Origin of the sequence: Arsenophonus endosymbiont of Crataerina pallida, assembly GCF_964020125.1 — a bacterium.
GTDB classification, from domain to species: domain Bacteria; phylum Pseudomonadota; class Gammaproteobacteria; order Enterobacterales; family Enterobacteriaceae; genus Arsenophonus; species Arsenophonus nilaparvatae.
On the sequence record NZ_OZ026540.1, the window covers coordinates 57,672 to 281,930 of the forward strand.

Sequence of the window (224,259 nt, forward strand, 5' to 3'; positions counted from 1 at the left end):
TGGTTAAGGCTCGCTGATGTATTTTTGATGCAACATCGAGTAAATAGTTTGCTAAATTGTATTTTCTTTCACATTCTTGCTGTTTTATCTGAATTTGTTGGTCATTGTCGGAAGATTTAAGTTTTTCTTTAAGCCATTTCTCCCTGCGTTTGGCAAGGAAGTCTTCAATTGCTGGATCAAACATGGGATTATCCTTATTTTATTTGATAAATATTGATATATTTCAATTATGCTTATTCATATTGGGTTATTGTCGCCTAACCCCAGTCAGTCATCCATTTCCTCTTCCTTTTCCTCTAATCCCCACTGATCGTTGTAATAGTAAGTGCGTGTTTTATCCCATTGAGTAAAAGTGATTTCACCAAAAATATATGAGTCATAGAGCATCTGCTCGTTTTCCTGCTGTCGCTGATTTATTAACATAACGTAATCCCGTACCAGCCATAATTTTTGCAAAAAATGTTCGGCCACAGGTTGCGGTTTAATACCAAATAATTGTTCAACTCTTTTCCAACCATTTTGTTTGTCATATCGCTGAAATATGGGTCGTTGGTTTTCTTTAACTTTCATCAAGTACAGTTGGGTAGAGAGGGTGTTGCGACGAAAACGATTGATATGTTGTGGTAGTCCGGTCATCCACCAACAACCGCTGGTATAACCCCAAAGTTGATCAGGCGTTTTTCCTGTTGCAGTTTTTTGCGCTGCTACGTTCTTATTTTGTGGAACGAGATATTGGCAACCAAGTGTTTGACCAATAACATGGTGTTCTAAATCGGCCAGCTTATTTTTAGGCTGTAACTCGGTGGGTTTTTGGATGCGTAGTGTTGCATCTACTGTGTCGCGTAATTGGCTTTCATCCACTAATTGTGTTAGATCATGGGTCGCTAAAGTGTATTTTGCTGCAGTTTCATAACCCGGTTGCCAAAATACTCGCTCATTTTTACCCTGATAGCCTTTCCAATTGTATTGCAGTAGTGTCATATTGGGTTGTTCAACTGCGGTTTGACGATGGCGGCGTACCCGGCCAGCTAATTGGATCAGCGAACGGTAGGATGAGGGTTCGATCACTGCCCAGTCAAAATCATGATCGCGGCCGACTTCCTCTACCGGCGTAGCGACTAGAATAAAGATCAACTGTTTTGTTTTAGTCTGATTAAGATGGTTACGGATCACCGGATCATTTAATGCTGCGGGTGTCTCTCCTGGCTCCTCTTTGCGTTTAAGTACCGCATCAAGATGTTTTTCCTGAGCATGGCGTAATAATAGTACTTGTTGGCTGTGATAGGCCATGGCCCGGATATCGATCTCTTCCGGCCAGGTGGCTTCCAGTAAGAAACGAGTCAAGCGGATACACGGCTGAATATTAGCCATCCGCACGACACCAAAAGAGACATTAATGCCAGTGAGCTGGTCAGGAAAACTGTGCTGTTGGTGTTGGGCAATAATCGCTTGCTGAATGGCCTGAAAATAGCGAATTTGCTGCTTAGTATCATTTTTATCACGCGATAATGGTAAAATTGTTGCCTTGCGTTTTGCAGGTTTTTTCGCCAGTTGTTCAGTTCGTTTTTGGATAAATGCTTGATGCTCAGCTTGATAGTATTGCGCAGTTTGTTCATTGTGATTGAGAGTGGCAAGGTGAGTGGTAAACTCATCGACCCAGACGCAACCGACCTGATGGTTAAGCTGACGGCTGGTGGCATGTAGCTGCCAGCCCTGTTGATAGGCGTGAAAAAAACTTAATGCCAGATCCGGTGGGATCGTGGCTGATGAGATCATCACTTTACGCCCTAACATACCCGCCAGATGAATTAATCGGCCAATAGCAACCAAATCTTCGCCCATAAAGTCATCAACTTCGTCGATAACTAAATCGGAGGACATTAATCTCAGGCAGGGTAAAATATAGCGTCCACCACGTGTGGTCTCGGTTGCAGTCATGATATGGTCTATGGTACAAGCTAATACTGGTGCGTAGAGCAGAGCGCGATCTTTTGCGCGCCTTAGTACCGTTGTGAGTTCTTCCTCTGGCAGAACGCCTTGCCAGGCTTGTTTCTGCCAGTGTAATTCATCATCACCATCAAACAAATTTTCTTCAGAGGCTGAGCCCGTTGCCTCATAATTCGTTTCTTGCTGTTCATTTTTCGGTGATTGTTCATCCTGATGCAATTGTTGGATTGCTTGGGAGCCGATTAAAACCGCTAATTGGCTATCATCGAGTCCGATGCGGTCGCGGTATTCATGCCCAGTTTGCAGTGTTAGGGTGCGTAATCCCAACGCCAGTATATAACGAAGACTCTGTTTATCATCCGATAACGCTTGCATAATTTTGGCGTTTGCCAGCGTTTTACCACAGCCAGTGCTAGCCATATTCACAATAAAAAAGCCACTAATATTGTCGTTATTTTGGTCGCGGTAATGGCTAATTGCCGTTACTGCCTTGTCTTGCCATTGAAATTCTTGTTTGGTATTTTTTTTCGGTTTTAATTCCTTAATATCACAGGCGACTGGCGGTTCACTTTCAAAAAAAGGCAAATATTCCACCACATTTCTCGCCGCTTCTGTGACATTGAGTAGGTGTTCATCCAGCTTTTGCTTTAATCTTGTGCCGTTTGGTTCCCGTACCGTATTGGCATATAAATTAATATTGGTTTGCCAGTTAGGATCGTTATTTTGTGATGAGTAATGATGATCGCCCAACATTAGACATAAGCGAGCATGATGAGCAATGAGTCGCCAGCTACCATTTTGCATTGCTTCCATAAACAGGTGCAAATGTTGTTTTAAATGGTTGGCAGCTGAACTGAGTGCAGTAAGCCAAACCGACGATTGACTGAGTAATCCTTGTGGAAATTCAAAGCACTGACTTACTCGTTGTTGATATTGTTTTTCATCCTGTCGATTTTCATATCCCCAATCTTGTTTTAGCCGCTGTAATAATAGGGTTATTGTGTCACTGGTGTGATCTTTTAAATTGTTAATTTCCTTTTGAACATGTAGCGATGGTAACCGGTGGTGAGAAACGATTAACCAACTTAGCAGCGATGCGGCATCAGGTAGGTGGGTTAATGGTTTTATCTGCTGTAGATGACCGTTTTGCTCTGCTATCCAATTCTGTAGCTTTGCCTCATCCATGCGCTGAGTAATAAGGGTGTCCAGCCAACCTGGATCATGCTGAGGTTGGTCACCGCTTTTTACCAATGCACTAAACAGTAATACCGAGATCCATTCATGCCTGATGGGATCACCTTTAGCTGACGTTTTACATTGCGGATCTAACTTTGTTTGGAATAAGCGAGTGGTTTTACCCCAATCATGCAATAAGCCGGCTAGGCGAGTGAAGGCATCAATTAACGGCAAGTATCTCCAGTTATTTTCATATTGGCTGCCAAAGAGAGATTTCTCTGTGCGGTTAACTGGAACATGACCTTCACTATTAAATTTATTTTTGTTACCGACCACCCATAATAATTGGATCCGGGAACGAGAACGTATCCAGTGGCAACTGATAGCGCTATTTCTGCTAGCGCTTTGGCGTAGCATTTTATGTACGGTTTTTAATCCTTTTTCAGTGATCAAAGTTTGCCATGTGTTATCGCCAATCCGATTGGCAAAGGCATCTAGTATTCGACGTGTTCTTTTCAAGGCATTTTTTTCACATTGAGAAACAAAGGTTACCATCATAGATTTTGTTCCTTAATATCTTGTTCAGAATGGTTTTGTAATGCGATTGCTTTCACTGTTTTAAACATAAAATCTAGCGCTTGGTGATCAACAAATGCTTGCAATACTTGTTGACGGAATTGCTGTTCGCTGGCATTTTCTCGGGCACAAATAAATGAATAAGGCAAAACGATCGCATCTTTAATTAAGTCCGCGACGTCAAATACCAATGCGCCACGACGGGTTTTGCCATGCATAACGGCGAAACTATGGGGAATGCCTAATACCCATAAGCAACTGGCGGCTAAACCGTAAGCTAAGTAATTGCCGTGATTAAGAAAATCATTGGTTTTATTGAGCGATTTATGTTGTCGGATGAAATCTTTTTGCTGGGTATTATTTGCTGCATGCTGATAAAGCGCTTTAGTATGTTGGCCTTCAGCTAGTAATAAATCTGAGAATTTACTGGCTGTATCAGTTCGTTGGTGAAATGTTTCGAGGGCTTTTTTAAGCAGTTTATCCTGCAAAATAAATCCTTCACTTTTTAATTCACGATCGTTGCTCCAGACATGTTGTAAATAATCAACTCACGCCTGTTGAAATTGCTTCGCAGCAGCTAAACGTTTTTCTTCGTCAAACCAGAACTGCATCCAGCCTTGCAAATATTCCGTTGGTCGATACTCATTTTGTGGTGTTAGCCACTCGATTTCTGCACCCATAAATAAGGGGGTACCGCCGCCGCCGCAAAAACCTATCAGTACACCGGCGGTGGCTAACATGCGCATGGCGGCTTGGGTAATAGAGGTTCCTGTACCTAATAAAATTACTGTGGTATTTGCAATTGGAATATTGTAATAGCAGTTTTCATTTTTAGCTTCCGTTAGATATAAAACTCGGCCATCTTTTTGCATAACCCGGCAATGCTCAAGATAGTAGAGAATAGCTCTTTTAGAATGTAATATGTTTTTTAAATCTGAAGGAAGTAATTGTTCCATTTTTTGTTTTAAAAACTCCATTTTAATGATTTTTATTTTTTGTTGCTAAATTGCGATAGCGTATTAATTGATTGCGAAGTCGTATTTTATTGGTTGCTATTACACGTTATATATTAATGAAAATTTATTTTACATTTCATGATATAGCACATAAAAATCAGTTTAATTTAGGTTAAGTCTGGTGTTGTTTGCGGTATAGGTTTGATGGAATTAGCTTTAATTTTTAACTATTGAAGAGTAATAAGTTTATTAGTTAGTCGCGAGCAATTTTTTTATTGGCTAATAAGTTATGTAAATATAATTAATATAAGTTATAGAAATACAATATTAATTTAAAGAACTATACATTAATAAGATGCTGTTAATATTTTATGGTTTTTATTTATCAGAAAATTAAAAATTACTAATAATGATTGAATAGGTAAATAAATAGAGGTTAAACAGGAAATAAATTGAATTTGATTTTGCATTTCTATTTGGTTGAAATACTAATGTATCTCAGATTGCAATACACAACATTTTTTTACAAAAAATGAAATTTATTTATATTAATAATATTATAATAGTTAATGTTATGCTAATAGGATCTTATGATGTTTTTACCTTTTTTCATCGCTTTTCTGGTCACTATCTCACTTATTCTCAAACAGAGAAAACTAAGTTATATCCTTTTATTAATGCTGTTTATTATAACTATCTTATTATTTAAATATCATGCAAGCGATAATATCAACCTATCGTTTTAGTTAGAGAATTATGATGAAAACACTATCTTCAACAAAAGTTATTTCTAATCTGAATATTCTAGGACTATTAGGAATATCTGTAACATTAATCATTGCATTCTATTATCAAATTATATTACATGAAATACCCTGCCCACTATGCTTATTACAACGAGTGGGTATTATAATGATAGGTATCGGTTTTCTATTTAATCTTATCTTTGGTATTAATCAGCGTCATTATAGTATAATTATTCTTAGTTCTATCACCATATGTATCACTGCAACCCGCCAAGTATTAATTCATATTCTGCCAGGTGATCCTGGATATTATTCTACAGTCTTCGGTTTGCATCTTTATACTTGGTCGCTAATTTTCTCCTTAGCCATCATTCTGTTCGTTTGTGTATTAATGTTATTCAATAGCGCTGAAATACAAGTAGCAAAATCCCCTGCCAGAGAAATAGCGATTTATCTATTTGTATTTTTAATACTCGCTAACCTTATATCCACAATATTGGAGTGTGGGCTGACACAATGTGTTGATAACCAAACATTTTATAAATTATTAAATTAAAAATCTAATTTATTATCAATTGAAAATTCGCAGTTATAGTATAAATTTTAGACAGTTGAAAATGTCTGCCCTAAAATGTCTATTAAATCGTTTTAAAAAATATTCGTTGTGTTTAAATCGATTAAACAGATATTTAATGCGGTTTGCTATTGCCTATGCTCACGCTAACAAAGCCCTATCTGCGTCATGTCCAGCGCGTCAAGGATGTATTATTCATATAAGTATCACACCCTGCCTGACGTTGTCTGGTGACGCTACCGTCACGATTACGTCGTGCAAGTTTGCCGGCGCGTCAGAAATAAATGCAGTCACCGGACACATCACACCCACCAGCACAACAGCTTTCTCACCCTTTACCGTCAAGTTTAGCAAATAGGCGATTTCCTCATTAGTATCGCTACCATGGGTTATTCTAAATTAAAAGTCTTGTTTTGTTAGCAACGGCAAATTAGGCAAAAAACACATTGGCTAAACATACCGCAGGCAGCCTCTATAGAATTTACCTATCGTCACTCCATTAATCTGGATGATACCCACTTAAGTCTTGTTTATAATAACAACGGCAATATAGGATCCTGCGTCAATAAAGTGGCTGACTATCCGATCAAATTTGGATTACTACAATAATTATTTTTCTTCTATGCTTGATTCTTTATTTATATTCTATTTTTTATGGAGTTCGTGACGTGTTTCCAATAAATAATTTATCAACGGTTGCTCATGTTGCTTTGCCCAATAAAAATGATCCAACCAACATGCTGTTGCAGCAATTAATATCATCTTCTGCTCATATTCAAGGGGAAACTCGCTTGCTTCCTAACGGACTAACTGCTCGCGATAATTTTCCGTTACTATTTCAGGTTGTCCTCGATCCGGTAAATGAACAGCCTGAAAGAAATGAATTTCAACCTTCACATGACTTTAATTCCTTATACCCAATGATTGGAAAACAAGGAGAAACAACCATTGTTGCCGGAAATTATGATGAAATTGTACGATATGTATCCCGCAATCAAGCCTATGCGGTTTTTGCTATTGCCGCGCTTGGATTACCAGCGGTTTCATTGAAACAGAATTTTGATGATCCTGACACTAGTGCTATAGCGTTGCTATTTTCTGTAACAGGGAGTTTAGAAAGAGCAATAAGTTTTGATGAAACACATATCTTAGGCCCGGTAGATCCAGAACGGGTGGTTTTATTGCATGCACCCTACAGTAATATTAATACTTTACAACTAGAAGTGGCTGAAAATCTTTCACGAACTTATCAACAAGTAGTAAATAAATATATGAATTCCTCTAACCACAGTACTTTTGATATCTGGTTCAGTCTCTATCCCCAATATGAGGCTTTATCTTCATATTTTATAGGCAATGAACTTACACAACAGCAGATAACTAATGGTAATTTAGAAAGAAAAGTCGAGTCCAATAACATTCCTCATAATTCACTCACTGAAAATACTCATCTAGCTCACACGATGGTAAATGGAGAAAAAATAAGATCAGTAACCCCTGAGATATTAAAAGAGATAGTGTTATTAGGTGCAAAAGGGATCGCAAAAGCCGGTGGACTAACAAGGCTCAGTGAAAAATATAATGTGAATTTGAGTACTTTAAATAATTACCTCCATGCGGATGGCACACTGACGGTTAGAGGGAAAGTTTTTTTAGGTGGTAAATCCAATAAATTAACCCCTGAACTATTAAAAGAGATGGCGTCATTAGGTGCTGAAGGGATCGCAAAGGCCGGTGGATTGAGAAGGCTTAGTCAACAATATAACGTGAATTTGCATACCTTAAATAGTTATCTTAATAAAAAGGGCACGCTTACGGTTAATGGAAAAAATTTTTTAGGCGACAAATCCAGTAAATTAACCCCAGAGCTATTAGAAACAATAGCGTCATTAGATGCCGAAGAGTTTACAAAGGCCGGTGGACTAACAGGGCTCAGTGAACAATATAACGTCAATTTAACTACGCTAAATAATTACCTTGACAAAAATGGCATGCTTAAAGTTAGGGGAAAAATTTTCTTAAGTGGTAAATCGAACAAAATAACCCCTGAGCTATTACAAAAAATAGCGTCCTTAGGTGCTGAAGGGTTTGTAATAGCCGGTGGATTGAGAGGGATCAGTGAACAATATAACGTAAATTTGGCGACCTTAAATAATTACGTTGATAAAAACGGCACATTCACTGTAAGGGGAAAAAGTTTTTTAGGCAACAAATCCAATAAAATAACCCCTAGGCTATTAAAAACAATAGCATCATTAGGTGAGGAAGGGATCGCAAAGGCCGGTGGACTAATAGGGATCAGTAAGCAATATAAGGTGAATTTAAGTACCTTAAAAAGTTACCTTGATAAAAATGGCATGCTCACAATGAGGGGGAGGCGTTTTTTGGAAACCCGCTAGCATTTCAGTAAAAGTTGCTCTGTTATTTTTAGCTGGCTAACAGATAAAATCGGTTGGCCAGCAACAAGTCATCCCTTTTCGGATGTTGAAGCTGCTGCTTGTTTAACATATGTATCAATTCGATATCTGTAAACAAAGTTTGGGTACACTGCAATGATTTGAATACCAGCATAGCTGGTATTCGTCGCTTAATATGTCGATGTTCCGTTTTTACCCGAATGGTTAATTATTTATTCTATCCAACAGTAATATCTTTAACCGTAAAATATTCTATTAGTTTTGTTAAAATTGATATCTCACTTATACCTAAAACATCTTTTTTATCAAAACTTACGTCGGATAATAAAAAACCCTATGGTGAACCACAGGGTTGAGAACTAGGAAAATAAAATAGCGTTTAATACAGCACATTGATACAGTTTAACTCTTTATATGCAAGTTCTAAACGCTCAATCATGGAAGTCTGACCCGCACGCAGCCAAACACGAGGGTCATAATATTTTTTATTAGGTTTATCTTCACCTTCTGGATTACCCAGTTGGCTTTGTAGATAACCTTCATTTTTCTTATAATAATTCAAAATGCCTTCCCAGGTCGCCCACTGGGTGTCAGTATCAATATTCATTTTTACCACACCATAACTGACCGCTTCTTTAATTTCTTCAGCAGTAGAGCCTGAACCTCCATGGAAAACAAAATTCAGATTATTTTCCGCTGGCAAATTAAATTTCTGCGCAACGTACTGTTGTGAGTTGTGTAGAATTTTTGGTGTTAATTGAACGTTGCCTGGCTTATAAACACCATGCACATTACCGAAAGATGCCGCAATAGTAAATCGATGACTAATTTTACTCAATTGCTCATAAGCATAAGCGACATCTTCAGGCTGTGTATAAAGCGATGAGCTATCTAAGCCAGTGTTATCGACACCATCTTCCTCACCACCAGTGCAACCTAACTCAATTTCTAGTGTCATGCCCATTTTGCTCATCCGTTGCAAATATTGAGAGCAAATTTCAATATTTTCCGCCAATGACTCTTCAGACAAATCGATCATATGCGATGAAAACAGTGGTTTACCGGTGGTTTTATAATATTCCTCGCCAGCATCTAGCAAGCCATCAATCCATGGCAGTAGTTTACGTGCACAATGATCAGTGTGTAAGATAACAGCGATACCATAATGTTTTGCCATTTGATGCACATGATGAGCACCTGATATTGCGCCTAAAATCGCAGCTTGCTGACCTTCTGCTTTTAGACCTTTACCGGCGATAAACGCAGCACCACCGTTAGAAAATTGGACAATTACCGGAGAACGAACTTTAGCAGCGGTTTCCAAAACAGCATTAATCGAATCTGTACCGACACAATTGACTGCCGGCAACGCAAATTTATGTTCTTTTGCAACGGCAAAAACTTTTTGCACATCATCGCCGGTAATAACACCTGGTTTTACAAAATCAAAAATCTTAGACATGAGATAAAATCCTATTATTGGACAGGTGAACAGTGCTACCTGTCATTTTCTTCAGATATAATTACTGTTTTGCTCGTTCTTCTAACACAACAACTGCGTAATTTTTTACCTTCCATAAATTCAAGAAAAGCGCCACCGCCAGTAGAAATATAAGAAATTTTATCCGCAATACCAAACAGATCAATCGCCGCTAATGTATCACCACCACCTGCAATAGAAAAAGCTTCACTTTCTGCAATCGCTTGGGCAATCGCTGCGGTGCCGTGGCGAAAATTAGGGAACTCGAAAACCCCAACCGGACCATTCCATAAAATCGTTTTTGCTTTTTTAAGAATACCCGCCAAACGTTCAGCCGTTTCATCGCCTAAGTCCAAAATCTGCTCATCATCTTTAACATCATTGACAGATTTCATTACCGCCTCGGCTGTTTCAGAAAATTCAGTCGCTACACGAACATCAGTAGGTACAGGAATATCGCAAGTAGATAATAATTTTTCTGCTTCTGGGATCAAGTCATCTTCATATAAAGAACGGCCGACTTTATGACCTTCAGCTGCGATAAAGGTATTGGCAATACCGCCTCCCACAATAATTTGGTCGGCAATTTTTGCTAAAGAATCCAAGACAGTTAATTTAGTCGAAACTTTTGAACCACCAACGATTGCAACCATTGGCCGAGCAGGCTCTTTCAATGCTTTACCTAATGCGTCCAACTCAGCAAATAACAGCGGCCCTGCGCATGCTATAGGAGCAAATTTTGCCACACCATGGGTTGATGCCTGAGCACGGTGCGCCGTACCAAATGCATCCATTACATAGATGTCACAAAGTGCAGCATATTGCTTAGATAAGTTTTCATCATCCTTTTTTTCACCCCGGTTGAAGCGTACATTCTCAAGAACCACCAGCTCGCCATTAGCAACTTCAACTCCATTTAAATAATCTTTTACTAAACGAACAGGATAGTCGAGCTTATCTGCTAAATAGTCTACAACGGGTTTCAATGAAAATTCCTCATTATACTCACCTTCAATCGGGCGACCTAAATGAGACGTTACCATTACCTTTGCGCCTTGCTTTAAAGCGGTTTCAATCGTCGGTAAAGAAGCACGGATCCGTGCATCAGAGGTAACTTTGCCATCTTTGACAGGAACGTTTAGGTCAGCCCGGATGAATACTTTTTTACCCGCTAGATCTAAATCGGTCATCTTAATTACAGACATGGTGAATCCTCTCGTTGATTCTCTAAATTATTAATCTTCTGCTGTGTATGGAGAGCAATATTCCCCATACTGTCTGTCAACAGATAGATTTGTTGAAACCAGTAGCAGCCATTGCTAATGTCGTATCAAGCATACGATTGGCAAAACCCCACTCATTATCGCACCAAACTAAAATCTTAATTAGGTGTTGCCCACTAACTCGTGTTTGCGTACCATCTACAATAGCACTATGTGGGTCATGATTAAAATCTGTTGATACTAACGGCATTCAGTATAATCAACTATACCACGAAATGAACCTTCTGCTGCTTGTTGCAACAGCTGATTGACTTTAGCTACCGTTACTTTAGATCTTACCGTCACACTGAGGTCGATCGCCGTTACATTGATAGTTGGTACGCGAACCGATATCGCTTCAAAATGATCTTTGAATTTTGGCAATATTCGTGTGATCCCAGCAGCCAATTTGGTATCAACAGGAATAATAGATTGGCTAGCGGCGCGTGTACGACGTAGATCTTGATGATAAGCATCAATAACCGGCTGATCATTCATTGCAGCGTGAATCGTTGTCACTGTACCAGACTCAATATCCAAAGCATCATCTAATATTTTAATCACAGGAATAATACAATTTGTGGTACAAGATGCGTTTGATACCAGTTGATCGCTATTTTTCAAACTGGTTTCATTAACCCCATAAACAATAGTTGCATCAAGATCAGTACTTCCCGGATGAGAAAATAGCACCTTTTTTGCGCCACTTGATAAATGCGCAGAGCCATCGGCCTTTGAGCCATAAACACCGGTACAATCGAGTACTACATCAATATCCAATGCTCGCCATGGTAGTTTTTCAATCTCAGATTGATGAAAAAGATGAATACTGTCATTACCTACAACTAACAAATCGTTATTCAGGCGCACATCATAAGCAAATCGGCCATGACTAGAATCATACTTTAATAAATGCGCTATTCCTTCCGAAGTAGCAATTTCATTAATTGCAACAACAGCAATTTGAGCTCGGTGATCTGATTCATAAAGCGCTCTTAATATGCTACGCCCTATTCGCCCAAAACCATTAATTGCCACTCTAACTACCATACTCTTCCTTCAATATAACAACTGATTTGTTAATGGCTAAGAATACCGGTAATTACAGCTTTTGTACTGAGGATTTTTGTCGTCAATCATAAAAAGTGTGCTTTTGATCAATAAATCTAGCAATTTTGCCAAAATGAAACGTTTCAGCTTAATTTAAATGCACTACAACATAAAAAAAGATCGCAATAGCGCATGATTATCTGCTGAAATAAAAAGAGCGTATCTAATCATATAAAGCTGATCAATACGCTCATATCATTTTCATCAATTACGGCAATAAAGCTTTAGCCTTCTCTATCACATTTTCCACACTAAAACCAAACTCTTTAAATAAAACCTCTGCCGGTGCTGACTCACCAAAAGTATGCATACCAACAACCCCACCGGTTGTGCCAACATATTTGTACCAATAATCGGCAATACCCGCCTCAACAGCCAATCGTGCAGTAACTGAAGAGGGTAATACAGACTCACGATAAGCGGCGTCCTGTTTATCAAAAGTATCCGTTGATGGCATAGAAACCACTCGTACTTGATAGCCTTCGGCAGTCAATTTTTCATAAGCGTTAACCGCTAATCCAACCTCAGAGCCAGTTGCAATCAAAATAAGCGCGGGTGTTTTTTCGCTATCTTTGAGCACATAAGCCCCTTTAATAATGTTGGCTAACTGTTTAGTATCACGTGGTTGCTGTTCAAGATTTTGACGGGAAAAAATCAACGCACTTGGCCCCTCATTACGCTCAATCGCATACTGCCAGGCAATGGCCGATTCAACCTGATCACAAGGACGCCAAGTACTTATATTAGGCGTCAGGCGCAAACTGGCTAATTGCTCAAATATAAACATGGAAATGACGACCAGTTAAGCGGCGATTGATCACTTCTACCGCGCCAATTTCAATAATATTATGTCCTTCATAATGGATCCCTAGCTTATTCATACCAGTAGTTTCCGTATCAAGAACAATTTGTCGTGTAATCACAGTGCTCATAGTGCCTTTTTATGTCAGACTTAGGGTTATAAATCACGAATAAAATGAGTTTATCAGAAATGACGAAACAGGTAGAAATTTTCACCGATGGTTCTTGCTTAGGCAATCCAGGCCCAGGCGGTTATGGTATTTTACTGCGTTATAATAAACATGAAAAAACATTAAGCAAAGGGTATTTTCGTACCACCAATAATCGTATGGAATTAATGGCTGCCATTATTGGTTTGGAAACGCTTAAACAACCCTGCCAGGTTATTCTAACGACTGATAGTCAATATGTCCGTCAGGGTATCACCCAATGGATCCACAACTGGAAAAATCGCCAATGGCGACGCGCAGATAAATCACCTGTTTTGAATGTTGATTTATGGCAACGATTAGACGCAGCAATTTCTCGACACCAAATAGAATGGCACTGGGTCAAAGGCCATGCTGGACATGCAGAAAATGAGCGATGCGATGAATTAGCAAGAAATGCGGCAAATTCACCAACAGAAGAGGATAGCGGCTACCAAACGGAACAAAATTAATGACGTTTGCGCCAACACTTAACAACCCCCATTGTGTTACCTATTTTCATGCGGGTTCGCATAAATTTTATGGGTGTTGGCGTCAACGGTAACGTTCTTTTACGGGCAATGATAAGATTGATACAACCGGCAAATTGCAAATTTCTATTGATAAAATGATCAGGATTTATCCAGGGTATAATTTGAAAACTTTGTCGCTGCAGTACTTCGTAATTCAATAAGCTCAACCAATCAAGTTGACGCCAGGTCGAAAACATATGACTACGATAGGGTTGCCGCTTACGCAAAAGAGGAATACATTTCCCTAACCCTAGCAAACTAAAAGGATTAAAATTAGATAAAATTAGCCAACCATCATCAACCAAAACCCTATCAGCTTCACGCAATAACCAATGTGGGTTAGTACCGTAAGATAATTGTTGTATCAAAAGACAGGCATCGATCGATTTGTCCTCGAAAGGCATTTCATTAGGATCACCTAATAATTGACAGTTACTTCCAGCTATATTCATGCTAAATTGATGGGTAATCAGCGATGCTTGGGTATCAATCTGTAAACTCAATTGGCCAATTTTTAATAAATGGAAACCAAATATTTTTGGCCACCATGGTTGTAGCTGCTGGTTCAATGCAATACGATAATACTCTCCCCATGGAATGTCTTCCCAGGAGTCAGGCATTTTAGATCGTTGAGCAATACGAGCTGACTTCATTGTAATATCCTTCTAACCCTTTAGCTATGAGGCATTATTATATTATGGAGCTTATCAGAATTCCTTCCTTAGTTGATAATTATATATGGCTATTAATCTATCAAGGTAACTGTATTATTGTCGATCCTGGTACTGCTAAGCCAGTGCAGCAATTTTTGCAACAAAATGCTATAAAACCGGTCGCTATTTTACTTACTCACCACCATCATGATCACGTCGATGGCGTCAAAGAATTACAAAAATATTATCCCGAATTAGTCGTCTATGGTCCAATGGAAACCAGTAGCAAAGGAGCAACATGTATCATAAAAGGTGGAGAGCAGCTAAATTTTGCCAGCTTTTCATGGCAAATTTTTGCCGTACCTGGACATACTTTAGGACATGTTGCTTACTATCAAAAACCATATCTATTTTGCGGTGATACCCTATTTTCTGGTGGTTGTGGCCGTATTTTTGAAGGAACAGCTGAACAAATGTATCATTCGCTTGAAACGCTTAAAGCTTTACCTGATGAGACGTTAGTCTGTTGCGCACATGAATATACCGCTGCGAATATGGTATTTGCCAGTTATTTGCTACCCCACGATGAAGCAATAAAAGCTTATACTTTAGCCGTGAATCAAAAACGAGCCCAAAAACAATCCACACTGCCATCACAACTTAAAGTAGAAAAAAAGATCAATATCTTCTTAAGATATGACGATCCTTACTTACAAAAAGTATTGGGGTTTTCTCCTGCTACTTGTTCAAATTGTGATGTATTTGCCAAAATTCGCAAACTAAAAGATCGCTTTTAAATTGATGGTTGTCATTAGCTAACGAGATCAGTATCATTCCCTCTTTATTAAACAATTGAATAAATAACAACCTAGGATAGGTTACATTAATGAAGACAAAAGCGATACTATTCGCCTCTGTTCATGGTTAGGAAATTGAATGTTAATTATTTCTTTTTTTCTGACCTTAATTGCTGATACGGATGACCGATCTCTAGTTTCACCATCAAGTAGTCGCCTGGCTTTTCGTCAACCAGAGGTTTTTTTATACAATAAATTGAATTTAGTTAGATCTTCCCTACGCGGTTTTCCGTAACCATCGCGCCTTTTTGACTATCTTACGGCGCATTTCCAGTAATACTTCTGCTCTGATACCCACCTGTACGCTGTTAAAAATCATCCGGCTCCCACATAATATGCATTGATACGGATCCACATTCGTAAAGTGTTTCATCAGCGACGCAAAGCCCGGTTTATGCGGTTTTTTCTTCACCTGCATACCCAGTGCCGCATAGACTTTCGGCAGCAAAATACCCCGTTTCCGGTTGGCCAGAAAGCCGTAATACCGCACCATCTTAAAATGCTGTGACGGGATATGGCTGATGTAGCGCAACAACATTGCTTCCTGGCTCAGATATTGGGTGCGGTGCTTTCCCGTCCGGTGATCATAGTAATGATGGACAACAGTGCCGCCGTTATAATGACGCAGTTTTGAGGCTGCAACCGGCGGGAGTTTCAGGTAACGGCCAAGATAATTGACATTTTGTCGGGCATGTTTGGTTTTTTTCGCAAAGTGAATTTTCCAGCGCCGCTGGTACTGTGATTCCAGAAACTGACACCATTCCCGGTAGTCGCGGATATGCACATAGCCGGCAGCAGGTAAATTCAGCCCGCCGTAATTCTCTCGAAGTAACGCGATGACAGCCCGGCGCCAGTACCGCTCTACTACTTTCTTTTTGAAGAAAACCGGTCGCCAGACGTCGTGTTTGCGGCATAATCCGCCGCGGGTCACCGATAAATGGATATGCGGGTGTTGGTTAAGCTGACGCCCGTAAGTATGTAGGGCGACAAACAACCCGATTTCGATATTGAGTTTTTCTGCCCATTTCAGCAGGGTTCGAGCGGCACAGGCAAACAACTGATTCAGTAATGGCCAGTTGTGATTAAATGCCGGCCAGAGTTTATCAGGCATAGTGAAAGTGATGTGCTGCCATTCGCAGTCTGGCAAAATGTGTTGCTGCTCGGCTATCCACTGTTCGGTGGCTTTCATCCCGCAGGCGCTGCAGCCTTTGCTTTTGCAGCTCTGACAGAAATATTTGGTGTGCGGGCAGTCAGGGGAGTCGCAGCAATAACGACGGATACCCATAGCACCGGTGCCACAGGCGAGCATCCGTTCGACGACCAGTTTAGTCCATTCGGGAACGGAAGAGCCGTATTTCATGAGTAACCGGTTCCAGCCGTCATCTATCTGGAAGAGAAGTTTTGCGGGTCGGGGAATATACATACACCGGATTATAACGGGAGGCGGTTACTAAGGACAGCCATTTACTTACAGCGTCTTAGCTCCCGACGCAGGCGGGCTACTGTCCGCCGGCAACCATGATCGATAAATTGATAATATTAATAAACAGTTGCCTTATTAAGCCACAATAAAAGCATAAAAGAAATCCAAGGACTATTAATAAAAAAGGCGAGATAACAATAAGTCTCTCGCCTTTAATATATGATTAATCAATAACAGTAAATTTAAGCCTGGCCTTTAACTTCTTTTAGACCATTAAAAGGCGCTTTTTCACCTAACACTTCTTCAATACGGATTAATTGATTATATTTAGCAACTCGATCAGAACGGCTCATTGAACCTGTTTTGATCTGGCCCGCTGCTGTTCCTACTGCCAAATCTGCAATTGTAGCGTCTTCAGTTTCACCTGAACGATGTGAGATAACCGCAGTGTAGCCGGCATCTTTTGCCATCTTAATTGCTGCTAAAGTTTCGGTTAAGCTACCAATCTGATTGAATTTAATTAAAATAGAATTAGCAATTCCTTTTTCAATGCCTTCTTGCAAAATCTTGGTATTAGTAACGAATAAATCATCACCAACTAACTGAATTTTGTCTCCTAACACTTTAGTCTGGTAAGCGAAACCATCCCAATCTGACTCATTAAGACCATCTTCAATTGAAACGATAGGATATTGTTTGGTTAATTCTTCTAGATAGTGGGTAAATTCTTGTGAAGTAAAAGTTTTACCTTCACCTTTCAGCTCATAATTACCCGTTTCCTGGTTGTAAAATTCTGAGGCGGCACAATCCATTGCTAAAGTAATATCTTTACCTAACTCATAGCCTGCTGCTTCAACGGCGTCTTTAATTGCGGCTAAAGCTGCGGCATTAGATTCTAAATTTGGTGCATAGCCACCTTCATCGCCGACCGCTGTATTCATCCCTTTGGCTTTTAACACTTTTGCCAAGTGGTGAAAAACCTCTGATCCCATCCGAACTGCTTCTTTCAAGCTTTTTGTGCCCACTGGCTGGATCATAAACTCTTGAATATCAACATTGTTATCCGCATGTTCGCCACCATTGATAATATTCATCATTGGTAAAGGCATAGAGAATTTACCCGGCGTGCCATTCAATTCAGCAATATGCTCATATAAAGGCATACCTTTCGCTGCCGCAGCCGCTTTTGCATTAGCCAGTGAAACAGCCAAAATCGCATTAGCACCGAATTTAGATTTATTTTCTGTACCGTCTAATTCGATCATGATTTTATCGATATTAGCCTGATTTTTGGCATCTTGGTCGATCAATGCATCCGCAATTGGGCCATTTACTGCTGCAACTGCCTTCAAAACACCTTTACCTAAAAAGCGATCTTTATCACCATCACGTAGCTCTAATGCTTCTCGTGAACCAGTCGATGCACCAGATGGTGCCGCTGCTAAACCAACAAATCCGCCTTCTAAATGAACCTCTGCTTCAACAGTCGGATTACCACGGGAGTCGATGATTTCACGCCCGATGACTTTAACGATTTTGGACATTAAATTTTCCTCAGTACAAGTTAAATTTCAGCCAATGGTAACAAATTAATACCATTAGCCCATATCTCTTTTCAGCTGGCCTTGCTGATATTCCTTTGCGGCTTTAATAAAACCAGCAAATAACGGATGGCCATCCCTTGGTGTCGAAGTAAATTCAGGATGAAACTGACAAGCGACAAACCAAGGATGGTTAGGATCCTCGATAATTTCCACCAGCTTATTGTCCGCTAAGCGTCCTGAAATACGTAAACCCGCTTCTTCAATACGCGCCAAAAGCTTACCATTGACTTCATAACGGTGGCGATGCCGCTCCATAATTGTGTCGCTATTGTACAACTCACGGACTTTACTACCTTTCTCTAAACGGCATAATTGGCTACCTACTCGCATCGTACCGCCAAGATCGCTCTTCTCATTACGAACTTTAATACTACCACTGTCATCAGACCATTCCGTAATTAAGGCAACAACCGGATATGGACAATCTGGCGCAAATTCTGTTGAGTTTGCCCCTTCCATACCAGCAACATGACGGGCATATTCAATCAGAGCAACTTGCATTCCCAGGCAAATACCCAAATAAGGAATATTATTTTCACGTGCGTAACGAGCTGCCATAATTTTCCCTTCGACACCCCGTTCACCAAAACCACCTGGAACCAGGATAGCATCAAGTTCTTTTAATAGTTCGGTACCACGCTCTTCAATATCTTCAGAATCAATCAGCTTGATGTTCACTGTTAAACGATTTTTTAAACCGCCATGTTTTAACGCTTCAATAACCGATTTATAAGCATCAGGTAACTCTATATATTTACCTACCATGCCAATAGTTACCTTACCTACCGGATTGGCTTGCGCATCAATAACCTGTTCCCATTCAGACAAATCAGCTGCTGGGCAGGTAAGTTCAAATTTCTTACAAATATAATCATCTAGCTGCTGAGATTTCAATAATGCAGGAATTTTATAAATTGAATCAACATCTTCTAATGAAATAACTGCTTCTTTCGGTACATTGCAGAAAAGCGCAATTTTAGCCCGTTCATTAACCGGAATAACCCGATCTGAACGGCAAATTAGCACGTCTGGCTGAATACCAATAGAAAGAAGTTCTTTTACTGAATGTTGAGTTGGTTTGGTTTTAACTTCACCTGCAGCAGGTAAATAAGGCACTAAAGTAAGATGCAGGAAAAGAGTGTGTTTACGACCAACATCAACCGCTAATTGACGAATTGCTTCCAAAAAAGGTAAAGATTCAATATCGCCCACTGTGCCACCAACTTCAACCAAAACGATATCGTGACCTTCTCCGCCACGAATAATCCGGTTTTTGATCTCATCAGTAATATGAGGAATAACTTGAATAGTTTCGCCCAAATAATCACCACGACGCTCTTTACGCAATACTTCAGAGTATACGCGACCGGTTGTGAAATTATTACGGCGTGTCATTTTAGTACGAATAAAACGTTCATAATGGCCCAGATCAAGATCAGTTTCTGCACCATCTTCGGTGACATAAACTTCTCCATGTTGGATTGGGCTCATCGTGCCTGGATCAACATTAATATAAGGATCCAGTTTCATAATAGTAACATTCAGTCCACGCGCTTCAAGTATAGCAGCCAAAGAAGCTGCGGCAATGCCTTTGCCCAGAGAGGATACTACCCCGCCGGTTACAAAAATATAACTTGTTTTCATGCTAAACCTGAAAATTTAGGTGTAAAAGACGATGAATATAACAGGACGGGAAAGCAGTATACCCTAACCTTAAATCTGCTACAAATGTTCTAAACCTATTAAGGTTAATTTTCATCAATAATCTTTCAATATCAAGAATTAGCTTATGCAAATTCCTGTCAATAAATAGCTGCTCGATTATAACATCCTAACTAATACTTAATCCATTCAGCTAAAAATAATAATCACTCTTTTTTAATTTGTTGCCAAAGTTTTTCCATTTCATCTAGTGTAGCATTTTCTAATGAACGGCCTTTGTTTAAGATCAGTTTTTCTACTCGGCAAAAACGGTGTTCAAATTTACGACACGCTTTTTGTAATGCTAATTCAGGTTCATGGCCAAGATGGCGCGATAAATTAACCACCGCAAAAAGTAAATCACCAATTTCTTCTTCAATATGTGATTGGCTCGGTTCAGGCTTATTTATTTCTGCCAAAACCTCTTCAATTTCTTCATGAACTTTGGCTAATACCGGGGCAAATTTGTCCCAATCAAAACCGACAGCCGCACAGCGTTTTTGCATTTTGCTGGCTTTCATTAATGCCGGCAGTACTTGTGGAATATCATCTAAAACTGAATGCTGATTTTTTGCGGCCCGTTCTTTGACTTTATTTTTTTCCCAATCATATATTGCTTTATCGCTATTAATAATCGATTGTCCAGCAAAAATATGAGGATGACGTGATATTAACTTTTGACTGACGATTTGGCAGATTTCATTAAAATCGAATAATTTTTGTTCTTTTGCAATCTGGGCATAAAAGACAATATGAAACAGTAAATCACCCAATTCTTCTTTTAAAGCAGCAAAATCTTGTCGTTCAATAGCATCAACAACTTCATAAGTTTCCTCCAGCGTATAAGGCGCTATTGTGGCAAAAGATTGCACTTTATCCCATGTACAACCATGTTCAGGATCACGTAACTGAGTCATAATCAATAACAATTGTTCTATTGCAGCTGAGTCCGTTTGCATATTATTTCCATCACAAATAATAAGTTAGATAAAATAAATTATATTAGTCAAAATGTTAATTAAAAAATATGTATCTTAATTTATTTTTATATACACAGTCATGTACAAATTATTTTTCATACCCCCGTGTTATCTTTGCCATAATACCAAAAACAAAACCGCAATCTCTCACAAAGCCACTTACACTCAACCAACAACTAATAGTTAACAACTTCCGCCAACGCTGCTAATATCATGCCCCTGAAATGGGGCTAATTTGTTATTCGGGCTTCTTAGGCCAGTCAATCTCGGGTGCGGTGGCGGTATCAATATCATTGAGTTTTACGCTGTACATTTCCCAAGCCCGTAGCGCGGTTTTCTCGCTATTGGTGGCCATCCCTAATCGCACTTTACGCTCAAGCAAGGTAATTTTTGTTTCCGCTTCGTCGATTAAATGTAATTTTGTCTGATTTGCGGTGTTGATTTGGTTTGCTTTCATCGCCTGATTATCCGTTACCCATTTTTTGCCATCCCATTTATCGAATTTCGTTACCGGTGCTAACAAGGTGAAGCCGGTTTTTATCACGCCGAGATAATCAACGGGATAGGAAGCACGATTATTGGTATCGTATACCGTCTTGCCTCGGTGGTCAGGAACATATAGCCACTGTTTACCATCAAGACTCCGGATAATGGCGATTTCGTCATTGTTCGGTATTTCTGGCGCATCCGTATAAGAACATTCTCCCACGCTGAGACCATCATGCAAAAATTCCATTGTTGCACCGATATATTCATGGGGTGCGTCCTTCATGCAAATAAACGTTTTTATCCAGCCTCGGTTTTTCGCGAAACCGTTTTCACCGATTTCGGTGGTTTTTATGTCTACACTGTATTTCATTATGCAGCCCTCACGATGTATAAAAATGCGACATTTCGCGGTCGGTTTTCGTTTGCGGTAGGAACGACCCGCGAAGCATTAAAAGACATGACGCTGCCCCAATCGTCATTTCGTCCATTACCGATATTACTGTTGTGATTGCTGTCTTTTCGGAATGCGCCATCACCCCCTGCAATCGGTGGTTCGGTTCCGCCATGTCTGGCATACCCAATGCGTCCGGTGATATTTCGAATAGCATCACCTTGATTACTTAATACTGTTCTGCCTGGGTCAACTCCTATGCCTAAATCCAGCCCGCGAATAAATTCACCGTACAAAATGGGCAATTTCCCAGAAGGGTAAGCTAATGCTAATTGGGGATACTTGGCTTTATCGAAGTTATTGCCATCGCAGACAAAATAACCGTTAGGGGGTGTCGCCTGGGGCCAGGGAATGGGCGCGCCGACCGGATAATTGTTAATCGCGTCCACATCAGACGTTAAAGCAAGTTCACCGGATTTTTGCGGAAACAAAACCGTTGTTTTTGTGTTTGTATCGTGAACCTGGGTTCTTTTTGAATTTCTGACGTAAGCAAACTCAGCACCGCTAGAACCATTAGTGCCACCTAAATTGAAAACCGTATCACCCGTTGGTGATTCAATGTTCAGTCTTCCAACTTTGAGAGCTTCTTCTGAACTTTTCTTAGAATAATTATCGTCACAGGCTTTTTGGCTCAGCACTTTATCGGTCGAATTCCCCGTTGTTTGCAAGACGCTTGCTTTATCGAGTTTTTTATTGACTTCATCAATACTCACCGTTTTCGCCAAGTCATAAGCAATTTTAACCGCTTTAGGTGTGGCTGCTAGCGTTTCGTCATTGCTGTCAGTGGCGCTACTGAGTTTCGTTATACCTGCTACTGTTTTTGTGGCAGTTGGCACCGTGTTGTTAACGTTTTTTGATAAGGCACTGATGAGTCCGGCTTTCAGTTTATCAACGTTGCCATCGTCCAGTACATCACTGTTATTGGTTTCAGCGATGAATTGCGCGATGACATGCGCTATCACCGATGCCTGTCGCCAGACGGTGTTTAGCTCCTGTGAGCGAGCGACACCAGCACTAAAGCCGTTATTACGCGCAGGGAGTTTCTGATACTCATCTGCCGGCAATACGTTAGCCCCGTCGGCTATACCAAACGGTAAAATTTCATTTTTTGCCATGATTATTCCTATAATTTTACTGACCAGCTACCGACGTCAAAGCCGTCGATGTAACGATTATTGACATCAAACCCCAAAATACCGTTATCCCCTTCGGAACCGGTGTAGGCGTTAAGTCTTACGCCTTCTGGCTTGATATTGAGATATCCCTGTTTGATAACGGCTTTTGTCACTTCCGGTATGACGCCACCGGTTAGATACACATCCATCGACATATTCTGATTGTCGATAAAAAAGATTTTTACTGTTTCATCAGGGATTACGCCCTGATAAATTTCTGAGAGCATCTCGCTTGTGCCATCCCAGTGATTTGCGCGGATTTTTGCTCTTAATATGAAGCGGTAGGTTTCGTCATCAAGCTCAGTAAAACCACTATCAGCATCAAAGCGCCGTTTCCAGCTCCCTTGGTCAAAGCCCACCTTTTCGGTATCCAGTGAAAAATAGACCCCTTTTATCGGCGTTTTGACAAAACGTGATAAGCCTATCCATTCACCCACGGCATCCAGTTGTTTACCCGTTGCCGTATCAATACTGAAAAAGGCATTAAGCTGTGAGGCCAAAGCTGAAATATCACTTAGCGCGCGCGTCATTAACTCAATATGTTGCGTAAACTTTTCTGCTTGACGATGTTGTGGGGTAATGTACTCGGTGTAATCTCTCATGAGGTCACCACCAGTTTGATGTTATTCTCACGACAACTGACTGCTTCGTTGAAGGCAACGACTAAATTTTCTTCTTTCACGCTTTCTGGTGTTCGACCAATCTTTAACGACGTAATATCAAACGTTTTCCCTTCTTCATCAGCGGGCAGATTTGCCGGGGAGTAAAGACGGGTCAGATACAGATTGTCGCCAATGAGTTGCTGGTTAATATAGTCTGCAACTTTACGTCGGATTTTATCACCGGTTAAGGTGGTAAATCCTAAAAACGCCGTTAAGTCAATTTCAACGTGTACCTCAACCGTTTTAGGCCGGGAAAAGCGAATCGTAATTGGCATATCGTAACGGTCTTTTACTGTCACGGCGGTATCACCATACGTGCCTGCACCTGGGGTTTTCTTTTGTGCGATTGCGTTGGCAATCGTGGTGACATCGCCACCATCGACTATCATCGCAATGGAATGCGGAGAAATACCGGTTTTATCCGTTTTACTGGTGTCATTTTCAAAACCGCGTTGTCTCGTCACCCCTGATATGAGACTAATCGCGCCCTGTATACCTTCCAGTACCGTGCGTGAAGGGAGTGAGACCGATTTTCGCTGCCGTTCCCGTAACTGATTATCCGTTTCAATCGGCCTGCCTTGTGTTGCGGATTTTGGATTGCTCACCGTTTGCCAGCCTCGCGTGGGTGTGGCTATCTCGTTAATTTCACCGGTCAATGCGGTAACACTTCCGGCAACCAGACAAACCGCTGTCACCGTCGCTTCACCGTGCGTATCGAGCGTAACCGTTTTCGGTAACCGCCAGATATTGCCGTTTTTATCGCGCACACGGCCATTTTTTATCACCGTACCCACTTGCCCCGTTAATACGACATCCACATTCGAGTACCCCGATGCATGACGGGAAATGCCGTTAATGGCGACATTATTTGAAAGTGCAGCCCCTGTACTGGTACTCGGGCTAAAACTGTTGTAGGTGGCGATAAGCGCATTATTGGCATCGTGGATAGCGAGTGCGTAAATGGCTATCATCTGGCCGTCTTTGCTATCCGGCGTTAAATACGCATCCTGCCCATAAATTTCATGAAAAAAATCGGTTAATCGCATCAGTATCGTCTGATAATCCGGCGCACTGATGCCGTCGTCAGTCACTTTCGCTGACAACGCTAACGTATCAAGATTTAACATTATGCCTCTTGGATAAAAGAAGTTTCGCCGTATTGGGTTTGTACTTTTGTGCTGATAGTCAGTTTTCGCGTCGTTGAATTTTGATTGACATTGAAATCGGTTAATGTGGTTACACCCTGCGTGTCCAGTATGCGCTGTTTGAGGGTCATACCGTAAGCCTCCCGATAAGGCTTACCCAATACCGATTGCAACCAAGGCGTACCTTCTTCACGGTCTAAAAACCATTGCCCCTGCCAGAGGGACAAGCGGGTTTTAATTGCAAGGGCGACGGCATCAGGGGTGTTGGTTAAAAACGTGTTATCCCCTTGACCAAAGCTGTAGTCGCCTTTAGTCGTTTCTCGTCGATAACACATCAATAGAGTCCTTTTACTGTTGCTTTTTATTTTTTTCAACTACCTTGATGTCTTCTAACTTTAAGGATGGCTCTTCATTGATGATTAATAAAAAAATCACGCCCAGAAGTCGCCATGAGGTTTTTAGTTTGTGTAAATATGAACCGCCGAAAAAAATATTAACGCTTTCTTTCATTTAATTTACCTCACCTGAATTATCCCCACCGGCTTTGACACCTTTGTGGGTATGTGTGTCGTCAATCCGTTTGCCGTTGGCGGTCAATGTGCCCAAAAACTCAATCGCACCGGTGATTTTTGCAGCCACACCGGAGGCCGTTGAACCTACCATGCCACCTAGCCAACTCAATAGTCCTTTTACGGTAATTCTCTCCGAAAAAATAGCTTCCGGTGTGATAATTTCAAGCCCCCCAGGGGCGACAATTTTCATTTTTTGCGTTGTCGGGTTTACTTCAAAATAGGTTGCGCCATCGTCACTTCTTAACTGCATCGCATCGGTGCTAATTTGGCTTATCTTCTGTTTTTGTGATTGCACACCGACGAAAGCGAAGGCATCTGATAAATCATGCTGTCTGGGGTCGATCGCTTCTTGTATCCCGCCGTTTTGCCACCAAAAATCAATACATCTATCTGCAAACACCACCAGACACTCATCACCGCTTTTAATGGGGAAGGTCATTGTGACACCGCCACCGCGCGGGAACACAACCGGTACATCAACTAGCAGGGGCAAATTCACCGACTGGCTATTCCCTTTGGTATCCGTCAAGGCTCCCTTTATCGCTGGTTGTACAACACAAGTGACTTTGCTGGCATCGAAGGATTGAACAATAGCCGGCATCGCGACGCGAAGTTGTGACGAAATCGCATGGCGAAAGACTTCAAGCAGTTGTTGTTGGTCGCCGGTGCGCGCTGATACGGAAATCGCCATCATCCCACCTTCTTGATATCGATTCGGTCATTTGATCCCTTGGCAATACACACCAAATCCATATACCACGGCTTGCCGCGCGTATCGCCGGAATACGTGATGTTTTTCACAATATAATCCCCATCGGTGGAAAGACTGGCCGGTTGTGAAACAGCGCCTTGGGTTTGCTGTAAGCCGCCGTCATCGTTTTCGCTTAACTTGCTGTACCCCAAAGCGATATCGCTGTTGGGCAACATCGTGCGATAGATTAACGCCTGGTCAAGACGAATAAGCCCATTGATTTGAATGTTTGGGTTAATCAAACAACGCACATTCACCCCCGCCTCAATCGTTTGTTGCGGTAAGCCAATCAAGCCCGTTGCGCTATTCAGGACAATCGCTTCATGGATATAATTCTTCTCCGGCACCATCACGAGCTGGCCGTTAATGTATTGCCACGAGGCAAGGCATTGCCCTGCCAGATTATCAGCGGCGTCCCTAACCATACCAAAATGGACTTTACCCCTTGGAAAGCGGATACTATCAAACTCAGGCGTCACGCCTTTGACAATCCCGTAAGGGGTAAGCCCTGTCAGTAACGTATTGTGTTGCTCTGCCTGAGTATGCCCTGCGCTTAAGGTAGTATTTAGCGTGGCGTAGTCATAGGCCTCATGAGAATCAATCGCCTGAACAATAACAAACGTGTCAGTAGGATTATCTCTACCTGAAATCGTGTAGCGGATTTTTCCAGTAAATATCAGACCCGTATTATCCTGATAGCCTGCCATGAGCTGAATGTTAACAAACTCCTTCGCCTGAATTTGACTGACGGTTTCTTTTCTCAGATTCCAGACTTTAAACACCCCCGCACGAGGGTAACGCGTATCTGGCCACGTGATATTGAACGTGGCGCGAAAATCCGATAGCTCAATACCTTCCCCGTTTTTATCAGAAACAATCAGTGAGCATTTTCGTATCCAGTTTTTTGACATAACAATCAGTCCGTGATCCAGTATAATTTTACGGTTGCGCCCAACGTATCCGCGTTGATATCGCTTTCTTCATCTGATAGCAAAACGAGATTTCCTTTACTGATAAGGTGACTATATTGAGCCAGTAGATTTTCACCCACGATCAGCGGAATACCCTGTATCACCGGTTGATTGTCAACCGTGAGCATATCCAGCACCCAGCCCGCACTATCACGCCAGATAAGGCGAAACTGCCAAACAGTATCAGATAGCTTAATCGTAAATTGCTGGTTGGTGGGGGTAAGCGGTATTTCGTTAATTTCCATTGAAAAATGCGGCTCCTCGCTGTAATAGGCTGCGATTATCAACGGGTTTTGGCGTTTTCATACCGGTATTACTCACGCCACTCGTTGTATTCCCTTCCCGCATATTTTTTGCATCGGTAGATTTGATATTAACCGTTTGGGTTTGGGTGATGTTAAGCTCCCGCAAGGTTAATATCGCCATCAACACGGTTTCTGTGTGCTTATCCGTGGTCACCTCGATAGCGCGAATGAGCATATTCTTATACTTGCGCTTACCTGTTATGACATCAAACGGTTGACGGCTGGCTTGAAGCGCTAAAATTTGCTGGTAGATTTCCGGTGCGCTTAACCCTGCGCGAATAGCCACTTTTGCCGTGTCCCAAAAATCCAGTAGAGATCCACCACTTGAAAAACCCACCTCCATGGTCACTTCCGCCGGACGTTTGTAAGCGTGATCGGCAATTTCCGCGCCCAGTTCAACCGGATGTTCTGTGATTTCAAGGGTGTCGTGATGTTTTTCTGAGATAATGACATCCGGCACCAGCAAACCGATTTTGCGCGATCGTTGTGAAAAAAGCGTAGAAAGGATATCCATCAGTAGGCTCGCTGGGTTAATTGTCCAATCAGTCTGGCGTTAACGCCCGTTTGTTTATCGGCAATCGCATTGGCGGTAGCGTGGGGGTCTAATGCGCCTTCAACATTGATCGTGATATTCTGGTCAATATTATTTCGCATACCCGCATTTGCGGCATGATAGAGCATTGCCTGACTATACGGCTGTCTGCCATTTTCGTGCTCAACGATGCCAGACATGAGCGATGTCATGACCGTCGGATTGGACAGATTCAACACGGTGTCAGGGGAAACCCCTAATTTACCGGATATTTTATCAATGTAGGCACGAGTATTATTTTCACTGGCGGGAGCCCAGGTGCTAATAATTTTTTCAACGGTATTTAATCCCCTTTCAGCGTAGCGATTAAGCTGTGAAGAAAGTGCTTGTAAGCCCTCAAATGCGGTATTGAATTTGGCGAATCTTCCGTTAGGTGATTCACGTACTGCACCGCGTTGTCCAACAAAATTCAAATTACCCGGATTGTTATTACGAATACCCCGTGGAATATCGCCGGTAGGCACATCAGCGATATTATCCGGTATATTGCTGCCTTGATTTTTGTTTGCCCAGTCATTATCAATACCAAAAAAACGCAAACCGTTACCGATCGCACGTTTGACTTGACGGGTGTTGTAATCCCATGATGCGCTTGCGCTATCACTAATATTATCTTTATCTGAAATCAGATACCCCGCATAGAGACTCCACAATTTCAGCCAAGGTGGGATAGGTAACTTCGCTATTTTACTAAAAGCGCCCAATACCTTACTTACCCACGCGCCCGCAATAAAAATTGCTAAGATTTCAAGTGCATTTTTCCATCCACCCACCAGGTCAACCAATCCCGTTAATTTTTCACCTAACCATTTAAATGCCGCTTTTGCCTGGTTGATTTCACCTTCCCACTTAGACCAGTTGATAAAGGATTTTCCACCTTCTTTCCACGTCTGGTAGTCTTCCCAAAGTAACAATAAGGCCGCGATAAGACCGGTGATAATCCCGATGGGCGAAGCAAAGAATGCCCGATTGAGCCCCCAGATAGCCACTGCCAATCCGCTAAAGGTAGTGATGAGTTTTTTAGATTTTCCGTCTAAATTGCGCCACCAGTCAAAAATCTGCTCGATCGCCTGACTCATTCGCCAGATAACGCGCCCCACCATTTCACCGGCTCGAATAATGCCACTAATGAGACGGGTTAATACTCTCTCAATTTTAGGAAAATTATCCAGCAGTCTTTTGCGCAGATTGTCTATCTCTTTAGTCAACCCCCCTGCTAGGTTTGATCCGACTTTATCGCGTAAAATACCAAATAACCCGGTCAATCCTTTCATCGAGGTCATAAACTGGTTGGACTGTTTGGCAGCAACGTCTGCGTTAAATCCGGTTTGTTTAAGCATACGCTGGTAATCAGCAGAAAATTTGTTCAACCCTCTACGCATGGCCATTAGCGTATTTTCATCAATGCCTAACAGTTGGGCATATTGATTGGCGCGGTAATAGGGCATTGAGGCCAGTTTATTCCCCACACGGGTAAAAATAGCGCTCATATCCTGCAAATTGCCATTGGCATCACGGGTCTGCACCCCAAGACGATTTAAAAACCCCTCAGCACCCGGACTGTTTCTCAAAAATCGTGCCAGATTTTCAAGTGAACCTCTTGCCGCTTCTGCGCTACTGCCGGTGAGACTGGCGGCATACCCTAATGCTTTCATGCCGTTAACACTAGCGCCTGTACGCTGTGACGCCCAGTACATCTTATCAAGACCGGCGGCAATTTGTGTGGTAAATCCCACGACGGCAAGCGCTGCCCCCTCAACCGACGCACCTAGTTTGATAACATTGGCACTCACCCCCGTAACAACGGACTGAAATTTTCGCAGGCCACTGTCATCAACCTTAAAACCTAAGCTGATGAGAAAATCTTGCAACGTTTCAGCATTCGCCATGGCGATTTCTCCAACGCGCAATTCGCGCTTCGTTATCCTGTTCGATATCTATCCACTCATTCATTTCTGCTAAATCTGCCAAATCGATTGAGCCATCTTTTAATTTGTCGAATTTTATGTACCCATACTTAACAGGAAGGCGTAAAAAGTCTTTACCATCCGGCATTGAATCCAGGGTTAATCCTGCGACAGGAGGCTGGCTGTCTCGTCGCCTTGGGGTGCGTGAAAAAAATTACCGAGGGAATCTCCAATCACCTGCGCCACAATCTCAAGCAGGGTTTTTAAGTCAATATCATCAAACATCAATTCGCCCTGGCGAAAAATCGGCGTCCATGCCTTGGCATTTTTGCGTGAAACCACGGCTAAACAAGGGTGCAAAATCGCGTTACAGTCTTCATCGCTCATTTGGGCAATGGAATTTGCCATAATGGGTAACACCGCTGCCATTGGCATTTCCCCTTGCTGTAATTTTTGCAGTTCACCCGTTAAACCGGATAACACCGGCAATAACTTTCGCGTCACCTTAAGCTGGTCAAACACATTGAGTTTTTGACTTCGATATTCATGACCGTTAATTTCAATTTCCACTAGAATTCTCCTAATAAGGCGTCGATCTTAATGCAGTCAAAGACCCATGCTAAAACATTCGCCTCTTTTGCATTTTGCAAATCCGGTATTTTTTGAAACGCACAACTGCGCGCGGTGATCATATCGCCAGATACCGGATTACGGATCACAATCACGTTATTACCCCAAAGGGTAGATGACACGCTTTGCGCGTTATAGGCGATCATCAGTTTTTTGTTAACCGGTGAGGCTTTAATCAGACTGACCGTAACGGTGCCGGATTTTCCGCCATGTCGGGTATGCATCCCTTCACCATCAGCACCAATGGTCATGGTGTTTTTGGCTTCGGTCATTGTCACCACTATTCCTTCTTCCGAGTTCGCCGAGCCAGAGCCCAAATCTATCACCCCCGTGGGGCCGGTTAGCGTGGCGGAAACATCAGCAAAACTATAAGCGGCCATTTTCTCTCCTTATCGAACAATGGTGATTAAGACATCCGCGAAATGCACGGCACCCGCTAACTTACAGGCAACCTGAATCGGCGGCGCCTTGCGTTTTTCGCGCTCAGATTGCGCCTGCTCTGCCAGCGGTTGAATATAAACGTAATATCCTTTGGTGAGCGTATCCCCGCTTGTTAATTGACCTATACTGCCACCGTTCCATACCCCCGGTGCCAGTAGCCCATTAGTGACCACCTGCGCTAACGATTGCTCAACATTGGTCAGAAGCTGCGTGCTGCCTTGCTCCGTTTGAGGGACTTTGGTGGGGCTGGTATACAAAAGATTATACAGATTGGTTTGCACAAAGTTTTGCAACCAGTCCAGCCCATGGCGTTCATCGAAAAAATCACCATTGGCCATCACGCCTTCTTGTATAATGGCGGTGTCGTTATCGTAATTGACAAACACGTTGCAGTTTTTGGCCGCCAGCGTATTCGCCTGTGACGTAGTCAACGTCTCCGCTTTAACATCCGGTTCCTGTTTGAATTTGAGGGTGATCGTGGTGTTATTGCCGTTGAAATTCACTGAAAACGCCCGTCCAAAAGCAGAGGCTGCTGCATAGGGGGTTGATGAAGAATATTGTGTAAAGACCCGTTGATATTTCGCTTTTTTCAAAACAGAAGCGATATCATCCGCTTTCGTACTATCCAGTACGGCGGTATCTTGGGTGGTAAACCCAAAAACGCGGGAACTTCCGGCCGCGCCAATAAAGTTGGCGATACCTTTCACTTCATCGGTAGAAAGCGCAGCGGTTACCACCAGTCCATACCAGCCGCTCGAAAAATCCGCCAATGTTGAAACCGCATCAACGATAGTTTCACCGTCCATACCTAAAACAGGGGTTGCGCCACTCTCTTGGGTTAGTTTCAACAACGCCGATAAATCGGTACCTGATTCCGGTGCGGAAGCAAAACCCACTGCGCTTGTTTTACCTGCCGTATTCGATGTCATCACAAATCGACTATCGTTATTATTCCACGTTATTGTAGACGTGCTCATTTTTTCACCAATTCGGGCGGCAACACCGTTTAAATTGGTTTCTTGCGAAAAATCAATGGCACTTAACTTAACCGTTCTTCCGTTTACACTGATATTCATCGCGCCATCGGTAATCGCCTTAAAATTGTTAATTTTTGTCTCTTCTTCGGACAAAATGCCACCGCGCAATAATGCGGGTGAGGCTGCTTTTACCCAGCGTCCCACGTATAAATCGACGGGTTTTGGTGACTGCTGGTAATAGAGTGAAGCCGCCTGATACTCGGGTGCGGTTGTACCAAAATCATTGGCGACTTCCTCAATATTGGAATACGCCCGTAATCGCTCAAGCGGATCGATAACGGGTGAATCACCTAAAATGAGTAGTGAACCAAAATTACGGCGACTTGCGGCACGCGGTGACATATCAAGCGTGACCTTAACCACCCTTGAAACGGGTAAACCTGTTGACATTATTTGTCTCCCAAAAACGTGACGTGGGCATCTGTCACTGATTTTATGTGATAGCGACGCACCACTTTGCGACGTAGATGAACGGTTATATCAAATCGGTTCACCCACTGATTGTTGATAAGCTCAGGAAACGCGGTAATTTGGCTGTGGCTACCGAGGGTAAGATTGGACTTATTCAGTTCGGCGTTATTTTGACTGAGCATAATGCCATCCCGAAATCGGGCGGCGTAATACATGCCCTCTTTTCCGTAGAAAGAGGCCATACAGGTTAAGGTTTCGTACTGCCAAAGCTCGCTCGATTCATCACTTTGATTAACTAAAGCGGGATTGGCGTCACTTTCAATATTGATAATACCAAACGCGCACCAATCGGTATCCGGTGGTGGCAATGGTGCGGGCTTTGCTTGCCAACGGGGTAAAACCTGTTTTTCAACCAAGCCAGAAACACCACCAACCCAACGACTTAACAGGCGATTGAGGGCTTCATTGTATAGGGCATTATCATTAAAGGGCGTTAACCATCCCGCCTCGGCACTGCTGTTATTGCTCAAAGTAGGATCCCCCGTCAAACGGCATCAATTCACAATGCGCCTGCACAAATCCGGCACCGTAAGCGGTGTAAGGATCGACGGATTTCACCAGATATTTGCGCCCCTGATAGGTAACAATATCGCCAATATGATAGGTCTCACCGGCGATCAATCGGGTTGTGGTGACAACCAGTATTCGCCCACTGACCAGTTGCCCAGAAGTTCGTATTTGTGCTTCAAGCGCACTGTCCACGGTTACCACGCCTGAAAAAGGATACGTACTTTTCTTTGTCGAAGTAATACCGTCATCATCAATCAAAATTTCACGCCGCGTGTAAGTGAGTGTGGTATCGCAAAAATCCGGATCAAAAAGCACATCAGTCACATCAAGCATTGGCATTTTTCTTCCTCACAACATAGGTGATCGAACGACGATAGATGCCGGTGTCAATCAGGGGTCTCGCGTTGGCATTATCCGGCGCTAAACCGGCTTTTCGATTTTCAAGCTCTTGTGCCGCGCCTTTGCGCCCACGTCTTGCTCTGGCAGCTAATGTACTGTCCGCCAGTGGCACAAATTTGCTTTGAGTAATGACGGCTTGCACGCCTTGAACGGCGATCTGACCTGCTCGATTTAACGCTTGCTCTGCTTTATCCGGCTGATCATCCAAAATGGCTTTAGCGGCAGATTTCAATTCAGCAGTGGTTTTGGGTTCCACTGAACGAATGCCCGGTATCAAATGCGGTCTTGCCGGAATGTTTTTTGCCGGTGAGCCAAACTCATTGATATAACCAATCGCCGCATTGCTAAAGGGAATATCCTCCCGTTCGCTATTTTCAGCCGGAATTCCGACCAGTACCTCTTTTTTGCCAAGTTGAACGAGGGCATCAAAAAATTCACTGGCCTTGTCAACACGTAACGTAACGCCACTTTTCATAATTGCCTTCCTCCCGTGCCAAACATTAACACCCACTGATAAAACTCTGCGCCAAAACGGGTGTTATTCCAAAATCCGGCATCGGGGTTTAGCGTCACGCTGTTGTCATAGCTGACACTCACCTTATCCACTGACTTAGAGGTTGCCACCCCTGAACTTGAACCGCCCACACCGCCCGCCTGTAAATAACGCGAATCCATGGCATAAAGCGTGAGGTAATGCGCCACGAACAGCCCCGCCCAGTAAGGAAAAACTTCACTCCCTGAGACATTTTCGCTCAGGAATTTGTCGGCTAAAGTTAATCGAAACTGAATTTGCGCATCTGGAAATTTAACCTCATCGTTAAACTGGGGAAAATCATTGCGAAATTGTTGTACCGTTGGCAGGTTTTTGTTCCGTTGACTCATCAATACCCTCTTTATTTTCGGTTTCCTGGTTGATTTTTTCTTTCCCTTTTTTCTCGGTCTTGGCATTCCCGTTTTCTTTGGTTTGCAGCTGAACGGGAGTCCATCCCAGCTCCATTCCCCAATTTGCCTGAATTCGCATAATTAGATTCCAAAAATGAAGCCCCAATAAGGGGCTTAGATACCATCGCAGTAAGCAAGTGTTTCCGGATAAACCGCTTCAACCGCACCCAGACGACCATAATAAGTCACCAATTGATACAATCCGCGGTATTGGATAGGGATACTCTGTAACGGCACCATCGGGAAGCGAACATACTGTTTATCATTGGTATAAGCGATCATGCGATCTTTGTTGCTGACACCTCGCCCTTTTAACCATTTCACCGCGTAAATATTGAGTGGCACCCCGTTTTGGTGATAGGCAATGGTATTGGTCTTCAGATACGTTAACAGTGACTGATTACCTGCGCTCGAAACGATAATACTGGATATGTGAGCAAACTGTTCAGGCGGAATAAGTAAGTCGGTGGGAACCATCGAGTAGGCCGATGCTGCCCACGCATCACTGAGTATTTTATTAATACTGTCACGGATTTCATCAGCGGTGGACTGGCTCCAGGTTTTGGAGGCATTGTTAGTCTTGATATTGTCAAGATTCAGCAAGCCTTTAATGCCCAATCCGGTATCACCAATATAGACTTGTTCGTCCATATCCATATTCCACTTCAGACGCATCCCTTCATGTTTCTGTGCATCCACGGGGCGACCTGCTTGTCTGGCGGATTGTAATTCGACAACCGTCCAGCCCAACTCCATTCCCCACAGTGGCAGAGGGAAACCCTTTTTTTGAATATCGATATTGATGCCCGCTAATGCGGTGGAATCCATGCTAATCCAGTTTTTACCGTTAGGATTAGCGCCACTGCCTGCTGCTGCAAATCCGGTACGGGTAAAGCTCGAAATTTCATCCGCAATCGAGACATCTTCCCTGCGCTGCACATCCCGACTGTTGGTGTATTGCACCAAAGGCATATTAATTGTAGGGTCTAAACGCTCAAGCTCACCGATTAAAAACGCACCCGTTGAATCAATCGTGCGTTGGTCAAAAGTTAACATAGTCATTCCTTAAATTTTGTACGAGATTTCAACGTTGCCGTCAGCATCACCGTGGCCGGTAAACTCAGCATTATTCAATATCACGGTATTGGTTTTTTCTGATGCCCCTGACCCTGTTTTTTCTTCGGCAATCAAAATAGCACCCAGTGGGCTCTTATCCGTTGCCCCTGCCACTCGCACATAGACCTTAGCGCCTTTTTTAACCTGTTCGCTATCCACACCCACATTCACCATCACATAGCCTCGCTTTAGCGCATCACCGGTGAAATTTTTATCTTTCCCGACTTGTTGAATAAAATCTTGCGTTTGCGTTGTTGGATAAGGACGAATATAGATGCCTTTGATAACATCAGCGGTATCACCTTCGGCAAGCGGCACAAAATAATCGCCGTCATATTTCCCGGCTAATCCATAGGCGGGAAAACCGTCTTTAGATTTCAGCAAAACGGGCTCCGTTGTTAAATCTCGATAGCGTGAGATAGCACCGGCAATGCCAACTGGCATCCGGTATAAATAAGGTTTCATCATTTTTTATTTACCTCGTGTTGCCCAAAATTCGGCATTTGCCTTGTTTAAATCGGCGATAGTATTGCCGGATTTTTGGCGTGAATCTGTCGTGAAGGTATTGGCGGTATTGCGATTTTTCGCCAGTTCTGCCACCGCATTAAACGCCATATCCACGGTGCGTTTGGGTAATCGGTTAATTTCCGCATCCCCGACAATTGAACGTACGATGTTTTGATCGGCATTTGCTAACACCTGACGTTTAAAGGCCGTGGGTTTTACCGGTGTTGAAAGGGCTACCCCTGGCATAATCAACTCTGCTTTATATGCCGCATCGCCGGTAATGGTTTCTGCCTTTTCGTTTTTTTCCTCGTCATCAACAGTACCGTCTGTTTTATCCTCCGGTTTATCGCCACTATCAGCGGTTTTACCCTCAAGGGCATCTAACCTTGTCAAAATGGCTTGAATGTAATCCGGTACCCCCTCATCACGGGTCACGACTTCGGGTTTTTCGGCTGGCATCGGATTTTGAGGGCTGATAGTAATATTAATCGCCTTCGGTAACTCGCCGGTGCCTTCATCACCGGTGAGGGATTCAGGCGGATTATTTAGGACTGATTCCATTGCCACGGCGTCTTTCGTGCGATGGGCACTTAGCAGCCGTTTGAACCAGGTTTGCGTTTTGTTTGACATACTGTCTCCAATTGCACATCGTATTCCCGCTCTGCCTTTAGGTACCAGAGCGACATGATTGCCAACGATTTCATACTGACGTGCGATGCCAGGCGCAATCTGTTCGTATTGCGCGTCATAACCACACGAGACTTCGTCGTTGCCGTTGTTAATTTCCTCGATAGCGAGCGCATCTTTGATAATCAAATCCGCGATTATTAAATCCGCCTGTTCACCCTCTCCACGTCTAACGTTTTGCACATGCCCTTGCGCTAAATCGCGCCAATTGTCGGTATCAACAAAAATGACATTGCCTTCTTCATCTTCGGGATGCAGTAGTGTGACACTCATCCCTTCAAACGAGGCCAGCGTTTCGGGACGAAAGACGTCACTTTCCTCTCTTTCTACCAGGATTTGTCCGCGGCTATCCGGTTTGACCTTCGGCAAATCCAAGGCGGAATAAACCTGCGTGCCCGTTCGGGCAATCGGTACGTTTTTACACAATAGCGAGCCGTCCGCCATCTGGTAACGGGTGTTACCAAGACGGGTTTCAAAATAATATTTCATGGGTTTTATCTGTCAGAAAAAGAGACTTCACAGTAGCAACGGCAATTGGGTAATGCGCCCGCGTGCCCTGTCATACCATCCAGGGTAGGTGGGTTGTGCCAATCGATAAATTGACCTTCCAGTTTTTTGTGTGATGGCCTTACATCACCATCATGGGCGGTACGCCAAATATAGCCGGTTGAGCCAATTGCCAATGCTCTCGCTTGAGTTAAGGCTTGCGTTGCTCGGCCTAGTTCGGTACGGGCTAGCATCTTTGCCCGCGATGCCGCCACCTGACCGGATTGCGCTATCATTGTGGTAAAATGTTCAGGTCTTTCGGCGTTCACTACCGCTTCAATCGCTCTGTTTTGGATATCGTAGACTCTATCAGCGGCATCCATTGGCAGCGATTTAATGTACTTGATTTGCTCATGGACAATAGACTGCATGACATGCCCCACGGGTGCTTGAGCAATTAACTGTTTGAGTTCCCCGCTCATTTCATGGCTATTTTGTTGCCACAATTTCGCGTTATCTTGTGATACCGTGTCGACAAATTTTGTCGCTACCCGCCTTGCCCAACTCTCGATAAGTTCGCTGTAATCCTCTAATGCTTGCTGAATGTCCAGCACTGAATCATTCGAACCGTCGTAGCGTTGGTTGATAATAGCGCCAATTTCGCGGGCAACCTTACTCAGGCTCGTTCGATATTGGGTTTCCGCCCGTTTTGACAGTCGCTGCGTGGACAGCACTGAACCTTGGCGGCGGTTCGTCTTCCGCATGATTGATATCCTCATCGGTGATGGTACTGCCAATACTGATAACATCGGACAAATCCCGTAGCGAGGACATGGCCGCTTTCACTGACAGCATGCCGCCATCCTGTGCGGCATTGAGCGCATTAATCATGTTAACCGCGACGGTAGACTTATCCATGTCTGACATTTGCCAAAGGGGATTAAACGCAAAACTAAAATCATCGGGTAAGGGTTTACCTAATGCCGATTGATGCGCTATCTCAAATAGCTTCCTTAACGGTTGCTTTAATCGCCTTGATTGTTGCGTGGCGATATTGTCGTAGTAATTGGCTAAATCGGCATCGCCAGTATTGAACCCTGACGGGGATTGACCAAACAGCCGGACTAAGGGAATACCTGTCGCTCCGCTAATCTGTTCAGCAAACCGCGTCAGCACGTTATCTAATCCTGAAAACGAATAGCTATGCGTTTCAAAGTCATCGTCCGTATCCATGAGCGTCATCCCTTCGTTGCTCTGGTACTGACGTATCATGTCCATGTGCTTCATCAGCGATTCGTATGGCTTGCCGCCAAAACCGATGATTTCACGGAGCTTATTCACTTTGAATGTTCGTAAATGCGCTTTATACACCAATTGCGCAATACCGGTTGTGGTGCTATCAAAGGCGGTTAACCGGTCAAAAATACGTTCAATGACCGACATGCCCCACTCATTCTCGGTTTTGGCTTGCTGGTAAGGGAGTGTCACCCCATCAAAACGGATTAATCGACTATGATGCACTTTCCAGGCGGGAATGCCGTTCTCAACGGTCACAATGTCGTAGAATTCTGGTCTACCTAGGTCCTTGCTTAACGTTTTGATACGACGATTCAAATCCGGGTTAACCTGCCAACGGTCAAGCGGTAAAATACCTTTGAATTTACCTTGTCCTATCGTCTCGATACGTAATGGTGTAAAAGCGCTTGCCCTTCTATCATAATAAGCCCTAATGCGCCGCCGTAAAGCCGTGACCACTTGATCGCGTTATTGAGACTCTCCCAGATTTCCAGTTCATCAAATAAAGATTCGATTTCCCCTTTGTCGCTCGACTCCATTTGTGAAGTAATGCGAACACCTTTTCGGGTCATATCATCGGCGACGGTATAGACCGCCGCACCAATGATCCACGATGAGCGATAAGCATATTCGAGTAATAACCGGTTTCGACTTGTCCAGTCAGGGCGATAAGTTGAATCCGCATGTTGATTGGGGGTTTGCATCCCGACACGGGCGGTAAAATTCTCATACCCGTCAGCCGTTTTTTGAGAGTGTGATTTTTTCTTTTTTGTCATGCGCTTCTACCCAGTAGTGTCCAGATTTCAAGTGCCGTGTTCATTGGGGCAAAGTTGATCATCACTGAATCGGCTAGATTGGGTGACTTTGTCCCATCGGGTTGTTTATCTATTACGATTTTTCCCACCGCGTTAATGGAATAGGTTGGCTGCGATAATTCAACGATGAGTTTGTCTTTGAGTCGCATTGCGCCATTAATGGCAATCAGTTCATCCGGTTTGAAGGGTTGTTTTTCGACTACCGCTCGGTAAACATTTTGGAAGCGTTTGCGTAAATGCCACCAACTTTGCGCTTTGGCATTGGCAAAAAAATCCTTGTTTAATCGCGCATTCTGGCCGTCAAATCCGGCGATCGCTTCTTTGTCTGGGTCAAACACCCCGCCACTGCCGCGAAACGGCACGGCGTCAATACGTACGGCTCTTCTTTGTCTGCGCTGGTCATTGATAATTCGCGCATCCCCTCTTACGCCCGCACCTAACCCATCCTCATCAAAGCGAAAACTCTCAAGCTGATACTTATCCGCTAACTGAAAAACGGTTTCAACGCTGCCGAAAATATCGCTGCCTTTTCCTGACCACTCTTCGATACCCTCAAGCAAAAAACCATGCCGCCAAGAAAAGGCGTTCTTGTCTCTGCCCTCATCCGCCACATCAAAGGCCCCTAGACGTATTCCGGTTGGGTTAATGCCAAGTTTCGTATGGGCATCAATTGCTGCTTGTACCCACTCTGCCGGAATCAGCACCCCTTCAACCGACGCCTGATAGTTCAAATCCAACTCTTGCGCCACAATGACCGGATTATCAATTTTCTGGCATTCTTTCTCGTACCATCCATCATCCTTGCGCGGGTCACTTCGCCAGTGAAAGGTAAACACCGGAATACGGCCACTATGACGTTTTTGGGCAAACGGATTAGCCATGCCGTTAACCGAGCTCAAATCAATGCGGCAACGGGTGGTTTGAGATAAGGCAGCATCAATCAGTAACGGTCTGGGCAAAAAGGCGGCTTCATCGACGAAATAGAGTGTCGTGCGGTCACCCCGTCCGATATTGTCCCCTGCTTCACCCTTGATAATGGCGCCTGTGTTTGGGAAATTGACCCGCATGTAGGGGGCGTGTTTTTTCGCTTCCCAACCGCCCCTAAACTCTTGAGGTAACGATTCCACAAACTTGCGCGCTTTCCAAAATAGCGCTTTCGGATCACCGGTGCTGTCAACGTACTCTTCTTTGCGGGAGCCAAAGCCAATCACCATTTCCTTGTTGAAGAGACATAACGCACAGGCTAACGCAATTGACGTCCAGCTTAAGCCCATTTCGCGGCTTTTTTCGGTAATGCCATTTTCACGCCCACGCCAGCGGGTCATTATCCAGTCAATCCAGGCTTCCTGTTTCGGGAACAGCAAAAAAGGAATAGTCACCGGTAGTCCATAATCAATATTGCGCGGATCTGTTGTCATGCCCCAGTCGATAATAAACTGCGCGGGATTATCCTTGTAAAATCGGGTTAATAGTTCAAAACTTTCCGGCTGCTCCCGAAGACGTTGTAGTCGCTCCGCGCGCCACTTAAACACCTGGACATAATCCGGCTTTTTAAAGTCAAAAGGGAACGGTAATGGCATAGGGATTTGTCCAGAAAAAAGCGAGTCAAAAAAATATATCGCACATAACTGCGTACATAAAAAATAAAAACAGGAAATTAATTAACGTAGTATATTGATATTAATACATAATATTTATCTAAATATTATTTCTAGTAAAAATAAGTAAGCGATTTTTAGCCCTTTACCCCATCAATTTTTTATAGGCTTCTGCCGCCTGTTCGGGGGTCATCTCATGCGTGATTAATTCAACCTGATTATGTGAAGTTCCTGAATGTTCTATTTTCTGTTTATTGGTATACGCGTCACCACATTCTTTAGCTGCTTGCTCTATCATTTGCGCCGTGAGTAAAAAATTATCCATCGATTCTGTTCGAATCGCCATACGGTTTAACACACGCAGTCGATACGCTTTATTGGCAATAGGAATATCACTAATCTCTTTTTTGAATCGCTCTCGCGTGAAGTGAAAGAGATCAACCCATTTTTGACCAAGGCTTTTTCCAATCGCTTTTGTGGGGTCATAGGAAGAGACCTGTTGTACGGTGAGCGTTAATCCAAATTCCAGTTTCACCTGTTTGAGCACCTGAGTTGGGCTATCGAAACAGGCTAACGACTGCACGATGAAGGCCTTAACCTCTGGAGATAATGCCGCCATTGGTTACCCCTCCTACTAAGTTAATATAATTTATTCTGGTTAATTTCAATCGAAAACACGTTTACTGATTTATTGACACTGTGTTTTGATGTACTGCTGTAAATATTCTGTCTGCTTTTCGTTCTCAACTATCATTTCTCTGCTCTTCAATTCGCTTTATTGCCTGTTTGTCAAGATTACACTGTTCAATCACTGTCAGTAACTGCTCATTGAGTATCAGGCTATCACGCCATGTCATCATACCCGCAATCGCTGGCGGCAAGCAGTCAGCGAGTAGGTGAGAGGGTATCGGAATGTGAGGAATCTGAACGTATTCGATTTGTGTGCTGCTGCAACTCGACAACAGCACCATTAGGGATAATGCGATTGGCGACATGCGTTTTAATTGCTACTTGTGTTGCTTCAGAGTCAACCGCTTTACGCTGACGGGTTTCACTATTAATTCGTGCAATATCATTGATTACCCTTATTGACTGAAAAGCATTAGTCGTGATGGCTACCTGTTTATTGAGGTCAACAGTGAGTTTTTTATTTAATGCCCTGACTTCGTTTAAGGATGTCAACAACCAAGATGCCCATAAGATTAGTCCTGCAATAATCACTACGACAAATGCGTAAGGTCGCCATAACATATTACGCTCTCTATTTCTCGACGGGTCATTAACCCTTTCCAAACTTCGCCTTTTACATAAACCCATCGTTTCATCTCGTCACAAGCACCCGTTCGGTCATTTGTGTTGAGCTTTTTAAGCAAGGTGGATTTAGCAAAATTGCCGACGCCCACGTTGTAGGCAAATGAGTAAAGGGCTGCCTGAGTGAGCGTATTGATACTGACCTTAATCAACGGGTCAACATAACGTTTAACCACTTTCAAATCGTCATCAAGCCACTTGTTGCAATCTTCTTTGGTGTAAGTTCGGTTACGCTCAATATCGTTGCCTGTGTGCCCGTAACAGACGGAAAGCACACCACCCCCATCGAAATAGGGTTTGAGTCTCAACCCTTCAAAATGGGTTATCATGCTTGAGGCTAGAAACAACGCACTACCGCCTGTTGCCATCACTATTTTTTTCGGTATTTTCATACTGACGCTCCTTGAGTTTGTACTCCTTTTTGCGGTAGTACACGTTGATTAAAAATGTCCCTATCGTGCAGACAATACCGACAATAGCCACCCACTCCTCAAGGGTAAAAAAACCTAAAATGGTCGTCATAATGCCCCAGAGATAGGCCGTTGGGGTTGAGTATTTTTCAGGCATGCGCATATACCCTCCTTGTTGAGGGTTCCATTGCTTGGATTAAACAGGGGAGCCAACCGCCTTACTCGTTTCGATTATTAGATTTGTCAGTATTGCGGTGGCGTAAATGCCAAAGCGAAATAAAGCCAGTTAAGCGACTGGCGGCACATATCCGTATTTGATATTGTTAAATCGTCAAATAAACCAATGTCAAAATAAGGAAAATTATGTCTGACCAAAAACAATCACCAAGTGAAAACAACACCCAATCTTCTAACGCCGGAAAAACCACGCCAGAACAAGGTGCTAAAGACTTCACAACAAAACGTATGGTTGTCGGGGATTCAGCGAAAAATATCAAAAAAAGTAATAAGTCATTGCAGATATTGTCATTGATAATATTGGAGTGAGGATTGTTGCGATCCTCACTCTATTTAAATGTTTTCTAATTTTGATGTTAATATCAATCAATTCATCTGCGGTAGCACATAAATCAATTAGCCGGTAACGCCGTATGAGCGTTAAGGGTTTTCTTTGCGCTTTGAACCCTTTGATTTCTAAATTTTTATAATCGGTATCACAAATGGCTTTGTAAGGTTGCGTATACAATCTGTTTGGCGAAGTAAACACAGCACCTCTAATATTTGGTCGTAAGCAGAACAAGACCAGATACCCTGCACAGAGCACCCAACACATCAGGAAGGTAGCTAAACCCATCGTTAAATACGCAAAAATTGGCTTTTGCGTTAAGAGCAAGAAAGCGGAGCCAATGCCTACTATCAAAATGTTTAGCAATTTATACGCGTTTTCAATATTAACCGTATTCGACTTGTAAATTTCTTTAGCGCACTCCTCACCTTGTTTTTCAAGAAATGCCAATAGGTCATCATCCACATCAAGGAAATAATCACTTGGAAGTTTGTTCATCCCCACCCCACAAAAAAGAAAACCTCGCAAAAGCGAGGTGAGCAAAAAATACTTAATCGAGGTTTTATTTATCAGCGTACATTTCGGCTGGACGCAAAAATTCATCATTAGCACTTTAGCATACCTTTTGCGGCCGCACCAGTGTTTGATAACTGTTTGTATGATATTTGTACAATACATAGATATCTAATTGAATATCAAGGGTTTCTAAGCATCCCAAAATAAAGCCTTCCGCAATTTGCATTCTTTTTCGCACCTCATCCTCTCGTACCGCAAACTTTCGCGCGATAGCACGCTTGGATATCCCACGGATATAATAATCCTCGATGTAATTCAGCTCTCTCGCCATCCCCACCGTGTTAAGGCGACTGACGCACACATCAATCACTAACCCATCTGCATCACTGCATGATAAACGATTTGCCCCGGTAAACGGCATGAAGCGATCAAAGCCCGACGCCACCGGCAACCAACTTACCGCGGCATACGGATTACCCGCACACCATCCGCCCCAGTGGAGTAGTATTTTCTCGATGTCTCTGCTCATGATCTTTGTCGCTCCTGTTGTGAACGGGAATGTTTTTGCCGCTCGCGTTTAAACTTCAATTCAGGCATTTCAGCTTTTGCATATTCATTTGAACTGAATAAAACCGGAACGGCTCAGAAACACCTTGCGACTTTTTCATTCTTGAGATAACCGTTCGCAGAATATTTGATTCCATACCTAAATCTTTCCATCTTTCTCGTAGTACTGCCCGTTCAATACGTCCGCCTGCACTGTCTAATTGCTCCCAAACCCAAGCTTCATGTGTATCACGCTTTGTGGGCTTGCTTTCATCATCAAAAGTGGTGATAATTTCAGCGAAAGGAACATCTTCAAACACACGTTCGGTTGTTAAACGTACCGGCTCGTAGATCTCTCCTTCTGTACTGGTATAGTCGTTATTAACGCTTTCGTTTTGCTCAATAACGTAATCGGGTAGTGGTACCGTAGGGACGTGATAGCTTTTAGTCGGTTGGGTGGGGCCAGTACGCTGTTTCTCATTGATAAGGTTAACGGACTCACCCACTCGCTCTACCTTAATAACCGAGTCGACGTTTGCAAAAGCCGCAGAAGAGCCACGCATCCCTTTATTACTGTCTTTCCCTGTGTGGTGGATGAAAACTACCGCTGCTTAAATTTCTGAAGCAACTCTGGTTGCGCCCGCCAGAAATTTAGCCATATCCCCAGCACTATTTTCATCACCGGAGTTCATCGACTGCGATAACGTATCCACCACAACCATACGTACCGGCTCTCCGGTTACATCTTTTATACGCTTAATTTCTTTCAATACACCATTAACCACCTTTGGCTCTGCTAAATCAACCGCACGCGGTAATGTGTAAAAGTTTTTGATAGGGTTACCATTATTATATTTATCTGCCCATGCGCCTACCCGTGGCGAAATCGAGCTTCCACCTTCTGCGGCAATATAGAGAACAGAACCGCCCTTTATGTTCCTTCCCGCCCAACGGTGTTTCATCAGGGCAACGCGCAAGCTAATAGACAAGGCGGTATAGGATTTAAAGGTAGAAGAAGCGCCATAAATCGCCGTCACACCCACAGGAATAAGCCCCTCAACAATAAATTTTCCAGGGGTTCCGTAACCGCCTAAATGCGGTTGCGATACAGGTAATTCAATCTCACTGGCAACCCCCCGTTTTCAATCGCGCTGCCCCGGGATTTACCCATCCTGCTTTTTGCGCTAAACTGAATATTGCTTGATAGCCTGTTCTTTCGGCGCGTAGTTCAGGCCATTTGGCTTCTGCGGCGGATAAGTTTCCTTTATCGGCGGCCGAAGACCAATCAAGCCACATCTTTTTAGCTTCCTCCTCAAAGGGTGTGTCTTTAAACCAGGCGAGGCGATTGCCCATATCCACGCATGAAGGGTAATTCTCCGCCTGGTTTATCATTTTCGGATACCATAGTGCGGAACGTAAATCTTCGAACGTCTGATCATTAATATTTTGCAAATCGACTAGACGGGTTAGATCGTCATTATCGGATTTAGGCACATCGATATGCTCAATAACAGGCGTATTATCGGAGGCTAAAAGCGTATCCACATCAACCACGGTACCTTCAAAACTTTGGTACTTAGCGCCTTCATGAGGAGCAAAAACCATATGCGAAGGCTCATAGACAGAGCGATCCCACTTGATCGCCAGATCACTGAGCAATTCGAAACAATCCATCAACTCCTGCTCAATCCGTGGTCCTAGTTGTGCATATTCGGAGGCATTCACCTCACGAGATAACAAAAAACCAATACGCCAGCGTTGCTCACCCTGCACAACGGGATGTTCATGACTGGCAGTGGTATAGGCAAAACATTGATAAAATCCGAGAATGCCTGTAAGCATTTCCCACGCGTCTAAGGCACAACCATCCATGTCAAGCCATAACACGCTGCGGTTACCCGCATTAAGCGCATTACGCCCTTTCTTGACATTTTTCATCGCACCCCAGATATAATTAAGCGCTTTTTTCTTTTTGTCGAAAACCGCTTTTGGATCGGAGGGACTAATATTAATATGTTTGGTTAATTTTTTTATCGCCTGCTGATACTCAGCAAAAGAGCCAGCAACAGCAGGACTCGGGCGCTGATCACTCACACTACGCCCGACAGAATAATTGATTTGCATGGGTTATTTGGCCTTATTCAGTAGGTATTTTTGTGTTGTGAATTTTCTGATGGTGTTTTCTGTATAGCTCAGGACTATACTTAAGTGATCCATCGGTTATTCTTTCAATAAGTAATGCAGATTTTTCAGGGATAATATCCTTCCATTGTCCAACTGCCTGTGGAGATATCCCTAAAACCTTAGCGACATTCCTTTTTGAGCGGAAATAACTAACAACAATTGCTTTTAGCATTCAAAAACCTCAAAATTATAAATTAAAGTTTACTTTTTATAAATAATATTTCACATAATAAAGAGGAGTTTACAAGTGGCTGAATATGATAGGGAAGCAATAGGTCGTAGAATTTACGAAAGAAGAACTAAGTTAGGTCTAAGAGCAACAGATTTAGCTGACTTAATCGGAGTAAGTCGCGTAGCGGTATCTCAATGGGAAAGAGGACTAAGCGTTGTAGGCGGGGATAAATTAATGAATATATCCAAAGCCTTGAAATGCTCTCCCGAATGGATCATTGCGGGTATAGATCGTTTGGAGAAAATACAAGACCTAGATATTGAAGCATCTGATATTAAAATACTCAAACTTGTTCAGCAACTACCTGATACTGAAAAAGATAATCTAATAAAATTGCTTGAAGACAAAGTCGAGTATTACAGAAAACTATACACTGAACTTACTCAAAAACTTTCGCCTCAAAAATAAGCAGCTAGATAAAACTGCAACACCTATCTAAATCTCTTCACTAAGATTAGCCATATCAAGATAAGGTAAAATAAAATTTACCTTACATCTTGACATCAATATTCATGTAAACTATACTTTATAAAAATCGGTAAGTAGACTTACGAATGAGTAACAACTTTACATTACTATCTAAAATTTTTGATATATCAGAGCAAATAGAATTACTACAAAAAATTTCTTTTAGTCTTTCTGGCGAGGAAAGAGATGTTTTAAATGCATTAGTTCTAGATAAAGCAATTGAATTAAAATCACTTTCACTAAAAGTGCGTGATCAGATCGAGTTAACAAACGATGCTCATATTAACTCAGAAACCATCAACGCCACAAACAAAGCATGTCCAGAAAAACAAAAGAAATTTGCAAATTATTTTGGCACTAACAAAAATAAAAGTTAAAAAGTCCCATATAACAGTATATCAAAAGTACGTTATTTGTGTAAGTGGATATATGTACAGTGTGAGACAAACAAATAACTACTAATACGCTCTTTAACAATTTAGAAAGTCGGAACCGCACAGATTTTTCTGTATAGACCCCTGCGCATAAAATGCGATGTACCGTCAAACGCGATCCGGTTGGCGAGAAGATTAGCCCCATTTGATAAAAATGGTCGTGAAAGGGCAACACTGACAGAAAAAGAAATGCAAACGCAAAAAACACTAATTATAGGTCATTTTGCGAAGTGGCCTATGGTGGGTGACGACAGTTAAACGCTAAATTACATTAAATTAAGAGGTCAAACATGGATAACGAACAGTTAAGTAGGAAAACCGTGATTATTGACGGGAAAGAAATTGATAAAGAAATTGTTCATCACTGTATGGATACGGTGGAGCAAGCTGTTTTAGACGTTGTGACACATTTAGTGAAAAACGGTGCAGAAAAAGAAGACGTTATTAATGCTGCAAAAACTACCGCCGAGGCGATAGTAGTTGGAATGGTTTTTAATCTTTCTGGCCTAGCTTCTTCCAAATAGCTAAAGACTTCTTGCTGCCAGCATCCTCAATAATTTTTTGATAAACATCTTCTAGTTTAAGAACTTCAATAAGATATTCTTCAGGGGTAAATTTTTTATCACAACGTCTAAGGTATTCGACCGCTAAAGCGCGAGCATCGTATTTATAGCATACAAATTTTTCATTTTTATTGGACATTACTTTTTCCTTATAAGTTAATCGAACCATAAGGATACCACCTCGCCTGACGTGGTTAAAAGCAGGCAATGAATAAATTACGTTAACAAGCACCGCGCTTTAGCCCTTTTTACGGTGAACAAAATGCTCAGATATATCAATATTTCGATTAGGTTTTTATTTATAATTCTTGCTCTCCCAATCGTTTTTTATCTTGGTGTAGTTCAAAATACTGATTTGAGTTTTTTTATTGGTAGATGGGAAGCCAAGGCTGAAAAACTCCTCGCTTTACTACAAACATTCTTGGATAAATATTTCCCTGTAGCGTCAGAGCAAGAAAGATGATGCGCCAAACAGTCGGTTTTGGGGTGTGTGAATAACCAAAATACAGCCATTAAGTTAAAAACCAACACCAGGGCACTACCAATATGGCTGTAGATATAATCCGGATACCTCCGGCACACACCGCCAAAACCGATTGGTATTTAGGAGAAATGATGAAATTTGAAGAATTGAGTGAAAAATCTCAAGAGAAAGCCAGCGAAGCGCTACTGTATGCATTACAGGCAGAAATGGATTCAAATCGCGCTATCGATAATGTCAGGGCGAAAGCACTTGCATCGGCTATCAGAGACGGTTTTATTGCACTTGAAACAGAAGAGCTAGAAAAAAGAGCTAGTAAAGATCCTGGTAAAAACAATAAGAATTTTGGGTTTGCCAATTCATGATGTATACGGTAACCAGGCTTCCCAATCGTCAACCAGGCTAGTCACTCATTATTGATATACCTGTTTTGTGTGTTGTCGTAAACCACAAAGGGGGCGAGCCTGACGCGCCAGAAATATCAGGCAACTCAATAAAATAGTTGATCACTTGTAATCCCTAACATACTCATAAGGGAAATCATAATAGGCATTGCATCTATGACAATGGAAAAGCGCGCTATGCAAAGACGTAGTAACTGGTTTAGTGATCGCATATTGAAGTATCGATTTCACGCCAGACTCATAGCAATGAATACAAAGATAGTGAGGTTTTTGCTCAGCACTTTCAGGTATTTTGCTACGGTAGACTACCGTACCCGGTTTAGAGGGATAAAGTTCATAATTAGATTTTTCAATCAACCATTGCTCTTTGTTATTAACCTCTTTTTCAAGCTCAATGATGCGATTCTTTGCCATCATCAAAAGTTCTTGAAATAGTATTTTTTGCCGGTAAACAATCAGGCATACCCTATCTAGCCCATTCCATCGGAAAAACCACCATGCAAAAAGCAAAAATCCTGTCATCGGAGCGATTTCCGATGAACAACAACGTCCGGCGTTTACGCTATTTACAAAAATTAGAAGCGCTAAAACGTAATAGCAATCACCAATTCCCTGTCACTGTATATCGTTGAGGTCGACGCAAAATGCTTACCGCAAATAGTCCCCTGCTGGCAAGACTGGCAGAAAACCACACGCAAATGGTTATCGCCCATAATCAACTGGCCGAAGCCCATAAAATGTTAATCAGTCAGTTAGTCGGACACCCTGAAAATAACCCGAGTGACCCGAGCGGTCCACATGAACCAACAGGGGGAAATAAACCGAAACCCTTCACACCGGATGTTAAGCCACAACCTGTTGCGCCATCTGCTATGACTGAGCCTCAAGAAGTGATTAAGTCTGAAATTACCATCGAAGTGCCCGCTAGAGCGGAAGACAAGCCAGTCCCGGTTATTGCCGAGAAAAAGGTTCAAACCCCCAAGGTAGAAACGAAACCTGCTAAAGTCGTTAAACCGATTTTTGAAGCACCTAAAGTGGAGCCTAAACTTGAACCTAAGCCCGAACCGGTGGATATTGAATCACTTGATTTGCGTCACATCGTCGCCCTGTCGGTCTTGTTTGGGGATAAAGCAGTTAAACCTGACAATGCGCAAGTCGCTAAAGCCACCGCAACGCTTGCATCTGAGAAAGCAGATAGTGTTACCGGGCAAATTGATGCACTTTATTGCGCCTTGAACGGGTTACCTAAAGTGACATTTCTTCCTAAAGCCAAAACCTTCGACGTATGCCTAAAAATACTGGCTAACTGGGATAATCTCTTTGGCATTACCGATCGTCGCGAATTTGCCTTGTCATTACTGCGTGAATTGCCTACCCCAGCAGAAGTCAAACCGATTGATTTTAAGGCACTTCGCAGTGAGGCTTCGGCCTGCATTACTCAACTGGTCAAAGGCGGATATCGCAATGAAGCGCTGGATATCCTCGCCTCATTCAACGCTAAAAAGATGGGTGACGTAACCGATGACAATCTGGTTCAGTTTATCGAGAAAGCCCAACGCGTTTTAGCCGATGATAATGCCGAGGGTAGCGATGGCTGAACATGCAAAACTTTCTCCCTCCTCAGCGCATAGGTGGATGAGATGCGCAGCTAGTCTCGCAGTCGAGGCCACCTTACCCGATAAAACATCGCCGTTTGCGGAAGAAGGAAGCGCGGCGCATGCGTTAGCTGAAAGTATCTTAACAATGCGCCAAAACCCGTTTAGTGACGGGCGTAGACGAACATCTGGATTTGATGTGAAAGACTATATCGGCACGTATCCATTGTTAAAAGCCAACTCGCCACAAGTGGATGAGGAGATGATTGAGCACGTCCAGACCTATATCGATACCGTCTGGAGGCTTGCGGACGGGAAAATCTTACAGGTTGAGGAGCGAGTTGACTTTTCAGCCGTCATTGACGTAGAGAATTCGTTTGGTACCGCCGATGCGATTATTGTCAGCGAGGATGAGTTACAAATCCATGACCTGAAATACGGTAAAGGCGTTAAAGTCGATGCCAGGCAAAATGCGCAACTTATGCTCTATGCGCTAGGGGCGTTACATCAGTTTGACCTTATTTATGATTTTAACACGGTTCGTCTTTTTATTCATCAGCCCAGACTTAACCATCTGTCCGAATGGGCGCTATCGGTTGAGGACTTAAAAGACTTTGGGGACTTAGCCAGATTGAGGGCGCAAAAAGCCATGGAGATGGTAACCCTTGCCGAGCGCAACGGGCTTGATGCGCTACCGGATAGTGCCTTTTCACCGGGCATCAGGCAATGCCAGTTCTGCAAAGCAAAAGGCGGATTGTGTTTTGCCCAGGCGCAATTTGTCCATAATGAAGTCAAAGGCGATTTTGTCGATTTGACCCAACCGCTCGCACCACAATTAAGCGATGCGCCGAAACGTATTACGTTACTAACCCCTGGGCAAATGGCAACACTCTACCCGCATATCGATTTGATAGAGAGTTTTTGTAAAGCCCTGCGAAATCGGGTCGCTGAGGCATTACATACGGGGCAATCGGTACCGGGCTTTAAACTGGTTACCGGCAAACAGGGTAATCGCACCTGGTGTGATGAACGTGAAGCCGAAACGCTGTTAAAAGCCGCCAAACTTAAACAGGAACAAATCTACCACAAGAAAATTATTAGTCCGCCACAGGCTGAGAAACTACTTAAAAAAGACAAACCGAGTCGCTGGGCAAAACTGGAAGCACTTATTGAGCGAGCAGACGGGAAACCCGTTATCGCACCGGAATCTGACCCTCGCCCTGCCCTTGTTATTAATCCCTTAAACGACTTTGACGATGTGACCGAAGCGGCACTCGCTGATAAATCCATCTAATTAAAAGGTAACGTGATGAAAATTAAATTAAACAACGTACGTCTGGCTTTTCCTGAATTATTTGAACCTACGCAAGTCAGTGGTCAAGGAGCGTTCAAATACCGTGCCAATTTCCTTATCGCCAAAAGCCGTACTGACCTGATTGAAGAAATCAAAACGGGGATTAAGGCGGTCATTAAGGAAAAATGGGGAGCCAAAGAGGTAGAAAAAATTTATAACAGCATCTGCCACTCCAACAACCGTTTTTGCTTCCGCGATGGCGACAATAAAGAATACGATGGCTATGCCGGAAATATGTACATCACCGCCAGTAATAAAGATCGTCCGTTAGTCATTGACGTAAATCGTACACCACTCACCGCACAGGACGGTCGTCCCTACTCTGGCTGTTACGTTAACGCCACCATTGAATTTTATGCCTATGACAATAATGGTAAAGGGGTTTCAGCCTCCTTAAGAGGGGTTCAGTTTTTCCGGGATGGCGATGCCTTTAGCGGTGGAAGCGTGGCCTCCGTTGACGAGTTTGACGACCTGAGCATGGCTGAGGAAGAAGACGATATCGCCTTTTAAAACACCAGAGAAACCACTGCGGCCTGAAGTGGCTAAATAATCAGGCATCGATTAAAAATATGAGTAGTTTTTACTCTATTTAGCTTACGGGAAATTTGATATGTAAAGTGTAAATAACTCAAGGAGGCTTAAAAATGAAATTAGATAATATGACTGAAGTCCTTACGCTCACTAACCCCAGTAACAACGGCCGTTATTTACTTAACTTAGCGCAACCCGTTTATGCCGATGAAGAAACCAAGACATTAATCAATATGATTCAACTACTGGCAGAAGAAAATCAATACCTGAGAAAAGAGAATAAACGACTGGCAAAAATGCATCGGTAAGTTGGGGGCTGTACAGATGTTAAAGATTCAATCAAGGAGTAAAAGATGAATTATCTTACCGGAAAAGAAACCTCTATAGATTCAGTATTAAAAAATATTGAGGAGTTGAAAACAGCAATTTATGGCTTACACAAACTAGCAACAATCAAAGCTAAACATATAGAAATACAAGGTGTTTTTATTGAAAAAATCAGGATTGCAGTAATTATCAGAGAGAAAATCGCTGTTTTATTACACAGCATTGCTCAAGACGCTAACTGCCTTAAAAGAAACATTTAAGCAATCAACACACTTATTACTGGCATATTGATAAAATTAACCGCTCCATAATTTAGGGATTATTTCTTTAAACAGTAAACCGAGAATACCCGCCAATAAGAACCATTGCAGCCGGTCAAATTTTTGTTCCAGTCTGTCAAACCGTTTTTCTGAAAAATCAAGGCGCTTATCTATCTGAGCAATATCCTTACGGACATCAGCGATTTGAGCATCCGTTTTCTCAGAACGAACAGCCATGTCTTTACGAACATCAGCTATCTCAGCCGATAAGTCTTTACGAACATCAGCTATCTCAGCCGATAAGTCTTTACGAACATCAGCTATCTCAGCCGATAAGTCTTTACGAACATCAGCTATCTCAGCCGATAAGTCTTTACGAACATCAGCTATCTCAGCCGATAAATCCTTGCGGACATCAGCAATATTGCGGTTGACCTCAACAATATCCGCTTTAGTCGCAACATCTGCAACCTCATGCGATCTACGTACGACAAGTGAAATGGCTCTGGCTTGTTCTCTGGAAATGCCAGCACTTTCTAGTTCTTCCGATGCTTGTAGTGCATCAAATGCAACCTGACCCATAACGTTATCCTCCCGTGTTTAGGTAAGTATAACGGGTTTAGGGTTCAATCTGCAAAATCTTTCACATTAATACCTTCATTCGTTCCATTACGGAGAAATATTTTTATGTCTAAAATTACCAAAACCGAATTAATGACTTTCAAAACCGATGATTTAGGTATTGAATTACAGGGAACCCTTTATCAAGGCAAACCAGTATTCTTTGCCGTAAAAGTTGCTGAAGCTTTAGGATATGCACAGCCAGCAAAAGCATTAAATGATCATTGTAAGTCATTGATTAAACTTAATTGTGCTGAAACGGCAGAATTAAGTTTAGGATTCAGACCTAAAGGAATCATCCTTGTACCTGAAGGGGATGTTTTCCGTCTGATACTTAAAAGCAAACTTCCTTCCGCTGAACGTGTTCAGGATTGGGTCTGTGAAGACGTTTTACCAGCATTACGTCAACACGGAAGCTATAGCATTAAAAAGCATCACAAAGACGAAGGTAGCGGATTACCTGAATTTCGTAAAGCAAAGGCGATAGAAATTCAGGCTAAAGCCATACAAATTCAAATGGAAAATGTGAAGAAGATATTTGAATGGGCAACAAACCTTTCCGATAACGCCAGACAAACTATCATAGCCGGACTGATTAACCCTATTGCGGGTAGTGAAGTGATCCCCTTGCCGCTTATCACCGAAAAACATTATACAGCAACAGAGATTGGTAAAATGTTTAATGTTTCCGCAAATAAGATTGGGCGTATCGCTAATGACAATAAGATGAAAGTTAAAGCATACGGTGATACCTATCTCGATAAATCCCCTTACAGCAATAAAGAGGTTGAGTCCTTTCGCTACAACGACAACGCAATCAAGAAATTCAGGGAAATTCTTATTACTGAACAAGAAGCAGCAAAAAGCGAACTTATTTAAATACCCATTGACGAAAGCAAAAATCATGCGCTATAGTTTATTTGCATCTGCAAAATCAGGTGTCGGGTTTCACAGCCCGATGTAACTAACAAGGCGCATAGCACGCCGTAAGCGTGTTTTTTTTATGCGTCAGTCTGCCATATCAAGAATCAATGGTGGGCTGGATGGGGGAGCCGAAAGGCTCGCCGGGTCCTTGTTAGCCGGTACTGTGAACCCTGTTCAGTTCACCACCCGTAAGTTTCACAGCTTTGGTGGTGATTATCCTAAGTTAACAAGGAAATCATTACTATGACTACTCTAGTTTTCCGTAATACTGTTCTTGAAACTATTTCCCGTAATGGCGAAATCTGGTTTACTTCTGCTGAAATCGCAAGAGCTTTACAATACAAGAAAATTGATGCCATCACCCAGATTTATGCACGTAATTTGGACGAGTTTACATCTCAGATGTCAATGACACTCAATTTGAGGGTCAATGGAATAAACAATAGCTTACGTGAGAAAGTGGTGCGAATTTTCTCGCTACGGGGCGCACACCTAATCGCTATGTTTGCCAATACGCCAGTAGCAAAAGAATTCAGAAAATGGGTGCTGGATATCCTCGATAAACAAACAATTAATCAAACCCCTAACTATAATCACCCCAGATACCAACCGAAAGCCGTAGAGCGTTTCACTCATTCTGATACGCGCAATTTAACACATTTAGTCTGGTGTATGACAAATGGCTTTCGGTTTGAGCGTTCGTGGAGTAATGCGGTGTGGCTGGCTTTGCGCGAAGTGACGGGCACACCGTCACCGGAACATTTTCAGGTAGAGCATATCCCGTTAATGGCTGACGAATGCAGACGTATTCACTACATCACAGAATCACTGCGCCAGATTATTAATGACGCTGAAAAGCAGACGATTAAGCGCATTTTACGTAAACGTGAAAATATCGATACCGTGTTAGCGGAGATCAAACAGCTTTTTGAACATTTTCACCATCAACAAATCGGGATAATCACCGCACGCACCGATCAGTGGTACGAAGGTGAGTTGACCCATTTCTTAGAACGCCACTAATTAATCTTAACGCCCCTTGCTAAGGGGCAATCTTTCATCAATTTAAATATTGAGGAATTCCTACATGCAAAATTCAACCACTGAGCAAATTATCACATTTTCCAACAGCGAGACTATCGACTCACAACAATTACTCATCATGGTTAACGAAACACGAAAAGAACACGGAGAACCCGCTATTAGAAATAACGTTTTTATCGATCGCATTAAAGATGAACTCGAAGACGAGTACTACAAAATTTTTGTAGTGCAAAAAATGAACAACACGGAATCAGAAATTATCGAAATGACGCTTAAACAGGCACTGCGCGTTGCCGCCCGTGAATCCAAAGCCGTTCGCCGCTCGCTGATTGATAAACTGGAGCAGCAAAGTAAACCTAAATCACAGGCTGAACTTAATCTCGCTTATGCAATTGCACAAGTTGAGCAAGAGCGTCGGTTAAAGAGTATCGAGCATCAGGTAGAGCAAGTCTCAGAAGAAATCGAACAAATCAAACAAGGCACTATCCCAGCCGGTTTCCAGGGCTATAGCTATCTTAAAACAAAGTACGGCTTAAGCGATGCCAAATGTCGGCAATTAGTCATGGCGTGGAAGGTGCCTTGCAAAAAAGTGCCCCATGTTGCGCCAGGCGGCCAAATTACCCAAATGTCAGTGGTTGATGAAGCGGCATTTAAAAACGCGTTGGATAACATGATGCTTGAGGCTGAGAAACGCGGCAGTCAGTGGTATCACCCTAAAATGGGGCGTTTTTCCGTAACCGCCTGATAAGGATGGATTATGCAAAATTTACTATTTTGCGATTTAGAAACCTATAGCGATTTCCGATTAATTGTGGCACGCATCGCTATGCTGAAAATGCAGAAATTTTACTTTTTGCTTATGCTTACAATCATCACCCCGTAAAGGTCTGGGATGTGACGCAAGATAAAACGATGCCGACAGATTTGAAAGCGTATCTTAATGACACAGAAATTTTAACTGTCTGGCACAACGGCGGCATGTTTGATACGGTAATTTTAAAACAGGTGTTAAATATTGACTTACCGTTATCCCGCGTTCACGACACATTAGTACAAGCACTGACACATGGCTTACCCGGTGCGCTCGGTTCGCTTTGCGATATCTTTAACGTCAATAGCGATAACGCCAAAGATAAAGAAGGTAAAGCGCTCATACAGCTATTTTGCAAACCGCGTCCTAAAAATAGCAAAATACAACGCGCCACGGCGTTAACTCACACAGAGGAATGGCAACGTTTTAAGCAATACGCAGGTTCTGATATTTTAGCCATGCGCGAGATTTATCAACATTTACCGGGTTGGAATATGAGTGTGGACGAAACCCAATTATGGCAGTTAGACCAAAAGATTAATCGCCGTGGGATGTGCATGGATGTTGAACTGGCGAAAAGCGCCTTGACTGCCGTTGAAAACGAGCAAAAACGGTTATCAACCGTCACCCAGCAATTAACAGATAATGCCGTGCAAAACGCAACACAACGCGATGCACTGTTACAGCATATCGTTTCGGCATTTGGCATCACGTTACCGGATATGCAAGCCAGCACGCTACAGCGCCGCGTTAATGACCCTGATATTCCACCGGCTTTACGCGAACTACTGTCAGTCCGTCTGCAATCGTGTACAACCAGCACCAGTAAATATAAGGCGCTGTTAAAATCGGTAAGCGCAGATGGACGACTTCGAGGAACCAAGCAATTTTGTGGTGCCTCACGCACCGGACGATGGGCGGGACGTATTTTTCAGCCGGATAATCTCCCCAGACCCACGCTTGACCAAAAGACGATTGATAACGGCATTGACGCATTAAAAGCCGGTTGCGCCGAGCTGATTTGTGATGACATTATGCAACTGACCAGTTCTGCGCTTAGAGGGTGTATTATCGCGCCACCCGGTAAAAAACTGGTTATCTCGGATTTGTCGAATATCGAAGGCCGCATGCTGGCATGGCTGGCAGGGGAAAACTGGAAAGTCAATGCTTTTAGCGAGTTTGATAACGGCAAAGGCGATGACCTCTATAAACTCGCCTATGCGCGCGCATTTAATCTTTTACCTGAGAACGTCACTAAAGCTCAACGACAAATCGGTAAGGTGATGGAACTCGGCTTAGGCTATGGCGGTGGGGTTGCGGCATTTTTGACATTTGCCCTCGCCTACGGTCTGGATTTAGATGAACTGGCGGAAGCCGCATTACCTAACATACCGCCTAACGTTAAGCGAGAGGCGATGCGCTGGTATCAAAAATCCGTTGAAACGGAGAAGACTTATGGCCTCAGCGAAAAAGTCTTTGTTACCTGCGATTCCCTTAAGCGCATGTGGCGCAATGCCCATCCACAAACCGTATCATTCTGGTACGACATTGAAGACACTGTAAAACAAGCCATTCAGTCACCGGGGATAGTGTTTAAGTGCCGTAAACTTAGCCTTCGTCGCGATAAAGGCTGGCTCAGAATTTGTCTACCATCAGGTCGTAGTCTTTGCTACCCTTCTGCGCGAATAGAGAATGGACAAATCACCTACATGGGGACTAATCCCTACAGCCGAAAATGGGAACGGTTAAAAACCTACGGCGGTAAAATTACTGAAAATATCTGTCAGGCCGCCGTACGCGATGTCTTGGCCTATAGCATGCCACGCATTGAAAAGACGGGTTATGCGATTGTCTTAACCGTCCATGATGAAATTATCAGCGAAGCGCCGGATACTCCTCAATTTTCCGCCGAGGGGTTAAGTAAGCTGTTAAGTCTTAATCCGGATTGGGCTTTTAATTTACCGCTTAGTGCAGCGGGGTTTGAGACTTATCGTTATCGCAAGGAATAAATAACACACACAGGATAAAATAAACATCATGGCCTTTATGAAAAACGACAGCCCACTTTATTTCAAGGCAGCACAGGATGCGGTACACCTTGAACAGTCAGGCCAATACCATGAAGCGGCGCGCGCATGGTCACAGGCAAACCGACTGGCGCGTAATCGCAATAATCGTATCTGGAGTGAACACCGCGGCGATTTTTGCCTGATGCAAATCAAACGGGAACATATTAAAAGGATGTATCCATGCGGTTAATCAGGGAAGAGAGCATTGAAAAACATTTGGTCAGTGAAGTACGAAAAATCGGTGGCATTGCCTATAAATTTGTTTCACCGGGACGACGAGGCGTACCTGACCGATTAGTTGCACTCCCCAATGGCAAGATTATTTTCGTGGAATGTAAAGCACCGGGCGAAAAACCCACCCCCTACCAATTACGCGAACACGCACGGCTTTTTGCCCTAGGCCATCAGGTCATCGTACTGGACAGTCAGGATTTAAGCAGCATCTTACCCACTGTGGACTAAGAACCCTTTAAGTCACTATATCTTATTGATTCTCTTTGTTTAACTACGGAGGCGTGTTTCCATGTCTAAATTAGTTGTTATTGAAAATACCGTTGTTCGTCAAGACGCTTTCGGGCGTTATTGTCTAAATGATTTACATAAAGCCGCTGGTGATCTTAAAAAAGACAGTCCTGCATATTGGCTTGCTAATAAACAAACTCAAGAATTAATTGAACAATTTTTGAGCGAGGGCGGAATTCCGGTATCGGTCATTCGAGGAGGTGTCGAGCAAGGAACTTACGTTGCTAAAGAACTAGTTTACGCCTACGCCATGTGGATTAGCGCAGCTTTTAATCTTAAAGTTATTCGTACTTTCGATGAAGTTATCGCTACACCTACACAACCGCTAACCGATAAAGTGCAAGCTGGTTTAGCCATGATCGCTTTTTACAAACAAGAGCTGCGTATCGCCCCTTCTGGTCTACTTGGTGCAATGAAAAAATTGCAATCTTCCCTTGGTATGCCAGATGTACTACCTGCTTACGCCGTTGATGCACCTGAAGGAAGCATGACAGTATCAAGCGAAGTGACGCACTCTTTTACGGAGCTTTTACTGCTGCATGGTAAGCCTTACAGTCCGCCATCCGGCTTTAAACGTTTGCAATTATTAGGTATTGTTGAGCGTAAATCACGCCCAAGTAGCAAACATCCTGACAAGGAAAAACTATTCTGGTCACTGACGGAAAGAGGATTACAGTTTGGAAAAAACTTAACTGACCCAAACCATCCCCGTCAGACTCAGCCCCATTTCTATGATAGCCAATTTCCCAGATTGCTAAGCATCATGATGAACGGAATTGCAGCAACATAATAAAATATTAACCTTTTTGCAATACCCATTGACGAAAGCAAAAATCATGCGCTATAGTTTATTTGCATCTGATAAATCAGGTGTCGGGATTTGCAACCCGCTGGAATACCGTGTCATAAACTGACACGCATAAGCGTGTTTTTTATTACCTAAGCAACTTCTATGGTGGCTCAGGTAGGGGAACCCAAAAGGTTCACCGGTTCACGGTATCCGGCATTGCAAACCCTTTCTGGGCTACCACCACGAGATTTGCAACTCCAGTGGTAGCAAAAATTTAAAATACCGTTGGAGGTCATTATGACCAAATCATCAGTTATTCCATTCAGTTTCGAAAATTATTCTGTCCGGATTATTGTTATAGATGAACAACCTTGGTTTGTTGCAAATGTGATTTTAATAAAAATTAATTAGGTAATTGAAATGTCAGCATCAACTTATTAATATTTTTCATATCATAAAAATTTTAAATAAATTCAGTTAGCAAAAGTTCGGTTATAATTTCTGTATACTTATTTAACTCAATATTTAATTATTTTTAAAATGGCGACAATTTATGATAATGAATAGAAAATTATTTTAATTTTTTAATAAAAATAGTTTGATGCTAAAACTTTGACTAAACTCTATCGTGCCAGGCAATAAATAATATTTCATTTAAGTACCTATTATTTAATATCGTTGGAAAAGAATTTTTAAATAAAACTATATTTTATTATATATCTCATTGGATGATACTATTGATATATTTAATAAATTATTATAAAAATATTTAATTTAATATTAGCGTAAAATAGCCGTAACAGCCGATATTATTCTGTTCAAAAAATAAAATAACATATATTTTAACTAACCATAACCTAGCGGTTCATTAGCATTTATAAACTTATAAATGCTAATGAACTTTGCCAATAAGATGACCTGCAACTCACGGCATACTAAAAGCTGGTTATTTCATCTCATCACGCTCGCGATTACGGTCTCTATCGCGATGAACAAGATAAATAAGCACCAACAAAATAGTAGTATAAACTTGAAACGCTTCTACCCCCGCTATTCCATTCAGACATCCACATGCCAAACCACTCCCGGCCTAATGACATATAGACAACTTGCCAGGTCAAAAAGCCCAATGTTAAGCCAGCAATTGCAATTTTTTTCTTTCTATTAAAATTAGCCGCAGTATTTTTCAAATTAGCCAATAATCTAATGCCACCAATCCAGCAAAGTATTGCCGTTAATGTTTGCAGAATAATCAGAATGATATAACTAACATTATGAGCAGTTGGAGATTCAATTGCACGGTACTTAATTGTGGCCTCAGGAAAGATAGTATCCATCAAAAGAACATGACGAATTAAGGCAAAATTGGTGTCATAATCGGTAATATTGCCTATAACCACTAAAGAGGCATATAACGCCACCGCACATACAGCCAACGCTTTAGACAAACGAATAATCATGATTTATTGTCCTTAGAAATACAATAAGATAATCTTCGATACAAGATGCAGGCTCAAAAATAAAAATGTTCACTGCTTAGCATAATTAACTAAACAATGAACAGATTAATTTTAACACAAGAATTTAAAATTGGACAAAATTCAAAAAAAGGCGGTAATCTTGTTAATAGGTATAACAGTAGGTAAAATGAAAAAACCTATTATACCTTATAGACTTGATTTAAATTAATGGATATGCCTGGTCGCCCATAGATCATATTCATCAGCATGCTCAACTAGCACCTGAATGATATCACCAGGATTAACATCAAATTCACCATTGAGATAAACCACACCATCAATTTCAGGTGCATCTGCCATACTACGGCCGACGGCTCCCTGCTCATCCAGATCTTAGATCCAACTTTTTCCTGCAATCGCTGCTTAGAAATTTGCTGCTGAACCTGCATAAAACGGTGGTAACGCGCCTCCTTTACTTCTTCTGGAACTTGATCTGGTAACTCATTGGCCTGCGCACCATCAACTGGACTGTATTTAAAACAACCGACTCGATCTAAACGAGCCTGCTGAAGAAAATCAAGTAATAACTCGAAATCCGCTTCAGTCTCCCCCGGAAAGCCAACAATAAAAGTTGAACGCAAGGTTAATGCGGGACAAATTTCACGCCAGCGGCGAATACGCTCTAGCGTTTTTTCTACTGCTCCGGGCCGTTTCATTCGTTTTAAAACTGTCGGACTAGCATGCTGAAGGGGAATATCTAAGTAAGGTAAAATTTTACCCTGCGCCATTAATGGGATCACTTCATCAACATGAGGATAAGGATAAACATAATGCAACCGGATCCAAATTCCTAAAGCCGCAAGCTGTTCACACAAACTTACCATGCTAGTTTTAACTGGCTGGCCATCCCAAAAACCTACTCGATGCTTAGTATCAACGCCATAAGCTGAAGTATCCTGTGAAATAATAAGTAACTCTTTCACACCTGCGGCAACTAAGCGTTTAGCTTCACTCAAAACCTCACCAATAGGCCGACTATTTAAATCACCACGCATCGATGGAATAATACAAAATGTACATCGATGATTGCAGCCTTCAGAAATTTTCAAATAAGCATAATGTTTAGGAGTTAACTTGATCCCTTGCTGCGGCACTAAACTAAAAAAAGGGTTATGCTGAGGTTTCGGAACATAATGATGAACATGGGCTAACACCTGTTCATAACTATGCGGACCGGTGATGGCTAATACTTTCGGATGTACTTCACGAATTTGATCTTCTTTAGCTCCCAGACAGCCGGTTACGATCACTTTACCATTTTCATTTAATGCTTCACCAATAGCTTCCAATGATTCTTGTACTGCGCTATCGATAAAACCACAGGTATTAACAATAACCAGATCAGCATCATCATAACTAGCTACAATTTGATAACCATCCGTGCGCAATTCAGTCAAAATTCTTTCAGAATCGACCAAATTTTTCGGGCAGCCTAATGATAAAAATCCTATTGTTGGGACACGTTGTTCATTGCTCATAAAGGATAGGATCTATGTTGTAATATTAATTGAATAAAAAAGTTATTTTAACATTGAAAAAACTAAATTGTACAATTAGCTTTGCGATGCACATAAATAGGCATCACAAACTGTCATATTGATTATTAATAATAAAATTTTAACCAAAATGATTGATAAATGCAGATAAAATAAAGCAACAGCCAATAAATAAAAAATTTTTTATACTAATTTTGATTAACATCATTATTTAATTATTTTATTAATTTATATTGATAAAAATACATCACATAACAAACTGCGTTTTAGAAAGTGCAAAAATGGAAAATAACAATCGGCTTTGGCCGCATATAAGACGAACAACCCATCTAATGATGTTTTGCCATCGCTCATGTTTCAGTTTTGAACGTTTCTGCACCCACAGGTGATCCTTTTCGACATCCATGCTGCTGTTCTTACTGTATGGATCGTCATTCCCCCAAAATAGTCATGCTATTGATTTAAACAAATCATGTCTATTGCATTAACTATTCATACTTGTCAGTCAGCGCATTTAGATTAATTAATCTAACAAAATGACTTATTGCTTTAAGCTAAATTAAATTCAGCTTAATTCAATTGTAAATAAGAAATACACCAAAATAGATGTTCATCCATTTTGGCAGCAATTCTATTGTCTGAATTTATAGGAAATAAAATGGAACAATATAAACTAGCCACCAGTTTTGATATCAGTGACTATATTGATAGCCAGCGTAACTTTGTTAATATCTTTGATACTGACTTTACTGATGTTGCTGCGATTATCATCTCGCTAGAAGATATTCAACAAGGTGGACTCGATACCATTAAACAAAATAGTTTTGATCAGCCTATCTTTGCGCTAATTAATCACAATCAAGTTATTCCGGCTGATACCCTTTCTTGCCTGGCTGGTGTTATTGATCTTAACAAAGACAATAGCCAGTTATATGCTAAGCAATTAGAAACTGCGGCACAAAAATATGAGCAAAGTTTGCTTTCACCTTTCTTTGGTAAACTAAAAAAATATGTCGAACAAGGCTATACCGCTTTCGATTGCCCAGGCCATCAAGGAGGAGCATTCTTTCGGCGTCATCCATTAGGTAATTTATTCGTTAACTATTTTGGCGAAAATTTATTTCGTTCAGATCTCTGTAATGCTGACGTTTCGATGGGCGACCTATTGTTCCATGAAGGTGTACCCTGTAATGCCCAACAATATGCAGCAAAAGTGTTTAATGCCGATAAAACCTACTTTGTTTTAAACGGCACCTCTTCTGCCAACAAAGTGGTATTAAATGCCCTGCTAGCACCTGGGGATTTAGTGTTATTTGATCGCAACAACCATAAATCTAATCACCATGGTGCGCTGATCCAGGCAGGTGCAACACCAATCTATTTAGAAACCGCCCGCAATCCATTTGGCTTTATCGGGGGCATCGATGCTCACTGCTTTAATGAAGATTATTTGCTTGAGCTAATCAAAAAAACTTCACCTGAGCATGCCGCGCAAAAACGTCCATTTCGCCTGGCGGTGATCCAACTTGGAACTTATGACGGAACAATTTACAATGCACGCCAAATTGTCGATAAAATCAGCCATCTTTGTGACTATATTTTATTTGATTCTACCTGGGTTGGTTATGAACAATTTATTCCAATGATGAAGGACTGTTCACCATTACTGTTGGAACTCAATGAAAATGATCCTGGTATTTTGGTCACTCAATCGGTTCACAAACAACAAGCGGGTTTCTCACAAACTTCTCAAATCCATAAAAAAGACAGTCATATCAAAGGGCAACAACGTTATGTCAATCATAAACGCTTAAATAACGCCTTTATGATGCACGCTTCCACCAGCCCGTTCTACCCGCTATTTGCCGCTTTAGATGTTAATGCCAAAATGCATGCCGGTGAAAGTGGCAAACGGCTATGGATGGATTGCGTAAAAACAGGTATCGAAACGCGCAAATTATTATTAAGTTGCTGTAAATTTATTCGCCCATTTATTCCTGAATTGGTCGATAACCGTTCCTGGGCTGACTATGACACCGATGAAATCGCTAATGACTTACGCTTCTTTAAATTTACCCCAGGGGAACGCTGGCACTCCTTTGATGGTTACGCCGAAAATCAGTACTTTGTTGATCCGTGTAAATTGATGTTAACAACACCCGGCATTAATAGCCAAACCGGCAATTACGAAAGCTTTGGGGTACCAGCAATGATCCTGGCAAACTACCTACGTGAACAGGGTATTATTCCTGAAAAATGCGATCTAAACTCAATTCTATTTCTGCTAACACCGGCAGAATCGATGGCAAAAATGCAACATCTGGTGGCCCAAATTGCTCATTTTGAACAATTACTCGAAATCGACGCACCGTTAGCCGACGTTTTACCGACCCTCTACCGCAGCAACCAACAACGCTATCAGCACTATACCATTCGTCAGCTATGCCAAGAGATGCATGATTTATATGCCAAATTGAACGTCAAACAGCTACAAAAAGAGATGTTTCGTCAATCGCATTCTCCGGCCGTCAAAATGTTGCCGCAAGCAGCCAATATCCAATTTGTCCGCGGCCAGGTCGAATTGATTGCACTTGAAAACATCGGCGGTCGGATTGCTGCCGAAGGCGCACTGCCTTATCCACCAGGCGTACTGTGTGTTGTACCAGGAGAAGTCTGGGGCGGTGCAGTACAAAACTATTTTCTAGCGCTAGAAGAAGGAATTAATCAATTCCCAGGTTTTTCACCTGAATTACAAGGCGTATATATGCAAACCGATGCTGATGGCCGCATGCGTGCTTATGGCTATGCCATTAAATAGTCGTGCATAACTACACAATAAGTAAATCTTTACCGATTGAATAGCTAAGATTTCTTATGAGTTAAGAGAGAAAAAAATGCAGGTATCTAAAAATAAAATGAGTGTGCTACAGCTAACCATATTGACTACAGTCAATATGATGGGCTCAGGTATCATTATGTTACCGACAAAATTAGCGGAAGTTGGCACCATATCGATCCTTTCATGGATCGTTACCGCAGTCGGCTCGATGGCACTGGCTTACGCTTTTTCGAAGTGTGGCATGTACAGCCGTCGCAGCGGTGGAATGGGCGGTTACGCTGAATATACCTTTGGTAAATCTGGCAACTTTATGGCTAACTACACCTATGGGATCTCACTCTTAATTGCCAACGTAGCGATTGCTATCTCTGCTGTTGGTTATGGTGCGGAACTACTAGGGACAAACTTAACGCCATTGGCCATCTGTATCGCCACCATCGCGGTATTATGGATCTGTACCGTTGCTAATTTTGGCGGTGCGCACATCACTGGCCAAATAAGTAGTATTACTGTCTGGGGAGTTATTATTCCAGTTATGGGGATCTCCATTATTGGCTGGTACTGGTTCAAAGCCGATCTCTACATCAATTCCTGGAATCCACATAACTTTCCATTTTTTCAGGCTGTTGGCTCCTCAATTGCCATGACACTGTGGGCATTTCTCGGTATGGAATCGGCTTGTGCAAATAGTGAAGCCGTTGATAACCCAGAGAAAAATGTCCCTATTGCAGTATTAGGTGGCACACTAGGTGCAGCAGTCATCTATATCATATCCACCAATGTTATCGCCGGTATTGTGTGCCCAATTTAGATTTAGCGAACTCAACGGCTCCCTTTGGCTTAGCCTTCGCACAAATATTTAATCCGACTGTCGGTAAAGTCATCATGGCGCTAATGATTATGTCATGTTGTGGTTCTCTGCTGGGTTGGCAGTTTACTATTGCGCAAGTATTCAAATCATCATCAGATGCAGGCTACTTTCCGAAAGTATTCTCCGCTGTTAATAAAGCAGAAGCGCCGGTTAAAGGTATGCTAACTATTGTCATTATTCAATCTGGCTTAGCGCTGATGACCATTAGCCCATCATTAAACAAACAATTTAATGTATTAGTTAACCTAGCAGTTGTAACCAATATCATCCCTTATATTCTTTCTATGGCCACCATGATCATCTTACAAAAAGTGGCTAATGTTGATCCACAGAAAGCCAAAATGGGTAATATTGTTGCTTTTATTGGCGCCGCCTATAGTTTCTATGCCTTGTATTCATCTGGGGAAGATGCCGTTATGTGGGGTGCCCTTGCGACATTCCTAGGCTGGACACTTTATGGTTTCGTTTCACCACGCTTCGAACTGGAAAACAATCAAAACATCAATAGCAAATAATAGGTTAATATAATTGACTCACACCCTCCTCATCGCCACGCGATGAGGAAGCTAATATGATTACAATAATCACCCGGTTATTCAGACTAAATCATAATATCGATCATTAACTGATATTAATAACTCAATCACCAACTTGTCAGATATACTTAATATATTATTAATTCCTATAAACCATTAGATTTGATGCTATGAAAAAATTAACGATAGTTATCATGTTATTTATCAGTAAATTAGTATTGGCCGATAGCCATAATATCGAACAATCGTTAGAACAGTGTTTAGCGAAACCAACAACCGTATCAACCCTTGATAGCATTGATTGCTACCAAAACGCGTTAAAGTTATGGGATAACGAATTGAATAAGCAATACCAATTATTAATCACCGATAAAAAGTTAAGCCCACAATTCAAAGTGGCATTGAAAAAATCGCAATTGGCATGGATAAAATATCGTGATCTCAACTTAGAAGCGATTAACCACTTTTACGATAATCAGCAAGGAACTTATTGGGGAATAGCTGTGATGGTCAACAAAATTGAGTTAACTAAAAATAAAGCGCTGGAATTAACTAAATTAAGAACCAGCACTGAAATAGCTAATTAATAACTATTGGTTAATAAAAATAAATTTAGTTATGTCTGTCATTAAATCGCTAACGACAGACATAACTAGCAATTACCATAAGGGTTAACAGAGGATCCTGCCGCAATAAGGATAAAATTTAAAAACTATAAGTCATCCCTATCCCAATAACATTATCACGAGCTAATTCTAATTCGTTACCTAGTTGGCTATTTCTCAATAGATTAACTTTATAAGCAGCGTAGGCTTTAAAATTATCGTTAAAATTATAATTAGTAAAAATATTAAGATAATTAACGACATCTACTGCTTTATCAGCACGTGAATAAAAATAAGCCACTCCAGGCTCTAGACCTGATGCAAAAGTATAGGAAGTTAGCAACTCAATGGTACTAACTTTACCAAAGATCACCACATTATCATCGACTTCGTGGGAATGAATATTGCGGCTTTCGGAATATAAACCAGCAAATTTGACCGGTTCAGCGTCATAATTGAAACCAACCGCCCATATTTCGGCAGATTTACCTGGCCGGATCTGCTGCTGTTGAGTTCTTTTCGAATGAAAATAGGCCATGGTAGCTTGCAGATTATCGCTGAAGTTATAACTAACACTGGCTCCCCAACCCTCACCATTCTGATGCTGAACCTCATCATTATTGCTGTTTTTTCCTTGATACTGCAAAGCAAAATTGAGACCTTTAACTAAATTAAAAAAATCAGTTTGCCGATAAGTCAGCAAATTACTCGCCTCTTTAGTGGTTGAAATATCACTATCAGAAAAGAAATCACCTTCAAAAAACGGTAATCCATCAGTATAAGAAGCAACATCAAAAATAACACCATAATTACGACCAAAATCGATATGGTGAGTATCATATTTTAATCCGGCAAACGCCAAATTATTCTTTGACTCGTTACTCTTATCCCCTTCTCCGCCATGTAGTTCGGTTTCATGCTCAAATTTGGCAAAACCACTAGCAGAATCGGTAAGCTGACTCTCTAATTCTAAACCCAGTTTTACTTTAATCTCATTACCATCTTGATCCTGATCTTTAGAGCTCATTAGTTTAGATTCAATCTCACCATTAACCGCGATTCGACTACCTTGCTTATCATAAATATCTACTGCCATAGCCCCGGGAATATAAAAACAGAAAAAAATTAAACTGGCTGATTTATTTTTACGAAAAGAAAACATAATACTTATCTCAATACAGATAAAAAAAATTGATGAATAGAACACCATGCCAATATTTCAAATAGGCATTGTCTAATTAGTGATTATTGATAATCACTGCATGTCATTTGAAAACAAATAAAATAATCGATTAATTTATCGGTATAGGAGAAAGAAGAGAGATATAAATAAATCTAGCTAAGAAAATACTTTGCCCAATGAATGTCAAAAATAAAAACATATAGATTACCCTATAATAAATCTCATCTATAGGGGCGACCAGATGAAAGAGCATAGAACACTATCCCAATCGTCTTAGTTTTAGCACTATACAACGTATCCTATGAAAGGAAGTTACTTTGAGGCAAACCTTAATCCGATCTGCCTTGTCCTAACCTTGGGCGTCTCTCGACGTCGTGAGATCAGCAACTTGTGTTTGTATAGGAGCCTCGCCTAACGAGATATAACACTTTCGAATGAGCGCGTATTATATGCGCAAAAAATTGGGAAAAAATATCACATTGATAGTTTGTTTATGTTTTATTTAATTATGTTATCTATTTTATGATAAAACCTAACAACAAACAGTACTCATCATTTAATGATAACCAAACCACTCCTTTAATCCTGAGCTTAAAATCGCAGATATGGTAAAATAACTATAATCTGCACGGTAATATAACATTAATGAATGAATATTATTAACTTCATTTTTGTCTACTTTTATCTCTTTTAATTTTTTTGCCAAAATAGAATTAATTGCCATATGGTCAGGAATATAAGTAATACCTAATCCTTTTTCAGCCAATTTTACACACGAATAATAATCCGTGGTTAACATCATTTCTGAATAAGGCAAAAAATGATATCGCTCATCATCGACTTTACCTTGTAATGAAGGATAAATGACTGTTTCTGAAGATAAACTATTTTCGGTTCTTCTCTCGTCAACGGATGGGCTGGATCAGCGACTAACATCATTTGAATATCACCAACCACTTGGGCATTAATGTTGTTATATATCTCAACACATTGTAAGCCTAAAACAAAATCTGCTTTATTACTATTAAGGGTAAATTCAACATCAAATAAATCTGCATGCACAATATATATTTCAACAGCAGGAAATTCGCTCTTTAATTTTAATATTACATCAGCAATCGCTTCTTCTGGAATCAGCTGATTAAATGCTAATCTAATGACCGCTGGCTCTTTATGATTATTTAAAGCAAAAGAAAACTTTTCTAGTTTTTGCAAAGATAACAAAAACATTTTAACCTTTGGTAATAAAATTTTACCATTACTATTTATATCCAATACAGAACCATTCGAGCGTTTATCAAATAACGTATATCCTAATATAAACTCGAATTCATTTATCCAACGACTGATTGTTGTTTTAGACTTATTTAATAGTATCCCAGCCTGTAAAAAATTACCTGATTCAGCAGCGGCGACAAACGCCATCAGCATTTTATTTTCTAATTGTGGTAAAAATTTTTTCATTACTGCTCCGCTGTATGTTTTATAGAATAGTTATGTAACTAAAATTAATTTCTAACAATTTATAATCAAATATTATGATAATCTGACATTAGCAAATATTTTTCTGAAATTAAATTTTCAATAATATTTAATATATATAACTTAAATCGAGCTTGGCGCGGGTAAAGTGAGGATTTATTGTTATTGCCTGTGATAAATAATGTATAGCAGATTGAAGTTCTCGATTTTTATATGACAACAAACCCTGCATAAAATAAATTAAACTCTTATCATGATAATTATTTTTTATTAATTGATTTAAATGATTTTCAACTTGTTGCCAATCTTTTTTATTAATAGCAATAAAAATATTAGTAACATAATTCTTATTTTTTATTTTATTCACTTGTATATTATTTATTATTAATGAATTGGCGATAGTTAATTTTATATGAAAAAAATAAGAAATAAATAGTGTTATGATTAATCGTTTCTTGTTAGTCATTTTTATTTCCATAATAAAAAAGAGCATAGAAGTTCCATGCTCTTTTAAAATTTAAAATAAATTACTGTTTAGTACCGCCAAAAGCAGTATCTAATTCATGATTATCGTTAAATTGGGTAATACCGGCTATATGTTTGGCATCTGCACCAAAAAAGTGGCCTTTAGTTGTTCCTTCAATTGAATTGGCTGAAGCTTTTCCACTGAAAGAGCCATTACCATTAATATTTGCATCAATATTCATGGTTAATGCGCTATGACTGAATGACCCTTTTAGGCTGTTTTGCACAAAATCGGCGGTTAATTCACCAGTCATCAAGCCATAGTTAGAATAATCGTTAAACCCTTTAAATAGTATAGGTGGCGGTACCTGCGGTTGGCATATTTGCCGTAATATATTTACCTGCATAGTAAGTGGTGTGAGAGGAAGAAGACATATCACTAGTTTGCGCCCATTCACCGAAGAAAACATCAATATCGTCGAGTTTAGCGAATGCAAATAATCCCATATTAGGGTGGTGGGAATCGCTTGTACCACCAAGCTGATAAACGTTATTATCATCTTTATCAGAGTACATTATCAAACCGGGAAAGCCAATTTTATTACCGCCATGTAATTCAGATAAACCAATAGCTGGATCACCTATCTCGGCTTTATGAAAGCCATTAGAGGCTTGTTCCATTTTACCAACACTCAGAGAATTGCCATGAGCGGTATTTGATTGATTAAAACCAGTTGCTGCATGGCTAAAGCCAATATATCCAATTGATAATGTTAGCAAGGTAATAATATTTAATTTTTTCATTTTTAATTCCTTGTAAAAATATTAAATTTTTTATGATAAAAAATGGGATAGACGAATAATGCATTGTCTTAAATAAACAATAAAATAAAAAATAACCTAAGTAAATGATAGTTATTATCATTTGGTTATAAAAGAAATAAATATATAACTAACTAATTTAATAGCAGTATGATTTAATTTTACTTTTTAAATTTAATGGTTATTAAATATCAGTGATCAAAATTTAAAAATGTGATCTCAATTAAATAAATGAGGCGGTAAATAAAATCAAATTATTTTATAAAAGAATTTTGTTTTATTAATTTAATTATATTTATTAAATAAGAAATAAATGATATTTATTGAATTTAATTATTCCGTTAAGCGTTCCGGATAACTAAAAATAATGGCTTTACCCGGTCGACAAAAACCAACTAACGTCAATTGACATTGTTGGGCAATTTCAACCGCAAGGGAAGTGACGGCTGAGATAGCAAAGAGGATTTCTACCCTGCAGGTTGCTGCTTTTTGTACCATTTCATAACTTGCTCTGCTTGAGATTAACACTGCGCCGTTTTGCCATTTTTCTCGACTTTTCATACCAAGCAATTTATCAAGTGCGACATGACGGCCAATGTCTTCACAGCCTCCCGCTAGCTCACCGGTGGGAGTTATCCAGGCTGCGGCATGAGTACAGCCGGTTAATTGGCCAATTTTTTGGATGGTATTTAATTGAGATAAGGCCTGATCCAGATAAGTTAGTGAAAATGATTGCGTGAAAGGAAGCGGATTGATTGGACGAAATAGTTGGCTAAGTTGTTCTGTGCCACAGATGCCACAGCCAGTACGGCCAGTTAGATTACGCCGTTGTGCTTTTAATGCCATAAACTGGCGGGGTGATAGTTCAATATTTAATTCTATGCCCTTTGAGTCATATTTACTGATGTTGATATCGCGAATTTCTTCAGCAGATTGGATAATGCCTTCGGACAGCGAAAAACCTACAGCGAATAGGGTTAAGTCTTTTGGGCTTGCCATCATGACGGCATGGGAAATGCCATTGTAGACCAAGGCAATAGGGACTTCTTGCGCAACATTGTCTAAATTAAAAATATCAAAATTTTTCTTTTGGCGAATTTTTATTTCGGATACTCCGATGTTTTTAACATTTTTCATCATTTCAGTTGCGCAAAAATTACTCATTAGCCGAATTCCTAATAATATAATACATTAAAAGAGATTATATTAATTATTATGGATAGAGAGTTTGATCCGACCAAAAAAGATCGTGATTTAATAAAAAATGATCACCTATTTTGCCGTTTTTTATTTTATGGAAACCAATGTCAGTCATGTGAATGAGGAGATTTTTGATGCAAGTCAGCAGAAGACAGTTCTTTAAGATCTGTGCTGGCGGTATGGCAGGTACAACGATTGCTGCTTTGGGTTTTGCTCCGGCAACTGCATTAGCATCTGCGCGTCAATATAAACTATTACGTGCCAGAGAAACCCGAAATACCTGCACATACTGTTCAGTTGGTTGTGGATTATTAATGTATAGCCTTGGTGATGGGGCTAAAAATGCCAAAGAAAGCATATTCCACATAGAAGGTGATCCCGACCATTCGGTAAGTCGAGGCGCTTTGTGTCCAAAAGGTGCTGGACTAATTGATTTTATCCATAGTGAAAGTCGTCTGCAATTTCCCGAATATAGAGCCCCAGGCTCTGATAAGTGGCAGCGTATTAGCTGGAAAGAAGCATTTGATCGGATTGCTAAGTTAATGAAAGCCGATCGTGATGCTAACTTTATTAAAACCAATCCTGCCGGGACAACCGTTAATCGTTGGTTAACAACCGGTATGCTGTGTGCTTCGGCTAGCAGTAACGAAACCGGTTTTGTTACCCAGAAATTTTGTCGGGCTCTGGGAATGTTAGCGGTTGATAATCAAGCTCGTGTCTGACATGCGCCAACGGTAGCAAGTCTTGCTCCAACATTTGGTCGCGGTGCCATGACAAATCATTGGGTTGATATCAAAAATGCTGACCTGATCATTGTTATGGGGGGAAATGCGGCGGAAGCTCATCCGGTCGGATTCCGTTGGGCAATCGAAGCAAAAATCCACAATAAAGCTAATTTAATTGTCATTGATCCGCGTTTTACCCGTACTGCATCAGTGGCAGATTTTTATACTCCTATTTGTTCAGGTACTGATATTACTTTTTTATCGGGAGTGATTAACTATCTAATGAGTAATAATAAAATTAATAGCGAATATGTGAAATCTTATACCAACGCCAATTTAATTGTGCGCGATGATTATCATTTCGAGGATGGGCTATTTAGCGGCTATGACGCTAAAAATCGCCAATATGATAAAACTTCCTGGAACTATGAGTTAGATGGCAACGGTTTTGCTAAACGAGATGAAACTCTACAGCATCCACGTTGTGTTTGGCAGTTGCTTAAGTTACATGTCAGTCGATATACGGCGGAAGTGGTTGCCAATATTTGTGGAACACCGCAAGAAGATTTTATTAAGGTTTGTGAATATATCGCTGAAACCAGCGAAAAAGATAAAACTGCTTCTTTTCTCTATGCACTAGGTTGGACACAACATTCTATCGGTGCTCAGAATATTCGTACCATGGCAATCATTCAATTACTGTTAGGTAATATGGGAATGGCCGGTGGCGGAGTTAATGCTTTACGGGGACATTCAAATATACAAGGTTTGACTGATCTCGGGCTGTTATCTCAAAGTTTAACCGGTTATATGAACTTACCATCGGAAAAACAGAGCACGTTAGCCAGTTATTTGGCGGCCAATACCCCAAAACAAACACTTCCTGATCAAGTTAACTATTGGAATAATTACCCTAAATTTTTTGTTAGTTTAATGAAAACTTTTTATGGCGACAAGGCGCAAAAAGAGAATGATTGGGGTTTTGACTGGTTACCTAAATGGGATAAAAGTTACGATGTACTACAATATTTTGAGATGATGAATAAGGGGGAAGTTAATGGTTATATTTGTCAGGGATTCAATCCGCTGGCCTCTTTCCCCGATAAAAATAAAATCATTGGTTCATTGTCCAAATTAAAGTTTTTAGTCACTATCGATCCATTGAATACTGAAACCGCTTGTTTTTGGCAAAATCATGGCGAATTTAATGATGTGCAGCCAGCAGAAATCATGACCGAGGTTTTCCGCTTACCCTGTTGCTGTTTTGCTGAGGAAAATGGCTCTATTGTTAATTCTGCTCGTTGGCTACAATGGCATTGGAAAGGCGCAGATGCACCCGCAGAAGCGCTCGGTGATGGAGAAATTTTAGCTGGTATTTTTCATCGTTTGCGTCAGCTTTATCAACAACAAGGTGGCGCTGTACCTGAGCAACTATTAAATATGCGCTGGGATTACTATGATCCTTATCGCCCAACAGCGGAAGAAATTGCGCAAGAAAGTAATGGTTACGCGTTGGCAGATTTGACGGATGCTAATGGTAATCTACTGGTGAAAAAAGGCCAGTTACTGTCAGCTTTTGCCCAATTACGAGATGATGGAACTACCAGCAGTGGTTGTTGGATTTTTGCCGGTAGTTGGACGTCCGCGGGTAATCAAATGGCTCGCCGAGATAATGCCGATCCTTCTGGTCTAGGTAATACATTGGGTTGGGCATGGGCTTGGCCGTCTAACCGCCGCATCCTTTATAATCGAGCATCCGCTGATCCGGCGGGAAAACCCTGGGATCCTAAGCGTCAATTAATTGAGTGGGATGGCGCCAAATGGACAGGCATTGATATTGCTGATTATAGCGCGGCACCGCCAGATTCCGGTGTTGGGCCATTTATTATGCAACCAGAAGGTGATGCGGCGTGCGATATTTGAAGCCAAAACGTGCGATAAATGGCAGGCTACTTTTGTTTCCATCAGTGCAACGAAATTACACTGTCATTTTTCATCGGAGGCACTTTGGTCTGTTTGAGTGGTACGATCAACGGGACAATATTTGTAGATGCTGGTCAATGAAACTCCATACAGTAACGCCAGCTGCTTTCTACTATGGCCGGACTCAAGTAATTTTTTAGCCTGCTCTTGCTGTGCAGAAGATAATGAGCAAGGTCTACCGCCGATACGCCTCTGCTTCTCGCTGCGGCTAAACCTGCCTGAGTACGTTCAACAATTAGTTCTCGCTCCATTTGTGCTAATGCACTCATCACATGAAAGAAAAAACGACCTGCTGACGAAGAAGTATCGATGGAATCCGTCAAACTATGAAAATGAATACCTTCATCTTCCAGTTTGGATATTAAAGTAATCAAATGTTTAATGCTGCGACCCAGTCTATCTAGCTTCCAGACCACCAATGTGTCACCCGATTTCAGTGCGTTTAGTGCCCGTTTTAATCCGGGTCTCTGGTCTATTTTTCCGCTGATTTTATCTTCAAAAATCTGTTCACAATTTGTACAAATGAGTGATTTTCGCTGTAAATCGGTGTTTTGGTCATTTTTTGACACCCTCATATAGCCTATTTTTGCCATTTTAGCCCTTTCTCCTCCCTCTGTAAGCCTTGTCATCGCTGCTTTTGGTCAAAATGTTAGCAAAACTCTTCATTACAGAAAACCTTGGTTTATTGGAAACGGTAGATTGTGCAAAAAACGCACTGGATAAACGAACCGGCGGAACTATCAACGGAGGTGTCACATTAGGGCAAAATTTAACCATTTCATGGGGCGGCAGAAGGGCCACTTATCATGAAAACGGTGATATTACTGGCCCACTCTGGGGAGGGACTTTAAGAGGATGGCTTGATAATACCTTTGTGCGTGATATTCGATTAGGAAGTTTAGAAAGTGTGGCGGCATGGAATGGCCCCGGATATTACGATCAGGCCGGTTATGTCTTAACGGGTGCCAGCAATTTCAATCACGATCATTATATTGATACTCTTTACCGCCGCCCTTTACAAAAAAATATTAATGGTCAATGGATGAATGTGAGTAGCATATAATGCAAAATATTAAAAACTTTAAACGATATCACCCTGATTCTGTTGATAAAAAATGTCTAGAATACGCTGTTGGTGCGATTTTTCTTATCTCAGAAGATGATCAGGACTGGTATGAGTGCCAGAAGTTATTTCAGCCCGATACGATGAAAGTTGAGTATGAAACCGACGGGATTATACGCTCAATGGGCTACGATATCAGTGCCTTCTGTCCCGATGGGTGCAGCATATCTGAAGTATCCGAAATGGCCTAAAGAGGCCGCCCCTAACCGAAAATGGTGTTTTATCGATGGTGAGGTTGTTCCACGTGTTTATACCGCAGATGAACTTATGGAGCAAGCTACCCATAAGCGAGATTATCTACTTGAACAGGCAGCAAAAATTATAGCCCCGCTTCAGGACGCCGTAGACCTCGACATGGCGACAGAAACCGAAAAAGCGGCACTGTTGGCCTGGAAAAAATACCGCGTGCTGCTAAACCGTGTCGATATCAGCAAAACGCTGGATATTGCGTGGCCGGAAGCTCCGAAAAGATAAAAACTTTATGCTGCCCTGACAATGTAGTTAAACGCGACATTTCGCGGCCTTGTTTCTGAAGCGGTTCTCAAACCAGACTGAAAACTGGCTGAGCAATCAACAGCGAATACGCCGCTGGTTCCTCCAGTAATGCTACTACTGGCCATTCTTCTTCCCATTTTGAAAATCCCACTGGCTGATGATTGACCGACAAACTGAATGCCGGTTATGTTTCCAGTGAAATTTTGAAGGGTATCACCTTGTACGCTTAATATTTTGCGTCCGTTATCCACTTTTCGTCCTGCATCCCAGCCCCGAATAAATTCGCCACGTAAATCAGGGAGCTTTCCCGACGGGTAAGCCAGCGCTAAAAGTGGACATTGTTTTTTATCGAAGCGCTCACCGTTACAGATACGCCAACCTATCGGCGGTTTTTCAGTAGGCCAAGGCAGAGGAACGCCGACAGGGATTTCGACACGCAATACTTCGGGAGTAACAGCATGAACATCTGTAGCGGTTAGCTGCACATCCTGAGTCAGCGTTTTGCCGTTAATTTTACGCTGATTGGGTGTTGCATTTTTAGCCAAACTTATTATTTCCAATAAACCAAGGTTTTTTAAAAAAAGATTTTTGTCTGGGATGTCGGCGCCGTTGTCATTTTTTGATAACTTCTGCTCAAGAAGCTGATTGAGTTTTTCAGCAAATTTAGGGTTATTGTCGATGGCTTTTGCCAGTTTATTCAGGGTGTCTAATGTTGAGGGTGCACTGTCGATCACCGCGTTCAGCCTGTCATTGACAATTTTTACCGCTTTCGGAGTCGCCGCTTCCGTTTCACTGCTGCTCTGATTGGCGTTGCTGAGCCTGACGAAACCTTTTTCACTTACGCTCGCATCCGGGTGGTTTCTCGAGCGCGTATGCGCAGTCAACGCCGCTTCGGCCTCTTCTAATTGCTGCTTTAACCAGGCGGTACGATTCGCCAGTTCACGCGCGGGTCGGTTGGTGATGCCATCTGGCCCACCCAATACCGGGTCGGAGGTCTCTATCTGGTAGATACCGTCTTCCCAGGCAGCCGTTTCTTTTAAATAGCTCATTTCATCGTTCTCCATAGGGTCTGATTCCATCCTGGTGGTTTTTTTAGTCACAGTGTAGTTTTTTTTTGTCTATTGATTAAGTGTTTTTGCATACTATTAACTGCTGCCATGATTATAGCGCCCGCTGTAGGTCGTCTGAGCGTTATAGCGCAGCGGTACCGCCGTATAATCCAGCGCCACCAGTTCGCTGCGCGCCGGCGCAAACGCCGCGAGCGTCTCGCGTAATTTGGCCGCCTGGTCATTGGTAATCAACGTATTGAGTACCACCCGATACAGCGCCCAGTGCGTCTCGCTATCAGGATACGCGGTTGCCTGTTCCTGTTTGAGCGCCGCTCCCCCTTCGGTTATCGTCACCTCCCCAAACCCCAGCGCCCGTATCATGGCACGAATCGACCAGGGGGTACCCTTATAGCGATGCAGCGTGATGGCCGATTTCAGCATCGCCCGGCGCGCATCATCCGATTCTGCTAAATGCCAGCCATTGACCCCGGTTAACGCCAGTTGTTCAGCCAGCCAGGGCAAGGCCGACGCCTCGGTCATATCCAGCAGATAAACCAGCAGCGGCGTCAGGTCAATCTGCTGTAACCGTGCGGCCTGTGCTGCCAGCGCCTGAAAATGTTTCTCTACCGCCAGCAGCGGCGGTAACAGGCTGTTATCGGTCATCAGCACTCTCCGCGCCCAGGGTTAACTGAATGTCGCTACAATGCGCCCATTGCTGGGCAGACAGTACCGTCGGCTCCATGGTCTTGAAACTCGTGAGTTGCACCCGGTAAACGCCCGGTACCGAGAGTGCCGCGATAATCTGGCTCGGCACAATATCCCGTCCCAGCTGTTTAGCCTGGCGGGCGACATACTGCTCGGCGGCCTGCCGCGCCTGTTTCAGTACCGGCTTCCCCGGCTGGCTGGCATAACAGGTCAGTTGTGCGGTAATGGCATAGTCAACTTTTTCGGGGGCCAGCACCTGCACGGTATCGTTCAGCGGGCGCACCCGCTCTTCCGAGCACAGGGCCGTCACCAGACTCAGCACCGTCTTGTCCGGCAGCCCGCTGGTCAGAAGCGGATACAGGTTGACCGTGCCGGGTTTGGGTCGGGTCACCGCCACATCACAAATCCCCGGATGGGCACTCATGGCATGAAAACGGTACGCTTCGCGTGAACCGGCGGTACTGAAGGACGCCGGGGCCAGACGAATACGGTTGCGTAAATGCTCATCGTCTTCAGCGTCTGAGCCGCCCGCGCTCGGCGTGGTATTGGTCACCTGGATATCCCCGTCATCGATGGCCTCCATCAGGGTGCTGATTTGCGCCGGTTGCCAGTCATTACCCTGTATCCCCGCCTCGCTGCAGGTGGCGCTCACCGTCACCGTTGATGCCGTCGGCGTCAGCCTGACCTCGCTGTCGGTGGTAAATATCAGACTGTCGGTGGCGCTGAGCCGTGTGCCTGCCGGTATCGGTATCGTGACTGAGGGCGGAACCGCCAGTGAAAATTGCACCGTGGTGCGTGCCGGTTGAGCCGGTAAACGGTAAACGCCGACCAGCTCGGCCAGATAGTCCAGCATCGGGGCACGGGCAAAGGCCACCAGGTTTTGTTCGGCGGCGGATTGAATGGCACTGCGCACCAGGGTTTCCCGGTAGGCAAACAGGTCTATCAATAACCGCTCGGCCTGCGCCGGCCACAGGGTTTTACCGCTGGTCGCTTCATAGGCGGCAATCATCTCGCGGGTAATGGCCTGCGCATCCGCTGCAACAAAAACCGGCTTCTCGAGGGTTAACGCCATGCCACCTCCGTTTGTTGATAAGCCTGACGGCCCGGCAGTCGCCAGCGCAGCAGGAGATTGACCCGCTCACCCTGCGCCTCCAGCGTGACCTGATGTAATTCGCATCGGGGCTCCCAGCGTCTGATGGCCTCCACCGTTTCCCGTACCACATGCGGCAAGGCCCGTTCGACCGGCATATCCAGATAGCGATGCAGATCACTGCCAAAATCCGGTCGATGCGGGTCGCTACCTTTCGGGGTGCCTAAAATCAGTCTTAGACACTGCTGAATATCCTCGACGCCGCTGACCCGTTCACCCGGCGCGTGCAGCGCGGGTTGCCAGTCTGCGGTGCCAGGACCTGTCATTATGTTCATCAAACGTGTTCCCCCTCGCTTATAACGGCTTGCCGGTGGGCTTACCGTCATGTCCGTTGCTGTGTTGATGGTGTTGCAGCGACACCCGACCCGCCTGGATATCACCACTGGCCTGGAGCGTGCCGTCAATGATGGCTGTCGCGCCGCTGCCGCCCGAACCGCTCATGCCGCCCTGGTACGTCAGTTGCTTTTGCACCGTCAGGTTGCCCGTCGCGACGGTGTTTGGTGCATCCAGTAACAGGGTGTGACTCGCCTTCACCGTCGCGTTTTGCGTCTGAATGAGCACAGAGGCCTGGGTGGTCAGCGTCAGGGTCTGTATCTCGCCCCCGATAGCCATCGCATGGTTTTTGCGGTCATACTCGACAAAAGTCCCGTCGGCAAAATCCACCCGCCGTTTATCGCGGTTTGCCACTATGGGTGGGTCAACATCGGAATACACCGCCCCTAACACCACGCCGTCATCGCCGTCAGCATCCAGCAGCAGACTCACCTGCTCACCTAAATCCGGTAGCCCGTAATCCTTGTTATTCTGGGTATTGCGTTGCAATACCGGCAGCCAGGCGGTGCGCAGATTATCACAGGTCGGCAGCCGTACCCGTACCCTGACGTTTTGCTCATCAATCTGGCTGATGGTACCGAACATCAATTGCAGTCCTTTCATCGTTGTTTTTTTCTCCGCGTATCGTCTCTTTTTCATTCAGCGGACCCACGCTGCCATCGGCGTTTACCCCAATCACCTGTTGGGTCGCCGACTGATCCGCGCGAGTCGTTTTCCTGTTCGTGCGCGCCATCGGCCCCTGGCCCAGGGTGAGTTCACAGGTATAACCGCTTTGGCGCGACAGGGCATGGCGAACTTCCGTCATCAGCCACACCCCGGACAGGCGACCAAAAGCGTCAAGCCGCACGGTTAACCCGGCTCGATACGCCGTATTGCCCGCCAGCGCTACCGTCGCCACCCGTTGATATTCATTATGCCGGTTCAGGCCCGCGCACACCTTGGCGGTCGCTTCTTCCTGGCTCCGTGCCCGGCTGTGCAGTCTTAAGGTATCGGCGCTGGTTGAACGTCCCTGTTTTTGAGGCGCCGTTTCTCGCGCCACTTCGCCTATCGTGCCATCGGCCTTGATACCGACCGTGACCAGTTGTTTGCGCTGGCTGTCCTGGTATTTCACCTTGCCCTGCTGATAGATACGGTTAAGCGTATCGCGCAGGCTGTAATGGCTGACGGCTTGCGGGGTAATGACGTTAACCGGCGAGGCTTCTCGCAATCTGATACGTTCAGAAAAAACCAGCGTGTGGGGGGGTAACTTTGACGATATAGCCGTATTCCTCCGCCAGACGGCGCAAAAAAGCCAGGTCGGTTTCATGTTGCTGCGTCACCCGATCAAGGGGCAGCGGTGCAATCTGCCCTTCCAGTGTCAGGTGGTGTTTTTGTGCAATCCGCCGGGCGATGGCCGCCAGGGTGGTCTGCTCAAATGCCCGGTAGCTCCGGGTGCGCAGCGCGCTGGTCACCGAAGCGGATAACCCGCGCAGCGACACCGTATCTGGCGGGCCACTGAGTTCTATTTCATCAATCGAAAAGGTGCCACAGGGACGTAATGGCGCGCCGACCATGCCGAGCGCCAATGAGAGCGTATCGCCTTTACCCGGATACCAGGCCCCGCGCCAGCGCCCGGCGCTGTCTTCCAGTTCGACCGTCAGCTCGTCAGACTGGCCACTGAGCTGATCGGTAAAGCGGATCCCGAGCACGTCCGGGGTGATATCGTGCGTGATGTCTTTTTGGCCATAATGCAGGGTCCAGGTCGGGGTCGGTACCGCCTGCTGTCGTTGTGTCGTTAACGTAACCATGGCGGTGTCTCCTCCACGCTGTCCTGGGTGTTAATCAGCGGGATAGCCAGGGTGATGCCGGCAGGCAACACCGGTGTGATCGGAATAGCCGGATTGGCGGCAATGATCCGCACATAGCCCAAGGCGTCACCGTAATAGTGGGCGGCCAGCGTATCCCAGCGCTCGCCCTCACGGGTAATATGTTGCCAGAGGCCTGGGTTATGTTCCTGTTCATGTTGGCTTGCAGACATCGTCCTGTTCTCCTTTAGCGGCGCGTCACCAGATGGCTCGTCAGACGGCTCAGCACCGGTGCGACGTCGTTCCAGGTACTGAGGGCACCGTCCACCTGACCGGCCACCGTATCCAGTGCACCGGGCAGTGCCTGGCCGGTACTGGGGGTCAGGGCACTGAGCGTGTTTTTCGCCTCGCTGGCCGTGGTCGCCACCTTGCCCGCCGCACGGGTCAGGTGACTGGCCGCAGGGAAATGGGCTTCTAGGCCGGCCAACAACGGGTGCGCCTGTATCAAGGGGGTGGCCACCTCACCTAAGCTATTCATGACCCCAGGGACGCGCGTTAACGCCGCGACCGGATCCGCTTTCATCTGGCGCGCCACCCGGATCGCCTGTGAGGCCGTGGCCAGTGCCGACTGCGCCTGACGGGCCAGACCCACCGCCCGCGATAGCGGTGTACCGGTGGCGATCGTCCGGGTTAGCCCGGTGGCTTTTCTGTTCAGTGTCGTGGCCATCGCCGGCGGCTTAAGTGGTTGGCGCAGATCGCCGGTAAATTCACGCAGACTGATATCGACCTCCAGGCATTGGGCAAACCCGTCGGCATGCGCCAACACCGTGCGGCCCGTGAGCGTGCTGATCACAAAATGCCCCAGGTACTCGCCATTACCGAGCACAAACGCCAGTGCCTGATGGGCACGACAGGCGGCCTGTAGCCGTTGCCATTGCGCGGTCGGTTGACAGTACTGCTGATGAAACCGCACACTTAAACTGTATTCATCGCACTTGTCACCGACCCACTGCAGACCCGGTTTACGGCCAATGCGCGCCTGCTCGGCAAACTCACCGCCGAGGGTGGCTTCCAGCGCGGTAAAGCCGGTCTGTAACTGCACTTCAATCTCACCCAGGATCGCCAGCATCAGTAAAAGCCCCGCCGTTGTTGTTGGTGCATCAGCTGCGCCAGGCGTTTTTCCAGCTCACGTACACTGATAGCCAAGGCATCACGCAACGCCGCCGGGGTCGTCTGCGACTGACCGTTCATCACAATCTGCGGCGCAAAGGTGATCTGTATGCCTGAAAATGCCTTCCCCTGACCGGCAGGGGAGATCGGGGTATCAGGCCAGTGGGGCACACGCGGGGACGGTGGTTGCATCAGCGGCATCAGGCCGCCGACGGCGCGTTCTAACGCGGGCGTGGTGCGGGTAATGCCCAGCACCGCCCCCTGCACAATATTATCCCCCAATCCGGCAAAGACCTTTGAGGGGCTGTGTATGCCGAGCGTCTCCTTAAACCAGCCCGACACACTGTCACCAAAATGGACAATGGTCTCTTTGGCGGCGGTTAAACGACTCTTGATCCCGTTGACCAGACCCTCAATCAGCTGGCGACCCGCATCGGTAAAATTAGCGGGCAGTTCAATATTGAAATACCCCATCACACCGGCGAAGGCTTTATACAACAGACCCAACGGCGACCAGTTAAGGATAAGTGCGCCAACGCCCGCAATACCGCCGGAAAACGCCTGTTTCACCTCAGCCCAACGCGCCTGAAAGAAAGCGCTTATCGGCGTCCAGTAGCGGTAAATCAGGTAAGCGCCGGCGGCAATTGCGGTGATAGTCAGGCCGATAGGGTTAAACATCAGTGCCCGCCCCAGCCACAGCAGCGCCTGTCCGGCCAGGCGCAGGCCCGTCACCAGCCCACCGGCCAAGACCTTACCCAATCGACCTACCCCACCCGCCAGGCGGCTTAAGCGTCCACCCATGCCGAAAGCACTCTGGAGTAATAACCAGCCGGTACGCAGCCGGGTAAACCCGCCCCACAGCAGGCGTATCGGTGAACCCAGCAAATTAAGTGCCAGACGAACAGCCAGCAGTGCGCCCTTAAACAGCAGGAGACCGCCCACGGTTTTGGCGATACCGCTAATCAGTTGCGGGTGGGTTTTGACCCAGGCATTGGCGGCGCGCACATAAGGGAGTACCGTCGCGGCTAAACTCCCTACCGCCGGTTTGAGGGCATCACCGAGACTCAGCGACAAATCCTGACTGGCGATACCCAGCTTTTTCATCTGCTCAATCGGTGATTCAAGACGTTTTTTATAGTCACTGCCTAATACATCCTTGTCCGCGGCTGCCAGGGCTTGTGCGCGGATTTGCCGGTACTTGTCCATATTGGCCAGCATCGGACGCACAAAGGCCATCACCTGCATATCGGCAAACAGTTCACCTAAGCCAAAGTTTTGCTGCAGGGCCAGTAACGCCTTATCGTGGGCAGTATCGTCCTGCAGCGCCATCGCCGATTTAAATTGTGCCAGCGCCTCGGGACTCTTCTGCGCCAGATAGCGTTGCAGGGTATTCATCATCCCTTCAATCGGCGAAATCCCGTGCGCTTTTTGCTGCATCAAGGATTTTTCAATATCGATACCGACATCCCCAAAACGTTTTTGGGTTTCCGGGGCATACAGTTTTTCAAGAAAGTTATTAAAATTGTTCGCCGCTTTATCGGTGCTACCGGCACCCATTTTGGCTACCTGCAAGGCAGCGACCATCTCGGCCACCGCCGCTTTACCCTGGGCTATGTTGGCCATTTGTGGGGCCAGCTCAGGCAACCACTTCACCTGGTCTGCAATTTCAAATGACCCGGCCTTGCCCCCTTGCGCCATGATGTTCTGTACCGCAGCAAAATCTTTTGCCGCAATGCCCAGCGACTGCTGGGTGGTCACCGCCGCCTGCGCCCACAGTTCAGCGGAGGTGCGGGTGGCGGTTGCGCCTCGGGCGATATGTGGCAGATAGGCACGAATATCGTCCAGGCTGTCAATGTTATTGCCAATGAGCGCACTGGTGGCGGCCTGTAAATCGGCCTGGGTCTGGTTGTATTGCTGGCTCCAGGCGCGGATATCTTTGCCCAGTGCGGCCTGGGTGGCTCCGTCGTAACCGGCGGTGATACCCATATCGACCAGATTGTCCTGAAAGGTCATCGACTGCTTGACAGACGGCGCGACCGCGCCCACCGCTGCCGCCGTGGTGGCCCCTAACGCCAATCCTTGCCCCATCAGGGCGTGGCGTTGTTGCCCGGCCATCTGACTGGCCATCAGCGTGCGATGCAAACGGCGATGCTGTTGCTCGAGACGGGAAAGTGTCTGACCCACCCGACCCAGCTCACTATTGAGGTTACGGGCGGCCTGTGCGCCCAAATGACCGTAGCGGGTTACCGCCTGGGTCAGTTGCTGCTGGCGGGATTGCAGGCGACGGGTCGTTTCACCCAGGCTATTGAGGCTACGCCGTGAATCGCCCATCGCTGAGCGAAAAGCACCGGCCACCGCCCCTTTGATCACCACCCCAATCGAAAATATGCTCGACACCGCGTCACCTGCCTCTGTTACACCCGATCACTCTTTATCGGTTTGCCCCGCGTTGCCCGTGTTCCTGCCGGATTTGGGCCGCGGCTTCCTGTAAATAGTCCTCAAACTCCACCACCGTCAGCGCATCCAGCTCACTCGGCTGCCAGCGGAACCATCTCGCCAACAGCGCCTGTGCCTGACGCAGCGCCTTCGGCGACTGCATCCAGCCCCGCAAACTGGCGAAAGTGGCTTTGCAGCTGTTGATAATCCACCAGGTCCATCTTGTCGATATCTTCCGGTATCAGGCCGGTCATGCGGGCAATCAACAGGCTGTCCCAGTCATTGACGTTTTCACTTAAGCGGCGTACCGCCTTGATGTCACTGACTTTGAGCCGGTTTAAGCTGACCTGGGTCAGCCTTTCACCGCTGCCCAGGGCATAAGGGTATTGCAAGCTATAATGAATACGGTCTGTCATCATCACTCCTCGGATTGTCAGGTTAAGCGCCCAGATTGGCGCGATAATCGGTGAGCATATCTTCACCGTTGATTTTAAAAATATTGGCGATCACATCCAGCTCCAGCAGCACCTGGCCATCCATCACCTGCTTGATATAGCTGCAGGTAAAACTGCTGCTCATCTCCGGCACCTCATGCTGCTTAAAGCTGCCCAGGCTATTTTTGCTGAACATCACCGTCATAAACACCGCCACCGGCAGTTCATCCTGGCGACCCTGTGCCGGGTTATAGCGCTGCAGGCTGCCGCGACATTGCAGCGGATACGCCTTGAAGGGATTGGCGGTACGCAGTGCCACCTCTTCATACAGACTGGTCCAGTGAATTTCTCCTTCGAGCTTGTCAAACCCTGCCGGTAACTGAATTTTGCCAATCATCCCCAGCGCCTGATGCTCCTGCTGCACCACGTTGATTTCCGGTAGCTTGATTTCTTTTGCCCGACCCAGCAGGCTATTGCCGTCCAGGTAGACGTTGGCATTGGTTATAAAATGCAGTGCATTGCCCGCCATCATCTCCTCCTTATCGTTATCTTATTGATCCTGTGCGTCACGCTCATGTGGAAACCCCACTTTTCAGGAAGGTGAGATATTCATTAGTGATTTCCGTCTCAAAGGTCAGGTGCTCCATCGGCGGCGGCGGGGTGTATTTGTAATTCAGTTTCAACTGCCCCAGACTGAGCGCATCCTTGGTGTTGTTCGCCAGATCATACCAGCAGTGAAAGCCCAGCAACGCCCCATCGGCAATCAGCCGACGACCATAGCCATTGACCGATTCGGTCAGCGCATCAATCAGCCCCTGATTAATGGGGCGATCAATATATTGCAGACTGAAATGGCGGATAGACTCATTAATCATGTCCCCGGTGCGCCGCACATTTTCAAAATTCTTCAGGTGCGTCACGGTCGGCCAGGCCGCGGTGCGGTTGCCCCACAGGCGTAATCCGCTACCAAAGCTGTTAAACACCGTGGTAATGCCGTTCTGGTTAAGCAGATTGACCTCGCTATTGGCATCGTCAATGCGCGCACTTAACGGGCGCTCAATGCCGACAATGCCCATCAGTGCCTGATTGGAAGACGACCACCAGAACCCTTTTTCACGGTCAACTTTGGCCCGCAGACCCGCCGCGCGCGCCGAAAGAGGCTCCAGGCGAGTCTGGTTTGTTGCCTTGTCATAGACCTTGATCTGCGGATAACACAGGCGTACCCGATCAGAGGCGGTATTAAAATTAATCGTGCCTTGTGGCCCCCGTCCGGCTATCGCCTGGGCAAACGTCGTCCCCGCTGGGGCATCAATATAGGCGATGGCCTCACATTGGTCGGCCAGGGCAATCATGGCGGTGGCCACGGCATTAAAATGCGAGAAGCCCGGTGCAATCAGTAATTTGGGGCGATAACCAAACAGGCTGTCGGCATTTTCCAGCGCTTTCATACCGGTACGCTGGTCGGCGGCATTGGTGGCACCCAAAACGTCAGCGGCGGTAATTTTTGATACATCCGGGGTGTTATAGGTCACACTGACCGTGCCACCCTGTGCAATGCCGCCGGTGGTGACGCGAGTGACTCTGCCCGTTGCGGATGCCACGGTATAGTCGGTCGTTGCCTTAAACGTGGTCTGCCCATCGATGCTTTTCACCACTATATCGCCCACGGGTAACTGGCTCAGTGTGGCACTGTGGTGCGTACTATCGAAGGTGACACTTTCCGCGGTTATCGTTTTCTGATGGCTTTTTGGGTCAAACACATTGACTACCAGAACCGTCCCGACACCGTGGTCATAGATAGCGCGCAAGGCTTGCGGCAGAGTAAATCCACTCACCTCATCACCAAACTGCGCCGCGTCTTTTTCCGACAGGCACAGGGTTAGGGTATTGACCGGGCCTGTCGGCGCAGTACCGACCAGCCCAATCACGGACGATTTTCCCGTTTTGACCGGACGGGACCCGCGTTCAATTTCCAGCGTATCAACGCCGTGATGGTGTTCTCTACTCATGGGGTGACCTCGTTACTTTTTGTGTCTGCTGGCCCTTTGCCGCGTTTTCTGGCGGGCATCAATAACGCTGTGCTGACCGGCGCGTCGACGGGCCTGGCCTCATCAGCGGGAAGCGTCACGGTGTCGCTCGACAATGTGATGGCCTGTGACAACGGTGCCGTCACGATGGAGTCGACGGGGGTTTCTGCTTTCTGATCCAGAAAGGTTAAATAGCCCTGGGCTTCCAGCCCCAGCACATAATCGTTATCCATCGGCAAGGTCACTTCCTGACCCGGCCAGAACATTACATCCAGGATGCGGCCATCCGGTAAACGTAATGAAGCACCCCCCATCTGTTCGCCGTCATAACGATAACGGGCCATTTTGCCGGTTGGGTGTTGAGCGGCCTGTAAGCGCTGTTCAAAATCCGTCAGCGGTTTTGGCGGTTCAGGGGGCGCATCGGGATAATCAAAGCCCAGAAAAGTCAGATAGCCCTGCGCTTCCAGCGAGACAATAAACGGATGATCGACCGGCACATCGACCACCTGACCGGGATAAAACATCACATCCTGGGTACGGCCATCAGCCAGACGCAGGGGAGCCCCATTCGGGGATTCACCGTTGTAGCGAAACTTCGCCATAAGCCACCTCGTTATTCTCTTTCTTCATGAACTCTTCCCGGGTACGCGGTAAAGCCTCCTGCGGGGCGTCCTGCACAAACCAGGTTTCGGTCGCCACCGTCAGCGCGTATTGCCATAAGCCCTCGGATTGTCCCAAAAAAACCTCATCTATCAGCCACAGTGGGCGGCGACAGTCCGGCGGCATAAAGCCCCCCACGGCCTGACGCAGGGTATCGAGGGTGGCAATCGCCCCGTCATTACCGTTAAGCTGGCGCATCACCAGGGTCAGCGTGAAATGCAGCACCCGCGGCTGGAATACCATGCCCACATCCTGAATGTCGCCAAAACGTGAGCGGGCAAAACTGAGCAGCACCGCACCGAGTGGATGGTTAAGATGAAAGCGTTCCGGCTGCTCAGGGAAGAAGGTGACCTCCAGCTGCGGTAAGCGTTTTGTCAGCAGGCCCAGGACGGCGCGCATGATATCGAGCGTCATTCAAAGTCCTCCAGTAAGCCGCCGGGGCCGCTAAAGCGCGCCGGACAGGCATGAACATGAAAGGCCCCTGGCTCCGGTATCGCTTGCCCCTGTCCCGCTATCCCGAGCGTTAATTTGCCGTCGCGCAAGGCTTCCAGCATTTTTAAGCTGCCGCGATAAACCTCTTTTATGGCTTCCGGCAATTGGCCTTCGGGACGACGCAGGTACAATCGATGGCTGACCAGATTGACCGCCATATCGCGCAGTACCGTGGGAACGGTTTCCAGTGGCAATACGTAACGACCGCGCAGATGGGCATCAATCAACTCATCGGCGTAGCGGATAGCGTCGTTCAGCACCTTGTCGTTAATCGCATTGGGCAGCCGGCCCCCCGTCAAACCATCGACAGAGACATCCTGCGTCAGCTGAACCAGCGTATGGGTTGAGAGCAATTGCCCGATATCGTCGGGGGTGCAGTAGGCCATCAGATACCTCTGACCATGCGGATAATCTCGCCGGCGGCGGTGGCGGCATCCAATGCCACACCCACCGTTGAAGCGGGCAGCCCGCCACCGGTTAATGCGCTTTCCGATACCACCCGGCCGTCACTGTCGGCCTTGAGCAGCTCGCCCGCGCTAATCGCGGCGCCGGCCTCTACCGCCATGATGCCCAGCACATTAATCGGTACGCTGTCGCCTTTTTTACCGGAGACCTCGGCGACACCGAGTTCCGTCCCGGTGCCCTTAAAGAGTTTTGCCGAAATCCCCACCAGACGATGGGCGGTTAAATCTTCCACCGCCACGACGGTGGTGGTGAGTACCACCTGTTGTGTCACCATCTTTTACGCTCCTTTAATGCCGCTAATCAGATAACCGGCTTCACTGCCTACCACCGCTACCTTGTAAATATCGGTATAGCGGATATTGACCACCTTGCCGCCAACACTGTCAAAGCGGTCGGCCAGCGGCATCCCCTGACGGCGGAAGGTGTAGCCAAAGGACGGCCTATGCTCATCGGCGCTATCACTGCCTACTGACGGAAAATTGACGACATGCAGCATCAGGTTGTCTTTCCACAGGTCGGTGGTGGTTTTACCGTCTTTCGCCAGCTGAACCGGCGCGCCAATCAGCACCTCATCCACCTGGAATAAATCTTTTAACATCTCGGTGGTGATACGTTTGCGTTCATTCCCGCCGAGCGCCTTCTGTAGCACCTCATGGAAGCGCAACAGTGCCATCACACTGGCTCCCATGGTAATGACGTTGGGACGCAGGCCGATATTGGCCCGGACCACTTCCATCCCGGCTTCAATATCTTTCAGTGGATCGCCATTTTTCTTGTTCCAAGCGGCCTCGCCCGTCAAGGCTTTGGTGGCGTTGCTGGCATAGACTGAGGTCGATTGCGCCAGCTCCGCCACATACTGCTCATGGCGCAGCAAAATACCGTCGGTGGCGCGTTTAATCGCCTTGATTTCTTCATTGAACATCGATTCCGCCTGTTCGCGGTAATCGACCGGCACCGCCAAATCATGCTCATCGAGCACGATATCGGTGAACGCCTGTTTTTCTCTTAACAGGATATTGCTGTTGGCCCCGACCGCGCGTTTGGTTTCATACAACGCCAGCCGTCCTTTACCAAAGGTCGGCACCTTAACGCCTTCTTTTTCTACCCTGACGAGAGGAAATAACTTCTCCCCAATCAGGCTGACATTGCGGTATTCAGCGGCAATGTGGGTCAGCACCGGGTCGTTGGCCCGTTTGCTTTTTAAATAATCAGACATAGGACTCTCCTGACAGGCAGCGCTTCACCGCCGCTTCGTAAGGGATGGACTCACGCGCCTTAAGCGCCATCGCCTGCTGGTGCAGTGCATCCGGATCGGCGGCCTGCTCACTAAAGGCAACGCCCCCTTGCGGTGTAGCGCGTCTGCCCGGCACCGCCTGTGGGCGAAAATCAACCAGCGGGGCGGATGAGGTCAGCAGCGATTTAACCGCCTCCACGAGCGGACGGGTGTGACTGCCTTCGGTAAACTCCAGCGGTTTTTCGCTGTGGGTCAATGCATCCAGTAACGCGACGACAACCGGTTGTCCCGCCGGGGCCAGTCGTCCGTCGTTCATCAGCGTTTCGGCAAAGGCCACATTGGCGTCATGAGCCACTTTAGCGGCCTGCGCCGCCTTTTCGGCATGATGGGCGCTAATCTGTTGCTTTAACGCCGCGTTCTCGGCTTCCAGCTGCTTTTCGGTTTCAGTTTTTTCCACAGTAAGGCTCTCCGTTGTGGGATAAGGGTTGACAACCCCAGGCTCAGAAAAGGCCAGGGTCTCGGTGGTTAGCGCAGGGGGTTCAGACGGGCTACCCACGTAGTGGCTCAGTAACGCCCGTAACCGAACTAGCAGCGAGTCGTGGCTGTCATCCAGATCTTCGGTAAATTCCACCACCCCGTCCTCGGTATCCGCAAAAGAGACCGCGCGTAGCCCTTTGACAGCGGGCGGCTGTGCGCCAAGAAAACCGACATGGCGTAAATACAGGGCACCCGGTGCCGGATTATTCGGCGCGTGGGGTAAATAGAACGACGCCGAGATTTTTTTGTAGCGGCCCGCCGTCACCAGTTCAGAAAAAGCCGGATCAACCTGCTGCGGCTCTGCCAGCAAATCACGTCCTTGCGCCGACAGCTGTTTGATCCAGCCGTAAGCGGGCGCATCGGTAGTCGGGTGACCGGTCACTATCGGGGCTTCATGTAACGCCGGATCGTAGGCATCCGCACAGGCGCGCAAATCCTGTTCGCTGACGTTCAGTACCTGCCCATGGCTATCCGTATGCCGACCGCGCGTAAAAATATGCAGGGATTTCATGGCACCTCCATTAACATCTTGCCAACAGTCTATGTCGGGTTGTCTGATTTCCCTTTTAAAGGGCTTTAAAGATTTTCATTTGCGTATTTTATTTCAGCATTCGCATGTCGCTTCCGCGAGCGGGCATAAACGGGTCAGGAAGGGGTTTATAAAGCTTTATAAAGGGGAAAAGCGCTATTGGGTATCGAATAGTCCCACAAAAACGCCCGAAGGCGTCAGAGGGCATTTAGCGGAGGCTAGCCTGTTGCAAATAATCAAGGACATCATCGAGCAGCTGGCGTTTGACCTCAGTGTCTAACTGTCCCGCTTCGGATACCGGCAGATACCGACGCGGGGGGAGTGTCACCGAGTTACCCCTTCCAGCCTTACCGCCCAGTTGATGAATACGAGCATAAACACGATTCGTGCCGACCATCGCCTGATGCGCATCATATTCCGACGTCACGCTGCGGCGTAAATACCCGTCCTTGGAGAGCGTCATGCCCTGGCGGGCGAGTGCTGCGACCGACGGTTGCCAGCGTGGCCGCCCCTGCGCCTCAAAGTTTAGGTCGGTGGCGGTTTTGAGCGTTTCAGACCAGATGCGCATCAGTGGCGTCAGGTCGTAAGCGGCTTTCTCCAGTTGCTTCAGGGCCTGTTTCAGGTCGTTATCGGTTATCTCAACCGACAGAATATTAGCGGTCATTCCGTTCTCCCAGTGTTTGACGGGCTAATGGGTGTAACGGCCCCTGATAGCGGGTTAAGTCCGGTCGATACCCTTCACCGGGATTATACGACCAGCCGATATCTGGGGAAAACACGGTATGATTGTCGAGCGTTAGCTGGGCCACTGGCCGCATTTCGCCGGTTTTGCGCGAGACCACCTGCAACGACCAGCGCAGACGGTCACCGGACGTTTCCACCGTTAGCCCACGCGCGTTGACATCCCGCGCTGCCAGAGCTATCACACTGCAGCGACAGCGCCAGCCATTGGGCGGATAGAGTGCGCGCCATACTGGGTCATCGGCAGAAAATACCCGACCATGCAGCGCCAGGTGGCTTTTGCGGGTACGGTTATCACGTATCGCCACATACATCCAGTAGGGACGGGCCGCGATATTCTCCCGCATTTCTGCCCAGCGCCCGGCGTTGTACAGGGTAATCAGATTGGTGCGATAAATCGTCTCCAGTCGCTGCGGACTGCCTAATTGCAACGTCACCGGCTCCCCACTCACCGGGTCGTGGGTATCCTGTTGCCCCCACCATCCCTTGGCCTGCAGTGCCGGGGTTAATTCCTGGGCAAACCATTGCCCGGTTTTACCTTCCTCCAGGGCGGTTTTCAGCGCCTGATAAATATCTTGCAGAATATCCAGTTGTGTCACCTTGGCTACCGTCGCGCTCTGGGAATGGGCGGCTTGCCAGATGTCCTGCCAGTCCCAGGAAAAGGTAAAGCCTTTGGCTTTCAAGTAGGCTATCACCCGTTTAGGCGGCAGGCTAAACAGCGCCGCCAGTTCGTTATCATTGAGTATCGGCATGTAATCTCCCCCAGACGTTGGCAACAAACATCACCCTGGCCAGGGTTTCCTGTAGCGCCTCTGCCTGCATCTCGGGGTAAAGTGCGGCCAGTTTCCCCCTCAGTTCGCCGGGGGAAATACCCGATTTTACCGCGTCAAATAACGGGGTGAGCAGCGGTTGCAGGGTGTTGTCCAGCGTGCCGTTTTTCATCAGACTGTCCAGTGCCCGGTCAAGCTGTGCCTGGGCATCAGGCGCGTTCTGCGTCTCGCCTTCGGCAAAGGCCAGCGCGGGTGCGGAGGGAGCAGTGGCTTTTGGCTCGGTTTCCATCAGTAAATCCCCCGGTTGCAGGCCATATTCACGCTGATAGTACTGTGCGCTGAAAAAGCCGGCGGTTTGCGCCAGACTCAGGTCACGCTTGGCCTGCACCTCATCAATGGTCTCCTGCTCCCACAGTCGCCACGTTGGCACCGGCACATCACCAAAGTTCAGCTCAACCAGCCAGCGGAGTATCTGATTCACCGCACTCATCACCATCACCGCATCGCCATCGCGGATATCGGCGGCGACTTCCAGCCCGGCCTGGGCCGAGGCGTGATTGGTTTCGGCTTCGGTAGTCTGGTTCTGACCCAAGAGCGCAATGGTAATTTCACTGCGAGCCATCTCATTCAGGTCTTTATACAGACTGCTCGACGCGCCTTTGGTGGCGGGCTCCTTGAATTCAATGCTGCTGTCATCCGGGATAACCGCCACCGCATCCTGTACCATCTGCTCGAGGGAGTGCAGCAGCGGGCCGATATGCGCCTGGTCATGGCCGCGCGGATGACGCCCCACCACCCACGGGGTGCCATACTTTTCACTAAAGCGCATCCAGAACGACCAGCCGGCCTTCTTGAACGTCACCGGCCAGAAGCACAGCGACAGGTCGGCAAAGCCGTAGGGGTTATCAAAGGTGGCGTCTTGCGTCGCCACCACAAATTTGCGCGGCGGTAATAACTCGCCCGCCAGACCCGACTGCTGGGCCTGAAAGCGCAGGCGATTCTCCGTATCAAAGGTAAACCACTCCGGCGGCTTGCCCACTACATCGGTCACCACCAGATGGCGACCGTCTTTTGCCCAGGTCAGTTCGGCGGGTTGATAGCCAAAAAAGGCCGCCTCCAGCAGTTCACCGATGATGCGGTTCATGTCCCACTGCGCCAGGGTCTGTTCAATAAAGCGCACCACAGGCGCAGGCGCTTGCCCCGGCTCCAGTCCGCGCTCCAGGCATTTGACCGCGGATTTGCGCCGCCGGATACTGCTACCCACCAACGGCTCAGACCGTAACTGGCGGTAAACGCTAATCGCCTGGCCTCTGGCGCGTAATATCGGGTCGGGATTGGGTAAATGGCCGAACAGTTGTCCCAGGCCCGCCGGACTGCGAACGCGGGTGGCAATGTCACTGAACAACGCTTTTTTATCGATAATCATCAATATCCCTCCAGCAAGGATGAGGCCTGACGCGGGCAACAGGAGTAAGCGCGCACCGGGCCGTGGGGTTGGTCGGCGGCGTTAAGCGCTAAAAACAGCGCCCAGGCACGGTCAGCGTGCCCGGCGGCATCGCTCTCGGCGACAAAACGCGGCGCGCCAGTCGGACTCATCACTTTTTTCAGTTTATGCAAATCGGCCCGTAATGCACCATCACCCTGTGGCAGTCGCAAGCGCCGGTCTTCAAATACCTCTTTACCGCGTGTCGCCAGCGTCAGCTTGTTGGGGGGCGTGAATAACACCCCTTCGACCCGCGTACTGCCATGACGGCGTTTGGCATCCTCCACCGGCTTTTCGCCCAGGCCGGTCTGGTCGATGCAGCACCGCAGCACCCGGTAGTGGGCAAAGACCCCATCGAGCAGCGCATCCTGCTCGGCAAACGGGGCACGCTTGCGGGTAATGATGTCGCGTGTCCAATACACATCGCCCACCTGTTCAATCACCCATATCACAAACAGGTCATGGCGCAGACCGATATCGACACCGACAAAACAGGGTCCCCCGTTATAGTGCTCAGGCTTGCCCGCCTGCGGGTGTTCAACACCATCAATCAGGTCATAGGAGAGCCAGGCAGAGGCTTCATCCAGCCAGTGCAGTTCAAATTCCTGTGACCAGGCGTCTTCATCATTGAGCGCCTGTTTGAGGGCGGCCACATCCCGTGGCAGGCCGTCTTTGACCGCCTGGTGAATATCGACCCGATGGCGCGACCAGACGCTGTCCAGTGACGGGTCGGTCATTAGCTCATAAAACTTGTTGCCCTTGCCATTGGGGGTGGAGGTGACGCGCAGTTTGTAGCCGTTTGATATCACCGGAAACAGCGCCGCCCAGATTTTGCGACTGTCGGCATGAAAGGCAAACTCATCGAGAAACACATTGGCGGCAAAGCCGCGCGCCGTATCGGGGTTAGCCGGGAGTGCAGTAATGCGTGAGCCGCCGGGCAGCTCCGCCTCTAGCATGGTGTAACGTTCGCTGCCCGAGCCTTTCACGCTGCCTTCGATTTCACGGATGGCCAGACCGTACGCCTGACAATGCTTTTTGACCCCTTCTTCCATCGCTTCTTTGGCCTGGCGCTCACCGCGCGAGAGAATGACCCAGCCGGTGCGACCGCCACGGGCCTCGGTCTCAAAACAGTCGTCAACCAGCTCTAGCGTGGTGGTAAAGGTTTTGCCGGTCTGGCGCGCAAACTGGCCGATTTTAAAGCGCGACCGGTCGAGGAGCCAGTGCTGTTGGTAAGGGTAAAGCTCGAGTGCCGCGCTCATTGGATGATCCCGTAAATTTGTTGACGGACACGCTGCACGGTTTCCAGGCTCACGTTGCCGTCGTTGTTTTTGACTTCCTGCTCCAGCTCATCGAGACGGGCGGCGATTTTCTCGCGTACCTCCGCCTGATAGCGTTTGAGACTCACTGACGAGCGGGTCAGAGTGGCGATACTTTTGCCCACCTTGGCTAACAGAGAGGCGCGCTCTGCCGGCTCCATCTCTTCATCACTGGCCTCACGCACGTCGATGAGCGCGGTCAGGATATCGGCCTGAATGGTGGCGATAATCGCCTCCGAGCGTTTGTCCTGGTCGTCTTCTGCCCCTTCGGTAATGACGCGTGCCATCTCGGTGGCTTCACGGATAGCGGCAAAACGGCGTTGTACCTTCTGGCCGTAGCGGGAAATCTGCGCCCGACCGATGCTGTACCCTTTATCCCGCAGCAACGTCTCCAGCTCCCGGTAGCCACTGAAATTACGCTAGGTCAGCGCCCGGTCGAGCCATTCACGCACCGAGGAGGGCAATACCTCGATATGACTGCGCGGTGCCATCGTCACTCTCTCCAGTATTTGGCCGGGCGGGCAATGCCGGGAATATCGTCGGTGACGTATTCCACCAGATTCACCCCTTCCGGCGTCAGTGTAGCGGTCCATGAGCGTGCGGGCGGTCGGGTCAGGCGAACCAGACTGAATCCCTCAAGGAACAGCAACTCTTTTTGCAGCTCCAGCATGGTTATGTCCGGGTAGAGCGAATGGCCCACATCCCACAGCAGCCGGTCATTGGCCGGATAGGGCCGTGCCTTGTTGACTACCTGCAGTAACAGCCAGCGCAACCCTTCGCGGCGCGCCTGTTCGGTCTCTATCATCCTTATCCTCCTGCCACCTGACGCAGTTGTATCGTTTCCAGCTTCTGGTAAATCGCGTCTAACCGGGACTCCACCACCTGCTGATAATGAATAAATTCGTCGCGCCGAACGTAACGTTCCGGCACCTCCACCTTGAATTCCAGCACCTCGCGCTCAAGGCGTGAGCCTTTATCGGACGCCTCGCGCATCAACCGCTCCAGTGATGCAAACCGTTCGGCCTGACGCTTTTCGGTCTCGCGGATAAACCAGCGGGCCAGCCCCGCGAGAAAGCCCGCCAGCCCAAACAGATAGCTCACCAGTACCCAAAAATCGACCTGTAATGTCATGGTGTTAATCCTTCGATGTAATCCAGTAATCCATTGACCTGTGCTCGCCAGACCTGGCACTGTTGCCCGTTGTCGGTGATATTGGCGAGCATATCGAGCTGGGTAACTGGACTCGGTCGTTGTCGCTCGCCAGGGGTCTCAGCTGACCGGGTCGTGTTGCCAGTACCGCCGGCAGCGGCGGTAGGGACTGATACGTCAACGTCTGACAGCCCGAGGGCGGCGTTGTAGTGCTGCACGAAGCCACGAGTAAATACGCAGGCCACAGTATGTGCCTGGCCTTTTTCATCCCGCCAATGTTGGGTAACATCCTCTATCCGCCTTGTTAAGTGTTGGGTTTTGTCACGAAGTTGCGCAATGCGATTCAGGTAGCGCTGTTCGGCCTGATGCGCCACCTTCACCTGATGGGTAAAACGCTGCTGCAGGGCATTTAGGGTTTGCGCGGCCTGCTCGGCGCGCTGTTTTTCCTGCATGGCAAACGTCTCGCGCAGCTGACTGAGGGTTGCCGCGCACCGTTCGGTTGAGCGACCTGCGCCTTGCGTGTAGCCGTGCCACCAGATGCCCGACAGCAGCGTCATCACCAGCACCCCGCCGAGACTTTTTAGGCTGACTGCACTAAACACAGCTTGCCCCTCCCCAGGTCAGGTAACGCGGTGCCAGGCTTTTTAAAATACGGCGGGGATAATGGCGATTCTCACGCCAGGCGCTCACGCCACGTCCGGCATTAACCCGTTCAATGCTGTCAAACCAGCGACCACCATCGAACCCCTGACGTTCTGCCAGGAGGCGGTCACGCTGCACCCAACCCAGGCCACCGTTGTAGGCCGAGAGCGTCATCGCCATGCGCTCACACGCATTCACCGCCGACAGGCGTTGCCATAGCCAGTTATCAAAACTCACCACTGCCCGCAGGCTCCAGCCGGGATTCAGTGGCGCTTTGGCTGCCAGCTCCGGCATTAATTCCCCAATCCAGGCCGTGGTCGCGGGCATAAACTGCCCCAGCCCCTGCGCGCCGATGCGATTGGTGATACCCGGCTGCCAACCACTTTCGTGCTCAATCTGGGCGGCAAAATCCGCCACCGGCGCATTGAGTCCCCACACCAGACGGGCGTTGCGTATCAGGTCAGCCCGGTACGGGAGTGCGGCTTGCGGCGGACGCGCGGCATTCGCATCAAAGGCACCACCCAGCAGTAGCATCAGCAAAAAGGACAGCATCATGCCGGGTGGGTTATCGGGGTGTTGGTGATAATGCATACTCACAACCCCATCGCCACACTCAAACACACCGCCGCCACAATCACCGCTCGACGCAGTTGGGCGGCGGCAAAGACCTGATGGCAGCCGCCGCGCACCGGATGTCGGCCTTGCGCCACCTCAGGGTGGTCATGGTGCAGGTATTGACCGGGTCGGGCCTTGGGGAACAGCGAACGGTCAAGCCAGTAACCGACCACCGCGGCCAGGGTGATTAATGCCAGCTTATAGAGCATCACCGGCAGTTGCTGGGGTGAGACCAGGCCAATCACCAGTAACAGACCAGCCGCAGTGAGCAACCAACCGCCGAGACGCGGGGTTTTAAAGGAGGTCAAGGTCAATTTTTTTCGGATTTTCATCACCATCTCCCTAAGAATCAGACCGATAGTGTGACAAGACGGTGCGCTAGCCGCTTTTAAAGCGGTTTACTAGTGGGGATGCGGGTCAGCGGTTAGGTTAGGCGCAGTGATTAGCCCCGAACGGGGCAAGGGAAAAAGCGCGACCCACCCGGTGCTAGAACACCGAGCAGGCCGTCAACACACAGAATCGACCTGTGAGTCAACCGTGGCGCTTTCCGTCCTCGAGGACAGAAAGAGCTTACACTAATTTCCATTAGTGAAAAAGGCGAACAGTGAATGCAACAACATTTTTTACCGATACTGCCCTGGATAGGCGGTAAACGGCGGCTGGCCAAACAGATTTTACCGCACTTCCCGGCGCATACCTGCTACGTGGAGCCATTTTGTGGCGCGGCGGCGCTCTTCTTTATGAAGTCACCCAGCAAAGCAGAGGTGATTAACGATATCAACGGCGAGCTGGTCAATCTCTATCGGGTGCTGAAACACCATCTGGAAGAGTTTATGCGCCAGTTTAAATGGGCGCTGGTTAGCCGGGCGATGTATCAATGGTTGAAAATGACCCCGACCGAGACCTTAACCGATATCCAACGGGCTGCCCGTTTCTACTACCTGCAAAAACAGGCGTTCGGGGGTAAGGTGGCCGAGCACACCTTTGGCGTGACCACCACCACGGGGCCACGCCTGAATCTGTTACGCATGGAAGAAGAGCTGTCGCTCGCGCATCTGCGGTTATCACGCACCACCATAGAACAGCTGGACTGGGCCAGCTGCATTGCCCGTTATGACCGTCCGCACACGCTGTTTTACTGCGACCCGCCGTATTGGGGAACCGAGGGCTATGGGGTGGATTTTGGTCTGGCGCAATATGAAAAACTGGCAGGGATGGGACGAGACCTAGCGGGAATGATGATTGTTTCTGTCAATGATATTCCTGAGATGCGGGCAGTGTTTCAGGGGTTCGAGATGGAGAGCGTGCCGATTCGTTATAGTCTCAACAGCAATCAGCCCACCCAACGGCGTGAGCTGATTATTACCGTCAAATAACCCCTTCGCGCCAACGAAGGGGGAAGGCTTAAGCGCGGTGACGAGTGACTTTTTTCTCGGACAAGGCTGATATCGTGCGCTGGACAATATCCCGTGAATCACTTGGAATATGCCTAAACGCTGTTAATAAGTTAGCCTCTTCCTCATCACGCACCACATCTAGCGCACTTGCTTCATCACTGCGCTCACCGGTCATCACATAATTCAGATCAACGCCTAACGCTTTCGCCGCAATTAAGTAGCCTGCATCAGGATGGCGTTCACTTTTTTCGTAGTTATACTGAGTGAGTTTTTTAACCCCACAGCGTTCAGCGAAGATCTCCTGGCTAAGACCCAGCCGCAGGCGCTCTGATTTGAGGCGATCTCCCACTCCTTCGAGCGTCAGCGTGATCCACTGCTGGGTATCGAGCGGAGCCTGTTCATCGCTCGTAGCCGTTGTAGAGGTTTTTCCAGCCAGTTGCTGGCTTAACTGCTGTAGCTGCTTCTCTTTTTCGGACACCAGTTGCTGGCTGCGTTTAAGGGCTGCTTCATCTTTACGCAGTGCTGCCTTCAATTCCCTGACTGACATGCGGTCGACGTCGTCCAGTGTAAGACCAGCAATGGTGCCGCCTTCGGCGAGTTCCGCCAGATCATCGTCGTCTTCTGTCATGAGTTCAAAAAGCTTTGTTTTGCCCAAAACGGCAAGCGATTTCCGTTTTTCTATTAAACTTGGTGACATGAATTTTATAGATGCCTTCATCATTAATCTTGCGGTTCTTTCATTAAGACCTAACTGTTCAGTAACAATGCTAGTGAATTCGCCGTGTGGCTCATTTTCTTTAATAATGATGAGTCGCTTGCCCGCCTCCAGCATGGCTTCGGCACTCTGTGCCATATAGAAGCGCGCTTCATGCACAATGCGCTCGCGTTCATAGGGTAAGCCATCCCCAAAACGTGCCATTACCTCCTGTTGGGCGCTTTTTTCTGCATTTTTTTCAGGGTATGCAATTGCCCCCCCCCCCCCCCGCAATCGTGATATTGTCCGCCGTACTGACAGACAGGCTGGTTGCCGCTTTTTTCTTTGCCATACAGGTCTCCTTTAGGCCGATAACAGCCCGTGGTCTTTAACGGTGATAATAAATATACAAAAACAGACAAAAAAGACTTTACATCATTTTGTATGTCATTGTATATTTATTTTTAACTTTTTATGACGGAGATAACACCATGTCACTGCAACACCCCGCTGACTTTAAGCGCTGTTTTTATGACCATGTCTACCAGCACTATCGCTCCATGAGGGCTTGGGCCAAGGCCAACGACTTTAACCACAATCATGTATCTATGCTACTGAATGGCCGCTGCCAAGGTTGGCGCGGGGAAGCGCGCAAAATCAAACAGGCGATTGAACAGATAATGGGTTCCCCCATGCCATCGGGCAAAAAGCGCCATAAAAAATAACATTCGCCTGTTTCACTGACGGTAACACAATTTCCATTAATGAAAAAGAGGCATCCGATGAAAAACACCTTATCACTGCACCCTTCTTCACGTACACGGCGGGCGCTGCGTATTTTAAAAGCCATGAAAGGGCATTACCGCGACGGCCTGTCCAATAAAGCCTTGGCGGCGCTAATCAATGACTCTGCGGCCAATATCAGTCGCACCCTGCCATTTTTAGTGGAAGAGGGCATGGTTGAGCAGCGCATCAATGGGAATTACGGCCTCGGTGAAGAATTAATACAGATTGCTATTGCCTTTTTTGATGAAACCGAACGGGCGCAAATCAAGATGGCAGAAAGACGTGGCCGCTGCGTAGCCTCACCGTCAAAACCGTAAGAGGAAAAAACAATGGGTAGAAAAGCGTTACCGATAACGGCTGAAATTGCCCCCGAACAGGCATTGTCACCGGATTTAATGAACAATCTTAACGCCCTGGCTGAACATCAGCAGGCCATTATGGAGAAGTACGGCGAGGGGTTGCCCTATCAGCGTGAGCGCATTGTTCATGAAGCGCGCTTCTATATGGCACAGAGTGCCGAAGCCATGCTGGAGGCGGGCAAGCGACTCATCATTATTAAAGAAAATGAGCCACACGGCGAATTCACTAGCATTGTTACTGAACAGTTAGGTCTTAATGAAAGAACCGCAAGATTAATGATGAAGGCATCTATAAAATTCATGTCACCAAGTTTAATAGAAAAACGGAAATCGCTTGCCGTTTTGGGCAAAACAAAGCTTTTTGAACTCATGACAGAAGACGACGATGATCTGGCGGAACTCGCCGAAGGCGGCACCATCGCGGGCCTGACGCTAGATGAGGTTGATCGCATGTCAGTGCGGGAATTGCGGGCAAAACTGCGAGCAACAGAAAAGATGCTCGAAGCAAGCCGCGACCGAGTCAGAGAAAAAGAAGAAAAAATCAATCAACTGAGTGACAAGCTGATACTCGATCAACCTCAACCATCAGGGGAAGAAGGCATACGCCAGCTCCGTGAAGAGATTGGCCTGGTGGGCTTTGATGTTAAAACCATGTTAATGGGCCGCTTTCGGGAAGGGCTGGAAAAACTGAGCAGCCACAGTGGCGATATCACGTCCCACGCCGACTATTTAGCGGGACTGCTTAATGATATTAAGTTTGAAATCAATGTGTTACGCAGTGATTTTTCATTACCCCACCACGCAGTATCAGCGTTGGTACCTGACTGGGCAAAAGCCGATGCGGATGCCGACGATGCGGATTTTCAGTTACCGGAACACCTGCGCGGCACCGGACAGGATAACGGCGAGGAGGCGGTGTTATGAACGCCATCCTGACCGAACGCGTACTGGCAATTGCCCAGGCGGCCGAGAAAGCCGGACATGGCGGCAAAGACGCGGTGTATCAGACAGGCTGTCAGGCACTCGGTATTTCCAGGGCTACGCTGCTGCGAAAAATCAAACAGGTCAGCGCTAAACCGCCGCGCAAGCAGCGGGTGGATTATGGTACCAGCGCCCTGACCCGTGAGGAAGCTCTACAGATATCCGGCGTGATGATGGCCTCGCATCGCAAGAACGGTAAACGCCTTTACAGCCTGGAGCAGGCGATTAACGACCTGCGGGCGAACAACCTGATTAATGCCGGGTATATTGATAACGAGACCGGCGAGTGGTTCCCCTTGTCAGTCGATGCCATCAGCCGGGCGCTGTACCGTTATCGCTTACACCCCAACCAGTTAGGCGCACCTGCCCCTTGCGTCCAGTTAAAAACCGACCATCCTAATCATGTTTGGCAACTGGATGCGTCACAGTGTGTGCTTTATTACCTGAAAAATCCCACCAAAGGTCGTACCACACGCGATAGTGGCCTGCGCATGATGCGTGAAGAAGAATTTAACCCGAACAAACCCAAAAATCTGGCCCGTATTGTTAATGACCGTGTCTGGTCATTTGAGCTGACCGACCATACCAGTGGCTGGATTTACGCTGAGTACCGCTTTGGCGGCGAAACGACACAAAACTTTACCGATGTGCTGATTAATGCCATGCAAGAACGCGGTGGGGCCGACGTACTGCATGGTGTGCCGCGCATCCTTTATACCGACCCCGGTTGCGCGCTGGTCTCGTCCACCATGCGCAACCTGTGTAAAACTCTTGGTATTCAACTTATCGCCCATAAAGCCGGTAATGCCCGCGCCACCGGCTCAGTGGAAAAGGCGCGCGACATTCTGGAGTGCAATTTTGAATCCGGTTTACGGTTTGTGCAAGTCGATAATATTGATGAACTGAACCGCCTGGTCGGGTTATGGCGTAAAAAGTATAACCGCACCGCAGTGCATCGGCGTACCGGCATGACCCGCACCGACTGCTGGTTACGGATCACCCCGCAGCAGTTAATCAAGGCACCACCCGTTGAAATATGCCGTGAACTGGCAGTGAGTCTGCCGGAAAGCCGTAAGGTCAGCGCACATCGGCGCGTATCGTTCAGGGGGAGTGAATACGATGTACGGCAAGTCCCCGGCGTTTGCGTGGGCGACACCGTACAGATAGTGCGTAACCCCTGGCGTGACAGTGAAGCACAGGTGGTGATAATCAATGAGGACGGCATGGAAGTCTTTTACCGGGTACCGGAAGTGGTGAAAGACGACTACGGCTTTGCCCTCAAGAGCCCGACACTCGGCGAATCGTTCAAAGCATTACCCCACACCACGGCACAACACCATCTGGCGGAAGTCGAGCAGACCCTGTATGGCACCACCACGCCAGGCGAAACTGCCGCAGCGCAAAAAGCCAAGGCGCTGCCACTGGGAGGTCGCTTTAACCCTTATCTGGACAATGAACGCGATACCCCACCCATTTACCTGCCCAAACAGGGCCAGGCCTCCCCGGTTTGCGCGCCGCGTTTTGAAGAACGTTTAAACCCGGTCGTGGTGGTGCAACGCCTGCGGGCGCGTTTCCAGGCGGCGGGCAAGACCTGGCGCAGTGAATTTTACACCACGCTGACCCAACGCTTCCCTGAGGGTATTCCTGCTGACCAGGTCGATGCGCTGGGTGATGAGCTGATGGCCCAGTCCACCGAGGTGGTGGTCAGTCTGGCCAGTCACGGTTAACGGGAGGCCATCATGCTGAAACTGAAACCCCTGTTACAACACCACAATCTGACCCAGGCGGCCCTGGCCCGTGCGCTTGACCTTTCCGAGGCGACACTGGCGCAGATAGTCAACCACCATCAGTGGCCAAAACAGGACATCGACGCGCTAAAACAACGTATCCGTGCCTGGCTGCGTGACCAGGGCATCGCGGCGGACGACTGCTTTGACGGGGTAACGTCCGGCGGCAAGGAAAAGCGCCCACTATTTAGCAATGAGGAAGACACCATGTTACTAAAAAAACAGGTATTACTGCCTGCCACCAAAAAGCATTTTGGGCTGTTTCGCGCTCCGTTTGATGACTATGCGGTGCAAAGTGCGGATGACGTTTTTTTAACCCCTGACAGCGGTTATGCCCGAGAAGCGTTGTACCAGACCGCGTTGTTTGGCGGCTTTATCGCCGTTATCGGTGAATCCGGCGCAGGTAAAAGCACCCTGCGTCGTGACCTGATTGACCGCATTAACAAAGAAAATAGCCCAGTGGTGGTGATTGAACCCTACGTGCTGGCGATGGAAGACAACGACCATCAGGGCAAGACCCTGAAAGCCGCCAGTCTCGCCGAGGCCATTGTCCATACGCTGGCCCCACTGGAAAAACTCAAACGCTCACCCGAAGCCCGTTTTCGCCAGTTACACAAGCTATTAAAAGACAGCAGTCGCACCGGTTACAGCCATGTACTGGTGATTGAAGAAGCGCACGCGCTGCCCATCCCGACATTAAAACATCTTAAACGCTTCTTTGAACTGGATGATGGTCATAAAAAGCTGCTGTCCATCGTTTTGCTCGGCCAGCCTGAACTGGGCGACAAGTTATCTGAACGGCTACTTGACGTCAGGGAGGTGGTGCAACGTTGTGAGGTCATTGACCTGCCGCCCCTGGATGCACACCTGGAGGATTTTCTTGCTTTCAAGTTCAAACGGATAGGCGCAGACCTAAACAAAATTATCACCCCAGAGGCAATCAAGGCGATACGCCAACGCCTGAGTTATCAGAGAGGGGGGCAAAGCGTCCCATCGCAACAGAGAACGACAGTGAGTCTGCTTTACCCCCTGGCTATCGGCAACCTGCTGACCGCCGCCATGAATCTGGCCGCGCAAAACGCCATTCCGGTTATCGACGCCAATATTATTCACAGTGTGCATTAAAGGAGGCTTCTATGCTCAACCCCGCCGTGACCATTAAAAACCCGTCAGCGATGACCTACCAGGTTATCCAGCAACAGTTCAGGCAATGCCTGTCGGTGATGGACAAACTCAGCCAGGAAGGCTTTATCGTCAGTCAGTTTACCGTTGATGGCTATAGCCGTCCGACCATTACCCTGCGGCATGACCGACGGTGTGATGCTTTACATCAAAAGGGCCATGCCGTGCGCTATGCCTTGGGTGCCGACCGTCAGGGCCGCTGGGAAAAATACCAGTTCCTGCAAGATAACTGCCGAATCACCTGGGAGGTACGTTAATCATGAAAACACGACCTGTCCGTATTACCGCACGACAATGGGTTTATCTGGCAAAAACCGTCGATATGCCGGAAAAGGAATATGAAACCTATTTATCGATTTGCGAAAACTGCCGTGATTTTAATGAACAGGATTGCTGTCTCGGTGACATTGCGGCCCGATATCGAATTAACGTATTTGAGCATATTCAACACACTGACGCCCTGGAAGACATTATTTTCGAGCGTGTTTAATTCCCGACGTTGTTAATGAAAAGGTAAAAAAGATGGCAAAGAAAATAACGCGGCTTAAAGCCGTGGCGGCTTCCTGCACCCCGCAAACCCGTGAGCAGGTGATAAACGATATTAAAAATCTGGGCGATATCCAGCGGGAAATGACCCGACTGGAGACGCAGATTAACGATGAAATTGCGCGGTTAACCCATCAACATGCGGCTGATATTGAAGCCATGAAAGCCCGCATCACCCTGTTGCAAAGAGGTATCCAGACCTGGTGCGAGGCCAACCGTGAAGAGCTTACCCAAAACGGCAAAACCAAAACCGCCAACCTGATAACCGGCGAGGTGTCATGGCGTAACCGCCCCCCGTCCGTTTCGCTAAAAGAGATGGACGATATCCTGCAGGCGCTGGAAGAAAACGGACAGACCGACTGCATTATTCGCAAAGCACAGCTTGATAAAAATGCCCTGCTAAAAAAACAGGACACTATCCAGAGACTGAATATTCCCGGCATTACGTTTCGCAATCAGCTTGAGGATTTCATTATTACGCCCTTCGGGCAGGAGGTGACCTCATGAGCTATCAGGAAATAAAACCTCTGCGCCGCCAAATTGAAAGGCACATAAACCGCGCCATGCATCACCTGCGGGCAGACCATTCTGCTGCCGCTTATTGTGAATTTCAAAATGCCTTCGAGATATTGGCCGAACTGATAGTCGCCTTAGGTAAGGAAAACACGTTATGACCATTACCTGCATCAGCTGCCATCAGGGAACAAACCACCTCAATCCCATCCAGGCAAACATCACTCAACAACCGGAAAGTGGTGAGTGGGGGATTGACCTCATCCTGGCCTGCCCCGATTGCGGGCAGCGATATGGTGTCTGGGTACTTAACTGGGATATTCATCCCTTAACGGGTACGAAGGTACATTCACCCTCGACGTCAACACCACCCCATCATCAAACGCACGAGGTAAATAAACCATGAACCTTGACCTTTGGTTAGTTTTTTTAGGCGGTGCCTTGCTCAGTGCCGTATTACCGGGTGCAGGCGCTATCCTCACCCTTAACCATGCCTTCCAGCGTGGATGGCGCAAGACGCTACCGCTTATTGCCGGCCAGGCGACCGCGTTAGCCTTGATGGTGCCCATTGTGGCACTGAGCACGGAAGCGTTGCGCGCTTCAGAAACAGCCTGGCTGCTGCTGAAAGGCATTAGCGTACTCTGGCTACTGTTTGCCGCATACCGAACCTGGCGTGCGCCAGTCATCATGGATGCCTACGATGTCGTCACATTGACCCGCGGCGCGCAACGGTTCTGCTGGGGTTTTCTGACCGACATCACCAACGCCAAAGTGCTCGCCTTCCTGCTTGCGACACTACCGCTCTTTCTTAATCCGGCCCATCCGTTAGGGCCACAAATTACCCTTATGACCCTGACGATGGTAATGGTCGATGCGCTGATGATGACGCTCTACGCGGTCATTGCCGCCCGCTTGCGGCCTTATTTTCAATCGCCCGAAACCCGCAAACAACAAAACCGCCTGTTTGCCGGTTTCCTGGTGTTGATTGCGTTCAGTCTTTGTTTTGTTGAACACCCGACCTTAATTCAGTGAAAGAGGATAAATTATCATGTGGATATTAATTTTAGCCCTATACGCCAGTCCCTATGCCGGTCATGCTTTTTCCACGCTGCATACACAGGAGTTTTATACGGCAAGCGCCTGTCAACAGGCCGCCAAGCAGTTCGCAGAAAAATTTGAAACCTTCAAAGATATCGACGCCAAGGCGATTTGTGTGAAGAAGTCATAGCGGAAAAGCCGCGCTTGAGGCATTCAATTGAATAATAACGATATTCATTTTATAATCCTTCAAAACCCGAAGGATTATTTTTTTATTCATGGCATAAGGAATCCTGACCCCGACCACAACGATAAAGGACGCCTCCGATGACCCGACAAAAATACCTGCAGTTAATCCATATTGCCGCCCACCACCTCAAACTGGATGACACGACTTACCGCCAGATGCTGCACAGGCTAACGGGGAAAACATCAGCAAAAGCCCTGAATATCGGTCAACTGGCGCAAGTGTTAAACGCCCTGAAGACACAAGGCTTTCGTATCCAACCGACTCAACCCACGACGAAAAAGCAGACCGACCGTCCGCAAATCCAGAAAATGCAGGCCCTGTGGCAGGCAATGGCCGATGAGGGCATTGTCCGGGATGCGTCAGCAAAAGCCCTGGCCCACTTTGTTAAACGGGAAACCGGCTGTGATTCGCCTTACTGGCTAGATAGCCAGCAGGCCAGCCAGGTTATCGAGCAACTCAAGCAGTGGCAAAAACGCGTGGTGAGGGCAACCTCATGCTAGAGCATACCTTTCGTAGCAAAGGGCCGGAGTTACTGGTTGAGCTGGCCGAACACACGGCCCAGACCGTCAGACAGATTATCGGTGTTGACCCCGCTGTTGCCAGTCAGATAGGCGATGCCGTCGCCAGCCAAATGATGCGGGTCTGGGGCGGGCAGAATGTCTATTTTCCGATGGGGCTGATGTGGAAAATAAACCAGCGCGACCGGGAGATATTTGCCGATTTCAACGGCCATAACCACCGTGCCCTGGCACGCAAGTACGAAGTCTCGCTACAGTGGATTTATTCCGTGATAAAACGGGTTAAAAAAGAAGAGCTGGCCCGCATCCAGGGCAATCTGTTTGAAGATGAAGATAAGCCGCCTCGATGACTGTTTCTTGTTTCACGCAGTGAAACGTCGGAGAGAAAAACATAACATATACACCAGATAGTGAGTATTGGGTTAATGCTAACCAGACAATAGAAGGATATTTCATATGCTCGATTCATCAGCTGATGGTTGGATCTCTTGTCAAAATCAACTTCCAGCTCCTGAACAATGGGTGCTAGTTTACTGTAGCTATGGGGATATGAAGGTCTGCTTTCTAAGCCAAAGAAGGGAGTGGGATGACGGTGATTTCTACAATGATGTCCATGGAGTTACTCACTGGATGCCGCTGCCACCTGTTCCACGAGAAAGCACTAATGAGCCCTGGCAACACGGGGCGAAGGAGGACTGAATGATAGATGCATCGCTGTTGGATCTGTCTTGGGCAACTCTGGTAACACTGGCCTCTGGCTACATCGGTTATTTTATTGCCAATGTCGGTCTGAAAGAACACCATAAACCCATTGATATTCTCTTCTCCACACTGATTTTTAGCCTGTTGCCGACAGCAATATACCACGTGACACTATGGTATGGCGTCAATGCTTACACGGCAACGTTATTGCCAGTGTTATTGGCATTGACCCTGGGTGCATCGTGGCGTAAATATGGGCGTAAACGGTTGTACGCGTTTCTCCGGAAGCATAATATCTCGTGGTCTGATGGTACCCACTCTGCCTGGCAACAAATGTTTGGCCTGACGGATTATCGGGTGACCGAATTATTTGTGGTACTAAAGGATGGTTCGGGCTTGCTGTCACGATTGCCTGGACGCTTCGAGGGACTTCCAAATGGGCCTTTTACACTGGGTAATAACGGCGATGTCATTCTCTATGTCACGCATAGAAGTTCGGCAAATAGCGATGAGTGGGTAGAGTATGGGGATGTTATTCATCAGGACTACGGCGCTCTTGCCACTTACATCCCTGCAGATCAAATTACCAGAATAGACATCAGGAAAAGAGAAGCAAAGCCATCATGCTCTTCTACCGACTGAACTGGATACGACTTCAAGCAGCAACATGATTTCAAGAATCGATTAATTTGAGTGATGATTCCTGTTTCACTATGTGTAACTTAATCACCCTGACTTGTCCCAGATAGATCCAGTTTGTCCCAGGTAGATCCACATTTATCGCACGTTTCCCGTTTAAATATCTCACGTCCTATCAAGAAGGATTAGGCCGTTTATTTGCTTTAGATAAGATGGCCGAAGGCCCCTTCCCTGAACATTATGAACCTTTTGAAACCCCGTTAGGAACTAATCCGTTACATCCAAATGTTATCTCTAATCCTGCTGCCCGCCTATTCAATGACGATCTTAATGCATTAGGAAACGCTGAAAAATTTCCTTATGTCGGCACAACTTATCGTTTAACTGAGCATTTTCACTTTTGGACCAAACATGCGCATTTAAATGCGGTTATTCAACCTGAGCAATTTGTTGAAATTGGTGAACGATTGGCAGAGAAAAAAGGTATCAAAGCAGGCGATGTGGTTAAGGTTAGTTCTAACCGTGGTTATATCAAAGCGAAAGCGGTGGTGACTAAGCGTATCCGTACCTTAAAAGTTGATGGTCGGGAAATTGATACAATTGGGATCCCAATTCATTGGGCATTTCAGGGACTGACGCGAAAAGGCTTTATTGCCAATACGCTAACGCCATTTGTTGGTGATGCCAATACTCAGACGCCTGAGTTTAAAGCATTCTTGGTTAATGTGGAAAAGGTGTAAGGAGGTAGATGATGGCTTCACAAGATATTATTCGCCGCTCTGCGACCAACTCGTTAACACCGGCTCCTCAAGTGTGCAGTGATAAAGAGGCAGTCGCAAAATTAATTGATGTCACCACATGTATTGGTTGTAAGGCGTGTCAGGTTGCCTGTTCCGAATGGAATGATATTCGTGATGAAATTGGTCATAACGTTGGGGTTTATGATAACCCGTTAGATTTGACGGCGAAATCATGGACGGTGATGCGCTTTGCTGAAGTTGAAGAGCAAGGGAGATTATAATGGCTGATCCGCAAAGATGGCTGCATGCATTGTGCTGATCCAGGCTGTTTGAAAGCTTGTCCTTCTGCGGGAGCGATTATTCAGTATGCCAATGGAATAGTCGATTTTGACTCAGAGCATTGTATTGGTTGTGGTTATTGCATTGCTGGTTGCCCTTTCAATATTCCCAGATTAAATAAAGAGGATAATCGGGTTTATAAATGCACCCTTTGTGTTGATCGGGTTGAAGTAGGTCAAGAGCCGGCTTGTGTAAAAACTTGCCCGACTGGTGCAATTCATTTTGGTAGTAAGAGCTCGATGAAACAACTTGCTGCTGAACGAGTTGAAGAGTTGAAAACCCGAGGTTATCAAAATGCCGCGCTTTATGATCCACAAGGTGTTGGTGGTACGCATGTTATGTATGTATTACACCACGGTGATAAGCCCGAGCTGTATCATGGCCTGCCAGATAATCCGACTATCAGCCCAACCGTCACCTTCTGGAAAGGTATTTGGAAACCGTTAGCTGCTGTAGGGTTTGCCGTTACCTTTGCTTCTGCATTTTTCCATTATCTGGCGGTGGGTCCAAATCGTGTTTCTGATGAAGATAATGCTGATAAATTGCCAAATAATGATGATCAAACATTAACAAAGAGCGATAAATTGGCGAGTAAAAAAAGAGGAGGATAGCTGATGATAAAAAAACCGAATGAAAAAATTATCCACCATTCTGCCAGTGAACGAATCAATCACTGGCTAGTGGTTATCTTTTTTTTATTTACGGCAATTAGTGGATTAGGTTTTTTCTTTCCATCGTTAAATTGGTTGATGAATATTTTAGGTACGCCACAACTCTCAAGAGTACTGCATCCATTTTTGGGTGCCATGATGTTTGTGCTGTTTGTTGGCATGTTTATTAGATATTTCAAACATAATTTTATTGATAAACAAGATATTATCTGGGCTAAAAATATTGATAAAATTTTAAAAAATGAGGAAGTCGGTGATGTTGGTCAATATAATTTAGGTCAAAAAGCGGTATTTTGGTTGGCAACAATTTGCCTGTTTTTACTTTTGATTAGCGGTATTATTATTTGGCGTCCTTATTTTGCTGACTATTTTCCCATCCCAATTATTCGTTTGGCATTGCTGCTTCATTCTGTTGCGGCGATTGGTTTAATAATGACGATTATTATTCATGTTTATGCCGCTATATGGGTAAAAGGCTCTATTCGAGCAATGGTTGAAGGATGGGTAACGCGGGCTTGGGCGAAAAAACATCACCCTCGTTGGTATCGTGAGATTGTTGAAAAAGAGAAGCCACAGCAAGAAAAGAGCAGCTAACAGCGTTTTTTTCGAGTAGTAATAACAGAGGCAGAATAATTACATTCTGCTTTTTTTATGTTATTTATCCGTTTATAGATCCCTGTTAGCTTTTGGTCTATTCTGAGATTTATTGGGCAATAATGGTAAAATAAATCATCAAAGAGAGCATATCTATGAGCATTAGGATTTTGCCTAAAGAAGAGATAGGTAAAAATGAACCAGCCAAAAAAGGCATCTGTCATATCCCGCCGGTTTTATTTCCAGATTTAAACAATCTATATCAATTCCGAGCTGAACGTTTCCAATCATTAGCGACGGCAGAAAATCCATTTAGTGAATATCTCATCTTTGCTTCCCATGTTACCCGCGCTCAGCAAAATGCGCTGTATGATAATCCTTTGATGATGGATATCACGGATATCCTGCAACAATCGATGATCGCCAATAAACCGCCATTAGATTGTAAAACTTTTATCCGCACTGACCATTGGCATAAATTATTTAATTCTTTAATTGCTGAACTGGCTCCTGTGGTACCCGAAGAAGTAAAGCCCGCATTAGAAAACTTAACCAAAGTTTCTATACATGAGTTGGAGTTGATGGCAACAGCGTTACTCAATGGTGAATTTAGCCAAGTATCACCAGAACAAGCATTGTTTATTTGGGCTGCCCTTTCCTTGTTTTGGGCACAAATGGCCAGTCAAATCCCGGGTAAAGCTACCGCCGAATATGGTGAGCATCGTCAATTTTGTCCGGTATGTGGCAGTATTCCGGTTTCTAGTGTGGTGCAAATAGGGATATCAAGGGCTGCGTTATTTACATTGTAATTTATGTGAAACTGAATGGCATGTTGTGCGGGTAAAATGTAGTAATTGCGAACAAACAAAAGAATTAGATTATTGGTGCCTAGCTAGTGAATATGCGGCGGTTAAGGCTGAAAGTTGTGGTGATTGTGGCAGTTATTTAAAAATTCTCTATCAGGAGCGAGATACCAAGGTTGACGCAGTTGCTGATGATCTGGCTTCCCTGATCCTGGACGCTAAATTGGAAGAAGAGGGGTTTGCGCGTAGCAGTATTAATCCATTTTTATTTCCTTGCGAATAATTTAAGGTATCAATCGCTTATGTCCAAAGATGTTACTTCATTATATCGTCAGTTACCCGCCATCGATTATTTACTGAATGAAGCGCCGGTTTTATCGTTGATAGAAGGTTATGGTCGAACTCAAGTAACAAAGATATTACGCAATATGCAGCAGCATGCACGTGAACAAATAAAACAGCAGCAATGTTTACCTGTGTGGCAAAGTGACTGGATTGGTGCGCTTACTTATCAACTCCAACGGCAAGAAAATTGTGCCTTACGGCCAGTTTTTAATTTAACCGGCACGGTGTTACATACTAATTTGGGGCGTGCGTTAATGGCAGAAGAAGCGATTGAAGCGGTTGCTCAAGTGATGCGTTATCCAGTGACCTTAGAATATACGCTTAATGACGCAGCGCGTGGACATCGTGATCGAATATTAGCTGATTTACTCTGTGAACTAACGGGTGCTGAAGATGCTTGTATTGTCAATAATAATGCTGCTGCAGTGTTATTAATGTTAGCAACTATCGCGGCGGGACGGCAGGTTATTGTATCGCGAGGAGAATTGGTCGAAATTGGCGGAGCATTTCGCCTGCCAGAGGTAATGAAACAGGCTGCCTGTCAGCTGGTAGAGGTAGGAACAACCAATCGAACTTATCTCCAAGATTATCAGCGTGCAATAAATGAAGAGACTGGTTTGTTAATGAAAGTTCATACCAGTAATTACCGTATCTTAGGTTTTACCGCCGAGGTTGAAGGCCATCAGTTAGCTCAGCTTGGTGCTAAATATAATATTGCTACTGCAATTGATTTAGGTAGTGGTGCGCTAATTGATATGAGCCAATATGGCTTACCGGCTGAGCCGATGCCACAACAATATCTGGCTCAAGGAATTGATCTGGTGTCAATTTCAGGCGATAAATTACTTGGTGGCCCGCAGGCGGGTATTATTCTAGGCAAAAAAAGTTGGATAGAGGCTATTCAACAACATCCGTTAAAACGCGCGTTACGAGCGGATAAAATGACGTTAGCCGCCCTGGAAGCTACATTAAGACTCTATCAGCATGGCGAAAAAGTGACAACTTCGTTACCCACCCTTAACTTTCTGTCACGACAGCAACAGGAAATTCGCCAGCTAGCGCAGCGGCTTATTGAACCGATAAAGCGCCATTATAGTGGTCAATTCAGGGTTAAAGATGAAGCCTGTTTTTCGCAGATTGGTAGTGGTTCACTACCCAATGAACGATTGGCTAGTTGGGCAATAACATTTACGCCTAAAGATAATAAAAGTAATCAGTTACTATCACTGGCTCGCCAATGGCGACAATTAGTTACTCCTGTTATTGGTAGGATTTCAGCTGGACGCTTATGGCTAGACTTACGCTGTCTAGATGATGAGGCTAAGTTATTACAGGTTTTATTAAAACAATGATTTTTGCCACCGCCGGTCATGTTGACCATGGAAAAACTGCCTTGATTCAGGCAGTGACAGGGATCAATACGCTGCATTTACCGGAAGAAAAAAAACGCGGCATGACAATTGATCTTGGCTTTGCGTATTGGCCACAAGCAGATGGTCGCTCGATTGGTTTTATTGATGTTCCCGGTCATGAAAAATTTCTAGCTAATATGTTAGCTGGTATTGGCGGCATATCCCATATATTGCTAATTGTTGCTTGTGATGATGGCATTATGACTCAAACCAAAGAGCACTTGGCTATTTTGCGTCTCATTGGCTGCCCGCAAATAACGACCATATTAACTAAAGCTGATCGCGTCTCGGTTGAACGGATCCAAACGGTACAAACCGAAATCTCACAATTATTGACAGAGTATGGCTGGCCTCAGTCACTCTGTTTTGTCACTTCTACCTTAACAGGAGAAGGCATTCCTTTATTACGATCACATTTGCAAATGTTACATGGTCAAGTTGGCCAGCATGCCAAACTTGGTCATCGATTTCGTTTGGCGATCGATCGGGTGTTTAATGTTAAAGGTACAGGTTTAGTCGTCACTGGAACGGCTTTGTCCGGCCAAGTCTCTGTTGGTGATACTCTATGGTTAACTGGAATAAATAAGCAAGTCAAAATTCGGCGATTGCATGCGCAAAACCAGCTGGTTTCACAGGCACAAGCCGGTGATCGGATCGCTTTAAATCTGACGGGTGATATTAGCAAAAAACAGATTTCTCGTGGTGATTGGTTGTTAAGTGAACAACCGGCGTTTGCGGTTAATAAAGTTCTGGTTGAAGTTGAAACGAATGAATGTTTAAAAAATTGGCAGCCGTTACATCTCTATCATGCCGCTAGTCATGTGACCGGACGTATCGCTTTATTAACCAGCCACCAGATAAACCATTACTGGCTGAGTTGTCGTTGGATACTCCTTTATGGTTGGTAGATAATGATCGATTAATCTTGCGTGATATTAGTGCGCAGCGAACTTTGGCCGGTGCGCGAGTGGTTAAACTTCATTCGCCGCGCCGCGGTAAACGGCAAGCCGAATTCCTATCGTGGTTATCGCAGTTGGCTAATACCACTGGCGATAAGGAAAATTTGGCTTTTCAGTTGCCAACCGGCGAATTATCACTTAGGGATTATGGTTGGGCACGTCAACTTACTCATTCCTCATTACAAGCGTTAGTTTCGCAATTTGATGTGCTGATAGTTAACGATATTGCATTTTCTCAAACTAATGTTCAGCAGACTAAACAGCATTTGATGCAAATATTGGCCGATTATCATCAACATCATGCTGATCAGCTAGGAGTGGGCCGTGCCCGCTTAAAACGGATGGCATTACCTGGGTTGAATGATGAACTGGTGTTTAGCCTACTGCGTCAACTGGTTGATGAAAAAAAGCTGATGCAAACCAATGGTTGGCTCCATTTAGCTGAACATAGTTTGGTGTTTGACCAACAACAGGCGCAATTATGGCAAAAATTAGAACCCTATTTTGTGGCAAACCAGCCTTGGTGGGTACGAGAATTGGCAGTAAAAATTCAACAAGATGAAGCCATCATTCGCCATTTGTTGCGAAAAGTGGCAAAGTTGGGTTTAATTACGGCGATTGTGCCGGATCGTTATTACCATAATCTACAAATTCAACAATTTGCTGCCATTATTCGACACTATAACCATCTAGAGGGAGCCATTACGGTGGCCAATTTTCGTGATGAGTTAGCAATAGGACGAAAATTAGAGGTTCAAATTTTGGAATTTTTTGATCGAAGCGGTTTTACCCGACGTAAATTTAATGCGCATATTTTAAGAGATCAGGGATTGTTTGAATAAATTATTTTTCGTTATTTTTAAGTTGATCGATTTGAGCAGCAGATAAATTTATTAAAATATTAAGCATTTAGCATAATTTTTTATAGTCGCAATATATTCATTTTTCCTTTTATTGATTGAAATTTCTTGCTTTATGGAGTCAGCCATGAGAGCGATTGTTTTTACTGATCCTACCCTACCACTTAGCGATATACATTCACTTTATGAAATCGAGCTAGCAAAGCCCCAACCTCAGCCGCGTGATCTGTTGGTTAAAATTGCTGCTATTGCGGTCAATCCGGTGGATACAAAAATGCGCCAGCGTGAAACACCCAAAGCACCAGGTATTTTAGGTTGGGATGCTTGTGGAGTGGTGGAGTCGGTTGGTAGTGAAGTTACGTTATTTAAACCAGGCGATTGGGTTTATTATGCCGGCTCTATCGATTGGCCAGGATGCTATGCCGAATATGGACTGGTGGATGAGCGGATTGCCGGGCATAAACCAACAGCGTTAACTGCCGTTCAGGCAGCAACTTTGCCATTGACCTCAATTACCGCTTGGGAGCTGCTATTTGACCGACTAGAGGTTGCGGAGAATGGTGCTGCTGGTAAATCGATATTGATTATTGGTGCCGCCGGTGGTGTGGGTTCAATACTGATCCAATTAGCGCGTAAACTGACTAAGTTGCAAGTTTTCGCTACCGCTTCACGGCCGGAAACACAGCAATGGGTCAGTGAGTTAGGGGCGCATGCGGTTATTGATCATAAAAAACCGTTTAGCCAGCAGCTTGCTGCATTAGGCATTCAGCATGTCGACTATGTGGCTTCATTAACCCACAGTGATGACTATTATCAGCAGGTATTAGATATTCTTATTCCACAAGGAAAACTGGCATTAATCGACGATCCTAAAACCTTTGATATTATGCCAATGAAACGTAAAGCCCTTTCATTGCATTGGGAGTTTATGTTTACGCGTCCTGTTTTTCAGACTGAAGATATGATCAAACAACATCAATTATTGCAACGGGTGGCAGGATTGATTGATCAGGGGATTTTAAAAACCACCATCAGTGAAGAAGTTGGTAAAATCAGTGCTGAAAATTTGCGATTTGCCCATCAAATGATAGAAAGTGGCAAAGTAAAGGGCAAGCTAGTATTGGCTGGTTTTTAATTTAATGATTAGGGTTTTGATCTAATTTTCGAGGTGCTTAATTTGCACTTCTTTTTATTATTGACTAATTGTATATGTTGGCGAAGGAAATAAGTGCCGGATGCGCTTTTGTATTACACAAAAGATAAATATTTTTCATTTCTCTATAGAACCTAAAAATAGCTATGAAATATTTAATAACAGGATGTGCCGGTTTTATTGGATTTACGTTATGTCAGCGTTTATTACAACATGGTCATGATGTTGTTGGGTTGGATAATCTTAATCATTACTATGATCCTGGTTTAAAAAAAGCCCGCCTTGAGCGCTTAACAATTTATTCGCAATTTCAGTTTTTGCGGCTGGATATTATTGAGCGGGAAAAGGTAATTGAAGTGATTACCTTAGGTAAATTTGATAGAGTGATCCATCTGGCTGCGCAAGCGGGTGTCCGCTACTCTTTAAAGGATCCTTTCGCTTATGTAGATAGTAATTTAACCGGTTTTCTGTCGATATTGGAAGGTTGTTATTATGGTCAAATCCCTCATTTGATTTATGCTTCTTCCAGCTCGGTATATGGTACCAATAATCAATTTCCTTGTTCTACCAATATGTCCGTTGATCATCCCATCTCCCTCTATGCTGCCACCAAAAGAGCTAATGAGTTAATGGCGAATGCTTACTCTCATCTGTATAATTTGCCGACCACTGGGTTACGTTTTTTTACCGTTTATGGTCCTTGGGGCCGGCCAGATATGGCATTATTTAAATTTACTAAAGCTATTTTGGAGATGAAATCGATAGATGTATATAATAATGGCGATCTGAGCCGCGACTTTACTTTTGTTGAAGATATTGTTGAAGGAATATTATCGATTGCTGATATTATTCCGCCAAAAAAGAGCGATAAATCTTTAACGGCTAGCAGTGATGCGCCTTATCGTATTTATAATATTGGTAATGGTCAGCCAATAAAATTATTGCATTTTATTTCTGCTCTCGAGCAGGCATTAGGACAAAAAGCCATTAAAAATATGCTGCCGATGCAAGCCGGTGATATCCATACCACCTGGGCTGATACCAAAGATTTGTTTTCGTTAACCGGTTATCGGCCACAGATTTCGATTAAAGAAGGGGTAAAGGCGTTTGTTGACTGGTATCGGACTTATTATCACGTTTAGCCTGGATCCTAAATATTTGAGAGGTTAGTTTTGAAAATTGCTATTGCAGGAACAGGTTATGTTGGCCTGTCGAATGCGATGTTGTTAGCGCAACATCATGAGGTGGTTGCGTTAGATATTATTGCTGAAAAAGTAACAATGCTGAATAACCAGCAATCCCCGATAGTGGATAAAGAAATTGAAGCGTTCCTGACAGAAAAAAAATTGAACTTTAAAGCAACGACGGATAAACAACAGGCTTACCAGGGGGCAGATTATGTGATTGTTGCTACCCCGACTGATTATGATGCCAAAACTAATTATTTTAATACTTCTTCTGTAGAAGCGGTGATTGATGATGTAAACCAGATTAATCCAGCCGCTACCATTGTTATTAAGTCAACCATCCCGGTGGGGTTTGTCGCCCGCTTGCAACAAGAGAAAGGGTATAAAAATATCATTTTTTCACCGGAGTTTTTACGTGAAGGCAGAGCGCTATATGACAATCTTTATCCTTCTCGTATTGTGGTGGGTGAACGTTCCGAACGTGCCAAGATTTTTGCCGATTTATTATTAGAAGGTGCACTGAAAAAAGATGTCCCAGTGCTATTTACTGATGCCACCGAAGCGGAAGCGATAAAATTATTTGCCAATACTTATCTGGCGATGCGAGTGGCCTATTTTAATGAGTTAGATACTTACGCACATAGCCGCGGATTGGATAGTCGTCAGATTATTGAGGGTGTTTCACTTGATCCGCGGATTGGCAGCCACTATAACAACCCCTCTTTTGGTTATGGTGGTTATTGCTTACCAAAAGATACCAAGCAGTTGCTGGCTAATTATGATGATGTACCAAATAATTTGATTAATGCGATCGTAGAATCGAATCGAACGCGTAAAGATTACATTGCCGAAAGGATTATTAGTCAAAATCCGCAAAAAGTAGGCGTTTACCGGTTAGTGATGAAAGCTGGTTCGGATAATTTCCGCGCATCGGCAGTACAAGGTGTGATGAAACGGATCAAAGCAAAGGGAATCGAAGTAGTGGTTTATGAGCCGGTTTTACAACAAAGCGAGTTTTTTCACTCCAAAGTAATTACCGATTTGGCCGATTTCAAAGCCCAGTGCGATATTATTTTGGCCAATCGATTGGTGCCGGAACTGGAAGATGTAAAACAGAAAGTTTATACCCGCGATCTATTTGGTCACGATTGATAATTAGCCATACTTTGGCGCCAATCGCAGCTTAAGATTGGCGCTTTGATTATTGCTGATTGCCTGTTTTTATCACAGGCGAGTTGCCATAGCTGCGAGTGGTGGTAGCTTTTTATAGTCTCCCTGATAATCAAAAAGCGACATTTACCGTTAGTGTATCGGTATAGCTACCGGATTGATTCGGGGTAGCTTGGCCTGTTAGCACTTTCGCTACATAATTGTAGGTACGGGTCAACTGATCGCCACTAATGGTGGTGGAGTTGGCACTAGACCACAATTCGCTACCACTCGATCCCCAGCGAGTACTGGTTGTACCTTGGTAAATATCATAACTGATCAAGCCACTGCCATGTTTCATATTACGCACATTGCTAACTGCATTGGTACCATTGTTGATCCCTACATTGTACAGACTGCCTTTAGTGCAAGTAATAGAAATGGTTTGTGACACATTCGGAAAGCTGCTAATTAACGGTGCGCTGCCAAAATTGATGTTAGGCGCGGTGATGGTTGAGCAATCATTGGTTACGATCAGTGACACCACCGGCGAAAGGGTGGTACTGCCAACTTGCGGATTTAAACAGATACTGCCGACGCCAAGTAGTCCACAAATATTCCAGTTAATGGTTAGATTTAACGTTACGTTATAGGTTCCGGCCGATAAATTTTGTCCAGTGACGGTTTTAAAATAGATTGGAATAGTAAATACGTTGCCGCCTAATAAGTTAAGCAATTCGGTTGATGAGTAATTGATAGTACTACCAATCGGCGTCGTGGTGGCGCAGTTGGAAGCTTTACACATATTAATGGGTTCAAGATCGGTATTGGCGGTGTTTTTCATTGCCGCTTGCGTCCCGCTACTACTTGATGCACTATTCAATTTGGCAGAGATAGTATCGGTAGTTAACAAAGAAGCTAGTACTGCTCCACAGGTGACGACTAGGTTAGCCGAGGTTGATTGGACAGTGCTATTGATGACAAAAGAGCTTTGTGTGCCAAATGAAGCATTCTGCATGGTTGCGGTACAAGCGGCCCAGACAGGGCTGTTAATCAGACCGGTAAATAACCACAGAATGGCAGAAAATAGACGTTTATTCATGGTAACTCCTGGGGTTGCCATCTAAAGCGCAGGTAAGCGGACCATAGGTTTTTAGTTGTTGGCTAGTGTTTGCCGGCAGTTGTAAACTAAGCTGGCAGTGTTTACCTTCCGGTGTGCGGACAGTTAGCAAATTGTTTGGCTCTAATTCTTCCAGGTAAACCAGTCCCTCCCAACCAACATAAGTGTCTGGTTTGCCCGCCCGTGAAACCACGCTGGCTAATGGTAGTGCTTTGCCCCGTTGATCGGTCAGGATGACACTAGCAGCATGGCGTACTTTGATGGGGAAATGGAGCAGATAGCCCCTGCCGCGTTTGACAGAAATACGTTGTTTGGTGGTATCTGCATAGATATCGGGTGGTAAATTTAGGGTATTGATACGATAACTCGCTGGGTAGTAGGCTGGTACACTAGGGATCAACAAATAACCAGATTTGCCGGTGTTACCATAGGGTTGATGTTCATAATCAACGGTAATATTCGGGTATCCATCGGTACTCACTAATACAAAACCATCGTTGATTTTATTAGCCGCTTGGATGGTGCCATCCATCAAAACCAATGAGCCGGAAACATTCCCTCACTGGGTATAGTTGCCAGACGAACCATAAATTCCGCCCTGCATTTGGACATGGGCATTGCGCCAGCCTAGTGAGGCTTGTTGATAATCATCTTGCGAGTCTTGATGCGCGTAGGCCATGTTCCAGCTAAATCCGCCGTCGCTTGGCATGGCGTGGTTATAGGTAACGCGCTGAATATTTTGCCCGGCGGTATTGCGTTGCGCGTCTAGCGTCACCGAATCTAAAAAGTTAAATGGAATTTGTAGCACTAAGGCGAATGACCAGTTATTTTATGAATAATCGCGGCTAGCAGAAGCATAAAGACTGCTATTGCCCCATAAACCCTTACTACATGATAAGTTGAGCAAGCGATTTTTATCGCCGTTGAAGCTATAAATGTCCAGGTAAGCCAAACCAATACTGCCAAATTCATTTAATGATAATGAGGCAGAATATTGCGAACTCCGTCGACTTAAACTGTAGATAGGTTGGGTATCGTTAGGATTGTTGGGTTGATCATATAGTGCCAAATTACCAAACTTGCTGTTGCGGATGGTATGTTGGGTAGCCAAAGTAAAACGAGAGTGAGTATATTGGTAACCCCAATTAAACTGATTGCCGTGATTGCCTCGCATTTGACTGAGCGTATAAGCACCATTAAGCACACCAAAATTGCCCAGTTTAATCAAAGAGCCAAAGCCACCGAGTGACAATGAGGACGCTGCTTCCGCATGGGACTCTAGTGTCAGCCAATCAGTAGCACCATAGCGGTAAGAACCACTGGCGGCTACCGGCCCGTAGGAAAAGTTTTTGATACCATAGTCACGACGTAGTGCGCCGGCTGAAAATGCACCATCAGAAAGACCCGGTTTCAGCAAGGTACTGGCAACATAAAACGGTAAGGTGGTGGAAACCTGTCGGCCAAGGGCATCAGTGGTGACCAATACCGCTTCACCAGAGCCATTAATATAGGGGATATCGGTGATAGTAAAAAGGCCAGGTTGTAGCTGGCTATTACTGGATCGATAACCATTGATAAATAGGTCAACTGCGGTAGGGACGGCAGTTTTACCAGCAAAGGTCGGTAATGGGTAGGTAATAATATCGGGTCGGATAGAGAAGTCACGGGACAGTGACAGCCCACCCATTCTGACACTACTATTCCAGCTTAATGCGTTGCTAATCAAGTCGCCGACCGTCCAGCTTATAGCATGGTTTTCGTTTTCATTGGTGTAAGTGGTGTCATAACGAGTAAATCCCTGATTATCGTTATGCTGATCACTACCACCAATTTGCTGTTTAAATACACCGGTGCTAGATAGGCTGCCAGCCATACTAAACAAGCGTAGTTCATTCCAGACAGAAATTTGTGAATGATTATGCTGAGTCCGGTTGGCGTAGATATCATAATTAAATAGCGCTCCCTGGCTACTAAGTCCCTGATAGCGATGAGGGTTATTGCCAATCGTTAGGTTTTGCTGTGGCAACCAGCTGTCGGGAACTTGTAATAGTAGCCGTTGTTGGCTGCCGTCATAGCTGACTTGCACATCGGGCATGGTACTGACGTCAATTTGCGGTTGCGTTAGTTTCGCTGCGGGCAAACCGGCTTTTTGTAAATCAGCGGCAGATAACCAAAAATGGCCTTTACGTTCATTGACGATCGCGATAATCCCGGTGGCATACTGGTTAACCACTAACTCCAACCTATATTGCAAATTTTGTTGATTGATTTTGCCAGTTGGTGGTGGCGGCAGTTCAGACCAGCTGTTATCCGCCGCTGTCGATAATAGCGGTATGGGTAAGGTAATCAGTAAGGTAATTAAGTTGGCTAATTTACCTGTTAAATGGGCAGTTTTCATCTTTACTGGTACAGCCCAGTGCTAGATGCTTGCCATAGTTGTTTATCGGTATTAATTTGTGCTGTTAGCCGTTGTGGCTGTTTAATGGTGGCGGGTAATGGCCAGATATAACTCGAGCCAGCTAACACATAACCAAACAGGCTATCCGCTTATCGCATCGTTTCAGGAATTAAATTCATTTTATTCCGTTGAGAAATGTTTTTATAGTATTGATACTTCGCGGTATAAATAAAAGATAAATATCGCGTATTACTTAGAAAGTATAATTATTTTATTACATTAGTGTTTATTAACCGCCATGAAGTAGCTATTAATTTATTTATTTCTAGAATGGAGCAAAATATAGTACTTATCGGTGTATACAGTGAAAGTTCTAAAAATTATTTAGTGTGGGATAATTGTTTGTTACAAGATATTAAATCACATGTTTTCATAAAATTTTAGGGAATAAATAATGAAATATAAACAAATGACCCGTCAGGAAGCTGTGAAAAGATGTTATGAGCTGACACCACAACTTCGTGAATATGATGAATTTATGTATTTAAGTGTTCGCTGGCTTCCTTATACTATGTTTTTTCACCAAAAGAATTATCGATCGGCCGTGATTAATACCGATGAAATGGGCTTCCGAATGAGTAAATCATTTTCGGGTTGGGTTTCGCCTGCTAATTTTCCAACCGATGAATTAGTTAACATTGTTATTGGTGGTTCGACAGCTATGGGAACTGGTGCTACTTCGGATGCATATACAATTTCTTCTATACTTTCTAAGTTGACTGGAGAAATATGGCTTAATTTTGGTGGTAGTGGATATAATTGTGTGCAAGAAGCAATTCTTTTTATGCTGAATCAGCATAGGTTTAAAAAAATAAAAAATATTATTATATTAAGTGGCCTTAGCACTCTGACCTTGGAGGGGCTACCTGACGATTTTACCACAGAATATGGTAAATATTATTATTCTTACGAATTAGTTCATTATATGAATAAATATAATGAAGATTTAGCGTATAGAATAAATTCTAATCCACCATGTAATAATAGTGCTGCAAAAAAATTTATCCCAAAGCTTGCGGAAAGATTAAATAATTGGCTTGATGATCTTGCACAAAACCCAATGGAAAAGGTATTTACTGATACATATGTAGATATTAAGGAGCGTCTCAATCGAGCAGTTAAAATGACTGTTGAATCAGCAGTTCAGATAAAGCAGTTAGCTAAAAAGCATGATGCCAAAGTTTATTATATCCTGCAGCCACTCTCTCGATGGAGTAAAGAGCGGTTTCATAAAGATGAAGAAGAGATGTTTTACACAATGAACGCATGTGCGAATAAGTTTTGGCAATTATTTGATCATTTGTGTGCCTTAGACTTACATAAAAAGTATTCTTCACAGCTTGAAGCGGGTTGTCAAAAAGATAATATACCATACTATGATATGAATTTTTTGATGAGACTATCACCTAAACTTCACGATAATATTTATGTTGATCACCTGCATTTTAATAATTTAGGATATGGAGAAATGGGGAGATTAATTTATGAAAAAATTCTTAATTAAATGATGAAAAATTTTAACAATATTTATGCTATTCATTTTTGAGATTGAAAATAGTTAATTAAGTCTATTTTAACAATTAATATGCTTATATAATTTTCACTGTTATTGTTTTTTAGTCAAATCTCATCTTTTTTTCGATCGAATTTATTTACCGATATATTATGTCGCCTTGATGTGGATCTTTCGAATGAACCAATAGTTAACTGAAAATTGGTTATTATGTTAGTTCAAAATAATCTGGTAATAAATAGATGTAAAAATTAATTCCATTAGTATTATTGGTTTCATTTCCACCTAATGGCTATTTTATTACTATAAATAACAAATTTTTGCTGATCAAAATGCCTCACCTACTTGAAAATAAAAGCCGGTGCTATTGCGACCAATACCAAAATCTAATCGAATATTCATTCGTGGTTTAAATTCAAATCGATAGCCTACACCAATAGTCGGTAACCAATGATTCGAGCCTAGTTTTGATGGTGAATCAATAAGTGTGCCTGCCCCAATCCAACCAACGATCCCATGGCGCCAATCCAACTTTCGGCGATACTCTAATTGGGTAGTAAAAACATTATTATCACGATAACGGCCTTCATAATAACCTCTCATTTGATTTGCATTACCCAACAAAGAAAGATGATCCCAAGGAACTGAACCTGAAGTAAAACGAGCATAATTATCAACGGCTAAAACACTATTTTCTGATAATGTGTAGTAGACAGAGTATTGTAATTGTGTGCTTTGAAAGCGATTATCGCTAGCGAGCTCTGGTGAAAAATAGCTATAAATAACTTCAAGGGCTTGACCATGCCGGGCATTAGGTAAGAAATCGCGTGAATCGTAATTGAAGTGGGCACTGATCCCAGAACTACGTATAGAGCTACCACCAACTGATTTGGCAAAATAATTTTTGCCACGATCATCTAAATCACTAGCATTGAGTAATGAAAGATCCCAACCTAGCCCTATATAAGTGTTATCAATTATGCGATAAAGTACTCTTGGTCTAATAGCAAATTCTTGGGATTTATATTCCACTTTATTGTAATCATTTTTACCGGCAGAATAACCTTTTCCCCAATAATAGGTAGGAATATTATTTACAGTACCGGAAATAAATAAACGCCATTGTTCCGCAGATAAGAAATTATAATTATTAAAATTTAGCCCGAAAGCGCCAGTCGCTGAAGCAAATCCACTTAGACTCAATGATGAGGGTTGACTAATTTTATCATTTTTATCAATACGATATAAACCTACTAATGCGACACCAACGCCAGCGCTCATTTCTGGTGTATAAAAAGGACCTGGCAATAATCCCCAGTCGATAGTTTTAGTTTCATCAAAACGGTTTGCTCCCCCCAATTTTTCGAGCCCGCGATCTATATTTTGTCGTTCGGGAAAAATATTGGCGTAGGCCACCGTGGATACAATAAGTAAATTGATTAATATTAATCTTATGATATTGCGATAAAAACTCATTAAAAATACAGCTCCCCTGGTAAATAAAAGTCATTACGGCTATTATTGGAGCCGATTTTAGAAAACATATTACAATTAGGTACTAATCCTAGCCTTACACTTATCGTTGTAATTTGATTTATTTACTAGATTTTATGCGATTTTGTAGTTAGTTTCTGAGCTTTTAATGTGGTATTTTTATATTGTGTCACTAAAGTTCAAAAAACATAATAATGACAATGATATAGAGATTTTATAAAATTATCAAATTTGAGATTAAGTTATACTTGTAAAAGTATACTTATTAATAAGGTATAAAGAATAACGTTTTAAATTATACTTAATGTTAAAAATTTGGTTATTACTATTGTAAAAAATAAATTTTTACTTACTAAGTGAATTTTGTTTTTATGTTATCGTTAATGTGTATTTGAATATTTATTAGTAGATGTTTTCGTTATAGAAAATGTTTACTAGATTAAAATAAACTATTTTATTTTTGTGAAATAATTTAAATACATTAATTAAAGAATTAAATAGATTAAAAAAGATATTTAACTCCTAATATAGCTTGTGTATCGCTATATTCTTTATTACCTAGCTGTTGAGAGAAATTTCCCCATAGATTCAAATTATTATTAATTTTTGCTTCTATACCCAATTTCAATTCAAATATATGACGGCTACCATCAATGCTAATTGGTGTAGTGTCCATCATAGCACCATATTTTTTACTGTTATGGAGCCAATTGGTTTCAATAAAAGGTTCAAATTTCCGATTTTTGTCTTTATCCGTGATACTCTTTCCTTTAAGATAAACCCGAATACCAAGCCGAGTTTGAATATTATCCTGCCCATAACTAGCTATTTTGGTACCATTTTTATCTATGTGCGTTTTGGCTTTTACTCCCATCCAGGTTATTTGAGCTTGAGGTTGTATATAGAATTTATTCAATAAATTATTTTGGGAAAGGTATTGGTAAATTTTAAATGTATAACCAGATTCAGCTGAAATGGTTGCAACGCGAGATTTATATTTTTCATTATGCTGGAAATCACCATGGGTTTCATTATCAAACCAGTTATATAGTGTCCATGAATCTAAGTATAATCCAGTTTGATCTGGCTGATTTGAATACCAAGTGCCATATAATCCTGCACTATAACCAAACTGTTCTACCAATTGAGCCACTACCAGTAATGTTTGAGACAGTATCACTGCGGTGATTGGCGTATCCTACCATTCCACCTAAATGATAGCGGTTACATTCATTTGCTGACCACTGTGCTAAATCACCACCAATTTGAATTACAGAACGATTTGCCTGACTTCTTAGTTGATCATCACCCATTCTGGCGCGGTTTCTTCCAATAACGCCACGTATCCACATAGAGGTAACTTTATGTTCCATTGTTAGCGCATCTGTATAACGTGTTTCACCCAGACGATCATGTAATGTCATATGAAATAGTGTATTGGCGGCTTGAATATTTTTGATATAGCTTCCAAATTCAGGTCGATAAATAGGAGTTGTTGATTCTATTTCATTTTCAGTTGGATTGAATTGATGTGGTGACTTTTCTCTTGTTTTAATTAAAACGTTTGTGAGGTACCAATTTTTATTTGAAGTGGCTTTTGTGTGCCCGCCTCTTTGTAAAGTATAATCATATGCTCCAGCTACAGCGCGGTTGGCTAATTTAAATTCTCCTGATGAATTACCATTAACTTGTATTAATTCAATACCATTAACTGTCGATTCGCCTTTTCCATTAATATTATTAATTATTATTCCTGCTGTTCCTGAAGTATTACCTTTTATAATTAATTTATCTGTGGGTGATAAGTCATTATTTAAGGTAGTATTCATAACAAATTTACCATTTTTTGATGTTAAATTTTTATCAATATCTAATGTCAAAAAATTTTTTGCTGTCGGGGGAGCGAAATTTAGCTGACTATTATCTGAATTTAAATTTGATATGTTAGAGACTTTGGTCAAATTCCATTGTGAATTATTATTCATTGTTATATTAGTTGTTGCTGTATTTTCTTTTAATGCACCACCAGAAACTTGAGTACCATTAGTTAATGTTAACTGTAATTCTGAATTACCTTTTGCATTTATAAGGTTTATATCTTGATTTGTATTTTCCTGCTTAACATTGTTTAGAATAACATTACTTATATTACCTTCATTCTCCCCCATGATATCAACAACTGCATTTTTTGCGTTAATAGTTGATTTGCTTATATTAATATAACTTGAACCATCTAAAGAAATTAAATTTCCATTTTTAGCACTTAACTTACTATTTTCAATGAAAATATTCGTTCCATGACCATGAATGATATTACTATTGTTTCCTGTTGATATTATTTTTCCATTATTTATTTTTATATTATATTCTGCTTTCTGATTATAATTTTTTGTTCCTACAATTGCATTTGAATCATCACCAGATATCTCTATATCTACTTTGTTAATAAAAATTCGGAATTCTTTACGTTCACTAGAGATGGCGGCAGAGTCATCTTTATTTGATTTTATGGTAGCTAATCCACTAACATTTATAATTGATTTTTCCTTTGATTTTAATCCATTAGATTTTTTCCCGTTGAGTGTAATATTAATATTGTTAAAAGATATTTTATTTTCTTCTGGTTTATTAATATTATCTGCATGCACTGCATTTGATTCAGAGCCGTTAGTTATTATTTTAATATTTTTTGTTGATGTTAAATTTCCTCCTCTTTGAACGAAAATACCATCAGACTCATCCCCATTTACTTCAATTACTGAGTTTCCATTAAGATTAATACTTGTTTTTTCATTGTTCAGTGCATTAGATTGAATCACACCTGATTTTTTTGATTTTGATTTTATATTTGCATCATCATTTAAGTTAATAATAGCTCCTTGAATTGCATTAACAGTGTATTTAGACGTTGAATCTATATTTGTTTTTCCTGTTATATTAATAGTTCCTTCTTGATTAGCAACAATAGATGTTCCATTATTTGAATTGATACTTAAATTTCCATTTATATCAATTTTACTATTTTTTGTTGATTCTAATGCAGATTTGTTTGAGATGTTTTTTATAGAAACATTTCCATTGGATTTTAGAGTAGAGCCTTCATCTATTTTTATCCCTCCTGATGATGTATTAGTGATTATATCAATATTAGTATTAACTTTTGTATTATTATCGTTTTTATTAATTGTGATAGCAGCTTCTGCATTGGTGGAACTATTTGATATATCAACTTTATTATAGGTTATGGTTATTTTTGTTTTTGATTGACTTTGAGATTCAATGGGTTGATTGGTTTCTGTTGAATTTATTTTTAATCGCATATGAAATTTATCCTAAAGACTGTGTCTTATTATTGTTAAAGCTATATTTACCTAAATAATGAATTTACTTAACATAGTATTTGAAAATATTTTAACAATAAGGCATCTTTTTATTTTTTCAAGTTAATTTTTTATAATTAATTTATTGATTATGCTTTTTTATAAAAATCTTCATATAAATTATGAAAATAAAAAATTAATATATTATGCTAATGGTTAAATTAATAAAATATTAGTTCAATTAATGATTGTATTTTAAATATTAACTATTATTACTATATTTATTATTATAAATTTGAATGGATAAAATATAATTTTTTATTTAAAAAAAAATGATATTTTTTGGTGTTATAAAATAATTAAACTGGATTTATTAAAAATTAATAAATTTATATTTTTAAAATATATTATGATAAATTTTCTCATAATGAAGATTGAATAATTATATTTGATAGTAAGAAGTCATTTTTCTTGGATTATTACCAGAAGAATTTTGTTTAGTTTATAATTAACAATAGAATTTTTAATTATTAAATCTAAAAATTAGTTTTCTGTAACATAGAAAAAAGCCCTCTATAAAAGAGGGCAACAAGACAGGGATGGTGTCTATGGCAAGGAAAAACTTCAATGATTACTTGCTACTTATTACTAGGCTTGTTACGAAATATTTAATATCTTGCTCGAGATAGCTGTTTTTGATGTTGCTTCTCCAGTATCATTTTTTGCTCGTGCGTTAATAATTTGTAAAATTGGTTATATATGCGAGCTATTTTAACTTGTTGTTCAACAATGTCTTGTGCCAGTTTTTCTGCTGTTACGCGAAAAGCAACATCATCAAAAATATCTGCTGTCATCAAATTATGTAAAATTTCACGTTCTTGTCGCGAAACTCTATTTTTAAAGCTTTGTTGTCGTTGTGAAGCCATCAAGTCACGCATTTGCTGGCGTTGTCTTTCGCTTAATGTAATACCTTTCATTAAGGGGATAAATATATCATAGGGATTGCATAGTCTATCTCTTGTTATGTTACGCTTAGAAATATGGCTATCATATTTTACAGCCTGTATTTTTTCGGCAGATTGTGATGTTGCTATACTAACATCTGCTGCTTCGGCTAAAGCCGCTGTTGAGCCAACAATAAATAGCGATGATGTAAAAGTTATCATTGCCCAGTGACGCATTAATAATTTACTCCCGCCCTCTTTGAATAAAAATGTTAATATTATACTAACTATATCCGTGTGGTTGAAAACTAGCGTCAGAGCGTGTAAAAGAACGTAAAGTCATGGCATCGCGGCGATTCTTGTCGTATTTTGCTCTTGGAGGATATGACTAATGCATAAAATCTTACTTGTTGATGATGACCGCGAACTGACTTCGCTGTTAAAAGAATTACTTGAAATGGAAGGCTTTAGTGTGATCATCGCCTATGATGGCGAGCAAGTATTAACGCTTCTCGATTCAACAATTGATCTATTGTTACTTGATATCATGATGCCCAAGAAAAATGGTATTGATACATTAAAAGAGATACGTAGACAATATCAAATTCCGGTGATTATGTTAACCGCTCGTGGCAGTGATTTGGATCGTGTTCTTGGTTTGGAATTAGGTGCAGATGATTATTTACCTAAACCATTTAATGATCGTGAATTAGTTGCACGTATACGAGCCTTACTGAGACGTTCAAATTGGAGTGAGCAAAGTCAGGATAATCTTAATTCGTCAATTTGTCAGGTAGATGGTTTACAGTTAAACCCAGGACGACAAGAAGCGAGTTTTAATGGCAAGGTGCTCGATCTTACTGGAACAGAATTCACTTTACTTTATTTATTAGCACAACATCTTGGTCAGGTTGTTTCTCGTGAACATCTTAGCCAAGAGGTTTTAGGGAAACGTTTAACCCCGTTCGATCGTGCTATTGACATGCATATCTCAAATTTGCGGCGTAAATTACCTGAGCGGACAGATGGATTGCCTTGGTTTAAAACCTTACGTGGACGAGGGTATTTGATGGTTTCAGCAACATGATAAATAGTTTGACAGCCAGGATATTTGCCATTTTTTGGTTTACGCTGGCTTTAGTATTGATGTTGGTATTGATGGTACCAAAGCTTGACTCAAGGCAAATTACACCGCTGTTGGAAAGCGAGTACCGTCAAGGTCTTATGTTAGAACAGCATATAGAAGCTGAATTAGCTGGCGACCCAATTAATGATCTTATGTGGTGGCGCCGGCTTTCTAACGCCATTCAAAAGTGGGCTCCGCCAGATCAGCATCTTATCATGGTAACCAGTGAAGGACGGGTTATTGGCGCTATGCCCAATGAAATGCAGGTAATTCGTAATTTTATTGGGCAATCAGATAATGCTGATCAGCCGAAAAAGAAAAAATATGGTCGAGTCGAAATGTTAGGGCCATTTTCTATTCGTGATGGGGAAGATCATTACCAACTTTATTTGGTTCGTCCAGCCAGTAGTCCACAATCTGATTTTATTAGCTTGCTTTTTGATAGGCCTTTTTTATTGTTAGTTGCAACAATGCTAATTAGTGCTCCCTTGTTATTATGGTTAGCATGGAGTTTAGCAAAACCTGCCAGAAAATTGAAAATGGCAGCAGATGATGTTGCTAATGGTAATTTACGTCAACACCCTGAATTGGAATCTGGTCCGCAGGAGTTTTTGGCGGTAGGAAACAGCTTTAATCAGATGATTAGTGCGCTAGAAGGAATGGTTAGTGCGCAACAACGGATGATTTCTGATATTTCCCATGAGTTACGCACCCCGTTAACACGTCTTCAATTAGCCACCGCATTATTACGCCGCCGACATGGGGAGAGCAAAGAATTAGAACGGATTGAAACTGAAACATTGCGCCTTGATGGTATGATTAATGATTTGTTGGTACTGTCTCATAGCCAACATAAGAATGAAATATTGAGACAAAATATTAAAGTTACCGATCTTTGGAATGATATTTTGGACAATGCCACGTTTGAAGCTGAACAGATGAATAAAACACTTAATGTAACGGCTTCTCCTGGCACTTGGACAATTTATTGTAACCCTCCAGCATTGGGTAGCGCGTTAGAAAATATTGTTCGTAATGCCTTACGGTATTCCCATAATCGTATTGAAGTTGCATTTAAAGAAGAAAATCAAGGTATTTTGATCACGGTAGATGATGATGGCCCAGGCGTATCAAAGGAAGATCGGGAAAAAATCTTTCGACCATTTTATCGAACTGATGAAGCGCGAGATAGGCAATCAGGCGGCACAGGTTTAGGGCTAGCTATTGTCGAAACAGCGGTTTTTCACCATAAAGGGTGGGTAAAAGCTTCTGATAGCCCATTAGGCGGACTAAGATTGCAATTATGGTTACCGCTTCATGGACGTTAATTGCTTTAAGTAAAAAGTTTTGTCATTGTATTAATTGATGTTTTCAACGATATTGGCTTTATAACTACTTAGAATTATATTGATATGCTTAACAACTAAAAGTTATGTTTTTTATGAAAATTAGGCTTCTTATAGTAGACTACTACCAACCTTTATTTTGTCCAAAATATATAAAAGATTAAGAAAGTAGAAGGATATTTATGCTAACAATCCTCGGTGGTTCCGGTTTTATCGGTACCCGTTTTGCTAATCAATTAAAAGCACAACAAATTGAGTTTAAAATCGTTGATATTAATAAAAGCCAGGCACATCCAGATAACTGGCTATTTGGTGATGTCACTAAAGTAGAAACTTTATTGGAGCCATTAAAAGACGCTTCCATTATTATTAATCTGGCGGCGCAACATCAGGATAATGTGCATCCTATCAGTCTTTATTATGAAGTTAATGTGGATGGCGCGAATAATGTTTGTCAGGTTGCTGAGCAGCTAGATATTAAACATATTATTTTTACTTCTTCGGTGGCGGTTTACGGTTTTGTTGAGCAGGAAACTGGTGAAGATGGTAAATTTCAGCCTTTTAATGATTATGGTAAATCGAAGCTGGCGGCGGAAGGTGTCTATGATGACTGGCATGCTAAAGATAGCCAACGGACATTAGTGACTATTCGCCCGACTGTGGTTTTCGGTGAGGGTAATCGAGGTAATGTTTATAACCTATTTAGACAAATTGCTGCCGGGCAGTTTTTGATGATTGGTTCTGGCAATAATCAGAAATCGATGGCGTATGTGGAAAATGTTGCTGCCTTTTTATATTTTGTTACTAAATTAAAAGCCGGCCGTCATATCTTTAATTATGTTGATAAACCTGATTTCACCATGGATCAGTTAACCGAAATTATTTGTCTGGCATTGCAAAAACAGAAATCCAATCTGCGTATTCCTTATTCGTTGGGTCTTTTGGCGGGTTATTGTTTTGATTTGCTCGCTAAAATAACGGGTAAAAATTTTCCTATAAGCAGTATTCGGGTTAAAAAATTCTGTGCGCGCACCCAATTTAAATCTAATACCATCGCTGAAACGGGATTTGAACCGCCGGTAACCTTGGCAAAGGGGATAGAAAATACCGTTCAGTTTGAGTTTAAAAAATCATTAGATTAATAAAAAATTCTGTTTGCTTAATTGGGCACAATTGAAAGCGTTAACAGTGACAATGATTGTGTTAGAATACAGTACTTATTGTTGAGGGCTGTATGTTAAACATCGTTTTATTTGAACCTGAAATTCCACCGAATACTGGTAATATTATTCGTCTATGCGCGAATACCGGCTGTCAGTTACATCTCATTGAACCATTGGGTTTCACCTGGGACGATAAACGGTTACGGCGGGCAGGGTTAGATTATCATGAGTTTGCCAATATTCAGCGTCATCATGATTATTTTGCTTTTCTAACTAGTATTGCTTTGTCCAAAGCGCATTGTCAGACAGCATCTGCTAACCGTTTGTTTGCTTTGACAACCAAAGGAACACCAAGTCATAGTAGTGTGGCATATCGGCCGGGGGATTATTTAATGTTTGGGCCGGAGACCCGCGGTTTACCTGCATATGTTCTTGATGAGTTACCAACCAGTCAAAAGATCCGTATCCCAATGTTAGCAGATAGCCGCAGTATGAATTTGTCCAATTCCGTTGCAGTGGTGGTATTTGAAGCATGGCGACAGTTGGATTACTCCGGTGCACTGTTGCGTGAGTAATTTTATTCACCAAAGGTTGATGGCATGGTTAGATACCCTCACCAAAACCATGGATTGAGTTGCTAAAGTTTTGATCCATATCTAGTGAAGGTTTTTTGCTGTTCGGTGTTCCCACTTTGCGCGCTGGTACTCCTGCCACGGTAGTATGAGGTGGTACATGGTGTAGCACTACTGAACCCGCGCCAATTTTAGCGCCCTTGCCAATTTCTATATTGCCTAAAATTTTTGCTCCCGCCCCGATCATCACCCCTTCACGAACTTTAGGATGACGATCTCCACCTGTTTTGCCGGTTCCACCAAGGGTGACTGATTGCAATATCGAAACGTCATTTTCAACTACCGCCGTTTCGCCTATAACGATACCTGTTGCGTGATCAAGCATAATACCGTAGCCAATACTAGCCGCGGGATGGATATCAACCCCAAAAGAGAAAGATATTTGGCTTTGCAGATAAGTTGCTAATGTCGTGCGATCCACTTTCCATAACCAGTGGCCGATACGATAAGCCTGTAAAGCATGAAAGCCCTTTAAATATAATAACGGGATTGAATATTTGTCGACTGCCGGATCACGTTGCACGATGGCTTTTAGATCACGAGCGGCATAAGCGATCATTTGTTTATCATTTTTATAAGCATCTTGAATAATCTCTCGAACGGCAATCGCTGGCATAATCGGGGTAGCTAACTTGTTTGCCAGGATATAACTTAACGCATTACCAAGATTATCATGTTTAAGTAATGTCGCATGAAAAAAGCTGGCTAATATTGGTTCACAATTGGCTAAAATTTCACCCTCTTGCTTTATTATCGTCCAAATTTCCTCAAGTTGCTGTCGAGACATATTCACACTCTACTATTTTTAATGATCAAGAAGCACGTGTATCATTAGTTTCGTCTTTGGTTGCGCGGCTAAGTAATGTATTTGCCGCTTCGAGTACATTTTTATTACCGTACAGAACCTGATAGATTTGCTCGGTAATTGGCATTTCTACACCAACACGTTGCGCTAATGCACGGACTTCTTTGGTATTTAAGTAACCTTCAACCACCTGACCAATCTGCTTTTCAGCTTCTTTAGTCTGCATGCCTTGGCCGAGCAACATGCCAAAGCGACGATTACGCGATTGGTTGTCGGTACAAGTCAAAACCAAATCACCTAAACCAGCCATTCCCATAAATGTAGAGGATTGAGCACCCATAGCGATGCCTAAGCGGCTGATTTCAGCTAATCCTCGGGTGATCAACGCTGTGCGAGCATTGGCGCCAAATCCGATACCATCGGACATGCCGGCACCAATCGCAATGACATTTTTGACCACACCACCTAACTGCACACCGATCATATCTGGATTTTTATAAACTCGAAAACTCTTACCGCAATGGAAAAGTTGCTGTAGCTCTTCACTAAATTCTGCATTAGAAGCGGCTACCGCAATAGCAGTCGGTAAGCCGGCAGCCAGTTCTTTGGCAAAAGTTGGGCCGGAAAGAACAGCTAGCTGAATTTTATCTCCGAGCGTTTCGCGGGCAACGTCTTGTAACAGGCGTCCAGTCCCGTGTTCGAGCCCTTTTGTTGCCCAAATAATGCGTGAGTGTTGCGTTAAGTAAGGTTGAATATTTTGCAAAACTTGATTAAATGCATGGCTTGGAACGACGATCAATATATTGTGGCTTGCGGTTATTGCCGTCTTCAGGGAAACTTCAGGTAACAAATTGTCTGGGAATGGAACGTCGGGCAAAAATGCTTGGTTGCAGCGCTCTTGTTGTAATTTTTTAATGTGCTGAGGATCATGTCCCCAAAGCAGAACGCGGTGGCCATTACGTGCAAGTGTAATGGCTAATGTGGTGCCATAAGAGCCGGCACCGATAACTGTCATCGAAACAGTGTTCATTAAGCTTCCTGATGATCTGCCGAATTTTCAGTTTCGGCAGTATGCTGTTGTTGTAGATAGTTCATAAACAATGCATCAAAGTTAACAGGCGCTAAGTTTAGTTGAGGAAAAGTTCCACGGCTAACTAAATTGGTAATACATTCACGCGCATAGGGAAATAAAATATTTGGGCAATAAGCGCCTAAACAATGAGCCATTTGGCTTTCTTCGATACCATCAATAGAGAAAATGCCGGCTTGTTGCACTTCGCACAGGAAAGCGGTTTCTTCAGCGACGCTGGCGGTAACCGTGACCCGTAAGATAACTTCATAAACATGTTCAGCTAATTCACTAGACGAGGTGTCTAAATCTAATTTGACTTCTGGTTGCCACTCTTGCTGAAAAATATTGGGGGCACTTGGTGTTTCAAATGAGATATCTTTAGTATAAATTCGTTGGATCTGGAATACCATCTCTTCATGACTTTGTTCTGACATAATGTTAATTACCTTTTAAATTTCCTTATGATATTGAATTGTATAAACATAATTGCTGATGTGTCCGATGAATTACTTTTTGCCGCGGGCTAGAGGTAAATTTTCGCTAGACCAGCCGGTAATTCCTTCTTTTAGAATAAAGACACGTTCAAAACCATATTGCACCAGTTGTTCAGCTGGTTTAGATGCTTCCATGCCATTTGCTGAGACAACAATAATGGGTTTTTGCTTATGTTTTTCCAATTCTCCGATATTATTGTCTTTAATTTCTGATGGCGTCAGGTTAATTGAATTAATAATGTGTCCTTTACGAAAATCGTCACGGGAACGTAAATCAATACTGATCGCTTCTTCTTTATTAATCAATTGTATCGCTTGGGCACGGGTGATATTTTTTGTTTTAGCGAACAAACCCTTAAAGGTTAAGATAATTACAGCGATCAGCAAAGCGATCCAGGCCAGACTGAGTATTGGATGTCGGCTAATAAATTGCATGATTTCTTGCATCATGTGGGGTAATTACTCCCGTAGTTAGTAATAGATAGATCTAGGTTGCAAAGTATACCTTTGTCGCTGCGCAATTACAGCCAATTTGCAAAAATGACTAGGTTTTTTTGCAAATTAGTGTTCATACCGGCGATATTTGCCAGCGATATCAGTTAATTGATACCACTTAAAAAGTAGCTGACTGAAAGTAATATTAATAATAACCTATAGTTATTTTATAATTTGTTGTATAAATGAAGAAATTAAGTTTTTTCAGTATTATCCTAAAAGAAGCAGAAATGTTTACTAATTATATTAATTGTCAATAATTTTAAGTGATATTGTTTCAGGATGCTGAACTAAGATGAACAATACCAGCCGATATGGTTTAATCCTAATCCTTTTGGCTCTACTAAAGAGAGTAGTGGTTAAGTCGTTACTCTGTGTCTCGCTATTTCTTATCTGGCCATTGATTACCACAGCCAATCCCATCAGTGACAATAAAGTAAAACTGAAAGATCTGTTATCAAATATTGCAGAAAAAGAGAAAAGTGTTAAACAGCAGCAAGCTGAGAGAAATCATTTACTTGATCAATTGAAAAATCAGGAAAAAAATATTGCTGCTGCTGGACGAGCATTACATGAAACACGGAAAAAACTTTCGCAGTTAGCAAAAGAACTAACGCAATTAAATGAAAATATTAGCCGTTTACAACAGCAAAAACAGCTCCATGAAACATTATTAGCTAAGCAGCTCGATGCCGCGTTTCGATTAGGCCAGCAAAAAGGGATTGAATTGTTATTTAAAGGTGAACAAGGACAACGAGAAGAGCGTATTTTAGCCTATTATAGTTACTTAAATGCAGCCAGAGAGCAAACGATTATTAAATTGCAGCAAACAACGACCTTACTTGCTGAGCAGAAACAACAAAAGCAGCAAACGCAATTGGCACAGAAAAAAAACTTAGCCAAACAAGATCAAGAAAAGAAAACGCTAGATTCGGCGCAGGATGCTAGAAAGAAAACTCTGATATCGTTGGAATCGACTTTAAAAGCGGAGCAAAAAAGTTTGGCGGTGATGAAACGTAACGAAACACTGTTGCGTAGTAAAATTGCCAGAGCTGAACGAGAGGCAAAAGTTATAGCGGAAAGGGAAGCGAAAGAGGCGGCACGTATACGAGCAAAACAACGGCAGGCACAGCAAAAAGGAACCACTTATCGTCCAACCGAAGATGAGCGGGCTCTGATGGCGCGTACTGGCGGTTTAGGCCGTCCTGTTGGTCAGGCTCTGTGGCCGGTTCATGGCCAGATCCTTCATCACTATGGGGACAGTATTTCCGATGAATTACGCTGGAAGGGTATGGTGATCAATGCCGCTGAAGGAACAGAGGTTAAAGCCATTTCTGCCGGCCGTGTTTTACTGGCTGATTGGCTACAAGGCTATGGTTTGGTGGTGGTTATTGATCATGGTCAGGGAGATATGAGTTTATATGGTTATAACCAGAGTGCATTGGTGAATGTTGGTCAACAGGTTCGTTCGGGTCAGCCTGTTGCGTTAGTGGGTAGTAGTGGTGGACAGCAACGTTCCTCACTCTATTTTGAGATCCGTCGTCAAGGTAAAACCGTTAATCCACAGCCTTGGTTAGGGAGATAACAGTGCAAAAGCGGATGGTTTTGATAATCATGCTTCTATTGTTACTTGTAAGCGGACAAGTCAATGCTGGCAAATTAGCCATTGTGATTGATGATATTGGTTATCGTAAAACGGAAGACAATCAGGTATTAGCTTTGCCGGTGGCACTTTCTATTGCCATTTTACCAGACTCCCCTTATAGCAGAGAAATGGCCGAAAAAGCTTATCAACAAGGGCGAGAAATTTTAATTCACATGCCGATGAAGCCGATTAGCCATCAACCACTGGAAAAAAATACCTTAACGCCTGAGATGAGTGCCAGTGAAATAGAGCAGTATATCGTTGCTGCGATTAAGCGAGTACCTCACGCCAAAGGTATGAATAATCATATGGGCAGTGTGATGACGGCTGATTTAGCGGCTATGATAAATGTTATGCGCGTGCTTTCGCATTATGATCTCTATTTTCTCGATAGTGTGACGATAGCAAACACTAGGGTCAATGAAGCGGCTAAAGTTTTTACGTTGCCAACCTTACGTCGCAACGTTTTTTTAGATGATATAAAAGCAGAAGTACAAATTCGTAAACAGTTTGCCCATGCCATTTCATTTGCCCGTAAGCATGGTAGCAGTATTGTTATTGGTCACCCTTATCCTGCTACCATTGATGTGTTACAACAAACATTATTTAAGTTACCTGATGATATTGAACTAGTGGCGGTTAGTACTCTACTTAACAATAACATAAAAGATAAATTGGCGAGTCACACGGTTAGACTAAATCCAGAGAAAGTTCCGGTGCGACCCTTGGCATTGTCGAAAGTTGTCAGCGGTTACTGCGAAATATCACCAGTCACAAAAGCATTATCGGGTATTGATTTAATGATATATTTTGTCGATGCGATGTATCGTGATCCAGACTTAAAAAAACTATTTACTGAACAGAGAAAGCCACTGTTTGGCTAAATTTTTCATCATCCTAATAAAATAATAGCTGACGACAATGACACATTATTTTGTTCGCGTGAAAAAATTCGTCATAATATTTTTTTCTATATCTTTAATAAATTAAGTGAAAATTGTGCTGACCCGTTCTGCTGTAATTTATTTTAATAGAGTAGTTAATTGACTAACAGATTGAGGAGTGCAACCGTTTTGTTGCTTCTGGTTAGTTATTCTATTTGGATAAATCAGATGAGTTACTGTGGTTAACGTGGGATAAATGTTATTATCACCTAATATAAGCAACGATTAGATCGATTGAGTAGAGGTAAATCCAATGATCATAGTCACGGGTGGGGCTGGTTTTATTGGCAGCAATATTGTTAAAGCACTGAATGATATAGGGCGTAGCGACATTCTGGTGGTCGATAATCTTAAAAATGGTGCTAAATTTGTTAATTTAGTCGATTTAAATATTGCAGATTATATCGACAAAGAAGATTTTATTGCCAGTATAATGGCTGGTGATAATATTGGTGAAGTTGACGCAGTTTTTCATGAAGGCGCTTGTTCATCAACCACTGAGTGGAATGGTCAGTATATGATGAATAATAACTATAAATATTCAAAAGAGTTACTTCATTACTGTATTGAACGAGATATTGCGTTTTTGTATGCTTCTTCGGCTGCAACTTATGGTGGGCGCAGTGATCATTTTATTGAAGAGCGGCAATATGAAAAACCATTAAATGTATATGGTTATTCCAAGTTTTTATTTGATCAATATGTTCGTGGGCTTTTACCACAAATTACTTCACAAGTCTGTGGCTTCCGTTATTTTAATGTTTATGGTCCGCGTGAGGGGCATAAGGGGAGCATGGCCAGTGTCGCTTTCCATTTAAATAGCCAAATCAATCAAGGGCAAAGGCCAAAACTTTTTGCCGGTAGTGAAAAATTCAAACGTGATTTTATTCATGTCAGTGATGTTGCTGCGGTTAATTTATGGTGTTGGCAAAATAAAATCTCCGGCATATTTAACTGCGGTACCGGTAAGGCGGACTCTTTTCAGGCGGTAGCTGATGCGGTAATCGCTTTTCATCAGGAAAAAAAATTGGCAGTGGAATATATTGCCTTTCCTGATAAATTGAAAGGTTGTTATCAGGCATTTACCGAAGCAGATCTCACCAAATTACGTGCTACGGGTTACGATAAACCGTTCAAAACTGTGGCGGAAGGGGTTGCTGACTATATGCAATGGTTAAATTGCAATGATTAAATGGAAATAGTATGAAGATACTGGTAGTTGGCCCGTCATGGGTGGGCGATATGATGATGTCGCAGAGTCTTTACCGTACTTTGAAGACCCTACACCCAGACGCAGAAATTGATGTTATGGCGCCTGATTGGTGTCGGCCACTATTAAACAAAATGCCTGAAGTCAGGCAGGCCATATCGATGCCTTTGGGCCATGGTCGTTTAGCTATCAGTGTACGTCGTCAGCTTGGTATTCATTTACGTACCCAGCGTTATGATCAAGCCTATATTTTACCCAACTCTTTTAAATCTGCGCTGGTGCCTTTTTTTGCCCAAATACCAATACGGACAGGATGGCGCGGTGAGATGCGTTATTGGTTGCTGAATGATATTCGCCTATTAGATAAAGCCGCTTTTCCACAAATGGTTCAGCGTTATGTGGCTTTAGCTTATCAAAAAGGCACTGTTAACAACGCCGATGAGATCCCCAAGCCTATTTTATGGCCGCAACTTGCGGTGACAGAAACAGAGATTGTCCAGAGTAAACGCATTTTTCATATTCCAGAACAGTTACCGATTATCGGTTTTTGTCCAGGTGCAGAATTTGGTCCAGCTAAACGCTGGCCAGCTTATCATTATGCTGAGTTGGCGCAATTATTATTTGCTGCCCATGGTTATCAAATTTTAATCTTTGGCTCGCAAAAAGATAGTCGTATCGGTGAAGATATTCGACAGTCACTTTCTGCAGATTGTCGGCAGCATTGTTTTAATCTGGCAGGTAAAACAACCCTGGAGCAGGCAGTTAATCTACTGGCATCTTGTCGAGCTGTGGTGACCAATGATTCCGGGTTAATGCATATTGCGGCAGCATTAAATCGGCCTTTGGTAGCACTTTATGGGCCAAGTAGTCCTGATTTTACGCCACCATTGTCAAATCGAGTAGAAATTATCCGTTTAATATCCGGTTATCATAAGGTGAGGAAAGGTAGCGCAGAAAGTGGCTATCATCAAAGTTTGATTGATATAAAACCCGAATGCGTGTTCACCGCATTAACTCAGTTATTGGCGGAGAGCCAATAGCCATGAAAGTGTTGATTGTTAAAACCTCATCGATGGGTGATGTATTGCATACTTTACCTGCACTGACTGATGCAGTTATGCGCTATCCTGATATTCAGTTTGATTGGGTTGTTGAAGAAAATTTTGTCGAAATTCCACTCTGGCATCATGCTGTTAAGCGAGTTATTTCGGTAGCTATTCGACGCTGGCGAAAAAACTGGTTGGCAAAATCTGTCAGGCAGCAAAGAGCCGTTTTTCGTGCCCAATTGCAACAGCAAGAATATGATGCTGTGATCGATGCACAAGGATTATTGAAAAGTGCTTTTTTGATCACACGGTTAGCTAGTGGTGTAAGTCATGGTTATGATTGGAAAAGTGCTCGCGAGCCTATAGCAAGCCTATTTTATGATTGTCGCTATAGTGTCAATAAACAGCTACATGCGGTTGAACGTATCCGACAATTATTTGCTGATAGTTTACATTATAGTAAACCGACTATTGTCGGTGATTATGGTATTGCAGCCTATTTTTCGCCACCGGCTTTGGCAAAAGAAAACGATCCTTATATTATTTTTTTCCATGCCACCACACGTGATGAGAAACATTGGCCTGAGTACCATTGGCGACAATTGATCACCGCTGTAGCAGCTAAAGGCTTAACAGTTAAATTACCGTGGGGAACCAATCTGGAACATCAACGTGCCCTGAGGCTGGCCGCTGGTTTTAAGCATGTTGAGGTATTGCCTAAGCTGTCATTAGACAAATTAGCTCAACAAATTGTCGCAGCCAAAGCAGTCGTCTCTGTTGATACAGGATTAAGCCATTTAACCGCTGCACTGAGCAAACCGAATATTACCCTCTATGGCCCTACCGATCCGGGATTAATTGGCGGTTATGGTGAAGCACAACAAGCAATTGTTTCAGCTGATGGCAATATGGCGACAATTAAACCGAATGAAATCTACCAACGATTAGTTTTAATAATAGACAATAAATAGTGAAAATTTTTATCTATCTATTTGTTGACAGATAAGGCACAACCGAGCAAGGCAATTTACTCAGTTAAACTTAAGTTAGCTTTAGTAAAACTGTCAGGTTGATACAAATATAGGTAGCAATTTTGTGACAATGAAAATTTTCTTCCTATTTCATTGTCACTCTATTTTTAATGATAATTTTTTTCTGGCGCAATAAATCCCAAGCACATTGATTGCGGATCAGCGTTTGGTTCTGATTGGTAAATAATGGCTTCTTTTTTAATGGTAAATTGTGGCCAATGTTTTGACATCCGAGTAAAATTTTCTTGGCTGCAATCTTTACCTTTTCGCCCTAATAATAAAGCACCATGTTTTTTAATTGTTTTTGCCGTAATATCGCGATAATAAACATTCGGTGGCTGATCTTCACTGCTATCCCAAGGCTGGATAGTGTGTGGCCTATCAGAAGCATAGATAATAAACCATTGATAAAGGTTATCTTCGCCACCAACATATTTTAATGGTTGACCATATTTTTGCTGCCAGCGCTGTTGTCCTTCTGCCGTGAGTGCTTTAATACCGATCATTTTCTGGCCAGCGCCACGGATATTATAATTTAATACCAGGCAGTAACCTAAAAAGATCAGGCCGCCAATGATAATTAAACCAAAAAATGTCTTTCGTAGTGATTTCTTGGGCGAAATGGAGATAGAGCCAATAAATAATGGCGCCGCAATCATCATAAATGGTTGTAACCATTCGGTCATCCGCCCTCCATCATGAAACAAAAACCAACCAAAAATTACGGCCAAGGGAAGGAGTAAAATAAAATTAACTAATTGATTGGGTTGCTCTTTAGGCCAGCCTATTTTACCACCTAATAGGTAGAGAATTATGGTAGCAATAACTAACGGGTAGAAAACAGATAATGTTGAGCTGACAACATGCAGGTTAAAGCCTTGTTTGATCTGTGAATCAACCCATTTAAAGGCAGAAAAATCATTTTCTAATAGCCAGAACAAATTAGGCAAGATCAATGCAAACCAAAGTGCAATTGCAATATAAAAAAGGGGTTGTTGATAACTTTTGCGCACCTTAGGCACGAAAAGGGTTAATAAAAAAACCGTGCCAACCAGGGCCAATGTTGAATACTTACCCATGGTTGCCAAGCCAGATACCAATGCAAAGGCAAACCACCATTTAGGATGATCATAAACAGCTCGCAGGAAGAAAAGCAGCACCCAGGGCCATAGAGTGACCAAAATATAGTTATCATTATAAGGAATGATATCAAAATTAATGATGCCTGATAAATTTAGTATCAATAATGCAAACCAAGCCAATTCAATTTTGTGGCTGAGGCGGTAAGCCAGTTGCCATACCCCTATCATACCAATGGCTATACCAACAAAGTGAATAAAATACCAATAAAAACTGTAGGAGAGGTTTAAGTAGATGGCGGGCCACATAACGGCACCAACAAACCAAGGGTTTTTGGGGGAGCCCCATTCACCATTCATTCCCCAGTTAACTGCTTCAACAGCATCGTAAGGTACAGTTGGATCTAAAAAATAACTTCCACAAATCCATAAAATTGCATAAATCGATACCCACAGATAGAGCAATATTTTTGAATTTGAGCTAGATAAAGGCATATTATTTTTCATCGTTAGTTATAAAATTGGAGGGTAAGGATCCCATTTATTTGAATTAAACCAGTAACACATAATGAAGAAAAGACAAAATATGTAGTATTTGTTAAGTTATATTGTTTAGTGAATTATCATAAGTGCTATTTCGCTATGGGTTTTAGCGATATTCAATAATATTCGTATTTAATGGGTTACTGGTGGCAGGTAGGGTTCCAGTAGCTTTAGTAATTTTTGCAATGCCCCTTGATTCTCATGTAAAACTTCTGCTGCTTGACGACCATGGTATAGACGATAATCTTCATCTTTAAGCAAATGGGAAACAGTAACAGTTAAGGATTTACTATCATTAACCGTAATAAGACCATCGGCTTGTTTTAGTTTGGTACAAATATCTTTGAAATTGAAAGTATAAGGCCCCATTAAAACAGGCAGGGCATGTGCGGCTGCTTCTAAAGGATTATGCCCGCCTTTTTCAACTAAACTGCCGCCGACAAAGGCCAGATCAGCAATACCATAGAGTAGCATCAGTTCACCCATGGTATCACCAATAATAACTTGAGTATCCGTATTAGGAACGCGATTTTCGCTACGGCAAATATAGCGTAGTTTAGCTTTTTGGGTTAACGCTTTTGCTAGTGCAAAGCGTTCCGGGTGGCGAGGAACAAGGATCAGCAATAAGTCGGGAAATTGTTTTAATAGTTTAGTGTGAGCCTGTAAAATAATTGACTCTTCTCCTTCATGGGTACTGGTAGCAATCCAAACCGGGCGGTGCGGAGCCCATTGTCGACGTAATGTTATGGCTTTTACGGCCAATTCAGGGGTGACAGAAATATCAAACTTTAGACTACCTGTAACATTCAATTTTTTTCTTGCTAAACCCAATTTAATAAAACGTTCGCCATCTTCTTGATTTTGTGCTGCGATTAAGGTGATTTTTTGCAATAACTTTTTGATAAAATGACCCAATTTTTGATAACGTGCCGCTGATCGTTCAGACAGACGGGCGTTAGCAATAACTAAAGGGATTTTACGTTGTCTTAATTGAATAATAAGATTTGGCCAAAGTTCTGTTTCCATAATAATGGTTAATTTAGGATCCGTATGATTAAGGAAACGGCGTACAGATCCTGCCAAATCGTAGGGTAAATAGACATGTTGAACATCATCACCAAATGCAGATAAAACACGCTCCGAACCAGTTGGGGTCATGGTAGTAACGGTAATAGGTAGTGTTGGATAGTGATGGCGCAATGCTCTAACTAACGGAACCGCGGCTAAGGTTTCGCCTACTGAAACAGAATGTAATAATATACCGCCGGGAATTACCTTACCATTACAAAAACCATATCGTTCACCCCAACGTTTGCGATAAGCGGGAGATTTGTGACTACGCCACAATAAACGTAACCAAATAATAGGTTGAATAAGGTAAATAAGTATTTGATATAGACGTAATAACATTCTATCACATTGACTGATTGAGATTAGCACTATAGTAGCATATTGCACATAAGAAAGTGCAATGAATATCTATTTAAATAGCGTTTTTATTCATCATTAAAGATAAAATTTTTTAATATTTTGTCCGTTAATTAAAATTAAACTAGTGATTAACTAAAAATATGATAGTAATTATCATTTATTTTCAAAAGATAATAAATTGTAGCTATTCTTATCAATGATAGAGATTTATTTTGTCAACATAATTGTTCAATATGCTTAAACAATACGATAATATGTGTTCAGTTGTTCGTTATTAGTGAAAATAACTTTATGAAAAAAAAAAAGCAATTTACCCTGGTACTTTTGATCCTATAACTTACGGTCACTTGGATATTATAGAGCGCGCTGCCTTAATATTTGAACAGCTAATATTGGCTATTGCTGATAGTTCGCGTAAAAATCCGATGTTTACCCTCGATGAACGTATTTTGTTTGCTAAAGAACAGACAAAACATTTAACTAACGTTGAAGTAATCGGGTTTTGTGGGCTCACGGTAAATTTTGCGCAAAAACACCAGGCTAATATTTTGATTAGAGGTGTGCGAACCGTATCAGATTTTGAATATGAATGTCAGTTGGCTAATATGAATAGTCATCTAATGGCTGATCTAGAAACCATCTTTTTATTACCTTCTCCGAAGTTGTCGTTTGTTTCTTCTTCTTTGATTAAAGATGTTGCCCGCCATGGCGGTGATATTTCATCTTTTATACCAGAACCAATAGCTAAAGCAATGTTGCAAAAAATTGAACAATAAAAACGAGTTATACTTAAGTTTATTTTTGGCAACTATGACAGAAAAAAGTACTGCGTTGCCCTAGTTTTATTGATTCAATCAGTTGACCACAATGGGTACAAGCTTGATCTTTTTTACCATAAACAAACAGTTGTTGAGCAAAGTAACCCGGTTTGCCATCTGACTGTAAAAAATCTTTCAATGTTGTTCCACCCTGTTCTATTGAACGTTGAAGAACTTGTTTAATTTGAATAACTAAATTGCTGATCTCTTTTTTTGTCAATGAATGTGCAGCTCTGGTTGGCAGAATTTTGGCAGCAAATAGCGCTTCATTAGCATAAATATTGCCTACACCGACGACGACTTTATTATCCATTAACCAAGGTTTGATGGCGGTTTTTTTATTTTTTGCTTGTTGATAAAGATAATCGGCGCTAAAATCGATAGAAAGCGGTTCCGGCCCTAGATGGGAAAGTACAGAGCAATTAGCCAGGTCATTAGTCCATAACCAGGCACCAAAACGTCTGGGATCGGTATAACGCAATATTTTGCCATCGGCTAGAATCAAGTCGATATGATCGTGTTTTTCGGCTAATTGTTGCTTGGTTAAGATGCGTATACTACCTGACATACCCAAGTGAATGATTATCCAACCATGCTGGAGCTGAATGAGTAAATATTTAGCGCGCCGTTTAACACTGATCACTGATTCATTGGCGATATGTACAATTTCTGTCGCTACCGGCCAGCGTAATTTACTATTGCGTACTATGCTATATTGTATTTTATTACCAACCAAGTAGGGTTCAATTCCACGTCGGCTGGTTTCAACTTCAGGTAGTTCTGGCATAGATCCCTTAATTATGTAACTAGTCGTTAATATTAATATATACTACTGTATCTTGTGTTGGTTAGTCGATAGAATAGAATGCGTTAATATGTTATCTGGAGTGCAAATGAAGAAGCTTATCTCTATAATTAATAAACGATTTAATTACCAATTTTATTGGAATTTAGGGATAGTCTTTTTTTTTTATTGCTATTTATTTTCTTGATGGTGTTACACGTTATAAACATGCCTTAGCTGGATTAATTTATCTTACTGCAATTGTCTATTTAATTAAAGATAGAAAATGTGTTTTCAGTATATTTAAGAATAACTTATTTTTATCTCTAGTATTTTTTGTTTTGGCAATGCTTTATTCATTAATTATTTCTAAAGATGTTAACATTTCATTAAAGGCTATTAATAAAGGTGTTGTCGAAAAATTATTTATTACCGCAATGGCTATTGCGATAGTACTTTATCGAGAAAAGAAAGAGCACATAACTAAGCTATTAATTTTCTCTTTAATTTTTTCTATTTTACCGTTAGCCATTAAGGAAATTTTGCAATATATTGATGAATATCATCAAGGTATCATGCCGTTATCAGCATTTGAACATCGATATATTTCTGATTGGTTAATATTTATTGCACCCGCTTTGTTTGCTTTGTGGTTATATAAAGGTGTAAAAAATAAGATCTTATTTTTCTCGCTTTCGGTTATTTTTCTCGCAATAACAATCGGCACATTACAGCGAGGTACATGGTTATCTATTGCAGTAATATTTATTATCTGGTGTGTAGTAAAAAAAGAAATTAAATTGCCGGTTATTGCTGTTATTGCTGTTATTGCTGTTATTGCTGTTATTGCTGTTATTGCTGTTATTGCTGTTATTGCTGTTATTGCTGTTATTGCTGTTATTGCTGTTATTGCTGTTATTGCTTGCAGTATCTTATTGTCTGGTTTAGCAACAGTTAATCAAGGTCAGTTTGATAAATTATTTTACAAATTAGAACAGACTAATAGTAGTCATCGATATGGTAATGGTACTCAGGATTCAGCATTAGATTTGATTAAAGATAATCCAATAACCGGTTATGGCTATGGCGAGCAGTTATTTTATAAAATTTATAATGAAAGGGTAATTGATTATCCTGACTGGGTTTTTAAACAATCGATTGGGCCTCATAATACAGTTTTGTCAATTTGGTTTGCCGCTGGAATATTTGGACTAATTGCTACCCTCTATCTTTTTGTTTCAATTTTTATCTATTTATTTAATGGATATCGTAATAATACGGTAAAAGATGGTTTTTTGATCCTGATGTTGATATTTATCGGTGATATGATTGTTAGAGGTTTGTTTGAAACTGTAAATGTTTCAAATATGGCTATCATAATAGGAATAGCATTAGCACTGAATAGCGATAAAAAATTGATTAATTAGCTAAGTGAAAGCACCTATCTGTAAGGTGCTTTAAAATTATTTTTTTAGTAATTTATATTTAATTAAACATAACAAACCATGCACATATTTATGTTGTAAAAATAGATGCTTATATTTTTCTTGTAGTTCCGTTCTCTTTTCTGCGATTTTTAATGGCTGATCTTTCCACGGTGAGTGAATATATGAGTTGAAAAAAAAATTGACTGGCCGGATAATTAATACCCCAAGTATGCCAGGGTTTTGTGACGCCAGTATAGTGGATAAGAATGGTGCTATCAGTTATGGTATTTTTGTATTTGGATAAATCGTGGTAAGCCAATTCATTTTTCAACGTATATATACAGTTATAATCACGAGATAAATAGATGTTTTGCGTCTGAAATAATATATTTAGTGCATCTTGATCAAGGTATTTTAATTTACCAAAATTTGTTTTTCCGCGTACCAGTTCTAATGATTTTTTGGATAAATCATTTTCAATCCATTTCTTTAAATTTACATAGATTACGCCGGCATTAAAATATTTGCCATTTAAATCGGTTAACTTTAGTCGAGTCGCACTTGATTGCTGCATGTTGTCGACATCGAGTACTACGGCGGCAAAAGAATTCGCTAAGTTTAGCTGGAATAGTTCTTTTAGACTGCCTTTGCAAATAACATCAGCATCTAGATATAAAATAGAGTTTATGTTCGTACTTAAATATTCAAAAGCGATTAATCTAAAATAGGTGGCATAAGACCAGAAATCTGAGGTTGATAGTTGTTTTAATTCTTCAGCATCTAACAGATAGATAATTATATTAGAATTATACTTTGTTATCATTTTTTGGAAACGTTGTATATATTCGTCATCAATATAATCAGTAAATAGGTGAAAATTGAAATCTGTATCAATATTATTTATTAATACGGAATTTATTGATATCGCTGTACCAAGTAGGAAATTTTTATCAACGCCATAAGCAATGTTAAAATTTTTATTCTTTTCAAGAAGATTTTTTTTCCCCGCAATATTAAAACTTTGTTTTATAAAATGCTTCATGATAAACATAGCCCTTTAACTCTTTTAAAGAGAATTTTAAATTTTGCTAAATAATAGTGAGTATAATTCTTTAAACCTTCGTGGTACTTTCTTTGTTTGAATTTATGTTTAGCGCAATATCTTAAAAGATGTACGCTTTCTGCTTTTAATAGCGGTTTATTTTGCCAGGGGGAAGCATTTTTTGCTTTTATGAATGGTTGGGAAAAAGGCGATATTGCCCATTCATGCCATGGCTTGGTCGGGCCAATATAGTGAATAAAAATCGTATCAATAGCAAATGCAGCATGTTTAACGCTTTTCAGACCATAATTTATACTATATTGAGTATTATATTTTTTGGCCAGATAGATTATTTTATTTGCTAGCAGAATATTTAAAACATCTTGGTCTAAAAAAGAGAATTTATTTTTTAACGCATTATTTTTAAGTAATCTCATTGCCTGCGTTGAAATATCCTCTTCTGCCCAGCGATTAAGATTAATGAATAAAAATCCAGCATTAAAATATCCTTGCGAGATATTTTCTGCTTCTAATTCGAATGCTCTTTTTTGCCACCATTTTTCATCTTTTTCTGTCACAACTGCAGCAATTTTATTATTATTGAAGTGAATGTTTTGTAATCTATCTAAGCTATTATTACATATGATATCTGTATCTAAGTATAAAATTTTATCTAATTTATTTGAAAAATAGTCAGCAATGATGAATCTAAAGTAGGTGGCATAGGACCAGTTTTTAGTACTAGGTAATGATTTTAAGCTCTGATCGTCAACCAAATAAATATTTATTTCAATTTTATATTGTTGCGCAAGGGTATCGAACAAGGTTTCTTGCTCATGATCAAAATAATCGGTAAATATATGGAAACAATGATTATTATTAATATTATGCAGTGCAATTGATGTTATCGAAATTCCGCAACCATATAAAAAATTTTTGTCTACTCCATAGGCAATATGGAATTTAGGGTGGCAATCAGCATGCAAATTTGGCGTTAAGCAGAGTTTTTGTGTAATAACTTTATGCTTGTCAAAATACATGTACTATACCTATTTCTTAAAATTTTTCATAAAACAAAACGGTTAGAGTTATAATCCTCTCCTAACGGTTCTTTCTTTTATTCTTTCTGCTTTAATATTAGCGCTCGATATCAATTTTTGTTCATTGTTGAGAATATTTTTTAAATTATCAGAAAAATAAATCTGCATAAAACGAAAAATATCTCGTTGGGTTAAACCAATATTCAGTGATGAAAAATATAATCCAATCAAATCCTTATCTTTCCAACGTTTTGGTACATGCTGACGTATTTGGGCACGATGCAAGTCAATGATTGAAATCTTTAATTTTTTGTCATCGCCGTCAAAGGGCAAATGTAATAAAAAATGGCAAATATAGCAATCGCGATGATTGACACCACATGCATGCATTTTACGTACTATTTCAGCCATTCGACAAATTAATATTTTTTTAGTACTAAATTGGGAAGCTGAATTTTTCCAATTTGCACAGTACTCTTCTAAGCTAATGGTTGGAATAAGCGCTTCGGTAATAATAAATGACTTACGGCGTAAAGGATTAATTCCTTTTTGACCGAAAGCTTTACCATGCATAGTATCAATACCTGCCTCAGTTAGACGATGGATTGCTTTCCATTCTCTATCAGCACCTAATACTGGTAAGCGTAAAGAAAATAGATTTTTTAGTATTTCTTTTAACGTAGTACCATAATGAATTTTGAGAAAATAACTTTTTTCATTAAGCATAAAGCATAATGTTTTGCGTGTTTCTAATTGACGAAAAATTTTACCATCTAATTTTTCTATTTCTATAAAGGGATCTTTGCCTTGCCATAAGTTTTTAAAAGGTTGTTTAAGTTCAAGCATGCTGGCATCCCAAAATAATATCTGCAGCTTTTTCAGGCAAACTGTATAAATCTTGAGTATCAGCAAAGTGGCGTGCAGATTCTGACCATTGTTTTAATAGAGATTTATTAGTTAAACTTGTTGTTAAAGCATTATTAAGATTTTTTTGTTTATAAGGCTCATCTATTACTATGCCACAATCTGCATGTTTGATATAGAACGCATAGCCACATATATCTGTTGTAATTACTGGTAAACCCGCTGCAATGGCTTCGATTAATACTATGCCAGCAGCTTCTTGATAGGCAGGATGAATTAACATATCAGCAGCAGCCATCAATTCTGCTATATCATTACGCCCCTGAAAAAATAAAACTTGTTTATCTATCCCCAAATTTTTTGCTAGCCGTTGATAACGGGTAGGTGAGTCTTGTCCTACTACCATTAGCATAGCCTTATTTTTTATTTTGTCAGGCAGGGAAGCTATTGATTTGAGTGTTCTGTCTACGCCTTTACGTTTAAAATCTGAGCCGACTTGTAATAAAAGAAATTGGTCTTCAGAGATAGCATTTTTTTTACGATAAATTGGTTTTGCGTCAATAATTTGTTGGTCATATTTTCTACTAAGGTCAATGCCCGGTGGTAACAGATAAAAATGTGCATCAGGTGTTTTGTAATGTTTTTTAAAATCATTAATTTGATGTTGGGTAAGCATTAATAATTTGGTGTGACTGTCTGCATCAAAAACCGCTTTTTCATAAGCGATATAATGTTTGTATCGTTTGGTCAGTTTATAAAAAAAACCTTTTTCTTTTTCAACTTTTTCTGCATAACAAACATCTGCTGCATAATAAATATCTAATCCTGGCATCTTATTAAAACCGACAATAATATCAGCCGGATGCTGGGTTAAATGTGTTTTGACCTGATGATAAAATGCTTCATTACGCCCATTATTTGTATGTGCTTTAACTGGGATTATGATAACGTTAATATCAGCAGGAATTTCACCATCCCATACCATTGTGTAAACACGTATTTGATGCCCTTGTTTTTGGCAAGCAGAGAGAATCTGAATGAAATCTCTTTGTAGTCCACCAAAAGGGAAATATTTGTATAAACAAAATGCAATTTTCATCGGATTATATCTCTATCTCAGATTTTATGGTTTGTATATCCATTGGTAACATTTTTTTTGTAGCGGTGATAACATCTTTAACTGGAATTATTGATAGATACTTTTTATTACGATCACGTTCATGTCGTTCTGGCATTTTTTCATAATTGCCAGCCCAAATTTGAATAACGTTTTTACTCCATGGTTTCCAATATTGATGATCTGTCGCACCGAACAAGCAAATAATGGGGGTTTCTAATGCTGCTGCAATATGCATTGGTGCTGAATCTACACCGATGAATAAGGCGGCATGGCTAATTAGAGCACCTAATTCTGGAAATGTTGTTTTTCCTGCAAATTCGGTAATGGGTGATTGACGACATTGTTGTGCAATATTAGCCACACAGCTGAGATCATCTTTACTGGGACCTGATGTTAGTATCACCTGGTATCCTCTAGATTGTAGATTATCAATCACCTCAGCAAATTTTTCATCATCCCAGCACTTAAATTTTTGTCTAGCTGTTGGTTGGATAACAACATAACTACTATGTACCCCTAGAGATATTAATCGGTGATTAATTTTTTCCCAATCAGTTGGTTGGTAAGTCATTGCTGTACTGGAATACAAAGTATTAAGTTGAAGTGGTTTTAATATAGAGAGATTTTGTTCAACAACATGTTTTCCCGTTGGTTTAACCATATGTGTAAAACTTTCAGACCAATAGTTTGTATTTCTATGGTTAAATTGGTGAGAAATCTTTATTTTGGCAGGGATACATCTTACCAAAAAAGGCACAATCCATTGATCAGCTAAATTTATAATTAAATCATAATGATTTTTTCGTAATTTATTGATTAATAAAATAAAATTAACTAATTTGGCCATCGTGTTATTTTTTTTGTTTTTAATGCCATAAAGTGCATGAATTTCTCTATTTTCAGACAAAATTGGTATTGTATCTTGATAGAGAAGAATATCAATTTTAGCGGCTGGATAATTTTTTTTGAGCGTGCTAATGACAGGTGTTGTCAGCAACATATCTCCATGAAATCGCATTTTAATGATCAGAATTTTTTTAAATTGTTTATCCACTTGCTGCAGTCACTCTTGAATTGTTTGTTTATAAGTTTATCTGATTTTTTGACTAATGTTATCACTATAAATTCAACAAATTTAAGATAGTTAATTTATTAGAATAATCTAAATGGTTACCTATTTTGGCATTAAAAATAACTTTTATTTTAAAAAATTTCAGCAGATTTGAAAAAATAATAAAAATTTGAATTTATATAAAGTAAAGGATTTTTAATATTATCAATTATCTTAATAATAAAATTACTGATTTGTAATTTATTATCTACTATTTTTACTACACATCACGCTATCTATCTATTTTTTAAATAGAAATATCCATAAATATTTTTAGAAAGTTTGAATCGACAGTGGTGAAAGATTATATGGCTAGTATGAAAATAAGATAACCCGATGGTTGATTTAGTTTATTATAACAAAAAATTGAATAATTTTTGTTACTCTTCAAGTTTCTGTTAACGGTTTGAGTAATTATGGTAATAATTTTAAATGCACCGGTTATTTCACTTTAGAGATAAATTTTAGATGTTTATTTCATTATCCCAAAAATAGTAATTCTTGACTGTCTGAGTAATGTTTTTATTCAAAGAAAAATTATATCGATATGTAAGTTCAAACTTAATGAATAAAATAATAGGGTTTTCCTATTTTTAATAATTATTTATATTAAATAATTTTTTTCAAAAGGTTATTTATTATATTGAAAACAGATTTTTTTAGTCTATTTTAAGATAAAATTAATAAAGCTATTTGCTATTAAAGCATTAATTAAAATTTTAGTTTTATTCAAATCGTTCCTTGCATTCCTCAGCACTTAGTCGATATTTTCAGTCGTTGCAATAGCTATAAAAACGCCTAGTAGTTACTTTTCTTTTTATCGGTATTAATCATATCATAAAATGTTTAGGTTGGCTGTCTTCTATATAATCGGTTAGACACTATCAACAGCAGTTTGGTTGTCAATGATTTTTCATTAGAGGTGATATGGAGTTGTTATAGCTGTTTATGTTTTTATTTTAATTAGCAAAAAATACACTGAAAAATTATCTATTTTGCTACCAACATTAGTAACTGTTACTGTCGATAAATTAATAAATATCTGATATCAGATAAAGTTGAGAATTTAAACTTACTTAAATCGTGACTGACCAATTTAATTGGTTTAATTAACTCAAGGCTAAAATGTCTTAATATTTTTAGTATTGAATCTTTGGACAACTTTTCTTAGGTACCATACCACTAGCCAGTAATAATAGCTTATGGCGTATTTTAACCATTAACGATTTATTTAAGGATAAAATGATGATATTCTATCAACAATAGCCGTTAACAGTCACCGATAGCCAATGTTTTATAATTAATGCATTGTTTTATAATTATTTTATTTTTTGTCTCAGTATAGAATGACTGTTTTCAGTCACCTACTATATTCCTTGTGTCATCAAATTTATGTACATATTGGTGTACATGAAATATTATATAAAAAAGACGTAAGGAGAAAAAAATATGGCGGTAAGTGATTCTTGGTTAAGAGCGGTAAATGGTAAGCCACAAGCTAAAATGGTGACTAAATCCGACAGAGAGGGTTTATCGGTTCGCGTGACACCAAAAGGTAAAGTCATTTTTCAATATCGCTATCGTTGGCAGGGGAAAGGTGATCGGATAGACATTGGAACCTATCCGGCAATTAGTTTAAAAGATGCGCGTGATAGTGCGCTTTTTTACCGTGGTGAACTAGAGCAGCACAGAAACCCGAAAGTGGTCAAACGCACTCGTAAACAAAAATCAGTTGAAGCGCGAACGGTTGAATCCGTTATTCGTGACTGGTGGGAGAAATCGCTTAAAAATTCACAGGTTAAAGCCGGTGAGATATTACGGTCATTTGAAATTTATGTTTTCCCCAAGATCGGCAATTTACCCCACAACGAAACGCACTTGCATGTCTGGCTATCGCTAATTGAAGAGGTGGTGAAAGCGAAACCGGCGATAGGAGCACGGATTTTACGTTATACCAAAACTGCCCATCGGTGGGGAATTCGCTGGGGGATTATTTCTTTAAATCCACTTATCGATGTTACCTCACAGGATTTAGGGGTAAAAACGCAACAAGGCGAGAGAGTGTTGAGTAGCAACGAGCTCAGGGTATTATTTGCGTTAATTGATGCGCCAGACTATAACCCTAGAAATGCCCTGATAATCAACCTAGCGTTATTGTTTGGTTGCCGGATAGGTGAATTGCTAAAAGCAAAAATGGCTGATTTCGATTTTACTAAAGGAATATGGACAGTGCCACCAGAGAATCATAAAACAGGGTGTAAAAGCAAAAAGCCCATTATCCGGCCTATTATCCCCGCGGCAGAGGAATTGATCAGAACTGCTAAAAAATTGAATTATGGCAGTGATTATTTATTTACCGTCTCAGAAGGGAAACCTTTGTGTGTCAGTGGGCATATTAGTTTTATTAGCAATCTCAACAAAAAAATGGCTCGCAGATTTGAGAACTATACTCACTGGTCAATTCACGATTTGCGTAAAACCATGCGTACGGGGGTTGCGGAGTTAACTCAACCCCATGTTGCTGAAATCATGTTAGGTCATAAATTACCGGGGGTTTGGCAGGTATACGACAAGCATACCTACCTAGAGGAACAGCGAGAGGCTTATGATCGCTGGTGGAATAAAGTTAATCAAATCGTTTACCCATCTCCCAATCCAGAATATCCTGCCGGGCAAAATTAAGCTCATCAGATCTAAACCGAGGGCGTGGAAAACCTTCCCGCCGTTGGTATCCGTTACCCGCCCATAGTCTGATAGTGTGAGTTGACACTTTGTACCTTTTTGCCAGTTCACTGGTTTTGACAAAAGGGGATTCATTCATAGGATATTTTCCTTTATTACTGTTAAACGCTTACCTTTCGGTATGGGTAATTTGAGTGGGGTAAATTCAGGTGGGATAATGCTTATTCGCTCTATGCTATTTCTTCAATGTGTCGAGGAATACCCCTAAATAGACAAAGAGTGCTGGCACTATCATAATGCCGATAACCAGTAGCTCTTGCCCGCCTAAATGGATATTGCCTAATTCGCCACGCTTAAATCTGATTTGCGGGTCAATGACGGCATTGGCGTGCGCAATGTGACCAACAATGAGTTCGAAGGCAAACGCTGCACTGATAAAAAGTAATGTCGTGATTAGTAATTTGATGATGTTAAGTTTCATGGTTAAACCTCGGTAAAATTAGCTTATTTCTTAACGCAAATCGCTTTGGCGTTGATATCCTTGAAAGTCTCAAATTCACGCTCAAATTGTTCGGCGGCGAATTGGCACATATTTTCAGTGTCAAATTCCTGAGTATGAACACTGGCAAAGTCACTTGATGCATAAGGGCTGGCGTACATGGCTAGGATTAAAATCCACATGGTGGGCTCTCCGTTGTTAATGAGAATGGTAATGTTAATGATAACTATTTGATTTTAATATATAAATGTTTGTAAATTTAAGGTTAAGCAAGTCTGTTTATATATACAGTCTTGATATACTTTGGTATAGTTATTTGGTTGTGTGTTTGCTATTCACAATTTTTTTACCTGGTGTTGGCCAGCCTTGCGCTGGTCTTTTTTACTTTCTCTTCATCGCTTCCAGTAATAAATCCTGTATTGCCCGTTTTGAATTACGGCGCGCCATCACCACTTCATCGAGTGTATCTTTAGCGACGATATGATGAATAAAGACAGGGCGATTATGTCCGGCTTGCGCTTGACGCGTGGGGCCGATACGCTCGATAATTTGCTGGTACTGCTCCAAGTCCCACCAATGGGAGAAAAAGACCAGAATGTTACCGCCGTCCTGTAAATTTAAGCCGTGTCCACAGCTTGCGGGGTGGGCAAAAAGCAACGGGATTTTGCCACTATTCCAGTTGGTAAGGGTTTGTGGGTTAGCGTCTAACATTTTGCCTTTTGGAAACGCTTTTACTAATCTTTCAAGGTCATGTTTCCAATGGTAAGCGACCAGTACTGGCGTCCATCCTGATTCATTAACAATACTCTCCAGTGCCTGGATTTTGACATCGTGTATCGCTGTCCAGTTGCGATTGTCATCGCTATAAATAGCACCACTGGCAATTTGCAAACATTTTATTGTTTTGGCCGCGGCATTTAACGCTTCAATCGCACTCTCGCCCAATTCAAGAAACAGTTCTTTTTCCATGGCCTGATAGTGTGCTCGCGCTTTCGCGGGTAGTTCAACGTTAATAACGTTGTGTACGGGTTCGTCGATATCAAACCAATCAGCGGCATTAAGGGATAGCGTGACATCGCTGAGTGCTAACTGAATTTGTAGATGCGTAAATCCTAAAGGCTCAAACCTGCTCCACTGTTGCCCGGGGAACTGGATACGGTTAAACCAGCGAGACGTAAACGCATTATGGGTTCTGCCTAGCCGTTCGCCCTGGTCAACAAACCAGGTTTGCCCCCATAAGTCCATCAGGCCATTCGGTGAAGGCGTACCGGTCAGATTTACCCATCGATGAACCGATTTATGGGCGATTTTGGCGAGTGCAGCGGTGCGTTTACCGCCTTTGCGTAGCCGGAATGATTTTAACCGGGTGCTCTCGTCAGCGATAATCGTGCCGAAAGGCCAGCTGTCACCTAGTGTTTCAACCAGCCAGACGAGATTGTCATAATTGACCGTAAATACGCTGACATGGGTATTTTTGAGAGCTGTCATCCGCGTTTTTGCAGTGCCAATAATGGGCTGCACTTCAATATTACGCAGGTGGCCCCATTTAAGCGCTTCGTCAGGCCAAGTGGATTGGGCTACCCGTAAAGGGGCTAATACCAGTGTGGGTTTGGTTTCACTGCCTGATAAATAGAGATTTTCTAATGCCGTCAGGGTTGCTGCTGTTTTACCCATTCCCATCCCCGCCCAGACATTTGAGCGTTTAATATCGAGCAGGTGATTGATAATGAGATTTTGGTAAGGGCGAGGGGTGAAGGTTTTTGCGATTGTCTTTTGTTCAGGCGACAATCTGGATAGTTTTGTCATGGGTATGTAATCCGTTCCAGTTCTTTTTCATGGGGAGTTTGTCAGCCAAATACTGGTCATAAAGTCGCTGTGCGCCTTTTCTGAGCAAAACAGGGCGATAGCTAATAAAGCTATTTGCACCATGGGGGCTTATTTCGTTTTGTTTTTCGGTTAAATATTTATCCCGAGCGGTAGCGGCAACACGCCAGCGTAAATTGTTGCCGGACTTACTGTCGTTATAGAGCCACTTAATCTCAGCAAGATAATGATTTATCTGTTGACTATTCACGCCGTTAAGCATTTTGCTAAATTGGGTAGGGGTCATGCCTTCTTTGAATAGATTTTTAAGACAATCGTTTTCGGTTGATAGGTTTTTATTTTCCAGTAATAACTTTTCTTTCTCTTCCTCGGCACGAACAACCATGAGCGCCAGTTCTTTTGCCGTTGGTAGTAATGTTTGAGGTTGTAAAATTCGTCTCTCACATTCAATAAAGTACTGTCTGGCCTGTTTCCCTTTTTCATTGCGCTCAACCATTGATAGCTCTTTCGCCATGTCGAGGGAAATATGATATTCCTTTGCTGGACGGCCTCCATTTGGGGTTTTTGATAAATTTATCAAAAAGTCCTGATGTTCAATAAAACCATATTGTTGAATGCGATCTTTTATCCAATTAGCAAACTCCTGCTTACTTTCCAAAAACGCATGTAAATCACGAGCATTAACCGTTTGGATTAATCCGCCATTGATGTTTTTTGTTTCGATGTTGATTAAATTTGACATAAAGGTATTCCTCAATAATGAAATTGATGAAAGATTGCCCCTTAGCAAGGGGCGTTAAGATTAATTAATGACGTTCTAGGAAGTGGGTGAGTTCACCTTCGTACCAATGGTCAGTGCGCGCGGTGATTATCCCGATTTGTTGATGGTGGAAGTGTTCAAAAAGCTGTTTTATTTCCGCTAACACGGTATCGATACACAAAAACTGCTGGGGGAAAATCGGCGTTGAATATAAAATTTGATTAAAAATCTATAACATCAAAATCATCAATAATATTTCTAACCGTTCTTGCGATAAAAAGCCCTATTATTTGAACATCTGGAATATGTTGCTTAATAACGGTTTTCATCGCCTTATAGTGACTACCAGCGGTTAAAACATCATCAAAAATAATTATAGTAGATCTAATATTATTGGCTAAAGAGCCATGGAATTCATAATTATTTGCTAATTCTTCACAAGATGGTCTATTTGAAGAATTATGTGATGCTATTAACGTTTCTCTTTGTGTTATTAGCTCTCTAAAGTCAACAGTGGAATTTATTTTTTTACATTCATCAAGGATGTTAATTAATCTATCATCATATTTGGGGTCTAATTTACATCTAGATGGTGGGACAGGTACAACTGTACATTTAAGTAAATAATCACGATATTCAGATAAAAAAGAAGCTATTTGTTTAATCGCTCTTTTCTTGTATTTATATTCAGGTTTATCTTTTTTTAAAACATCCTTTTTTAAATTAAGAATCAAATTGTTAGTATTACTGAAAGCAAATCCTTTTTCCGCTGTATACTCTCCAAAATAAAGACAGATATCATCTTCAGTTAAATGAAAATGATGACCAAGAGTAAGCTCATCTATCTTTTGTAATAGAAATGTCACAGATTATCCTTAATATCTTGGTAGTTCTTAACTCTAATTGCACCACGAGCTTCATATTTTGCAGGCCAAGATATTGTACTATTTTGGAAACAGCTATCCAGTATAAATAATTTTCTACCCTGATCCAAAGCTGCTCTGGCTTGAGTCAAAGTTCCTGACGTATCGGATGCTTCTACAATAATTGTCGCTTCCGATAAAGCAGACATAGTAGCATTGCGCTCAGGAAAAAATAATCTATTAGTACGATAATCTTGATCTAGATAACGTTTGAACGGTACCTGACTGATCAATAAATAATTTTCTCTAATCCGTTGTTGTAACTCAATATTCTGTTTTGGATAAAAATGTGATAACGGCGTGCCAATAACTGCTATAGTATTCCCTCCAGCATCCAATGCTGTTCTATGAGCCTCAGTATCAACACCTTCAGCAAGACCGGAAACTATGGTAAAATTATCTTCTATAAGGCATTTAACAAGCTTTCTTGTTCTTTTCTTACCTTCTTCAGATACCCTACGAGAGCCAACAACTGCAACGTTGCGAGTATTTATTAGATCCCACCATCCCTGATAATAAAAAACTTCTATCGGATGTTTAGCATCCCTTAATTTCTCGGGATATTCATTAGCTCCATGTATTCTAATTCCAAAATGCTTAACCTGAAATCGGTCAAAAATATCTTTTAAGATCTCCTTAAATTCTTTTCTTACATTCTCAGTAACCATTCTTGATGGAATGGTATCAGGATATTTTCTAAATCTGTCTGCAATAGACCTGAATGTAGCTCCATTTTCAGACCACAAAGCTTCATAAGCTGCCATTTCTTCAAAAGGAGATATGACATGATCAAAAGAATCTAACGAACTGAAATTAAGCTGCATGTGTAACTGCTCTCCTTATGCAAAAATAATTAACTAAAAAATAATAAAAATATGTGGATTCTACAAGAAATAAATTGTTTTTAAGGTTATCAACCAAAAGCAGGTAAAATGCTGCTTAAATCCTGACTGTCCAGTACGATGACCTGATGGCCTAAGGCAAAAAGCCGTGCGTGTTCGCGTAATTGGTAAGGGGTGGGTTTTTCGCCCGGTGCTTTACATTCCACAAAAATAATCTTGCCATTGGGGAGTGCAACTAATCGGTCAGGTACGCCTCGTCGCCCGGGTGAAACAAATTTATAGGCAATGCCGCCGATTTTTCGCACCTCACGCACCAAATGTTTTTCAATGCTCTCTTCCCTGATTAACCGCATGGATACATCCTTTTAATATGTTCCCGTTTGATTTGCATCAGGCAAAAATCGCCGCGGTGTTCACTCCAGATACGATTATTGCGATTGCGCGCCAGTCGGTTTGCCTGTGACCATGCGCGCGCCGCTTCATGGTATTGGCCTGACTGTTCAAGGTGTACCGCATCCTGTGCTGCCTTGAAATAAAGTGGGCTGTCGTTTTTCATAAAGGCCATGATGTTTATTTTATCCTGTGTGTGTTATTTATTCCTTGCGATAACGATAAGTCTCAAACCCCGCTGCACTAAGCGGTAAATTAAAAGCCCAATCCGGATTAAGACTTAACAGCTTACTTAACCCCTCGGCGGAAAATTGAGGAGTATCCGGCGCTTCGCTGATAATTTCATCATGGACGGTTAAGACAATCGCATAACCCGCCTTTTCAATGCGTGGCATGCTATAGGCCAAGACATCGCGTGCGGCGGCCTGACAGATATTTTCAGTAATTTTACCGCCGTAGGTTTTTAACCGTTCCCATTTTCGGCTGTAGGGATTGGTGCCCATATAGCTAATTTGTCCATTCTCTATTCGCGCAGAAGGGTAGCAAAGACTACGACCTGATGGTAGACAAATTCTGAGCCAGCCTTTATCGCGACGAAGGCTAAGTTTACGGCACTTAAACACTATCCCCGGTGACTGAATGGCTTGTTTTACAGTGTCTTCAATGTCGTACCAGAATGATACGGTTTGTGGATGGGCATTGCGCCACATGCGCTTAAGGGAATCGCAGGTAACAAAGACTTTTTCGCTGAGGCCATAAGTCTTCTCCGTTTCAACGGATTTTTGATACCAGCGCATCGCCTCTCGCTTAACGTTAGGCGGTATGTTAGGTAATGCGGCTTCCGCCAGTTCATCTAAATCCAGACCGTAGGCGAGGGCAAATGTCAAAAATGCCGCAACCCCACCGCCATAGCCTAAGCCGAGTTCCATCACCTTACCGATTTGTCGTTGAGCTTTAGTGACGTTCTCAGGTAAAAGATTAAATGCGCGCGCATAGGCGAGTTTATAGAGGTCATCGCCTTTGCCGTTATCAAACTCGCTAAAAGCATTGACTTTTCAGTTTTCCCCTGCCAGCCATGCCAGCATGCGGCCTTCGATATTCGACAAATCCGAGATAACCAGTTTTTTACCGGGTGGCGCGATAATACACCCTCTAAGCGCAGAACTGGTCAGTTGCATAATGTCATCACAAATCAGCTCGGCGCAACCGGCTTTTAATGCGTCAATGCCGTTATCAATCGTCTTTTGGTCAAGCGTGGGTCTGGGGAGATTATCCGGCTGAAAAATACGTCCCGCCCATCGTCCGGTGCGTGAGGCACCACAAAATTGCTTGGTTCCTCGAAGTCGTCCATCTGCGCTTACCGATTTTAACAGCGCCTTATATTTACTGGTGCTGGTTGTACACGATTGCAAACGGACTGACAGCAGTTCGCGTAAAGCCGGTGGAATATCAGGGTCATTAACGCGGCGCTGTAGCGTGCTGGCTTGCATATCCGGTAACGTGATGCCAAATGCCGAAACGATATGCTGTAACAGTGCATCGCGTTGTGTTGCGTTTTGCACGGCATTATCTGTTAATTGCTGGGTGACGGTTGATAACCGTTTTTGCTCGTTTTCAACGGCAGTCAAGGCGCTTTTCGCCAGTTCAACATCCATGCACATCCCACGGCGATTAATCTTTTGGTCTAACTGCCATAATTGGGTTTCGTCCACACTCATATTCCAACCCGGTAAATGTTGATAAATCTCGCGCATGGCTAAAATATCAGAACCTGCGTATTGCTTAAAACGTTGCCATTCCTCTGCGTGAGTTAACGCCGTGGCGCGTTGTATTTTGCTATTTTTAGGACGCGGTTTGCAAAATAGCTGTATGAGCGCTTTACCTTCTTTATCTTTGGCGTTATCGCTATTGACGTTGAAGATATCGCAAAGCGAACCGAGCGCACCGGGTAAGCCATGTGTCAGTGCTTGTACTAATGTGTCGTGAACGCGGGATAACGGTAAGTCAATATTTAACACCTGTTTTAAAATTACCGTATCAAACATGCCGCCGTTGTGCCAGACAGTTAAAATTTCTGTGTCATTAAGATACGCTTTCAAATCTGTCGGCATCGTTTTATCTTGCGTCACATCCCAGACCTTTACGGGGTGATGATTGTAAGCATAAGCAAAAAGTAAAATTTCTGCATTTTCAGCATAGCGATGCGTGCCACAATTAATCGGAATATCGCTATAGGTTTCTAAATCGCAAAATAGTAAATTTTGCATAATCCATCCTTATCAGGCGGTTACGGAAAAACGCCCCATTTTAGGGTGATACCACTGACTGCCGCGTTTCTCAGCCTCAAGCATCATGTTATCCAACGCGTTTTTAAATGCCGCTTCATCAACCACTGACATTTGGGTAATTTGGCCGCCAGGCGCAACATGGGGCACTTTTTTGCAAGGCACCTTCCACGCCATGACTAATTGCCGACATTTGGCATCGCTTAAGCCGTACTTTGTTTTAAGATAGCTATAGCCCTGGAAACCGGCTGGGATAGTGCCTTGTTTGATTTGTTCGATTTCTTCTGAGACTTGCTCTACCTGATGCTCGATACTCTTTAACCGACGCTCTTGCTCAACTTGTGCAATTGCATAAGCGAGATTAAGTTCAGCCTGTGATTTAGGTTTACTTTGCTGCTCCAGTTTATCAATCAGCGAGCGGCGAACGGCTTTGGATTCACGGGCGGCAACGCGCAGTGCCTGTTTAAGCGTCATTTCGATAATTTCTGATTCCGTGTTGTTCATTTTTTGCACTACAAAAATTTTGTAGTACTCGTCTTCGAGTTCATCTTTAATGCGATCGATAAAAACGTTATTTCTAATAGCGGGTTCTCCGTGTTCTTTTCGTGTTTCGTTAACCATGATGAGTAATTGTTGCGAGTCAATCGTTTCGTTGTTGGAAAGTGTGACATTTGGTACATTCATTAAATTTGACATAAGAAAATTCCTCAATAGTTAAATTGATGAAAGATTGCCCCTTAGCAAGGGGCGTTAAGATTAATTAGTGACGTTCTAAGAAGTGGGTCAATTCACCTTCGTACCACTGATCGGTGCGCGCGGTGATTATCCCGATTTGTTGATGGTGGAATTGCTCAAAAAGCTGTTTTATTTCCGCTAAAACGGTATCGATATTCTCACGCTTACGTAAAAGTCGTTTGATAACCTGTTTTTCAGCGTCATTGATAATCTGGCGTAGTGACTCGGTGATATAGTAAATCCGTCTGCATTCGTCAGCCATTAACGGTATATGCTCTACCTGAAAACGCTCCGGTGATGGTGTGCCAGTGACTTCACGTAAAGCCAGCCACACCGCATTAGTCCATGAACGCTCAAACCGGAAGCCATTTGTCATACACCAAACTAAATGCGTTAGGTTACGTGTATCCGAATGAGTAAAACGCTCTACGGCTTTTGGTTGATATTTTGGGGTAAAGTTACTGGTTTGATTAATTGTTTGCTTATCGAGAATATCCAGCACCCATTTTCTGAATTCTTTTGCTACTGGCGTATTCGCAAACATAGCGATCAGGTGTGCGCCACGTAAGGAGAATATACGGGTCTTTTTGTGCTGTAACCCATTGATTTTACCGCTGACGGTCAAATTGACCGTCTGTGTCATACATGATGTAAATTCGTCTTTATTACGGTTAAATATTTTGGTAACAGAGTCAATTTGTTGATACTGCAAAGCTCTAGCAAGTTCAGTAGAAGTAAACCAAATTTGGTTTTTATGAGAAATAGTTTCAAGAGCAGTACTGCGGAAAATTAAAGTAGTCATAGTAATGATTTCCTTCTTAAATTAGGATAATCACCACCAAAGAGTTTGCAGGCTCTTAATATGGCGGTGAACTGAACAGGGCTGCAAAAACCGGCTAAGAAGGATCCCGGCGAGCCTTTCGGCTCCCCCATCCAGTCCACCATTGATTCTTGATATGGCAGACTGACGCATAAAAAAACACGCTGTTGGCGTGCTATGCGCCTTCTTAGTTACGGCAGGTTTGCAGACCTGGCACCTGATTTATCAGATGCAAATAAACTATAGCGCATGATTTTTGCTTTCGTCAATGGGTATTTAAATAAGTTCGCTTTTTGCTGCTTCTTGTTCAGCAATAAGAATTTCCCTGAATTTCTTGATTGCGTTGTCGTTGTAGCGAAAGGACTCAACCTCTTTATTGCTGTAAGGGGATTTATCGAGATAGGTATCACCGTATGCTTTAACTTTCATCTTATTGTCATTAGCGATACGCCCAATCTTATTTGCGGAAACATTAAACATTTTACCAATCTCTGTTGCTGTATAATGTTTTTCGGTGATAAGCGGCAAGGGGATCACTTCACTACCCGCAATAGGGTTAATCAGTCCGGCTATGATAGTTTGTCTGGCGTTATCGGAAAGGTTTGTTGCCCATTCAAATATCTTCTTCACATTTTCCATTTGAATTTGTATGGCTTTAGCCTGAATTTCTATCGCCTTTGCTTTACGAAATTCAGGTAATCCGCTACCTTCGTCTTTGTGATGCTTTTTAATGCTATAGCTTCCGTGTTGACGTAATGCTGGTAAAACGTCTTCACAGACCCAATCCTGAACACGTTCAGCGGAAGGAAGTTTGCTTTTAAGTATCAGACGGAAAACATCCCCTTCAGGTACAAGGATGATTCCTTTAGGTCTGAATCCTAAACTTAATTCTGCCGTTTCAGCACAATTAAGTTTAATCAATGACTTACAATGATCATTTAATGCTTTTGCTGGCTGTGCATATCCTAAAGCTTCAGCAACTTTTACGGCAAAGAATACTGGTTTGCCTTGATAAAGGGTTCCCTGTAATTCAATACCTAAATCATCGGTTTTGAAAGTCATTAATTCGGTTTTGGTAATTTTAGACATAAAAATATTTCTCCGTAATGGAACGAATGAAGGTATTAATGTGAAAGATTTTGCAGATTGAACCCTAAACCCGTTATACTTACCTAAACACGGGAGGATAACGTTATGGGTCAAGTTGCATTTGATACATTAAAATTTGTTGAAACGCTTGAAGGTGCTGGTTTACCTAAAGACCAGGCAAAAGCTATATCTCTGGCTGTTCGTGAATCGCACGAAGCGGTTGATGTAGCGACTAAAGCTGATATTACCGAAGTCAAACGTGATATAGCTGATGTTCGCAAAGACTTATCTGCTGAGATGAATTTACGTTTTGAGAAAACTGATGGTCAGATAGCGTTGATTCGTAAAGACGTTGAAACTATTGCTACTGGATTACTTTTAAAACTTGGTGGTGTAATCGTTGTGACTATTAGTGCTGCAACGGCAATACTGAAATTCTTCTAATTCTTGCACTATAATTATCATTGGGCTGTTAGCTGAATGGTATAGCAGGGGATTTAATTCTTCGGTTGCAGGTTCAAGTCCTGCACAGCCCGCCAATTTCACGATATATCTTCATCAGCCTTCGATTCTCTTTTTTAAGACGCTCATTTTCTTTTGTTAAGCACTGTATAATTTCCTTGAAAGTTCTTGTTTCCATGTCGTCGTCATTCCATATATCAATGCTGCTTAAGTATTTTGCATCGCTCAAATGACGACTACCATTAGTTACTCCAACCAAATTGCCCATATTGGGATGTTTCGCTGTTACAATGCGTGGATTATCGAGCTCCATAAGCAGACTCCTTCTTATTGCGCTGTTTGGTTTAACCAGTCAGGGCGTTCACCTTTACCCAAGTAAAAATCCAGAATGTCAAGTAAACGAGGGTAGAATTCAAGTGCTTTTCTACCGTCCATCCCTGAGATTTCTTCTTTGGTAAATTGCCGCCATTTCTCTACCGAATGATGCTGACATCCAGCACTCAGATATTCTCCATTTGTGATTGTGATTGGATAGGTTTCACCGATGATCATAAATGTAAACTCTGGCAGGTTGGCTCCATATAGGTTGGCTCCATATAGGTTGGCTCCATATAGGTTGGCTCCACGTAGGTCGGCTCCATATAGGTTGGCTCCATATAGGTTGGCTCCACGTAGGTCGGCTCCACGTAGGTCGGCTCCATATAGGTTGGCTCCATATAGGTCGGCTCCACGTAGGTCGGCTTCACGTAGGTTGGCTCTACACAGGTCGGCCTTAGATCCATCCTCGCCAAGCGACTCTACCCAAACTTTATGTTCATCAAGTATTTTTCTTAATTCATCGCTGTTCATTTTTTACCCTTAATTTAGGCAATAAAAAAGACCTGATTAGGTCTTATACATTTGTGTGAGATAGGATGTATGCCGAGTGCCTCTCGGTGTCCGCTTACAGTCATGACGGACGGGTAAACGCAATCAAACGCTATTAGCTATTTGAAAGATAATTTATAGTGTTGACTGTCCCACGAGCGCAGAGCCGTATTCACACATCCTTAAATTGATTAGATTGCCTGAATGTTTAACCACCTCAGGCCGCAGTGGTTTCTCTGGTGTTTTAAAAGGCGATATCGTCTTCTTCCTCAGCCATGCTCAGGTCGTCAAACTCGTCAACGGAGGCCACGCTTCCACCGCTAAAGGCATCGCCATCCCGGAAAAACTGAACCCCTCTTAAGGAGGCTGAAACCCCTTTACCATTATTGTCATAGGCATAAAATTCAATGGTGGCGTTAACGTAACAGCCAGAGTAGGGACGACCGTCCTGTGCGGTGAGTGGTGTACGATTTACGTCAATGACTAACGGACGATCTTTATTACTGGCGGTGATGTACATATTTCCGGCATAGCCATCGTATTCTTTATTGTCGCCATCGCGGAAGCAAAAACGGTTGTTGGAGTGGCAGATGCTGTTATAAATTTTTTCTACCTCTTTGGCTCCCCATTTTTCCTTAATGACCGCCTTAATCCCCGTTTTGATTTCTTCAATCAGGTCAGTACGGCTTTTGGCGATAAGGAAATTGGCACGGTATTTGAACGCTCCTTGACCACTGACTTGCGTAGGTTCAAATAATTCAGGAAAAGCCAGACGTACGTTGTTTAATTTAATTTTCATCACGTTACCTTTTAATTAGATGGATTTATCAGCGAGTGCCGCTTCGGTCACATCGTCAAAGTCGTTTAAGGGATTAATAACAAGGGCAGGGCGAGGGTCAGATTCCGGTGCGATAACGGGTTTCCCGTCTGCTCGCTCAATAAGTGCTTCCAGTTTTGCCCAGCGACTCGGTTTGTCTTTTTTAAGTAGTTTCTCAGCCTGTGGCGGACTAATAATTTTCTTGTGGTAGATTTGTTCCTGTTTAAGTTTGGCGGCTTTTAACAGCGTTTCGGCTTCACGTTCATGGTTAGGAAATTGAATATTAATTATTTCTTTTTTTCTGACCTTAATTGCTGATACGGATGACCGATCTCTAGTTTCACCATCAAGTAGTCGCCTGGCTTTTCGTCAACCAGAGGTTTTTTTATACAATAAATTGAATTTAGTTAGATCTTCCCTACGCGGTTTTCCGTAACCCTCGCGCCTTTTTGACTATCTTACGGCGCATTTCCAGTAATACTTCTGCTCTGATACCCACCTGTACGCTGTTAAAAATCATCCGGCTCCCACATAATATGCATTGATACGGATCCACATTCGTAAAGTGTTTCATCAGCGACGCAAAGCCCGGTTTATGCGGTTTTTTCTTCACCTGCATACCCAGTGCCGCATAGACTTTCGGCAGCAAAATACCCCGTTTCCGGTTGGCCAGAAAGCCGTAATACCGCACCATCTTAAAATGCTGTGACGGGATATGGCTGATGTAGCGCAACAACATTGCTTCCTGGCTCAGATATTGGGTGCGGTGCTTTCCCGTCCGGTGATCATAGTAATGATGGACAACAGTGCCGCCGTTATAATGACGCAGTTTTGAGGCTGCAACCGGCGGGCGTTTCAGGTAACGGCCAAGATAATTGACATTTTGTCGGGCATGTTTGGTTTTTTTCGCAAAGTGAATTTTCCAGCGCCGCTGGTACTGTGATTCCAGAAACTGACACCATTCCCGGTAGTCGCGGATATGCACATAGCCGGCAGCAGGTAAATTCAGCCCGCCGTAATTCTCTCGAAGTAACGCGATGACAGCCCGGCGCCAGTACCGCTCTACTACTTTCTTTTTGAAGAAAACCGGTCGCCAGACGTCGTGTTTGCGGCATAATCCGCCGCGGGTCACCGATAAATGGATATGCGGGTGTTGGTTAAGCTGACGCCCGTAAGTATGCAGGGCGACAAACAACCCGATTTCGATATTGAGTTTTTCTGCCCATTTCAGCAGGGTTCGAGCGGCACAGGCAAACAACTGATTCAGTAATGGCCAGTTGTGATTAAATGCCGGCCAGAGTTTATCGGGCATAGTGAAAGTGATGTGCTGCCATTCGCAGTCTGGCAAAATGTGTTGCTGCTCGGCTATCCACTGTTCGGTGGCTTTCATCCCGCAGGCGCTGCAGCCTTTGCTTTTGCAGCTCTGACAGAAATATTTGGTGTGCGGGCAGTCAGGGGAGTCGCAGCAATAACGACGGATACCCATAGCACCGGTGCCACAGGCGAGCATCCGTTCGACGACCAGTTTAGTCCATTCGGGAACGGAAGAGCCGTATTTCATGAGTAACCGGTTCCAGCCGTCATCTATCTGGAAGAGAAGTTTTGCGGGTCGGGGAATATACATACACCGGATTATAACGGGAGGCGGTTACTAAGGACAGCCATTTACTTACAGCGTCTTAGCTCCCGACGCAGGCGGGCTACTGTCCATCACACCAGGTGCGATTACCCTGTTTGCCGGTAACCAGTTTAAAGCCCGGTACCGATTGCCCCGTATGTAATGCCTCAGCGACCCGATTTCGCAGGGCTTTACAAAAACTCTCTATCAAATCGATATGCGGGTAGAGTGTTGCCATTTGCCCAGGGGTTAGTAACGTAATACGTTTCGGCGCATCGCTTAATTGTGGTGCGAGCGGTTGGGTCAAATCGACAAAATCGCCTTTGACTTCATTATGGACAAATTGCGCCTGGGCAAAACACAATCCGCCTTTTGCTTTGCAGAACTGGCATTGCCTGATGCCCGGTGAAAAGGCACTATCCGGTAGCGCATCAAGCCCGTTGCGCTCGGCAAGGGTTACCATCTCCATGGCTTTTTGCGCCCTCAATCTGGCTAAGTCCCCAAAGTCTTTTAAGTCCTCAACCGATAGCGCCCATTCGGACAGATGGTTAAGTCTGGGCTGATGAATAAAAAGACGAACCGTGTTAAAATCATAAATAAGGTCAAACTGATGTAACGCCCCTAGCGCATAGAGCATAAGTTGCGCATTTTGCCTGGCATCGACTTTAACGCCTTTACCGTATTTCAGGTCATGGATTTGTAACTCATCCTCGCTGACAATAATCGCATCGGCGGTACCAAACGAATTCTCTACGTCAATGACGGCTGAAAAGTCAACTCGCTCCTCAACCTGTAAGATTTTCCCGTCCGCAAGCCTCCAGACGGTATCGATATAGGTCTGGACGTGCTCAATCATCTCCTCATCCACTTGTGGCGAGTTGGCTTTTAACAATGGATACGTGCCGATATAGTCTTTCGCATCAAATCCAGATGTTCGTCTACGCCCGTCACTAAACGGGTTTTGGCGCATTGTTAAGATACTTTTCGCTAACGCATGCGCCGCGCTTCCTTCTTCCGCAAACGGCGATGTTTTATCGGGTAAGGTGGCCTCGACTGCGAGACTAGCTGCGCATCTCATCCACCTATGCGCTGAGGAGGGAGAAAGTTTTGCATGTTCAGCCATCGCTACCCTCGGCATTATCATCGGCTAAAACGCGTTGGGCTTTCTCGATAAACTGAACCAGATTGTCATCGGTAACGTCACCCGTTTTTTTAGCGTTGAATGAGGCGAGGATATCCACCGCTTCATTGCGATATCCGCCTTTGACCAGTTGAGTAATGCAGGCCGAAGCCTCACTGCGAAGTGCCTTAAAATCAATCGGTTTGACTTCTGCTGGGGTAGGCAATTCACGCAGTAATGACAAGGCAAATTCGCGACGATCGGTAATGCCAAAGAGATTATCCCAGTTAGCCAGTATTTTTAGGCATACGTCGAAGGTTTTGGCTTTAGGAAGAAATGTCACTTTAGGTAACCCGTTTAAGGCGCAATAAAGTGCATCAATTTGCCCGGTAACGCTATCTGCTTTTTCGGACGCAAATCAAGTGATTCAATATCCACCGGTTCGGGCTTAGGCGCTACTTCAGGCGCTTCAATAATCGGCTCAATTGGTTTAACGGCTTTAGCAGGTTTCGTTTCGGTCTTTGGGGCTTGAACCTTTTTCTCGGCGACAACGGGGGCTGGTTTGTCTTCGGCTTTAGTGTGTGCTTTGACAACAGGCTCAGGTTCAATCGCTTCTTGAGGTTCAAAGGTAACCGATGGCGCAACAGGTTGTGGCTTAACATCCGGTGTGAAGGGTTTCGGCTTTTTCACCCCTGTCGGTTCATTTGGGTCACTGGGGTCATTTTCAGTATGTCCGACCAACTGACTGATTAACATTTTATGGGCTTCGGCCAGTTGATTGTGCGCCATGATCATTTGCGTGTGGTTTTCTGCCAGTCTTGCCAGCAGGGGGCTATTTGCGGTAAGCATTTTGCGTCGACCTCAACGATATACAGTGACAGGGAATTGGTGATTGCTATTACGTTTTAACGCTTCTAATTTTTGTAAATAGCGTAAACGCCGGACGTTGTTGTTCATCGGAAATCGCTCCGATGACAGGATTTTTGCTTTTTGCATGGTGGTTTTTCCGATGGAATGGGCTAGATAGGGTATGCCTGATTATTTTGCCACTTCAGGCCGCAGTGGTTCCTCTTGTACCCCTACAGAGAGAAATCGGCTAAAATAATTTCACCCTTACAGAGTGAGAGAGTTTTATGTCAGAAGATAAAAACATTATTACTAAAATAACTGAGGTGTTAACAAATACGACTTCATCTGTTGGTCAGGCTTTTAGTGCTGGACGGGCTATTCTCAGTATGAAAATCGATTATGAAGTCAAATCAAAAACGATAGATTTATTAAATAAATTAGGTGCGGTATCCCAACAACAAATACTACTTCAAGAATTTTTGATGATGGCAAAGAATCGCATCATTGAGCTTGAAAAAGAGGTTAATAACAAAGAGCAATGGTTGATTGAAAAATCTAATTATGAACTTTATAACCCTAAACCGGGTACGGTAGTCTACCGTAGCAAAATACCTGAAAGTGCTGAGCAAAAACCTCACTATCTTTGTATTCATTGCTATGAGTCTGGCGTGAAATCGATACTTCAATATGCTGTCATTAAACCAGGTGATACTTCTCTTCACGATGCGCTTTTCCATTGTCATAGATGCAATGCCTATTATGATTTCCCTTATGAGTATGTTAGGGATTACAAGTGATCAACTATTTTATTGAGTTGCCTGATATTTCTGGCGCGTCAGGCTCGCCCCCTTTGTGGTTTACGACAACACACAAAACAGGTATATCAATAATGAGTGACTAGCCTGGTTGACGATTGGGAAGCCTGGTTACCGTATACATCATGAATTGGCAAACCCAAAATTCTTATTGTTTTTACCAGGATCTTTACTAGCTCTTTTTTCTAGCTCTTCTGTTTCAAGTGCAATAAAACCGTCTCTGATAGCCGATGCAAGTGCTTTCGCCCTGACATTATCGATAGCGCGATTTGAATCCATTTCTGCCTGTAATGCATACAGTAGCGCTTCGCTGGCTTTCTCTTGAGATTTTTCACTCAATTCTTCAAATTTCATCATTTCTCCTAAATACCAATCGGTTTTGGCGGTGTGTGCCGGAGGTATCCGGATTATATCTACAGCCATATTGGTAGTGCCCTGGTGTTGGTTTTTAACTTAATGGCTGTATTTTGGTTATTCACACACCCCAAAACCGACTGTTTGGCGCATCATCTTTCTTGCTCTGACGCTACAGGGAAATATTTATCCAAGAATGTTTGTAGTAAAGCGAGGAGTTTTTCAGCCTTGGCTTCCCATCTACCAATAAAAAAACTCAAATCAGTATTTTGAACTACACCAAGATAAAAAACGATTGGGAGAGCAAGAATTATAAATAAAAACCTAATCGAAATATTGATATATCTGAGCATTTTGTTCACCGTAAAAAGGGCTAAAGCGCGGTGCTTGTTAACGTAATTTATTCATTGCCTGCTTTTAACCACGTCAGGCGAGGTGGTATCCTTATGGTTCGATTAACTTATAAGGAAAAAGTAATGTCCAATAAAAATGAAAAATTTGTATGCTATAAATACGATGCTCGCGCTTTAGCGGTCGAATACCTTAGACGTTGTGATAAAAAATTTACCCCTGAAGAATATCTTATTGAAGTTCTTAAACTAGAAGATGTTTATCAAAAAATTATTGAGGATGCTGGCAGCAAGAAGTCTTTAGCTATTTGGAAGAAGCTAGGCCAGAAAGATTAAAAACCATTCCAACTACTATCGCCTCGGCGGTAGTTTTTGCAGCGTTAATCACGTCTTCTTTTTCTGCACCGTTTTTCACTAAATGTGTCACAACGTCTAAAACCGCTTGCTCCACCGTATCCATACAGTGATGAACAATTTCTTTATCAATTTCTTTCCCGTCAATAATCACGGTTTTCCTACTTAACTGTTCGTTATCCATGTTTGACCTCTTAATTTAATGTAATTTAGCGTTTAACTGTCGTCACCCACCATAGGCCACTTCGCAAAATGACCTATAATTAGTGTTTTTTGCGTTTGCATTTCTTTTTCTGTCAGTGTTGCCCTTTCACGACCATTTTTATCAAATGGGGCTAATCTTCTCGCCAACCGGATCGCGTTTGACGGTACATCGCATTTTATGCGCAGGGGTCTATACAGAAAAATCTGTGCGGTTCCGACTTTCTAAATTGTTAAAGAGCAGGTATTCATATAAATTATTTTATTCATAATCGCATAGATAATATTATGCGAAAAATACATTTAGTCAATTATTTTTCGCATTATTTTTTTGATAAATCGTATTGGGCTTTGAGTAGAAGTACTCACTTAGTCTCTATGGTAAAGAGAATCCTTAGCAATGCCTGCCACGTAAATGATTTTTTTAATGGTTGACGCTGCAAGACGTATCGGTGGATGATCAGCGTTAATAGAAAGCAAATGAATAACGTCATCTCTTTGATAAAGAAATGTTTTTACCATAACCTGACCGTTATCATCTTGAACTAGAACCTCGTCACCGGGTTTATATTTATAGTTGGGTTCCATAACAACGAATTCTCCATGTTAAATTCGTGGCATCATCGATTCGCCTTGGCAACGAAGCGCAAAAGCATCTTTATCCTCCGTCGGCCAAACAATATAACCATAGTCATGTTCGATCGATGATTCTTTGGAATTCCAATATCCACCGCCGCCCAACTGTGTTGTTCCTAACACAGGAACCTTACAAAAATTAAACGGAATAGCATTGAGTTCGATCCTTGTGAATGATGTTATATCTCTTTCTTCATAGATATTTGTTGTACTTAAATCTTTATATAGCAATTCATTTGCTTCGACTCTAAAAAAATTAGCAATTTTTTGAACTATTTCTAATCGTGGACTTTTAACTTCTCCACTTAACATTCTATGTAGCGTTGGTTGTGGCATCCCAATTCGACGTGATAGTTCAGCAACGCTCTTTACCCCCTTTTCATCCATTAATATCTTGATATTTTTATTTAAATTTTGAGTCCCCATCCCCATTATGTTATCCCCTATAAATTATATATTAAATTCATAATATACTTTTACGTATATTATAATTGAATTTAAATAAATTTTTCGCATTGCAAATATTTATGCGAATTGGTATTTTTGACGATTAAATGAAATTAAATTGGAGAAATACCATGTATGAGAAATCACCTATAGAAATTGTCAAAGCATTATTAGCATTGGGCTTAACTCAATCAGAAATAGAAGCTAATACGGGTATTAAACAGCCTTCAATAAGCAGAATACTGACTGGAAAGACTAAGGATTCGCGTATATCTACGATGATTGCCCTAGAAAAATTTTATTTAAAGAAAATGACTAATTCTTCTACCAAGTCAAAATTAAATAAGTCAAAGGCCAAATAACCCATGCAAATCAATTATTCCGTCGGGCGTAGTGTTACTGATCAGCGCCCGAGTCCTGCTGTTGCTGGCTCTTTTGCTGAGTATCAGCAGGCGATAAAAAAATTAACCAAACATATTAATATTAGTCCCTCCGATCCAAAAGCGGTTTTCGACAAAAAGAAAAAAGCGCTTAATTATATCTGGGGTGCGATGAAAAATGTCAAGAAAGGGCGTAATGCGCTTAATGCGGGTAACCGCAGCGTGTTATGGCTTGACATGGATGGTTGTGCCTTAGACGCGTGGGAAATGCTTACAGGCATTCTCGGATTTTATCAATGTTTTGCCTATACCACTGCCAGTCATGAACATCCCGTTGTGCAGGGTGAGCAACGCTGGCGTATTGGTTTTTTGTTATCTCGTGAGGTGACTGCCTCCGAATATGCACAACTAGGACCACGGATTGAGCAGGAGTTGATGGATTGTTTCGAATTGCTCAGTGATCTGGCGATCAAGTGGGATCGCTCTGTCTATGAGCCTTCGCATATGGTTTTTGCTCCTCATGAAGGCGCTAAGTACCAAAGTTTTGAAGGTACCGTGGTTGATGTGGATACGCTTTTAGCCTCCGATAATACGCCTGTTATTGAGCATATCGATGTGCCTAAATCCGATAATGACGATCTAACCCGTCTAGTCGATTTGCAAAATATTAATGATCAGACGTTCGAAGATTTACGTTCCGCACTATGGTATCCGAAAATGATAAACCAGGCGGAGAATTACCCTTCATGGGTGGATATGGGCAATCGCCTCGCCTGGTTTAAAGACACACCCTTTGAGGAGGAAGCTAAAAAGATGTGGCTTGATTGGTCTTCGGCCGCCGATAAAGGAAACTTATCCGCCGCAGAAGCCAAATGGCCTGAACTACGCGCCGAAAGAACAGGCTATCAAGCAATATTCAGTTTAGCGCAAAAAGCAGGATGGGTAAATCCCGGGGCAGCGCGATTGAAAACGGGGGTTGCCAGTGAGATTGAATTACCTGTATCGCAACCGCATTTAGGCGGTTACGGAACCCCTGGAAAATTTATTGTTGAGGGGCTTATTCCTGTGGGTGTGACGGCGATTTATGGCGCTTCTTCTACCTTTAAATCCTATACCGCCTTGTCTATTAGCTTGCGCGTTGCCCTGATGAAACACCGTTGGGCGGGAAGGAACATAAAGGGCGGTTCTGTTCTCTATATTGCCGCAGAAGGTGGAAGCTCGATTTCGCCACGGGTAGGCGCATGGGCAGATAAATATAATAATGGTAACCCTATCAAAAACTTTTACACGTTACCGCGTGCGGTTGATTTAGCAGAGCCAAAGGTGGTTAATGGTGTATTGAAAGAAATTAAGCGTATAAAAGATGTAACCGGAGAGCCGGTACGTATGGTTGTGGTGGATACGTTATCGCAGTCGATGAACTCCGGTGATGAAAATAGTGCTGGGGATATGGCTAAATTTCTGGCGGGCGCAACCAGAGTTGCTTCAGAAATTGAAGCAGCGGTAGTTTTCATCCACCACACAGGGAAAGACAGTAATAAAGGGATGCGTGGCTCTTCTGCGGCTTTTGCAAACGTCGACTCGGTTATTAAGGTAGAGCGAGTGGGTGAGTCCGTTAACCTTATCAATGAGAAACAGCGTACTGGCCCCACCCAACCGACTAAAAGCTATCACGTCCCTACGGTACCACTACCCGATTACGTTATTGAGCAAAACGAAAGCGTTAATAACGACTATACCAGTACAGAAGGAGAGATCTACGAGCCGGTACGTTTAACAACCGAACGTGTGTTTGAAGATGTTCCTTTCGCTGAAATTATCACCACTTTTGATGATGAAAGCAAGCCCACAAAGCGTGATACACATGAAGCTTGGGTTTGGGAGCAATTAGACAGTGCAGGCGGACGTATTGAACGGGCAGTACTACGAGAAAGATGGAAAGATTTAGGTATGGAATCAAATATTCTGCGAACGGTTATCTCAAGAATGAAAAAGTCGCAAGGTGTTTCTGAGTCGTCTGATGGCATTATTTATGATTCGATACTAGCACTCGAACGTGAAAACGACCAAAAAGATGAGCGGAAAAATTTTCACAGTTTGCAAGAAAAACAAAAAAGCCAAAATCAACCAAGAGAAGAGATTATATAAATATGCAATTATTATACATAGATATGCAATTTTTAAGGTTAATTGGAAGTAAGGCGCAACATGAAGCGCAACAAAAAATAATATCATTGATTTTAAAAGGTTTTTTAGCGCAACAAAGCGCAACATGACGGCTAGCGAGAAGGCGCAACACAATACCCCTCTCACCCCCTTTAGGGGGTGAGAGGGGTATTGTGTTGCGCCTTAGCCGTTCCGGTTTTATTCAGTTCAAATGAATATGCAAAACCTGAAATGCCTGAATTGAAGTTTAAACGCGAGCGGCAAAAACATTCCCGTTCACAACAGGAGCGACAAAGATCATGAGCAGAGACATCGAGAAAATACTACTCCACTGGGGCGGGTGGTGTGCGGGTAATCCGTATGCCGCGGTAAGTTGGTTGCCGGTGGCATCGGGCTTTGATCGCTTCATGCCGTTTACCGGGGCAAATCGTTTATCATGCAGTGATGCAGATGGGTTAGTGATTGGTGTGTGCGTCAGTCGCCTTAACACGGTGGGGATGGCGAGAGAGCTGAATTACATCGAGGATTATTATATCCGTGGGATATCCAAGCGTGCTATCGCGCGAAAGTTTGCGGTACGAGAGGATGAGGTGCGAAAAAGAATGCAAATTGCGGAAGGCTTTATTTTGGGATGCTTAGAAACCCTTGATATTCAATTAGATATCGATGTGTTGTACAAATATCATACAAACAGTTATCAAACACTGGTGCGGCCGCAAAAGGTATGCTAAAGTGCCCATGATGAATTTTTGCGTCCAGCCGAAATGTACGCTGATAAATAAAACCTCGATTAAGTATTTTTTGCTCACCTCGCTTTTGCGAGGTTTTCTTTTTTGTGGGGTGGGGATGAACAAACTTCCAAGTGATTATTTCCTTGATGTGGATGATGACCTATTGGCATTTCTTGAAAAACAAGGTGAGGAGTGCGCTAAAGAAATTTACAAGTCGAATACGGTTAATATTGAAAACGCGTATAAATTGCTAAACATTTTGATAGTAGGCATTGGCTCCGCTTTCTTGCTCTTAACGCAAAAGCCAATTTTTGCGTATTTAACGATGGGTTTAGCTACCTTCCTGATGTGTTGGGTGCTCTGTGCAGGGTATCTGGTCTTGTTCTGCTTACGACCAAATATTAGAGGTGCTGTGTTTACTTCGCCAAACAGATTGTATACGCAACCTTACAAAGCCATTTGTGATACCGATTATAAAAATTTAGAAATCAAAGGGTTCAAAGCGCAAAGAAAACCCTTAACGCTCATACGGCGTTACCGGCTAATTGATTTATGTGCTACCGCAGATGAATTGATTAATATTAACATCAAAATTAGAAAACATTTAAATAGAGTGAGGATCGCAACAATCCTCACTCCAATATTATCAATGACAATATCTGCAATTACTTATTACTTTTTTTGATATTTTTCGCTGAATCCCCGACAACCATACGTTTTGTTGTGAAGTCTTTAGCACCTTGTTCTGGCGTGGTTTTTCCGGCGTTAGAAGATTGGGTGTTGTTTTCACTTGGTGATTGTTTTTGGTCAGACATAATTTTCCTTATTTTGACATTGGTTTATTTGACGATTTAACAATATCAAATACGGATATGTGCCGCCAGTCGCTTAACTGGCTTTATTTCGCTTTGGCATTTACGCCACCGCAATACTGACAAATCTAATAATCGAAACGAGTAAGGCGGTTGGCTCCCCTGTTTAATCCAAGCAATGGAACCCTCAACAAGGAGGGTATATGCGCATGCCTGAAAAATACTCAACCCCAACGGCCTATCTCTGGGGCATTATGACGACCATTTTAGGTTTTTTTACCCTTGAGGAGTGGGTGGCTATTGTCGGTATTGTCTGCACGATAGGGACATTTTTAATCAACGTGTACTACCGCAAAAAGGAGTACAAACTCAAGGAGCGTCAGTATGAAAATACCGAAAAAAATAGTGATGGCAACAGGCGGTAGTGCGTTGTTTCTAGCCTCAAGCATGATAACCCATTTTGAAGGGTTGAGACTCAAACCCTATTTCGATGGGGGTGGTGTGCTTTCCGTCTGTTACGGGCACACAGGCAACGATATTGAGCGTAACCGAACTTACACCAAAGAAGATTGCAACAAGTGGCTTGATGACGATTTGAAAGTGGTTAAACGTTATGTTGACCCGTTGATTAAGGTCAGTATCAATACGCTCACTCAGGCAGCCCTTTACTCATTTGCCTACAACGTGGGCGTCGGCAATTTTGCTAAATCCACCTTGCTTAAAAAGCTCAACACAAATGACCGAACGGGTGCTTGTGACGAGATGAAACGATGGGTTTATGTAAAAGGCGAAGTTTGGAAAGGGTTAATGACCCGTCGAGAAATAGAGAGCGTAATATGTTATGGCGACCTTACGCATTTGTCGTAGTGATTATTGCAGGACTAATCTTATGGGCATCTTGGTTGTTGACATCCTTAAACGAAGTCAGGGCATTAAATAAAAAACTCACTGTTGACCTCAATAAACAGGTAGCCATCACGACTAATGCTTTTCAGTCAATAAGGGTAATCAATGATATTGCACGAATTAATAGTGAAACCCGTCAGCGTAAAGCGGTTGACTCTGAAGCAACACAAGTAGCAATTAAAACGCATGTCGCCAATCGGGATTGCGCCAATCGCATTATCCCTAATGGTGCTGTTGTCGAGTTGCAGCAGCACACAAATCGAATACGTTCAGATTCCTCACATTCCGATACCCTCTCACCTACTCGCTGACTGCTTGCCGCCAGCGATTGCGGGTATGATGACATGGCGTGATAGCCTGATACTCAATGAGCAGTTACTGACAGTGATTGAACAGTGTAATCTTGACAAACAGGCAATAAAGCGAATTGAAGAGCAGAGAAATGATAGTTGAGAACGAAAAGCAGACAGAATATTTACAGCAGTACATCAAAACACAGTGTCAATAAATCAGTAAACGTGTTTTCGATTGAAATTAACCAGAATAAATTATATTAACTTAGTAGGAGGGGTAACCAATGGCGGCATTATCTCCAGAGGTTAAGGCCTTCATCGTGCAGTCGTTAGCCTGTTTCGATAGCCCAACTCAGGTGCTCAAACAGGTGAAACTGGAATTTGGATTAACGCTCACCGTACAACAGGTCTCTTCCTATGACCCCACAAAAGCGATTGGAAAAAGCCTTGGTCAAAAATGGGTTGATCTCTTTCACTTCACGCGAGAGCGATTCAAAAAAGAGATTAGTGATATTCCTATTGCCAATAAAGCGTATCGACTGCGTGTGTTAAACCGTATGGCGATTCGAACAGAGTCGATGGATAATTTTTTACTCACGGCGCAAATGATAGAGCAAGCAGCTAAAGAATGTGGTGACGCGTATACCAATAAACAGAAAATAGAACATTCAGGAACTTCACATAATCAGGTTGAATTAATCACGCATGAGATGACCCCCGAACAGGCGGCAGAAGCCTATAAAAAATTGATGGGGTAAAGGGCTAAAAATCGCTTACTTATTTTCACTAGAAATAATATTTAGATAAATATTATGTATTAATATCAATATACTACGTTAATTAATTTCCTGTTTTTATTTTTTATGTACGCAGTTATGTGCGATATATTTTTTTGACTCGCTTTTTTCTGGACAAATCCCTATGCCATTACCGTTCCCTTTTGACTTTAAAAAGCCGGATTATGTCCAGGTGTTTAAGTGGCGCGCGGAGCGACTACAACGTCTTCGGGAGCAGCCGGAAAGTTTTGAACTATTAACCCAATTTTACAAGGATAATCCCGCGCAGTTTATTATCGACTGGGGCATGACAACAGATCCGCGCAATATTGATTATGGACTACCGGTGACTATTCCTTTTTTGCTGTTCCCGAAACAGGAAGCCTGGATTGACTGGATAATGACCCGCTGGCGTGGGCGTGAAAATGGCATTACCGAAAAAAGCCGCGAAATGGGCTTAAGCTGGACGTCAATTGCGTTAGCCTGTGCGTTATGTCTCTTCAACAAGGAAATGGTGATTGGCTTAGGCTCCCGCAAAGAAGAGTACGTTGACAGCACCGGTGATCCGAAAGCGCTATTTTGGAAAGCGCGCAAGTTTGTGGAATCGTTACCTCAAGAGTTTAGGGGCGGTTGGGAAGCGAAAAAACACGCCCCCTACATGCGGGTCAATTTCCCAAACACAGGCGCCATTATCAAGGGTGAAGCAGGGGACAATATCGGACGGGGTGACCGCACGACACTCTATTTCGTCGATGAAGCCGCCTTTTTGCCCAGACCGTTACTGATTGATGCTGCCTTATCTCAAACCACCCGTTGCCGCATTGATTTGAGCTCGGTTAACGGCATGGCTAATCCGTTTGCCCAAAAACGTCATAGTGGCCGTATTCCGGTGTTTACCTTTCACTGGAGAAGTGACCCGCGCAAGGATGATGGATGGTACGAGAAAGAATGCCAGAAAATTGATAATCCGGTCATTGTGGCGCAAGAGTTGGATTTGAACTATCAGGCGTCGGTTGAAGGGGTGCTGATTCCGGCAGAGTGGGTACAAGCAGCAATTGATGCCCATACGAAACTTGGCATTAACCCAACCGGAATACGTCTAGGGGCCTTTGATGTGGCGGATGAGGGCAGAGACAAGAACGCCTTTTCTTGGCGGCATGGTTTTTTGCTTGAGGGTATCGAAGAGTGGTCAGGAAAAGGCAGCGATATTTTCGGCAGCGTTGAAACCGTTTTTCAGTTAGCGGATAAGTATCAGCTTGAGAGTTTTCGCTTTGATGAGGATGGGTTAGGTGCGGGCGTAAGAGGGGATGCGCGAATTATCAATGACCAGCGCAGACAAAGAAGAGCCGTACGTATTGACGCCGTGCCGTTTCGCGGCAGTGGCGGGGTGTTTGACCCAGACAAAGAAGCGATCGCCGGATTTGACGGCCAGAATGCGCGATTAAACAAGGATTTTTTTGCCAATGCCAAAGCGCAAAGTTGGTGGCATTTACGCAAACGCTTCCAAAATGTTTACCGAGCGGTAGTCGAAAAACAACCCTTCAAACCGGATGAACTGATTGCCATTAATGGCGCAATGCGACTCAAAGACAAACTCATCGTTGAATTATCGCAGCCAACCTATTCCATTAACGCGGTGGGAAAAATCGTAATAGATAAACAACCCGATGGGACAAAGTCACCCAATCTAGCCGATTCAGTGATGATCAACTTTGCCCCAATGAACACGGCACTTGAAATCTGGACACTACTGGGTAGAAGCGCATGACAAAAAAGAAAAAATCACACTCTCAAAAAACGGCTGACGGGTATGAGAATTTTACCGCCCGTGTCGGGATGCAAACCCCCAATCAACATGCGGATTCAACTTATCGCCCTGACTGGACAAGTCGAAACCGGTTATTACTCGAATATGCTTATCGCTCATCGTGGATCATTGGTGCGGCGGTCGATACCGTCGCCGATGATATGACCCGAAAAGGTGTTCGCATTACTTCACAAATGGAGTCGAGCGACAAAGGGGAAATCGAATCTTTATTTGATGAACTGGAAATCTGGGAGAGTCTCAATAACGCGATCAAGTGGTCACGGCTTTACGGCGGCGCATTAGGGCTTATTATGATAGAAGGGCAAGCGCCTTTTACACCATTACGTATCGAGACGATAGGACAAGGTAAATTCAAAGGTATTTTACCGCTTGACCGTTGGCAGGTTAACCCGGATTTGAATCGTCGTATCAAAACGTTAAGCAAGGACCTAGGTAGACCAGAATTCTACGACATTGTGACCGTTGAGAACGGCATTCCCGCCTGGAAAGTGCATCATAGTCGATTAATCCGTTTTGATGGGGTGACACTCCCTTACCAGCAAGCCAAAACCGAGAATGAGTGGGGCATGTCGTTCATTGAACGTATTTTTGACCGGTTAACCGCCTTTGATAGCACCACAACCGGTATTGCGCAATTGGTGTATAAAGCGCATTTACGAACATTCAAAGTGAATAAGCTCCGTGAAATCATCGGTTTTGGCGGCAAGCCATACGAATCGCTGATGAAGCACATGGACATGATACGTCAGTACCAGAGCAACGAAGGGATGACGCTCATGGATACGGACGATGACTTTGAAACGCATAGCTATTCGTTTTCAGGATTAGATAACGTGCTGGCGCGGTTTGCTGAACAGATTAGCGGAGCGACAGGTATTCCCTTAGTCCGGCTGTTTGGTCAATCCCCGTCAGGGTTCAATACTGGCGATGCCGATTTAGCCAATTACTACGACAATATCGCCACGCAACAATCAAGGCGATTAAAGCAACCGTTAAGGAAGCTATTTGAGATAGCGCATCAATCGGCATTAGGTAAACCCTTACCCGATGATTTTAGTTTTGCGTTTAATCCCCTTTGGCAAATGTCAGACATGGATAAGTCTACCGTCGCGGTTAACATGATTAATGCGCTCAATGCCGCGCAGGATGGCGGCATGCTGTCAATGAAAGCGGCCATGTCCTCGCTACGGGATTTGTCCGATGTTATCAGTATTGGCAGTACCATCACCGATGAGGATATCAATCATGCGGAAGACGAACCGCCGCCAAGGCTCAGTGCTGTCCACGCAGCGACGGTCAAAACGGGCGGAAACCCAATATCGAACGAGCCTGAGTAAGGTTGCCCGCGAAATTGGCGCTATTATCAACCAACGCTACGACGGTTCGAATGATTCAGTGCTGGACATTCAGCAAGCATTAGAGGATTACAGCGAACTTATCGAGAGTTGGGCAAGGCGGGTAGCGACAAAATTTGTCGACACGGTATCACAAGATAACGCGAAATTGTGGCAACAAAATAGCCATGAAATGAGCGGGGAACTCAAACAGTTAATTGCTCAAGCACCCGTGGGGCATGTCATGCAGTCTATTGTCCATGAGCAAATCAAGTACATTAAATCGCTGCCAATGGATGCCGCTGATAGAGTCTACGATATCCAAAACAGAGCGATTGAAGCGGTAGTGAACGGCGAAAGACCTGAACATTTTACCACAATGATAGCGCAATCCGGTCAGGTGGCGGCATCGCGGGCAAAGATGCTAGCCCGTACCGAACTAGGCCGAGCAACGCAAGCCTTAACTCAAGCGAGAGCATTGGCAATTGGCTCAACCGGCTATATTTGGCGTACCGCCCATGATGGTGATGTAAGGCCATCACACAAAAAACTGGAAGGTCAATTTATCGATTGGCACAACCCACCTACCCTGGATGGTATGACAGGGCACGCGGGCGCATTACCCAATTGCCGTTGCTACTGTGAAGTCTCTTTTTCTGACAGATAAAACCCATGAAATATTATTTTGAAACCCGTCTTGGTAACACCCGTTACCAGATGGCGGACGGCTCGCTATTGTGTAAAAACGTACCGATTGCCCGAACGGGCACGCAGGTTTATTCCGCCTTGGATTTGCCGAAGGTCAAACCGGATAGCCGCGGACAAATCCTGGTAGAAAGAGAGGAAAGTGACGTCTTTCGTCCCGAAACGCTGGCCTCGTTTGAAGGGATGAGTGTCACACTACTGCATCCCGAAGATGAAGAAGGCAATGTCATTTTTGTTGATACCGACAATTGGCGCGATTTGGCGCAGGGGCATGTACAAAATGTGAGGCGCGGAGAAGGTGAACAGGCGGATTTGATAATCGCGGATTTAATTATCAAAGATGCGCTCGCAATCGAGGAAATTAACAACGGCAACGACGAAGTCTCGTGTGGCTATGATGCGCAATACGAACAGATTGCGCCTGGCATCGCACGTCAGTATGAAATCGTTGGCAATCATGTCGCTCTGGTACCTAAAGGCAGAGCGGGAATACGATGTGCAATTGGAGACAGTATGTCAAACAAAACACAAACCTGGTTCAAACGGCTGCTAAGTGCCCATCGCACGAAGACGCCGTGGCAATGGAATCAGTCCTAAATAATCCGCCTGAATCCCTCACCGGTGATGAAGGCACCGGCGAGTTACCGAAGGCGATTAATATTACTATCAGCCCTCAAACCCCGATGCCAGCCGAAAAACCCGAAGTCGAGACCCGTGATGAGGGGGTACCGGATTACATTCAGGCTATTTTGACCCGGTTAGATGCTCTTGAGGGTAAAACCGCTGATAGTGGCGATAAACCGGAGGATAAAACAGCCGGTACCGTTGATGACGAGGAAAAAAACGAAAAGGCAGAAACCATTACCGGCGATGCGGCGTATAAAGCAGAGTTGATTATGCCAGGGATAGCCCTTTCAACACCAGTGAAACCCACGGCCTTTAAACGTCAGGTGTTAGCCAATGCAGACCAAACTATTGTGCGCTCTATTGTGGGAGATGCAGAAATTAACCGATTACCTAAGCGCACGGTGGATATGGCGTTTAATGCGGTCGCAGAACTTTCGAAAAACCACAATACCGCCAATACCCCCACTATCGATTCAATCCGAAAATCCGGCAATACTATCGCCGATTTAAACAAGGCAAATGCCGAATTTTGGGCAACACGAGGGAAATAAAAATGATGAAACCTTATCTTTATCGGATGCCAGTGGGTATCGCCGGTGCTATCTCACGCTATCGGGATTTGACCACTGAACCTGTCTTATTGAAATCTAAAGACGGTTTTCCCGCCTATGGATTAGCCGGGAAATATGACGGCGATTATTTTGTGCCGCTTGCCGAAGGTGATACCGCTGATGTTATCAAAGGCATCTATATTCGCCCTTATCCAACAACGCAAACGCAAGATTTTATTCAACAAGTCGGAAAAGATAAAAATTTCACCGGTGATGCGCTAAAGCGAGGCTATGTGATGGTGAATGTGGGTGTGGATAGCGAACAGGTTAAAAAAGGTGCCAAGGTCTATGTGCGAGTGGCAGGGGCAACGGATAAAAGCCCACTGGGTGCTATTTTAATTGCTGAAGAAAAAACGGGGTCAGGGGCGTCAGAAAACATAAATACCGTGATATTGGCTAATGCGGAATTCACCGGACACGGTGATGCTGACGGCAACGTTGAAATATCGTACAAAATTTAAGGAATAACCCATGTTAACATTTGACCAGCGTACGATTGACTCAACCGGCGCTTTTTTGATTGGTGAGCTTGAGCGTTTAGACCAGACGATTAATCTCCCTTTGGTGCAATATACCTATAGTCGTGATATTCAGTTACGAGAAGATGTTTCAATTGCGGATGATATTTCAAGTTTTACCCGTACCGGATTTGCCGCCGCAGGGACAGGCGCCAATCCAAACGGTAAAAACTGGATAGGGAAGGATTCTACCGCGATCGCCGGCGTGAATATCGATATTCAAAAAGAAGGGTTCCCACTGCAACTTTGGGGGATGGAGCTTGGCTGGACGGTCGTCGAACTTGAAGCCGCAAGACAAATTGGTCGTCCGGTAGATTCGCAAAAATATGACGGTATGCGTCTGAAATGGAATATGGACATTGACGAGCAAGTCTATATTGGTGACACCGCAATGAATGTAAAAGGGTTGCTCAATCTTGATAATATCAAGACCAATAACGCTGCCAAAAAGTGGAGCGAATCAACCGCCGATGAAATTCGCGACAGCATCAATAAAATATTAAGCGATGCGTGGGCAGCATCGGCGTACTCGATGGTTCCCACAGATTTACTTATTCCACCTGAACAATTTGCATTGTTATCCACTATTTTGGTGTCTAGTGCGGGTAACCAGTCCTTACTGACTTACCTGAAAACCAATACCATTGCGTATCATCAAAACGGTATCCCGCTGAATATCCGGGCGGTAAAATGGTTAAAAGGCCGTGGGGTAGGTAATAAAGATAGAATGGTGGCCTATACCAACGAAAAGCAATATGTACGCTTTCCGATGGTGCCACTACAAAGTATTCCCATTCAATACCGCGGATTGTATCAACTGACCACCTATTATGGTCGTCTAGGTGCCGTCGAGCCCGTTTATCGGGAAACGCTAGCTTACTGTGATGGCATTTAAGTCCCTATATGAGGCTTTCTTTTTGGAGTCTATTTATGCGGATTCAAGTACACACACCCTTTACGCTTACCCATGAATCCGGCGAGCGAACCCATTTTGATGTCGGTATTCACGACGTAAGCAAAAGCACGGCAGAACATTGGTTTACCGAGGCGCATAGCATTGTGCTTACTCCCGTTAAAGCGTTAACCAAAGAAAACGGGCATACCAAGAAAAAAGCGAAGGGAAAAAAGGAAACTGAAAATAAAGAGGATATCGATGCGTCAACGGAACAAAAACCTGCCAACGGTACAACAATTTCGCAATGATTTTCCCCCGTTTAACGATGAGGTTAAATTTCCAGATGCGCAAATTCAGTTTCGTTTAAATTTAGCCGACAAATTCCTCAGTGAAAATGTGTCCGGTAGTGATGTTTTTCCTTACTGGGTGGGGTTATTTGTCGCGCATTACCTCACGCTTTATGCCATGGATTCGCGTTATTTACAGGCGGGCGGTGTTGGCGGTTCAAGTTCAGGGGTGGCAACATCCAAGTCGGTTGATAAGGTCAGCGTCAGTTACGATAACAGCATGACGCTAAACCCCAATGCCGGATTTTGGAATAACACCCGTTTTGGTGCGGAGTTTTACCAATGGGTGCTTATGTTTGGGGCTGGAGGCCGGCAATTATGAAAAGTGGCGTCACCTTACGTATTGACAACACGGGTAAATTGTTTGATGCCCTCGTTCAACTTGGTAAAAAAGAGGTACTGGTCGGTATTCCGGCTGAAAGGGGTGAACGCGAGGATATTCCCTTTAGCAATGCAGCGATTGGTTATCTCAACGAGTTTGGCTCACCGGCTAAAAACATTCCGGCAAGGCCACATTTAATACCGGGTATTCGTTCAGTGGAAACTAAAACCACCGCTGAATTGAAATCTGCCGCTAAAGCCATTTTGGATGATCAGCCGGATAAAGCAGAGCAAGCGTTAAATCGAGCAGGTCAGATCGCCGTTCAAGGCGTGCAAGCCGTCATTACTCAAAGCAAATTTGTGCCACTGGCGGACAGTACATTAGCTGCCAGAGCACGACGAGGACGTAAAGGCGCAGCGAAAGAGCATGAGAATCGAAAAACCGGTTTACCGCCGGATAATACTAACGCGAGACCGCTGATTGACACCGGTATCTATCGTCGTTCAATTACCTATGTTGTGAGAAAGAAAAATGCCAATGCTTGATGTAACCGATGTGCTTTTTGATCCGGATTTTTGCGATACCTCGCTCACTTACACACGACGGGAAATTTTGATTGATGATGAAGGTATTACTTCGACAAAAGAAAGTACGTATCCTTTTTCAGGTGTAGTAACGGTGGATAGTTCAATTGAGGCACAAATAAGAACGTCTGGTCAACTGGTCAGTGGTCGAATATTGGTGGTGACCACCACCCGATTAATAGCCGGTGAAACCCATCATATTGGCGATATTGTCACCTATCAGGGGCGCAAATATCTGGTCAAATCCGTCGATCCTTACACCGCTTATGGTGCGGGATTTGTGCAGGCGCATTGTGAACTGATGCCGTTTGACGGAGGCATCGCTCATGAGCAATAACAGCAGTACGGAGGCGGGATGGCTAACGCCCTTTGATGATAATGCCCTGTATAATGAAGGCTTAAATCGTCTGTTAAGTCGTTGGGTTGGTGGCGTATCGGGGTTGCCCGCAAAACAGGTATTACCGCGTTGGCAGTCAAAGCCCGCGCCATTGCCATCCCCTGATACTAACTGGTGTGCCTTCGGTATCATTGATATTACCAGTGAGCCAAATCCCGCTTTGGTAAAACAAAGCGATGAATCGAGCGAACTTTGGCAGTACGAAACCTTAACCTGTATGGCTTCTTTCTACGGAAGAGAAGGTATGGTTTACGCCGCCCGATTTCGGGATGGCATTATGCTCAGTCAAAATAACGCCGAACTGAATAAGTCCAATCTTACCCTCGGTAGCCACAGCCAAATTACCGCGTTTCCTGAGCTTATCAACAATCAGTGGGTGAACCGGTTTGATATAACCGTTCATCTACGTCGCAAAGTGGTGCGTCGCTATCACATAAAATCAGTGACAGATGCCCACGTCACGTTTTTGGGAGACAAATAATGTCAACAGGTTTACCCGTTTCAAGGGTGGTTAAGGTCACGCTTGATATGTCACCGCGTGCCGCAAGTAGCCGTAATTTTGGTTCACTACTCATTTTAGGTGATTCACCCGTTATCGATCCGCTTGAGCGATTACGGGCGTATTCCAATATTGAGGAAGTCGCCAATGATTTTGGTACAACCGCACCCGAGTATCAGGCGGCTTCACTCTATTACCAGCAGTCACCAAAACCCGTCGATTTATACGTGGGACGCTGGGTAAAAGCAGCCTCACCCGCATTATTGCGCGGTGGCATTTTGTCCGAAGAAGAGACAAAAATTAACAATTTTAAGGCGATTACCGATGGCGCGATGAATATCAGTGTAAACGGAAGAACGGTTAAGTTAAGTGCCATTGATTTTTCGCAAGAAACCAATTTAAACGGTGTTGCCGCCCGAATTGGTGAAAAAATGAGCACGTCTACAATAACGTGGAATAATAACGATAGTCGATTTGTGATGACATCGAATACGGCAGATAAAACAAGCGCAGTGGGTTTTGCTTCCGCACCGGAATCAGGTACCGATTTATCGGCGTTGTTGAAACTAACCCAAGAGAGTGGCGCAACCCCTGTTTTAGGTATGGACGGTGAAACTATCGTTGATGCGGTTTCAACATTGGCGGATTTTTCGAGCGGCTGGTATGGACTGGTGGTAACCGCTGCGCTTTCTACCGATGAAGTGAAAGGTATCGCCAACTTTATTGGCGCGGCCGGAAGTTCCCGCGTTTTTGGGTTTACCACCCAAGATACCGCCGTACTGGATAGTACGAAAGCGGATGATATCGCTTCTGTTTTGAAAAAAGCGAAATATCAACGGGTCTTTACACAATATTCTTCATCAACCCCCTATGCAGCAGCCTCTGCTTTTGGACGGGCGTTTTCAGTGAATTTCAACGGCAATAACACCACGATCACCCTCAAATTCAGACAGGAACCGGGTGTTAAAGCGGAGACGTTGACTACGTCACAGGCGAATACGCTGGCGGCCAAAAACTGCAACGTGTTTGTCAATTACGATAACGACACCGCCATTATACAAGAAGGCGTGATGGCCAATGGTGATTTTTTCGATGAACGCCATGGGCTGGACTGGTTGCAAAACTTTGTGCAAACCAATCTGTATAATCTTTTGTATACCAGCCCCACCAAAGTCCCTCAAACGGAGCAAGGCAGCACGCAGCTTCTGACCAATGTTGAGCAATCGTTAGCGCAGGTGGTCACTAATGGGCTACTGGCACCGGGGGTATGGAACGGTGGCAGTATAGGTCAATTAACAAGCGGGGATACGCTCACCAAAGGATATTACGTTTATATTCAACCGCTGGCAGAGCAGGCGCAATCTGAGCGCGAAAAACGCAAGGCGCCGCCGATTCAGGTTGCCTGTAAGTTAGCGGGTGCCGTGCATTTCGCGGATGTCTTAATCACCATTGTTCGATAAGGAGAGAAAATGGCCGCTTATAGTTTTGCTGATGTTTCCGCCACGCTAACCGGCCCCACGGGGGTGATAGATTTGGGCTCTGGCTCGGCGAACTCGGAAGAAGGAATAGTGGTGACAATGACCGAAGCCAAAAACACCATGACCATTGGTGCTGATGGTGAAGGGATGCATACCCGACATGGCGGAAAATCCGGCACCGTTACGGTCAGTCTGATTAAAGCCTCACCGGTTAACAAAAAACTGATGATCGCCTATAACGCGCAAAGCGTGTCATCTACCCTTTGGGGTAATAACGTGATTGTGATCCGTAATCCGGTATCTGGCGATATGATCACCACGCGCAGTTGTGCGTTTCAAAAAATACCGGATTTGCAAAATGCAAAAGAGGCGAATGTTTTAGCATGGGTCTTTGACTGCATTAAGATCGACGCCTTATTAGGAGAATTCTAGTGGAAATTGAAATTAACGGTCATGAATATCGAAGTCAAAAACTCAATGTGTTTGACCAGCTTAAGGTGACGCGAAAGTTATTGCCGGTGTTATCCGGTTTAACGGGTGAACTGCAAAAATTACAGCAAGGGGAAATGCCAATGGCAGCGGTGTTACCCATTATGGCAAATTCCATTGCCCAAATGAGCGATGAAGACTGTAACGCGATTTTGCACCCTTGTTTAGCCGTGGTTTCACGCAAAAATGCCAAGGCATGGACGCCGATTTTTCGCCAGGGCGAATTGATGTTTGATGATATTGACTTAAAAACCCTGCTTGAGATTGTGGCGCAGGTGATTGGAGATTCCCTCGGTAATTTTTTTCACGCACCCCAAGGCGACGAGACAGCCAGCCTCCTGTCGCAGGATTAACCCTGGATTCAATGCCGGATGGTAAAGACTTTTTACGCCTTCCTGTTAAGTATGGGTACATAAAATTCGACAAATTAAAAGATGGCTCAATCGATTTGGCAGATTTAGCAGAAATGAATGAGTGGATAGATATCGAACAGGATAACGAAGCGCGAATTGCGCGTTGGAGAAATCGCCATGGCGAATGCTGAAACGTTGCAAGATTTTCTCATCAGCTTAGGTTTTAAGGTTGATGACAGTGGCCTGCGAAAATTTCAGTCCGTTGTTACGGGGGTGAGTGCCAATGTTATCAAACTAGGTGCGTCGGTTGAGGGGGCAGCGCTTGCCGTCGTGGGATTTACCACACAAATTGCCGCCGGTCTTGATAAGATGTACTGGGCGTCACAGCGTACAGGCGCTAGTGTTAACGGCATGAAAGCATTAGGGTATGCCGCCAGTCTCACCGGCAGTAGCGCAGAAGCGGCAAGAGGTTCACTTGAAAATCTGGCACGATTTTTGAGAAACAGTCCGGGTGCTGAGGGGTTTTTAAATCGTCTTGGGGTGCAGACCCGTGATGCCAATGGCAATTTGCAGGATATGAGCGCTATTTTTACCCGTGTGGGGAATAAACTGGCCTCAATGCCCTATTACCGCGCCAATCAATATGCCCAACTGTTAGGCATTGATGAAAATACGCTAATGGCCATGCGTAGAGGGTTGAACAAATTTTCTGCTGATTACCAGCGTATGCTTAAACAAACCGGATTTAACGCAGACGTTGCTGCCAAACAGTCCAACCAGTTTATGACCTCGATGAAAGGATTGACCGGGTTATTTGGTATTTTACGCGATAAAGTCGGATCAAACCTAGCAGGGGGGTTGACTAAAGAGATAGACAATCTGCGCAAAAGACTGCTGGATAATTTTCCTAAAATTGAGAGAGTATTAACCCGTCTCATTAGTGGCATTATTCGAGCCGGTGAAATGGTGGGGCGCGTTATCTGGCGAATGAGTCAGGCGATCGAGCAGATTTTTGACTGGTGGCGCAATTTAGACGGAAAATCTAAAAAACTCATCACTACCTTTAGCGGATTGGCAGTGGCTATCTGGGGGCTCAATCGGGCATTCTTTGCTTCGCCCATCGGGATTATCACCGGTCTTATCGCGGCCTTATTGTTACTTTGGGAAGACTACCAGACGTGGAAAGAAGGTGGAAAATCCTTTATCAACTGGTCTAAGTGGGAAGGTGAAATCAACCAGGCAAAAGCGGCATTTAAATGGTTAGGTGAAAAATTAACGGGATTGGTTGACCTGGTGGGTGGATGGAAAAATGCACTTGAAATCTTAGCAATTTTTATTGCGGGCGCGTGGGTAAGTAAGGTATTGGGCGCTTTTAGTAAAATAGCGAAGTTACCTATCCCACCTTGGCTGAAATTGTGGAGTCTCTATGCGGGGTATCTGATTTCAGATAAAGATAATATTAGTGATAGCGCAAGCGCATCATGGGATTACAACACCCGTCAAGTCAAACGTGCGATCGGTAACGGTTTGCGTTTTTTTGGTATTGATAATGACTGGGCAAACAAAAATCAAGGCAGCAATATACCGGATAATATCGCTGATGTGCCTACCGGCGATATTCCACGGGGTATTCGTAATAACAATCCGGGTAATTTGAATTTTGTTGGACAACGCGGTGCAGTACGTGAATCACCTAACGGAAGATTCGCCAAATTCAATACCGCATTTGAGGGCTTACAAGCACTTTCTTCACAGCTTAATCGCTACGCTGAAAGGGGATTAAATACCGTTGAAAAAATTATTAGCACCTGGGCTCCCGCCAGTGAAAATAATACTCGTGCCTACATTGATAAAATATCCGGTAAATTAGGGGTTTCCCCTGACACCGTGTTGAATCTGTCCAATCCGACGGTCATGACATCGCTCATGTCTGGCATCGTTGAGCACGAAAATGGCAGACAGCCGTATAGTCAGGCAATGCTCTATCATGCCGCAAATGCGGGTATGCGAAATAATATTGACCAGAATATCACGATCAATGTTGAAGGCGCATTAGACCCCCACGCTACCGCCAATGCGATTGCCGATAAACAAACGGGCGTTAACGCCAGACTGATTGGACAATTAACCCAGCGAGCCTACTGATGGATATCCTTTCTACGCTTTTTTCACAACGATCGCGCAAAATCGGTTTGCTGGTGCCGGATGTCATTATCTCAGAAAAACATCACGACACCCTTGAAATCACAGAACATCCGGTTGAACTGGGCGCGGAAATTGCCGATCACGCTTACAAACGTCCGGCGGAAGTGACCATGGAGGTGGGTTTTTCAAGTGGTGGATCTCTACTGGATTTTTGGGACACGGCAAAAGTGGCTATTCGCGCAGGGTTAAGCGCACCGGAAATCTACCAGCAAATTTTAGCGCTTCAAGCCAGCCGTCAACCGTTTGATGTCATAACAGGTAAGCGCAAGTATAAGAATATGCTCATTCGCGCTATCGAGGTGACCACGGATAAGCACACAGAAACCGTGTTGATGGCGATATTAACCTTGCGGGAGCTTAACATCACCCAAACCCAAACGGTTAATATCAAATCTACCGATGCAAAAAATATGCGGGAAGGGAATACAACGAGTGGCGTGAGTAATACCGGTATGAAAACGCCAAAACCCGTTGATAATCGCAGCCTATTACAGCGAGGAGCCGCATTTTTCAATGGAAATTAACGAAATACCGCTTACCCCCACCAACCAGCAATTTACGATTAAGCTATCTGATACTGTTTGGCAGTTTCGCCTTATCTGGCGTGATAGTGCGGGCTGGGTGCTGGATATGCTCACGGTTGACAATCAACCGGTGATACAGGGTATTCCGCTGATCGTGGGTGAAAATCTACTGGCTCAATATAGTCACCTTATCAGTAAAGGAAATCTCGTTTTGCTATCAGATGAAGAAAGCGATATCAACGCGGATACGTTGGGCGCAACCGTAAAATTATACTGGATCACGGACTGATTGTTATGTCAAAAAACTGGATACGAAAATGCTCACTGATTGTTTCTGATAAAAACGGGGAAGGTATTGAGCTATCGGATTTTCGCGCCACGTTCAATATCACGTGGCCAGATACGCGTTACCCTCGTGCGGGGGTGTTTAAAGTCTGGAATCTGAGAAAAGAAACCGTCAGTCAAATTCAGGCGAAGGAGTTTGTTAACATTCAGCTCATGGCAGGCTATCAGGATAATACGGGTCTGATATTTACTGGAAAAATCCGCTACACGATTTCAGGTAGAGATAATCCTACTGACACGTTTGTTATTGTTCAGGCGATTGATTCTCATGAGGCCTATGACTACGCCACGCTAAATACTACCTTAAGCGCAGGGCATACTCAGGCAGAGCAACACAATACGTTACTGACAGGGCTTACCCCTTACGGGATTGTCAAAGGCGTGACGCCTGAGTTTGATAGTATCCGCTTTCCAAGGGGTAAAGTCCATTTTGGTATGGTTAGGGACGCCGCTGATAATCTGGCAGGGCAATGCCTTGCCTCGTGGCAATACATTAACGGCCAGCTCGTGATGGTGCCGGAGAAGAATTATATCCATGAAGCGATTGTCCTGAATAGCGCAACGGGCTTGATTGGCTTACCGCAACAAACGATTGAGGCGGGGGTGAATGTGCGTTGTTTGATTAACCCAAACATTCAAATCAATGGGCTTATTCGTCTTGACCAGGCGTTAATCTATCGCACGATGTTGCCCAACAGCGATATCGCTTTGGGGTACAGCAAGTTAAGCGAAAACGATGACGGCGGCTTACAGCAAACCCAAGGCGCTGTTTCACAACCGGCCAGTCTTTCCACCGATGGGGATTATATTGTGAAAAACATCACGTATTCCGGCGATACGCGCGGCAAGCCGTGGTATATGGATTTGGTGTGTATTGCCAAGGGATCAAATGACCGAATCGATATCAAGAAGGTGGGATGATGGCGATTTCCGTATCAGCGCGCACCGGCGACCAACAACAACTGCTTGAAGTCTTTCGCCATGCGATTTCGTCACAACTTCGCGTCGCGATGCCGGCTATTGTTCAATCCTTCGATGCCAGCAAAGTCACTTGTGTTGTACAACCAGCGATAAAGGGAGCCTTGACGGATACCAAAGGGAATAGCCAGTCGGTGAATTTGCCCCTGCTAGTTGATGTACCGGTTGTGTTCCCGCGCGGTGGCGGTGTCACAATGACCTTCCCCATTAAAAGCGGTGATGAGTGTCTGGTGGTGTTTGCAGATAGATGTATTGATTTTTGGTGGCAAAACGGCGGGATACAAGAAGCGATCGACCCCAGACAGCATGATTTATCAGATGCCTTCGCTTTCGTCGGTGTGCAATCACAAAAACAGAAGATAAGCCAAATTAGCACCGATGCGATGCAGTTAAGAAGTGACGATGGCGCAACCTATTTTGAAGTAAACCCGACAACGCAAAAAATGAAAATTGTCGCCCCTGGGGGGCTTGAAATTATCACACCGGAAGCTATTTTTTCGGAGAGAATTACCGTAAAAGGACTATTGAGTTGGCTAGGTGGCATGGTAGGTTCAACGGCCTCCGGTGTGGCTGCAAAAATCACCGGTGCGATTGAGTTTTTGGGCACATTGACCGCCAACGGCAAACGGATTGACGACACACATACCCACAAAGGTGTCAAAGCCGGTGGGGATAATTCAGGTGAGGTAAATTAAATGAAAGAAAGCGTTAATATTTTTTTCGGCGGTTCATATTTACACAAACTAAAAACCTCATGGCGACTTCTGGGCGTGATTTTTTTATTAATCATCAATGAAGAGCCATCCTTAAAGTTAGAAGACATCAAGGTAGTTGAAAAAAATAAAAAGCAACAGTAAAAGGACTCTATTGATGTGTTATCGACGAGAAACGACTAAAGGCGACTACAGCTTTGGTCAAGGGGATAACACGTTTTTAACCAACACCCCTGATGCCGTCGCCCTTGCAATTAAAACCCGCTTGTCCCTCTGGCAGGGGCAATGGTTTTTAGACCGTGAAGAAGGTACGCCTTGGTTGCAATCGGTATTGGGTAAGCCTTATCGGGAGGCTTACGGTATGACCCTCAAACAGCGCATACTGGACACGCAGGGTGTAACCACATTAACCGATTTCAATGTCAATCAAAATTCAACGACGCGAAAACTGACTATCAGCACAAAAGTACAAACCCAATACGGCGAAACTTCTTTTATCCAAGAGGCATAATGTTAAATCTTGATACGTTAGCGTTGTCAGCGAAAGTGACTGACGACGGCATCAGTGCGCCGGATTATCAGACGATACTGATGCGATTAACCGATTTTTTTCATGAAATTTATGGGCAGGATGCGTATTTAACGCCGGATAGCAAAGACGGCCAGATGATAGCCATTTACGCACTCGCTATCCACGATGCCAATAATGCGCTTATCGCCACCTACAACAGTTTTAGCCCGAGTACCAGTACAGGGGCTGCACTTTCAAATAATGTCGCCATTAACGGCATTTCCCGTCATGCATCGGGGTACTCGAATGTGGATGTCGTATTAACGGGGCAAGTGGGTACGGTGATAAAAAATGGCCGTGTGCGCGATAAAAACGGCAATATCTGGCGGTTACCGAAAACGGTTACGCTCGATACGCACGGTGAAGCGACGGTGACAGCGGTTTGTCTGGTTGCCGGAAGTGTTACCGCATTGACCGGTGAAATTAACGAGATAGCCACACCCACGCGAGGCTGGCAAACGGTGAGCAATCCAAAATCCGCAACACAAGGCAGGCCGATTGAAACGGATAATCAGTTACGGGAACGGCAGCGAAAATCGGTCTCACTCCCTTCACGCACGGTACTGGAAGGTATACAGGGCGCGATTAGTCTCATATCAGGGGTGACGAGACAACGCGGTTTTGAAAATGACACCAGTAAAACGGATAAAACCGGTATTTCTCCGCATTCCATTGCGATGATAGTCGATGGTGGCGATGTCACCACGATTGCCAACGCAATCGCACAAAAGAAAACCCCAGGTGCAGGCACGTATGGTGATACCGCCGTGACAGTAAAAGACCGTTACGATATGCCAATTACGATTCGCTTTTCCCGGCCTAAAACGGTTGAGGTACACGTTGAAATTGACTTAACGGCGTTTTTAGGATTTACCACCTTAACCGGTGATAAAATCCGACGTAAAGTTGCAGACTATATTAACCAGCAACTCATTGGCGACAATCTGTATCTGACCCGTCTTTACTCCCCGGCAAATCTGCCCGCTGATGAAGAAGGGAAAACGTTTGATATTACGTCGTTAAAGATTGGTCGAACACCAGAAAGCGTGAAAGAAGAAAATTTAGTCGTTGCCTTCAACGAAGCAGTCAGTTGTCGTGAGAATAACATCAAACTGGTGGTGACCTCATGAGAGATTACACCGAGTACATTACCCCACAACATCGTCAAGCAGAAAAGTTTACGCAACATATTGAGTTAATGACGCGCGCGCTAAGTGATATTTCAGCTTTGGCCTCACAGCTTAATGCCTTTTTCAGTATTGATACGGCAACGGGTAAACAACTGGATGCCGTGGGTGAATGGATAGGCTTATCACGTTTTGTCAAAACGCCGATAAAAGGGGTCTATTTTTCACTGGATACCGAAAAGGTGGGCTTTGACCAAGGGAGCTGGAAACGGCGCTTTGATGCTGATAGTGGTTTTACTGAGCTTGATGACGAAACCTACCGCTTCATATTAAGAGCAAAAATCCGCGCAAATCACTGGGATGGCACAAGCGAGATGCTCTCAGAAATTTATCAGGGCGTAATTCCTGATGAAACAGTAAAAATCTTTTTTATCGACAATCAGAATATGTCGATGGATGTGTATCTAACCGGTGGCGTCATACCGGAAGTGACAAAAGCCGTTATCAAACAGGGATATCTCAATATCAAGCCAGAAGGCGTAAGACTTAACGCCTACACCGGTTCCGAAGGGGATAACGGTATTTTTGGGTTTGATGTCAATAATCGTTACATCGACGGCTTTGACGTCGGTAGCTGGTCAGTAAAATTATAGGAATAATCATGGCAAAAAATGAAATTTTACCGTTTGGTATAGCCGACGGGGCTAACGTATTGCCGGCAGATGAGTATCAGAAACTCCCTGCGCGTAATAACGGCTTTAGTGCTGGTGTCGCTCGCTCACAGGAGCTAAACACCGTCTGGCGACAGGCATCGGTGATAGCGCATGTCATCGCGCAATTCATCGCTGAAACCAATAACAGTGATGTACTGGACGATGGCAACGTTGATAAACTGAAAGCCGGACTTATCAGTGCATTATCGAAAAACGTGAATAACTCCGTGCCAGCCGCCACAAAAACAGTAGCAGGAATAACGAAACTCAGTAGCGCCAAGAATAGTGACGATGAAACGCTGGCTGCCACCCCCAAAGCAGTCAAAATTGCTTATGACCTAGCGAAAACAGTGAGTATTGATGCGGTTAATAAAAAATTCGATAAAGCGAGCGTATTACAAACGACGGGTAATGCTACCGATAAAGTCATCAGCCAAAAAGCCTGTACCGATACTTTTGCCAAGAAAAATTCACAAGAAGGATTTACCACGGGTGGGATTATCATAAAATACGGCAATCCTACGTTAAAATTCCAAACCACCCGTGATAATAGTAATTCCATCTTTGAATTAAATTTTGACAAAAAAACATTCAAACTTGATTATCGCAATCCAGACAATACGCTTAAAAATTCGGTAATATTTCCGAATAAAAATGGCACTTTGGCGTTAACGTCTGATGTGGACGCGATTAACAATTATCCGGTCGGCGCGCCCATTCCTTGGCCTCAAGCAAACCCACCAAAAGGCTATTTGGTGTGCAATGGTGATCCCTTTGATAAAGTCAAATGCCCCAAATTGCTAATCGCTTATCCTTCAGGAAAGTTGCCAGATTTACGTGGTGAATTTATTCGTGGACTCTCTGCTGGAAGAGAAAATGTTGACGTAGGAAGAACCGTATTGAGCGCACAAGGTGATGCTATTCGGAATATAACAGGAACATTTAAGGGTTCTGCAGGGCGCTTTAACCCTGAGTATGTCACTGGTGTATTTAAATTAGAAAGTATGAACGCGTTAGGAGCGGGGCATAGTAATAATAACGAACTAGGAAAAGTAAGTTTTGATCCTTCTCGTGTCGTGCCAACTGCCAATGAAAACAGACCGCGAAATGTCACATTTTTATACATCGTGAGGGCAGCATAATGAGATACAGCTTAGAAATAACAAATAAGAATGACATTACTGAAAGTTCGATTACGAAACTTGGAGAAAGCGGTTTTGCTATATCGGATGGATATATGTTGGTTTATGAATATTTGGCGGATTCGACGAGAGAATACTCTGGAGCAAGGTATAGGTACGTCAGTGAGAATACAAGGCCGGGTTACGGCTATGCCCTAGATGCACCTGTGATACCAGATAATGATGAGCTTGCAATTATTCGTAGTGAAGATCATGAAAGGTGGTTATATGTGCCAGATCACAGAGGGAAGACGGTATATAATACCGATGATCAGTCTTACTACACTGTTGATTACCCCGGCGAAATAAAAACGGGTTTTACTCTTTTAGCACCAAAAACGCCTTTTGATTATTGGGATGGTGACAAATGGGTAACCGATAAAGAAGCTGAGAAAAAGGACGCTATTCAATCTGCAAAGTATGAAAAGCGATATCGCATTGATAGAGCGTCAGAAATCATACAACCTTTGCAAGATGCGGTTGATTTAGATATGGCAACAGAGGAAGAAAAAATTCAATTAAGAAGTTGGAAACTCTATCGGTTAAACCTTCATCGAAAGGACATTTCGATTGCACCTGATATTGAATGGCCTGAAAAACCAAATTAATAAATAAAAGGGAGGAGACTCCCTTAAATATTTTTTTGCATAGGTAAATCAAAATAATTTATTATTTCATTATTAAAATTGATAATTTTATTTTGATTGTCACATTTTTCATTAGAAATCATATTACATGTTTTATTAATAATGTCATCATTAATGCCTGTCCATTCAGAAAATAAGGTCATAAAACTAAACGCACTTCTCTTTGCGTTAATGTAAATTTTTTCTTTTGAATCATAAAATGTAATAAAAAAAGGAACTTCAAAATTTTGTCTGTATTTATCATTATGTATCAATCTTAATTTATTTTTATTATTTTCATCGATTATAGAAAGGCCATGATCAGAAAAGTACATCATTGTCCATTTCGATTGACTTTCAATTAAATATTCATGAATGGTTGCTAATAAATTATCAGTATCTTTTATACTTTGTATGTAGCAAGATATTTCTTTATTTTCATAAAAATAATCATAATTATCGTTTGTTCTAGCACAAGCGGGTGGATGACTACCCATTAAATGAATGATTACTAATTTATTTCTTTTAGTTTTATTTATTGCCGATTTAATGAATGGTAAAAGATGATTATCATTTTTTTTATTATTTTCAATATCCGAATCACCTTTTTTTATAAAGGTAAATTTGTCTGCTTTTTTACCCACAGAAGCAACAGGGCTATCATGGATACCAATGGAGCCTTGGTTTGATAACCATATGGTATGGAAGCCAGCTTTTTCTGCTAATGAAATCACATTATTTGATAAATTACCACTTATAGCCAGAGTATTAGTTAAAGATAGCTGCGTAGAGCCGGATGCGGAAGTGTAATTGGTGAAAAAGATACCATTTATTGAATTCATAAATGGAGTATTATTAATTTTGAATCCATAAAAATTCATAAAATCACGTCTGGTGCTTTCACCAATAACAAGAACGTAAGTATTATATTTGTTATTGGCTTTGACACTATTAAAATCATCTTTTTTTGATATTAAAGAAATAACTTTACTTTGTTCGTTATTTGATTCTTTTATCGATAAATAAAAATCTTTAAAAAATTTGATTTCTGGATATCCTGAGTTAGAAATATCAATATAATCATTACTGTGTTTATCTTTTATTGGTGAATGCATTAATATTATTAAAAAAACAACTAAATATGTTATGCGTAATTTTTTTGATACGTTAAATTTAAATTTCAGACTGTAAAACGAAAGAGATATAATCAAAATTGATACTAAAAAATAATAATAAGGGATTGTTGATATAAACTCTTTAGCTTCATTTTGATCTGTATAAAGAATAGAAGAGGCGATGTTAAAAGAAGGCTGTCCATACATTATGCTGGCTGGTAAATAAACTGCCGCAATAACAGAAAAAATAATCACAAATAGGTAGTATAAAAAATTTAGCCTGTTTATAGAAACAAGAAAAGCAACAATTCCTACAGTATATATAGGTTTTGTAGCATAACCTAATCCGAAATGAACGAGAGAGAACGTTATAAAAAGAAACATTAATTTTGGTATAAAATAATCACTTCTAGATAATATATTTTTTATTTTGTCTTTCAGCATTGGTTCCCCTGTGAAATTTTTATTTAGAAAAAATTATTAAAACCCCATCACAGGGGCATCATATTAGCAGCGTTGGAGGAAGTTGTTAACTATTAGTTGTTGGTTGCGTGTAAGTGGTTATGTGCGAGACGGTGGTTTTGTTTTTTGTAGTGTGGAAAAGATAGCACGTCAAGGGTAGAAAAATAATTTGTACATAATTGTGTATATGAAAATAGAATTTGACGCAGCATTGTTGATTAAATTATTGATTAATAGATTAAATTTAATTAAATAATTTATTTCTAAAGTAAATTTTTCAAATAGGGCGTAGATCTTGTTGTGAAAAGAATGGAATGAATAAAAATGTGAATAATATAAAGCTTTGCTTTATACACCCCAAATATTATATAAAAAACCCAGCGCAAGCTGGGTTTTTTATTAAGAAGTTATTTAATTTTAGCTTCTTTATAAATCACATGCTTACGAACAACTGGATCGAATTTTTTCATTTCCAATTTTTCAGGCATAGTACGTTTGTTCTTCGTTGTAGTATAGAAGTGACCTGTACCTTCAGAAGAAACCAGTTTAATTTTATCGCGAATACCTTTAGCCATTCTTTAGCTCCTTAGTATTTCTCACCACGGGTGCGAAGCTCAGCAAGAACTGCGTCGATTCCTTGTTTATCGATTATACGCATGCCTTTTGCTGACACACGAAGCTTTACGAAACGTTTCTCAGATTCAACCCAGAAACGGTGAGAGTGCAGGTTTGGCAGAAAGCGGCGTTTAGTTGCATTCATTGCGTGTGAGCGTTTGTTACCACTCATCGGGCGCTTACCAGTAACTTGACAGACTCGTGACATGTCTATTTCTCCAAAAATCTAATCAGCTCGAGCTTTATATCGGGAATGACTGCCTCGTCAGACTTGGAAGCCTATCTCAGCAAATTTTCTTAATATAAAAAATAACTTAACTTCAGTAAAACTCACTGAGATAGGCTCTTCTTGTCAAACCCGAGATCCTAAAAGGTGGCGTATTATACGCCCTCTAGCGCTTTCACTCAAGCCCAGAACTAATAAAGTTGCTATTTATTAGTCAAAATGTGGTACTAGAGTAGGCCAAGTTCGACAAATGAAAGGTATTTTTTATGAGTGACGACAAAATGGTCAAACAATTTTATATCTATCAAACGGCAAGCATTAGCAATTTTTTCGGTGACAATTTTATCCGCTAAACTGGGCTCTGGGTTACCCGATGGATGATTATGTGCAAGAATAATGGATACTGCATTTACTTTAACCGCCTGCCTTAAAATTTCTCTTGGATATACTTCTACGCGATTTATGGTGCCTTTAAACATTTCTTCATAGCAGATAATTTGATTTTGGTTGTTTAAGAATAATACAATAAAAATTTCTCTATCCTGTCCAAGATAAAAATCGAGTAGATATTTTTTCAAGTGCTTAGGACTTCTCATAATACTTTGATTAATAAGTTGTTGTGTAAAGAATCGTTTAGCGACTTCACCAATCGCTTGTAATTGTGAATACTTACAAACTCCTAATCCCTTGTGCGCTGAAAATTGTTGATAATCAGCAGTTAATAGTTTGTGCAACGAGCCAAATTCTTTTAATAAGTTTTCAGCCAATATTAAAACCGGAAATCCAGGCAATCCTGTGCGAAGAAAAATGGCCAAAAGCTCTTGGTCACTTAATGATGATGCCCCATAAGCTAAAAGCTTTTCTCTAGGTTGAAGTGCATAATTTATTTCGTCCATATGTTTTTCCTGTCTATTTCCTTGTCGCTTTGACAGGTTACAGCATGCCAAAATATGGGCCAAAATTTTCTAGCGTAGTTGCGTAGCGTTTTGCAAAAAAGTTTTTTTTATAGATAAAAATTGATGGTATTCTCACCTAAACTTCAGCTTATGGTAATATCAGTAGACTCATCATTTGAATTTGGATATATATGATGGCAGAACTTACAGGTAAACATATCGTACTTGGCATTAGTGGTGGTATTGCTGCTTATAAAACACCAGAATTAGTTCGTCGTTTGCGTGACCATGGTGCAATTGTACGTGTGGTAATGACGAATGCTGCCAAATCTTTCATTACACCGTTGACGCTACAGGCTGTTTCGGGCTATCCAATTGCAGATGATTTATTGGATCCTGCCGCAGAGGCTGCAATGGGTCATATTGAATTAGCTAAATGGGCAGATTTAATTATTTTAGCGCCTGCAACTGCAGATTTGCTGGCTCGTTTATCCGTTGGTATGGCGAATGATTTATTAACAACGGTCTGTTTAGCTTCAGAGGCAACAATAGCTGTCGTACCGGCAATGAATCAGCAAATGTATCGCGCTAATATTACTCAGCAAAATATTGCAATACTTAAAGAACGCCATGTTTTAGTTTGGGGCCCAGATGAAGGTAGTCAAGCTTGTGGTGATGTTGGCCCTGGTCGAATGTTAGAGCCGTTAGCTATTGTTGAATTAGCTAAGAATAGTTTTCAGCATAAGCTAGATATGGTAAACCTGCATTTAGCAATTACTGCGGGGCCAACACAAGAAGAAATTGATCCCGTTCGTTTTGTGACTAATCATAGTTCAGGGAAAATGGGTTTCGCGATAGCACAAGCTGCTGCAAAACGAGGGGCTAATGTAACACTTATTACCGGTCCAGTTAATTTACCAACACCAGCAGGCGTTAAACGTATTAATGTTGTAAGCGCGTTGGAAATGTATAGTCAAGTACATAATATAATTGATAAACAAGATATTTTTATTGGATGTGCCGCAGTTGCTGATTATCGACCAAAAGAGTTTACAAAAGAAAAAATTAAAAAGCAGGCAGATGAAATTACTCTGACATTGGTAAAAAATCCTGATATTGTGGCAAGTGTTGGTAAATTGACTAAAAATCGTCCTTATGTCGTTGGATTTGCAGCAGAGACACAAAATGTGGAAGAATATGCCCGTAATAAGCGTACCCAAAAAAATCTGGATCTTATTTGTGCAAATGATGTTTCATTAGCTGATCATGGGTTTAATTCAGAAAGCAATGCCTTGAATTTATTTTGGGAAGATAAAGAGATACATTTACCACATAGCCATAAATTAAAGCTTGGTCACCGTTTACTCGATGAGATACTTCAACGTTATGAAGAAAAAAATAGACATTAAAATTCTTGATCCTCGTGTAGGAAATAAATTTCCGTTGCCAACTTATGCGACAGAAGGATCTGCTGGGTTAGATCTACGAGCTTGCTTAGATCAGGCTATTCAATTAGAACCAGGTCAAACTGAGCTATTACCTACAGGATTAGCAGTGCATATTGCAGATCAACAATTAGCTGCAGTCATTCTTCCTCGTTCAGGTTTAGGACATAAACATGGTGTTGTATTAGGAAATTTAGTCGGTTTAATCGATTCTGATTATCAAGGTGAATTGAAGGTTTCAGTCTGGAATCGTGGTGATACAAGTTTTACTATTGAACCTGGTGAGCGTATAGCACAAATGGTTTTTGTACCAATTGTTCAAGTTGAATTTGATCTGGTACAAGATTTTGAAACGACAAAACGAGGTAGTGGTGGTTTTGGTCATTCAGGTCGTCAATAATAATCTTGTTATTTATAAAATATTATAAATTTGTTAAATTTTGTGCTTTATAAATGATGAAAGGCAAGGATTGCGTGGTCTGTTTTGTTGTTTTATCAGGGGTCTTGTTTCGCCATGGCAGGAAAAGAGATAACAAAGAAGAAAAACAGGCGTGAGGAAATCTTGCAGGTGCTTGCGCAAATGTTGGAAACGAGTGATGGTAGTCAACGCATTACCACAGCTAAGTTGGCAAGTCATGTTGGTGTATCTGAAGCAGCACTTTATCGGCATTTCCCTAGTAAGGGAAAAATGTTTGATAGTCTTATTGAATTTATTGAAAATTCTTTAATTTCACGGATTAATCTGATTCTGCAAGATGAAAAAGATACCATTAGGCGTATTCGGTTGATTTTTATGTTGATACTCGGTTTTGCGGAGAAAAATCCTGGATTGACACGAATAATGACGGCACATGCGTTGATGTTTGAGCAAGTTCAGTTACAAGATAGGATTAGCCAATTATTTGAACGTATCGAAGCGCAATTTAGACAGGTTTTAAAGGAAAGAAAAATACGTGATAAGCAAAGTTTTAGTTATGATGAGAGCTTATTAGCATCTCAATTATTAGTGTTTTGTGAGGGGATGCTATCACGTTTTGTACGTTCAGAATTTCGGTATTGCCCAACTAAAGAATTTGATGCACGCTGGCCTATGATCTTGGCGCAGTTGCAATAATTAATTGTACTACTCACTCCGCCTGATATTTGGGCGGAGTTTTTTTTATGTTAGTGGGTTAATAAAATTGCTAATTTTTTTATTTGTTAAGAGGGAGTGATACCGTAATTCTCACGATAAGCTTTCATCGTAGCTAAATGGGTTGACATATTCGGATTTTCACTTAGATAATTAATTAAATCATTCAAAGTGATAATAGAAAATACCTTGCATTTGAATTTTTTTTCGATTTCTTGGACGGCGGATAGATTCTTTTCACCTTTCTCCTGACGATCTAGACTTAATATAACAGCACTAAGTTTAGCTTTATGTCGCTTAATTATTTCTGCAGATTCTTTGATTGCAGTTCCTGCTGTAATAACGTCGTCAACGATCACAACGTTTCCTTTTAATGGGCTACCTACTAATTCCCCACCTTCCCCATGTTTTTTAACTTCTTTACGATTAAAACAGTAAGGCTTATCGAAGTGATAATGCTCAGATAGTGCAACTACCATGGTTGTTACGATCGGGATACCTTTATAGGCCGGACCAAAAATAATGTCACAAGTAGGATTATGATCCATAAACGCTTGGGCATAAAAATGACCGAGTGCAGCTAAATCTTTTCCTGTATTAAAGAGGCCAGCATTGAAAAAATAGGGGCTCTTACGACCAGATTTCAACGTAAATTCACCAAATTCCAATGCTTTTTTTTCATGGCGAGTTTAATAAATTCGCGCTGATAACCTTTCATTAAATTTTCCTCTTTAATTTATTCTCACTTTAATTAATCGATATAAAAAGACAGTTAAACAGATGATTAAAATTTATTGTTCTAATGCTTCTTTTTGGGCGGTAAAAATAATTTGTAAACCATTTTTTGCTAAAGAAAGCAGTGATAGCAGCTCTTCATGACTAAATGGCTCACCTTCGGCAGTACCTTGAATTTCGATCATTTTACCATTATCCATCATGACAACATTCATATCTGTTTCTGCGGCAGAGTCTTCAATATATTCTAGATCACAAATAGGTTTGCCATCCACTATACCGACAGAAACCGCAGCAACCATCGATTTAAGTGGGCTTTTTTTCAATTTTCCTTCTGCGACCATTTTATTTAATGCGTCAGTTAAAGCGACACAGGCACCAGAAATTGCAGCGGTACGAGTCCCCCCATCAGCCTGAATAACATCACAATCTAGTGTAATGGTATATTCACCTAATTGCTTTAAATCAACGGCGGCACGCAGAGAACGGGCAATAAGGCGTTGTATCTCCATGGTGCGACCCGTTTGTTTGCCTTTTGCTGCTTCGCGTATATTACGAGAATTTGTTGCCCGTGGTAGCATACCGTATTCCGCTGTTATCCAACCTTGTGATTGGCCTTTTAAAAAGCGGGGAACGCCTTCTTCGATTGTGGCGTTACATAATACTTTGGTATCACCAAATTCAATCAGAACAGAGCCTTCGGCATGTTTAGTATATTGGCGGGTGATTTTTATAGGGCGCACCTGATTAGCTTCTCTATTCTCTGGACGCATGGTGTTATCTCCGTAGTTAAACAATGTTGGTGGCGCATTATACGTTCTTCGATATTGAATGCCTATCCTATGGTTTCACTCAAGGTTATAATTTAATTTTTATTTATAGGAACGAAATATGATCCATAGTATGACCGCTTTCGCACGACGAGATATAAAAAGTGAATGGGGAAATGTGGCTTGGGAGCTGCGTTCCGTTAACCAACGTTATCTTGAAACTTATATTCGCTTGCCGGAACAATTTAGAAGTCTGGAACCTGTTATTCGTGAGCGTCTACGTGCCAGATTAACCCGAGGGAAAGTAGAGTGTAGTTTACGTTTTGAACTTAGTTCACATCAACAGAGTGAATTAGTACTGAATGAAGAGTTAGCTAACCAATTGATTAGAACTGCTAACTGGGTAAAAAAGAGTAGTGGTGAAGGAGAAATTAATCCGTTAGAAATTCTTCGCTGGCCTGGTGTTATGTCGGCTCAAGAACAGAATTTGGATGTTATTTGTACGCATTTGCTTAAAGAATTAGAACTTGCTTTAGATGATTTTATTCTCAATCGGGAAAGCGAAGGGAAGATGCTAAAAATAATGATTGAGCAACGGCTAGATGCTGTTTGTCAGGAAATTCAAGCGGTTCGTCGTCAAATGCCTGAAATTTTAAAATGGCAGCGTGAGCGCTTACAAACAAAATTAGAGGAGGCAGAAATTCAGATAGATAATAATCGATTAGAACAAGAGCTTATCATATTAGCACAACGTATTGATGTTGCAGAAGAGCTTGATAGGCTGGATGCTCATGTCAAAGAAACACGTAATATTCTTAAAAAACAAGAAGCTGTCGGCCGTCGGTTAGATTTTATGATGCAGGAGTTTAATCGTGAAGCAAATACCTTGGCCTCAAAGTCTATTAATAGCCAAGTGACTAATTCTGCTGTTGAATTAAAAGTATTAATAGAACAAATGCGTGAGCAGATTCAAAACATCGAGTAGATTCTCAAGTAAATTCACTAAATATCATAACTTGCAACTAATACCAATAAGCCAGTGCGAATACTGACTTTTTTAATTCAACAAGTTTCATATTATATCACCAAAGTCGTACATTATTGGTGTACTTAAAAGGGTACTTAGTTGGTTTTAAGTACACTAATTTAAGGACACCCTCAATAAAATCGATAAAATATGGGAAAACTTAACGACATATAAAAAAGAACATGGATATGAAGTGGAGAACTCTTTATAAGATGCTCAGACGGTAGTGAGCTATATTTTATTTTCCAAGCTAATAAAAAAATAAACAAGTATTATATATGTCAATTTCAATGTCTAATGGCCCCATCACTCATTTCTTTTCATATAGTTGCACAATACAGATGTTCGACGTACAATTTAAATGTACACTTTAGGAGACATATCATGCGTACATACACTTCCACTCAAGCCCGCGCCAATATCTCAGAAGTGCTGGATGCTGCCACTCATGGTGAACCCGTTGAAATCACCCGCAGGGATGGAAGTTCAGCAGTAGTTATCAGCAAGGCGGAATTCGAGGCATACCAGAACGCTAAGCTGGATGCGGAGTTTGATGTGATTATGCAGCGCCATGGACATACTGTAGAGGCATTGACAAACCGATGATATGGAGTCAGCGCACAGGAAGTTATTGCTTTTCATGACCGTATATTGCAATGGCTTCCCGGCGTTGCTGGTATGCCGGATCCTGGCAGAGCTGAAGCTCTTATTTGCCGGGTGTAAAATCGTGCACATTATGACGGTGTTACGGATATTTTTGAGTTGGCTGCCACTTACTGGGTTGCTATCGCCAGAGGTCACATTTTTAATGATGGCAATAAGCGTACCGCGTTTTTTGTGACCATGACTTTCCTCTACCGCAACGGTATCAATATCCGAGATAACGACAATACTTTGGAAAATTTAACGGTAGAAGCTGCTACCGGAGAAAAAACTGTTGATCAGTTAGCGCAGCAGTTACGTGAGTTAGTAAATCGTATCGAGCCAATTGGTTGAATAGTCATTGTTTTTCATGTAATTAATCAAAAATTAGTTTAGTAAAAATATAATCAAATAATATTAGTAGTAAGCCACTATTCAGTACTCAAAATCATACTAGTTTATTAAGTTAAGGTATTTTTTAAAATTGTTAGTGTGGCTAAATAACGCACTTGTATTGCTATGGTGTTGTTTTTTTTAAAAAATATTGTTAATTAGTGACAGAATATTGAAAAATTCAATCATGATAAGCATCTATCGAAAAAATGTTGCTTATTTAGTACATTTATTTTCATAAAGAATAAGCCATTCATAATGTTTTTATATCGTAAAATTCTTAGATAATTTTAATATGTAAGATGTTCGATATATAACTAAATGAAATTTATAGAGCAATTGAGATATAGATTAAACTGATTTTTAGAATGAAATATGGCTAATTAGTCGATATATTGATTTAATTATAAATAAATTTGTAAGCAAAAGTTTATTTCTTTGTTAAGGTTAATATATTGATATATAAGTAAAAATCAAAGTCTTGCGAAGAAAAAGTGAGGTATTAATGGCAAATTATGATGAAAAAAAGCTATAAAGCCAGCAGAGACATCTTGCTTCTGCTGACTATATGGCTTTATGATATTGAGGAATAAATTTCCCTGGTGTTGGCCAACTTGGCAGCCTGACCTTACATGAGGTCAGGTTTTTTTATTGTTTTTATATAAATCTAATAGTGACTTTACCCTTTTTTATGCTTCGATTGTAGTTAGACTTAAGTCTAGTTTTGTACTATACTTTTGTCTTAACACGGAAGTTTATTATTTTACTTTTGAGGTGATATTAGATGTCAGAGTTATTTTATGGTAATGATGAAATAGATAACTCAGTAAAAAATTATTTAGATAGAAAATTGGCTGTTTTTGGAGATTTCAAATATGCATATATGATTCTCAATAAGAGAGACCCAATGCGCATGTTAATCATCTCAAATTATCTGACGGAATGGATTGATATATATAAACAAAGGCAATATCAACAAATAGATCCAGTTGTCTTAGCAGCTTTTAGTCGAATTACCCCTTTTTCTTGGAATGAAAGTTTTTCTGTTAAGGATTTAAATGGTTTCAGAAAGATTTTTAATATCTCAAAAAATTATAGTGTTATGAATGGTTATACTTTTGTTCTTCATGATTGTAATAACTATCTTGCTATGTTATCGATTTTGATGAATGAAGATGGAGCCATCGATATAGAAGAAAAACTAGAAAAGAGTAAGGGTGACTTGCAAATGCTTTTGCTTACTATTCATGAAAAAATCACCTCCCTATATCGAGAGATGACTCAACAAACCTACTGTATGCCAGCAGATGGGAAAGATTTTTTTTCACCGCGTGAAAATGAAATTTTATACTGGGCTAGTATGGGAAAAACATACCAGGAAATTGCAACCATACTAGGTATAAAGTTGGGTACAGTAAAATTTCATATCGGCAATGTTGTGAAAAAATTAGGTGTCATAAATGCTAAGCATGCAATAAGACTTGGTGTCGAATTACAACTCATTAAATCTGTCTCCAAATGATGGATATATTAATGGCCATTGCTTCAATTTATTATTAATAAGGCTGTCATAATGGTTTCTTATTTTTAGGATGAGTTGGTTTTGGCTTCCAGAGTCTGTAGGTAAAAGCATCAAATATACTTTTTCGTGTTTTTCAGATATCCCTTGTTCGATAATTGAGATATCCCAACCAGAACGCTCCAAAATCTTCAACATAGCACGACTAACGATGGTGAGAATGCCATCATACTGGTATTTTTTTGCGTAATTAAGCATTGCTAAAAATAGTATAGAACAGACGGGATCTTTATTATAATTTCCCTGGCTTATTCGGTTTTTAGCCACAAAAAAGCGGCTTGATTCAATATAGTTTCCTTTAGGGAGATTGAGATGCTTGAAAAAAGGGGCAAATGTGCCTGTGATCATATTAGGAAATTGCATTTCAATAAATCTAACACTACAGATGATGGTGTTACTTCTTACGCCAAATAGATAGTTAGCTTTGTCATTATCATATTCATCAAACTCCATGCCATTAATACAATTAACTGCCCAGTTAAGGCGATCTTTAAATGTTTCTTTTCTTAGCGTAAATAATTCTTTTGATTTTTTTTCAGTCAAAAGGTTGTAGTTCACATCAAATATTTCTAACATTTTTTCTCCATTATTTCATTTACTCGCAGATCCTATATTTAAAATTACTAAAATATTTCTATCTAGCGATACTATTTTTCGATTTCCACTGTGGGTAATAATGCCTGTTATATTTTGCCTTCTCTATAATTTTTTGTACACTAGTGGTGTTAAGTTTATATATGCGTTTTGCGATGGAATTAACTGACTTATAAGGAATATTTTAGATGAAGTGCAAATCGGAGGTGTAAATTAATCGGACAGTTTTTAATTAAAAGTTAAAAATTTTTATAGATAAAGTTAGCTATATTAAAAAGACATAAAAAGCGTTTTATTAATAGCGCTGGTTTAAGAAAAGTAATCTATATATTTATAGTATAAAAAAAATTAAACTATCTATTAAGATAACTGAACTATCCGCTAAATATATAATTTATTAACATAATGATTAGCCATTTTTTTATTTAATTATTCTAATGATAGCATTTGCAATATTTATACTAAATTTTACCTTTATCAAAGAAAGTTAATAATTTAAGCATTTGGTAAAAGTTTTATCGTATAATGTAGTAAGCCGAATCAATTCAGCCAGTTATAGCCATAAGCAAAATACATGAAATTATGGTTTTTATACTTATGGCAATATATTAAATCAGAGGTCACCATGAACAAAAAAGGAATAAAAAAAGTTGGCGTTTTAACCAGTGGTGGTGATGCGCCAGGAATGAATGCCGCTATTCGTAGTGTTGTGCGCATGGGACTTTTTGAAGATTTAGAAGTTTATGGTATCTATGACGGCTATATGGGACTTTATGAAAATCGAATAAAAAAACTCAACCGTTTTAGTGTTTCTGATATTATTAATCGCGGCGGTACTTTCTTAGGCTCTGCCCGTTTTCCTGAATTTCGTGATAGTGAGAAGGTAAGAACCCAAGCTATTGAGAATATGAAAAAACATAATATTGATGCCTTGGTTGTCATCGGTGGAGATGGCTCTTATCGTGGCGCAAAGAAGATCACTGAAGCGGGATTCCCTTGTATAGGTGTACCCGGAACTATTGATAATGATGTTGCCGGTACTGATTATACGATTGGTTATTTTACCGCTTTGGATACTATTGTTGAGGCAATTGATCGTTTACGTGATACCTCAACTTCCCATAAACGTATTTCGATTGTTGAAATAATGGGGCGTCATTGTGGTGATTTGACTTTATCCGCAGCTATTGCTGGCGGCTGTGAGTTTGTGGTATTGCCCGAAATACCTTTTGATAAGGAAGAGTTACTGACAGAAATTAAATCTGGCTTAGCAAGAGGTAAACGTCATGCAATTGTTGCCATTACTGAACATATTTATGATGTTAATGAATTGGCAAAATATATTGAAAAAGCAACGGGGCATGAGACACGAGCAACGGTTTTAGGCCATATTCAGCGAGGTGGTAGCCCAGTTGCGAGTGATCGAGTTCTGGCATCCCGTATGGGCGCTTACTCTATTCAGTTACTTTTACAGGGGTATGGTGGGCGCTGTGTTGGTATTCAAAATGATAAACTGGTTCATCATGATATTATTGATGCAGTTGAAAATATGCAACGTAAGTTTAAGCAGGATTGGTTAGATACGGCGAAGAAACTTTATTAACTGGTTTGAGCGGGTTGTAGCTGATAAAGTTTCGATATAAGCCTCATAAATTTATGAGGCTTATATGGTTTTATTGCGTGATGGTTGTATTTTTAGTCAACCATTGCGTTATTCGTTGTTTTTCGTCATCATTGAGCCACATACCTAATTTGGTTCTGCGCCAGATGACATCATCTAACTCTGTAACCCATTCATTTTCGACTAAATAACGTAATTCAGCTTCGTATAAATTGTGGCCAAAAGCTTCACCTAGATCTGATAACGATTGTGCTTGTTTTAAAATCAAATTGCTATTACTACCGTAAGTGCGGGCATATCGCAATGCAATGCCTTCTGGTAACCATGGGTAGCGTTTACGTAATAGTTGGGCATAACCGTCACGATCACAGCCTTCGATATCACCACCAGGTAGCGTTGCTTCTTTAGTCCACGCTTTACCGGCATTAGGATAGTAATGAGCTAATTTATCTATCGCATGTTCTGCAAGTTTACGATAGGTGGTTAATTTACCGCCGAAAACAGATAGTAAAGGTGCTTTTCCTTGTTCATCATGGATGTCGAGGGTGTAATCACGTGTAATAGCTTGAGGTGAATCAGATTCATCATCACATAATGGACGTACCCCAGAGTAAGTCCAGACAATATCTTGCTGTGTTAGCTGTTTTTTGAAATGATCGTTATAAACTTTTAATAAATAATTGATTTCATTATTATCTATGTGAACATCTTTTGGATCACCTTGATATTCGACATCGGTAGTACCGATAATAGAAAACTCGTCCATCCAAGGTATAACAAAGACAATACGATGATCTTCATTTTGTAAAATATAAGCTTGTGAGCCATCGTGTACACGAGGTACAACAATATGGCTACCTTTAATTAGCCGGATACCGTAGGGAGATTTTAATTGTAACCCTTCATCAAAGAAAGATTTAACCCAAGGTCCTGTTGCGTTTACTAATCCTTTTGCTTGCCAAGTTTCTTTTTTGCCCGTACGTAAGTCTTCTGCTTCTACGACCCACAGCCCATTCTCACGCCAGGCTTTCGTCGCTTTAGTGCGAGTTCGAACTTCACCTTTATGTCTGAGAATTTCTTGTGCATTGAGGACAACTAAGCGTGCATCATCGACCCAACAATCTGAATATTCAAAACCTTTTGTTAATTCTGATTTTAAGGCAGAGTTTTTACCAAATTTTAGCCCTTTACTTCCGGGTAGACTGGTACGTTTACCGAGGTGATCATAAAGGAAAAGGCCAGCACGTATCATCCAAGCAGGACGAAGATGAGGTTGATGAGGTAGGCGAAAACGCATAGGGAAAGCAATATGAGGAGCGAGCTTAAGCAAAACTTCACGTTCGGCAAGCGCTTCACTAACTAAACGAAATTCATAATGTTCTAAATAGCGTAATCCGCCATGGATTAGTTTGGAACTAGCAGAAGAAGTTGCGCTAGCAAGATCTTGAGCTTCTAATAGTAATACTGATAATCCTCGACCAGCAGCATCAGCGGCAATACCTGCACCATTTATACCACCACCTAGCACAATTAAATCTTTTGTTTTCATGCGTCCCCCAATGTTCGAGATTGCTCAAATATGTTCGTTTTCGCTCACAATTTTAATCAAATTAGATTCTAAAGCCAACTATTATTAAGTGAAGAAAAACCATTAAATTGAAGCTATTTATCATTTATTGGAAAAATAGAGAAAAAATAGCAAACTAATTAAGAAAATGAGTATTAATCTGGAGAGAATATTAGCTTATTAAGAAGTATAGCCACAGATTAGAGCAGGAAATAAGAAAATTTCCTGCGACAAGTGAGCATTAGCATATTTCAAGTGTTACATTATGATGCTCAATCATTTTGTGGATGTTTGCAGGAGGGGCTTTGTCAGTAAAAAGATAATCAATCATCTCCATACTACCTAGGTTAACCATTGCATTGCGACCAAATTTTGAGTGATCAGTAACCAGCATAACGCAACGAGAATTTTCAATAATTGCTTTTTTTGTTCGTACTTCATGGTAGTCGAATTCGAGTAATGAACCATCTCCATCGATACCACTGATGCCTAAAATACCATAGTCAAGACGGAATTGAGTTATAAAATCTAAGGTTGCCTCACCAACAATTCCTCCATCACGGCTGCGAACTTCTCCTCCTGCTAAGATCAGACGAAAATCCTCTTTTGCCATAAGTAGGGTTGCAACATTAAGATTATTAGTGACGATCCTTAAATTTTTATGATCCAGCAAAGCATAGGCGACAGCTTCTGGTGTAGTGCCGATATCAATAAATAGTGTAGCTCCATTAGGGATTTGACGCGCAACATGTTGAGCAATCCGTTCTTTTTCGCTCGACCACATCATCTTGCGATCGTGGTAAGCAGTATTAACAGAACTTGAAGGAAGCGCGGCACCTCCGTGATGGCGCTGAATTTTATTTTTTTCCGCCAGTTCATTGAGATCACGACGGATAGTTTGTGGGCTGACATTGAAATATTCAACTAACTTTTCAGTACTTACATAGCCTTGAATACGGGCAAGTTCGATAATAGTATCATGGCGTTGAGTTTGCTTCACAAAAACCTCAAGTATCACTATATGTATTGGTCATGTTTGGTATTATTTGGTTTATGTCTATTATCCCATAATCCCATTAATAAACCGATAATTAACCCGGCAGTGTGTGCCGTGTTAGCTATTTTCATGCCAAAAATATCAAAGTAACCAAGAAATAACCATAAAACAGCAAATATCATTAACCCTCTTGGAATAGAAATACCTTTTTCTGGGTGACGTTCACCGGTTAACCAAACGTAGCCAATCAGCGAAAAAACTACGCCGGAAAGACCACCAAAAGCAGAGCCACTAAAGAGCGATTGCCCCCAATTACTAAAAAGAGCTGATACAATAGCAATGACAAATAGTTTACCTGTACCCAATTGGCGTTCTACCTGACTACCTAAATACCACCACCACATTAAATTAAATAAAATGTGCATCAACGAAAAGTGAAGTAGGGCGGGGGTGAATATTCGCCAGATTTCCGTGTACTGAGTACTTGATGGCCAAGCAAGATAAGCCATTACGGCGTCATTACCGGAAATTAACATCCAAATATAAATAAAAATAGCTAAAAAGAAAACGATGATGGTTAGTGGCCCAGATTGTTTTTTTAAATAATCAACAGTGAGATAATTACGGTAGCCAAATTTTTTATCAATATGTCCCGTTTGCCAACTTGCTGCCTGATAACGTGAATTAAGAGGATCTTGCATAAACAGCTTTAGTTCTTGCTGCACTTGATCGAACTTATTTTCATCATGTAGCCAGAGATCAAAAAATTTTCCCTGTGGTTCTGCGCGCATTTCGATAACAATGTTTTGCATCGCCATATAATCAATAAATGCTTGTGCTAATCTAGGATTTGCTATAGAAATTAAATGGATCATAACCAGTTATATCGCTTACGAGAGTGAGTTGATGGTGTGTGGGTATTCTCTCAACCATGCTTCAAAACCACCGTTTATGCTATAAACAGTTTCGAAGCCCATATTAACTAAATATTGTGCTGCGCCTTGGCTACTATGGCCATGGTAACACATTATCATTACCGGCGAGTCAAAGTCTGTTTGCTTAATAAAGTTATTTAAGGTCTCATTCGTGAGATGGTAAGCGCCTTTAATATGCGCTGAATGAAAACTTTGTGGGTCACGAATGTCGACCATGATGATGTCACCTGTTTGCCAAAGTTTATAGGCTTGTTCAACTGTAATTAATTGAAAATTATCCATAGTAATCTGCACAATATTATTTTACATTCGGAAAAACAAGATACTCTCTGTACTTTTAAAGAGTATCCATCATTGGCAAAAATGAGTAATTATTTTAATAATAAGAGTGATCACCACGCTGATGTTCAGTTAAATCTTTTACTCCTTTTAATTCGTCTGGGAACATATTTAGCAACTGTTTTTCAATACCTTCTTTTAAGGTAATATCGACCATTGAACAGCCATTACATCCTCCACCGAATTGTAGAATTGCATATCCATCGTCAGTGATTTCCATCAATGAAACCCGTCCTCCATGGCCTGCTAATTGTGGGTTAATTTGTGATTGAATAACATATTCAACTCGTTCAATCAGTGGAGCATCGTCAGCCACTTTTCGCATTTTAGCATTAGGCGCTTTTAGGGTAAGTTGAGAGCCTAATTGATCCGTTACGAAATCGATTTCGGCCTCTTGCAGAAAAGGTGCGCTAATTTCATCAATATAAGCTGAAAGTTTATCAAATTTAAGTTCAATATCCGTCGCTTCGATAGCATCAGGAGGACAATAAGAGACCCCACATTCTGCAGAAGGTGTGCCAGGATTAATGACAAATACGCGAATTTGTGTACCAGGTTCTTGATTTGCCAATAGTTTGGCAAAATGAGCTTGTGCTGCTTCAGTAATATTAATCATAATCGATGCTCAAGTTTATCATTTTAGTATGTTTATCATACGCTCTTTTCCTTACTTTCTACAAGGTTCTGCATATTGCCCAGGCTTGAACTGAGTTTGCTCCAGCACTAATCAGCAACTTAGCAACTTCATTCATTGTTGTTCCTGTTGTAATGACATCGTCAAATACGGCAATATGGCGATCTTGAAACGATTTTTTTACCCTAAAAGCTTTACTAAGATTTTGGGTACGTTTTTTAGCAGAAAGTTGAGTTTGCGGTAGTGTAGCACGAGTGCGAATAATTGAATTAGTTTGAAATTGGCATCCTAACCAATAAGCTAATTGAGTTGCTATTAAACTGGCTTGATTAAATCCACGTTGCCAATGTTTACTATGATGAAGTGGGATCGCTATTATGATATCTGGTTTGCGCCAGCGTTGTTGGCGATATCCTTGTTGCCAATAGAGTAGAAATAAGCGTGCAAGGATAAAGGCGATTTGCGTTATCTTTTCATATTTGTACTGCTGTATTAGCTTGCTTAATGGTGGTATATAGGGAGTAATGGCGACAAGATTGTGCCAATAGGGTGGAGTTTGTAAGCAGCGACCGCAAGCAAGGGTGAATTGTTCAACGGGTAAAGCACAGCGATGACAAACTCGTTTTAGATAAGGCAAATGTTTTAAACAGTAGTGACAAATGCCATGAAAGCGATATTTTAGTGTTTGGTGGCATAGCCAACAATACCCAGCCATTGTTAACATAATGATGTCCTTTTTTATACCTGTAAAGCGAGAATAACTATGACGACACTGTTTTGGCGGCAGTTGGGTAAAGGAAAACAAGATATTGTGCTATTGCACGGATGGGGATTGAATGCAGAAGTTTGGCGTACCATTGAAGTGGAATGTGGTTCTCATTTTCGTCTCCATCTAGTTGACTTACCTGGCTATGGTCGTAGTAATCTTTTTCCACCGATGTCGCTACAACAAATGGCAGAGGTAATTTGGCAGAAAGCGCCCAAGCAGGCTATTTGGTTAGGTTGGTCGTTAGGCGGACTGATTGCTAGTATCATCTCACTTAACCATCAAGCTGAAATAGCAGGTTTAATAACAGTGGCTTCATCGCCCTGTTTTGGACAACAAGAAAATTGGCCAGGCATTAAACCTACGGTACTTAAGGGGTTTGAACGACAATTACAGGTTGATTTTCATCGTACAGTAGAACGTTTTCTTGTATTGCAAACATTGGGCACTAAAACAGCTAATGGCGATATACGATTATTAAAATCGGTGATACTAGAGCAGCCGTTACCCTCTGTTGCCGTGTTAAACGCAGGTTTGGAAATTTTGCGAACAACTGATCTACGGCAATCTTTATTAACCTTAAATAAACCTTTTTTGCGTATCTATGGTGACCTTGATAGCTTAGTACCAAAAAAAATATTACCAATGCTGGATAAATGGTTACCAAATTCGCCTTCGGTGGTAATAAAACATGCCGCCCATGCCCCTTTTATTTCTCATCCTAATCAGTTTATTCAATTGTTAGTCGATTTTTTGGGTCAATTGGAGAAATGAATATGGGGAGTCAGAATAAAAGCAAAAACATTCTTTATGCTAATCGAGTAAGCGATAATTTTAATAAATTATCGCTTACTTGCATAAATTAGAGAGAAGTAACTTGATAAATTTTTAGGTTAAACTTTTTTATTTCGGGACATTGCTTACAACTATGGCCCGTTAAACAGGATGATTGATCAATTTGTTCTAATTTTCCCATGGCCGCTAATTTATCTAACATAGCCTCAATCATAGGTAATGAAACAGAGAATTTCTAACTAATTTGGTAAGCATCCGTTCTGCCATACAGCGCAACCATATCTCTGACTTGCAATAAACTGATCATCTCATTACCTCTAGTGGCATGAACCACTTTGGCTGTGGTTACATTTATGGACATTATGATGGAGTTTTAGTGTTATGCGTTTACGTGAATGGCGCAACAATGCGATTAACAGTAAGTTAAACACGACGAGCATCCCAATAACCCCGCGCTATATTGTGGATGTTGTGAGAAAGTGGCTATTTGGTAGAACAAGGCAGAAACCGAATAAGCAACATTCAAGCCCCATAGAATAGAAAATGTCATCCAGTTTCGATTCGTTTCACGGGCAATGGCTCCTAATACAGAAATGCAAGGCACATAAAGTAGAACAAAGATTAGATAGCTATGGCTGATAAAGACGAGCCGAATCGTGCTGCCATAGCGCCCATTGTACTGCTATCCATATCACCATCACCTTTACTGGCTTCAATAGGATTGGATAAGACACTTAAACTGAATGTTCTTTTAGACTATCCCAAGTTTCATTAACCGCATCTTCTAATTCATCTAACAGATTAAATTGCTTGGCATTAAAAGGTGTTTGAGTAATATTTTCGGCGGTGTACAGTGTATTCAATGTGCCGACAACCACTTCTTTAGCTAACGCGCCCGTAATAAGTCCAACGGTTGCTTGCCAATTATCATCATTGATACCGATAGGTTTCAATAACGGGGGTAACGGTTTTACTTACTGACGCTAATGCTGATTGGTTAATATTATCAACGACTTTACCGGACAAAGAAAAACTATTAAGTGCCCCGATAATCATACTGGCAATAATAATCACTTTTCCCGCTCTTAAGACAAAGCCTTTCAATCTTTGCCAGGTCTGTAATAGTAATGTTTTTAAGTGTGGTACATGGTAAACCGGTAATTCCATGATAAAAGGGGAGGATGCGCCCCGTGCAACAGTATATTTCAATAACAACCCGGTTAGGATGGCAATGACAATACCTAATAAATAAAGAGAAAAAACAATACTTGCGCCATTTTTGCCAAAAAAAGCGGCCGCAAAGACAGCAAAAATAGCCAGCCTGGCGCCACAAGACATAAAAGGCGCCATTAAAACGGTGATTAATCGTTCACGAGGAGTATCTAGTGTCCGTGCACCCATAATAGCATGTACATTACAGCCAAAACCGACAATCAAAGGAACAAAAGATTTACCAGGCAGACCTAGTGCTTGCATCAGTCTATCCATGATAAATGCTGCGCGTGCCATATAA

253 protein-coding genes, 25 pseudogenes and 1 riboswitch (2 of these 279 running past the window's edge) are annotated in these 224,259 nt (G+C 42.8%); of the genes and pseudogenes, 119 read left to right on the forward strand and 159 right to left on the reverse strand.

The genetic code is table 11. The features are described from left to right. The 3 genes and pseudogenes from AACL31_RS00270 to cas1f all read right to left on the reverse strand — a co-directional run. Positions 1 to 184, reverse strand: partial view of a type I-F CRISPR-associated protein Csy1 gene (locus AACL31_RS00270; RefSeq protein ID WP_339053622.1) — the 5' end (the start) only. 1,145 nt of this gene lie to the left of the window's left edge; only the first 184 of its 1,329 coding nucleotides appear in the window; its start codon is at positions 182 to 184; its stop codon lies beyond the left edge, outside the window. Positions 185 to 267: 83 nt separating this feature from the next. Next, positions 268 to 3,681, reverse strand: a complete 3,414-nt coding sequence (gene cas3f / locus AACL31_RS00275; RefSeq protein ID WP_310512400.1) for a type I-F CRISPR-associated helicase Cas3f — start codon at positions 3,679 to 3,681, stop codon at positions 268 to 270. Further along, positions 3,678 to 4,655 (reverse strand): annotated as a pseudogene (gene cas1f, locus AACL31_RS00280) (type I-F CRISPR-associated endonuclease Cas1f). Before cas1f ends, cas3f begins: the two are co-directional and overlap by 4 nt. A 593-nt stretch (positions 4,656 to 5,248) precedes the next feature. Between cas1f and AACL31_RS00285 the strand changes: the two are divergent. Together AACL31_RS00285 and AACL31_RS00290 are read left to right on the forward strand one after the other, a co-directional pair. Further along, positions 5,249 to 5,401, forward strand: a complete 153-nt coding sequence (locus AACL31_RS00285; RefSeq protein ID WP_238565722.1) for a DUF5993 family protein — start codon at positions 5,249 to 5,251, stop codon at positions 5,399 to 5,401. Between the two features lie 13 nt (positions 5,402 to 5,414). Then, on the forward strand, positions 5,415 to 5,957 hold the full coding sequence (locus tag AACL31_RS00290; RefSeq protein ID WP_422389260.1) for a disulfide bond formation protein B: 543 nt from the start codon (positions 5,415 to 5,417) through the stop codon (positions 5,955 to 5,957). Positions 5,958 to 6,170: 213 nt separating this feature from the next. On the opposite strand, the gene AACL31_RS00295 is transcribed toward AACL31_RS00290, so the two are convergent. After that, the gene (locus AACL31_RS00295; RefSeq protein WP_339053623.1) at positions 6,171 to 6,329 is read right to left on the reverse strand and encodes an asparaginase domain-containing protein; all 159 of its coding nucleotides are present in this window, start codon (positions 6,327 to 6,329) and stop codon (positions 6,171 to 6,173) included. Positions 6,330 to 6,643: 314 nt separating this feature from the next. On the opposite strand from AACL31_RS00295, the gene AACL31_RS00300 reads away from it, so the two are divergent. Continuing rightward, the gene (locus AACL31_RS00300) at positions 6,644 to 8,374 is read left to right on the forward strand and encodes a hypothetical protein (RefSeq protein ID WP_339053624.1); all 1,731 of its coding nucleotides are present in this window, start codon (positions 6,644 to 6,646) and stop codon (positions 8,372 to 8,374) included. A 397-nt stretch (positions 8,375 to 8,771) separates the two neighbouring features. Here the strand turns inward: AACL31_RS00300 and fbaA are convergent, their stop codons facing one another. From fbaA to AACL31_RS00325, 5 genes and pseudogenes are all read right to left on the reverse strand, one after another. Continuing rightward, positions 8,772 to 9,854, reverse strand: coding sequence for a class II fructose-bisphosphate aldolase (gene fbaA / locus AACL31_RS00305; RefSeq protein WP_339053411.1), 1,083 nt, complete (start codon positions 9,852 to 9,854; stop codon positions 8,772 to 8,774). Between the two features lie 61 nt (positions 9,855 to 9,915). Further along, a pseudogene (pgk, locus tag AACL31_RS00310) lies at positions 9,916 to 11,077 on the reverse strand (phosphoglycerate kinase). A 76-nt stretch (positions 11,078 to 11,153) separates the two neighbouring features. After that, positions 11,154 to 12,184: pseudogene (epd, locus tag AACL31_RS00315) on the reverse strand (erythrose-4-phosphate dehydrogenase). Between the two features lie 268 nt (positions 12,185 to 12,452). Further along, positions 12,453 to 13,019, reverse strand: a pseudogene (locus tag AACL31_RS00320) (transketolase-like TK C-terminal-containing protein); the annotation flags it as partial. A gap of 1 nt (position 13,020) precedes the next feature. Continuing rightward, positions 13,021 to 13,176 (reverse strand): annotated as a pseudogene (locus AACL31_RS00325) (exonuclease domain-containing protein); the annotation flags it as partial. 59 nt (positions 13,177 to 13,235) lie between these two features. Here AACL31_RS00325 and rnhA point away from each other — a divergent pair. After that, entirely contained in the window at positions 13,236 to 13,706 is a 471-nt protein-coding gene (gene rnhA / locus AACL31_RS00330) for a ribonuclease HI (RefSeq protein WP_310510948.1), read from the forward strand. Here the strand turns inward: rnhA and AACL31_RS00335 are convergent. After that, entirely contained in the window at positions 13,703 to 14,419 is a 717-nt protein-coding gene (locus AACL31_RS00335; protein WP_310513172.1) for a class I SAM-dependent methyltransferase, read from the reverse strand. The two genes, rnhA and AACL31_RS00335, sit on opposite strands and share 4 nt — an antisense overlap. Before the next feature lie 44 nt (positions 14,420 to 14,463). Here AACL31_RS00335 and gloB point away from each other — a divergent pair, with 44 nt between their 5' ends. Continuing rightward, positions 14,464 to 15,216, forward strand: a complete 753-nt coding sequence (gene gloB / locus AACL31_RS00340) for a hydroxyacylglutathione hydrolase (protein ID WP_310513171.1) — start codon at positions 14,464 to 14,466, stop codon at positions 15,214 to 15,216. A gap of 277 nt (positions 15,217 to 15,493) precedes the next feature. On the opposite strand, the gene AACL31_RS00345 is transcribed toward gloB, so the two are convergent. The 36 genes and pseudogenes from AACL31_RS00345 to AACL31_RS00510 all read right to left on the reverse strand — a co-directional run bounded on the left by AACL31_RS00345 (position 15,494) and on the right by AACL31_RS00510 (position 42,823). Continuing rightward, the gene (locus AACL31_RS00345) at positions 15,494 to 16,699 is read right to left on the reverse strand and encodes an IS91 family transposase (protein WP_339053625.1); all 1,206 of its coding nucleotides are present in this window, start codon (positions 16,697 to 16,699) and stop codon (positions 15,494 to 15,496) included. Between the two features lie 242 nt (positions 16,700 to 16,941). Beyond that, positions 16,942 to 18,243, reverse strand: coding sequence for a phosphopyruvate hydratase (gene eno / locus AACL31_RS00350; protein ID WP_310513048.1), 1,302 nt, complete (start codon positions 18,241 to 18,243; stop codon positions 16,942 to 16,944). Between the two features lie 54 nt (positions 18,244 to 18,297). Next, positions 18,298 to 19,947 carry a glutamine hydrolyzing CTP synthase gene (pyrG, locus tag AACL31_RS00355; protein ID WP_339053626.1) on the reverse strand — a complete coding sequence of 550 codons (1,650 nt, stop codon included), beginning with the start codon at positions 19,945 to 19,947 and terminating at the stop codon, positions 18,298 to 18,300. Positions 19,948 to 20,171: 224 nt separating this feature from the next. Next, positions 20,172 to 20,963 (reverse strand): nucleoside triphosphate pyrophosphohydrolase, encoded by a 792-nt coding sequence (mazG, locus tag AACL31_RS00360; protein ID WP_339053627.1) that lies wholly within the window; start codon positions 20,961 to 20,963, stop codon positions 20,172 to 20,174. Between the two features lie 259 nt (positions 20,964 to 21,222). Next, positions 21,223 to 21,843 carry a tail fiber assembly protein gene (locus AACL31_RS00365; protein ID WP_339053628.1) on the reverse strand — a complete coding sequence of 207 codons (621 nt, stop codon included), beginning with the start codon at positions 21,841 to 21,843 and terminating at the stop codon, positions 21,223 to 21,225. Further along, a complete protein-coding gene (locus tag AACL31_RS00370) occupies positions 21,843 to 23,039 on the reverse strand; it encodes a phage tail protein (RefSeq protein ID WP_339053629.1) in 1,197 nt (398 codons plus the stop codon). Before AACL31_RS00370 ends, AACL31_RS00365 begins: the two co-directional genes overlap by 1 nt. 8 nt (positions 23,040 to 23,047) lie before the next feature. Then, entirely contained in the window at positions 23,048 to 23,701 is a 654-nt protein-coding gene (locus AACL31_RS00375; RefSeq protein WP_339053372.1) for a DUF2612 domain-containing protein, read from the reverse strand. After that, a complete protein-coding gene (locus AACL31_RS00380) occupies positions 23,698 to 24,888 on the reverse strand; it encodes a baseplate J/gp47 family protein (RefSeq protein ID WP_339053371.1) in 1,191 nt (396 codons plus the stop codon). The genes AACL31_RS00375 and AACL31_RS00380 overlap by 4 nt, the downstream gene beginning before the upstream one ends. Next, positions 24,888 to 25,241: a hypothetical protein gene (locus AACL31_RS00385; protein ID WP_339053450.1), complete on the reverse strand. Its 354-nt coding sequence runs from the start codon at positions 25,239 to 25,241 to the stop codon at positions 24,888 to 24,890. Before AACL31_RS00385 ends, AACL31_RS00380 begins: the two co-directional genes overlap by 1 nt. Before the next feature lie 13 nt (positions 25,242 to 25,254). Beyond that, on the reverse strand, positions 25,255 to 25,416 hold the full coding sequence (locus tag AACL31_RS00390) for a hypothetical protein (protein ID WP_339053369.1): 162 nt from the start codon (positions 25,414 to 25,416) through the stop codon (positions 25,255 to 25,257). Beyond that, positions 25,417 to 26,169 (reverse strand): Gp138 family membrane-puncturing spike protein, encoded by a 753-nt coding sequence (locus tag AACL31_RS00395; protein WP_339053974.1) that lies wholly within the window; start codon positions 26,167 to 26,169, stop codon positions 25,417 to 25,419. It lies immediately after the preceding gene. Further along, the gene (locus AACL31_RS00400) at positions 26,169 to 27,140 is read right to left on the reverse strand and encodes a phage protein (protein WP_339053368.1); all 972 of its coding nucleotides are present in this window, start codon (positions 27,138 to 27,140) and stop codon (positions 26,169 to 26,171) included. Before AACL31_RS00400 ends, AACL31_RS00395 begins: the two co-directional genes overlap by 1 nt. Positions 27,141 to 27,145: 5 nt before the next feature. Continuing rightward, positions 27,146 to 27,445, reverse strand: a complete 300-nt coding sequence (locus AACL31_RS00405; RefSeq protein WP_339053118.1) for a phage baseplate plug family protein — start codon at positions 27,443 to 27,445, stop codon at positions 27,146 to 27,148. Next, a complete protein-coding gene (locus AACL31_RS00410; RefSeq protein ID WP_339053117.1) occupies positions 27,435 to 28,019 on the reverse strand; it encodes a phage baseplate protein in 585 nt (194 codons plus the stop codon). The genes AACL31_RS00405 and AACL31_RS00410 overlap by 11 nt, the downstream gene beginning before the upstream one ends. Beyond that, entirely contained in the window at positions 28,019 to 29,986 is a 1,968-nt protein-coding gene (locus tag AACL31_RS00415; protein ID WP_339053365.1) for a lytic transglycosylase catalytic, read from the reverse strand. Before AACL31_RS00415 ends, AACL31_RS00410 begins: the two co-directional genes overlap by 1 nt. Next, entirely contained in the window at positions 29,973 to 30,152 is a 180-nt protein-coding gene (locus AACL31_RS00420; RefSeq protein ID WP_310509987.1) for a DUF6889 family protein, read from the reverse strand. The genes AACL31_RS00415 and AACL31_RS00420 overlap by 14 nt, the downstream gene beginning before the upstream one ends. Positions 30,153 to 30,163: 11 nt before the next feature. Continuing rightward, the gene (locus AACL31_RS00425; protein ID WP_339053115.1) at positions 30,164 to 30,574 is read right to left on the reverse strand and encodes a phage tail assembly chaperone; all 411 of its coding nucleotides are present in this window, start codon (positions 30,572 to 30,574) and stop codon (positions 30,164 to 30,166) included. After that, positions 30,574 to 31,014, reverse strand: coding sequence for a phage structural protein (locus AACL31_RS00430; RefSeq protein ID WP_339053095.1), 441 nt, complete (start codon positions 31,012 to 31,014; stop codon positions 30,574 to 30,576). Before AACL31_RS00430 ends, AACL31_RS00425 begins: the two co-directional genes overlap by 1 nt. Positions 31,015 to 31,023: 9 nt before the next feature. After that, entirely contained in the window at positions 31,024 to 32,502 is a 1,479-nt protein-coding gene (locus AACL31_RS00435) for a DUF3383 domain-containing protein (protein ID WP_339053630.1), read from the reverse strand. Then, the gene (locus tag AACL31_RS00440; RefSeq protein WP_339053631.1) at positions 32,502 to 33,053 is read right to left on the reverse strand and encodes a phage neck terminator protein; all 552 of its coding nucleotides are present in this window, start codon (positions 33,051 to 33,053) and stop codon (positions 32,502 to 32,504) included. Before AACL31_RS00440 ends, AACL31_RS00435 begins: the two co-directional genes overlap by 1 nt. Next, positions 33,043 to 33,432 carry a head-tail adaptor gene (locus AACL31_RS00445; RefSeq protein ID WP_339053632.1) on the reverse strand — a complete coding sequence of 130 codons (390 nt, stop codon included), beginning with the start codon at positions 33,430 to 33,432 and terminating at the stop codon, positions 33,043 to 33,045. Before AACL31_RS00445 ends, AACL31_RS00440 begins: the two co-directional genes overlap by 11 nt. Beyond that, positions 33,419 to 33,967: a hypothetical protein gene (locus tag AACL31_RS00450; RefSeq protein ID WP_339053633.1), complete on the reverse strand. Its 549-nt coding sequence runs from the start codon at positions 33,965 to 33,967 to the stop codon at positions 33,419 to 33,421. Before AACL31_RS00450 ends, AACL31_RS00445 begins: the two co-directional genes overlap by 14 nt. Next, the gene (locus AACL31_RS00455) at positions 33,964 to 34,374 is read right to left on the reverse strand and encodes a DUF4054 domain-containing protein (protein ID WP_339053634.1); all 411 of its coding nucleotides are present in this window, start codon (positions 34,372 to 34,374) and stop codon (positions 33,964 to 33,966) included. The genes AACL31_RS00450 and AACL31_RS00455 overlap by 4 nt, the downstream gene beginning before the upstream one ends. Next, positions 34,325 to 34,513, reverse strand: coding sequence for a hypothetical protein (locus AACL31_RS00460; RefSeq protein ID WP_339053635.1), 189 nt, complete (start codon positions 34,511 to 34,513; stop codon positions 34,325 to 34,327). Before AACL31_RS00460 ends, AACL31_RS00455 begins: the two co-directional genes overlap by 50 nt. Before the next feature lie 35 nt (positions 34,514 to 34,548). Beyond that, positions 34,549 to 35,490 carry a DUF2184 domain-containing protein gene (locus tag AACL31_RS00465; protein ID WP_339053088.1) on the reverse strand — a complete coding sequence of 314 codons (942 nt, stop codon included), beginning with the start codon at positions 35,488 to 35,490 and terminating at the stop codon, positions 34,549 to 34,551. A gap of 9 nt (positions 35,491 to 35,499) precedes the next feature. After that, a complete protein-coding gene (locus tag AACL31_RS00470) occupies positions 35,500 to 36,018 on the reverse strand; it encodes a structural cement protein Gp24 (protein ID WP_422389268.1) in 519 nt (172 codons plus the stop codon). Positions 36,019 to 36,021: 3 nt separating this feature from the next. Further along, a complete protein-coding gene (locus tag AACL31_RS00475) occupies positions 36,022 to 37,233 on the reverse strand; it encodes a DUF2213 domain-containing protein (protein WP_339053636.1) in 1,212 nt (403 codons plus the stop codon). A 5-nt stretch (positions 37,234 to 37,238) separates the two neighbouring features. Beyond that, a complete protein-coding gene (locus tag AACL31_RS00480; RefSeq protein ID WP_339053453.1) occupies positions 37,239 to 37,994 on the reverse strand; it encodes a phage minor head protein in 756 nt (251 codons plus the stop codon). Next, positions 37,903 to 39,302, reverse strand: a pseudogene (locus AACL31_RS00485) (DUF1073 domain-containing protein). Before AACL31_RS00485 ends, AACL31_RS00480 begins: the two are co-directional and overlap by 92 nt. Further along, positions 39,299 to 40,921, reverse strand: coding sequence for a TerL protein (locus AACL31_RS00490; protein ID WP_310513534.1), 1,623 nt, complete (start codon positions 40,919 to 40,921; stop codon positions 39,299 to 39,301). Before AACL31_RS00490 ends, AACL31_RS00485 begins: the two are co-directional and overlap by 4 nt. A gap of 163 nt (positions 40,922 to 41,084) precedes the next feature. Further along, the gene (locus AACL31_RS00495; RefSeq protein ID WP_310513533.1) at positions 41,085 to 41,558 is read right to left on the reverse strand and encodes a DUF2280 domain-containing protein; all 474 of its coding nucleotides are present in this window, start codon (positions 41,556 to 41,558) and stop codon (positions 41,085 to 41,087) included. Between the two features lie 69 nt (positions 41,559 to 41,627). Next, a complete protein-coding gene (locus tag AACL31_RS20840) occupies positions 41,628 to 41,693 on the reverse strand; it encodes a hypothetical protein (RefSeq protein WP_409014156.1) in 66 nt (21 codons plus the stop codon). Continuing rightward, complete coding sequence (gene lysC, locus AACL31_RS20845; protein ID WP_422389269.1) at positions 41,683 to 41,934, reverse strand: Rz1-like lysis system protein LysC; 252 nt, start codon at positions 41,932 to 41,934, stop codon at positions 41,683 to 41,685. Before lysC (AACL31_RS20845) ends, AACL31_RS20840 begins: the two co-directional genes overlap by 11 nt. After that, complete coding sequence (locus AACL31_RS00500) at positions 41,825 to 42,190, reverse strand: hypothetical protein (RefSeq protein WP_339053637.1); 366 nt, start codon at positions 42,188 to 42,190, stop codon at positions 41,825 to 41,827. The genes lysC (AACL31_RS20845) and AACL31_RS00500 overlap by 110 nt, the downstream gene beginning before the upstream one ends. Then, positions 42,160 to 42,642, reverse strand: a complete 483-nt coding sequence (locus AACL31_RS00505) for a lysozyme (protein WP_339053638.1) — start codon at positions 42,640 to 42,642, stop codon at positions 42,160 to 42,162. The genes AACL31_RS00500 and AACL31_RS00505 overlap by 31 nt, the downstream gene beginning before the upstream one ends. Next, entirely contained in the window at positions 42,602 to 42,823 is a 222-nt protein-coding gene (locus AACL31_RS00510; protein ID WP_339053639.1) for a phage holin family protein, read from the reverse strand. Before AACL31_RS00510 ends, AACL31_RS00505 begins: the two co-directional genes overlap by 41 nt. A 200-nt stretch (positions 42,824 to 43,023) precedes the next feature. On the opposite strand from AACL31_RS00510, the gene AACL31_RS00515 reads away from it, so the two are divergent. Then, positions 43,024 to 43,206, forward strand: a complete 183-nt coding sequence (locus AACL31_RS00515) for a hypothetical protein (RefSeq protein WP_339053640.1) — start codon at positions 43,024 to 43,026, stop codon at positions 43,204 to 43,206. On the opposite strand, the gene AACL31_RS00520 is transcribed toward AACL31_RS00515, so the two are convergent. The 6 genes from AACL31_RS00520 to AACL31_RS00545 all read right to left on the reverse strand — a co-directional run bounded on the left by AACL31_RS00520 (position 43,154) and on the right by AACL31_RS00545 (position 46,643). Then, the gene (locus tag AACL31_RS00520; protein ID WP_339053641.1) at positions 43,154 to 43,723 is read right to left on the reverse strand and encodes a hypothetical protein; all 570 of its coding nucleotides are present in this window, start codon (positions 43,721 to 43,723) and stop codon (positions 43,154 to 43,156) included. The two genes, AACL31_RS00515 and AACL31_RS00520, sit on opposite strands and share 53 nt — an antisense overlap. 115 nt (positions 43,724 to 43,838) lie before the next feature. Further along, a complete protein-coding gene (locus tag AACL31_RS00525; protein WP_339053642.1) occupies positions 43,839 to 44,270 on the reverse strand; it encodes an antiterminator Q family protein in 432 nt (143 codons plus the stop codon). A gap of 55 nt (positions 44,271 to 44,325) precedes the next feature. Beyond that, positions 44,326 to 44,850 (reverse strand): hypothetical protein, encoded by a 525-nt coding sequence (locus tag AACL31_RS00530; RefSeq protein WP_339053643.1) that lies wholly within the window; start codon positions 44,848 to 44,850, stop codon positions 44,326 to 44,328. A gap of 48 nt (positions 44,851 to 44,898) precedes the next feature. Then, positions 44,899 to 45,330 (reverse strand): AAA family ATPase, encoded by a 432-nt coding sequence (locus AACL31_RS00535; protein WP_339053644.1) that lies wholly within the window; start codon positions 45,328 to 45,330, stop codon positions 44,899 to 44,901. A 79-nt stretch (positions 45,331 to 45,409) separates the two neighbouring features. After that, on the reverse strand, positions 45,410 to 46,411 hold the full coding sequence (locus tag AACL31_RS00540; protein ID WP_339053645.1) for a hypothetical protein: 1,002 nt from the start codon (positions 46,409 to 46,411) through the stop codon (positions 45,410 to 45,412). Between the two features lie 13 nt (positions 46,412 to 46,424). Continuing rightward, the gene (locus AACL31_RS00545; RefSeq protein WP_310513229.1) at positions 46,425 to 46,643 is read right to left on the reverse strand and encodes a Cro/CI family transcriptional regulator; all 219 of its coding nucleotides are present in this window, start codon (positions 46,641 to 46,643) and stop codon (positions 46,425 to 46,427) included. Between the two features lie 75 nt (positions 46,644 to 46,718). Here AACL31_RS00545 and AACL31_RS00550 point away from each other — a divergent pair, with 75 nt between their 5' ends. The 4 genes from AACL31_RS00550 to AACL31_RS00565 all read left to right on the forward strand — a co-directional run bounded on the left by AACL31_RS00550 (position 46,719) and on the right by AACL31_RS00565 (position 48,129). After that, the gene (locus AACL31_RS00550) at positions 46,719 to 47,111 is read left to right on the forward strand and encodes a helix-turn-helix domain-containing protein (RefSeq protein WP_310513230.1); all 393 of its coding nucleotides are present in this window, start codon (positions 46,719 to 46,721) and stop codon (positions 47,109 to 47,111) included. A 146-nt stretch (positions 47,112 to 47,257) separates the two neighbouring features. Then, the gene (locus AACL31_RS00555) at positions 47,258 to 47,548 is read left to right on the forward strand and encodes a hypothetical protein (protein ID WP_310513231.1); all 291 of its coding nucleotides are present in this window, start codon (positions 47,258 to 47,260) and stop codon (positions 47,546 to 47,548) included. 180 nt (positions 47,549 to 47,728) lie between these two features. Continuing rightward, positions 47,729 to 47,863 carry a hypothetical protein gene (locus AACL31_RS00560; protein WP_339053345.1) on the forward strand — a complete coding sequence of 45 codons (135 nt, stop codon included), beginning with the start codon at positions 47,729 to 47,731 and terminating at the stop codon, positions 47,861 to 47,863. A 32-nt stretch (positions 47,864 to 47,895) separates the two neighbouring features. Then, positions 47,896 to 48,129, forward strand: coding sequence for a hypothetical protein (locus tag AACL31_RS00565; RefSeq protein WP_310513069.1), 234 nt, complete (start codon positions 47,896 to 47,898; stop codon positions 48,127 to 48,129). On the opposite strand, the gene AACL31_RS00570 is transcribed toward AACL31_RS00565, so the two are convergent. Further along, positions 48,098 to 48,337, reverse strand: a complete 240-nt coding sequence (locus tag AACL31_RS00570) for a hypothetical protein (protein ID WP_310513645.1) — start codon at positions 48,335 to 48,337, stop codon at positions 48,098 to 48,100. The two genes, AACL31_RS00565 and AACL31_RS00570, sit on opposite strands and share 32 nt — an antisense overlap. A 377-nt stretch (positions 48,338 to 48,714) precedes the next feature. On the opposite strand from AACL31_RS00570, the gene AACL31_RS00575 reads away from it, so the two are divergent. After that, positions 48,715 to 49,014, forward strand: coding sequence for a hypothetical protein (locus tag AACL31_RS00575; RefSeq protein WP_310513657.1), 300 nt, complete (start codon positions 48,715 to 48,717; stop codon positions 49,012 to 49,014). 141 nt (positions 49,015 to 49,155) lie between these two features. Here AACL31_RS00575 and AACL31_RS00580 read toward each other — a convergent pair whose 3' ends face one another. Next, the gene (locus tag AACL31_RS00580) at positions 49,156 to 49,470 is read right to left on the reverse strand and encodes a hypothetical protein (protein ID WP_339053646.1); all 315 of its coding nucleotides are present in this window, start codon (positions 49,468 to 49,470) and stop codon (positions 49,156 to 49,158) included. Between AACL31_RS00580 and AACL31_RS00585 the strand changes: the two genes are divergently transcribed. The 6 genes from AACL31_RS00585 to AACL31_RS00610 all read left to right on the forward strand — a co-directional run bounded on the left by AACL31_RS00585 (position 49,461) and on the right by AACL31_RS00610 (position 53,120). Then, positions 49,461 to 49,685: a hypothetical protein gene (locus AACL31_RS00585; RefSeq protein WP_310513635.1), complete on the forward strand. Its 225-nt coding sequence runs from the start codon at positions 49,461 to 49,463 to the stop codon at positions 49,683 to 49,685. The genes AACL31_RS00580 and AACL31_RS00585 overlap by 10 nt on opposite strands. A 12-nt stretch (positions 49,686 to 49,697) precedes the next feature. Continuing rightward, entirely contained in the window at positions 49,698 to 50,651 is a 954-nt protein-coding gene (locus AACL31_RS00590; RefSeq protein WP_339053647.1) for a hypothetical protein, read from the forward strand. Continuing rightward, entirely contained in the window at positions 50,623 to 51,942 is a 1,320-nt protein-coding gene (locus AACL31_RS00595; protein ID WP_422389270.1) for a DUF2800 domain-containing protein, read from the forward strand. Before AACL31_RS00590 ends, AACL31_RS00595 begins: the two co-directional genes overlap by 29 nt. Before the next feature lie 15 nt (positions 51,943 to 51,957). After that, positions 51,958 to 52,512, forward strand: a complete 555-nt coding sequence (locus AACL31_RS00600; protein WP_310513679.1) for a DUF2815 family protein — start codon at positions 51,958 to 51,960, stop codon at positions 52,510 to 52,512. 134 nt (positions 52,513 to 52,646) lie between these two features. Beyond that, complete coding sequence (locus AACL31_RS00605) at positions 52,647 to 52,841, forward strand: hypothetical protein (RefSeq protein ID WP_310513699.1); 195 nt, start codon at positions 52,647 to 52,649, stop codon at positions 52,839 to 52,841. A 45-nt stretch (positions 52,842 to 52,886) separates the two neighbouring features. Beyond that, positions 52,887 to 53,120 carry a hypothetical protein gene (locus tag AACL31_RS00610; RefSeq protein ID WP_310513681.1) on the forward strand — a complete coding sequence of 78 codons (234 nt, stop codon included), beginning with the start codon at positions 52,887 to 52,889 and terminating at the stop codon, positions 53,118 to 53,120. Between the two features lie 36 nt (positions 53,121 to 53,156). Here AACL31_RS00610 and AACL31_RS00615 read toward each other — a convergent pair whose 3' ends face one another. Next, positions 53,157 to 53,702, reverse strand: a complete 546-nt coding sequence (locus AACL31_RS00615) for a hypothetical protein (RefSeq protein WP_339053649.1) — start codon at positions 53,700 to 53,702, stop codon at positions 53,157 to 53,159. Between the two features lie 105 nt (positions 53,703 to 53,807). Between AACL31_RS00615 and AACL31_RS00620 the strand changes: the two genes are divergently transcribed. From AACL31_RS00620 to AACL31_RS00650, 7 genes and pseudogenes are all read left to right on the forward strand, one after another. After that, a complete protein-coding gene (locus tag AACL31_RS00620) occupies positions 53,808 to 54,620 on the forward strand; it encodes a BRO-N domain-containing protein (protein ID WP_339053650.1) in 813 nt (270 codons plus the stop codon). A 288-nt stretch (positions 54,621 to 54,908) separates the two neighbouring features. Beyond that, positions 54,909 to 55,688 (forward strand): BRO-N domain-containing protein, encoded by a 780-nt coding sequence (locus tag AACL31_RS00625; RefSeq protein WP_310513237.1) that lies wholly within the window; start codon positions 54,909 to 54,911, stop codon positions 55,686 to 55,688. Between the two features lie 64 nt (positions 55,689 to 55,752). After that, on the forward strand, positions 55,753 to 56,454 hold the full coding sequence (locus tag AACL31_RS00630; RefSeq protein WP_339053464.1) for a hypothetical protein: 702 nt from the start codon (positions 55,753 to 55,755) through the stop codon (positions 56,452 to 56,454). A gap of 12 nt (positions 56,455 to 56,466) precedes the next feature. Then, positions 56,467 to 58,529: pseudogene (locus tag AACL31_RS00635) on the forward strand (DNA polymerase). 28 nt (positions 58,530 to 58,557) lie between these two features. Next, positions 58,558 to 58,779: an ANR family transcriptional regulator gene (locus AACL31_RS00640; protein WP_310513200.1), complete on the forward strand. Its 222-nt coding sequence runs from the start codon at positions 58,558 to 58,560 to the stop codon at positions 58,777 to 58,779. Continuing rightward, positions 58,770 to 59,051: a VRR-NUC domain-containing protein gene (locus AACL31_RS00645; protein WP_339053651.1), complete on the forward strand. Its 282-nt coding sequence runs from the start codon at positions 58,770 to 58,772 to the stop codon at positions 59,049 to 59,051. Before AACL31_RS00640 ends, AACL31_RS00645 begins: the two co-directional genes overlap by 10 nt. Positions 59,052 to 59,112: 61 nt before the next feature. Further along, complete coding sequence (locus AACL31_RS00650; protein ID WP_339053579.1) at positions 59,113 to 59,901, forward strand: KilA-N domain-containing protein; 789 nt, start codon at positions 59,113 to 59,115, stop codon at positions 59,899 to 59,901. A gap of 946 nt (positions 59,902 to 60,847) precedes the next feature. On the opposite strand, the pseudogene AACL31_RS00655 reads toward AACL31_RS00650, so the two are convergent. Both AACL31_RS00655 and rimO read right to left on the reverse strand, forming a co-directional pair. Next, positions 60,848 to 61,361: pseudogene (locus AACL31_RS00655) on the reverse strand (DUF2165 family protein). A gap of 225 nt (positions 61,362 to 61,586) precedes the next feature. Then, positions 61,587 to 62,899, reverse strand: a pseudogene (rimO, locus tag AACL31_RS00660) (30S ribosomal protein S12 methylthiotransferase RimO). A gap of 299 nt (positions 62,900 to 63,198) precedes the next feature. Between rimO and speFL the strand changes: the two are divergent. The 4 genes and pseudogenes from speFL to AACL31_RS00680 all read left to right on the forward strand — a co-directional run bounded on the left by speFL (position 63,199) and on the right by AACL31_RS00680 (position 67,750). Beyond that, positions 63,199 to 63,306 carry a leader peptide SpeFL gene (gene speFL / locus AACL31_RS00665; RefSeq protein WP_119712386.1) on the forward strand — a complete coding sequence of 36 codons (108 nt, stop codon included), beginning with the start codon at positions 63,199 to 63,201 and terminating at the stop codon, positions 63,304 to 63,306. Between the two features lie 269 nt (positions 63,307 to 63,575). Beyond that, positions 63,576 to 65,735 carry an ornithine decarboxylase SpeF gene (gene speF, locus AACL31_RS00670; RefSeq protein ID WP_310512797.1) on the forward strand — a complete coding sequence of 720 codons (2,160 nt, stop codon included), beginning with the start codon at positions 63,576 to 63,578 and terminating at the stop codon, positions 65,733 to 65,735. A gap of 76 nt (positions 65,736 to 65,811) precedes the next feature. Continuing rightward, positions 65,812 to 67,142, forward strand: a pseudogene (potE, locus tag AACL31_RS00675) (putrescine-ornithine antiporter). A 191-nt stretch (positions 67,143 to 67,333) separates the two neighbouring features. Beyond that, on the forward strand, positions 67,334 to 67,750 hold the full coding sequence (locus AACL31_RS00680; protein WP_310512796.1) for a lysozyme inhibitor LprI family protein: 417 nt from the start codon (positions 67,334 to 67,336) through the stop codon (positions 67,748 to 67,750). A gap of 118 nt (positions 67,751 to 67,868) precedes the next feature. On the opposite strand, the gene AACL31_RS00685 is transcribed toward AACL31_RS00680, so the two are convergent. From AACL31_RS00685 to fdhD, 7 genes are all read right to left on the reverse strand, one after another. Then, positions 67,869 to 68,864 carry a porin gene (locus AACL31_RS00685; protein ID WP_339053652.1) on the reverse strand — a complete coding sequence of 332 codons (996 nt, stop codon included), beginning with the start codon at positions 68,862 to 68,864 and terminating at the stop codon, positions 67,869 to 67,871. Between the two features lie 343 nt (positions 68,865 to 69,207). Beyond that, positions 69,208 to 69,377, reverse strand: a riboswitch (M-box (ykoK) riboswitch). 130 nt (positions 69,378 to 69,507) lie between these two features. Then, positions 69,508 to 69,717, reverse strand: a complete 210-nt coding sequence (locus AACL31_RS00690) for a hypothetical protein (protein ID WP_310512794.1) — start codon at positions 69,715 to 69,717, stop codon at positions 69,508 to 69,510. A gap of 32 nt (positions 69,718 to 69,749) precedes the next feature. Then, positions 69,750 to 70,415: a LysR family transcriptional regulator gene (locus AACL31_RS00695; RefSeq protein ID WP_310512793.1), complete on the reverse strand. Its 666-nt coding sequence runs from the start codon at positions 70,413 to 70,415 to the stop codon at positions 69,750 to 69,752. A 127-nt stretch (positions 70,416 to 70,542) separates the two neighbouring features. Next, positions 70,543 to 70,899 carry a hypothetical protein gene (locus AACL31_RS00700; protein ID WP_310512792.1) on the reverse strand — a complete coding sequence of 119 codons (357 nt, stop codon included), beginning with the start codon at positions 70,897 to 70,899 and terminating at the stop codon, positions 70,543 to 70,545. 61 nt (positions 70,900 to 70,960) lie between these two features. Further along, entirely contained in the window at positions 70,961 to 71,212 is a 252-nt protein-coding gene (locus AACL31_RS00705) for a transferrin-binding protein-like solute binding protein (protein ID WP_310512791.1), read from the reverse strand. A gap of 31 nt (positions 71,213 to 71,243) precedes the next feature. Further along, positions 71,244 to 71,702, reverse strand: coding sequence for a hypothetical protein (locus AACL31_RS00710; protein WP_310512790.1), 459 nt, complete (start codon positions 71,700 to 71,702; stop codon positions 71,244 to 71,246). Positions 71,703 to 72,053: 351 nt separating this feature from the next. Next, a complete protein-coding gene (gene fdhD, locus AACL31_RS00715) occupies positions 72,054 to 72,884 on the reverse strand; it encodes a formate dehydrogenase accessory sulfurtransferase FdhD (RefSeq protein ID WP_310512789.1) in 831 nt (276 codons plus the stop codon). Positions 72,885 to 73,054: 170 nt separating this feature from the next. On the opposite strand from fdhD, the pseudogene fdnG reads away from it, so the two are divergent. Beyond that, positions 73,055 to 75,547, forward strand: a pseudogene (gene fdnG / locus AACL31_RS00720) (formate dehydrogenase-N subunit alpha); the annotation flags it as partial. Between the two features lie 84 nt (positions 75,548 to 75,631). Here the strand turns inward: fdnG and AACL31_RS00725 are convergent. Next, positions 75,632 to 76,221 (reverse strand): annotated as a pseudogene (locus AACL31_RS00725) (recombinase family protein). 53 nt (positions 76,222 to 76,274) lie between these two features. On the opposite strand from AACL31_RS00725, the gene AACL31_RS00730 reads away from it, so the two are divergent. Then, positions 76,275 to 76,691, forward strand: coding sequence for a phage tail protein (locus AACL31_RS00730; protein WP_339053170.1), 417 nt, complete (start codon positions 76,275 to 76,277; stop codon positions 76,689 to 76,691). Between the two features lie 198 nt (positions 76,692 to 76,889). Continuing rightward, positions 76,890 to 77,225: a tail fiber assembly protein gene (locus AACL31_RS00735; RefSeq protein WP_339053653.1), complete on the forward strand. Its 336-nt coding sequence runs from the start codon at positions 76,890 to 76,892 to the stop codon at positions 77,223 to 77,225. A 5-nt stretch (positions 77,226 to 77,230) separates the two neighbouring features. Here AACL31_RS00735 and AACL31_RS00740 read toward each other — a convergent pair whose 3' ends face one another. The 30 genes from AACL31_RS00740 to AACL31_RS00885 form a co-directional block, all read right to left on the reverse strand. Then, positions 77,231 to 78,295: a phage tail protein gene (locus tag AACL31_RS00740; protein WP_339053171.1), complete on the reverse strand. Its 1,065-nt coding sequence runs from the start codon at positions 78,293 to 78,295 to the stop codon at positions 77,231 to 77,233. Positions 78,296 to 78,391: 96 nt separating this feature from the next. Beyond that, positions 78,392 to 78,958, reverse strand: coding sequence for a phage tail protein I (locus AACL31_RS00745; protein WP_310513015.1), 567 nt, complete (start codon positions 78,956 to 78,958; stop codon positions 78,392 to 78,394). Next, entirely contained in the window at positions 78,948 to 80,072 is a 1,125-nt protein-coding gene (locus tag AACL31_RS00750) for a baseplate J/gp47 family protein (protein ID WP_339053654.1), read from the reverse strand. The genes AACL31_RS00745 and AACL31_RS00750 overlap by 11 nt, the downstream gene beginning before the upstream one ends. Further along, positions 80,063 to 80,425, reverse strand: a complete 363-nt coding sequence (locus tag AACL31_RS00755) for a GPW/gp25 family protein (protein WP_310513017.1) — start codon at positions 80,423 to 80,425, stop codon at positions 80,063 to 80,065. The genes AACL31_RS00750 and AACL31_RS00755 overlap by 10 nt, the downstream gene beginning before the upstream one ends. A gap of 19 nt (positions 80,426 to 80,444) precedes the next feature. After that, positions 80,445 to 81,086 carry a phage baseplate assembly protein V gene (locus AACL31_RS00760; protein WP_310513018.1) on the reverse strand — a complete coding sequence of 214 codons (642 nt, stop codon included), beginning with the start codon at positions 81,084 to 81,086 and terminating at the stop codon, positions 80,445 to 80,447. Then, complete coding sequence (locus AACL31_RS00765) at positions 81,043 to 81,690, reverse strand: hypothetical protein (protein WP_339053655.1); 648 nt, start codon at positions 81,688 to 81,690, stop codon at positions 81,043 to 81,045. The genes AACL31_RS00760 and AACL31_RS00765 overlap by 44 nt, the downstream gene beginning before the upstream one ends. Before the next feature lie 10 nt (positions 81,691 to 81,700). Beyond that, positions 81,701 to 82,270, reverse strand: a complete 570-nt coding sequence (locus AACL31_RS00770) for a phage late control D family protein (RefSeq protein WP_339053656.1) — start codon at positions 82,268 to 82,270, stop codon at positions 81,701 to 81,703. After that, positions 82,258 to 82,500, reverse strand: coding sequence for a tail protein X (locus AACL31_RS00775; protein WP_310513019.1), 243 nt, complete (start codon positions 82,498 to 82,500; stop codon positions 82,258 to 82,260). Before AACL31_RS00775 ends, AACL31_RS00770 begins: the two co-directional genes overlap by 13 nt. Positions 82,501 to 82,514: 14 nt before the next feature. Continuing rightward, entirely contained in the window at positions 82,515 to 83,396 is an 882-nt protein-coding gene (locus tag AACL31_RS00780) for a phage tail protein (protein ID WP_339053657.1), read from the reverse strand. After that, positions 83,396 to 85,834 (reverse strand): phage tail tape measure protein, encoded by a 2,439-nt coding sequence (locus AACL31_RS00785; RefSeq protein WP_339053658.1) that lies wholly within the window; start codon positions 85,832 to 85,834, stop codon positions 83,396 to 83,398. Before AACL31_RS00785 ends, AACL31_RS00780 begins: the two co-directional genes overlap by 1 nt. Before the next feature lie 131 nt (positions 85,835 to 85,965). Further along, positions 85,966 to 86,292 carry a phage tail assembly protein gene (locus tag AACL31_RS00790; RefSeq protein ID WP_339053130.1) on the reverse strand — a complete coding sequence of 109 codons (327 nt, stop codon included), beginning with the start codon at positions 86,290 to 86,292 and terminating at the stop codon, positions 85,966 to 85,968. Positions 86,293 to 86,311: 19 nt separating this feature from the next. Beyond that, on the reverse strand, positions 86,312 to 86,836 hold the full coding sequence (locus tag AACL31_RS00795) for a phage major tail tube protein (protein ID WP_290604206.1): 525 nt from the start codon (positions 86,834 to 86,836) through the stop codon (positions 86,312 to 86,314). A 43-nt stretch (positions 86,837 to 86,879) separates the two neighbouring features. Next, positions 86,880 to 88,316, reverse strand: a complete 1,437-nt coding sequence (locus AACL31_RS00800; protein ID WP_339053659.1) for a phage tail sheath subtilisin-like domain-containing protein — start codon at positions 88,314 to 88,316, stop codon at positions 86,880 to 86,882. Further along, entirely contained in the window at positions 88,313 to 88,936 is a 624-nt protein-coding gene (locus AACL31_RS00805; protein WP_339053128.1) for a hypothetical protein, read from the reverse strand. The genes AACL31_RS00800 and AACL31_RS00805 overlap by 4 nt, the downstream gene beginning before the upstream one ends. Further along, on the reverse strand, positions 88,911 to 89,408 hold the full coding sequence (locus AACL31_RS00810; protein ID WP_339053660.1) for a Gp37 family protein: 498 nt from the start codon (positions 89,406 to 89,408) through the stop codon (positions 88,911 to 88,913). Before AACL31_RS00810 ends, AACL31_RS00805 begins: the two co-directional genes overlap by 26 nt. Continuing rightward, entirely contained in the window at positions 89,405 to 89,872 is a 468-nt protein-coding gene (locus AACL31_RS00815) for a DUF1320 domain-containing protein (RefSeq protein ID WP_339053126.1), read from the reverse strand. The genes AACL31_RS00810 and AACL31_RS00815 overlap by 4 nt, the downstream gene beginning before the upstream one ends. Beyond that, positions 89,872 to 90,225 (reverse strand): capsid cement protein, encoded by a 354-nt coding sequence (locus tag AACL31_RS00820; RefSeq protein ID WP_310511787.1) that lies wholly within the window; start codon positions 90,223 to 90,225, stop codon positions 89,872 to 89,874. The genes AACL31_RS00815 and AACL31_RS00820 overlap by 1 nt, the downstream gene beginning before the upstream one ends. 3 nt (positions 90,226 to 90,228) lie before the next feature. After that, positions 90,229 to 91,167: a hypothetical protein gene (locus AACL31_RS00825; RefSeq protein WP_310511788.1), complete on the reverse strand. Its 939-nt coding sequence runs from the start codon at positions 91,165 to 91,167 to the stop codon at positions 90,229 to 90,231. Then, positions 91,160 to 92,233, reverse strand: coding sequence for a peptidase (locus tag AACL31_RS00830; RefSeq protein WP_310511789.1), 1,074 nt, complete (start codon positions 92,231 to 92,233; stop codon positions 91,160 to 91,162). Before AACL31_RS00830 ends, AACL31_RS00825 begins: the two co-directional genes overlap by 8 nt. Before the next feature lie 226 nt (positions 92,234 to 92,459). Then, positions 92,460 to 92,915, reverse strand: coding sequence for a phage virion morphogenesis protein (locus AACL31_RS00835; protein ID WP_310511790.1), 456 nt, complete (start codon positions 92,913 to 92,915; stop codon positions 92,460 to 92,462). Beyond that, the gene (locus AACL31_RS00840) at positions 92,905 to 93,744 is read right to left on the reverse strand and encodes a phage minor head protein (protein WP_339053661.1); all 840 of its coding nucleotides are present in this window, start codon (positions 93,742 to 93,744) and stop codon (positions 92,905 to 92,907) included. Before AACL31_RS00840 ends, AACL31_RS00835 begins: the two co-directional genes overlap by 11 nt. Then, positions 93,728 to 95,188 (reverse strand): DUF935 domain-containing protein, encoded by a 1,461-nt coding sequence (locus AACL31_RS00845; protein ID WP_339053662.1) that lies wholly within the window; start codon positions 95,186 to 95,188, stop codon positions 93,728 to 93,730. Before AACL31_RS00845 ends, AACL31_RS00840 begins: the two co-directional genes overlap by 17 nt. Next, positions 95,188 to 96,504 (reverse strand): terminase large subunit domain-containing protein, encoded by a 1,317-nt coding sequence (locus AACL31_RS00850; protein ID WP_339053663.1) that lies wholly within the window; start codon positions 96,502 to 96,504, stop codon positions 95,188 to 95,190. The genes AACL31_RS00845 and AACL31_RS00850 overlap by 1 nt, the downstream gene beginning before the upstream one ends. Further along, a complete protein-coding gene (locus tag AACL31_RS00855) occupies positions 96,501 to 96,947 on the reverse strand; it encodes a phage protein Gp27 family protein (protein ID WP_339053664.1) in 447 nt (148 codons plus the stop codon). The genes AACL31_RS00850 and AACL31_RS00855 overlap by 4 nt, the downstream gene beginning before the upstream one ends. 107 nt (positions 96,948 to 97,054) lie before the next feature. Further along, complete coding sequence (locus AACL31_RS00860; RefSeq protein WP_310511795.1) at positions 97,055 to 97,366, reverse strand: hypothetical protein; 312 nt, start codon at positions 97,364 to 97,366, stop codon at positions 97,055 to 97,057. A 2-nt stretch (positions 97,367 to 97,368) separates the two neighbouring features. Continuing rightward, positions 97,369 to 97,692, reverse strand: a complete 324-nt coding sequence (locus AACL31_RS00865) for a hypothetical protein (RefSeq protein WP_022547389.1) — start codon at positions 97,690 to 97,692, stop codon at positions 97,369 to 97,371. Then, positions 97,689 to 98,084, reverse strand: coding sequence for a hypothetical protein (locus AACL31_RS00870; protein ID WP_339053665.1), 396 nt, complete (start codon positions 98,082 to 98,084; stop codon positions 97,689 to 97,691). The genes AACL31_RS00865 and AACL31_RS00870 overlap by 4 nt, the downstream gene beginning before the upstream one ends. Then, positions 98,032 to 98,244 carry a hypothetical protein gene (locus tag AACL31_RS00875; protein WP_339053666.1) on the reverse strand — a complete coding sequence of 71 codons (213 nt, stop codon included), beginning with the start codon at positions 98,242 to 98,244 and terminating at the stop codon, positions 98,032 to 98,034. The genes AACL31_RS00870 and AACL31_RS00875 overlap by 53 nt, the downstream gene beginning before the upstream one ends. A gap of 60 nt (positions 98,245 to 98,304) precedes the next feature. After that, complete coding sequence (locus AACL31_RS00880) at positions 98,305 to 98,943, reverse strand: transglycosylase SLT domain-containing protein (RefSeq protein WP_339053667.1); 639 nt, start codon at positions 98,941 to 98,943, stop codon at positions 98,305 to 98,307. A gap of 2 nt (positions 98,944 to 98,945) precedes the next feature. Next, the gene (locus AACL31_RS00885) at positions 98,946 to 99,299 is read right to left on the reverse strand and encodes a putative holin (protein WP_310511798.1); all 354 of its coding nucleotides are present in this window, start codon (positions 99,297 to 99,299) and stop codon (positions 98,946 to 98,948) included. Positions 99,300 to 99,575: 276 nt separating this feature from the next. Between AACL31_RS00885 and AACL31_RS00890 the strand changes: the two genes are divergently transcribed. Then, complete coding sequence (locus AACL31_RS00890) at positions 99,576 to 100,343, forward strand: DNA adenine methylase (RefSeq protein ID WP_310511799.1); 768 nt, start codon at positions 99,576 to 99,578, stop codon at positions 100,341 to 100,343. 28 nt (positions 100,344 to 100,371) lie between these two features. Here AACL31_RS00890 and AACL31_RS00895 read toward each other — a convergent pair whose 3' ends face one another. Then, positions 100,372 to 101,352 carry a hypothetical protein gene (locus AACL31_RS00895; protein ID WP_422389271.1) on the reverse strand — a complete coding sequence of 327 codons (981 nt, stop codon included), beginning with the start codon at positions 101,350 to 101,352 and terminating at the stop codon, positions 100,372 to 100,374. Positions 101,353 to 101,549: 197 nt separating this feature from the next. Here AACL31_RS00895 and AACL31_RS00900 point away from each other — a divergent pair, with 197 nt between their 5' ends. The 24 genes and pseudogenes from AACL31_RS00900 (at position 101,550) to AACL31_RS01010 (ending at position 120,574) form a co-directional block, all read left to right on the forward strand. Continuing rightward, complete coding sequence (locus tag AACL31_RS00900) at positions 101,550 to 101,783, forward strand: hypothetical protein (RefSeq protein WP_310511801.1); 234 nt, start codon at positions 101,550 to 101,552, stop codon at positions 101,781 to 101,783. Positions 101,784 to 101,840: 57 nt separating this feature from the next. Further along, on the forward strand, positions 101,841 to 102,161 hold the full coding sequence (locus AACL31_RS00905) for a helix-turn-helix domain-containing protein (RefSeq protein ID WP_310511802.1): 321 nt from the start codon (positions 101,841 to 101,843) through the stop codon (positions 102,159 to 102,161). A gap of 12 nt (positions 102,162 to 102,173) precedes the next feature. Next, positions 102,174 to 103,127 carry a DUF3102 domain-containing protein gene (locus AACL31_RS00910; protein WP_339053668.1) on the forward strand — a complete coding sequence of 318 codons (954 nt, stop codon included), beginning with the start codon at positions 102,174 to 102,176 and terminating at the stop codon, positions 103,125 to 103,127. Further along, positions 103,124 to 104,911, forward strand: coding sequence for a transposase family protein (locus AACL31_RS00915; RefSeq protein WP_310511804.1), 1,788 nt, complete (start codon positions 103,124 to 103,126; stop codon positions 104,909 to 104,911). Before AACL31_RS00910 ends, AACL31_RS00915 begins: the two co-directional genes overlap by 4 nt. A 12-nt stretch (positions 104,912 to 104,923) precedes the next feature. Next, on the forward strand, positions 104,924 to 106,096 hold the full coding sequence (locus tag AACL31_RS00920; protein WP_310511805.1) for an ExeA family protein: 1,173 nt from the start codon (positions 104,924 to 104,926) through the stop codon (positions 106,094 to 106,096). An 11-nt stretch (positions 106,097 to 106,107) separates the two neighbouring features. Further along, positions 106,108 to 106,410, forward strand: a complete 303-nt coding sequence (locus tag AACL31_RS00925) for a hypothetical protein (protein ID WP_310511806.1) — start codon at positions 106,108 to 106,110, stop codon at positions 106,408 to 106,410. Positions 106,411 to 106,412: 2 nt separating this feature from the next. Then, positions 106,413 to 106,643: a hypothetical protein gene (locus AACL31_RS00930; protein ID WP_310511807.1), complete on the forward strand. Its 231-nt coding sequence runs from the start codon at positions 106,413 to 106,415 to the stop codon at positions 106,641 to 106,643. A gap of 32 nt (positions 106,644 to 106,675) precedes the next feature. After that, a complete protein-coding gene (locus AACL31_RS00935; RefSeq protein ID WP_310511808.1) occupies positions 106,676 to 107,206 on the forward strand; it encodes a host-nuclease inhibitor Gam family protein in 531 nt (176 codons plus the stop codon). Then, a complete protein-coding gene (locus AACL31_RS00940) occupies positions 107,203 to 107,373 on the forward strand; it encodes a hypothetical protein (RefSeq protein WP_310511809.1) in 171 nt (56 codons plus the stop codon). The genes AACL31_RS00935 and AACL31_RS00940 overlap by 4 nt, the downstream gene beginning before the upstream one ends. A 241-nt stretch (positions 107,374 to 107,614) precedes the next feature. Beyond that, the gene (locus AACL31_RS00945; RefSeq protein ID WP_310511810.1) at positions 107,615 to 108,244 is read left to right on the forward strand and encodes a LysE family translocator; all 630 of its coding nucleotides are present in this window, start codon (positions 107,615 to 107,617) and stop codon (positions 108,242 to 108,244) included. Between the two features lie 16 nt (positions 108,245 to 108,260). After that, on the forward strand, positions 108,261 to 108,440 hold the full coding sequence (locus tag AACL31_RS00950) for a hypothetical protein (protein ID WP_310511811.1): 180 nt from the start codon (positions 108,261 to 108,263) through the stop codon (positions 108,438 to 108,440). A gap of 137 nt (positions 108,441 to 108,577) precedes the next feature. After that, on the forward strand, positions 108,578 to 109,000 hold the full coding sequence (locus tag AACL31_RS00955) for a regulatory protein GemA (protein WP_310511812.1): 423 nt from the start codon (positions 108,578 to 108,580) through the stop codon (positions 108,998 to 109,000). Then, positions 108,994 to 109,368, forward strand: a complete 375-nt coding sequence (locus AACL31_RS00960; protein ID WP_310511813.1) for a Mor transcription activator family protein — start codon at positions 108,994 to 108,996, stop codon at positions 109,366 to 109,368. The genes AACL31_RS00955 and AACL31_RS00960 overlap by 7 nt, the downstream gene beginning before the upstream one ends. Before the next feature lie 106 nt (positions 109,369 to 109,474). Then, positions 109,475 to 109,717, forward strand: coding sequence for a DUF551 domain-containing protein (locus tag AACL31_RS20850; RefSeq protein ID WP_366212747.1), 243 nt, complete (start codon positions 109,475 to 109,477; stop codon positions 109,715 to 109,717). After that, positions 109,718 to 110,362 (forward strand): hypothetical protein, encoded by a 645-nt coding sequence (locus AACL31_RS00965; protein ID WP_310511814.1) that lies wholly within the window; start codon positions 109,718 to 109,720, stop codon positions 110,360 to 110,362. It abuts the gene before it with no gap. A gap of 173 nt (positions 110,363 to 110,535) precedes the next feature. Then, a pseudogene (locus tag AACL31_RS00970) lies at positions 110,536 to 111,099 on the forward strand (molybdopterin dinucleotide binding domain-containing protein); the annotation flags it as partial. Positions 111,100 to 111,110: 11 nt separating this feature from the next. Further along, positions 111,111 to 112,049 (forward strand): annotated as a pseudogene (fdxH, locus tag AACL31_RS00975) (formate dehydrogenase subunit beta). Positions 112,050 to 112,052: 3 nt separating this feature from the next. Next, a complete protein-coding gene (gene fdoI / locus AACL31_RS00980; protein WP_310511815.1) occupies positions 112,053 to 112,703 on the forward strand; it encodes a formate dehydrogenase cytochrome b556 subunit in 651 nt (216 codons plus the stop codon). Between the two features lie 155 nt (positions 112,704 to 112,858). Continuing rightward, positions 112,859 to 113,789, forward strand: a pseudogene (gene fdhE / locus AACL31_RS00985) (formate dehydrogenase accessory protein FdhE). Positions 113,790 to 113,808: 19 nt separating this feature from the next. Beyond that, positions 113,809 to 115,203 carry an L-seryl-tRNA(Sec) selenium transferase gene (selA, locus tag AACL31_RS00990; protein ID WP_310511816.1) on the forward strand — a complete coding sequence of 465 codons (1,395 nt, stop codon included), beginning with the start codon at positions 113,809 to 113,811 and terminating at the stop codon, positions 115,201 to 115,203. Further along, a pseudogene (gene selB / locus AACL31_RS00995) lies at positions 115,200 to 117,064 on the forward strand (selenocysteine-specific translation elongation factor). The gene selA and the pseudogene selB overlap by 4 nt, the downstream one beginning before the upstream one ends. A 145-nt stretch (positions 117,065 to 117,209) precedes the next feature. After that, positions 117,210 to 118,217 (forward strand): zinc-binding alcohol dehydrogenase family protein, encoded by a 1,008-nt coding sequence (locus AACL31_RS01000; protein ID WP_310511817.1) that lies wholly within the window; start codon positions 117,210 to 117,212, stop codon positions 118,215 to 118,217. A gap of 164 nt (positions 118,218 to 118,381) precedes the next feature. Further along, on the forward strand, positions 118,382 to 119,377 hold the full coding sequence (locus AACL31_RS01005) for an NAD-dependent epimerase (RefSeq protein ID WP_310511818.1): 996 nt from the start codon (positions 118,382 to 118,384) through the stop codon (positions 119,375 to 119,377). 30 nt (positions 119,378 to 119,407) lie between these two features. Next, the gene (locus tag AACL31_RS01010) at positions 119,408 to 120,574 is read left to right on the forward strand and encodes a nucleotide sugar dehydrogenase (RefSeq protein WP_339053669.1); all 1,167 of its coding nucleotides are present in this window, start codon (positions 119,408 to 119,410) and stop codon (positions 120,572 to 120,574) included. Positions 120,575 to 120,704: 130 nt separating this feature from the next. Here AACL31_RS01010 and AACL31_RS01015 read toward each other — a convergent pair whose 3' ends face one another. The 3 genes and pseudogenes from AACL31_RS01015 to AACL31_RS01035 form a co-directional block, all read right to left on the reverse strand. Beyond that, on the reverse strand, positions 120,705 to 121,673 hold the full coding sequence (locus AACL31_RS01015; RefSeq protein ID WP_339053670.1) for a spore coat U domain-containing protein: 969 nt from the start codon (positions 121,671 to 121,673) through the stop codon (positions 120,705 to 120,707). Then, positions 121,666 to 124,089 (reverse strand): annotated as a pseudogene (locus AACL31_RS20855) (fimbria/pilus outer membrane usher protein). Before AACL31_RS20855 ends, AACL31_RS01015 begins: the two are co-directional and overlap by 8 nt. Positions 124,090 to 124,091: 2 nt before the next feature. Then, entirely contained in the window at positions 124,092 to 124,217 is a 126-nt protein-coding gene (locus tag AACL31_RS01035) for a hypothetical protein (protein ID WP_310511822.1), read from the reverse strand. Between the two features lie 326 nt (positions 124,218 to 124,543). Between AACL31_RS01035 and AACL31_RS01040 the strand changes: the two genes are divergently transcribed. Beyond that, entirely contained in the window at positions 124,544 to 125,653 is a 1,110-nt protein-coding gene (locus tag AACL31_RS01040) for an SGNH/GDSL hydrolase family protein (RefSeq protein ID WP_310511823.1), read from the forward strand. A gap of 336 nt (positions 125,654 to 125,989) precedes the next feature. On the opposite strand, the gene AACL31_RS01045 is transcribed toward AACL31_RS01040, so the two are convergent. From AACL31_RS01045 to AACL31_RS01060, 4 genes are all read right to left on the reverse strand, one after another. Beyond that, entirely contained in the window at positions 125,990 to 127,138 is a 1,149-nt protein-coding gene (locus AACL31_RS01045; protein WP_310511824.1) for a BamA/TamA family outer membrane protein, read from the reverse strand. Positions 127,139 to 127,658: 520 nt separating this feature from the next. Then, complete coding sequence (locus AACL31_RS01050) at positions 127,659 to 128,336, reverse strand: autotransporter outer membrane beta-barrel domain-containing protein (protein ID WP_310513283.1); 678 nt, start codon at positions 128,334 to 128,336, stop codon at positions 127,659 to 127,661. Next, complete coding sequence (locus AACL31_RS01055; protein ID WP_339053675.1) at positions 128,278 to 130,476, reverse strand: autotransporter outer membrane beta-barrel domain-containing protein; 2,199 nt, start codon at positions 130,474 to 130,476, stop codon at positions 128,278 to 128,280. Before AACL31_RS01055 ends, AACL31_RS01050 begins: the two co-directional genes overlap by 59 nt. Before the next feature lie 668 nt (positions 130,477 to 131,144). Then, positions 131,145 to 131,657 (reverse strand): Spy/CpxP family protein refolding chaperone, encoded by a 513-nt coding sequence (locus AACL31_RS01060; protein WP_310511827.1) that lies wholly within the window; start codon positions 131,655 to 131,657, stop codon positions 131,145 to 131,147. Positions 131,658 to 131,811: 154 nt separating this feature from the next. On the opposite strand from AACL31_RS01060, the gene cpxR reads away from it, so the two are divergent. The 4 genes from cpxR to trmL all read left to right on the forward strand — a co-directional run bounded on the left by cpxR (position 131,812) and on the right by trmL (position 135,630). Continuing rightward, positions 131,812 to 132,507, forward strand: a complete 696-nt coding sequence (gene cpxR / locus AACL31_RS01065; protein WP_310511828.1) for an envelope stress response regulator transcription factor CpxR — start codon at positions 131,812 to 131,814, stop codon at positions 132,505 to 132,507. Next, entirely contained in the window at positions 132,504 to 133,874 is a 1,371-nt protein-coding gene (gene cpxA, locus AACL31_RS01070; RefSeq protein ID WP_032115781.1) for an envelope stress sensor histidine kinase CpxA, read from the forward strand. The genes cpxR and cpxA overlap by 4 nt, the downstream gene beginning before the upstream one ends. Positions 133,875 to 134,074: 200 nt before the next feature. After that, positions 134,075 to 135,034 (forward strand): NAD-dependent epimerase/dehydratase family protein, encoded by a 960-nt coding sequence (locus AACL31_RS01075; RefSeq protein ID WP_310511829.1) that lies wholly within the window; start codon positions 134,075 to 134,077, stop codon positions 135,032 to 135,034. Between the two features lie 92 nt (positions 135,035 to 135,126). After that, a complete protein-coding gene (trmL, locus tag AACL31_RS01080; RefSeq protein WP_310511049.1) occupies positions 135,127 to 135,630 on the forward strand; it encodes a tRNA (uridine(34)/cytosine(34)/5-carboxymethylaminomethyluridine(34)-2'-O)-methyltransferase TrmL in 504 nt (167 codons plus the stop codon). A gap of 28 nt (positions 135,631 to 135,658) precedes the next feature. Here trmL and cysE read toward each other — a convergent pair whose 3' ends face one another. The 4 genes from cysE to AACL31_RS01100 all read right to left on the reverse strand — a co-directional run bounded on the left by cysE (position 135,659) and on the right by AACL31_RS01100 (position 138,508). Continuing rightward, positions 135,659 to 136,474, reverse strand: coding sequence for a serine O-acetyltransferase (gene cysE, locus AACL31_RS01085; protein ID WP_310511830.1), 816 nt, complete (start codon positions 136,472 to 136,474; stop codon positions 135,659 to 135,661). 25 nt (positions 136,475 to 136,499) lie between these two features. Further along, entirely contained in the window at positions 136,500 to 137,522 is a 1,023-nt protein-coding gene (gene gpsA, locus AACL31_RS01090; protein ID WP_310511831.1) for an NAD(P)H-dependent glycerol-3-phosphate dehydrogenase, read from the reverse strand. Beyond that, positions 137,522 to 137,998 (reverse strand): protein-export chaperone SecB, encoded by a 477-nt coding sequence (secB, locus tag AACL31_RS01095; protein WP_032115785.1) that lies wholly within the window; start codon positions 137,996 to 137,998, stop codon positions 137,522 to 137,524. The genes gpsA and secB overlap by 1 nt, the downstream gene beginning before the upstream one ends. Before the next feature lie 72 nt (positions 137,999 to 138,070). Next, positions 138,071 to 138,508, reverse strand: a complete 438-nt coding sequence (locus AACL31_RS01100; protein ID WP_310511832.1) for a rhodanese-like domain-containing protein — start codon at positions 138,506 to 138,508, stop codon at positions 138,071 to 138,073. Positions 138,509 to 138,848: 340 nt separating this feature from the next. Between AACL31_RS01100 and envC the strand changes: the two genes are divergently transcribed. From envC to rfaC, 5 genes are all read left to right on the forward strand, one after another. After that, positions 138,849 to 140,138, forward strand: a complete 1,290-nt coding sequence (gene envC, locus AACL31_RS01105; protein ID WP_310511833.1) for a murein hydrolase activator EnvC — start codon at positions 138,849 to 138,851, stop codon at positions 140,136 to 140,138. Between the two features lie 14 nt (positions 140,139 to 140,152). Continuing rightward, positions 140,153 to 141,082, forward strand: a complete 930-nt coding sequence (locus AACL31_RS01110) for a divergent polysaccharide deacetylase family protein (protein ID WP_422389278.1) — start codon at positions 140,153 to 140,155, stop codon at positions 141,080 to 141,082. 313 nt (positions 141,083 to 141,395) lie between these two features. After that, on the forward strand, positions 141,396 to 142,334 hold the full coding sequence (gene rfaD / locus AACL31_RS01115; RefSeq protein WP_310511834.1) for an ADP-glyceromanno-heptose 6-epimerase: 939 nt from the start codon (positions 141,396 to 141,398) through the stop codon (positions 142,332 to 142,334). 11 nt (positions 142,335 to 142,345) lie between these two features. Then, entirely contained in the window at positions 142,346 to 143,392 is a 1,047-nt protein-coding gene (gene rfaF / locus AACL31_RS01120; protein ID WP_310511835.1) for an ADP-heptose--LPS heptosyltransferase RfaF, read from the forward strand. A 2-nt stretch (positions 143,393 to 143,394) separates the two neighbouring features. Continuing rightward, positions 143,395 to 144,369, forward strand: a complete 975-nt coding sequence (gene rfaC, locus AACL31_RS01125) for a lipopolysaccharide heptosyltransferase RfaC (protein WP_310511836.1) — start codon at positions 143,395 to 143,397, stop codon at positions 144,367 to 144,369. 167 nt (positions 144,370 to 144,536) lie between these two features. On the opposite strand, the gene AACL31_RS01130 is transcribed toward rfaC, so the two are convergent. Next, positions 144,537 to 146,003, reverse strand: coding sequence for an ArnT family glycosyltransferase (locus AACL31_RS01130; protein WP_339053676.1), 1,467 nt, complete (start codon positions 146,001 to 146,003; stop codon positions 144,537 to 144,539). A gap of 180 nt (positions 146,004 to 146,183) precedes the next feature. Further along, positions 146,184 to 147,461, reverse strand: coding sequence for a lipid IV(A) 3-deoxy-D-manno-octulosonic acid transferase (gene waaA / locus AACL31_RS01135; protein WP_310511838.1), 1,278 nt, complete (start codon positions 147,459 to 147,461; stop codon positions 146,184 to 146,186). 329 nt (positions 147,462 to 147,790) lie between these two features. On the opposite strand from waaA, the gene coaD reads away from it, so the two are divergent. Further along, positions 147,791 to 148,258 carry a pantetheine-phosphate adenylyltransferase gene (coaD, locus tag AACL31_RS01140; RefSeq protein WP_310511847.1) on the forward strand — a complete coding sequence of 156 codons (468 nt, stop codon included), beginning with the start codon at positions 147,791 to 147,793 and terminating at the stop codon, positions 148,256 to 148,258. Between the two features lie 19 nt (positions 148,259 to 148,277). On the opposite strand, the gene mutM is transcribed toward coaD, so the two are convergent. Continuing rightward, positions 148,278 to 149,087 carry a bifunctional DNA-formamidopyrimidine glycosylase/DNA-(apurinic or apyrimidinic site) lyase gene (mutM, locus tag AACL31_RS01145; protein WP_310511839.1) on the reverse strand — a complete coding sequence of 270 codons (810 nt, stop codon included), beginning with the start codon at positions 149,085 to 149,087 and terminating at the stop codon, positions 148,278 to 148,280. A 344-nt stretch (positions 149,088 to 149,431) separates the two neighbouring features. On the opposite strand from mutM, the gene AACL31_RS01150 reads away from it, so the two are divergent. After that, complete coding sequence (locus tag AACL31_RS01150; RefSeq protein ID WP_339053677.1) at positions 149,432 to 150,511, forward strand: O-antigen ligase family protein; 1,080 nt, start codon at positions 149,432 to 149,434, stop codon at positions 150,509 to 150,511. A gap of 36 nt (positions 150,512 to 150,547) precedes the next feature. Here AACL31_RS01150 and AACL31_RS01155 read toward each other — a convergent pair whose 3' ends face one another. The 6 genes from AACL31_RS01155 to rfaQ are packed head-to-tail and all read right to left on the reverse strand — an operon-like array spanning position 150,548 to position 155,631. Next, positions 150,548 to 150,658: a glycosyltransferase family 8 C-terminal domain-containing protein gene (locus AACL31_RS01155; protein WP_310511849.1), complete on the reverse strand. Its 111-nt coding sequence runs from the start codon at positions 150,656 to 150,658 to the stop codon at positions 150,548 to 150,550. After that, the gene (locus AACL31_RS01160; RefSeq protein ID WP_310511840.1) at positions 150,621 to 151,553 is read right to left on the reverse strand and encodes a glycosyltransferase family 8 protein; all 933 of its coding nucleotides are present in this window, start codon (positions 151,551 to 151,553) and stop codon (positions 150,621 to 150,623) included. The genes AACL31_RS01155 and AACL31_RS01160 overlap by 38 nt, the downstream gene beginning before the upstream one ends. Beyond that, complete coding sequence (locus AACL31_RS01165; protein ID WP_310511841.1) at positions 151,550 to 152,593, reverse strand: glycosyltransferase; 1,044 nt, start codon at positions 152,591 to 152,593, stop codon at positions 151,550 to 151,552. Before AACL31_RS01165 ends, AACL31_RS01160 begins: the two co-directional genes overlap by 4 nt. A gap of 48 nt (positions 152,594 to 152,641) precedes the next feature. Continuing rightward, positions 152,642 to 153,439: a lipopolysaccharide core heptose(I) kinase RfaP gene (gene rfaP / locus AACL31_RS01170; RefSeq protein ID WP_310511842.1), complete on the reverse strand. Its 798-nt coding sequence runs from the start codon at positions 153,437 to 153,439 to the stop codon at positions 152,642 to 152,644. Continuing rightward, complete coding sequence (locus tag AACL31_RS01175) at positions 153,432 to 154,556, reverse strand: glycosyltransferase family 4 protein (protein WP_310511843.1); 1,125 nt, start codon at positions 154,554 to 154,556, stop codon at positions 153,432 to 153,434. Before AACL31_RS01175 ends, rfaP begins: the two co-directional genes overlap by 8 nt. Before the next feature lie 4 nt (positions 154,557 to 154,560). Next, positions 154,561 to 155,631 carry a lipopolysaccharide core heptosyltransferase RfaQ gene (gene rfaQ, locus AACL31_RS01180; RefSeq protein ID WP_339053678.1) on the reverse strand — a complete coding sequence of 357 codons (1,071 nt, stop codon included), beginning with the start codon at positions 155,629 to 155,631 and terminating at the stop codon, positions 154,561 to 154,563. Positions 155,632 to 157,137: 1,506 nt separating this feature from the next. Here rfaQ and AACL31_RS01185 point away from each other — a divergent pair. After that, on the forward strand, positions 157,138 to 158,370 hold the full coding sequence (locus AACL31_RS01185) for a site-specific integrase (RefSeq protein ID WP_339053679.1): 1,233 nt from the start codon (positions 157,138 to 157,140) through the stop codon (positions 158,368 to 158,370). Positions 158,371 to 158,605: 235 nt separating this feature from the next. Here AACL31_RS01185 and AACL31_RS01190 read toward each other — a convergent pair whose 3' ends face one another. From AACL31_RS01190 to AACL31_RS01250, 13 genes and pseudogenes are all read right to left on the reverse strand, one after another. After that, complete coding sequence (locus AACL31_RS01190) at positions 158,606 to 158,851, reverse strand: hypothetical protein (RefSeq protein ID WP_339053680.1); 246 nt, start codon at positions 158,849 to 158,851, stop codon at positions 158,606 to 158,608. Positions 158,852 to 158,874: 23 nt separating this feature from the next. Further along, positions 158,875 to 159,051 (reverse strand): hypothetical protein, encoded by a 177-nt coding sequence (locus AACL31_RS01195; RefSeq protein ID WP_310513685.1) that lies wholly within the window; start codon positions 159,049 to 159,051, stop codon positions 158,875 to 158,877. Between the two features lie 199 nt (positions 159,052 to 159,250). After that, a complete protein-coding gene (locus AACL31_RS01200) occupies positions 159,251 to 160,675 on the reverse strand; it encodes an SNF2-related protein (protein WP_422389272.1) in 1,425 nt (474 codons plus the stop codon). Next, positions 160,647 to 161,435: an antA/AntB antirepressor family protein gene (locus tag AACL31_RS01205; protein ID WP_339053681.1), complete on the reverse strand. Its 789-nt coding sequence runs from the start codon at positions 161,433 to 161,435 to the stop codon at positions 160,647 to 160,649. Before AACL31_RS01205 ends, AACL31_RS01200 begins: the two co-directional genes overlap by 29 nt. Positions 161,436 to 161,499: 64 nt before the next feature. Further along, the gene (locus tag AACL31_RS01210; RefSeq protein WP_310513633.1) at positions 161,500 to 161,634 is read right to left on the reverse strand and encodes a hypothetical protein; all 135 of its coding nucleotides are present in this window, start codon (positions 161,632 to 161,634) and stop codon (positions 161,500 to 161,502) included. 40 nt (positions 161,635 to 161,674) lie between these two features. Continuing rightward, positions 161,675 to 162,319: a hypothetical protein gene (locus tag AACL31_RS01215; RefSeq protein WP_310513634.1), complete on the reverse strand. Its 645-nt coding sequence runs from the start codon at positions 162,317 to 162,319 to the stop codon at positions 161,675 to 161,677. Beyond that, complete coding sequence (locus tag AACL31_RS01220; RefSeq protein WP_310513575.1) at positions 162,316 to 163,200, reverse strand: DNA-processing protein DprA; 885 nt, start codon at positions 163,198 to 163,200, stop codon at positions 162,316 to 162,318. Before AACL31_RS01220 ends, AACL31_RS01215 begins: the two co-directional genes overlap by 4 nt. Positions 163,201 to 163,289: 89 nt before the next feature. Beyond that, a complete protein-coding gene (locus AACL31_RS01225) occupies positions 163,290 to 163,571 on the reverse strand; it encodes a VRR-NUC domain-containing protein (RefSeq protein ID WP_310513574.1) in 282 nt (93 codons plus the stop codon). Further along, the gene (locus AACL31_RS01230) at positions 163,562 to 163,783 is read right to left on the reverse strand and encodes an ANR family transcriptional regulator (protein ID WP_310513200.1); all 222 of its coding nucleotides are present in this window, start codon (positions 163,781 to 163,783) and stop codon (positions 163,562 to 163,564) included. Before AACL31_RS01230 ends, AACL31_RS01225 begins: the two co-directional genes overlap by 10 nt. Before the next feature lie 28 nt (positions 163,784 to 163,811). Then, positions 163,812 to 165,875 (reverse strand): annotated as a pseudogene (locus AACL31_RS01235) (DNA polymerase). A 12-nt stretch (positions 165,876 to 165,887) separates the two neighbouring features. Beyond that, entirely contained in the window at positions 165,888 to 166,589 is a 702-nt protein-coding gene (locus tag AACL31_RS01240; protein WP_339053682.1) for a hypothetical protein, read from the reverse strand. Positions 166,590 to 166,653: 64 nt separating this feature from the next. Next, positions 166,654 to 167,430 (reverse strand): BRO-N domain-containing protein, encoded by a 777-nt coding sequence (locus AACL31_RS01245; protein ID WP_339053683.1) that lies wholly within the window; start codon positions 167,428 to 167,430, stop codon positions 166,654 to 166,656. 294 nt (positions 167,431 to 167,724) lie between these two features. Beyond that, positions 167,725 to 168,537, reverse strand: a complete 813-nt coding sequence (locus tag AACL31_RS01250) for a BRO-N domain-containing protein (RefSeq protein ID WP_339053684.1) — start codon at positions 168,535 to 168,537, stop codon at positions 167,725 to 167,727. A 105-nt stretch (positions 168,538 to 168,642) separates the two neighbouring features. On the opposite strand from AACL31_RS01250, the gene AACL31_RS01255 reads away from it, so the two are divergent. Continuing rightward, on the forward strand, positions 168,643 to 168,981 hold the full coding sequence (locus tag AACL31_RS01255; RefSeq protein ID WP_339053685.1) for a hypothetical protein: 339 nt from the start codon (positions 168,643 to 168,645) through the stop codon (positions 168,979 to 168,981). A gap of 73 nt (positions 168,982 to 169,054) precedes the next feature. Here the strand turns inward: AACL31_RS01255 and AACL31_RS01260 are convergent, their stop codons facing one another. From AACL31_RS01260 to AACL31_RS01300, 9 genes and pseudogenes are all read right to left on the reverse strand, one after another. Continuing rightward, positions 169,055 to 169,312 carry a hypothetical protein gene (locus AACL31_RS01260; RefSeq protein WP_339053226.1) on the reverse strand — a complete coding sequence of 86 codons (258 nt, stop codon included), beginning with the start codon at positions 169,310 to 169,312 and terminating at the stop codon, positions 169,055 to 169,057. A gap of 14 nt (positions 169,313 to 169,326) precedes the next feature. Continuing rightward, entirely contained in the window at positions 169,327 to 169,848 is a 522-nt protein-coding gene (locus AACL31_RS01265; RefSeq protein ID WP_339053686.1) for a pentapeptide repeat-containing protein, read from the reverse strand. A 262-nt stretch (positions 169,849 to 170,110) separates the two neighbouring features. Continuing rightward, positions 170,111 to 170,665 (reverse strand): DUF2815 family protein, encoded by a 555-nt coding sequence (locus tag AACL31_RS01270; RefSeq protein ID WP_310513679.1) that lies wholly within the window; start codon positions 170,663 to 170,665, stop codon positions 170,111 to 170,113. Positions 170,666 to 170,680: 15 nt separating this feature from the next. Continuing rightward, positions 170,681 to 170,947: pseudogene (locus tag AACL31_RS01275) on the reverse strand (DUF2800 domain-containing protein); the annotation flags it as partial. Between the two features lie 154 nt (positions 170,948 to 171,101). Beyond that, positions 171,102 to 172,307, reverse strand: a complete 1,206-nt coding sequence (locus AACL31_RS01280; protein WP_310513469.1) for an IS91 family transposase — start codon at positions 172,305 to 172,307, stop codon at positions 171,102 to 171,104. A 76-nt stretch (positions 172,308 to 172,383) separates the two neighbouring features. Beyond that, the gene (locus AACL31_RS01285; RefSeq protein ID WP_339053687.1) at positions 172,384 to 173,379 is read right to left on the reverse strand and encodes a DUF2800 domain-containing protein; all 996 of its coding nucleotides are present in this window, start codon (positions 173,377 to 173,379) and stop codon (positions 172,384 to 172,386) included. A gap of 37 nt (positions 173,380 to 173,416) precedes the next feature. Next, complete coding sequence (locus AACL31_RS01290) at positions 173,417 to 173,764, reverse strand: hypothetical protein (RefSeq protein ID WP_339053688.1); 348 nt, start codon at positions 173,762 to 173,764, stop codon at positions 173,417 to 173,419. Positions 173,765 to 173,778: 14 nt separating this feature from the next. Next, complete coding sequence (locus tag AACL31_RS01295) at positions 173,779 to 174,270, reverse strand: hypothetical protein (protein WP_339053689.1); 492 nt, start codon at positions 174,268 to 174,270, stop codon at positions 173,779 to 173,781. Between the two features lie 12 nt (positions 174,271 to 174,282). Next, positions 174,283 to 174,417 carry a hypothetical protein gene (locus tag AACL31_RS01300; RefSeq protein WP_339053341.1) on the reverse strand — a complete coding sequence of 45 codons (135 nt, stop codon included), beginning with the start codon at positions 174,415 to 174,417 and terminating at the stop codon, positions 174,283 to 174,285. 137 nt (positions 174,418 to 174,554) lie between these two features. Between AACL31_RS01300 and AACL31_RS01305 the strand changes: the two genes are divergently transcribed. After that, positions 174,555 to 175,067 (forward strand): hypothetical protein, encoded by a 513-nt coding sequence (locus tag AACL31_RS01305; protein ID WP_339053690.1) that lies wholly within the window; start codon positions 174,555 to 174,557, stop codon positions 175,065 to 175,067. A gap of 141 nt (positions 175,068 to 175,208) precedes the next feature. Here AACL31_RS01305 and AACL31_RS01310 read toward each other — a convergent pair whose 3' ends face one another. After that, positions 175,209 to 175,508: a hypothetical protein gene (locus AACL31_RS01310; RefSeq protein ID WP_310513657.1), complete on the reverse strand. Its 300-nt coding sequence runs from the start codon at positions 175,506 to 175,508 to the stop codon at positions 175,209 to 175,211. 377 nt (positions 175,509 to 175,885) lie between these two features. On the opposite strand from AACL31_RS01310, the gene AACL31_RS01315 reads away from it, so the two are divergent. Then, positions 175,886 to 176,125: a hypothetical protein gene (locus AACL31_RS01315; protein ID WP_310513645.1), complete on the forward strand. Its 240-nt coding sequence runs from the start codon at positions 175,886 to 175,888 to the stop codon at positions 176,123 to 176,125. On the opposite strand, the gene AACL31_RS01320 is transcribed toward AACL31_RS01315, so the two are convergent. The 4 genes from AACL31_RS01320 to AACL31_RS01335 all read right to left on the reverse strand — a co-directional run bounded on the left by AACL31_RS01320 (position 176,094) and on the right by AACL31_RS01335 (position 177,412). After that, entirely contained in the window at positions 176,094 to 176,327 is a 234-nt protein-coding gene (locus AACL31_RS01320; protein ID WP_310513069.1) for a hypothetical protein, read from the reverse strand. The genes AACL31_RS01315 and AACL31_RS01320 overlap by 32 nt on opposite strands. A gap of 32 nt (positions 176,328 to 176,359) precedes the next feature. Then, positions 176,360 to 176,494, reverse strand: coding sequence for a hypothetical protein (locus AACL31_RS01325; RefSeq protein WP_339053345.1), 135 nt, complete (start codon positions 176,492 to 176,494; stop codon positions 176,360 to 176,362). Between the two features lie 219 nt (positions 176,495 to 176,713). Further along, positions 176,714 to 176,932: a S24 family peptidase gene (locus AACL31_RS01330; RefSeq protein ID WP_339053691.1), complete on the reverse strand. Its 219-nt coding sequence runs from the start codon at positions 176,930 to 176,932 to the stop codon at positions 176,714 to 176,716. Positions 176,933 to 176,950: 18 nt separating this feature from the next. Then, on the reverse strand, positions 176,951 to 177,412 hold the full coding sequence (locus AACL31_RS01335; protein WP_310513232.1) for a helix-turn-helix domain-containing protein: 462 nt from the start codon (positions 177,410 to 177,412) through the stop codon (positions 176,951 to 176,953). A gap of 146 nt (positions 177,413 to 177,558) precedes the next feature. Here AACL31_RS01335 and AACL31_RS01340 point away from each other — a divergent pair, with 146 nt between their 5' ends. From AACL31_RS01340 to AACL31_RS01360, 5 genes are all read left to right on the forward strand, one after another. Next, positions 177,559 to 177,789 carry a helix-turn-helix transcriptional regulator gene (locus AACL31_RS01340; RefSeq protein WP_339053692.1) on the forward strand — a complete coding sequence of 77 codons (231 nt, stop codon included), beginning with the start codon at positions 177,559 to 177,561 and terminating at the stop codon, positions 177,787 to 177,789. A gap of 3 nt (positions 177,790 to 177,792) precedes the next feature. Beyond that, entirely contained in the window at positions 177,793 to 179,955 is a 2,163-nt protein-coding gene (locus AACL31_RS01345; protein ID WP_339053348.1) for an AAA family ATPase, read from the forward strand. A 2-nt stretch (positions 179,956 to 179,957) separates the two neighbouring features. Then, positions 179,958 to 180,083 (forward strand): hypothetical protein, encoded by a 126-nt coding sequence (locus tag AACL31_RS01350; protein WP_339053693.1) that lies wholly within the window; start codon positions 179,958 to 179,960, stop codon positions 180,081 to 180,083. A gap of 189 nt (positions 180,084 to 180,272) precedes the next feature. Beyond that, positions 180,273 to 180,704, forward strand: coding sequence for an antiterminator Q family protein (locus tag AACL31_RS01355; RefSeq protein ID WP_339053694.1), 432 nt, complete (start codon positions 180,273 to 180,275; stop codon positions 180,702 to 180,704). Between the two features lie 115 nt (positions 180,705 to 180,819). Further along, the gene (locus AACL31_RS01360; RefSeq protein WP_339053695.1) at positions 180,820 to 181,389 is read left to right on the forward strand and encodes a hypothetical protein; all 570 of its coding nucleotides are present in this window, start codon (positions 180,820 to 180,822) and stop codon (positions 181,387 to 181,389) included. Here the strand turns inward: AACL31_RS01360 and AACL31_RS01365 are convergent. Next, positions 181,370 to 181,519: a hypothetical protein gene (locus AACL31_RS01365; RefSeq protein ID WP_339053351.1), complete on the reverse strand. Its 150-nt coding sequence runs from the start codon at positions 181,517 to 181,519 to the stop codon at positions 181,370 to 181,372. The two genes, AACL31_RS01360 and AACL31_RS01365, sit on opposite strands and share 20 nt — an antisense overlap. A gap of 200 nt (positions 181,520 to 181,719) precedes the next feature. On the opposite strand from AACL31_RS01365, the gene AACL31_RS01370 reads away from it, so the two are divergent. From AACL31_RS01370 to AACL31_RS01515, 33 genes and pseudogenes are all read left to right on the forward strand, one after another. Continuing rightward, entirely contained in the window at positions 181,720 to 181,941 is a 222-nt protein-coding gene (locus AACL31_RS01370) for a phage holin family protein (protein WP_339053639.1), read from the forward strand. Further along, complete coding sequence (locus AACL31_RS01375; RefSeq protein WP_339053638.1) at positions 181,901 to 182,383, forward strand: lysozyme; 483 nt, start codon at positions 181,901 to 181,903, stop codon at positions 182,381 to 182,383. Before AACL31_RS01370 ends, AACL31_RS01375 begins: the two co-directional genes overlap by 41 nt. Continuing rightward, complete coding sequence (locus AACL31_RS01380) at positions 182,353 to 182,733, forward strand: hypothetical protein (RefSeq protein WP_339053696.1); 381 nt, start codon at positions 182,353 to 182,355, stop codon at positions 182,731 to 182,733. The genes AACL31_RS01375 and AACL31_RS01380 overlap by 31 nt, the downstream gene beginning before the upstream one ends. Beyond that, the gene (lysC, locus tag AACL31_RS20860) at positions 182,648 to 182,875 is read left to right on the forward strand and encodes an Rz1-like lysis system protein LysC (protein WP_422389257.1); all 228 of its coding nucleotides are present in this window, start codon (positions 182,648 to 182,650) and stop codon (positions 182,873 to 182,875) included. Before AACL31_RS01380 ends, lysC (AACL31_RS20860) begins: the two co-directional genes overlap by 86 nt. Further along, positions 182,865 to 182,930, forward strand: coding sequence for a hypothetical protein (locus AACL31_RS20865; protein ID WP_409014156.1), 66 nt, complete (start codon positions 182,865 to 182,867; stop codon positions 182,928 to 182,930). Before lysC (AACL31_RS20860) ends, AACL31_RS20865 begins: the two co-directional genes overlap by 11 nt. Before the next feature lie 69 nt (positions 182,931 to 182,999). Continuing rightward, positions 183,000 to 183,473: a DUF2280 domain-containing protein gene (locus tag AACL31_RS01385; RefSeq protein WP_310513533.1), complete on the forward strand. Its 474-nt coding sequence runs from the start codon at positions 183,000 to 183,002 to the stop codon at positions 183,471 to 183,473. Positions 183,474 to 183,636: 163 nt separating this feature from the next. Further along, a complete protein-coding gene (locus tag AACL31_RS01390) occupies positions 183,637 to 185,259 on the forward strand; it encodes a TerL protein (protein ID WP_339053697.1) in 1,623 nt (540 codons plus the stop codon). Beyond that, positions 185,256 to 186,656 carry a DUF1073 domain-containing protein gene (locus AACL31_RS01395; RefSeq protein ID WP_339053698.1) on the forward strand — a complete coding sequence of 467 codons (1,401 nt, stop codon included), beginning with the start codon at positions 185,256 to 185,258 and terminating at the stop codon, positions 186,654 to 186,656. The genes AACL31_RS01390 and AACL31_RS01395 overlap by 4 nt, the downstream gene beginning before the upstream one ends. Beyond that, the gene (locus AACL31_RS01400; RefSeq protein ID WP_310513535.1) at positions 186,565 to 187,320 is read left to right on the forward strand and encodes a phage minor head protein; all 756 of its coding nucleotides are present in this window, start codon (positions 186,565 to 186,567) and stop codon (positions 187,318 to 187,320) included. The genes AACL31_RS01395 and AACL31_RS01400 overlap by 92 nt, the downstream gene beginning before the upstream one ends. A 5-nt stretch (positions 187,321 to 187,325) precedes the next feature. Next, a pseudogene (locus AACL31_RS01405) lies at positions 187,326 to 188,536 on the forward strand (DUF2213 domain-containing protein). 2 nt (positions 188,537 to 188,538) lie between these two features. After that, complete coding sequence (locus AACL31_RS01410; RefSeq protein WP_422389258.1) at positions 188,539 to 189,057, forward strand: structural cement protein Gp24; 519 nt, start codon at positions 188,539 to 188,541, stop codon at positions 189,055 to 189,057. A 10-nt stretch (positions 189,058 to 189,067) separates the two neighbouring features. Continuing rightward, positions 189,068 to 190,009 carry a DUF2184 domain-containing protein gene (locus AACL31_RS01415; RefSeq protein ID WP_339053357.1) on the forward strand — a complete coding sequence of 314 codons (942 nt, stop codon included), beginning with the start codon at positions 189,068 to 189,070 and terminating at the stop codon, positions 190,007 to 190,009. 35 nt (positions 190,010 to 190,044) lie between these two features. Then, complete coding sequence (locus AACL31_RS01420; protein ID WP_339053699.1) at positions 190,045 to 190,317, forward strand: STY1053 family phage-associated protein; 273 nt, start codon at positions 190,045 to 190,047, stop codon at positions 190,315 to 190,317. Beyond that, a complete protein-coding gene (locus AACL31_RS01425; protein ID WP_339053486.1) occupies positions 190,268 to 190,678 on the forward strand; it encodes a DUF4054 domain-containing protein in 411 nt (136 codons plus the stop codon). Before AACL31_RS01420 ends, AACL31_RS01425 begins: the two co-directional genes overlap by 50 nt. Beyond that, a complete protein-coding gene (locus tag AACL31_RS01430; protein WP_339053700.1) occupies positions 190,675 to 191,223 on the forward strand; it encodes a hypothetical protein in 549 nt (182 codons plus the stop codon). Before AACL31_RS01425 ends, AACL31_RS01430 begins: the two co-directional genes overlap by 4 nt. Then, positions 191,210 to 191,599, forward strand: coding sequence for a head-tail adaptor (locus AACL31_RS01435; protein WP_339053485.1), 390 nt, complete (start codon positions 191,210 to 191,212; stop codon positions 191,597 to 191,599). The genes AACL31_RS01430 and AACL31_RS01435 overlap by 14 nt, the downstream gene beginning before the upstream one ends. After that, on the forward strand, positions 191,589 to 192,140 hold the full coding sequence (locus AACL31_RS01440; RefSeq protein ID WP_339053362.1) for a phage neck terminator protein: 552 nt from the start codon (positions 191,589 to 191,591) through the stop codon (positions 192,138 to 192,140). The genes AACL31_RS01435 and AACL31_RS01440 overlap by 11 nt, the downstream gene beginning before the upstream one ends. Continuing rightward, a complete protein-coding gene (locus AACL31_RS01445; protein ID WP_339053701.1) occupies positions 192,140 to 193,618 on the forward strand; it encodes a DUF3383 domain-containing protein in 1,479 nt (492 codons plus the stop codon). The genes AACL31_RS01440 and AACL31_RS01445 overlap by 1 nt, the downstream gene beginning before the upstream one ends. A gap of 9 nt (positions 193,619 to 193,627) precedes the next feature. Further along, complete coding sequence (locus tag AACL31_RS01450; RefSeq protein ID WP_339053702.1) at positions 193,628 to 194,068, forward strand: phage structural protein; 441 nt, start codon at positions 193,628 to 193,630, stop codon at positions 194,066 to 194,068. Then, positions 194,068 to 194,478 (forward strand): phage tail assembly chaperone, encoded by a 411-nt coding sequence (locus tag AACL31_RS01455; RefSeq protein WP_339053115.1) that lies wholly within the window; start codon positions 194,068 to 194,070, stop codon positions 194,476 to 194,478. Before AACL31_RS01450 ends, AACL31_RS01455 begins: the two co-directional genes overlap by 1 nt. An 11-nt stretch (positions 194,479 to 194,489) precedes the next feature. Next, complete coding sequence (locus AACL31_RS01460) at positions 194,490 to 194,669, forward strand: DUF6889 family protein (protein WP_310509987.1); 180 nt, start codon at positions 194,490 to 194,492, stop codon at positions 194,667 to 194,669. Further along, complete coding sequence (locus AACL31_RS01465) at positions 194,656 to 196,623, forward strand: lytic transglycosylase catalytic (protein ID WP_339053365.1); 1,968 nt, start codon at positions 194,656 to 194,658, stop codon at positions 196,621 to 196,623. Before AACL31_RS01460 ends, AACL31_RS01465 begins: the two co-directional genes overlap by 14 nt. Further along, positions 196,623 to 197,207 (forward strand): phage baseplate protein, encoded by a 585-nt coding sequence (locus tag AACL31_RS01470; protein WP_339053117.1) that lies wholly within the window; start codon positions 196,623 to 196,625, stop codon positions 197,205 to 197,207. Before AACL31_RS01465 ends, AACL31_RS01470 begins: the two co-directional genes overlap by 1 nt. Then, entirely contained in the window at positions 197,197 to 197,496 is a 300-nt protein-coding gene (locus AACL31_RS01475; protein ID WP_339053118.1) for a phage baseplate plug family protein, read from the forward strand. The genes AACL31_RS01470 and AACL31_RS01475 overlap by 11 nt, the downstream gene beginning before the upstream one ends. Before the next feature lie 5 nt (positions 197,497 to 197,501). Further along, positions 197,502 to 198,473 carry a phage protein gene (locus tag AACL31_RS01480; protein ID WP_339053368.1) on the forward strand — a complete coding sequence of 324 codons (972 nt, stop codon included), beginning with the start codon at positions 197,502 to 197,504 and terminating at the stop codon, positions 198,471 to 198,473. Then, the gene (locus AACL31_RS01485) at positions 198,473 to 199,225 is read left to right on the forward strand and encodes a Gp138 family membrane-puncturing spike protein (RefSeq protein WP_339053974.1); all 753 of its coding nucleotides are present in this window, start codon (positions 198,473 to 198,475) and stop codon (positions 199,223 to 199,225) included. Before AACL31_RS01480 ends, AACL31_RS01485 begins: the two co-directional genes overlap by 1 nt. Next, complete coding sequence (locus tag AACL31_RS01490; protein ID WP_339053369.1) at positions 199,226 to 199,387, forward strand: hypothetical protein; 162 nt, start codon at positions 199,226 to 199,228, stop codon at positions 199,385 to 199,387. A gap of 13 nt (positions 199,388 to 199,400) precedes the next feature. After that, positions 199,401 to 199,754 carry a hypothetical protein gene (locus AACL31_RS01495; RefSeq protein WP_339053450.1) on the forward strand — a complete coding sequence of 118 codons (354 nt, stop codon included), beginning with the start codon at positions 199,401 to 199,403 and terminating at the stop codon, positions 199,752 to 199,754. Next, positions 199,754 to 200,944, forward strand: a complete 1,191-nt coding sequence (locus tag AACL31_RS01500; RefSeq protein WP_339053371.1) for a baseplate J/gp47 family protein — start codon at positions 199,754 to 199,756, stop codon at positions 200,942 to 200,944. The genes AACL31_RS01495 and AACL31_RS01500 overlap by 1 nt, the downstream gene beginning before the upstream one ends. After that, positions 200,941 to 201,594 carry a DUF2612 domain-containing protein gene (locus tag AACL31_RS01505; RefSeq protein ID WP_339053703.1) on the forward strand — a complete coding sequence of 218 codons (654 nt, stop codon included), beginning with the start codon at positions 200,941 to 200,943 and terminating at the stop codon, positions 201,592 to 201,594. The genes AACL31_RS01500 and AACL31_RS01505 overlap by 4 nt, the downstream gene beginning before the upstream one ends. An 8-nt stretch (positions 201,595 to 201,602) precedes the next feature. Beyond that, positions 201,603 to 201,959, forward strand: a pseudogene (locus tag AACL31_RS20870) (hypothetical protein); the annotation flags it as partial. Between the two features lie 396 nt (positions 201,960 to 202,355). Next, positions 202,356 to 202,796: pseudogene (locus AACL31_RS20875) on the forward strand (phage tail protein); the annotation flags it as partial. Further along, positions 202,796 to 203,443, forward strand: a complete 648-nt coding sequence (locus AACL31_RS01515) for a tail fiber assembly protein (RefSeq protein ID WP_339053705.1) — start codon at positions 202,796 to 202,798, stop codon at positions 203,441 to 203,443. The pseudogene AACL31_RS20875 and the gene AACL31_RS01515, both read left to right, overlap by 1 nt. Positions 203,444 to 203,466: 23 nt before the next feature. On the opposite strand, the gene AACL31_RS01520 is transcribed toward AACL31_RS01515, so the two are convergent. From AACL31_RS01520 to radC, 4 genes are all read right to left on the reverse strand, one after another. Beyond that, positions 203,467 to 205,020 (reverse strand): phosphoethanolamine transferase, encoded by a 1,554-nt coding sequence (locus AACL31_RS01520; protein ID WP_339053706.1) that lies wholly within the window; start codon positions 205,018 to 205,020, stop codon positions 203,467 to 203,469. 425 nt (positions 205,021 to 205,445) lie between these two features. After that, positions 205,446 to 205,613, reverse strand: coding sequence for a 50S ribosomal protein L33 (rpmG, locus tag AACL31_RS01525; RefSeq protein WP_026821921.1), 168 nt, complete (start codon positions 205,611 to 205,613; stop codon positions 205,446 to 205,448). Positions 205,614 to 205,624: 11 nt separating this feature from the next. After that, the gene (rpmB, locus tag AACL31_RS01530) at positions 205,625 to 205,861 is read right to left on the reverse strand and encodes a 50S ribosomal protein L28 (protein ID WP_032115801.1); all 237 of its coding nucleotides are present in this window, start codon (positions 205,859 to 205,861) and stop codon (positions 205,625 to 205,627) included. 245 nt (positions 205,862 to 206,106) lie between these two features. After that, positions 206,107 to 206,775, reverse strand: coding sequence for a RadC family protein (gene radC, locus AACL31_RS01535; protein ID WP_310512045.1), 669 nt, complete (start codon positions 206,773 to 206,775; stop codon positions 206,107 to 206,109). A gap of 194 nt (positions 206,776 to 206,969) precedes the next feature. Here radC and coaBC point away from each other — a divergent pair, with 194 nt between their 5' ends. From coaBC to slmA, 3 genes are all read left to right on the forward strand, one after another. Continuing rightward, positions 206,970 to 208,184: a bifunctional phosphopantothenoylcysteine decarboxylase/phosphopantothenate--cysteine ligase CoaBC gene (gene coaBC, locus AACL31_RS01540; RefSeq protein ID WP_339053707.1), complete on the forward strand. Its 1,215-nt coding sequence runs from the start codon at positions 206,970 to 206,972 to the stop codon at positions 208,182 to 208,184. Further along, positions 208,162 to 208,620, forward strand: coding sequence for a dUTP diphosphatase (dut, locus tag AACL31_RS01545; protein ID WP_032115804.1), 459 nt, complete (start codon positions 208,162 to 208,164; stop codon positions 208,618 to 208,620). Before coaBC ends, dut begins: the two co-directional genes overlap by 23 nt. A 114-nt stretch (positions 208,621 to 208,734) precedes the next feature. Next, the gene (gene slmA, locus AACL31_RS01550; protein ID WP_310512046.1) at positions 208,735 to 209,334 is read left to right on the forward strand and encodes a nucleoid occlusion factor SlmA; all 600 of its coding nucleotides are present in this window, start codon (positions 208,735 to 208,737) and stop codon (positions 209,332 to 209,334) included. An 86-nt stretch (positions 209,335 to 209,420) separates the two neighbouring features. Here slmA and pyrE read toward each other — a convergent pair. Beyond that, positions 209,421 to 210,070: pseudogene (gene pyrE, locus AACL31_RS01555) on the reverse strand (orotate phosphoribosyltransferase). A 73-nt stretch (positions 210,071 to 210,143) separates the two neighbouring features. After that, positions 210,144 to 210,860 (reverse strand): ribonuclease PH, encoded by a 717-nt coding sequence (rph, locus tag AACL31_RS01560; protein WP_310512047.1) that lies wholly within the window; start codon positions 210,858 to 210,860, stop codon positions 210,144 to 210,146. Positions 210,861 to 210,978: 118 nt separating this feature from the next. Between rph and AACL31_RS01565 the strand changes: the two genes are divergently transcribed. The 4 genes and pseudogenes from AACL31_RS01565 (at position 210,979) to AACL31_RS01580 (ending at position 214,441) form a co-directional block, all read left to right on the forward strand. Further along, entirely contained in the window at positions 210,979 to 211,842 is an 864-nt protein-coding gene (locus tag AACL31_RS01565) for a YicC/YloC family endoribonuclease (protein WP_310512048.1), read from the forward strand. Positions 211,843 to 212,268: 426 nt separating this feature from the next. Then, a complete protein-coding gene (locus AACL31_RS01570) occupies positions 212,269 to 212,490 on the forward strand; it encodes a type II toxin-antitoxin system Phd/YefM family antitoxin (RefSeq protein ID WP_310511028.1) in 222 nt (73 codons plus the stop codon). Continuing rightward, positions 212,487 to 212,880: pseudogene (locus AACL31_RS01575) on the forward strand (type II toxin-antitoxin system death-on-curing family toxin). Before AACL31_RS01570 ends, AACL31_RS01575 begins: the two are co-directional and overlap by 4 nt. Before the next feature lie 823 nt (positions 212,881 to 213,703). Continuing rightward, positions 213,704 to 214,441 carry a LuxR family transcriptional regulator gene (locus AACL31_RS01580; protein ID WP_310512049.1) on the forward strand — a complete coding sequence of 246 codons (738 nt, stop codon included), beginning with the start codon at positions 213,704 to 213,706 and terminating at the stop codon, positions 214,439 to 214,441. Here AACL31_RS01580 and AACL31_RS01585 read toward each other — a convergent pair. Beyond that, entirely contained in the window at positions 214,412 to 215,074 is a 663-nt protein-coding gene (locus AACL31_RS01585; protein WP_310512050.1) for an acyl-homoserine-lactone synthase, read from the reverse strand. The genes AACL31_RS01580 and AACL31_RS01585 overlap by 30 nt on opposite strands. A 643-nt stretch (positions 215,075 to 215,717) precedes the next feature. On the opposite strand from AACL31_RS01585, the gene pfkA reads away from it, so the two are divergent. Then, complete coding sequence (gene pfkA / locus AACL31_RS01590; RefSeq protein WP_310512074.1) at positions 215,718 to 216,695, forward strand: 6-phosphofructokinase; 978 nt, start codon at positions 215,718 to 215,720, stop codon at positions 216,693 to 216,695. A gap of 70 nt (positions 216,696 to 216,765) precedes the next feature. Here the strand turns inward: pfkA and glpD are convergent, their stop codons facing one another. From glpD to gntX, 6 genes are all read right to left on the reverse strand, one after another. Then, positions 216,766 to 218,262, reverse strand: a complete 1,497-nt coding sequence (gene glpD / locus AACL31_RS01595; protein WP_310512051.1) for a glycerol-3-phosphate dehydrogenase — start codon at positions 218,260 to 218,262, stop codon at positions 216,766 to 216,768. Between the two features lie 259 nt (positions 218,263 to 218,521). Then, positions 218,522 to 219,280, reverse strand: a complete 759-nt coding sequence (locus AACL31_RS01600) for a DeoR/GlpR family transcriptional regulator (protein ID WP_032115814.1) — start codon at positions 219,278 to 219,280, stop codon at positions 218,522 to 218,524. A gap of 17 nt (positions 219,281 to 219,297) precedes the next feature. Continuing rightward, positions 219,298 to 220,152, reverse strand: a complete 855-nt coding sequence (glpG, locus tag AACL31_RS01605; protein WP_129109075.1) for a rhomboid family intramembrane serine protease GlpG — start codon at positions 220,150 to 220,152, stop codon at positions 219,298 to 219,300. A gap of 15 nt (positions 220,153 to 220,167) precedes the next feature. Then, positions 220,168 to 220,494, reverse strand: a complete 327-nt coding sequence (gene glpE / locus AACL31_RS01610; protein ID WP_310511022.1) for a thiosulfate sulfurtransferase GlpE — start codon at positions 220,492 to 220,494, stop codon at positions 220,168 to 220,170. A gap of 94 nt (positions 220,495 to 220,588) precedes the next feature. Next, on the reverse strand, positions 220,589 to 221,167 hold the full coding sequence (nfuA, locus tag AACL31_RS01615) for a Fe-S biogenesis protein NfuA (RefSeq protein WP_032115817.1): 579 nt from the start codon (positions 221,165 to 221,167) through the stop codon (positions 220,589 to 220,591). 58 nt (positions 221,168 to 221,225) lie between these two features. Beyond that, positions 221,226 to 221,909, reverse strand: a complete 684-nt coding sequence (gene gntX, locus AACL31_RS01620; protein WP_310512052.1) for a DNA utilization protein GntX — start codon at positions 221,907 to 221,909, stop codon at positions 221,226 to 221,228. Between the two features lie 39 nt (positions 221,910 to 221,948). On the opposite strand from gntX, the gene bioH reads away from it, so the two are divergent. Beyond that, positions 221,949 to 222,725, forward strand: coding sequence for a pimeloyl-ACP methyl ester esterase BioH (bioH, locus tag AACL31_RS01625; protein ID WP_310512053.1), 777 nt, complete (start codon positions 221,949 to 221,951; stop codon positions 222,723 to 222,725). 88 nt (positions 222,726 to 222,813) lie between these two features. Here bioH and AACL31_RS20880 read toward each other — a convergent pair whose 3' ends face one another. Together AACL31_RS20880 and feoB are read right to left on the reverse strand one after the other, a co-directional pair. After that, a complete protein-coding gene (locus AACL31_RS20880; protein WP_422389273.1) occupies positions 222,814 to 222,960 on the reverse strand; it encodes a FeoC-like transcriptional regulator in 147 nt (48 codons plus the stop codon). Between the two features lie 103 nt (positions 222,961 to 223,063). Continuing rightward, positions 223,064 to 224,259: pseudogene (gene feoB / locus AACL31_RS01635) on the reverse strand (Fe(2+) transporter permease subunit FeoB) (it continues 1,118 nt past the right edge of the window).

What these genes read in the sequence shown, in the direction of transcription:
- cas3f (WP_310512400.1), bottom strand. Translation starts at nt 3,681, where the DNA reads ATGATGGTAACCTTTGTTTCTCAATGTGAAAAAAATGCCTTGAAAAGA.
- AACL31_RS00285 (WP_238565722.1), top strand. Translation starts at nt 5,249, where the DNA reads ATGTTTTTACCTTTTTTCATCGCTTTTCTGGTCACTATCTCACTTATT.
- AACL31_RS00290 (WP_422389260.1), top strand. Translation starts at nt 5,415, where the DNA reads ATGAAAACACTATCTTCAACAAAAGTTATTTCTAATCTGAATATTCTA.
- fbaA (WP_339053411.1), bottom strand. Translation starts at nt 9,854, where the DNA reads ATGTCTAAGATTTTTGATTTTGTAAAACCAGGTGTTATTACCGGCGAT.
- rnhA (WP_310510948.1), top strand. Translation starts at nt 13,236, where the DNA reads ATGACGAAACAGGTAGAAATTTTCACCGATGGTTCTTGCTTAGGCAAT.
- AACL31_RS00335 (WP_310513172.1), bottom strand. Translation starts at nt 14,419, where the DNA reads ATGAAGTCAGCTCGTATTGCTCAACGATCTAAAATGCCTGACTCCTGG.
- gloB (WP_310513171.1), top strand. Translation starts at nt 14,464, where the DNA reads ATGGAGCTTATCAGAATTCCTTCCTTAGTTGATAATTATATATGGCTA.
- AACL31_RS00345 (WP_339053625.1), bottom strand. Translation starts at nt 16,699, where the DNA reads ATGTATATTCCCCGACCCGCAAAACTTCTCTTCCAGATAGATGACGGC.
- eno (WP_310513048.1), bottom strand. Translation starts at nt 18,243, where the DNA reads ATGTCCAAAATCGTTAAAGTCATCGGGCGTGAAATCATCGACTCCCGT.
- pyrG (WP_339053626.1), bottom strand. Translation starts at nt 19,947, where the DNA reads ATGAAAACAAGTTATATTTTTGTAACCGGCGGGGTAGTATCCTCTCTG.
- mazG (WP_339053627.1), bottom strand. Translation starts at nt 20,963, where the DNA reads ATGCAAACGGACTCAGCTGCAATAGAACAATTGTTATTGATTATGACT.
- AACL31_RS00365 (WP_339053628.1), bottom strand. Translation starts at nt 21,843, where the DNA reads ATGAAATACAGTGTAGACATAAAAACCACCGAAATCGGTGAAAACGGT.
- AACL31_RS00370 (WP_339053629.1), bottom strand. Translation starts at nt 23,039, where the DNA reads ATGGCAAAAAATGAAATTTTACCGTTTGGTATAGCCGACGGGGCTAAC.
- AACL31_RS00375 (WP_339053372.1), bottom strand. Translation starts at nt 23,701, where the DNA reads ATGAGAGATTACACCGAGTACATTACCCCACAACATCGTCAAGCAGAA.
- AACL31_RS00380 (WP_339053371.1), bottom strand. Translation starts at nt 24,888, where the DNA reads ATGTTAAATCTTGATACGTTAGCGTTGTCAGCGAAAGTGACTGACGAC.
- AACL31_RS00385 (WP_339053450.1), bottom strand. Translation starts at nt 25,241, where the DNA reads ATGTGTTATCGACGAGAAACGACTAAAGGCGACTACAGCTTTGGTCAA.
- AACL31_RS00390 (WP_339053369.1), bottom strand. Translation starts at nt 25,416, where the DNA reads ATGAAAGAAAGCGTTAATATTTTTTTCGGCGGTTCATATTTACACAAA.
- AACL31_RS00395 (WP_339053974.1), bottom strand. Translation starts at nt 26,169, where the DNA reads ATGGCGATTTCCGTATCAGCGCGCACCGGCGACCAACAACAACTGCTT.
- AACL31_RS00400 (WP_339053368.1), bottom strand. Translation starts at nt 27,140, where the DNA reads ATGTCAAAAAACTGGATACGAAAATGCTCACTGATTGTTTCTGATAAA.
- AACL31_RS00405 (WP_339053118.1), bottom strand. Translation starts at nt 27,445, where the DNA reads ATGGAAATTAACGAAATACCGCTTACCCCCACCAACCAGCAATTTACG.
- AACL31_RS00410 (WP_339053117.1), bottom strand. Translation starts at nt 28,019, where the DNA reads ATGGATATCCTTTCTACGCTTTTTTCACAACGATCGCGCAAAATCGGT.
- AACL31_RS00415 (WP_339053365.1), bottom strand. Translation starts at nt 29,986, where the DNA reads ATGGCGAATGCTGAAACGTTGCAAGATTTTCTCATCAGCTTAGGTTTT.
- AACL31_RS00420 (WP_310509987.1), bottom strand. Translation starts at nt 30,152, where the DNA reads ATGCCGGATGGTAAAGACTTTTTACGCCTTCCTGTTAAGTATGGGTAC.
- AACL31_RS00430 (WP_339053095.1), bottom strand. Translation starts at nt 31,014, where the DNA reads ATGGCCGCTTATAGTTTTGCTGATGTTTCCGCCACGCTAACCGGCCCC.
- AACL31_RS00435 (WP_339053630.1), bottom strand. Translation starts at nt 32,502, where the DNA reads ATGTCAACAGGTTTACCCGTTTCAAGGGTGGTTAAGGTCACGCTTGAT.
- AACL31_RS00445 (WP_339053632.1), bottom strand. Translation starts at nt 33,432, where the DNA reads ATGCCAATGCTTGATGTGACTGATGTGCTTTTTGATCCGGATTTTTGC.
- AACL31_RS00450 (WP_339053633.1), bottom strand. Translation starts at nt 33,967, where the DNA reads ATGAAAAGTGGCGTTACGTTACGTGTTGACAAGGCCAGTGAATTTTTT.
- AACL31_RS00455 (WP_339053634.1), bottom strand. Translation starts at nt 34,374, where the DNA reads ATGAGTCAACGGAACAAAAACCTGCCAACGGTACAACAATTTCGCAAT.
- AACL31_RS00460 (WP_339053635.1), bottom strand. Translation starts at nt 34,513, where the DNA reads ATGCGAATTCAGGCAAATTGGGGAATGGAGCTGGGATGGACTCCCGTT.
- AACL31_RS00465 (WP_339053088.1), bottom strand. Translation starts at nt 35,490, where the DNA reads ATGTTAACTTTTGACCAACGCACGATTGATTCAACGGGTGCGTTTTTA.
- AACL31_RS00470 (WP_422389268.1), bottom strand. Translation starts at nt 36,018, where the DNA reads ATGATGAAACCTTATTTATACCGGATGCCAGTTGGCATTGCCGGTGCT.
- AACL31_RS00475 (WP_339053636.1), bottom strand. Translation starts at nt 37,233, where the DNA reads ATGAAATATTATTTTGAAACCCGTCTTGGTAACACCCGTTACCAGATG.
- AACL31_RS00480 (WP_339053453.1), bottom strand. Translation starts at nt 37,994, where the DNA reads ATGCGGAAGACGAACCGCCGCCAAGGTTCAGTGCTGTCCACGCAGCGA.
- AACL31_RS00490 (WP_310513534.1), bottom strand. Translation starts at nt 40,921, where the DNA reads ATGCCATTACCGTTCCCTTTTGACTTTAAAAAGCCGGATTATGTCCAG.
- AACL31_RS00495 (WP_310513533.1), bottom strand. Translation starts at nt 41,558, where the DNA reads ATGGCGGCATTATCTCCAGAGGTTAAGGCCTTCATCGTGCAGTCGTTA.
- lysC (WP_422389269.1), bottom strand. Translation starts at nt 41,934, where the DNA reads ATGTCGCCAATCGCATTATCCCTAATGGTGCTGTTGTCGAGTTGCAGC.
- AACL31_RS00500 (WP_339053637.1), bottom strand. Translation starts at nt 42,190, where the DNA reads ATGTTATGGCGACCTTACGCATTTGTCGTAGTGATTATTGCAGGACTA.
- AACL31_RS00505 (WP_339053638.1), bottom strand. Translation starts at nt 42,642, where the DNA reads ATGAAAATACCGAAAAAAATAGTGATGGCAACAGGCGGTAGTGCGTTG.
- AACL31_RS00510 (WP_339053639.1), bottom strand. Translation starts at nt 42,823, where the DNA reads ATGCGCATGCCTGAAAAATACTCAACCCCAACGGCCTATCTCTGGGGC.
- AACL31_RS00515 (WP_339053640.1), top strand. Translation starts at nt 43,024, where the DNA reads ATGTCTGACCAAAAACAATCACCAAGTGAAAACAACACCCAATCTTCT.
- AACL31_RS00520 (WP_339053641.1), bottom strand. Translation starts at nt 43,723, where the DNA reads ATGAACAAACTTCCAAGTGATTATTTCCTTGATGTGGATGATGACCTA.
- AACL31_RS00525 (WP_339053642.1), bottom strand. Translation starts at nt 44,270, where the DNA reads ATGAGCAGAGACATCGAGAAAATACTACTCCACTGGGGCGGATGGTGT.
- AACL31_RS00530 (WP_339053643.1), bottom strand. Translation starts at nt 44,850, where the DNA reads ATGCGTGGCTCTTCTGCGGCTTTTGCAAACGTCGACTCGGTTATTAAG.
- AACL31_RS00540 (WP_339053645.1), bottom strand. Translation starts at nt 46,411, where the DNA reads ATGCAAATCAATTATTCTGTCGGGCGTAGTGTGAGTGATCAGCGCCCG.
- AACL31_RS00545 (WP_310513229.1), bottom strand. Translation starts at nt 46,643, where the DNA reads ATGCTAAAAGCAATTGTTGTTAGTTATTTCCGCTCAAAAAGGAATGTC.
- AACL31_RS00555 (WP_310513231.1), top strand. Translation starts at nt 47,258, where the DNA reads ATGAGTAACAACTTTACATTACTATCTAAAATTTTTGATATATCAGAG.
- AACL31_RS00565 (WP_310513069.1), top strand. Translation starts at nt 47,896, where the DNA reads ATGGATAACGAACAGTTAAGTAGGAAAACCGTGATTATTGACGGGAAA.
- AACL31_RS00570 (WP_310513645.1), bottom strand. Translation starts at nt 48,337, where the DNA reads ATGGTTCGATTAACTTATAAGGAAAAAGTAATGTCCAATAAAAATGAA.
- AACL31_RS00575 (WP_310513657.1), top strand. Translation starts at nt 48,715, where the DNA reads ATGGCTGTAGATATAATCCGGATACCTCCGGCACACACCGCCAAAACC.
- AACL31_RS00580 (WP_339053646.1), bottom strand. Translation starts at nt 49,470, where the DNA reads ATGATGGCAAAGAATCGCATCATTGAGCTTGAAAAAGAGGTTAATAAC.
- AACL31_RS00590 (WP_339053647.1), top strand. Translation starts at nt 49,698, where the DNA reads ATGCTTACCGCAAATAGTCCCCTGCTGGCAAGACTGGCAGAAAACCAC.
- AACL31_RS00595 (WP_422389270.1), top strand. Translation starts at nt 50,623, where the DNA reads ATGATAATGCCGAGGGTAGCGATGGCTGAACATGCAAAACTTTCTCCC.
- AACL31_RS00600 (WP_310513679.1), top strand. Translation starts at nt 51,958, where the DNA reads ATGAAAATTAAATTAAACAACGTACGTCTGGCTTTTCCTGAATTATTT.
- AACL31_RS00605 (WP_310513699.1), top strand. Translation starts at nt 52,647, where the DNA reads ATGAAATTAGATAATATGACTGAAGTCCTTACGCTCACTAACCCCAGT.
- AACL31_RS00610 (WP_310513681.1), top strand. Translation starts at nt 52,887, where the DNA reads ATGAATTATCTTACCGGAAAAGAAACCTCTATAGATTCAGTATTAAAA.
- AACL31_RS00615 (WP_339053649.1), bottom strand. Translation starts at nt 53,702, where the DNA reads ATGGGTCAGGTTGCATTTGATGCACTACAAGCATCGGAAGAACTAGAA.
- AACL31_RS00620 (WP_339053650.1), top strand. Translation starts at nt 53,808, where the DNA reads ATGTCTAAAATTACCAAAACCGAATTAATGACTTTCAAAACCGATGAT.
- AACL31_RS00625 (WP_310513237.1), top strand. Translation starts at nt 54,909, where the DNA reads ATGACTACTCTAGTTTTCCGTAATACTGTTCTTGAAACTATTTCCCGT.
- AACL31_RS00630 (WP_339053464.1), top strand. Translation starts at nt 55,753, where the DNA reads ATGCAAAATTCAACCACTGAGCAAATTATCACATTTTCCAACAGCGAG.
- AACL31_RS00640 (WP_310513200.1), top strand. Translation starts at nt 58,558, where the DNA reads ATGGCCTTTATGAAAAACGACAGCCCACTTTATTTCAAGGCAGCACAG.
- AACL31_RS00645 (WP_339053651.1), top strand. Translation starts at nt 58,770, where the DNA reads ATGCGGTTAATCAGGGAAGAGAGCATTGAAAAACATTTGGTCAGTGAA.
- AACL31_RS00650 (WP_339053579.1), top strand. Translation starts at nt 59,113, where the DNA reads ATGTCTAAATTAGTTGTTATTGAAAATACCGTTGTTCGTCAAGACGCT.
- speFL (WP_119712386.1), top strand. Translation starts at nt 63,199, where the DNA reads ATGGAAAATAACAATCGGCTTTGGCCGCATATAAGACGAACAACCCAT.
- speF (WP_310512797.1), top strand. Translation starts at nt 63,576, where the DNA reads ATGGAACAATATAAACTAGCCACCAGTTTTGATATCAGTGACTATATT.
- AACL31_RS00680 (WP_310512796.1), top strand. Translation starts at nt 67,334, where the DNA reads ATGAAAAAATTAACGATAGTTATCATGTTATTTATCAGTAAATTAGTA.
- AACL31_RS00685 (WP_339053652.1), bottom strand. Translation starts at nt 68,864, where the DNA reads ATGGCAGTAGATATTTATGATAAGCAAGGTAGTCGAATCGCGGTTAAT.
- AACL31_RS00695 (WP_310512793.1), bottom strand. Translation starts at nt 70,415, where the DNA reads ATGAAAAAATTTTTACCACAATTAGAAAATAAAATGCTGATGGCGTTT.
- AACL31_RS00700 (WP_310512792.1), bottom strand. Translation starts at nt 70,899, where the DNA reads ATGACTAACAAGAAACGATTAATCATAACACTATTTATTTCTTATTTT.
- AACL31_RS00705 (WP_310512791.1), bottom strand. Translation starts at nt 71,212, where the DNA reads ATGACTGGTGAATTAACCGCCGATTTTGTGCAAAACAGCCTAAAAGGG.
- AACL31_RS00710 (WP_310512790.1), bottom strand. Translation starts at nt 71,702, where the DNA reads ATGAAAAAATTAAATATTATTACCTTGCTAACATTATCAATTGGATAT.
- fdhD (WP_310512789.1), bottom strand. Translation starts at nt 72,884, where the DNA reads ATGAGTAATTTTTGCGCAACTGAAATGATGAAAAATGTTAAAAACATC.
- AACL31_RS00730 (WP_339053170.1), top strand. Translation starts at nt 76,275, where the DNA reads ATGTTAGCAAAACTCTTCATTACAGAAAACCTTGGTTTATTGGAAACG.
- AACL31_RS00740 (WP_339053171.1), bottom strand. Translation starts at nt 78,295, where the DNA reads ATGAGCTATTTAAAAGAAACGGCTGCCTGGGAAGACGGTATCTACCAG.
- AACL31_RS00745 (WP_310513015.1), bottom strand. Translation starts at nt 78,958, where the DNA reads ATGACCGATAACAGCCTGTTACCGCCGCTGCTGGCGGTAGAGAAACAT.
- AACL31_RS00750 (WP_339053654.1), bottom strand. Translation starts at nt 80,072, where the DNA reads ATGGCGTTAACCCTCGAGAAGCCGGTTTTTGTTGCAGCGGATGCGCAG.
- AACL31_RS00755 (WP_310513017.1), bottom strand. Translation starts at nt 80,425, where the DNA reads ATGAACATAATGACAGGTCCTGGCACCGCAGACTGGCAACCCGCGCTG.
- AACL31_RS00760 (WP_310513018.1), bottom strand. Translation starts at nt 81,086, where the DNA reads ATGAAAGGACTGCAATTGATGTTCGGTACCATCAGCCAGATTGATGAG.
- AACL31_RS00770 (WP_339053656.1), bottom strand. Translation starts at nt 82,270, where the DNA reads ATGGTTACGTTAACGACACAACGACAGCAGGCGGTACCGACCCCGACC.
- AACL31_RS00775 (WP_310513019.1), bottom strand. Translation starts at nt 82,500, where the DNA reads ATGTCTGCAAGCCAACATGAACAGGAACATAACCCAGGCCTCTGGCAA.
- AACL31_RS00780 (WP_339053657.1), bottom strand. Translation starts at nt 83,396, where the DNA reads ATGCTGGCGATCCTGGGTGAGATTGAAGTGCAGTTACAGACCGGCTTT.
- AACL31_RS00790 (WP_339053130.1), bottom strand. Translation starts at nt 86,292, where the DNA reads ATGATGACAGACCGTATTCATTATAGCTTGCAATACCCTTATGCCCTG.
- AACL31_RS00795 (WP_290604206.1), bottom strand. Translation starts at nt 86,836, where the DNA reads ATGGCGGGCAATGCACTGCATTTTATAACCAATGCCAACGTCTACCTG.
- AACL31_RS00800 (WP_339053659.1), bottom strand. Translation starts at nt 88,316, where the DNA reads ATGAGTAGAGAACACCATCACGGCGTTGATACGCTGGAAATTGAACGC.
- AACL31_RS00805 (WP_339053128.1), bottom strand. Translation starts at nt 88,936, where the DNA reads ATGGCGAAGTTTCGCTACAACGGTGAATCCCCGAATGGGGCTCCCCTG.
- AACL31_RS00810 (WP_339053660.1), bottom strand. Translation starts at nt 89,408, where the DNA reads ATGACGCTCGATATCATGCGCGCCGTCCTGGGCCTGCTGACAAAACGC.
- AACL31_RS00815 (WP_339053126.1), bottom strand. Translation starts at nt 89,872, where the DNA reads ATGGCCTACTGCACCCCCGACGATATCGGGCAATTGCTCTCAACCCAT.
- AACL31_RS00820 (WP_310511787.1), bottom strand. Translation starts at nt 90,225, where the DNA reads ATGGTGACACAACAGGTGGTACTCACCACCACCGTCGTGGCGGTGGAA.
- AACL31_RS00825 (WP_310511788.1), bottom strand. Translation starts at nt 91,167, where the DNA reads ATGTCTGATTATTTAAAAAGCAAACGGGCCAACGACCCGGTGCTGACC.
- AACL31_RS00830 (WP_310511789.1), bottom strand. Translation starts at nt 92,233, where the DNA reads ATGAAATCCCTGCATATTTTTACGCGCGGTCGGCATACGGATAGCCAT.
- AACL31_RS00835 (WP_310511790.1), bottom strand. Translation starts at nt 92,915, where the DNA reads ATGACCGCTAATATTCTGTCGGTTGAGATAACCGATAACGACCTGAAA.
- AACL31_RS00840 (WP_339053661.1), bottom strand. Translation starts at nt 93,744, where the DNA reads ATGCCGATACTCAATGATAACGAACTGGCGGCGCTGTTTAGCCTGCCG.
- AACL31_RS00845 (WP_339053662.1), bottom strand. Translation starts at nt 95,188, where the DNA reads ATGATTATCGATAAAAAAGCGTTGTTCAGTGACATTGCCACCCGCGTT.
- AACL31_RS00850 (WP_339053663.1), bottom strand. Translation starts at nt 96,504, where the DNA reads ATGAGCGCGGCACTCGAGCTTTACCCTTACCAACAGCACTGGCTCCTC.
- AACL31_RS00860 (WP_310511795.1), bottom strand. Translation starts at nt 97,366, where the DNA reads ATGATAGAGACCGAACAGGCGCGCCGCGAAGGGTTGCGCTGGCTGTTA.
- AACL31_RS00865 (WP_022547389.1), bottom strand. Translation starts at nt 97,692, where the DNA reads ATGACATTACAGGTCGATTTTTGGGTACTGGTGAGCTATCTGTTTGGG.
- AACL31_RS00880 (WP_339053667.1), bottom strand. Translation starts at nt 98,943, where the DNA reads ATGCATTATCACCAACACCCCGATAACCCACCCGGCATGATGCTGTCC.
- AACL31_RS00885 (WP_310511798.1), bottom strand. Translation starts at nt 99,299, where the DNA reads ATGAAAATCCGAAAAAAATTGACCTTGACCTCCTTTAAAACCCCGCGT.
- AACL31_RS00890 (WP_310511799.1), top strand. Translation starts at nt 99,576, where the DNA reads ATGCAACAACATTTTTTACCGATACTGCCCTGGATAGGCGGTAAACGG.
- AACL31_RS00900 (WP_310511801.1), top strand. Translation starts at nt 101,550, where the DNA reads ATGTCACTGCAACACCCCGCTGACTTTAAGCGCTGTTTTTATGACCAT.
- AACL31_RS00905 (WP_310511802.1), top strand. Translation starts at nt 101,841, where the DNA reads ATGAAAAACACCTTATCACTGCACCCTTCTTCACGTACACGGCGGGCG.
- AACL31_RS00910 (WP_339053668.1), top strand. Translation starts at nt 102,174, where the DNA reads ATGGGTAGAAAAGCGTTACCGATAACGGCTGAAATTGCCCCCGAACAG.
- AACL31_RS00915 (WP_310511804.1), top strand. Translation starts at nt 103,124, where the DNA reads ATGAACGCCATCCTGACCGAACGCGTACTGGCAATTGCCCAGGCGGCC.
- AACL31_RS00920 (WP_310511805.1), top strand. Translation starts at nt 104,924, where the DNA reads ATGCTGAAACTGAAACCCCTGTTACAACACCACAATCTGACCCAGGCG.
- AACL31_RS00925 (WP_310511806.1), top strand. Translation starts at nt 106,108, where the DNA reads ATGCTCAACCCCGCCGTGACCATTAAAAACCCGTCAGCGATGACCTAC.
- AACL31_RS00930 (WP_310511807.1), top strand. Translation starts at nt 106,413, where the DNA reads ATGAAAACACGACCTGTCCGTATTACCGCACGACAATGGGTTTATCTG.
- AACL31_RS00935 (WP_310511808.1), top strand. Translation starts at nt 106,676, where the DNA reads ATGGCAAAGAAAATAACGCGGCTTAAAGCCGTGGCGGCTTCCTGCACC.
- AACL31_RS00940 (WP_310511809.1), top strand. Translation starts at nt 107,203, where the DNA reads ATGAGCTATCAGGAAATAAAACCTCTGCGCCGCCAAATTGAAAGGCAC.
- AACL31_RS00945 (WP_310511810.1), top strand. Translation starts at nt 107,615, where the DNA reads ATGAACCTTGACCTTTGGTTAGTTTTTTTAGGCGGTGCCTTGCTCAGT.
- AACL31_RS00950 (WP_310511811.1), top strand. Translation starts at nt 108,261, where the DNA reads ATGTGGATATTAATTTTAGCCCTATACGCCAGTCCCTATGCCGGTCAT.
- AACL31_RS00955 (WP_310511812.1), top strand. Translation starts at nt 108,578, where the DNA reads ATGACCCGACAAAAATACCTGCAGTTAATCCATATTGCCGCCCACCAC.
- AACL31_RS00960 (WP_310511813.1), top strand. Translation starts at nt 108,994, where the DNA reads ATGCTAGAGCATACCTTTCGTAGCAAAGGGCCGGAGTTACTGGTTGAG.
- AACL31_RS20850 (WP_366212747.1), top strand. Translation starts at nt 109,475, where the DNA reads ATGCTCGATTCATCAGCTGATGGTTGGATCTCTTGTCAAAATCAACTT.
- AACL31_RS00965 (WP_310511814.1), top strand. Translation starts at nt 109,718, where the DNA reads ATGATAGATGCATCGCTGTTGGATCTGTCTTGGGCAACTCTGGTAACA.
- fdoI (WP_310511815.1), top strand. Translation starts at nt 112,053, where the DNA reads ATGATAAAAAAACCGAATGAAAAAATTATCCACCATTCTGCCAGTGAA.
- selA (WP_310511816.1), top strand. Translation starts at nt 113,809, where the DNA reads ATGTCCAAAGATGTTACTTCATTATATCGTCAGTTACCCGCCATCGAT.
- AACL31_RS01000 (WP_310511817.1), top strand. Translation starts at nt 117,210, where the DNA reads ATGAGAGCGATTGTTTTTACTGATCCTACCCTACCACTTAGCGATATA.
- AACL31_RS01005 (WP_310511818.1), top strand. Translation starts at nt 118,382, where the DNA reads ATGAAATATTTAATAACAGGATGTGCCGGTTTTATTGGATTTACGTTA.
- AACL31_RS01015 (WP_339053670.1), bottom strand. Translation starts at nt 121,673, where the DNA reads ATGAATAAACGTCTATTTTCTGCCATTCTGTGGTTATTTACCGGTCTG.
- AACL31_RS01040 (WP_310511823.1), top strand. Translation starts at nt 124,544, where the DNA reads ATGAAATATAAACAAATGACCCGTCAGGAAGCTGTGAAAAGATGTTAT.
- AACL31_RS01045 (WP_310511824.1), bottom strand. Translation starts at nt 127,138, where the DNA reads ATGAGTTTTTATCGCAATATCATAAGATTAATATTAATCAATTTACTT.
- AACL31_RS01055 (WP_339053675.1), bottom strand. Translation starts at nt 130,476, where the DNA reads ATGCGATTAAAAATAAATTCAACAGAAACCAATCAACCCATTGAATCT.
- AACL31_RS01060 (WP_310511827.1), bottom strand. Translation starts at nt 131,657, where the DNA reads ATGCGTCACTGGGCAATGATAACTTTTACATCATCGCTATTTATTGTT.
- cpxR (WP_310511828.1), top strand. Translation starts at nt 131,812, where the DNA reads ATGCATAAAATCTTACTTGTTGATGATGACCGCGAACTGACTTCGCTG.
- cpxA (WP_032115781.1), top strand. Translation starts at nt 132,504, where the DNA reads ATGATAAATAGTTTGACAGCCAGGATATTTGCCATTTTTTGGTTTACG.
- AACL31_RS01075 (WP_310511829.1), top strand. Translation starts at nt 134,075, where the DNA reads ATGCTAACAATCCTCGGTGGTTCCGGTTTTATCGGTACCCGTTTTGCT.
- trmL (WP_310511049.1), top strand. Translation starts at nt 135,127, where the DNA reads ATGTTAAACATCGTTTTATTTGAACCTGAAATTCCACCGAATACTGGT.
- cysE (WP_310511830.1), bottom strand. Translation starts at nt 136,474, where the DNA reads ATGTCTCGACAGCAACTTGAGGAAATTTGGACGATAATAAAGCAAGAG.
- gpsA (WP_310511831.1), bottom strand. Translation starts at nt 137,522, where the DNA reads ATGAACACTGTTTCGATGACAGTTATCGGTGCCGGCTCTTATGGCACC.
- secB (WP_032115785.1), bottom strand. Translation starts at nt 137,998, where the DNA reads ATGTCAGAACAAAGTCATGAAGAGATGGTATTCCAGATCCAACGAATT.
- AACL31_RS01100 (WP_310511832.1), bottom strand. Translation starts at nt 138,508, where the DNA reads ATGATGCAAGAAATCATGCAATTTATTAGCCGACATCCAATACTCAGT.
- envC (WP_310511833.1), top strand. Translation starts at nt 138,849, where the DNA reads ATGAACAATACCAGCCGATATGGTTTAATCCTAATCCTTTTGGCTCTA.
- AACL31_RS01110 (WP_422389278.1), top strand. Translation starts at nt 140,153, where the DNA reads ATGGTTTTGATAATCATGCTTCTATTGTTACTTGTAAGCGGACAAGTC.
- rfaD (WP_310511834.1), top strand. Translation starts at nt 141,396, where the DNA reads ATGATCATAGTCACGGGTGGGGCTGGTTTTATTGGCAGCAATATTGTT.
- rfaF (WP_310511835.1), top strand. Translation starts at nt 142,346, where the DNA reads ATGAAGATACTGGTAGTTGGCCCGTCATGGGTGGGCGATATGATGATG.
- rfaC (WP_310511836.1), top strand. Translation starts at nt 143,395, where the DNA reads ATGAAAGTGTTGATTGTTAAAACCTCATCGATGGGTGATGTATTGCAT.
- AACL31_RS01130 (WP_339053676.1), bottom strand. Translation starts at nt 146,003, where the DNA reads ATGCCTTTATCTAGCTCAAATTCAAAAATATTGCTCTATCTGTGGGTA.
- waaA (WP_310511838.1), bottom strand. Translation starts at nt 147,461, where the DNA reads ATGTTATTACGTCTATATCAAATACTTATTTACCTTATTCAACCTATT.
- mutM (WP_310511839.1), bottom strand. Translation starts at nt 149,087, where the DNA reads ATGCCAGAACTACCTGAAGTTGAAACCAGCCGACGTGGAATTGAACCC.
- AACL31_RS01150 (WP_339053677.1), top strand. Translation starts at nt 149,432, where the DNA reads ATGCTTTATTCATTAATTATTTCTAAAGATGTTAACATTTCATTAAAG.
- AACL31_RS01160 (WP_310511840.1), bottom strand. Translation starts at nt 151,553, where the DNA reads ATGAAGCATTTTATAAAACAAAGTTTTAATATTGCGGGGAAAAAAAAT.
- AACL31_RS01165 (WP_310511841.1), bottom strand. Translation starts at nt 152,593, where the DNA reads ATGTATTTTGACAAGCATAAAGTTATTACACAAAAACTCTGCTTAACG.
- rfaP (WP_310511842.1), bottom strand. Translation starts at nt 153,439, where the DNA reads ATGCTTGAACTTAAACAACCTTTTAAAAACTTATGGCAAGGCAAAGAT.
- AACL31_RS01175 (WP_310511843.1), bottom strand. Translation starts at nt 154,556, where the DNA reads ATGAAAATTGCATTTTGTTTATACAAATATTTCCCTTTTGGTGGACTA.
- AACL31_RS01185 (WP_339053679.1), top strand. Translation starts at nt 157,138, where the DNA reads ATGGCGGTAAGTGATTCTTGGTTAAGAGCGGTAAATGGTAAGCCACAA.
- AACL31_RS01190 (WP_339053680.1), bottom strand. Translation starts at nt 158,851, where the DNA reads ATGAAACTTAACATCATCAAATTACTAATCACGACATTACTTTTTATC.
- AACL31_RS01195 (WP_310513685.1), bottom strand. Translation starts at nt 159,051, where the DNA reads ATGTGGATTTTAATCCTAGCCATGTACGCCAGCCCTTATGCATCAAGT.
- AACL31_RS01200 (WP_422389272.1), bottom strand. Translation starts at nt 160,675, where the DNA reads ATGACAAAACTATCCAGATTGTCGCCTGAACAAAAGACAATCGCAAAA.
- AACL31_RS01205 (WP_339053681.1), bottom strand. Translation starts at nt 161,435, where the DNA reads ATGTCAAATTTAATCAACATCGAAACAAAAAACATCAATGGCGGATTA.
- AACL31_RS01220 (WP_310513575.1), bottom strand. Translation starts at nt 163,200, where the DNA reads ATGCAGCTTAATTTCAGTTCGTTAGATTCTTTTGATCATGTCATATCT.
- AACL31_RS01225 (WP_310513574.1), bottom strand. Translation starts at nt 163,571, where the DNA reads ATGCGGTTAATCAGGGAAGAGAGCATTGAAAAACATTTGGTGCGTGAG.
- AACL31_RS01230 (WP_310513200.1), bottom strand. Translation starts at nt 163,783, where the DNA reads ATGGCCTTTATGAAAAACGACAGCCCACTTTATTTCAAGGCAGCACAG.
- AACL31_RS01240 (WP_339053682.1), bottom strand. Translation starts at nt 166,589, where the DNA reads ATGTCAAATTTAATGAATGTACCAAATGTCACACTTTCCAACAACGAA.
- AACL31_RS01245 (WP_339053683.1), bottom strand. Translation starts at nt 167,430, where the DNA reads ATGACTACTTTAATTTTCCGCAGTACTGCTCTTGAAACTATTTCTCAT.
- AACL31_RS01250 (WP_339053684.1), bottom strand. Translation starts at nt 168,537, where the DNA reads ATGTCTAAAATTACCAAAACCGAATTAATGACTTTCAAAACCGATGAT.
- AACL31_RS01255 (WP_339053685.1), top strand. Translation starts at nt 168,643, where the DNA reads ATGGGTCAAGTTGCATTTGATACATTAAAATTTGTTGAAACGCTTGAA.
- AACL31_RS01260 (WP_339053226.1), bottom strand. Translation starts at nt 169,312, where the DNA reads ATGGAGCTCGATAATCCACGCATTGTAACAGCGAAACATCCCAATATG.
- AACL31_RS01265 (WP_339053686.1), bottom strand. Translation starts at nt 169,848, where the DNA reads ATGAACAGCGATGAATTAAGAAAAATACTTGATGAACATAAAGTTTGG.
- AACL31_RS01270 (WP_310513679.1), bottom strand. Translation starts at nt 170,665, where the DNA reads ATGAAAATTAAATTAAACAACGTACGTCTGGCTTTTCCTGAATTATTT.
- AACL31_RS01280 (WP_310513469.1), bottom strand. Translation starts at nt 172,307, where the DNA reads ATGTATATTCCCCGACCCGCAAAACTTCTCTTCCAGATAGATGACGGC.
- AACL31_RS01285 (WP_339053687.1), bottom strand. Translation starts at nt 173,379, where the DNA reads ATGAGATGCGCAGCTAGTCTCGCAGTCGAGGCCACCTTACCCGATAAA.
- AACL31_RS01295 (WP_339053689.1), bottom strand. Translation starts at nt 174,270, where the DNA reads ATGCTTACCGCAAATAGCCCCCTGCTGGCAAGACTGGCAGAAAACCAC.
- AACL31_RS01300 (WP_339053341.1), bottom strand. Translation starts at nt 174,417, where the DNA reads ATGCAAAAAGCAAAAATCCTGTCATCGGAGCGATTTCCGATGAACAAC.
- AACL31_RS01305 (WP_339053690.1), top strand. Translation starts at nt 174,555, where the DNA reads ATGTCAGAAGATAAAAACATTATTACTAAAATAACTGAGGTGTTAACA.
- AACL31_RS01310 (WP_310513657.1), bottom strand. Translation starts at nt 175,508, where the DNA reads ATGGCTGTAGATATAATCCGGATACCTCCGGCACACACCGCCAAAACC.
- AACL31_RS01315 (WP_310513645.1), top strand. Translation starts at nt 175,886, where the DNA reads ATGGTTCGATTAACTTATAAGGAAAAAGTAATGTCCAATAAAAATGAA.
- AACL31_RS01320 (WP_310513069.1), bottom strand. Translation starts at nt 176,327, where the DNA reads ATGGATAACGAACAGTTAAGTAGGAAAACCGTGATTATTGACGGGAAA.
- AACL31_RS01330 (WP_339053691.1), bottom strand. Translation starts at nt 176,932, where the DNA reads ATGGAACCCAACTATAAATATAAACCCGGTGACGAGGTTCTAGTTCAA.
- AACL31_RS01335 (WP_310513232.1), bottom strand. Translation starts at nt 177,412, where the DNA reads ATGGGGATGGGGACTCAAAATTTAAATAAAAATATCAAGATATTAATG.
- AACL31_RS01340 (WP_339053692.1), top strand. Translation starts at nt 177,559, where the DNA reads ATGTATGAGAAATCACCTATAGAAATTGTCAAAGCATTATTAGCATTG.
- AACL31_RS01345 (WP_339053348.1), top strand. Translation starts at nt 177,793, where the DNA reads ATGCAAATCAATTATTCCGTCGGGCGTAGTGTTACTGATCAGCGCCCG.
- AACL31_RS01350 (WP_339053693.1), top strand. Translation starts at nt 179,958, where the DNA reads ATGCAATTATTATACATAGATATGCAATTTTTAAGGTTAATTGGAAGT.
- AACL31_RS01355 (WP_339053694.1), top strand. Translation starts at nt 180,273, where the DNA reads ATGAGCAGAGACATCGAGAAAATACTACTCCACTGGGGCGGGTGGTGT.
- AACL31_RS01360 (WP_339053695.1), top strand. Translation starts at nt 180,820, where the DNA reads ATGAACAAACTTCCAAGTGATTATTTCCTTGATGTGGATGATGACCTA.
- AACL31_RS01365 (WP_339053351.1), bottom strand. Translation starts at nt 181,519, where the DNA reads ATGTCTGACCAAAAACAATCACCAAGTGAAAACAACACCCAATCTTCT.
- AACL31_RS01370 (WP_339053639.1), top strand. Translation starts at nt 181,720, where the DNA reads ATGCGCATGCCTGAAAAATACTCAACCCCAACGGCCTATCTCTGGGGC.
- AACL31_RS01375 (WP_339053638.1), top strand. Translation starts at nt 181,901, where the DNA reads ATGAAAATACCGAAAAAAATAGTGATGGCAACAGGCGGTAGTGCGTTG.
- AACL31_RS01380 (WP_339053696.1), top strand. Translation starts at nt 182,353, where the DNA reads ATGTTATGGCGACCTTACGCATTTGTCGTAGTGATTATTGCAGGACTA.
- lysC (WP_422389257.1), top strand. Translation starts at nt 182,648, where the DNA reads ATGGTGCTGTTGTCGAGTTGCAGCAGCACACAAATCGAATACGTTCAG.
- AACL31_RS01385 (WP_310513533.1), top strand. Translation starts at nt 183,000, where the DNA reads ATGGCGGCATTATCTCCAGAGGTTAAGGCCTTCATCGTGCAGTCGTTA.
- AACL31_RS01390 (WP_339053697.1), top strand. Translation starts at nt 183,637, where the DNA reads ATGCCATTACCGTTCCCTTTTGACTTTAAAAAGCCGGATTATGTCCAG.
- AACL31_RS01395 (WP_339053698.1), top strand. Translation starts at nt 185,256, where the DNA reads ATGACAAAAAAGAAAAAATCACACTCTCAAAAAACGGCTGACGGGTAT.
- AACL31_RS01400 (WP_310513535.1), top strand. Translation starts at nt 186,565, where the DNA reads ATGCGGAAGACGAACCGCCGCCAAGGCTCAGTGCTGTCCACGCAGCGA.
- AACL31_RS01410 (WP_422389258.1), top strand. Translation starts at nt 188,539, where the DNA reads ATGATGAAACCTTATCTTTATCGGATGCCAGTGGGTATCGCCGGTGCT.
- AACL31_RS01415 (WP_339053357.1), top strand. Translation starts at nt 189,068, where the DNA reads ATGTTAACATTTGACCAGCGTACGATTGACTCAACCGGCGCTTTTTTG.
- AACL31_RS01420 (WP_339053699.1), top strand. Translation starts at nt 190,045, where the DNA reads ATGCGGATTCAAGTACACACACCCTTTACGCTTACCCATGAATCCGGC.
- AACL31_RS01425 (WP_339053486.1), top strand. Translation starts at nt 190,268, where the DNA reads ATGCGTCAACGGAACAAAAACCTGCCAACGGTACAACAATTTCGCAAT.
- AACL31_RS01430 (WP_339053700.1), top strand. Translation starts at nt 190,675, where the DNA reads ATGAAAAGTGGCGTCACCTTACGTATTGACAACACGGGTAAATTGTTT.
- AACL31_RS01435 (WP_339053485.1), top strand. Translation starts at nt 191,210, where the DNA reads ATGCCAATGCTTGATGTAACCGATGTGCTTTTTGATCCGGATTTTTGC.
- AACL31_RS01440 (WP_339053362.1), top strand. Translation starts at nt 191,589, where the DNA reads ATGAGCAATAACAGCAGTACGGAGGCGGGATGGCTAACGCCCTTTGAT.
- AACL31_RS01445 (WP_339053701.1), top strand. Translation starts at nt 192,140, where the DNA reads ATGTCAACAGGTTTACCCGTTTCAAGGGTGGTTAAGGTCACGCTTGAT.
- AACL31_RS01450 (WP_339053702.1), top strand. Translation starts at nt 193,628, where the DNA reads ATGGCCGCTTATAGTTTTGCTGATGTTTCCGCCACGCTAACCGGCCCC.
- AACL31_RS01460 (WP_310509987.1), top strand. Translation starts at nt 194,490, where the DNA reads ATGCCGGATGGTAAAGACTTTTTACGCCTTCCTGTTAAGTATGGGTAC.
- AACL31_RS01465 (WP_339053365.1), top strand. Translation starts at nt 194,656, where the DNA reads ATGGCGAATGCTGAAACGTTGCAAGATTTTCTCATCAGCTTAGGTTTT.
- AACL31_RS01470 (WP_339053117.1), top strand. Translation starts at nt 196,623, where the DNA reads ATGGATATCCTTTCTACGCTTTTTTCACAACGATCGCGCAAAATCGGT.
- AACL31_RS01475 (WP_339053118.1), top strand. Translation starts at nt 197,197, where the DNA reads ATGGAAATTAACGAAATACCGCTTACCCCCACCAACCAGCAATTTACG.
- AACL31_RS01480 (WP_339053368.1), top strand. Translation starts at nt 197,502, where the DNA reads ATGTCAAAAAACTGGATACGAAAATGCTCACTGATTGTTTCTGATAAA.
- AACL31_RS01485 (WP_339053974.1), top strand. Translation starts at nt 198,473, where the DNA reads ATGGCGATTTCCGTATCAGCGCGCACCGGCGACCAACAACAACTGCTT.
- AACL31_RS01490 (WP_339053369.1), top strand. Translation starts at nt 199,226, where the DNA reads ATGAAAGAAAGCGTTAATATTTTTTTCGGCGGTTCATATTTACACAAA.
- AACL31_RS01495 (WP_339053450.1), top strand. Translation starts at nt 199,401, where the DNA reads ATGTGTTATCGACGAGAAACGACTAAAGGCGACTACAGCTTTGGTCAA.
- AACL31_RS01500 (WP_339053371.1), top strand. Translation starts at nt 199,754, where the DNA reads ATGTTAAATCTTGATACGTTAGCGTTGTCAGCGAAAGTGACTGACGAC.
- AACL31_RS01505 (WP_339053703.1), top strand. Translation starts at nt 200,941, where the DNA reads ATGAGAGATTACACCGAGTACATTACCCCACAACATCGTCAAGCAGAA.
- AACL31_RS01515 (WP_339053705.1), top strand. Translation starts at nt 202,796, where the DNA reads ATGAGATACAGCTTAGAAATAACAAATAAGAATGACATTACTGAAAGT.
- AACL31_RS01520 (WP_339053706.1), bottom strand. Translation starts at nt 205,020, where the DNA reads ATGCTGAAAGACAAAATAAAAAATATATTATCTAGAAGTGATTATTTT.
- rpmG (WP_026821921.1), bottom strand. Translation starts at nt 205,613, where the DNA reads ATGGCTAAAGGTATTCGCGATAAAATTAAACTGGTTTCTTCTGAAGGT.
- rpmB (WP_032115801.1), bottom strand. Translation starts at nt 205,861, where the DNA reads ATGTCACGAGTCTGTCAAGTTACTGGTAAGCGCCCGATGAGTGGTAAC.
- radC (WP_310512045.1), bottom strand. Translation starts at nt 206,775, where the DNA reads ATGGACGAAATAAATTATGCACTTCAACCTAGAGAAAAGCTTTTAGCT.
- coaBC (WP_339053707.1), top strand. Translation starts at nt 206,970, where the DNA reads ATGGCAGAACTTACAGGTAAACATATCGTACTTGGCATTAGTGGTGGT.
- dut (WP_032115804.1), top strand. Translation starts at nt 208,162, where the DNA reads ATGAAGAAAAAAATAGACATTAAAATTCTTGATCCTCGTGTAGGAAAT.
- slmA (WP_310512046.1), top strand. Translation starts at nt 208,735, where the DNA reads ATGGCAGGAAAAGAGATAACAAAGAAGAAAAACAGGCGTGAGGAAATC.
- rph (WP_310512047.1), bottom strand. Translation starts at nt 210,860, where the DNA reads ATGCGTCCAGAGAATAGAGAAGCTAATCAGGTGCGCCCTATAAAAATC.
- AACL31_RS01565 (WP_310512048.1), top strand. Translation starts at nt 210,979, where the DNA reads ATGATCCATAGTATGACCGCTTTCGCACGACGAGATATAAAAAGTGAA.
- AACL31_RS01570 (WP_310511028.1), top strand. Translation starts at nt 212,269, where the DNA reads ATGCGTACATACACTTCCACTCAAGCCCGCGCCAATATCTCAGAAGTG.
- AACL31_RS01580 (WP_310512049.1), top strand. Translation starts at nt 213,704, where the DNA reads ATGTCAGAGTTATTTTATGGTAATGATGAAATAGATAACTCAGTAAAA.
- AACL31_RS01585 (WP_310512050.1), bottom strand. Translation starts at nt 215,074, where the DNA reads ATGTTAGAAATATTTGATGTGAACTACAACCTTTTGACTGAAAAAAAA.
- pfkA (WP_310512074.1), top strand. Translation starts at nt 215,718, where the DNA reads ATGAACAAAAAAGGAATAAAAAAAGTTGGCGTTTTAACCAGTGGTGGT.
- glpD (WP_310512051.1), bottom strand. Translation starts at nt 218,262, where the DNA reads ATGAAAACAAAAGATTTAATTGTGCTAGGTGGTGGTATAAATGGTGCA.
- glpG (WP_129109075.1), bottom strand. Translation starts at nt 220,152, where the DNA reads ATGATCCATTTAATTTCTATAGCAAATCCTAGATTAGCACAAGCATTT.
- glpE (WP_310511022.1), bottom strand. Translation starts at nt 220,494, where the DNA reads ATGGATAATTTTCAATTAATTACAGTTGAACAAGCCTATAAACTTTGG.
- nfuA (WP_032115817.1), bottom strand. Translation starts at nt 221,167, where the DNA reads ATGATTAATATTACTGAAGCAGCACAAGCTCATTTTGCCAAACTATTG.
- gntX (WP_310512052.1), bottom strand. Translation starts at nt 221,909, where the DNA reads ATGTTAACAATGGCTGGGTATTGTTGGCTATGCCACCAAACACTAAAA.
- bioH (WP_310512053.1), top strand. Translation starts at nt 221,949, where the DNA reads ATGACGACACTGTTTTGGCGGCAGTTGGGTAAAGGAAAACAAGATATT.
- AACL31_RS20880 (WP_422389273.1), bottom strand. Translation starts at nt 222,960, where the DNA reads ATGATTGAGGCTATGTTAGATAAATTAGCGGCCATGGGAAAATTAGAA.